Origin of the sequence: Amycolatopsis ultiminotia (assembly GCF_039536925.1) — a bacterium.
Classification (GTDB): Bacteria; Actinomycetota; Actinomycetes; order Mycobacteriales; family Pseudonocardiaceae; genus Amycolatopsis; species Amycolatopsis ultiminotia.
The window spans coordinates 285600-516285 of the sequence record NZ_BAAAZN010000002.1 but is presented as its reverse complement, the minus strand read 5'-3'; the positions used below and the strand labels follow the sequence as shown (position 1 = coordinate 516285).

Below are 230686 nucleotides of genomic sequence, written 5' to 3'. Positions count from 1 at the left end.
GTGCCGATCATCGGCGCGCTGGGCTACCTGGTCACCGCGGCGATCACCGTCAAGTTCCTGTGGGCCAGCTTCAAATGGCGCTACCGGCCGATCATCGGTCTCGGTGTGGCACTGGGTGCGGCGATGATCCTGCAGATCAACCTGCAGCCGTGGTACCTGCTGTGGGCGGTGATCCCGCTGGCCGCCGCGGCGGGCACGTCGCGGTTCCGGGTGGCGGCGACGGTGATCAGCGCCGGCCTGCCGTTCCTGCTGCCGCCGACCGGCGGCACCTTCGACGGCCGCTCCTACATCCTGCCGTGGGCCTACGGCGCGGCGATTCTGGTGACGCTGGGCGGCCTCGCGATCGTGCACCGGCTTTCGCCGCTGTTGCTGTCCAGGACGTCTCCCCCGTCCCCGGCACCGGGAGCGCCCGCCGACGCCGTATCGTGACCGGTTGTGGACAACTCCGCCGTCGAGGTCACCGGTCTGGTGAAAAGCTACGGCTCAACTCCCGCGGTCGACGGGCTCGACCTGCGGATGGAGCGTGGCTGCCTGCTCGCCCTGCTCGGGCCGAACGGGGCGGGCAAGACCACCACCGTGGAGGTCTGCGAGGGATTCCGCAGGCCGGAGGCGGGCACCGTGCGGGTGCTCGGGCTCGATCCGGTCGCCGACCGCGCCCGGCTGCGGCCGCGGGTCGGCATCATGCCCCAGGGCGGCGGTGCGTATCCGGGGGTGCGGGCCGAGGAAATGCTGCGGCTCGTGGCGTCCTGCGCGGCGCGGCCGCACGATCCGGCGTGGCTGCTCGACGTGCTCGGCCTCACGAGCGCGCGGCGGACCCCGTTCAAGCGGCTCTCCGGCGGCCAGCAACAGCGGCTTTCCCTCGCGTGCGCCCTGATCGGGCGCCCGGAGCTGGTGTTCCTCGACGAGCCGACCGCGGGTATGGACCCGCAGGCGCGCCGGCTGGTGTGGGAACTGCTCGCCGCATTGCGCGTGGACGGGGTGAGCGTGCTGCTCACCACGCACCTGATGGAGGAGGCCGAGGCGCTCGCCGACCAGGTGGTGATCGTGGACCACGGCAAGGTCGTGGTCGAGGGCACGCCCAACGCGCTCACCCTCGAGGAGGGGGCCGCCGCGCAGCTGCGCTTCCGCGCCCGGACCCGGCTCGACACCTCGTTGCTCGCCGCGGCGCTGCCGGAGGGCTACCGGGTGAGCGAATCGGCGCCCGGCGCGTATCTCGTGGAGGGCGCGGTGGACCCGCAGGTGGTCTCGGCGGTCACCGCGTGGTGCGCGCAGCAGGGGGTGCTGCCCGAGCAGCTGCAGGTCGGCAGGCGCACGCTGGAAGAGGTTTTCCTGGAACTGACCGGTCGGGAGCTGCGCGCATGACCACCTCGTTCCCTGCGGGCACCTTCACCCCCGCGCCCGGCCGCGGTTCACTGCTGCGGATGCTGCGCACGCACGCACGGGTGGAGGCCGCGCTCACCCTTCGCCACGGTGAGCAGCTGCTGCTCACGCTCATCATCCCGCTCGCGCTGCTGATCGGGTTGAGCCTGCTCGACGTGCTGCCCGCGAGCCAGCTCGGCTCTGCGTCCAAAGTGGACTGGATCACACCGCGGATCCTGGCGCTGGCGGTGCTTTCCTCCGCGTTCACCGGCCAGGCCATCGCACTCGGCTTCGATCGGCGCTACGGCGTGCTGAAGCGGCTGTCGGCCACCGCGCTGCCGCCGTGGCTGCTGGTGGCCGGGCGGGTCGTGGCCGCGCTCGTGGTCGTCGCACTGCAGACGGTGGTGCTCGGCGTGGTGGCGGCCTTCCTCGGCTGGTCGCCGTCGGCCGCGGGACTCGGCGCCGCGATCGTGCTGCTGGTGCTGGGCACGCTGGCCTTCGGCGCGCTCGGCGTCCTACTCGGCGGCGCGCTGCGGGCCGAGGCGGTGCTCGCGCTGGCGAACATCGTGTGGTTCGTGCTGCTGCTGGCAGGCGGGATCCTGCTGGCACCTTCGGCGCTGCCGTCCGCGCTCGGGGTGCTCGTCGGATTGCTGCCCTCCGGTGCGCTCGCCGAGGGCATGCGCGCCGCACTCGTGGACGGTCAGTTCCCGGTCGGGCCGACGCTGGTGCTCGTGGTGTGGGCGGTGCTGGCAGGCGCTCTCGCCACGCGCACCACGAAACTCACCTGAGCTAACCGGTCCGCGGCCGCAGGATCGTGGTCGCGATCTCCAGGAAGTCGAGCCGCCGCCGCTCACGGCGTCTCTTCGGCACCGCCGGGCAGGTAGATCGGATCCGAGCGGGAGTGTGCCCGCGCGACGCTCGGCGGCACCAGTGCGATGCGCCGTCCCGCGGCGACGAGTTCGAATTTCTCGTTCAGCGATGCGGTCCGCCGGGCCCGCGCGTCCGGGATCGGCTCGCCGTCCAGGTCCGCCGGCCGGAGCTTCCTGCGGCGGGCCGGCCGGTGCGCGCCCGGCAGGCGAGCTTGGTCTCCTGTCCGATCGGGCCGGGTCGGCAGCCCGGTGCCGTCGAACGCGCAGCGGCCCGTCCTGTTCCCCGCCACCGCGGTGCAGTAGCGGAGCTTGCGCAGATCCACATCCATCCCTTCCGGGGATCAATCTCCGGCGAACGCAGTCGACTTCCGCAGGGTGCCGCGCCGAGACTCGATGGCCTGATCGTCTTGACCACCGCACCGGGGCATCGGCAGCAGGCTGCCGGGTCGTGCCGCCGGGCCCGCACGCCCCGGGCCTGGACACCGCGTTCTCCGGATTCACCATGGCCGCGGCGAAATCCCTTGCCGCACACGGCGTCGGCGTTCCGGTGCTGGGCCGCGGGACCCCGGTCGCGGACCGGACCGGCTCGGCACCGCGTCGCCGGCCGTGGACGACCTCGTCGCGGGCACCGGCGCGGCCTACCGCGTGGGTCGGTACGTCCTTTATGGACAATCCGCTCGAGGACGTGGGCTCGATCCGCGACGACGGGCTGTTCACCGGCATCGCCACCGCCGGGCACCACTGGCTGCCGTCCGGGACACCGCTGCCCCCGGCGGCGTCGCGGGCGGCCGGTGACGCTGCGGGTGCCGGGGTGACCTGGCTCGCCCGCCCCGGTCCCGCCGGAAAACCGGCTGACCACGCGCGAGTATCGTGACCGCGTGCCCCTTAGCAGTCTGATCGCCCGCCTGCCGTATCCGTCGCCGGTGCTCCAGCGGACCATCGGGATCGCCGCCGTGGTGACGCAGGCCGGGATCGGCGTCACCGGGTCCGTGGTGCGGGTGACCGGGTCCGGACTCGGCTGCCCGACCTGGCCGCAGTGCGTGGCGGGCAGCCTGGTGCCGGTGCAGCACCCCGGTATCGCCGCGATCAACCAGTGGATCGAGTTCTCCAACCGGATGCTCACCGGCGTGGTGATCGTGGTGGCCGCGCTCGCGGTGCTCGCCGCATGGCGGATCCAGCTCGACCACCCGGAGCGCAAGCGGCTGGTGAAACTCGCCTGGATGATGCCCGCCGGCGTGGTGCTGCAGGCGGTACTCGGCGGGATGACCGTGCTCGCGAAGCTCGAATGGTGGACGGTCGCGATCCACTTCCTCGCCTCCACCCCGCTGGTGTGGCTGGCCGTGCTGCTGGTCAAGGCGTTCGGGGAAGGGGACGAGCCTGCCCGCCCGCTGGTGCCGGCACTGGGCAGGCGGACCCTGGTGCTGCTGACCGTGCTGATGTGGGCAGTGCTCATCGCGGGCACCACCGTGACCGGCGCCGGTCCGCACGGCGGTGACCTCGACACGCACCGGCTCGCCGCACCGATCGAGAAGCTCGCCCAGGTACACGGCGGGTTGCTCGTCGGCTATCTCGTGGTACTGGCCGTTTTCGGGCTCACGCTGCTGCGCGGCCGAACGGCGAAGCGCATCTGGCAGCGCTACGCGTGGGTGTGGGCGGTCGCGCTCGCCCAGGGCGTGCTGGGCACCGTGCAGTACGCACTGGGCGTGCCCGAAGCGATGGTCTCGTTCCACGTGCTCGGTTCGGCGCTCGTCATCGTCGCCACCGCCACGCTGTGGACCGGCACCCGCGACCGTGGCCCGGTCCGGTCGCGGACCCCGGCGACACCGCCGGAACGGGAACTCGCCGCGGCGAACTGACCGCCATCCGTCCGTAACTGCCCGTCGGCCCGTCGGACAGTTCGGGCGCCTACGGTGAGCCACGGAACCGGCCGCCCCAGCGCCCCGAGGTGACGCGTCATGACGTCCGCCCCCGCCCCCACCGGCAAACCACTCCTCTCCGGCCGTCGCGGCCCGCTCGAGATGCTCGTGCTCAAGACGTTTCTGCTCGTGCCGTTCGCCGCGCTGGTGCTCGCCGTGCCGCTGCTGTGGGGCTGGGGCATCGGCTGGACGGACGTGGTGCTCACCGCGGTCTTCTACGTCCTGGCCACCCTGGGCGTGACCGTGGGCTACCACCGCTACTTCACGCACGGCGCGTTCAAGACAGGCCGGCCGCTGCGGATCGCGCTCGCCGTGGCGGGCAGCATGGCGGTGCAGGGCTCGGTGATCTTCTGGGTCGCCAGCCACCGCCGCCACCACGCGTTCTCCGACCGCGAGGGCGATCCGCATTCACCGTGGCTGTTCGGCACCTCGCCGTCTGCGCTGCTGCGCGGCTTCTGGCACGCGCACATGGGCTGGATGTTCCGGCGCGAGGTGACCAACGCCGACCGCTTCGCCCCCGATCTCGTCGGTGACCGCGATCTGCGCGTGGTGAACCGGTTCTTCTGGCTGTGGATCACGCTGAGCGTGGGCCTGCCCGCGCTGTTCGGCGGGCTGCTCAGCGGGACCTGGCTCGGTGCCTGCACCGCGTTCTTCTGGGCCGGGCTGGTGCGCATCGCGCTGCTGCACCACGTGACGTGGTCGGTGAACTCGGTGTGTCACCTCGTCGGCGAACGACCGTTCACCAGCCGTGACCGGGCGGCGAACTTCTGGCCGCTGGCACTGCTGTCGCTGGGCGAGTCCTGGCACAACTCGCACCACGCCGACCCGACCTGCGCCCGGCACGGCGTGCTGCGCGGCCAGGTGGACGTGTCGGCGCGGGTGATCTGGCTGTTCGAACGCCTCGGCTGGGCACGCGACGTGCGCTGGCCGCGGCCGGAACGGCTGGCCGCGAAACGGGTCCGCTGAGCCGGCGGATCCGTTTCACGCCAGTTGCTGGCGTACCGCCGAGGCGAACCGGAGCGGGGCGCCGGGGTCCGCCTGGCGGAAGCCCAGCGACGGTTCCGTCAGCTCGAGTTCCAGCACCAGCGGACGCCCGTCGTCGCCACGGACCAGGTCCGCACGGGCGTACAGCAGTTCCGCGCGCAGGATGCCCAGCAGCGTGCAGGCCGCGTCGAGCGCGTCCTCGGCGACCGCACGCACCTGCGGCGCCGGGACCGCCGCGGCCAGGCTTTCCTCCAGATACAGTCCGGCCGTGTCCACTTCGGACCCGAGCTGCACGGACTTGGTGAAGGCGTGCGAATAGACCCCGCCGAAGAACACCAGCGCGATCTCGCCCTGGGTGTCCACACTGGACTGATAGGGCTGCACCAGCGCGGTCAGCCCGTCCTCGTGCAGGGCACGCAGGTGCGCCTCGGCGTCCGGGCCGCCGGCGGCGAACTTTGCCACACCGCGGGATCCGGCGCCGACCGTGGGCTTGACCACGAACGGCCGACCCGGCCACCGCACCTGCTCCCCCGGCTCGACGAGCGTGGACGGCACCGTGGGCACGCCGGAGTCGAGCAGTTCCACGAGGTAGGCCTTGTCGGTGTTCCAGCGCACCACGGTGGCCGGATTGCTCAGCACCGGAACAGTTTCGCACCAGCCGAGGAACTCCTCCCGCCGCGGCGGGTAGTCCCACGCCGCGCGCAGCACCACGAGGTCGGCGGACGCGAAGCCGGCGTCCGGGTCGTCCCAGGCCGCCCAGCGCACGGTGAAGCCGAGGTCGGCGAGCGCGGGCAGCACGGCCGTCTCGTCGCCGTCCCCCTCCGGCATCGCCGAGCAGGCGGCGAAGATCGCGGTCCTGGTCACCGGCCGGCCCGCGGACCGGCCATCTTGCGCCGGTGCGCGGCGCCGATCTTGACCGTCTGCACGGTCTCGCTGTCCCATTCGGCGGCTTCCAGGTCCTCGACCGCCTCGACCAGCGCGGTGCCCGCCTCGGTACCGGCCACCAGCACGTCGCCCAGCGCACCGTCCACGCCGACGAGCACGACCCTGGCACCCGCCCGGCCGATGTTCTCGACCACGGCCCGCGCCGGCTTCCCGTGCCGGGCCACGAAATCCCTGGCGGCAGCCACCTGCCTGGCAGTGGGCGCGATGGGGGCGGTCGGCGTGTTCTCGGTCTCCTCAGCCACGTCGCGAGCTTAACCCGTCACCCCCTGCGCCGCGGGCCGGTCGTGTCCTCGGCCATAGTGGACGGGAAGGGACCGAGACCGAGGAGGAACCATGCCGACGGCTGTGCAGGTGACGAGGACCGGAGGGCCGGAGGTGCTGGAGGTCGCCGAGGTACCGGCGAGTCCGCCCGGAGCCGGAGAGCTGCTGGTCGACGTCGCCGCGGCCGGCGTCAACTACATCGACACCTACCAGCGGCAGGGCATCTACCCGCTGGAGCTGCCGTTCGTGCTGGGCATGGAGGGCGCGGGCACGGTCGCCGAGACCGGTGCGGGTGTCCAGGGCTTCTCCGCCGGCGACCGCGTGGCGTGGCAGGGCGTGCTGGGCGGCTACGCCCGGCGAGCGGTGATTCCCGCGAGCCAGGCGGTGCAGGTGCCCGAGGGCGTGTCCGACGAGGTGGCCGCGGCGACCATGCTGCAGGGCATCACCGCGCACTACCTGGTGCGCTCCACGTACGAGGTGAAGCCGGGCGACGACGTGCTCGTGCACGCTGCCGCCGGCGGAGTCGGGCTGTTGCTCGTCCAGCTGGCGAAGGCACGCGGCGCACGGGTGATCGGCACCGTGTCCACCGACGAAAAAGCTCAGCTGGCCCGCGGCGCCGGTGCCGACCACGTGATCCGTTACGACCGTGAAGACTTCGCCGCGGTCACCCGCGAGCTGACCGGCGGCGAGGGCGTGGCCGTGGTCTACGACGGCGTGGGCAAGGACACCGTGGACGGCAGCCTGGCGAGCCTGCGGATCCGCGGCCTGCTCGCGCTGTTCGGCGCGGCGAGCGGACCGGTCCCGCCGCTGGACCCGCAGCGGCTCAACTCCGGCGGCTCGCTCTACCTGACCCGCCCCACGTCGACGAACTACGTGCGGACCCGCGAGGAGCTGGACTGGCGCGCGGGCGAGCTGTTCACCGCGATCGGGGACGGTTCCCTCGACATCCGCATCGGCGGCCGCTACCCGCTGGCCGAGGCCCGCCAGGCGCACGAGGACCTGCAGGGCCGCCGTACCACCGGCAAACTGCTGCTGATCCCCTGACCGGCACCGGGTGCGCCCCGCGCGGGGCGCACCCGGACCGGATCAGCCCGGTCCGGCAGGCACCGCCACGGCGTCGACCACGAACACCAGCGTCTCGTTCGGTGCGATGCCGTTGCCGCCCTGGCCGTAGCCGAGGTCGGGCGGGATGACGAGCAGCCGGCGGCCACCCTGTTTGATCCCGGTCAGGCCCTGGTCCCAGCCGGGGATCACCTCGCCCGCACCGAGGTGCAGGCCGAACGGCTGCTGGCCGAACGAACTGTCCACCTTCTTCTTGTCCGACCAGGTGACCAGCGTGTAGTTCATGGACACCGTCTGGCCCTGCTTCGCCGCCGCACCGGTACCGGCGGAGAGGTCCTTGGTGACCAGCGCCGTCGGCGGAGTGCAGTCGTCCGGGATGGTGATCTCCGGTGCCTGGCCGAACGATCCGCTGGTGGTGATGTCGTCCGCGGTGCACGCGCGGCTCGGGGCCGCGTCGCTGTCGCCACCGCAGGCGGTCAGCCCGGACACCAGAGCTGCCACACCGGCGGCCACTGCCGCGGTCTTGCCGATCTTCTGCATGCCGGAACTCTAGCCAAGCCCGTGCAGCGCGGGCACCGGTTCCCCGGTGCGGACCACGCCGAGCCGCTTGGTCGCCCGGGTCAGTGCCACGTACAGGTCGTTCAGCCCGCGCTCGGAGCCTGCCACGATCTCGTCCGGCGCCACCAGCAGCACCGCGTCGAACTCCAATCCCTTGGCCCGGTCCACGCTCAGCACGCTCAGCCGTTCGTCCTCGCCGAGCAGCGTCCGCAGGTGCTCGTGACGCGGGCCGGGGACGAGCACCGCGACCGTGCCACCGTCCACAGCGGACAGTTCCGCGCGGACGAGGCCGGGCAGGTCGGCGTCGAGGTCGGTGCTGTGCCTGCCCCACGGCCGCACGCCGGTTTCCCGCACCGACGACGGCACGGTCAGTTCGCGGTCGAGTTCCTCGAGCACCCCCGCGGCCACCGCCATGATCTCGGCAGGCGTGCGGTAGTTCACGGTGAGCTGCTCCAGCCGCCAGCGGTCGGCGACGTAGGGCGCCAGCACCTCCGCCCAGCTGTGCGCTCCCCCGGCGGCGCCGGTCTGCGCGACGTCGCCGACCAGCGTCATCGAACGGTTCGGCGTGCGGCGCATCAGCAGCCGCCAGTCCATCGCGGACAGTTCCTGCGCTTCGTCGACGATCACGTGGCCGAAGGTCCACGTGCGGTCCTGCGCCGCACGCTGCGCCGCAGTGAGTTCACTGCGCGCCTGCTGCCGTTCGGCGAACAGCTCGGCGTCCAGCACGGCGGAGACCTGCAGCGTTTCCTCGTCCTGGATTTCCTCGTCCTGTTCCAGGATGTCCAGCACACCCTCGGCGTAGGCGCGTTCCACGAGCTCGCGCCGTTTGCGGTCGGCCCGTTCCTCGGAATCGTCCACGCCGAGCAGTTCGGCCAGCTCGTCGAGCAGCGGCACGTCGGCGGGGGTCCACTTCGCGTCCCTGCCGCTCGCCAGATGCGCCCGGTCGGTCTCCGGCAGCAGTTTCCCCGCGGCCCGCTCCAGGCAGTCCGGATCGGCGAACAGGTCGTCGAGCAGGCCTTCCGGGGTCAGCTTCGGCCACAGGCCCTCGATCGCGGCGGCCACCGCGGGGCTGGCCGCCAGCTCGGCGCGGATGTCCTGCACGTCCTGTGCATCCAGCAGGTCCTCGCCCAGTTTCCGGGCCGCCTGCCTGGTCAGCGCGTCGAGCACATCGGACACGAACAGCCGGCGCGCGAGGTTGTGCGGGCGGCGCGAGCGCCGGGCCCTGGTGCGTGCCTCGGTGCAGGTCTTGCGGTCCAGCTTGAGGATTTCCCGCTCGTGCTCGATCTCCAGCACCGGTTCGGGCACCCGCTGACGGTCGCGCACCGCGGCGGCGAGCACTTCGGCCAGTACCGCGCGACCCTTCACCTCGGCCGCTTCGGGCGATTCGGTGCCGTCCGCGTCCAGCCCCGGCCACAGCTGCCCGACCGTGGCCAGCAGCACCCCGGTCTCGCCGAGCGAGGGCAGCACCTGCCCGATGTAGCGCAGGAACGTGCTGTTCGGCCCCACCACGAGCACGCCACGCGCGGTCAGCTGCTGGCGGTGGGTGTAGAGCAGGTACGCCGCGCGGTGCAGCGCGACGGCGGTCTTGCCGGTGCCCGGCCCGCCCTGCACCACCATCACCCCGCCCAGCGGGGCGCGGATGATCCGGTCCTGTTCGGCCTGGATGGTGGCGACGATGTCGCTCATCTCGCCGGTGCGGCGGCGCTCCAGCGCGGCCAGCAGCGCCGCCTCCCCGGCCAGCCCGAGGTCCTGGCCCTGGTCGGCGGCGGCGAGATCGAGGATCTCGTCGTCGAAACCGGTGACCCGGCGGCTCAGCGACCGCAGATGCCGCCGCCTGCGCACCCCTTCCGGCGACGCCGCGGTGGCGAGGTAGAACGGCCGGGCCACCGGGGCCCGCCAGTCGACCAGCAGCGGCCGGTAGTCGTCGTCCTCGGCGAAGAGCCCGAGCCTGCCGACGTAGGTGGTCTCCTCGTCGTTGCCGGGCCGGAAGTCCAGCCTGCCGAAGCACAGGCCCTGTTCCACCGACCCGAGCTGGGCGAGCCGGTCGGTGTACATCGTGGTGGCCACGTCGCGTTCGGTACGGGCCTGCGGGGTCCGGCCGTTCTGGCGCAGGGTTTCGTCCAGGCGGCGCTGGGCCGCCAGCCGTTCGGCGTCGAGTTTCGCGTAGAGCGTCGAGACGTACGCCTGTTCACTCGCCAGCTCGGCGGCGTACTCGGGCGGGCTGTCCTCGGGGGCGTGGTCTGTTTCCCGGTCCGGGAACACGGACAAGACACATCCTGCTTTCGCATCGGGGAAGGCGGCGGAGAGCCGAAAGAGACAACGGCCGACCAGCCTACGGCATTCCCGCGCGCCGATCAGCGCCCGAGCCGCGGTTCCCCGGAGCGGAGCAGGATCAGAACGGCAGTCCGAGCACCGGCAGCCCGATCGCCGAGTCGACCGCCAGCGCCACGAACACGATCATCAGGTACGTGTTGGAGCGGTGGAACAACGCCATCGGCTTGGTCTCCTCGCCACGGCGGACCGAGGCCTGCAGCCGGTGCGCGTAGAACAGGAACCAGGCGCCGGCGAGCACCGCGAAGGTGGCGTACAGCCAGCTGGTGACCGGCAGCAGCAGCAGCGTCCAGGCAACCATCACCCACGAATAGATCACGATCTGGCGGGCCACGTGCTGTGCGGTGGCGACCACCGGCAGCATCGGCACGCCGGCGCGCTCGTAGTCGTCGCGGTACTTCATGCCCAGCGCCCAGGTGTGCGGCGGGGTCCAGAAGAAGATCACGCCGAACATCACGAACGCCGGCCACTGCACGGTGCCGGACACCGCGGCCCAGCCGATCACCACCGGCATGCAGCCGGCCGCCCCGCCCCACACCACGTTCTGCGACGTCCGGCGCTTGAGGCCGAGGGTGTAGACGAAGATGTAGAACAGGATCGTCGCGATCGCCAGTATCGCGGCCAGCAGGTTCACCGTGCAGTACAGGACGGCGAACGAGGCGGCACCGAGCACCAGCCCGAAGACCAGCGCACCCCGCCGCGGCACCGAATCCTTCACCAGCGGACGCCGCTTGGTGCGGTTCATGACCTTGTCGATGTCCGCGTCGATCACGCAGTTGAGCGCGTTCGCGCTGCCCGCCGCCATGGTGCCGCCGACCAGTGTGGCCAGTACCAGCCACGGGTCCGGCAGCTCGCGCCCGGCGAGGAACATCGCCGGGATCGTGGTGACGAGCAGGAGTTCGATCACCCGGGGCTTGGCGAGCGCGATGTAGGCGCCGACCACCTGGCGGAAGCTTCGCCGGGTCCCGCGCGGTCGTGCACCGTCCGGGTGTACGGCGCTGGTGTCCTCACTGCGTCCGTGCGCAGCGTTCACCAACGACATTTCACTCCCTGAGTCAGTCCGGGGCCGGGCGGATCGGAAGATCGTGCTGCTGTGGTGAATCTGCCGGACCTGGCCCGCGATCGATGGTAGCCGTGGCGATCCGCCCGCCCGTCCGCGGGGCCGGGACACGCCGCGGCATGTCTGCTCCGTCACGCCTCCGCGGCAGCCACGGTGTCTTCGCGCGCACTCCCGCGCGGGCGCGCGCGATGCCCGGTCCGCTCCGCACCGTCCGGGCTGTCTCTTTCGGACGGCCGGTGACCAGCACCGGAGACGAGCCGAGGATCACCCGGGCGGAACCGCCACGACGGGCCGTCGCGGCGGCTGTGCGGCGCCGCACCCACTAGGCTGCTCCACACGGGCCCGCCGGTCTGCCTGCGCGCCGCTGCCGGCAGGAATATGGTCCCTTCGGGATCGATTGAGATTACTGACAGCGCGCACCGGCAACACCATCAGGGACCCAGCCGCAACCTCACCGACGCAGGAGTTCGAGTTCAGTGTCCGAAACCGCCTCTACCAGCGAGAACAACCCGTTGCTCCGGCGTAACCTGCCGGCCGACTGGACCGACATCGACACCCGCGCCGTGGACACCGTCCGGGTGCTGGCCGCGGACGCCGTGGAACGCTGCGGCAGCGGCCACCCCGGCACCGCGATGAGCCTTGCGCCACTGGCCTACACCCTCTTCCAGCGCACGCTGCGGCACGACCCGGCCGATCCGGAGTGGCCCGCCCGCGACCGGTTCGTGCTGTCCGCGGGGCACTCCAGCCTGACCCTCTACATCCAGCTCTACCTGGCCGGGTTCGGGCTCGAACTGGCCGACCTCGAGCAGCTGCGGCGCTGGGGCTCGAAGACGCCGGGACACCCGGAGTACCAGCACACCAAGGGCGTCGAGACCACCACCGGTCCGCTCGGGCAGGGCCTCGCCAACGGCGTCGGCATGGCGATGGCCGCCCGCCGCGAGCGCGGGCTGCTGGACCCGGACGCCGCGCCCGGCGAGAGCATCTTCGACCACCGCATCTACGTGATCGCCTCGGACGGCGACATCGAGGAGGGCGTGACCTCGGAGGCCTCCTCCATCGCGGGACGCCAGGAACTGGGCAACCTGATCGTCTTCTACGACGACAACAAGATCTCCATCGAGGACGACACGAACATCGCGCTGTCCGAGGACGTCGCGAAGCGCTACGAGGCCTACGGCTGGCACGTGCAGGTCGTCGAGGGCGGCGAGGACGTCGTGGCGATCGAAGAGGCGATCAAGGCGGCGGAGGCGGAGACCGGCCGGCCGTCGTTCATCGTGCTGCGGACGATCATCGGCTACCCGGCGCCGACGAAGATGAACACCGGCAAGGCGCACGGTGCCGCGCTCGGCGCGGACGAGGTCGCCGCGGTGAAGAAGATCCTCGGCTTCGACCCGGAGCAGAGCTTCGCGGTCGAGGACGCGGTCATCGAGCACACCCGCAAGGCGCTCGAGCGCGGCAAGCAGTGGCGTGCCGAATGGCAGGAGCGCTTCGAGGCGTGGGCCGCGGCCAACCCCGAGCGCAAGAAGCTGGCCGACCGGCTGGCCGCCCGTGAGCTGCCCGAAGGCTTCGCGGACAACCTGCCGAAGTGGGAGCCGGACGCCAAGGGCATCGCGACCCGCAAGGCCTCCGGTGAGGTGCTCAGCGCGCTCGCCGAGCCGCTGCCCGAACTGTGGGGCGGTTCCGCGGACCTGGCGGAGAGCAACAACACCACGATGAAGGGCGCCGACTCCTTCGGTCCGGAGAAGGCCGGCACCGACATGTGGCAGACCAACCCGTACGGGCGCACGCTGCACTTCGGCATCCGCGAGCACGCGATGGGCTCGATCCTCAACGGCATCGCACTGCACGGCGGCACCCGCCCGTACGGCGCCACCTTCCTCACCTTCTCCGACTACATGCGCCCGCCGGTCCGGCTGGCCGCGCTGATGCACGCACCGGTCACCTACGTGTGGACGCACGACTCGATCGGGCTCGGCGAGGACGGTCCCACGCACCAGCCGATCGAGCAGCTGGCCGCGCTGCGCGCGATCCCCGGCCTCAACGTGGTCCGCCCGGCGGACGCGAACGAGACCGCCTACGCGTGGAAGGCCGTGCTGGAGGACGTGCACCACCCGTCCGGCTTCGCGCTGACCCGGCAGAACGTGCCGGTGCTGGAGGGCACGAACGCGGAGGGCGTGAAGAAGGGCGGCTACGTGCTGGCCGAGGCGTCCAACGGCGCACCCGAGGTCGTCCTCATCGCGACCGGCTCCGAGGTGCAGCTGGCCGTCGAGGCCCGCGCCACGCTGGAAGCCGAGGGCACCCCGGCCAGCGTCGTCTCGATGCCGTGTGTCGAGTGGTTCGACGCGCAGGAGCAGTCGTACAAGGACGCGGTGCTGCCGCCTTCGGTGAAGGCCCGCGTGTCCGTCGAGGCCGGCATCGCCCTGCCCTGGCACCGGTTCACCGGTGACGCCGGGGTGAACGTTTCGATCGAGCACTACGGTGCGTCGGCCGACGCCGCCACACTGTTCCGTGAGTTCGGCTTCACCGCCGAGGCTGTCGTCGAGGCCGCCCGTCGCTCGATCGCCACCACCAAGAACTGAATCCATCTGAAAGGGATGAAGCAGTCATGAGCACTGATCGGCTCGCGCAACTGTCCGAGGCCGGTGTCTCGATCTGGCTGGACGACCTCTCGCGGGAACGCCTGAACACCGGCAACCTCGCCGCGCTGATCCGCGACAAGCACGTCGTCGGCGTCACCACCAACCCGACCATCTTCGCGAACGCGCTGTCGAAGGGCGAAGCCTACGACGCGCAGGTGAAGGAGCTGGCCGACCGCGGCGCGGACCTGGCCGGCACGGTGCGGGAATTGACCACCACCGACGTGCGCAACGCCGCGGACCTGTTCCGCGACGTGTACAACGCGACCGGCGGCGTGGACGGCCGGGTGTCCATCGAGGTCGACCCGCGGCTGGCCAAGGACACCGCCAAAACCGTGGCCGAGGCGCAGGACCTGTGGAAGACCGTGGACCGGCCGAACGTGCTGATCAAGATCCCGGCCACCGAGGAAGGGCTGCCCGCGATCACCGCGACCCTCGCCGAGGGCATCAGCGTCAACGTCACGCTGATCTTCTCGGTCGAGCGGTACAAGGCGGTCATCGAGGCCTACTTCGCCGGACTGGAGCAGGCGAAGGCGAACGGCCACGACCTCAAGGGCATCCACTCGGTCGCGTCGTTCTTCGTGTCCCGGGTGGACAGTGAAGTCGACAAGCGGCTCAACGCGCTGGGCACCGACGAGGCCAAGGCGCTGCTCGGCGAAGCAGCCACGGCCAACGCGCTGCTCGCGTACGCGGCCTTCGAGGAGCTGTTCGCCACCGACCGCTGGAAGGCCCTCGCCGAGGAAGGCGCGAACGCGCAGCGTCCGCTCTGGGCCTCCACCGGCGTCAAGGATCCGGCGTACTCCGACACCCGCTACGTGGACCAGCTCGTGGTCAAGGACGTGGTGAACACGATGCCGGAGAAGACCCTGGACTCGGTGGCCGACCACGCGGAGATCACCGGCGACACGGTGAGCGGCCGCGGCCGCGAAGCGCAGGAACTGTTCGACAAGCTCAGCGCGGCAGGCGTCGACATCCCGGACGTGTTCCGCACGCTGGAGAACGAAGGCGTGGAGAAGTTCGAGAAGTCCTGGCAGGAGCTGCTCGACACGGTGACCGGCCAGCTGGACAAGGCGAAGGGCTGAACCCGAGACCATGACCACAGGGGAAGAGACCGGCGTCGAGATCGTCGACGCCGAACTGGCAGGCAAGGCCCGTCCGCTGGCCGAACGGCTGGCCGCGGACGGGGCCGCGGCGAAGCTCGCCGCCCAGGACGCCACGTTGTGGGGCCCGGACGCGGAATCCGAGGCTTCGATCCGGCTTTCCTGGACGACGCTGCACAAGTCGTCGCGCCCGCTGATCGGGGAAATCGAGGCACTGCGCACGGAACTGCGCGACGAAGGCGTGGACCGCGTGGTGCTCGCGGGCATGGGTGGTTCCTCGCTCGCGCCGGAGATCATCACCGCGGCCGCCGGGGTGGCGCTGACCGTGCTCGACACGACCGATCCCGGCCAGGTGGCCGACGCGCTCGCCGGCGACCTCGAGCGCACCGTGATCGTGGTGTCGTCGAAGTCCGGCGGCACCGTGGAGACCGACAGCCACCGGCGGATCTTCGCCAAGGCGTTCGCGGATGCGGGCATCGACGCCGCGCGGCGGATCGTGGTCGTGACCGACCCCGGCTCGCCGCTGGCCGAACTGTCCGAAAAGGAGGGTTACCGCAAGACCTTCCTCGCCGACCCGAACGTCGGCGGCCGCTACTCGGCGCTGACCGCGTTCGGCCTGGTGCCGGCCGGGCTGGCAGGCGCGGACATCGCGCGGCTGCTCGACCAGGCCGCCTCGGTGGCCGACGCGCTGTCCGCGGACTCCCCGGACAACCCGGCGGTCACCCTGGCCGCGGCGTGGGCTGCGGCGCACGAGGACGGTGCGGAGAAGGTCGTGCTCGCGGCGACCGGTACCGGGAGCCCCGGCTACCTGCCCGGTTTCCCGGACTGGGCCGAGCAGCTGATCGCGGAATCCACCGGCAAGCTCGGCACCGGCCTGCTGCCGGTCGCCGTGGAAGGCCCGGACGCACCCGGTTTCGCGGACGCCAAGGCCGACGCGACCCCGGTCGCGGTCGGCGCACCGGAGGGGGCCGCGAAGATCGCGGTGACCGGCCCGCTCGGCGCGCAGCTGCTGCTGTGGGAGTTCGCCACCGCGCTGGCCGGCAGGCTGATCGGGATCAACCCGTTCGACCAGCCGGACGTCGAGGCCGCGAAGAAGGCCGCGCGGGCGCTGCTGGACGACCCGGAGAAGCTCAAGGGCGGCGAGACAGCGGCCACTGTGGACGGTTCGGTCGAGGTCTTCGGCAGCGAAGGTGTTGCCACCGAAGGCAAGCTGACCGACGTGCTGCGCGCGTTCTTCGGATCGGTGGCCGAAGGCGGGTACTTCGCGGTGCAGGCCTACCTCGACCGGCTCGACGACGCGTCCACCTCGTTGCTGCGCAGCGAGATCGCGAAGCGGACCGGCGTGCAGACCACGTTCGGCTGGGGCCCGCGGTTCCTGCACTCCACCGGGCAGTATCACAAGGGCGGCCACCAGAACGGCAGCTTCCTCCAGATCACCGGCGCGGTCGCCGAGGACCTGGCGGTGCCGGACCGCCCGTACACCCTTGGCCAGCTGCAGCACGCCCAGGCGCTGGGCGACGGCCAGGTGCTGGCCGGACACGGGCGCCCGGTGCTGCGGCTGCACCTGACCGATCGCGCCGCCGGGCTTGCCGAGCTCGTGCGGGCAGTGCAGGAGGCCGCGCAGTGACCTGGCGCAACCCGCTGCGGGATCCGCGGGACAAGCGGCTGCCGCGCATCGCGGGACCGTCCAGCCTGGTGATCTTCGGGGTCACCGGCGACCTGGCCCGCAAGAAGCTGATGCCCGCCATCTACGACCTGGCCCACCGCGGCCTGCTGCCCGCCGGCTTCTCGCTGATCGGGTTCGCGCGCCGCGACTGGGAGCACCAGGACTTCGGCGAGCTGGTGCACGACTCGGTGAAGGAGCACGCGCGGACGCCGTTCAAGGAGTCGGTCTGGAACCGGCTCGCCGAGGGCATCCGGTTCGTGCAGGGCACCTTCGACGACGACGACGCGTTCGACCGGCTCGCGCAGACCGTGCGCGAGCTCGACGCCGAACGCGGCACCGGTGGCAACACCGCGTTCTACCTGTCGATCCCGCCGGGCGCGTTCCCGGTCGTCACGAAGCAGCTGGCGCGCTCCGGGCTGGCCGAGGCGGACGAGAACACCTGGCGCCGGGTGGTGATCGAGAAGCCGTTCGGCCACGACCTGGCCAGTGCCAAGGAACTCAACGCGATCGTCAACGACGTCTTCCCCGAGGAGTCGGTGTTCCGCATCGACCACTACCTCGGCAAGGAGACCGTGCAGAACATCCTCGCGCTGCGGTTCGCCAACCAGCTGTTCGAACCGCTCTGGAACGCGAACTACATCGACCACGTGCAGATCACCATGGCCGAGGACATCGGCCTCGGCGGCCGTGCCGGGTACTACGACGGGATCGGCGCCGCCCGCGACGTCATCCAGAACCACCTGCTGCAGCTGCTGGCGTTCACCGCGATGGACGAGCCGCTCTCGTTCGAGCCGAAGGCGCTGCGCGCGGAGAAGGCGAAGGTGCTGGCGGCGACCAAACCGATGGGGCCGCTGGAGGAGACCACCGCACGCGGGCAGTACGCGGGCGGCTGGCAGGGCGGCACGAAGGTGCCGGGCCTGTTGCAGGAGGCCGGGTTCGCAAAGGACTCCACCACCGAGACCTACGCCGCGGTGACGCTGGAGGTGCAGAACCGCCGCTGGGCGGGGGTGCCGTTCTACCTGCGCACCGGCAAGCGGATGGGCCGGCGGGTCACCGAGATCGCGGTGGTGTTCAAGCGGGCGCCGCACCTGCCCTTCGATTCCACCTCCACCGAGGAGCTCGGCCAGAACGCACTGGTCATCCGGGTGCAGCCGGACGAGGGCATCACGTTGCGGTTCGGCTCGAAGGTGCCGGGGACCACGATGGAGGTTCGCGACGTCACGATGGACTTCGGCTACGGGCACGCCTTCACCGAGTCCTCCCCGGAGGCCTACGAGCGGCTGATCCTGGACGTGCTGCTGGGCGAGCCGTCGCTGTTCCCGGTCAACGAGGAGGTCGAGATCTCCTGGGAGATCCTCGACCCGGTGCTGGAGCACTGGGCGAAGCTGGGCACCGCGCCGGAGCAGTACCCACCTGGCAGCTGGGGCCCGAAGTCCGCGGACGAGATGCTGGAACGTACCGGCCGGAACTGGAGGCGTCCGTGATCCACCATCGCGAAGCCGAGCACGGCCGCCGACTGGGCGCGGGTACCCCGCAACAACACTGGAGGCGTCCGTGATCATCGACCTGCCGTCGACCACTGCGTCGGCGCTGAACAAGAAGCTGGTGGAGATCCGCGAGCAGGGTGGCCAGGTCGCGCTGGGCCGGGTGCTGACCCTGGTCATCGTCGCGGACGACGACGCCCGGCTCGAGGACGCCATCGAGGCGGCGAACGACGCCAGCCGCGAGCACCCGTCGCGGGTGATCGTGGTGGCCAAGGGCGCGCGCACCGCGGCCCCGCGCATCGACGGCCAGATCCGGGTCGGCGGCGACGCCGGGGCGAGCGAGGTCATCGTGCTGCGGCTCTACGGTCCGCTGGCCGCGCAGGGGCAGAGCGCGGTCGTGCCGCTGCTGCTGCCGGACGCGCCGATCGTGACCTGGTGGCCGGAAGCCGGCCCGAAGGCACCGGCGCAGGATCCGCTCGGCGAGATCGCGCAGCGGCGGATCACCGATTCGGCCGCGGAGAAGAGCCCGATCCGTTCGCTGACCACCCGGGCGAAGTCCTATGTGGAGGGTGACACGGATCTGGCGTGGACCCGGCTCACACACTGGCGGGCACAGCTGGTGTCGGCGCTGGACCTGCCGCCGTACGAGAAGATCACCGGTGCGACGGTGACCGGCGAGGCGGACTCGCCGTCCACCGAACTGCTCGCGGGCTGGCTCGCCGAATACCTCAAGGCGCCGGTGAAGCGGATCAAGAGCTCCAGTGCGCAGGGCATCATCTCGGTGCAGCTCGAGCGACGTTCCGGCGCAGTGGAACTGACCCGGCCGGACGGCCGGGTCGGCACGCTCACCCAGCCGGGCCAGCCCACGCGGCGGATCGCGTTGCAGCGGCGGAGCAATCCGGAGTGCCTGGTGGAGGAACTGCGGCGGCTCGATCCGGACGAGATCTACGAGGCGGCGCTGCACGGCCTGCACAAGATCGCACCCTCGGGTCCGGCCAAGACCACTGCCGCCGCGGCGAAGCCGAAGGCGGGCCGGAGCGGAAAGGCAACCGGAAAGGCGACCGGCAAGACCACGGAAAAGAGCACTTCATGAGCCGGACCGAGGTCGTCGTCTACGAGAACGCGGACCTGCTCGCCGCCGCCGCGGCGGCCCGGCTGGTCACCCGGATCGTGGACGTGCAGGCGGCCCGTGGCTCGGCGTCGGTCGTGCTCACCGGCGGCGGCACCGGGATCGGGGTGCTGCGCGAGCTCCGGGAGTCCCACGCCAGGGACGCGATCGACTGGTCGCGGCTGGACGTCTACTGGGGCGACGAGCGGTTCGTCCCGGCGGATTCCGACGAGCGCAACGAAAAGGGCGCTCGCGAGGCACTGCTGGACCACGTTCCGCTGGCGCCGGAGCGGGTGCACGCGATGGCCCCGTCGGACGGTGAGTTCGGCGACGACGTGGACGCCGCCGCGGCGGCGTACGCGAAGGTGCTGTCCGGCGCGGCCGAAGCCGGAGCGGACGTGCCGGCGTTCGACATCCTGTTGCTGGGCCTCGGCGGGGAAGGGCACACCGCGTCGGTGTTCCCCGATTCCCCCGCCGTGCACGAGACCGGGCGGTCGGTGGTCGCGGTGCGCGAGTGCCCGAAGCCGCCGCCGACACGGGTCTCGCTCACGCTCCCGGCCATCCGCCGGGCACGCGAGGTGTGGCTGATGACGGCCGGCGAGGCCAAGGCCGACGCGGTGGCCCAAGCCCTCGCGGGTGCGCCGGAGACGCAGATCCCGGTGTCCGGTGCCCGTGGCTACCGCCGGACGCTGTGGCTGCTGGACCGTGCCGCGGCAGGCAAACTGACCAAGGTCTACGAACCGCCCACCGGCTGAGCCCCGCCGGACACACCGGAGGCCACCTCGTTCTCCTGCGAGGTGGCCTCCGGTGTGTCCGGGACAGTTTCCGGTCAGCCGACGATGTCCAGGTCGAATTCGGCGTTGGTGCTGTACTCGAAGTCCGCCCACACCGCGCCGGGCAGCGCGTAACGGCGGTGCGACACCACCTTTGGGTCGAATCCCGGCTCGATCTTCGGGTTGTGCCCGATCCCGGCCTTGTCACTGCCCCACGCGTGGATGTTGCCGAGGAACACCGGCGTCGGCGCGAGCCCGTCCGGTCCGAGCCACGGCCGGATGACGATTGCCGCGGTGTCGCTGCCGGACAGCAGGAGCCGCACCGAGGTGATGTCCTTGCTCGGCGGAAGCTTCAGTCGTTCCATCAGTTCAGTCACCTTTCCTGCCGCCGGCGACGCACCGGTGAGGTGCGCGTTCGTGTAGGACTCGTCGAGGTCGATGCCGTTCGCCGTGATTCCCGGTACCTGCCCGGTACTGGAGTACTGGTGCAGGTCGTAGTGCCCGGCCGCGGCGTCCGGACGGGCACCGTAGCGGGCGATCCAGATGACCAGGCCCGGCACCCCCCAGGTGTCCGGCCGCAGTTTCTTCGCCAGCGCGTTGTTCAGGTACACGCCGGGACGGAAGCCCTGCCGCGCGACCTCGTTCAGGAACGCGGTGGCGAAACCGCGCTTCTGGTCGTCCGGGATGTTCGGCTGTGCGGACGAGGCGGGGTTGTCCTCCAGGTCGAGCATCGGCGCACAGCCGGTCGCGCCGAGCCTGCGGACCTCGCCGAGCAGGACGCCTGCCTGCGCCTCGGGAGACGGGCTCGCCTGCACGAAGTGGTACCCACCGACCGGGATGCCCACCGATTTCGCGCCCGCGACCTCGGCGTCGCCGGTACCGCCCTGTGGATTGCCGCCTCCGTCGGACAGCTTGACGTAGACGTAGGTCACGCCATGGTTCTTGACCGCCTGCCAATCGGTGACGTGCTGGAAACTCCGGTAGATGTCGATACCCAGCGCCATACCCGACAGGATGACGGATTTCACTCTTCCCCGCGAACGGTGCGTGAACCGCAAACGGACCAGTGCGCACTCCGCCAAAGAGCGGCTCACCACGATATGGGAACCGCCGTATGGTGAACGTTAGGTGCGATGATCAACACGTAGTGATGTCACCATGGAGGCTCTCACCCCAATGGAGCAAAGGGCGAGATCAACAGACCGAAAGAACCACCGTGGGTGAAACTTACTGTCATCACACGGATCCTCGTTAGCATCCGCACATTTGTTGCCCGCCGCGCGTCCCGATCGGGTGGCCGGCGCCTCTCATGACCAAGTCCACAAGACGAATGGGGTCGCCGAGATGAGCACAGAGGGACTCTCGATTCCAGGCATCTCGATGGGCAGCGCCGAGGCGGGGGCAGGCCGGATCCGGCGGTCCGGCCCGCCAGGGCTGTTCACGGCACTGCGCCGCGGGGTGTTCGCCGCGCTGCGCCGTCCGTTCGCGACGACCGTCTGCGTGGAGGTCGCGGTCGTCGCGCTGGTCGTGCTCGACGTGTGGCTGGTGATCCCGCCGAAGGCGCCGCCCTATTCGATCTACCTGTCCGCCGCCTCCTGCCTCGCGGTGGTGCTGCGGCGGCGGTTCCCGTTCCTGGCCATGCTCGCGGCCGTGCCGGGTTTCCTCGCCGGCTGGGCGCAGCTGGCGTCGATGATCACGCTGGGCATGCTGGCCACCCGGCGGCAGCTGACCTGGCAGACCTGGGTGGGCGCGGCGCTCGTGTTCACCTGCCGGTTCCTGCAGTGGCCGCTGGACGAGTTCGCGCAGCTGAGCTGGCGCGAGCACTTCCTCGACGGGATATACGGCGTGCTGGTGGCCGGCATGCCGATCGCGATCGCCCTGCTGCTCGGGGCCCGCGCGGAGATCGCCGCGAAGCTCCACGAGCTGGCGAAGAGCCGTGACCGGGAGCGCCGGCTGTACGCGGACGCCATCCGTGCCGAGGAACGCGCGCGGCTGGCCCGCGAAATGCACGACGTGGTGTCGCACCAGATCACGCTGATCGCCATGCAGGCAGGCGCACTGCAGGCGCAGGCGAAGGAGGGGCAGGCGCTGGAAACCGCACAGGTGATCCGCCGCTTGTCGACCCGCACGCTGGAGGAGCTGCGCTCACTGGTGAGCGTGCTGCGCTCGGGCGCGGAAGAAGACGGCCCCCGGCCCGGCATCGGCGAACTGGACCACCTGATCCGCACCGCGGACGTCCCGGTGCAGCTGACCGTGGAACAGCTGCCGGACACCCTGCCGAGCCAGGTGTCCGCGGCCGCCTACCGCACCGTGCAGGAGTGCCTGACGAACGTGCACAAGCACGCCCCCGGCGCAACCGCGACCATCCGCATCCAGGCAGGCAGCGGAGCGCTGGACATCGAGGTGGAGAACGAACGCGCCCGCGAAGCAGGCGAAACCCTCCCCTCCGGCGGTCACGGCCTCACCGGCCTCGCCGAACGAGCCCGCCTGCTGGGCGGCAGCTTCGAAACCTCGGACACGAAAGACGGCGGCTTCCGCGTCCGGGCGCACTACCCACTGGACCGCTGACCCCACGGGTCACGGGTCACGGGTCACGGGTCACGGGTCACGGGTCACGGGATCGAGCGTGACCGCATGCCGATCCCGAACCGACCCGGCCGGCACCATCCGGCCGGGCACGACCCGACGCCCAACCGAGCCCAGCCACCCGGCAAAACACGGCCCTCGCCGCGGATCAGCCGGATCCCCGTCCTTCGGCACCGCCGTCCGAGCACAGCCCCCGAAGCACCCCCGCACCACGCAGCCCAGCACGGCACACCGGGCCGAGCGCGGCCACTCGGCCCGCCCCAGCCCTACGACCACCGCCGAGCGAACGCAGCCCCCAAATCCCGGCCCCAGCCACACCTGCGAACCGAACCCGGCACCATCCGACCGACCCGGTTTTCCATGCACTGCAAGGGATTTCGCGGTCTTCAGGTCAGCGGGCAGGACATCCGCGGCAGTTCTCTGCCGGGGATCGAGGCGGACGGTGCGGTGCCGGTCCGGACTGCGCCCATCCGCAGGTAGAACGGCTCCGCGAACGGGTCGGCCTCGAGGATGAGCCGGGTGCAGCCCAGTGCCCTGGCAGTTGTCACCGCGTGCTCCCACAGTGCGCGGCCGACGCCGGTGCCGATGGCGGACGGTTCCACGAACAGGCAGCCCAGTTCGGCCTCGGGCGGCGCACCGTCCAGGGTGTGGAAGCCGAGGAGGCGGTCCCCCTCCTCGGCCACGGTCGTCCGGCGGGCGACGAGCTCTGCCGGGTCCAGCGTCAGCTCTGCCCGGCAGGCCGTCAGAAATGCCTCGTCGTACCCCCAATGGGCCTTCGAGCGCAGCGCCAGTTCGCTCAACGCGGCGGCCTCCGCCGGGCGAGCAGCACGGAACCTCATCTCAGCACCCCCGCAACGCAGCGGAACCACCGTCCCCTGCCGCGAACGGCCGGGGCGGTGGTTCCGGGGAGAACGAAAGTCAGATCAGCTCGCGCCGCTGACGGAGGCGTTCCAGCGCCTCGGCGAGGATGGCTTCCCCGTCCGCGTCACTGCGCCGCTCCTTCACATAAGCCAGGTGCGTCTTGTACGGCTCGGTGCGCGGCGCGGCGGGAGGGCTCTGCTCGTTCTGGCCACCGGGGAGGCCGCAGCGCGGGCAGTCCCATTCCTCGGGCACTTCCGCGTCCATGGCGAACGACGGGCGGGCTTCGTGCCCGTTCGCACACCAGTAGGACACGCGACGCCGTGGCGCCGACTCACCCCGTTCCGATTCGCCCGAAGGACCGGCACCTACGCGGGTGCCGCGAATCGCGTTACCGCCAACCATGAATCCTCACACGTTGGAATCGGCGGCGCGCCCCCCTATAGGCACGCCGATCAGCTGTCCCCTGTGCGGGGGCCCGGTCAGACCTTGAGCAGCAGGCCGAGACCCACGATGCTGATCACCCAGATCGCGACGAGCAGCAGCGTGATCCGGTCGAGGTTCTTCTCGGCCACGCTGGAGCCGGCCAGACTGGACTGCATGCCGCCGCCGAACAGCGACGACAGGCCGCCACCACGGCCGCGGTGCAGCAGCACGGCGACCACCAGCAGCACGCTGGAGACGATCAACAGGATCTGCAGGAACAGCTTCATCTCATCCTCTGTGCTTGTCGGAGAATGCAAGAGTACGGCGCGATCCGTGGTGGATCTTCACCGTACCCCTGGACTCGCCCACTGCTCTAGTGACGGACCGGATACACAGGCTACCCGGTAGTGGCCTCGATCAGGGCAGGGGGCCACCCGCCGCCAGTGCGCAGAGTTTGGTGAACTCATCGCCGTCCAGACTCGCGCCACCGACCAGGGCACCGTCGATGTTCTCGGCCGCGACCAGCTCCCCGACGTTCCCCGATTTCACCGAGCCGCCGTAGAGCACCCGCACCGCGGTGGCGACCTCGTCGCCGTACTTCTCCGTCAGCGTCGCACGCAGCGCCTTGCAGCACTCCTCGGCGTCGGCCGGGGTCGCGACCCGGCCGGTGCCGATCGCCCACACCGGTTCGTACGCGACCACCACCGTTTTCACCTGCTCGGCCTTGAGCCCCTTGAGCCCCTCGATCAGCTGCGCGGTGGTGTGTGCCAGGTGCTCGCCCGCCTCGCGGATCGCGAGCTCCTCGCCCACACACAGGATCGGCGTGACGCCGTGCTTGAGCGCGGCCTTGACCTTCTTGTTGACCAGCTCGTCGGTCTCGCCGTGGATCGCCCGCCGTTCCGAGTGGCCGACGGTCACGAAGCTGCAGCCCAGCTTCGCCAGCATCGGCCCGGACACGTCACCGGTGTAGGCACCCGAGTCGTGCGGCGAGAGGTCCTGCGCGCCGTAGGTCAGCGACAGCTTGTCGCCGTCGATGAGCGTCTGCACGCTGCGGATGTCGGTGAACGGCGGGAGTACCGCCACATCCACCTTCGCGTAGTACTTCTCCGGCAGCGCGAAGGCGATCTTCTGCACGAGCGCGATCGCTTCGAGGTGGTTGAGGTTCATTTTCCAGTTGCCGGCCACCAACGGCTTGCGTGCCACTAGTTCTTCCCCTCCGGTGCGACCCCGCCCAGCGCAACGACGCCGGGCAGTTCCTTGCCCTCCAGGTACTCCAGCGAAGCGCCGCCGCCGGTGGAGATGTGCGAGAAGCCGTCCTCGGGCAGTCCGAGCTGCCGTACCGCAGCCGCCGAATCCCCGCCGCCGACGACGGTGAACGCCTTGCCTGCCACGAGGGCCTCGGCGACCGCGCGAGTGCCGCCGGAGAACGCCTCGAACTCGAACACGCCCATCGGGCCGTTCCAGAAGACCGTGGCCGCGTCGGCCAGCTTGCCCGCGAACAGCTCACGGGTGCGCGGGCCGATGTCCAGACCCTGGCGATCGGCCGGGATCGCGGTGGCGTCCACGACCTCGTGCGGCGCGTCGGCGGCGAACTCGGTGGCCGCCAGCACGTCGACCGGCAGCACCAGTTCGACGCCGCGCTTGTCCGCCTCGGCGAGGAATCCGCGGACCTGGTCGAGCTGGTCTTCCTGCAGCAGCGACTGACCGACCTCGTGGCCCTGTGCCTTGAGGAAGGTGTAGGCCATGCCGCCGCCGACGAGCAGCCGGTCGACCTTCGTCAGCAGGTTCGCGATGACGCCGAGCTTGTCGGACACCTTCGCACCGCCGAGCACGACCGCGTAGGGCCGCCGGACGTCGTCGGTCAGCTTCGCCAGCACGTCCAGCTCGGCCAGCACCAGGCCGCCCGCGTAGGCGGGCAGCACCGACGCGACCTCGTAGACCGAGGCCTGTTTGCGGTGCACCACACCGAAACCGTCGGAGACGAACGCTCCGCCGGGCACCAGCGCGCCCAGCTCGGCGGCCAGTTCGGAGCGGTCCACAGCGTCCTTGCTGGTCTCGCGCGCGTCGAAGCGCACGTTCTCCAGCAGGACGACGCCGCCGTCGGCAAGGCCCGCGGTCAGCGCCTTCGCGGACTCGCCGACCAGGTCACCGGCCAGCGCGACCTCGGCGCCGAGCAGCTCGGAAAGCCGCCCGGCCACCGGCGCGAGCGTGTACTTCGGGTCCGGTTCGCCCTTCGGGCGGCCGAGGTGCGCGGTGACGACGACCTTGGCGCCCGCGTCGGCGAGCTTCCTGATCGTCGGCAGCGCGGCACGGACCCGGCCGTCGTCGGTGATGCGGTCCCCTTCGAGCGGGACGTTCAGGTCGGACCGCACGAGCACGTACCGGCCCTGAACGCCCTCGCCCAGCAGATCGTCGAGGTTCTTGACAGCCATCGGGTTCAGGACAGCTTCGAGCCGACGAGCTTGACCAGGTCGGCGAGGCGGTTGGAGTAGCCCCACTCGTTGTCGTACCAGCCGACCACCTTGACCTGGTTGCCGATGACCTTGGTCAGCGGCGAGTCGTAGATGCACGAGGCCGGGTCGGTGACGATGTCCGAGGACACGATCGGGTCGGTGCTGTAGCGCAGGTAGCCCTTGAGCGGGCCGTCGGCGGCAGCCTGGTAGGCGGCGTTGATCTCGTCCAGGGTGGCGGACTTCTTCAGCGTCACGGTGAGGTCGGTGGCCGAACCGGTCGGCACCGGCACGCGCAGCGCGTACCCGTCCAGTTTGCCCAGCAGCTCCGGCAGCACCAGGCCGATCGCCTTCGCGGCGCCGGTCGAGGCGGGCACCACGTTCAGCGCGGCGGCGCGGGCACGGCGCAGGTCCTTGTGCGGGCCGTCCTGCAGGTTCTGGTCCTGGGTGTAGGCGTGGATCGTGGTCATCAGGCCCTGTTCGATGCCGAAGGCGTCGTTGAGGACCTTGGCCAGCGGGCCGAGGCAGTTGGTCGTGCACGAGGCGTTCGAGATGATGTTCTGCGAGCCGTCGTACTTGTCGTCGTTGACGCCGAGCACCACGGTCAGGTCCTCGCCCTTGGCCGGGGCGGAGATGATGACCTTCTTCGCGCCACCGGCCAGGTGCGCCTTGGCGGCGTCGGCGTTGGTGAAGAAGCCGGTGGACTCGACGACGACGTCCACGCCGAGGTCGCCCCACGGCAGGTTGGCCGGATCGCGCTCGGCGAGGGCCTTGATCGTCTTGCCGTCCACGACGATGCCGTCGTCGCTGACGCTGACCTCACCCGGGAAGCGGCCCAGGATGGAGTCGTACTTCAGCAGGTGCGCCATCGTGTTGACGTCGCCGAGGTCGTTGAACGCGACGACCTCGATGTCCTGGCCGCTCGCCTTCACGGCGCGGAAGAAGTTGCGGCCGATCCGGCCGAAGCCGTTGACACCTACGCGAACGGTCACTGCTGCCACTCCTTTGGGTCTTGATCACTGCGAACTCGAACCGGGGCACCGGCCCGGGAAGCCGCGGGTTTCGGCGCAACCCTAGCGCGCGGGCGCGAGCGCCCCGGACTGCCCCGACGAGACTTCCACCACTGCGCGAAGACGTCAAGAATCGATTAAGAAGCCAGCTCAGCCGGGTAGCGCCGAAATCCGCATCCGGAGCCGGACCACCGCCTTGATCGGTCTTGGTGCGCCGCTTCACGCCCCACCACCGCAACAGCCACCCCGAACAGGACCCGAGACAGCCACCACCCCGACCGGATGCCGGATCCGTAAGCGACCCAACCGGTGCCCACCGGCCCCAGCCGACGACTCGAGTCGGTTGGTGGGGTTGGTCGGTCTAGTGGGGTTGGTGGGGTTTATGTGACTGGTGAGAGCTAATGCGAGCGGCGAGGGTAGCGACGGCGACGGCGACGGCGACGGCGACGGCGACGGCGACGGCGACGGCGACGAGGTCAGTTCAGCATTGCTGCAGTGTCGTGCGCGGTTCGGTCGGGAGAGTGTTGGGAGGTGCCCGGCCAACCCTGACCAGCACGTTCCGGAAGGGCTCGGTTCGGACCGACCCGGTTCGGCCCGCCCGATCCAGCCCACCCGCCGGACGTGCTGACCGGGCCCGACTCCGCGTCGGCCAATCCTGCCCGAACTGCCTTGCCGAGCCCGACCTGCCGCACCCAGCCCGACCTGCCTTGCCGAGCCCGACCTGCCGCACCCAGGCCGACCTGCCGCGCCCGGCCCGGTCTTGCTCCAGTCCGGCCTGGCCGGCCCGATCTGTCCTCGGCCGACCCGACCTCCCCCGACCCGACCTCCCCCCGGCCCGATCTGCGTTGGTCCCGCTCGGCCCGGCCCGGCTGGATCAGGCGACCTGACCCGACTCCGCCCGCCTGATCCAGCCCACCCTGCTCCGCCCGGCTTGGCCTTGTTCCGCTCCGGCCTGGTCCAGCCCGGCCCGGCCTGCCTCGCCCCGCCTGGCTCCGCCCGCTCGGTCGAGCCCGAGCTGCCTCACCCAGCCCGACTTTGCTCAACCCGATCCGACCCGACTCCGCCCGCCCGACCGATCCGGCCCGGCCCGGCCCAGCCTTGCTCCACCCCGACCCGCCTCCGCCCTATCCGGCCGGCCCCGCCCGGACTTGCGTGGCTCCGGCCCGGCTTGGTGCGGCCCGCTCTGCACTCGTCCGACCCGACCCGATGCGCCCAGCCGGCCCGGCCAGCCCGATCCGATCTGCCGTCGCCCGATCCGGCCCGTCGCCCGATCCGGCCGACCAGCCCGATCCGACCGACCGGGCCGGGCCGGTCCGATCCGGTCCGGCCGACCGGCCTGGTCCGGGGCCTGTCCGTCGGAGGCTCCGCTCTGCCGGGAGGAAGCGTCGGGGACGGATTGGTCGGGGCCGGGTTCGGTATCCGGGGTGCGGCGGGGGCTCATCCGGACAGTTCCTGCTCCGCCGGGGTACGGAACTTCGGGGTCACCCGTGCCTCGCCCAGCCAGGTTGACAGGCGGGTGGCTTCGGCGTGGATCTGCGCGGTCTTCTCGGCTCCGACGTCTTCCAGCAGGCGGGTCGCGATTTCCCCGGACGGGCGATGCGTCCAGGCGCCGACCACGCGGCCGTCGCTCCAGATCGTGGGGCCGATGTTGCCGCTGCGGTCGAACAGGGCGGCTCGGTGCGGGCCGAGGTACCAGTCGCGTTCGGACCAGGCCATCGCCGTGGGGTCCAGTGCGGGCAGCAGGGCCACCCACGGGTCCGGTTCGGCGATCGGCGCCAGGTCGTCGGACAGGGCGACGCCGGGTCCGCCGTCCAGTTCGACCTCGGCCGGGGACAGTTGTGCGAGGGCCTGCTTCGTCTGCCGGACCGTCCATCCGGTCCACCACCGCAGGTCCGCCACGGGGGCCGGGCCGAACGCACGCAGCCAGCGGCGGGCCAGCGCGACCCGCGCGGCATCGGGCGACGGTTCGGGCCAGTCCCCCGGCAGCCAGTCGGCCGACGGGGACCAGTGGTACTGGGTGCTCAGCCAGCTGCCCCGCGGACGGCCGCGCACGATCCGGCCGTCGACGGCCAGCTGGAAAAGCACCCGGCTGGTCACATTGCCGATCGACGCGTACGGCTTGCCCTTCGACAGGTGCAGCTGCTGGCGCAACCGCGGTTCGTCGTCCGCCAGCTGTTGCGCGGTGGCAGATCCCCTGGCGCGCAAGGCTTTCTCGACGCTCTCCTCGACGTCGGCGAGCCACCGGCCGGGATCCGCGACGTTCGAAGGATGCCCCTGCGTACCCAGATGCTGTTCGAGCAGGCGCCGCTGCCGGGCCGCGATGTCGGCGGCGCACCCGGCCTGCACGTCCGCAGCGGTGGCCAGCGGAGTGACGAACACCGTGCGCCGCATACCGAGCAGCCGCAGCAACGTGCGCTCCTCGTACAGCGCACGCTCGACACCGGCCACCGACACCGCACGCACACGCGCCCATGCGGACAGGTACACCGACGCCGGATCGGTCGCATGCAGTGCCACGACCCCGTCGGCGGCCGCCTCGACGGTGTCCGCCGGCGCCGCGAGAAAGTGCCGCACACCAAGCCGGGCGCGACGCTGGGCGAGAGAGATCTTCACCCCCTGGTTCCTACCAGCGGGGTCCGACAAGAACCGCTACCGAGCCGGCACGGCCTCCCGCACCGCCGCCTTGACGTGCTCACGGAACCACCGCTGCGCCGGATCCGCCGCGGTACGGGGATGCCAGGCCAGTCCCAGCTCGATCGGCGGCAGCTCGAGCGGGATCGGGAACGTCCGCAGGCCGAGGGAGTCCATCAGCGGTCCGAGCCATCCCGCCACGGCGAGCGTCACCAGCTCGCTGCCCGCCGCCAGCGCCAGCGCGCTCGGATGACCGGGTACCACCACCGGAACCCGGCGGGTCAGGCCGAGCCGGGCGAGCGCGCTGTCGATCGGTCCGTGCCGCTTGCCGCGGCGGGAGACCCCGATGTGCCCGGCCGCGGCGAACCGCTGCGCGTCGATCGGCCCGTCGAACAGCGGGTGCCCGCGCCGGGCGACGCCGACGATCGGGAGGGCGAGCAGCGGCTCGGTGAGCGTCTCGGTGTCGCGGTGCCCGGCGGCGCCCAGTTCGAGGTCGGCCCTGCCGTCGCGCAGTGCCCCGCTTTCCTCGACCGACTCCGGCAGGAAGACCACGTTCACCTGCGGCGCCTCGGCCAGCACCCGGGCGGTGAGCGGTGCGGCCAGGCCGCCGACCACCAGATCGGCGGCCTGCACGGTGAACGTGCGGCGCAGCTCGGCCGGGGCGAATCCCGGACCGGGCCGCAGGATCCGCTCCGCGCGGTGCACCAGTGCGGCGACCTCGTCCTTCGGCTCGAGTGCCCGCGGCGTCAGCACCAACCCCTGCCCCGCCCGCACCAGCAACGGGTCCCCCGCGGCCCGCCGGAGCCGGGCGAGCGTGCGGCTGACCGCCGCGGGCGAGCTGCCCAGCCGTTCGGCCGCGCGCGTGACGCTGCCTTCCTGCAGCAGCACGTCGAGCACCCGCAACAGGTCGAGGTCCATCCGGCACTCCGGTCGCAGAACGGCAAGATTCCGCGCCGATTCTCGCACCGTCACGCCGATCCGTCGGGCCGACAGCCGAAGGGCCGGCGCCGGTCACGAAGCGGGCTGTTCCTCCTCGGCAGGCTCTTCCGTGCCACGGCTGAACATCCGGGTCGCCGAAAGCCGCGCCACGCCGTCCGAATCGCCCAGGTCGTCGAGGGAGGTACGGATGGTCGCGTCGACCGACAGGTACTTGCGGCCCGCACGCAGATCCGCGTCGTTGCGCAGGCGGACGATCAGCGGGAACTCGGCGAGCGCACCAGCGTCGAACAGGCCGGTGGTGTAGATCAGCTGCACGCCCAGTGCCTCCGCGACCGCGCGCTGCAGCTCCAGCAGGTAGCCCGCGGACGCGCGGCCGATCGGGTTGTCCAGGAACAGCACGCCGGAATGCCGGTTGCGGGCCTTGCCGCGGTTGTTCGCCCGCAGCGCGGCGAGCGTGCAGTAGAGAATGATCGCCGCGGTGAGCTGCTGGCCGCCGGAGAACACGTCGCGGATCTCGGACACCCGCTGACGTTCGGTGCGCAGCACGGAGTCCGGCTTGAGCATGTCCACGCGGAATCCCTTGGGCGCGGCCGCTTGCACGCCGCGCAACACCAGCGACAGCCCGTCGCGCTTCACGTCGCGACCGTCGGCGGTCTTGCCCGCGGCCGCTTCGTCGACCACCTCGCCCAGCTTCTCCGCCAGCGCGTGGTCCTCCAGCTCGCCGAACCGGATGCGCAGGAATTCCTGACCGGACCAGTCGCCGAGACCGTCCGGCAGCCGCGACACACGCTGCGCCGAACGCAACGTACGCAGCGCGCCCTCGACCATGCCCTGCAGCCGGGTGATGATCCCGCCGCGGTGCCGGTCGATCTGCGCGAGGTCGTCGGTCAGCGTGCGCAGCCGCGGCCGTAGTGCCTCCGCCCACTCCGCGGCGTGCGCAGGCAGCTGATCCCGTTTCACGGACACAACCTGCTGACGCACCGGCGTGCTCAGCTTCTCGAACCGCTTCTCCGTGGCGTACTGCGCGAGCTGGTCAGCCGCCGCGCGCACCCGCTTGTCGCCGGCGTCAGCCGCCGCCTGTGCTTCGCTGAGCACGGTGTTCAGCCGGGTGTGCTTCGCCCGCGCGGCTTCGATGTCGCCGTCGTAGGCCTCGGCAGGTTCCTCCGGCCGCAGGTGCGCCAGCGACTCGGAGAGCAGCCCGAAGCCGGACGCCGAAGCCTTCGCCGAGTCCAGCGTGGCCTCCGCCGCCGCACGACGCTCCTGCAGCTCTTCCCACTGCCGGGCCGCTGCGGACACTTCCAGCGATGCGGCGTCGATCAGCTCCAAGCCGTGCTCGATGTCGCGCGGCCGCTCCGCGGGGCCGGAAGCGTTGGCCTGCAACGGCAACACGTCCAGTTCGGCGCGCCGCGTGGACACCTGGCCGATCGCTTCGGTGCGTTCGTCCTCCAGCGCGTCGACCACGCGCCTGGCGCGGGCGAGCGCCGCCACACGGGCGGAAGCGTCCGAACCGTCCGGCATCTCCAGCAGCTCCGCCGCACGGTGCCGCACCTGTTCGTCCAGCGCCTCCAGTGCAGACGACGCCGCTGCCTCCGCGGACTCCGCCTGCTCCAGCTCGGCCCGCAGGTCGCTGCCGACCTCCACCTTCGCGTACGCCTCCGACGCGGACGCGAAGGTGCGGCGCAACGCATCCACCGGTTCGGTCGGCGCTTCGGTGTCCTCGGGCAACTCTGCCGCGCCAGGTACTTCCGCCAGCTCCGCGCGAGCGGTGGTGGCGGTGCGACGGTGTCCGTCCGCGGTTCGCTGCTCCTCCCCCGCCTGTTCACGCAGCCGCGCCGCGCGTGCGGCCGCGTCGGAAGCGGTCGTCTCGGCCCGCTCCGCGACTTCGGTGGCCCGCTCGACCTCTTCGGTCCACTCCGTGACCCGCGCGGCCCGGGTGGCCAGCTCGCCGAGCCGGCGCGCCTTCTCCTCGCCCTCCGCGGCCGACGTCCGCAACTCCGGGACCCGCTCCCGCAACGAAGTCACTTTTTCGGTCAACCGTGCGAATTCCGCCTCGGCCTGCGCGAGCGCGGTCTGCGCGGTCTCACGAGCCGCACGGGCGCTCTCGGCCTGTTCGGCCAGCGTCGCGATCGCGCCGGCCGGATAGTCTTCACGCCACGTCGTGAGTTTCCAGGTGAGCGCACCGTCGGCGGACAACGCCGCGGACAGCTGCTCCAGCCGGCGCTGACGTTCGGCGTGCCGCTGCGCCACAGCCTCGCGTTCGGTGTCGGCGGCCTCCTCGTCGTACATCGCCGGATTCGGCGGCACGAGGAACTCGACTCCCGCCGCGGACGGCAGATCCGCGGACTGGAACGCCTCGGTGGTACCGACCGCGATCACCGCGCTGGGCAGCAGCCGCCCTGCCGAAAGCACCTCCCGCGCCCGCGGCACCTGCGAGACGTCGTTCAGCAGTACGCCGGCAACCAGCTGCGGGGTCCGCGCCAGCACCTCGTCGCGTCGCACCGAGTCCAGTTTGGACAGATAACGCCAGCCGGACCACGCGGTGATCCCGGCCTGTTCCAACGCCTCCAGCGCGGCCTGCACGTCCTCCGGCGGCGGCAGCAGCCCGCCCGAACCCAGCGCGGCCAGCGCCCGCTCGTCCGCCGACTCCTCCATCCGCAGCGCCGTCTGTTCCTTCTCCACGGCCGCGCTCGCCGCGCGCAAACGCTGCAGCAGCACCGGAAGATCACTTTCCGGGTGCACCTCGTCGGCGCCGAGCAGCTCCATCAACCGCGGTTCGGCGGCGAGCGCGTCGGTGCGGCGGTGCGCGCGTTCCAGATCCTCGGCCGCACGCGCGAGACGGTCCTGAGTGGACCCGGCGAGCTGATGCGCCTCGTTCACCGACCGTTGCACCGCCTGGACATCCTCGCCGACGCGGTCGAGTTCCTGTTCCCGGCGCACGGATTCGGCTGCAGCGGTCTCCGCCTCGGCACGCGCGGCCCTGGACGCCTCGGCCACGTCCGCGCCTGCGGTCAAGAGTCCACCGCGGACCGCGGTGGAGATCTCCTCGCGCAGTTCGGCGATCCGCGCGGACAATCCCCGCGCCTCTGCCCGACGGCCTGCCGCAAGGTTCGCGGCCTCGTCCCGTTCGGTCTGCGCCTTCTCCGCTTCGGCCCGCAACGCGTCCGCGTGCGCCTCGGCCTTGTCCGCCTGCCGCTGCGCGTCGCGCCCCAAGGCGAACAGTCCGCGCGCGAGCGCCGTTGCCGCGGCATCCCGCGCGGCGAGGGCCGGTTTCGCCTTCTCCTCGCGGTTGCCGACCAGCTCCCGCAGATCTTTCGCCTTACGCGCGGCGTTGAGCCGGTTCAGCACCGTCGCGGTCTCCCGCCACGCCTCGGCCTGCGTCTTCGCCTCGGTCAGCTCGGCGTCCACCCGCTCGCGTTCGGTCTGCGCCTCCTCCAGCCGCAGCACCGCAACCAGCCGGCGCAGCTCGGTGACCCCCGCGGTGAGCCGCCGATGGTCGCCCTCCGCGAGCTTCTCGGCGGTCTTCACCTCCTCGACGTGGTCATCCAGCCCGGACAGCCGGGCGTTCTCCAGTTCGTCCCGCGCATGGATCCGGCCGGCCAGCTCGGCAAGATCCGTGCGGGCGGATTCGGCGATCCGGCGCGACGCGGCCGCCACTCCCTCCTCTTCGGACAGTGGGCCGAGCAGCTCCAGCGCGCCTTCGACGAACTCCTTCTCCGCCATCAGATCGCCGCGCTGGGACAGGTTGTTCGCATAGGTCGACACGACCTCGGCGAGGTCCTTCGGCTCGTCCTCGGACAGCACCGCGCGCAGCAGGAATTCCACGAACGCGTCATCGGTGGAGAACGAGAACGCGTCCGCCGCTTCCCCTTCACCGGCGTTCATCGCACGCTGATAGCGGAACAGCTCGGTGTCCAGCCCGAGCAGGTCGAGCCGCCCGGTCCATTCGTGGTGCCGGCGCGTCCAGAACAGCTCCAGCTCCGGTTCGGCCATCGCCGCGCCCGCGATCCGGTCGTGGAACCCGGACACGGTGAGCAGCCTGCCCTCCTCGGTCAGCGGCAGCGTTTCCAGGCCGAGCTCGGCGGTCGGGCGGAAGCAGTACCAGGAATCGACGAGATTCTCCGCGTCGGCCGAGGTGACGTGCCCGCGCCATTCGGAGACCTTCCCGGTGATCACCCGCCGCCCGGTCTCCACGTGCAGCCACTCCAGCACCACGTGCGCGACGTCCTTGGCGGTGACGAACTTCTCCAGCACCTTGGTGCTCGTGGTGCCCACCACCTGGCGGCGGCCGGGCAGCATCACCGAGAAGATCAGCTTGATCAGCACCGACTTGCCGCCGCCGTTCTCCAGGAACAGCACGCTCGCCGGCGACGGGCGGCGGACCGCCCCGCCGGTGTGCACCCCCGCGGAGAACAGCGCGTCCTGCTGCGGCGTGGTGATCGCCGGGCCGACACCGCTGAAGTCCAGCACCACGTCCTGATAGCGGGCGCCCGCGGGGCCCACCGAATGCAGGCGGACCCGCGAAAGCTCGTACATCTTTTCAGTCCCCCTCTTACTGCAGCGTGTCCGAAGCGGCCGCGCGCAGCGTCCCTCCGGCGCCCGCGACCGCCACGACGTCGAGTGCGAGCAGATCGTCGAACGCGGCGTCCGCGGCCAGCTCGCGCACCTGGACCTGGTACCGCGGCGTGGTGCGGTAAGTGCCGCCCTGTTCGTCGCTCACCGGCACCAGGAATCCCTGTTCGGCAAGGAACCGCAGGGCACGCGCCACCATGCCGCGGGTGGTGTCGGCGGCCATCCGGCCGTCCTTGGTCGCCGCGGCGGCCGGACGGCGGGCGTAGGCACGCCACGCCTGCTCCAGCTCCGGCGCGTCGGCCAGCGGGTCGTTGTTCGCCTCCGCTTCCTGCGCGCGCTCGTCGAGCACCCGCGCGGCTTCCCGCACCATCGCGTCGACCTGTTCCACGCTGACCCGGCCGATGTAGGTGTCGTTGGCCAGGTCGTCCGGACGTGGGTAGCCGAGCGCCGCGGTCGCCAGGTGGATGAGGCCGTGCAGCACCTTCTCGGTCTCACGTCGCTCGCGGATCTTCGCCTGGCGCGCGTAGCTGTCCATCTTGATCTCGAAGACGGACTCGTCGGTGGCCGCCAGCACACAGCCGGCCTGCTGTGTCACTTCGAGCACCATGAGGCCCAGACCGGCGGCAACCGCGTGCGTGAGCGCCTTGAAGGCGTTGTCCTCCACGTAGCGGCGCACAAGCTCGCCGTACACGACATCGCGGGCCGGCAGCTGCTTCGGGCGCATACCGAACGCGACGAGCCGCGCGGCGGCCTCGGCGTCGACGCTCGTGTGCGTAACCGGCATCAGGCGACCTCCTCGGTCTCGTCATCGGCGCGTTCCACTTGGGCGGTGTACAGCAGCAGATCGGCCCCGCCGAAGTCCGGATCGTCCAGCAGCGTGCCGTCGTCGACCGCGAGCAGCACCTGACGTTCCCCCTGCCGGCGGGCCGCACCGACCTCGGGACTGTAGGCGTACAGCGCACGCAACGCGACCAGTGACGGCAACCCGGGTTGCCCGCTCCGCCGCGCGTCCGCCAGCAGGCCGGACAGCCGCCGCGGCACCTCGGGCAGATCCAGCAGCTCGTCGGCCAGCCGCCACACGTCGTCGCCGAAGCGGTCACTGACCTCGGCCGGCACCAGCTCGGGTTCGGGGATCTCGCCGATCAGCTGGTCCCGCTCCGGGGCCGGCCGCAGCAACAGCGAGACCAGCGACGACAGCGAGGGCACCACCGGCGGGGCGATGCCGGCGACGGCGTGGAAGAAGTGCTCCGCGGGCGCGACCGCATCGGCCAGCGCCAGGTCCAGGGTGGGCATCAGCAGCTGCCCGAACAGGTCGAGGGTCGCCCGCTGCGGCGGCCCGGAGAACTGCTGGCGGTCCTGTTCGGCGCGGAACACCGCCCCGGCGTCGGCGAGCCGCGACTGCAGCCGGGTGTGCCTGCGGATGCAGTCGGCGACGATGTCGACCAGCTCGGCCGCACGGCGCTTGTGGTCGGCGTCCTCGGACTCGTCGCGCGCGGTGGTGATGTTCTTCAGGATCGCGTTCTCCGCGCGGAACCGGGATTCGATGTGCCCCAGCGCCGATTCGATCAGCTCGGGCACCTCGTCCTCCCAGTCGACCGCGCGCACGTCACGGCGCGTTGCGTCGAGCTTGGCCCGCAGTGTCTCGCCGTACTGCACGGTGCGGTAGCGCGCCTGCTCGGCGGCGAGCTTCGCGTCGGCGAGCCGGCCGCGGTTGATCAGGTTCTCCAGCTTCACCTCGGCCGCGATCTGCGCCGATTCGACGTCCGTGTCCAGCGCGCCGACGAGGACGTTGATCGCCTCGTCGGTGGCCCGCAGGTACACCTCGCCGTCCGGGGCGGCCAGCTCGACCAGCAGCTTGAAGTCGAACTGACGGCGCTGGTAGCCGCCGGGGCCCAGCGATCCGTAGACCCGCCGGAAGCCGCGGTCGGTGGTGCCGACGTTGATCAGGTTGTCCAGCACCCACTTCGCCACCCGGACGTGCTCGTCGGGCATCCGCGACGGCGCCTGCACCGCGATGAACGGCAGCAGCCGGTCGATCACCTCGTCGTGCCCGGCGCCGGTGTCGAAGTCCATCGCGATGGTGACCTGGTCGATCGTGTGCAGCGCGATCTCGGCCATCTGGTAGATCGTCGCGTCGGCCCAGTCGAGCTTGGCCTTGCGTGCGTCCAGGTCGTGCAGCGGCGCGGTGCAGGCGAGCGCCTTCAGCCGGCGGGTCAGCCCCTCGTCGGCAAGGCCCGCTGCGGTCATCTCGTCGTCTCGCACAGCAGGCCAGGCTAGTCGGCCACGCTGCGCGCACGCGCGGGTGAGCCGCTAAGGTCACCCCATGCGTGAGATGAGCCGCGACGAGTGGCTTGCCTTCGCCAGCGGCGGCACCCGTACCGGGATGCTGGGACTCGTGCGGGCGAACGGCGCACCGATCGTCACCCCGGTGTGGTTCCTGGTGCACGAAGGCACCGACGGCGACGAGCTGATCTTCACCACCGGCACGGAAACCCTCAAGGGCAAGGCCATCCGCCGCGACCCGCGGATCTCCCTCTCCGTCGACGACCAGCGTCCGCCGTATTCGTACGTCCAGTTCACCGCCGAGGCCGCACTGCACCACGACCCGGACGAGATGCTGAAATGGGCCACCCGGCTCGGCGCCCGCTACATGGGCGAGGCGAACGCCGAGGCGTACGGGAAGCGCAACGCGGTCCCGGAGGAATCCCTCGTCCGGGCGAGGATCACCAAGGTCCTCGCGCGGGCGGACATCGCCGGATAGCCGGCCTGTCGCGGGTTCGCCCGCCGTTCGCATCGGGGTTCGCCGGACCCGCATCCCGGCCGCGGTTCCGGAGAGTCACGACTCGCGTGCGCTATTGACACAGTCGTGTTCCAGGGTGTGTGATCTGTTCCGGCAAAAAATAAGAAAGTTTCCTAACTAAGTCCCATTCCCCGGTTTTCCCGGCGGCGGCTCCGAAGTCCGCCACCGGACCGAAAGCCGCGGCAGGGGTGACCGGAGCGGCGCCGGTCACCCCTGCCGCTCCTCGCGGTGCAGCCGTTTCCCGACGGCCAGGCCCCGGCGACGAGTTCACGTCCGCAGTCAGGCCCCGGCGACGAGTTCGTGCCCGCGGTCAAGCTCCGGCAACCAGCTCACGCCCGCAGTCAAGCTCCGGCAACCAGCTCACGCCCGCAGTCAAGCTCCGGCAACCAGCTCACGCCCGCAGTCAAGCTCCGGCAACCAGCTCACGCCCGCAGTCAGACCCCAGCGACGAGTTCACGCCCGCCGTCAAGCTCCGGCAACGAGTTCGTAGCAGTGCAGCCGCGCCTTCGCGTCGTAGACCGGGGTGACGATCATCAGCTCGTCCGCGGCGGTCTCCGCGGCCAGTGTGGACAGTCGGTCGGCGACGTACTCCGGTCCGCCGTGTGCCTGCGCCGCACGGAACTGGGTGATCTGCTCGGCCATCCCCGGAGCGGGCACGTGCGCGGCGGCCTGCTCCGGATCGAGCAGTTCGGTGTCCTGCCCGCCGCTGGTGAGCAGATCCTCCTTGAGCACGTTCGACGGCCCGGCGAGGTAGTGGGCCTCGTCGTCGCTGTCCGCGCAGACCGTCTCCACGGCCAGCAGCACGTACGGCTCCGCGCGCCACTTCGACGGACGGAACCGCTCGCGGTAGCGGGCCAGCGACGCGGCGGTGTTGTCCGGCCGGATGTGGTGCGCGAACGCGATCGGCAGCCCGCGTTCGGCGGCGATCTCGGCGCCGGCCGGGCTGGATGCGAGCAGCCACGGCTGCGGCACCGGCACTTCCCCCGGCAGCACGCGCAGTCCGGTGTCCCGCCCGAGGTAGCGCAGCAGCTCGTCGAGGTCGGCGAGGTAACCGGCCTCGCCGGTCGGTTCCGCGCCGCGGCGCAGCGCGCTGAGCAGTACCGGATCGATCGCACCCGGTCCGCGGCCGATCCCGAGGTCGGCCCGTCCGCCGCTGAGCGCGGACAGCGTGGCGAACTGCTCGGCGAGCACGAACGGTGCATGGTTGGGCGCCAGCACCCCGCCCGAACCGATCCGCACCCGCGAGGTCACCGCGGCCACGTGCGCGGCCAGCACCTGCGGCGACGCACTGGCGATCGCCGGTGACCCGTGATGCTCGGCGAACCAGAGCCGGTGGTAGCCCAGTTCGTCGAGGCGCTGCCCGATGCCGGCCAGCGGTGCCAGTGCCTCGGGTGCCGCGCGCCCTGTCTGCACCAGCGCCAGCTCGAGCGTGGAAAGCGGAAGATCGATCATTGCCCCACCGTAGCGAACCCCCGCCGGGCCGCGACGGCCGTCCACAGTGGATGGACGCCCGGCAGCCCAGGCGGTGCGCTGCTCGACCCCCCGCGGACGGATCGGCGAGCAGCGGCCGGGCCGGCACTGGCGCCCGGAACCGCCACAACGGAACCGAGCCGGGCCGGGCGGCACCGGCTCGTGCTCCGGCGCGAGATCACGCAGAGCCACGCCCGATCACCGGACGTCGTGGCCGTGCCTCACCACAGTGCCGTGCCCTCGCCGTCGAACGAGCCGAGGCCGGGCAGTACGTCGTCCTCGACGACCGCGGCAGTGCCATCGGTCGAGCGGCGGGCCGCCACCAGGTGCACCAAACGGACCGGTGCACCACCGGCCGGTGCCCCGCCTTACCGGCAGGCCCGGCGCATCCGCGGGAGCCCGGGGCGGGCTGGGACGGGCACGGACCGGGTCACACCTCTTCTTCGAGCATCTCCGCCGTCACCGCGGACTCGGTGTCCGGGATGCTCAGGTCCTTCGCGCGTTTGTCCGCCATCGCGAGCAGCCTGCGGATCCGGCCGGCGACCGCGTCCTTGGTCATCTGCGGATCGGACAGCTGGCCCAGTTCCTCCAGCGATGCCTGCCGGTTCGACAGGCGCAGCTTGCCCGCCGCCAGCAGGTGGTCCGGGGCGGTTTCGCCGAGGATGTCCAGCGCCCGCTCGACCCTGGCGGCCGCGGCCACCGCCGCGCGCGCGGAGCGCCGCAGGTTGGCGTCGTCGAAGTTGGCGAGCCGGTTTGCGGTCGCGCGCACCTCGCGGCGCATCCGCCGCTCCTCCCACTGCAGCACGCTCGTGTGTGCGCCGAGCCGGGTCAGCAGCGCGCCGATCGCGTCGCCGTCGCGGACCACGACCCGGTCCGCACCGCGCACCTCGCGCGACTTCGCCTGGATGCCCATCCGCCGCGCCGCGCCGACCAGCGCCAGCGCCGCCTCCGGGCCGGGGCAGGTCACCTCCAGCGACGAGGAACGGCCGGGTTCGGTGAGCGAGCCGTGCGCGAGGAACGCACCACGCCACGCCGCCTCCGCGTCGGCCACTCCGCCGGACACGACCGCGGCAGGCAGCCCGCGCACCGGACGGCCGCGCTGATCGATCAGACCGGTCTGGCGGGCCAGCCCCTCCCCGTCCTTGACCACCCGCACGACGTACCGCGTCCCCTTGCGCAGCCCGCCGCTCGCGGTGATCACGTGCACGTCCGAATGGTGCCCGTACAGCTCGTGGATCTCCTTGCGCAACCGCCGGGCTACCGATCCGGTGTCCAGCTCCGCCTCGACCACCACCCGGCCCGCCACGATGTGCAGGCCGCCCGCGAACCGCAACATCGACGCGACCTCCGCCCGGCGTGGCCCCATCTTCGTGATCTCGAGCCTGCTCAGTTCGTCCTTCACCGCGGCGGTCATCGCCATCTGCTGCCCCTCCTGCCTTCCGCTGCGCACCCGCCCTCAGCCACGGTGCTCCCCGATCGCCTCCCGCACGCACCGGGCAAGCGCACCAGGATCATGCCGTCCCGCCACGACCGGGTCGGCCACCGCCCCCAGGAGCGCGTGCGCACCCAGTCTGCGGGCCGCCCTGCGCAGACTGGCCGGGTCGGGCACCGAATCGCGGTCCGCGATCACCGCGTCGACCCGCAGCGCGGGGGCGTGTTCGAAGAGTACGTCCAGATGCCGCTCCGGCGAGAATCCGGCAGTTTCCCCCGGCTGGGGGATCAGGTTGAGCACCACGACCTTGGCCGCGGTGGTGCGCTCGAGCGCGTCGAGCAGATCCGGCACCAGCAGATGCGGCAGCACGCTGGTGAACCACGAGCCGGGGCCGAGGAACACCACGTCCGCGCCGAGCACCGCGTCGATCGCCTCGGCACAGCCCCGCGGCGGCCGTTCGACGCCACCGGCCGGGTGCAGGCTGATCCGCTGCACCTGGCCCGGTGTGCTCGCCACCGCCACCTGTCCGCGGATGCGCCGGATCGCGTCCGGGTCCTCGCTGTCGAGACCGATCACCTCGGCCTCGATCTCGAGCGGTTCCGGCGACATCGGCAGCACCCGCCCGGAGATGCCCATCAGCCTGCTTGCCTCGTCGAGGGCGGCCACCGGATCGCCGAGCACCTCGAACAACCCGGCGAGCAGCAGATTGCCCACCGCATGCCCGGCGAGCGCACCGTCGCCGCCGAAGCGGTGCTGGAACACCTCCGCCCACAGCTGCCCGCCGTCCTCGGCGGCGAACGCGGCGAACGCCTGCCGCAGGTCACCCGGCGGCAGCAGGCCCAGCTCGCGGCGCAGCCGGCCGGACGAGCCCCCGTCGTCGGCGACCGTGACGACCGCGGTGACCTCGCGGGTCACCCGGCGCAACGCGGTCAGCGTCGCGTGCAGCCCGTGTCCCCCGCCGAGCGCCACCGCGCGCACGTCACTCACGGCCAAGGTCGCGGTGCACCACCTTCACGGCCATTCCGTCCTCGTTGGACAGTCGCTTGGCGAGTTCCTCGGAGAGTGCGACACTGCGGTGCTTGCCGCCGGTGCAGCCGACCGCGAGCGTGAGGTACCGCTTGCCCTCGCGCTTGTAGCCTGCGCCGATCAGCCGCAGCAGCTGGTGGTAGCGGTCGAGGAATTCCTCGGCGCCCTCCTGCGAGAGCACGTAGTTGCGTACCTCGCTGTCGAGGCCGGTGTGCTCGCGCAGCTCCGGGATCCAGAACGGGTTGGGCAGGAACCGCACGTCCATCACGAGGTCCGAGTCCATCGGCAGACCGTACTTGTAGCCGAAGGACAGCACCGTCACCCGGGTCTGGGTGCTCGCCTCGGAACCGAACGCGTCCTCGATCTTCGCCCGCAGGTCGTGCACCGACAGCGCGGACGTGTCGAGCACGAGATCGGCCTCCTCGCGCAACGGGGCGAGCAGCCTGCGCTCGGCGGTGATGCCGTCCGCCAGCCTGCCGTCGCCCTGCATCGGGTGGCCGCGGCGGACCGCCTCGAACCGGCGGACCAGCACCGCGTCGGTGGCCTCCAGGAACAGCACGCGGGGTTTGTAGCCGCGTGCGTCCAGATCCTTGATCACCGAGGCCAGGTCGTCGGTGAAGGCGCGCGAGCGCACGTCCATCACCACGGCCACCTTGGTGATCGCGCCGCGCGCCTGTGCACCCAGTTCGACCATGGTGGCGATCAGCTCCGGCGGCAGGTTGTCCACGACGAACCAGCCGAGGTCCTCCAGGCACTTCGCCGCGGTGGACCGCCCCGCCCCGGACAGGCCGCTGACGACGGCGACCTCCATCCCGGTCCCCCGGTTGCCCTCTTGCGCACTCACGATGCTTCCTTCCCCGATCACGACCCCTGCTCCCCTCCGGCACCGGTCTCCCCGGCCAGCGCCGCCACCACGGCTTCCGCGGTGCGCCTGCCGAACCCCGGCACCGCCTCGATCTCCTCGACCCTGGCCTGTTTGAGCTTCTTCACCGAGCCGAAATGCTTGATCAGCGCGGTGCGCCGAGCCTGCCCCAGTCCGGGCACACTGTCCAATTCGGACGCCTGCAGCCGCTTCGCCCGCTTCTCGCGGTGGTAGCGGATGGCGAACCGGTGCGCCTCGTCGCGCAGCCGCTGCAGCAGGTACAGCGCGTCCGACGTGCGCGGCAGGATCACCGGATCCGGATCGGAGGGCAGCCACACCTCTTCGAGCCGCTTCGCGAGCCCGACCACCGCGATATCGGTGATCCCCAGCTCGGCCAGCACATCCGCAGCCGCGGTGGCCTGCGGGCCCGCGCCGTCGACCACGAGCAGATTGGGCGGATAGGCGAACTTGCGCGGCCGCCCGGTCTCCGGATCGATCCCCGCGCGCACCGGTTCCACGGCCTCGTCACCCGCTGCGGCGACTGCGGCGGATTCGGCGGTTGCAGCAGGTTCGCTGGTTTCAGCCGAGTCGGCGGGTCCGGTGGCTGCGGCCGATCCGGCGGTGACAGCCGAATCACCGGCTGCCGAAGGTGCACCCGTCGCGGCAGGTCCGGCAGCTGCGCCGGTTTCCTTGAGGTAGCGGGAGAAGCGCCGCCGTACGACCTCGGCGATGGAGGCGACGTCGCCCTCGGTGGCGGCCTCCCGCAGCGCGAACTTGCGGTACTCCGATTTGCGCGGCAGGCCGTCCTCGAACACCACGAGCGAAGCCACCACGTCGCTGCCCTGGATGTGGCTGATGTCCACGCATTCGATGCGCAGCGGAGCGCTGTCCAGCGCGAGGTAGTCCTGCAGCTCCTGCAGCGCCGCCGACCGTGCGGTGAGATCGCCCGCACGGCGCAGCTTGTGCTGGGTGAACGCCTCCGCGGCGTTGCGCTGCACGGTCTCGGCCAGCGTCTTCTTGTCCCCGCGCTGGGCCACCCGCAGCCGCACCTTCGAACCGCGCAGGCCGGAGAGCCACTCGGCGAGCGCGTCGGCGTCCGCGGGCAGCTCCGGCACCAGCACCTCGCGCGGCACGACCGGGCCGATGTTCACGTCGTCGCGGCCCGCGCGGTCGGACTCCTCGCCGTAGAACTGCGTGAGGAAATGCTCGACCAGCGCCGCGACGTCCATCTCCTCGGCCTTGTCGATCACCCAGCCGCGCTGTCCGCGGACCCGGCCACCGCGCACGTGGAACACCTGGACCGCGGCCTCGAGATCGTCGTGCGCGAACGCGACCACGTCGGCGTCCGTGCCGTCGCCGAACACCACCGCCTGTTTTTCCATCGCCCGGCGCAGCGCGCCGAGGTCGTCACGCAGCCGCGCGGCGCGTTCGAACTCCAGCTCCTCGGACGCCTGCGCCATCTCACGTTCCAGCCGCTTGATCATCGCGTCCGTGCGACCGGCCAGGAAGTCGCAGAAGTCCTCGACGATGGCGCGGTGCTCGTCCGCGGACACCCGGCCGACGCACGGCGCCGAGCACTTGTCGATGTAGCCGAGCAGACAGGGCCTGCCGATCTGGCCGTGCCTGCGGAACACCCCGGCCGAGCAGGTGCGCGCCGGGAACACCCGCAACAGCAGGTCGAGGGTTTCGCGGATGGCCCACGCGTGCGAGTACGGCCCGAAGTACCGCACGCCCTTCTTGCGCGCACCGCGGTAGACGTGCAGCCGCGGGAACTGTTCGTTGAGGGTCACCGCGAGCACCGGGTAGCTCTTGTCGTCGCGGTAACGGACGTTGAACCGCGGGTCGAACTCCTTGATCCAGTTGTACTCCAGCTGGAGTGCTTCGACCTCGGTGGTGACCACGGTCCACTCGACGCTCGCCGCGGTGGTGACCATCTGGCGGGTGCGCGGGTGCAGGCCGGACAGGTCGGCGAAGTACGAGTTCAGCCTGCTGCGCAGGCTCTTCGCCTTGCCGACGTAGATGACCCGCTTCGCGGCGTCGCGGAACTTGTACACGCCGGGGGCGTCCGGGATGCTCCCGGGCTGGGGTCGGTAGGTGGTCGGGTCAGCCACCTCTCCACCCTATGGTCCGCCCCCGACAGTTTCGCGGCGCCCCTGCGCTGGCCACCCCGGCCGGCTCTGCGACCGGGGCCGCGCCACCGGATGTGGGATGCTCGGCCGCATGCGCGTCGCGACCTGGAACGTGAACTCGATCCTGCCCCGGTTACCGCGGGTGCTGGACTGGCTGGAGCACACCGCGCCGGACGTGCTGTGCCTGCAGGAGCTCAAGAACACCACCGAAGCGTTCCCCGCCGACCAGGTCCGCGCGCTCGGCTACGAGGTCGCCGCCTTCGGGCTCGGCCGGTGGAACGGCGTCGCGATCGTGTCGAAGGCGGGCCTCGAAGACGTGGTGCGCGGACTGCCCGGCGAGCCGCAGTTCGACGGGCAGTCCGAAGCACGCGCGATCGGTGCCACCTGCGGCGGGGTACGGGTGTGGTCGGTGTACGTGCCGAACGGCCGGGAGCCGGAAAACCCGCACTACGCCTACAAAGTCGAATGGCTGGCGGCGCTGCGCGGCCTGGTGGGCGCGGAGCTGCGCGAGCCCCGGCCGTTCGCCGTACTGGGTGATTTCAACGTGGCCCCGACCGACGCGGACGTCTGGGACATCGAAGCCTTCGCCGGTGCCACGCACGTGACCGGTCCGGAACGAGCGGCACTCACGGCACTGCGCGAGGCCGGTCTGTCGGACGTCTTCCCCAGGCCGCTGAAGTACGACCACCCGTTCACCTACTGGGACTACCGTGCCGGGAATTTCCCGAACAACAGGGGAATGCGCATCGACCTGGTGTACGGGAACGCGGCATTCGCCGGGGCGGTGACCGACGCGTACGTCGACCGCGAAGCCCGCAAGGGGAAGGGCCCCTCGGACCACGCACCGATCGTCGTGGACCTGGATCGCTGACGACCCGTCACAGCGGCGCCACGATGTCCTCGGCGAGCGGTGCGACCGCGCCCAGGATCGTGTCCACCATGGGCTGCGGCACCCCTGCCGCCTGCAGTGCCTCGGTCAGGTACTTCGCCACCAGGTCGAAGTGCCGCTGCTCGATACCGCGGCCGCGGTGCACGTCCTTCATGGTCCGCCCGCGGTACTCGTCCGGACCGCCCAGCGCGGCGGCGAAGAACTCCACCTGCATGCCCTTCAACCGCGGCAGATTCGTGCCGCGGAAGAACGGCGCCAGGTCGGGGTCCGCGAGAACCCGCGCGTAGAAATCGTCGACGACGGTGATCAGGGCCTCCTGACCACCGATCTCGTCGTAGCTGGTCGCCATCTCGTCTCCGTCCGATCCGCTGTGGTGGGCGGATCCAGGAAACCGGTGGCGTGTTTCGGCCGGATGAGCACGAGGTCACCGACGGGCAAGCAAGAGCGCACCACGGACCGGTGCGGCTCAGGAACCCGCCGCCGCACGGTGCAGCCGGCGCAGCGCGCGCACTGCGGCCACCGCGCGTTCGCGATCCACCGCCTGCACAGCCATCACCGAGAAGTACTCGTCGTCCGGCAGCTCCAGCCGGGCCCACGACGCGCCGTCCGGGAAACTGATCGACAACACGTCGGCCCAGGCGAAGCGACGGGTCGTGAGCACATTGCGGATCTCGATACCGGTCGCGTCGGCGCGGACCCTGGCCATCGCGAACAGCATCGTGCCCGCGGCCAGCAGCACCCCGATGCCGATCATCGCGACCTGATCCGACGGCTCGAACACCACCCCGGTCCGCGAACTGCGCAGCAGCACCGCCACCACCACGAACACCGCGAGCAACACCACCGCCAGCACGCTGCACATGACCAGCGCCCGACGCGGCCGGATCACGAGGGCGGTCTCCTGCTCGGTCATCACGCTGCTCACGCCGCCTCCGCGGGAAAAAGCACGTCGGCAGTACGGAACGCCGCCTCCGCGGGAAAAAGCACGTCGGCAGTACGGAACGCCGCCTCCGCGGGAAAAAGCACGTCGGCAGTACGGAACGCCGCCTCCACGGGAAAAAGTGCGTCAGCGGGCCTCACACGAATCCCCGTTCGGTCCACGGCTGGCGCAGGCCGCGGAGCACGTGTGCGGTGTCCAGTGCGGCCACGGTCGCCTCGTAACCCTTGTCCTCCACCGAACCTGGCAAGCCGGCGCGGTCCAGCGCCTGCTGCTCGGTGTCGCAGGTCAGCACGCCGTTGCCGACCGGTGTGCTCTCGTCGAGCGCGACCCGGGTGAGGCCCGCGGTGACCGCGTCGCACACGTACTCGAAATGCGGGGTGCCCCCGCGGACCACCACACCCAGCGCGACGACCGCGTCGTGGTTGCGTGCCAGCGCCTGCACCGCCACCGGCAGCTCCACCGCGCCCGCGACGCGGACCACGGTGGGCTCCTCCTCCAGCTCGGCCTCCTTGGCCGCGGCCAGCGCTCGCTCCAGCAGCGCGTCGGTGATCTTCGCGTGCCAGCGCGTGGCCACCACGGCCAGCCGCAGTGCCTTGCAGTCCCGCAGGTCGAGCGCGGTCTCCGGCCGCCCCTCGCCGCTCATCGCGTGCTCTCCTCATCGCCTTCCGGACCGGCCGCGCCGACCTGGTCGTAGTGCTCCAGCTGCGCAAGGTCGTGGCCCATCCGGTCCCGCTTGGTACGCAGGTACCGCAGGTTCTCCGGATTCGGCGAGATCGGCAGCGGCACCCGCCCGGTGACCCGCAGCCCGTACCCCTCGAGGCCGACCCGCTTGGCCGGGTTGTTCGTCAGCAACCGCATCGACCGCACGCCGAGGTCGCACAGGATCTGCGCGCCGGTGCCGTAATCCCGCGCATCGGCGGGCACGCCGAGCGCGAGGTTCGCGTCCACGGTGTCCGCGCCCGCGTCCTGCAGCTGATAGGCCTGCAGCTTGTGCAACAGCCCGATCCCGCGGCCCTCGTGCCCGCGGATGTAGAGCACGACGCCGCGGCCCTCGTCCGCCACCGCCTGCAGCGCCGCGTCCAGCTGCGGGCCGCAGTCGCAGCGCAGCGAGCCGAACACGTCGCCGGTCAGGCATTCCGAATGCACCCGGACCAGGATGTCCTCGCCGTCGCCGACCTCGCCGTACACGAACGCGACGTGTTCGATGCCGTCGAGCAGGCTGTCGTAGCCGACCGCGCGGAAGGTGCCCGCGGCCAGCGGGATCCGGGCGTCGGCGACGCGCTCCACCTGCTTTTCGGTACGCCGCCGGTAGGCGATCAGGTCGGCGATGGTGATCATCCGCAGGTCGTGGTCGGCCGCGAACACCTCGAGCTCGTCGCGGCGGGCCATATCGCCCTCGTCCTTCTGCGACACGATCTCGCACAGCACACCCGCCGGATGCAGGCCGGCCAGCCGGGCGAGATCCACCGAAGCCTCGGTGTGCCCGGGACGGCGCAGCACCCCGCCCTCCTTCGCCCGCAACGGCACCACGTGCCCCGGACGGCGGAAGTCCTTCGCGGTCGCCTCGGGATCGGCCAGCAACCGCGTGGTGTGCGCCCGGTCCGCACCGGAGATCCCGGTCGTGACGCCCTCGGCGGCGTCCACCGTGACGCTGTACGCGGTACCGCGCTGGTCCTGGTTCGTGTGATACATCGGCGGCAGGTCGAGCCGGTCGGCCTCCTCCTCGGTGAGCGCCACGCATACGTAACCCGAGGTGTAGCGCACCATGAACGCCAGCAGCTCCGGCGTCGCCTTCTCCGCGGCGAAGATCAGGTCACCCTCGTTCTCGCGGTCCTCGTCGTCGACCACGACCACCGCGCGCCCGGCCGCGATGTCCGCGATCGCCGCTTCGATCGCGCCCACGTCGAACACCGCGCCTGCCCCGCACGGGCTCCATCCCGCCTTCGGCTCGGCCGCTGCCTTCGTCTCGCTCACGGGTGCTCCTCACCTGCTTCGGGGCCGACGTCACACATTGTGCGCGCTCGCCGCCACGTGTGGGGCAGTGAGCTTCTCCACGTACTTGGCGACCACGTCGACTTCCAGGTTCACCAGATCACCGCCCTCGCGCCTGCCGAGGGTGGTGGCTTCCAGCGTGGTCGGGATCAGCGCGACCGAGAACCGCTCCTCGGAGATGCTCGCCACGGTGAGCGAAACCCCGTCCACGGCGATCGAGCCCTTCTCCACCACGTACCGGGAAAGCGCCGGGGGCAGCGCGAACGTGGTCACGCCCTGCTCGTCACGGGAGACGAACACGCCGGTGCCGTCCACGTGCCCCTGCATGATGTGCCCGCCGAGCCGGCCGCCTGCCGGGGTCGCGCGCTCGAGGTTGACCGGGTCACCGGCGGCCACCTTGGCGAGGCTGGAACGCCGGAGTGTCTCGTTCACCACATCGACGGTGAATGCGTCCCCGGACACGGTGACCACGGTCAGGCACACCCCGCTCACCGCGATCGAGTCACCGTGCGCGGCGTCGGAGGTGACCAGCGGGCCACGCACCGTCAGCCGGGCCGCGTCGGTCCGCTGCTCGACCGCGGTGACCTCGCCGATCTCTTCGACAATTCCCGTGAACACTGCTGCCCTCCTCGCCGGACCACCGCCCTTGGCGGTCCCTCCATCCAACACCCGCGCGGTCCCCGGGGCTTCCCGGGCCGTGCACTCAGCCCGCGCGGTGCCGGGCGGCCTGTGCACGCAGTGCGGCGACGGCCTGCCCCGGGTCGTCCGCGCCGTAGACGGCCGAGCCGGCCACGAAGCAGTCGACCCCGGCTTCGGCGGCCTGCTCGATGGTGTCGGCGTTGATCCCGCCGTCGATCTCGACGACCAGCTTCAGCTGCCCGGTGTCGACGAGCCGGCGCGCGGTGCGGACCTTCTCCAGGACGTCCGCGATGAACGACTGTCCGCCGAAGCCCGGTTCGACCGACATCACCAGCAGCGTGTCGTAGTGCTTGAGCGCGTCGAGCCACGGTTCCAGCGGCGTGCCCGGTTTGATCGAAAGACCCGCCTTCGCCCCTGCCGCGCGCAGGTCCTTGGCCAGTTTGACCGGATCCTTCGCGGCCTCCGCGTGCACGGTCACGTTGTACGCGCCGGCCTCCGCGTACCCGATCGCCCAGCGGTCCGGATCCTCGATCATCAGATGGCAGTCGAGCGGTATGTCGGCGACCTTCAACAGCGACTGCACCACCGGCAGGCCGAGGGTCAGATTGGGCACGAAATGCGCGTCCATCACGTCCACGTGCACCCAGTCCGCGCGGGCCGTACCGGCCTGCGCGACGGCCGCGATCTCCGCACCGAGCCGGGCGAAGTCCGCGGACAGGATGCTGGGTGCGATGAGAGGTTCGGCCACGGTCCGAGTGTAGGAGGATCCGGCTAACCTTCGGGCACCGGCCGGGACGGCGGCGGCAACCGGTCCAGCACCGCCGACCACGAGCGGCGCGGGTCGAGCCGGTGGAGCCGGACGCCGGCTTCGGCGAGCGTGTCCAGGTGCCGCGGCCAGGCCGGATGGTGCGCACGGGTGTCCAGGACCTGGTACGCCACCACGATCGTGATCCCCGGCGTGCCCAGCACGTCGCCGAGCAGCGTCAGCGCCTGGTTGTCGGCGACGCCGAGAGCGAGTTTGGCGACCGAGTTCGCCGAAGCGGGCGCGAAGAGGAACACCCGCGGGTCCGGATGCGGCCGCGGCTGGCCCGGCAGCCGGGAGGCGCTGCGGACCGGCAGGTCCGTGGTCGCGGCGAGGCCGTCGAGCCCGCCGGTGCTCGCCAGCCAGTGCGCGGCGGTGGGCGTGAGGGTGATCGCGAGCCGCCAGCCGAGCGCGGCCGCAGGTGCCGCGAGCTCGGCGGTGAACCGGGTGTCCAGCCCACCGCACGAGCTCGCGACCAGACCGAGATCGGTCACGGCTTGCGCAGCACGGCGCAGAACATCGCGTCCGTGCCGTGCCGGTGCGGCCACAGCTGCACGTACGGCCCTTCGCCGAGCTGCGGCACCTCGGGGAACAACCCGCGCGCGTCCAGCACCTCGGACTTCGTGCGGCGCGCGGTCTCCCCGACCACACCTTCGGTCTCGGCCAGGTGCGGCGAGCACACCACATACGTGACGACGCCGCCCGGCCGCAGCAGGTCCAGCGCGGCGAGGAGCAGTTCGCCCTGCAGCTTCGTCAGGTCCGCAACATCCGAGGGCTTGCGCCGCCACCGTGCTTCGGGGCGGCGCCGCAGCGCGCCGAGACCGCTGCACGGGGCGTCGACGAGGATCCGGTCGTACCCGGGTTCGAGCTCGGACTCGCGGCCGTCGGCGACGTGCACGGTGACCGGAAGACCGATGGTGGCGTTCTCCACCAGCCGGGCCCGGTGCGGCGCCTTCTCCACGGCGTCCACCCGGGCACCGTGGATCTTCGCGAGCGCGCCCAGCAGCGCGGCTTTCCCACCTGGACCGGCACACAGGTCGAGCCAGCGGTGGTCGGAGCCCTCGAGCGGCGCCTCCGAGGCCGCGATCGCGCACAGCTGGCTGCCCTCGTCCTGTACCGCGGCGAGCCGTTCGCGAATCGGCTCGGCGTCCGCCGGATCACCCGCGCCCGCCGGAAGCCGCACGCCGTAGGGCGAGTACGGCGCGACGTCGCCGCCGGTGATCGCGGCGAGTTCGTCGGCGCTGATCTCACCCGGCCGCGCGACGAGGTGCACCTCCGGCCGCTCGTCGTCGGCTTCGAGCGCGGCCTTCAGCTCCGCGCCCTTGTCCCCCAGTGCTTCCGCGAACGAACGCGCCACCCAGCGTGGGTGCGCGGTGCGCAACGCGTAGGCACCGATCGGGTCGGTCGCTTCGTCGGGCACCAGCTCGTCGAGCCACTGCGCCTCTTCCTTCGCCGATACCGCGCGCAGGATCGCGTTCGCGAAACCCGTTGCCCACGAACCGGCTTCGGCCCGCACCAGGTCCACAGTGGACCCGACCGCGGCGTGCTCGGGGATCCGGGTGCGCAACAGCTGGTACACGCCGAGCCGCAGTGCGTCGAGCACCACCGGATCGGTCTTCTCCACCGGACGGTCGGCGCACGCGCCGATCACCGCGTCGAGCAGCCCTTGCGCCCGCGAGGCGCCGTAGGTGAGTTCGGTGGCCAATGCCGCGTCACGGCCGCCGATCCGGCGTTCCCGCAGCAGCTGCGGCAGCACCAGGTTGGCGTATGCGTCCTTCTCCCGCACCGCACGCAGCACGTCGAAGGCGACCTGCCTGGCCGGATCGATCTCCGGCGGGCGGCGCGGTCCCGCCTTGCGCGGGGCCGGACGGCTCCGCTGGGGCCGGTCCGGCCTCCGCTGTCCACGCTCGTTCACCGCAGGCGCTCTCCTTCGTCAATCCGCGTTCCGCGCGCCCAGTCGGTGGCCGCCATCCGTTTCTTTCCCGGTGCCTGTACCTCGCCAAGCCGCACCGGTTTCGTCGCCGTGCCCACGAGCACGCGCTTGCGCTCCACGACCAGCTCGCCGGGCGGCGGACCGGGCTCGTCGAGCACGGTGACCGGGCCGAGCTTGAACCGCTCGCCGCGGAATTCCGCCCACGCGCCGGGATCCGGCGTCACCGAACGGATCAGCCGGTCGATGCCTGCGGCCGGTCCGGCGAAGGACACCCGCGCATCCTCCACGCTCACCTTCGGCGCGTAGCTCACCCCCTCGCCGGGCTGGTCGAGCGCGCGCAGCGTGCCGTCCTCGATACCGTCCACGGTGGACTGCAGCAGGTCCGCGCCGGAACGGGAAAGCCGGTCCAGCAGTGCACCCGCAGTGTCGGCCGGGCCGATCTTCTCGGTGACCACGCCGTACACCGGGCCTGCGTCGAGTTCCTTCACGATGCGGAAGGTGGACGCGCCGGTGATCTCGTCGCCGGCGCGGATCGCCGCCTGCACCGGCGCCGCGCCGCGCCAGGCCGGCAGCAGCGAGAAGTGCAGGTTCACCCAGCCCTGCGCAGGGATGTCGAGGGCGGACTGCGGCAGCAATGCGCCGTAGGCGACGACCGGGCAGACGTCCGGGGCGAGCTCACGCAGCCGGGTGAGGAAGGCCGGGTCCCCGGCCCGCGCCGGGGTCAGCACCTCGATGCCGTGCTCGTCGGCGAGCGTGCCCACCGGGGAGCGCAGCACCTTGCGGCCGCGGCCGGTCTGGGCGTCCGGCCGGGTGACCACGGCGACGACCTCGTGCCGCCCGGACGCGAGCAGCGCACGCAGTGCGGGCACCGCGGGCTCCGGGGTGCCCGCGAAGACGAGGCGCATCACCGCACCTCCGGCGGAAGAAAAGGGAAATCATGCTGGTCGGCCATCAGGACGAGTCTAGAAGACCGGCCCGCACCGGATGCGGCGCACCGGCGCGCCGCGGGGGCGATGGTGCGAGTATCGGGCCATGACCACGCTGAAGACGACCCTGCGCGACGACCTGACCACCGCGATCAAAGGACGTGACCAGCTGCGCTCGGCGACCCTGCGGCTGACGCTGTCCGCGATCGGCTACGAGGAAACGGCAGGCGACACGGCCCGCGAACTGTCCGACGACGAGGTGCGCAAGGTGATCACCCGCGAGGTGAAGAAGCGCCGCGACGCCGCCGATGCGTTCGAGAAAGCAGGCCGCGCCGAGTCCGCGGAGCGCGAACTGGCCGAGGCGGAGGTACTCACGGCGTACCTGCCGGCCCAGCTCTCGGACGACGAACTGCGCACGCTGGTGACCGAAGCACTGACGGAAACCGGAGCATCCGGAATGGCCGCGATGGGCACGGCGATGAAGGCGGTGCAACCGAAGGTCGCCGGGCGCGCAGAAGGCGGCCGGGTGGCAGCCGAAGTGAAGCGGCAGCTGGCAGGCAGCTGACCGCGCCTCCCGCCCCGGGGCGCCGACGGCCGCCCCGACTCCCGCGGCGGAACCGCACGCCTCATCCGGGCCGGCCACAGGCACCAACCCGGGAAGCCGACCCGGCACCCACCGCGGGCATCAACTCCGCACGCCTGACCCAGGCCCACCCACCGGCACCAACCCCCACCACAGGCACCGGCCCGCCGGGAATCCGGGCCCGGCCAGACGGCAGAGCGCGACGCCCGGGGCACCGGGTCCCGGCCGTCGCCGGGATCGGGTGCCGGGGTCAGCGGGTCAATTCTCTCCCGGCCACGTCCACGGCAGGACCACCTGCGCGGCGCCCTGGCCTCGTCGTACCGGTTCCGCGGCGGCCAGCCAGCGGCCGTCGCGCAGCCGTTCCACGCCGGTCGACGCGCCGATCTCCGCCGGCGACGACGAGTAGGACTGGCCGCGGGCCTGCAGGTCGGCGGCCGCCGGCTGGTCGAGGAAGGCCTGTTCCACATCGGAGGTCGCCGCGTTGCGCTGGGACACCCGAGGTGCCGCGATCGCGTCCTCCAGCGACAGGCCGCGGTCGATCCGGCCGAGCAGCACCTGCAGCACCGTGGTGATGATCGTTGCGCCGCCGGGCGAACCCTCGGCGAAGAACGGTTTCCCGTCCCGGAGCACGATCGTCGGGGCCATCGACGACCGCGGGCGCTTGCCGGGGCCGGGCAGGTTCGGGTCCGGTACGCCGGGCGTCACCGGAGTGAAGGAGAAGTCCGTCAGCTCGTTGTTGAGCAGGAAACCGCGTCCCGGCACGACCATGCCGCTGCCGCCCTCCTGCTCGATGGTCAGCGTGTAGGCCACGACGTTGCCCCACTTGTCCGCCGCCGTCAGGTGCGTGGTGTGCTGCCCCTCGTACGGGGTCGGCGCGCCGACCGTGCCCGCCGCGCACGGCTGCGGATGCCGTGGGTCGGCGGGAGCGACCGGGCTCGCCGCCGCGTGGTCCTTCGAGATCAGGCACGCGCGGCTGTCCGCGAACTTCCGGCTCAGCAGCTCCTTCGCCGGCACGTCGACCGTCGCCGGGTCGCCGATCCAGCGGTTGCGGTCGGCGAAGGCGTACCGCGACGCCTCCAGGAAGTACTGCAGGTAGTCCGCCTGGCTCGCATGCGCCAGGTCGTAGTTCTGCAGGATGTTCAACGCCTCGCCGACGGTCAGCCCGCCGGAAGAAGGCGCGGGCATGCCGTAGACGTCCAAGCCGCGGTACTGCGTGTGCGTCGGGTCCCGTTCGATCGCCCGGTACGCCGCGAGGTCGGCGTCGCTGAGCCGGCCGGGCCGCACCTTCAGCGTCGAAGCCGGATCGACCGGCGGTTGCTGTACGGTCTTGGCGATGTCCGCGCCGATGTCGCCCCGGTAGAGCGCGTCGGTGCCCCGCTCGGCCAGCTCCGCGTACGTGCCGGCGAGGTCCGGGTTGCGGAACACCGTGCCGGGTGCCGGGGGTTGTCCGCCGGGCAGGTAGAGCGACCGCGTGGACGGGAAGGCGGCGAACCGTTCCGCGTTCTCCCCGACCTGGTCGTGGAACGTCTGATCGACGACGAAACCTTTGCGCGCCAAGGCCTCCGCCGGTGCGACGGACTGGCCGAGCGAACGGGTGCCCCACTTGCGCAGAGCTTCCTGCCAGGTGGCCGGCGTCCCCGGCACGCCCACGCTCAGGCCGCTGGTCACCGCGTCCGCGAAGGGCAGCGGCTTGCCGTCCTCCACGAACAGGTTCGCGTCGGCTGCCTTCGGTGCGGTCTCCCTCCCGTCGAGGGTGTGCACCTTGCCGGTTTTTGCGTCGTAGTAGACGAAAAACCCGCCTCCGCCGACCCCGGCGGAGAACGGGTCCGTGACGCCGAGCGCGGCCGCGACCGCCACCGCCGCGTCAACCGCGTTGCCGCCCCTGCGCAGCACCTCCGTGCCGATGGCTGTCGCGTCGACGTCGATGCTCGACACCGCACCGAGGTAGCCCTTCGCGACGGGGGACTTGGGAGTCGGCGTGGCGGCGGAGGCGGACGCCGTCCCGGCGACGCCCACCAGCGCGGCCACCGAGAGCACCGCGAGAATTCTTCTTCCGGTCCTGGACATGCGGCGAGTCTGCCCCGGCCGCGGTGCGCCCACAACCGGCGTCCAGACTCACTTGTAGGCCACCGCGACCATGGTGAGCGTCGCCAGTCCGCCCACACCGCACACCGCCACGACGATGGTGACCAGCGCCGCCGCGGAGGCCGCCACCCGCACCGCGAAGCCGGCGAGCCGGTGCAGCGCGCGGACCACCACGATCAGCAGCAGGAGCGCCAGCACCAGGATGCCCGCCGAGGCGTCCGAACTGCTGCCGGCGGCCTGCGCCACGGCGTTCATGATCGGGTCCGCAGTCCGTGGGCCGTCCTGGCCCGCCGAGCGGCCCGCTCGCGGTACTGCTGCTCCTCGGCCCGCTCGCGGCGTTCCTCGGCACCGAGCCGGACGGTCCACCGCCAGCCTGCCCACACCGCGAACCCGGCCCCGGCCAGCACCACCAGGAAGGCCTGTCCGACGAGCCCGTCGAGCGGCGCCAGCCGCAGCAGCACCAGCAGCGCCCACACCTGCGCGAGGGTGAACGGGACGACCAGCGCCGCCGCGTACACCCCCCGCCGCCAGCGAACCGGCTGCGGGACGGGAAGAAACGGTTCCATGACTGCCTCCCTCGGTGGTGTGCTTCCAGAAAACCCCGGCCGTACCGGGAAATCTGTGTCAGCTGACACGTTGGCGATCAGCGGGCGAGCCGCCGCAGTTCCTCGAACCGGTGGATGCGCACCTGCCCTCGTCCGGTGCTGATCACGCCGCGCCTGCGCAGTTCGCGGGTCACCCTTGCCCACGACTCCCGCGAGATCGCCGCGGTCATCGCGAGTTCCGCCTGGGTGCCGGGAACCGTGATGTCGATGTCGGTGCCGTTCCGCACGCCGTGCTGCACGGCGAGCTGCATGAGCTGGGCGGCCACCCGGCGGGTGATCGCCCCGCCGCCGAGGTCGAGCCACTGCCGCCCGACGTCGCGCAACCGGTCGGCGAGCACGAGCAGCAGTGCCCAGGAGATCGCCGGTTCCCGGCGGCACAGCGCGGCGAACCGGGTCGCGGGGAGCACCAGCGCGCCGACGTCGTCGAGTGCTTCGACGGTGGCCGAACGCGGTCCGCCGTCGATCGCGGCGAGTTCGCCGACCACATCGCCCGCGACGCGCACGCCGATCACCACTTCCCGCCCGTCCGGGGTCACGTTGGTGATCCGGACGTGCCCGGTCAGCAAGAGCAGCACAGCGCCGGCACGATCGCCTTCGCGGCACAGCACGTCGCCACGCCGGTAGCTGTGCCGCACGGCCAGCGCGGTCAGCTTGTCGCGATCGCCGGCGCCGAGCGCCGGCCAGAAACCGGACGACAACCCGGTCGTCTCCACGGGGCCCACCTCCTGCGTCGTCGGATCCGGACCCCTCAGGCAGTGAGCCCCGCATCCGGGCGGTCGGGGTCGGCCACCGGAAACGCCTCGGTGGTGCGGATCCAGCCGCGCCTCCGCTGGCCGCCCACCCGGACGTGCAAGACGCGGGTGAACGCGCTGCGGTCGATACCGGCGTAGCCGTGCCGGACCACCGAACGGTGGATCTCGTGCGAGACGACGAGTGCGAGCGGACCGGAGGAGTTCCGCAGCCGTCGCCGGACCTCCGGTGCGTCGAGCAGCCGGCAGGCGATGTCGATGTCCTCGCCGTAGGGGCCGTGCGCGTCGTAGTGCACCTCACCGGCGTGCAGCGCGACGCGCAGCCGGAAGGCCAGCTCGGGCCGCTCGTCGGCGTGCCTGCCGAGCAGCACGGCGAGCGCCGGGACGACGGCCGCGAGCAGCACCGTCTTGGGTGCTTCGTCGACCGGGTGGACGAGGCAGAGCGCTCCGTCGCCGCGATCGACGAAGGCGTCCCGGCTGCCGTCGGTGATGCCTGCGGCGCGGAACGCCTCGTCGAGCAGGTCGAACAGGACCGCGCGCAGTTCGGCGCGGGCCGGGTTGGTGCGCGTGGTCGACCCTTCGATGTCGACCACCACGATCGCTCGGTGCCGTGGCGCCTGCAGTGCTGAAGTGTCCATACCGGCCCCCTTGTTCAGGAAGCTACTGAAATCTAGTAGACTTTCACAATCGGAACTATAAGGGCTATCCACCAGCTGAACAATGGCTTTGACCAGGAGAAGCCTGGATCAGGCAACCCCAGTCCGGCCTCCGACACTCGTCCGCCGGCCTGGTCGGCACTTCCGGGCACCCGGGTGTAGAATCCCCGCCATTCGCCTGTGACTGAACTTTACTGAAGGGTCTGAAAGTCGTGTCGCAGCCACGCCCCGCGCTCGCCGGACGCCTCCGCGACCTGCGCAAGGAGAGCTGGCCGGGCGTGGACATCACCCAGAAACAGCTCGCCACCGCGTTCGGGTTGAGCACCGGCCTGCTCTCGTCGTGGGAGAACACCGCGAACCCGGTGACGCCGCCGCCGTCCCGGCTTGAGGCGTACGCCACATTCTTCGCCACCCGCCGGTCCGTGCAGGGGCGCGAATTCCGGCTGCTGCCCGCGGACCAGCTGACCGACGACGAGCGCGCCCGCAAGGAGAAGCTGCTCGCCGAGCTGACCGAACTGCGCGAGCCCGCCGCGGAGACCGGCTTCGCCCCGCACAGCCTGTGGCGGTTCCCGCCGAACCAGGACGTCGTGATCGTCTGCTCGCGGCTGCCGCCCGAACTGCGCATCCCCTACGCCGACCCGGCCAGCCCCGACTACGTCGACCTCTACACCTACGCCGACCCGGACGCGCTGATCGAGCTGTTCGGCCACATCCGCGCGTGCAACCCGGAGAACACGGTCACGTTCCGGACCACCGAACAGCATTCGCCGCTCACCCCGGACGAGTACACCGCGCACCTCGTGCTGCTCGGCGGGGTCGACTGGAACCCGCAGACCCGGCAGCTGCTCGACCGGGTGGAGGCCCCGGTGCGCCAGGTCGGCCGGGACGACGAGAGCGGACGGCTGGGCGGGTTCGAGGTGACCCGCGGCGACGGGCGGACCGAGCTGTTCTCCGCGCGGATCGACGCGGACGGCAAGCTCGCCGAGGACGTCGCGCACTTCTACCACGGGGTCAACCCGCTCAACCGCAAACGCACTGTCACGGTGTGCAACGGGATGTACGGGCGGGGCACCCTCGGCGCGGTACGCGCGCTCACCGACGCGCGCTTCCGCGACCGCAACCAGGCCTATCTGAACGAGCGGTTCGTGGGTGCGGAGTCTTTCAGCGTCATCAGCCGGGTACCCGTCTTCGACAACCAGGGACTGACCCCGGACTGGACCCTGCCGGGAAACCGGCTGCACGAATGGCCCGAAAGAAGCACTGCATGACCGCGACTGTCGCCGCCCCGGCGCAGCACACGACCCACCAGCGCCTGCTGCACCACGTACGCAGCGAGGACGCGCCGAAGGCGGACCTGGACGCGATCATCGTGCCCCACGGCCGTCCGGCCACCTTTCTCGACCAGGCCGTCGAAGCGGCCCGACAGGTCGACGCCACCCTGCTGCTGCTCTGTAGCAAGGACGCGCGGGCAACGGACGCGGTACTCGCCGCGAAGCAAGCAGGCGTATCGGCCCGCGCGATCGACACCGACGAAGTGGCGCCGCGGGGCGTCGTGCCCCGGTTCGCCACCACCGGGCTGCTGGGCACGAACGGCCTGCTGCGCGCGGCCGATACGAGTTTCAAGCGCAACCTCGGCGTGCTCGTCGCGGTACTGGCAGGCTGGCAGCGCGTGCTGTTCCTCGACGACGACATCGCGCTGCCACATCCGGAGGACCTGCGGGCGGCCGCCGGTCTGCTCGGCGAGCACGCGGCGGTCGGCCTCGGCAACAGCGGGATGCCGGACAACTCCGTGGTGTGCCACGCCTACCGGGACTCCGGCGGCCGGCAGGACACGTTCGTCGGCGGCGGAGCGCTGATGGTCGGCCGGAGCAGCTTCGGCTCGTTCTTCCCGGACATCTACAACGAGGACTGGTTCTTCCTCCTCGGCGAAGACCGGCTGCGCTGCACCGCGGTGACCGGCACGGCGCACCAGTCCCCGTACAACCCCTACGACCCGGCGCGAGCCGCGTCGGAGGAACTGGGCGACACACTGGCCGAGGGCGTCTACGGCCTGCTGGACCACGGCCTCGGCACGGCGGACGCGACGGAGTCCTACTGGGCGGAGTTCCTCGAAAGCCGCCGTGCCTTCATCCGGGTGGCGGTGCGACAGGTGGAGCAGGCGCCACAGCTGGATCGCACCGTGCGCAGCCAGATGATCGAGGCGCTGACCGCGGCGCTGGACCGCAACGTCGAGCTGATCACGCCTGCGCTGTGCGTGAGATACCTTCGTGCCTGGCAGTCCGACCGGCTCACCTGGCAGGACCACCTCCGGACACTCCGTGCCCGGCATCCCGGCGGCGGCGTGGACGGCGCACTGCGGACCCTCCGGATCACCACCGAGCTCGTGCACCGCGCCTGAATCACCGCTGCCGGATCACCGGGGGAAGGCCCTTCACCAGCACGTGGCACCGCTCCGGCTCGGACACCGTGCGGCCGTCGGGCAGGGTCCGTTCGGAGTAGCAGACCACGGTGCCGTGTCCCCAGTCCCGATAGCCGAGCCTGCGGTAGAGCCGCGCGGCGCGGGTGTTGTCGGTGCGGACGGCCAGTGCGCCACGGGCGTGCCCGTGGTCGGCGAGGTGGCGCTCGACCGCACGGACCAGTGCCGCGCCGATGCCGCGGTTGCGCTGGTCCGGCAGGACTTCCAGATGCGTCAGCAGCGGCACCCCCGGCAGGTGGCCCCGGATCGGCGGCTCCTCGGCGTCCTCCAGCCACAGGTACAGCGCCCCGACCGGCGTCCGCCCGCGCCAGGCGGTGAAGAGCACACCGAGCCCCTTCGCCTGCCGGGTGAGCCGGTCCTCGAAGTACCGCTGGTCCCCCAGCGCGGCGCCGAGCGGCACCGCGTCCGTCTGCTCGGCCGGGCGGATCGAAGCCTCGGTCATCAGCGCCGACTCCTGTTCGCAGGACCGGCCACCGGGTTCGTTCACGCAGGGGGCGACGGTCCGGCCCCGATCCTGATCACCGCCCGTTCCCAGAGTATGGGGCGCGGTGTAGCCGGGCAGCCTGCAGAAGAAGCAGTCCGAAGCCGCGAACGGAGCAACCACCCCGCCCGGCCACAACGGCACTGCGGTTCCCCCCGCCACGACGACAGCTGGCCGCCGCCCGACCACTCCGGTACCCACGCCCGCTGCAACAACACTCCGCCGCCGCCCGACCCCGGCGCCGCGCCCTGGCGACGCTCCGGTCCCGCCTGGCGCGGGCGGCACAACGATCCCGGCCCCGGCCGGCTCCGGGCTAGGAGGCGCGATCCGGGCGGGTGCCACGGCCGGCTTCTAGATCAGGTCCAGTGGGTCCAGCTGGATCCGGATCGGCTCGGTGGCCTTGCGGGCGTCGCGGCGGGCGGCGGCCTCGCGGACGGCGGTGGCCAGTGCCCGGCCGTCCGGGCGGGCGACGCGGATCAGTGCGCGTTCGCGGGTGGCGTTGCCCTCGTCGTCCTCTTCGCCCAGCGGGACCGGGCCGAGGATCTCGCCGGTGCCGGGCAGCGCGAGGTCGTCCAGCACGCCCGACACCGCGGACGGGCTGCCTTCCACGCTCGCCATCCGCATCGCGGGCGGGAAGCCCAGTTCACGGCGCTGCTCGAGTTCCTGTCCCGCATGCCACGCCGGGTCCCAGCGCACCAGTGCCTGCACCACCGGCATCCCCGCCTCGGCGCCGACGACGACCCGTCCCGCCGGGGCAGCGCGGACCAGTGCGGCGGCAGCCATCCACCGGCGCAGGGTCTCCTCGGCCGCCCGCAGATCCTGCCTGCCCAGCAACGCCCATCCGTCGAGCAGCAATGCCGCCCCGTACCCGCCCTCGGCGACCGGCTCCGCGCCCGGCGTGCACACCACCAGCGCCGGCCGTCCCGGCACGGTCGCCAGCACCTCGGCCGCGCCGGAGGTCCGCACCGGCACCCCGGGGAACGCGCGGCCCATCTCCTCCGCGGTCCGCTTCGCTCCCACCACGACGGCCCGCAACCGCACCGAACCACACGCCGGGCACCGGAACGCCGTCTCCGGTACCCCGCACCACCGGCACGCGGGCGGCTTCGGCGCACCGTCGGCCGAACCACCCGGCAACGCGAGCGGCCCGGCACACCGACGGCAGTGCGCGGACGTCCGGCACTGCCCGCAGGCCAGCCCCGGGACGTAACCCCGCCGCGGTACCTGCACCAACGCCGGAAGTCCCGCGGCGAAGGCCTGTCTGGCCGCCTCGAAGGCGACCGCGGGCAGCCGCGCGACCCTGGCCGCCTCGTCGCGGGCGACGTCGAAGTCCTCCCCCACCGGCGTGACCCGCGGTGCCGCGGACCGCAGCACGGTCCGGTCGGCCAGCACCGGCTGCGCCCACCCGGACTCCACGAGCAGCTGCGCCTCTGCCGTCCGGGCGAATCCGCCGACCAGCAACGACGACTTCGTGGCGTGCGCACGGTCCATCAGCACGTCGCGCACGTGCGGGTACGGCGCATGCGGGTCGAGGTGCAGATCGTCGCCGTCGTCCCACACCACGAACAGCCCGGGATCGGCGACCGGGGCGAACATCGCCGCGCGCGTGCCGACCACCACCCGCACCGCACCGCGCAGCACCGCGAGCCAGCGACGGTACCGCTCAGCCGGTCCCAGCCCGGCGATCAGCGCCACCACGCCGTGCGCGCCAAGCAGCTCCACGCATGCTTCGTGCACGCGGGTGAGGTCACGGTGGTCCGGCACGACCAGCACCGCGCCCCGGCCCTGCGCCGCGGCGACAGCCGCCGCCTCGGCGAGCCGCCGTGGCCAGTCCTCCCCCGGCAGCGCCTGCCACACGGCGTTCGCCGGGCCGCCCTTCGCGACGGCCTCCAGGAACGCCTCACCACGCTGGTAGCGCGCCCAGGCCGACACATCGGGCGCGGACGGCACCGGCGCGGCTTCGGCAGGCGGTTCGGCCTCGGTCTTCGCGTGCCGCGGCGGCAACGCCAGCCGCAGCACGTCGGACAGCGTGCCGCCGTAGCGGTCCGCCACCGAACGGCACAGCGTGTGCAGTGCGGCAGGCAGCACCGGTTCGCTCGACGTGACCCGCTCCAGGTACGCCAGCTTCCGCTCGTACTCCGTGGTGTCGGTGCGTTCGACGAGGTAGCCGTCCACGAGCTGCCCGGCGAACCGCACCCGCACCCGGCAACCGGGCACCGCCGACTCGTGCAGCTTCTCCGGCACCTGGTAGTCGAACGGACGGTCGAGGTGCGCGAGCGGCAGATCCACGACCACCCGCGCGACCGGCAGCTCCGGCGCAGGCTGCTGCTGCCCCTTGCGTGGTTTGGCCGGTTTCCTCGCCGGGGCGGCCTTCGGCTCCGGGGCGGAGCGCGAAGGCTCCGGCAGGTCCCACAGCGGGGCGGGTTCGGAGCTGCTCACCGGGAGATCTCTACCAGAGACGGACCGGCGCCCCCGCATCGCAGGAGCGCCGGTGCGGGCTCAGGCCCCGGCGAGCGAGCGCAGCGCGTCCGCGCGCGCCGTGCTCTCCCAGGGCAGGTCGAGATCCGGACGGCCGAAGTGGCCGTACGCCGCGGTCGGCGCGTAGATCGGGCGCAGCAGGTCGAGGTCCCGGATGATCGCGGCCGGGCGCAGGTCGAAGACCTCGCTGATGGCCGACTGGATCTTCGTCGGATCCACTGTCTCGGTGCCGAAGGTCTCCACGAACAGGCCCACCGGCGCGGCCTTGCCGATCGCGTACGCCACCTGCACCTCGACCCGGCCCGCCAGGCCGGCCGCGACCACGTTCTTCGCCACCCAGCGCATTGCGTACGCCGCGGACCGGTCCACCTTGGACGGGTCCTTGCCGGAGAACGCGCCGCCGCCGTGGCGGGCCATACCGCCGTAGGTGTCGACGATGATCTTGCGGCCGGTGAGCCCCGCGTCGCCCATCGGGCCGCCGATGACGAACCGTCCGGTGGGGTTCACCAGCAACCGGGTGCTGTCCGTCTCGAGGCCGAGCTCGGCCAGCTCCGGCTCCACCACGTGCTGCCGGACGTCCACGCCGAGCATCTGCTCGAGGTCGATCCCGTCGGCGTGCTGGGTGGACACCACCACGGTGTCCAGCCGCACCGGCTGCTCACCGGCGTACTCGATGGTGACCTGGGTCTTGCCGTCCGGGCGCAGGTAGGGCAGCACCCCGTCGTTGCGGACCGCGGTCAGCCTGCGGGAAAGCCGGTGCGCGAGCGCGATCGGCAGCGGCATCAGCTCCGGGGTGTCCGAACAGGCGTACCCGAACATCAGGCCCTGGTCGCCCGCGCCCTGGCGGTTGATCTCGTCCTCGTCGCTCTCCACCCGCGATTCGTACGCGGTGTCGACGCCCTGTGCGATGTCCGCCGACTGCGAGCCGATCGCGACGTTCACCCCGCAGGAGTTGCCGTCGAAGCCCTTGGCCGACGAGTCGTAGCCGATCCGCAGGATCACCTCACGCACGATGGTGGGGATGTCCGCGTAGGCCTCGGTGGTCACCTCGCCCGCGACGTGCACCTGCCCGGTGGTGATCAGGGTCTCCACGGCGACCCGGCTGCGCGGGTCCTTGGTGAGCAGCCCGTCGAGGATCGAGTCGCTGATCGCGTCACAGATCTTGTCGGGGTGTCCCTCGGTGACCGATTCCGACGTGAACAGCCTTTTGGTGGACGCAGTCACGACCTCGTCACTTCCCTCGGTTGACTCGGTACCGAAGCACTCTTCCGTACCCGCTTGCCAGGCCCACATTACCCAGCCGTACTGGAGCTAAGGTCGACGATCGCGCAAAGCTGTCACGGCGTCCCACAGTGTGGCCGCCAGCCGCGCTTTCGCACCGAGCGGGATGGCCTCTTCGGCGCCGTCCGCGGCGAGCAGCCAGCCGGAATTGTCCTCCGTGCCGAACGCCTTGCCGTCGCCGACCGCGTTGACCACCAGCAGGTCGGCACCCTTGCGGCGCAGCTTCGCACGGGCGTGGTCGAGCACGCTGCCCTGCTCGTCGCCGGTCTCCGCGGCGAACCCCACCACGGTCTGCCCCGGCCTGCGCTCGCGCACCAGCTCGGCCAGGATGTCCGCATTGCGGTCCAGCGTGATGACCGGATCCGGGGAGTCGTCGGACTTCTTGATCTTGTGCTCGGCGCGGTCGGCGGGCCGGAAGTCCGCGACGGCGGCGGCCATCACCACCACGTCGGCGTCCGCGGCCGCGGCCCGCACCGCCTTGCGCATTTCCTCCGCGGTGGACACCCGCTCCAGCACCGCACCCGCGGGCGGCGGCAGTGCGACGGTGTGCCCGGCGACCAGCCGCACCTCCGCGCCGCGCTGGGCGGCGACCCTGGCCAGCGCGAACCCCTGTTTGCCGGACGAGCGGTTGCCGAGATAGCGGACCGGGTCGAGCGGTTCGCGGGTGCCGCCCGCAGACACCACGATCCGCAGTCCTTCGAGATCGCGCGGCAATGCGCGGGGCACCTCGAGCAGCAGCCGGGCGAGATCGACGATCTCGGCCGGATCGGCGAGCCTGCCCTTGCCGGTGTCCACGCCGGTCAGCCTGCCGGAGGCGGGTTCGGCGACGGTCGTCCCGCGTGCACGCAGCAGCGCCACGTTGTCGCGGGTGGCCGGGTGCTCCCACATCTCGGTGTGCATCGCCGGGAAGAAGGCGATCGGGCACCGCGCGGTGAGCAGGGTGTTCGTGAGCAGATCGTCGGCGATCCCGTGCGCGGCCTTGGCCAGCAGGTTCGCGGTCGCCGGGACGACCAGCACGAGATCGGCTTCCTTGCCGACCCGCACGTGCTGGACCTCGGGCACCTCGGTGAAAACCCCGGTGTGCACCGGGTTTCCGGACAGTGCCTCGAAAGTCGCCGCGCCGACGAACTTCAGCGCGGCCTCGGTGGGCACGACACGCACGTCGTGCCCGGTTTCGGTGAGGCCCCGCAGGACCTCGCACGCCTTGTAGGCGGCGATCCCGCCGCCCACGCCCAGGACGACCCTGGGCCCGGCGTCACTCACCCTCGGTGTGCTCGAGCAGCCCGCCGTGGATCTCGCGCAGCGCGATCGACAGCGGCTTCTCCCGGGCGCCGGGCTCGACCAGCGGCCCGACGTACTCCAGCAGGCCCTCGCCGAGCTGCGCGTAGTAGTCGTTGATCTGGCGGGCCCGCTTGGCCGAGTAGATCACCAGCGCGTACTTCGAGGAGACCTTTTCGAGCAGGTCGTCGATCGGCGGGTTGGTGATGCCTTCGAGCTCTTCCAGCGTCGCCTGTTGCACAGCCACTCGCGCTACTCCGTATCGTTCAGGGGTCCGGCGGCGGAGACCTCGCCACCGGACATCAAGTCTAGCAACCGCCGTGCGGCGGTCCCCACGTCGGCGTTCACCAGCCGCACGTCGAACTCGCCCGCGGCGGCCAGCTCGCGCTCCGCCTCGGCCAGCCGGGTGCGCACCGCGGCCTCGTTTTCCGTGCCCCGCCCGGTGAGCCTGCCGACCAGTTCTTCCCAGGACGGCGGCATCAGCATCACCAGCCGCGCCTCCGGCATCGCCGCGCGCACCTGCCGCGCACCCTGCAGCTCGATCTCCAGCACCGCGGGCCTGCCCTCCGCGAGCGCCCGGTCCACCGGCTCCCGCGGGGTGCCGTAGCGGTTGCCCGCGAACTCGGCCCACTCCAGCAGCCGGCCCTCGGCCACCATCCGGTCGAACTCGGCGGCGTCCACGAAGTGGTAGTGGTTCCCGTCGACCTCGCCGGGCCGCGGTGCCCGCGTGGTGACCGAGACGCTGAAGTAGATATCCGGATCGAGCCGACGCAGCTGTCCCACCACACTCGACTTCCCGACGCCGGAGGGCCCCGATACGACGGTGAGCCGGGGGCGGGAGGTCTCCCCCGCCACCGGCTCACCGTCGCGGTCGGTACCCCGGGTCACCGGGATGTCCCGACCGGCGCCGCTCACTCTCCGCTGAACTCGGCCAGCAGCGCCTTGCGCTGCCGGTCGCCGAGCCCGCGGAGCCTGCGGCTGGGCGCGATCTCCAGTCGTTCCATGGTCTGCTGGGCACGGACCTTGCCGACGCCGGGGAGAGCCTCGAGCAGGGCCGACACCTTCATCTTGCCGAGGACTTCGTTCTCCTCGGCCTGCTTCAGCACGTCGACCAGAGTGGTACCGCCCCGCTTCAGCCGCTCCTTCAGCTCAGCACGGATGCGGCGGGCGGCGGCGGCCTTCTCCAGCGCCGCAGCACGCTGTTCCTCTGTCAGCTGGGGAAGTGCCACGTTTTCCTCCGGTAGTTCTCACATCTGGGTGGGTGACGCGACGGTACCCACCCCTGAGCAGGGGCCACAATGCGGGGGTGGCCGCTGTGGCGGGATTCCCCGGCCTGCTATTGGCCGCTTTCGGGCGTTCCGGCCAACCGGAGGGCCACCTGCTCCGCCGCCCGGCGCAACGCGGCCGCGTCCGGACCGTGTCGCAGCAGGTCACGGGACGACGCAGGGAGCAGCCCCGGCAGGTCCGGGCCGAACACCGCGCGCAGGTCGGCCACGGTCGCGCCCTGCGCGCCGAACCCAGGAGCCAGCACCGGCCCGTTGAGCTGCGAAAGGTCCACCTCTCCAGGCGGCACAGTGGCCCCCACGACCACGCCGACATCGCCGTAGGGCTCCGCCCCCGCGTTGTGCTCCGCGGCCGCGTCCACGACGCTCTGGGCCACCGTGCGACCGTCCGCCAGCCGCGCGCTCTGCAGCGTGTGCGCCTCCGGGTTCGAGGTGCGCGCGAGCACGAACAGTCCGTTACCCGCCTCGCGGGCAGTGGTCACGGCGGTGTCGAGAGCACCGAAACCCAAGTACGGCGAAACTGTGACCGCATCGGCGGTGAAAGCTGCCTGTTCGGCCACGTACGCCGCCGTGTACGCCGCCATGGTGGAGCCGATGTCCCCGCGCTTCACGTCGAGCAGTACGAGCGCACCGGCTTCGTGCACGGCGTCGATGACGCGGTTCAGCACCGCCACCCCTGGCGGGCCGAACGCCTCGAAGAACGCCGACTGCGGTTTGACGATCGCGGTGACCGCGCCCAGCGCTTCCGCTGCGCCGAGCGCGAACCGCTCCAGCCCGCTCGCGTCCAGCGGCAGGCCCCACGACTCGATCAGGCCCGGATGCGGGTCGATCCCGGAGCACAGCGGGCCACGGGCGGCGACCGCCGCGGCGAGCCGGGCACCGAATCGTGCACTCACGAGGTCGCCTTCAGCGCCGCCTGGAGATCTTGCAGGCTGCGCACCCCGATGTCCCCACGGATCAGTGCCTCGATGCCGTGCACGGCCGCGGCAGCGCCCTGCACCGTAGTGATGCACGGGATGTCCCGCGATACCGCGGCAGTGCGGATTTCGTAGCCGTCCACACGGGGTCCGCTGTTGCCGTAGGGCGTGTTGATGACCATGTCCACGCCGCCGTCGAGGATCACGTCCACGATGTGCGGCTCGCCGCTGCCCTGGTCCGGCTCGGAGTGCTTGCGCACCACCGAACAGGCAACCCCGTTGCGCCGCAGCACTTCCGCGGTGCCGCTGGTGGCGAGGATCTCGAACCCGAGGTCGGCCAGCCGTTTCACCGGGAACACCAGCGAGCGCTTGTCCCGGTTGGCCACCGAGACGAACGCCCGCCCGGAGGTCGGCAGCGAGCCGTAGGCCGCGCTCTGCGATTTCGCGAACGCCTGCCCGAACGACACGTCCACGCCCATCACCTCGCCGGTGGACTTCATCTCCGGGCCGAGCAGCGAATCGACGCCGTGTCCCTCCGGGGTGCGGAACCGGTGGAACGGCAGCACCGCCTCCTTGACCGCGACCGGCGAATCGGCAGGCATCTGCCCGCCGTCGCCTTCGGCGGGCAGCACGCCGGAGACACGCAGGTCCTTGATCGAGGAGCCGGTCATGATCAACGCCGCGGCCTTCGCCAGCGGTACCGCGGTGGCCTTCGAAACGAACGGCACCGTGCGCGAAGCACGCGGGTTGGCCTCCAGGACGTACAGCACGTCGTCCTTGAGCGCGTATTGCACGTTCAGCAGCCCGCGCACGCCGACACCGCGCGCGATCGCCTCGGTGGAACTGCGCACGGCTTCGACGTCCTGCGCGCCGAGCGTGATCGGCGGCAGTGCGCACGACGAGTCGCCGGAGTGGATGCCCGCTTCTTCGATGTGCTCCATGACGCCGCCGAGGTACAGGTCGTCGCCGTCGAAGAGCGCGTCGACGTCGATCTCGATCGCGTCGTCGAGGAAGCGGTCCACGAGCACCGGGTGTTCCGGCGTGACCTCGGTGGCCCGGCGGATGTAGCCGGCCAGCGATTCCTCGTCGTAGACGATCTCCATCCCGCGTCCGCCGAGCACGTACGACGGCCGCACCAGCACCGGGTAGCCGATCTCGTCGGCGATCCGCTTCGCGCCCTCGAACGACGTCGCGGTGCCGTACTTCGGCGCGGGCAGCCCGGCGTCGCCGAGCACCTCGCCGAACGCACCGCGGTCCTCGGCGAGGTTGATCGCCTCCGGCGGGGTGCCGACCACCGGCACCCCCGCGTCGGCCAGCCGCTGCGCCAGCCCGAGCGGGGTCTGCCCGCCCAGCTGCACGATGACGCCGGCGACGGTGCCCGACTGCTGTTCGGCGTGCACCACCTCCAGCACGTCCTCAAAGGACAGCGGCTCGAAGTACAGCCGGTCCGAGGTGTCGTAGTCGGTGGACACCGTTTCCGGGTTGCAGTTGACCATCACCGCCTCGAATCCGGCCTCCCGCAACGCGATCGCCGCGTGCACGCAGGAGTAGTCGAACTCGATGCCCTGACCGATCCGGTTCGGACCGGAGCCGAGGATGAGCACCTTCGGCTTGTCACCCTGCGCCGCTACCTCCGACGTCGCCGCGGGGTCGGTCTCGTAGGCCGAGTAGTGGTACGGCGTCTTCGCGGCGAACTCCGCCGCGCAGGTGTCCACGGTCTTGAACACCGGCCGCACACCGAGCCGGTGCCGCAGCGCGCGCACCCCGTCCTCGCCTGCCAGCTCCGGGCGCAGCGCGGCGACCTGCCGGTCGGACAACCCGGTGCGCTTGGCGCGGCGCAGCAGGTCCCCGTCGAGCACCGGTGCTTCGCGCACTTCGGCACCGATCTCGCCGATCAGCGCGATCTGGTCGATGAACCACGGGTCGATGCCGGAGGCCTCGTGCACCTGGGCGACGGTGGCACCGAGCCGCAGCGCCCGCTCCACCTCGTACAGCCTGCCCTCGTGCGGCACCCGCAGATCATCCAAAGTGGACTCCAGCGTGGCGCCTTCCGGATCCGGCAGCGTCCAGAACCCGGTGGCCTTGGTCTCGATCGAGCGCATCGCCTTGCCGAGCGCCTCGGGGAAACTGCGGCCGAACGACATCGCCTCGCCGACGCTCTTCATCGTGGTGGTGAGCGTCGGGTCCGCGCCGGGGAACTTCTCGAAGGCGAACCGCGGCACCTTCACCACGACGTAGTCCAAAGTGGGCTCGAACGCGGCCGGGGTCTCGCCGGTGATGTCGTTGCGGATCTCGTCGAGCGCGTAGCCGATGGCGAGCTTCGCGGCGATCTTGGCGATCGGGAAACCGGTCGCCTTCGAGGCCAGTGCACTCGAGCGGGACACCCGCGGGTTCATCTCGATCACGACCATGCGGCCGTCCTCGGGGTTGAACGCGAACTGGATGTTGCAGCCACCGGTGTCCACGCCGACCTCGCGCAGTACCGCGATGCCGACGTCGCGCATCTGCTGGAACTCGCGGTCGGTCAGCGTCATCGTCGGCGCCACGGTGACCGAATCGCCGGTGTGCACGCCCATCGCGTCCACGTTCTCGATCGAGCACACGACCACGACGTTGTCGTGTTTGTCGCGCATCAGCTCGAGCTCGTACTCCTTCCAGCCGAGCACGCTCTCCTCGATCAGCACCTCGGTGACCGGTGATTCGGTGAGCCCGGTGGAGGCCAGCCGCGCGAGGTCCTCGTCGGTGTGCGCCATGCCCGAACCGAGCCCGCCCATGGTGAACGACGGCCGGATGACCACCGGCAGGCCGAGCTCGGCGACGGTGGCGCGGACCTCGTCCATGTCGTGGCAGACGCGGCTGCGCGGCACCTCGGCGCCGATCGAGCGCACGATGTCCTTGAACTTCTGCCGGTCCTCACCGCGCTGGATGGCGTCGATGTCCGCGCCGATCAGCTCCACGCCGTACTTCTCCAGCACCCCGCGCTCGTGCAGGGCCACCGCACAGTTCAGCGCGGTCTGCCCGCCGAGCGTGGCCAGCAGGCAGTCGACCGGCCGCCCGGCATCCTTTTCCGCGGCGATGACCTTCTCCACGAAGTCCGGCGTGACCGGCTCGATGTAGGTGGCGTCGGCGAACTCCGGGTCGGTCATGATGGTGGCCGGGTTGGAGTTCACCAGGCTCACCCGCAGCCCCTCGGCCCGCAGCACCCGGCAGGCCTGCGTCCCCGAGTAGTCGAACTCGGCCGCCTGCCCGATCACGATCGGCCCGGAGCCGATCACCAGCACGTGCTGGATGTCCGTCCTCTTCGGCATCAGGCCTTCTTCTCCTGTGTCTTGCGGGATACCCGCGCCCGGTCGTGCCCCGCAGGCAGGGCTGCGCCAGTGCGGCCCGCGCGGGACTCCATCAACTCAACGAACTCGTCGAACAGCGGGGCGGCGTCGTGCGGTCCGGCCGCCGCTTCGGGGTGGTATTGCACGGAGAACGCCGGCACGTCGAAGGCGCGCACACCCTCCACCGTGTCGTCGTTCGGGCAGTAGTGGCTGATCTGCGCGGCGCCGTAAGGCGAGTCGAACCGTTGTCCCGGCTCGCCTTCGAGTGCGAAGCCGTGGTTCTGCGCGGTGATCGCGACCCGGCCGGTGGCCACGTCGATCACCGGGATGTTGATACCGCGGTGGCCGTACCGCATCTTGTAGGTGCCCAGCCCCAGCGCGCGGCCGAGGATCTGGTTGCCGAAGCAGATGCCGAACAGCGGGATCTGCCGCTCCAGCACGGTTTTCGTGAGCGCGGTGGCGTGCGCGGTGGTGGCCGGGTCGCCGGGGCCGTTGGACAGGAACACCCCGTCCGGCTCCAGCGCCAGCAGGTCCTCGGCGCTCGTGGCGCTCGGCAGCACGTGCACCTCGATGCCGTGCCGGGACATCAGCCGCGGGGTGTTCGCCTTGATGCCGAGGTCGAGCGCGGCCACCCGGAAGCGCCGGGTGCCCGCCGCGGGCACCACGTACGGCTGGTCCGTGGAGACCTCGCCCGCCAGGTCGGCGCCCTTCATCTGCGGGCTCGCCAGTACCTGCTCGACCATCCGCTCGTCGGTGTCCAGCGCGTCGCCGGAGAACACCCCGGCCCGCATCGCACCGCGCTCGCGCAGGTGCCGGGTCAGCGTGCGGGTGTCCACTTCGGAGATCCCGACGACGCCCTGGCGGACCAGCTCGTCGTCGAGCCCGCGCCTGGCCCGCCAGTTCGACGGGGTGCGCGCGGGATCGCGCACCACATAGCCGGAAACCCAGATCCGGGCGGATTCGTCGTCCTCGTCGTTCCAGCCGGTGTTGCCGATCTGCGGTGCGGTCTGCACCACGATCTGCCGGTGGTACGAGGGATCGGTCAGGGTCTCCTGGTAGCCGGTCATCCCGGTGCAGAACACCGCCTCGCCGAGCGTCCGCCCGCGCGCGCCGTAGGCCGCGCCGCGGAACACCCGGCCGTCCTCGAGAACCAGTGCGGCCGAGCTACGGGTGCTCACTGGGCACCTCCCTTGATGTCGTGCACGGAGAGCTCCGTGATCCACTGTGGATAGTCGTCGAGATCGTCGCCGCGGAACCCGGTGTCCAGCTCGACGTCGCCGAGCCGCCAGGTGAGCACGAGCAGCGCGTCGGTGCCCATCACCTTGCCCGCGATCCGCGAATCGCGGCGCGCCCCGGTGACCGTCGCGCGCGGGATCCAGAAGTCCGGGGCACCGCCGCGTTCCACCGCGACGCCGCCGGGATGCAGCCGCCAGACCGCGCCGGTGCGCAGTCCCGCGCCACGGGTGACCACGCGGTCCTGCCAGTTGCCCGCGGTCGTCGTGCTCAGGTAGATCCCGGTGGACTCGAGCAGGACTTCGCCCGGTTCCTCGGGGATCGCCGGGAACGGCGGCACGACCGCGCTCTGCGAACGCGATTTGCGCCGCCAGCCCAGCCACATGCCGCTCAGGCAGAGCAGGAAGAACACCACGATCGCCAGTACGAGCCAGAAGCGCTCCATCAGCGGATCTTCCCTTCCTGCGCGGTGATCCGCCCGCGCAGCACGGTGGCCGTCACCACGCCGGGCAGCCGCATTCCCTCGTACGGGGTGTTGGCCGCGATACTGGCCAGCTCGGCCCCGCGCACGGTCCACTCCGCGTCCGGGTCCACCAGCGCCAGGCTGGCCGGCTCCCCCACCGCGATCGGACGGCCGTGGTCGGGCAGGTTGCCGATCTCGGCAGGCCGTTCGCTCAGCACCCTCGCCACCCCCCGCCAGTCGAGCAGACCGGGCTTCACCATCGTCTCGACGACCACCGACAGCGCGGTCTGCAGGCCGAGCATGCCGGGCCGGGCCGCGCTCCACTCGGTGTCCTTCTCCTGTGGGGCGTGCGGCGCGTGGTCGGTGGCGACGCAGTCGAGCACGCCTTCGGCCAGCGCCGCCCGCAACGTCTCCGCGTCGCCGCCGGTGCGCAGCGGCGGGTTGACCTTGTTGACCGGGTCGTAGGTCTCGAGCAGCTCGTCGGTGAGCAACAGGTGGTGCGGCGTGACTTCGGCGGACACCTTCGTGCCGCGCTCCTTCGCCCAGCGCAGCACGTCGACGGTGCCCGCAGTGGAGACGTGGCAGACGTGCAGCCGCGCGTTCGCGTGCCGCGCCAGCAGGCAGTCGCGTGCGACGATCGATTCCTCCGCCGAGGCAGGCCAGCCCGGGTAACCGAGCCGGGAGGCGCGCTCGCCCTCGTGCGCCTGCGCCCCGACGGTGAGGCGGGGTTCTTCGGCGTGCTGGGCGATCACCGCGTCGAGCGCGGTCGAGTACTCCAGCGCGCGGCGCATCAGCAGCGGGTCGGCCACGCACACGCCGTCGTCGGAGAACATCCGCACGCTTGCCGTGCCCTTGGCCATGGTGCCCAGCTCGGCCAGCTTCTCACCGCCCAGCCCGACGGTGACCGCGCCGACCGGGTGCACGTCGACCAGTCCGACCTCCCGCCCGCGCCGCCACACGTGGTCGGTGACGAGCGCGTTGTCCGCCACCGGATCGGTGTTGGCCATGGCGAACACCGCGGTGTAGCCGCCGAGCGCGGCGGCCGCGGAACCGGAGTCGATCGTCTCGGTGTCCTCGCGGCCCGGTTCGCGCAGATGCGTGTGCAGGTCGACGAACCCGGGCAACAGCACCTGCCCCGCGGCGTCGAGCACCTCGGCGCCCTCGGGCACCGCGACGGTGCCGATCGCGGTGATCACGCCGTTTTCCACGAGTACGTCGACCGGCTCGCCTTCGCCGTACGGGCGGGCGCCCTTGATCACCAGGCTCACGCGGCGGCTCCTTCACTGGCCAAGAGGTGGTACAGGACCGCCATGCGCACGTGGACACCGTTGCGGACCTGTTCGGTGACGGCCGAGGCCGGGGAATCGGCGACCGCGTGCGCGATCTCCATCCCGCGCAGCATCGGCCCGGGGTGCAGCACCACAGCATGGTCCGGCAGCAGCTCCTGCCTGCGCTCGGAAAGGCCGTAGGAGATCGAATACTCCCGCGACGACGGGAAGAACCCCCCGCCGGTCATGCGCTCAGCCTGGACGCGCAGCATCATCACCGCGTCGACCGCGGGCAGTTCGGCGTCGAGGTCGTGCGACACGGTGACCGGCAGCCGGTCCGCGCCGACCGGCAGCAGCGTCGGCGGCGCGACGAGCACGACTTCGGCGCCGAGGGTGCTCAGCAGGTGGATGTTGGACCGCGCGACCCGGCTGTGCAGCACGTCGCCGACGATGGCGATCCGGCGGCCGTTCAGGCTGCCGAGACGTTCCCGCAGGGTGGCGGCGTCCAGCAACGCCTGCGTGGGGTGCTCGTGCGTGCCGTCGCCTGCGTTGACCACCGACGTGCCCGCCTCGGCGAGCCAGCCGGAAAGCCGGTGCGCCGCACCGGAGGCGGGGTGCCGGATGATCACGCAGTCGGCACCCGCGGCGGCAAGGGTGAGCGCGGTGTCCCGCAGCGATTCGCCTTTGTTCACCGAGGAACTGGACGCCGAGACGTTGATCACGTCGGCGCTCATCCACTTCCCGGCGATCTCGAACGACACCCGGGTGCGGGTGGAGTTCTCGTAGAACAGCGTGATCACGGTGCGGCCGCGCAGCGTCGGCAGCTTCTTGACCTCGCGGCCGAGCAGGGTGTGCTTGAGCTCGTCGGCGGTGTCGAGCACCGCGGTGGCGGTCTCGGCGTCCAGCCCGTCCGTGGCGAGCAGGTGCTTCACCGGGTCTCTCCTTCCGGCGCGCGCAGCAGCACCGCGTCCCGCCCGTCCACTTCGGACAGCAGCACGGAAACGCCCTCGGCCCGCGCGGTGGGCACGTTCTTGCCGACGTAGTCGGCACGGATCGGCAGCTCGCGGTGGCCGCGGTCGACCAGCACGGCGAGCTGTACCGCACGCGGACGGCCGTGGTCGCGCAACGCGTCCAGTGCGGCGGCGATGGTGCGGCCGGAGAACAGCACGTCGTCGACGAGGATCACCACCCGGTCGTCGATCCCGTCCGGCGGCAGCTGCGTCTGCTCGAGCGCCCGCGGCGGGCGGCGGCGCAGATCGTCGCGGTAGAGGGTGATGTCGAGGGCACCGCAGGGCGGCTCGGCGCCGGCGAACTCGCCGATCCGGGCGGCGAGGCGGGCGGCCAAGGGGGTGCCCCGGGTGGGAATGCCGAGCAGCACCGGGTGCCGGTCGGGCGGACCGGCCCCGAGGGCGGTCTTCTCGATGACCTGATGGGCCATCCGGGCGATCGTGCGCGCGACATCACCGGCCGAGAGCAGCTCGCGCTGCCCCGCCGGCTCCGCCTCGCCACGGGGACGTGACGACAAAGCCGGACCTCCTTCCCCGCCTCTCCGGACGGGTCCTTAAAGGACGTCGGCCTCCGGCCGGCCGCCGGAAACCGCACCGACAGTAGCAGGAGCCGTCAATCAGCCTTCCGAGTGGTGCGAGCAGGCCCGTCACCTGCGCGGACGGACGTTCTGCTTGACCTGGTGACAACTATGCGTAACCATTACTCTGAGTATTCGACTCGAGGAGTCCCCGGCCCGGTCGTTCCGGCGGGCGTGGGGTGAGGAAACGGAGAACCACCAGATGGGCGATTACGCCAAGGCGCTCGGGGCCAAGCTCCGCGGGATCCGCCAGCAGCAGGGCCTGTCCCTGCACGGGGTCGAGCAGAAGTCCGGCGGCCGCTGGAAGGCCGTCGTCGTGGGCTCGTACGAGCGTGGCGATCGGGCCGTCACCGTCCAGAAGCTGGCCGAACTGGCCGACTTCTACGGCGTCCCGGTGGTCGAACTGCTGCCGGAGGGCCGGGTGCCCTCGGGTGCCGAGCCCGCCACGAAGATCGTGATCAACCTCGAGCGGCTGCAGCAGCTGCCCGCGGAAAAGGTCGGCCCGCTCGCCCGGTACGCGGCGACCATCCAGAGCCAGCGCGGGGACTACAACGGCAAGGTGCTCTCCATCCGCACCGAGGACCTGCGCTCGCTGGCCATCATCTACGACATGACCCCCGGCGAGCTCACCGAACAGCTCATCGACTGGGGCGTGCTCCCGCCGGAAGCCCGGCCGTCCAAAGAAGACTGATCAGCGCCGGACGGACCGCGCCGTGGTGGGCGTCCCCGGAATGGGGAACCGGGAACACCCACCACGCGCCGCCCCGGCCCTGCTCCGGCCGCCCCACCAGCCAACGCACCCGCACGCAGGCCACCCGCGCCGCGCCGCCACCCGGCCACGCCGCCGCTGCTCAGCCGCGCCACCGCCAGGCAGCCACTCCGCTCAACCGCGCCGTCGGCCAGCCAATGCGCCGTCAGACGGTCACGCCGCCGCTGCCCAGCCACGCCGCCACCCGGCCAGACCGCCGCTACTCAGCCGCGCCACCGCCACCAGCCGCTCCGCTCAACCGCGCCGCCGCTGCCGTGCCACGCCATCGCCAGGCAACCACTCCGCCCAGCACCGCCGCCGTCGGCCAGCCAATCCGCCGTCAGACGGCCACGCCGTCCAACCGCGCCGCCGCTGTCCAGTCACGTCGTCGCTGCCGTGCCACGCCGCCGCTGTCCGGTCACGTTGCTGCCCGGCCGCGCGGTTGCCGACCTCGGCAAACGCCTCCACCAGGGCGGCCGTTCATCCGGCTGTCCGACTCGCCGGAGCGGGCCTCTCCCGCCGCCTCGCCGCTGCTCCGCGCGGCCCAGCGGCGGGCCTGGGCAATCCATCCGCCAGGACTGCCACTCGCCTCGGTTGATCGGCGCACTTCGTCTCCGGCAGCTCTGCCTGGCAGTTCCGCCGATACCGGCCGTTCCTGACACATCGCCTCACGTCGACCAAGCACGCTCGCCACATTTGTGCGCGGAACGTGCTGTCGGCCGTCCCGTCTGGCATTTCAGCCACACCTGACTGGCTGCCCAGCAGTTCGGCCACGACGCGCACGTCCAAACAGCACGTGCCGTCCGACGGGCACACTCACCACCACCGGGCGCCCCCGCTGACAATCACCACCGCCGGGACGCCTCACACTCACCACCGGCGGGGCCGCACCTGACACTCCCCCGCTGCCGCCCCGCCCGGCACCTTCGGCACAAGACTCCATCCCAGCGCCATCGCCCGCCGGCCGGGCGAATCGTTCGTCGCAACGGGTCCGTTCTGCCCGAAACCACCAGTCGGCGTGATGTCCGATTTGCGCGGTTCCGGCTCCGCTCGGTGATCAACTTGCCGTCGTGGTCCCGTTCCGGTCAGAGGTGACCGAGGGTGTGGGTTAACTCGATCGGGCGAGCACCGTCGGGGCAGGTCACCCCGCGGTACGCGAACGGCCGCGCCTTCCCGGCAGGGGAAGCGCGGCCGTTGGCAGTGGTATCGCCGACCGGCTACAGCACCGCCCGCAGGCGGTCGGCGATGGTGCCGATCCGGCCCAGTACTCCGTTGACGAAGCGGGGTGAATCGTCGGTGGAGAGTTCCTTCGCCAGGCCCACCGCCTCGTCGATGGCGACCGGGTCCGGCACGTCGGCGCACCAGAGCATCTCGTACACCCCGACCCGCAGCACCGCCAGGTCGACCGGGGGCATGCGCTCCAGCGTCCAGCCCTGCGAGTGCTCCGCGAGCAGCTCGTCGATCCGCTCGCGGCGGGACGTGACGCCCTCCACGACGGTGACCGTGTAGTCCGCCACCGGGTCGACCTCGACCGCACCGACGCGTTCGGACAGCAGGGTCACCGCGTCGACGTCGCGCTGACCGGCCTCGTACAGCATCTCGACGGCACGACGGCGGGCCTGCCGCCGGCTGATCGGGCCGCCGCGGTCCGGATGCGGGGGAAGCTTCCCGTCGGCCATCAGGCGGAGACGCGGCCGAGGTACCGGCCGTCGCGGGTGTCGACCTTGATCTTCTCGCCGGTCGAGAGGAACAGCGGCACCTGGATCTCCGCACCGGTCTCCAGGGTGGCCGGCTTCGTGCCGCCGGTGGAGCGGTCGCCCTGCAGACCCGGGTCGGTGTGCTGGATGATCAGCTCGACCGAGGTCGGCAGCTCGACGTACAGCGGCTCGTTCTCGTGTACCGCCACCTGCGCTTCGCTGTTCTCCAGCAGGTAGGCCGCGTTGTCGCCGACGACCTCGGCGGACACCGAGATCTGGTCGTAGGTGTCGCCGTCCATGAACACGAAGTCCTGACCGTCCTTGTACAGGTAGGTCATGTTCCGGCGGTCCACGGTGGCCGTGTCGACCTTCGTGCCGGCGTTGAAGGTCTTGTCGACGACCTTCCCGGTCAGCACGTGCTTGAGCGTGGTGCGCACGAACGCACCGCCCTTGCCCGGCTTGACGTGCTGGAACGCGGTGACGGTCCACAGCTGGCCGTCCAGGTTGAGGACGAGCCCGTTCTTCAGGTCATTGGTCGTGGCCACGAGCTTTCGGTCTCCTGTGTCGATCTCTTCGTCCGCGGCCCGTCTCAGACGGCCACGAGGTCCTTGGTGCTCAGGGTGAGGAGCTCGGGCCCGGAGTCCCGCACGACGAGCGTGTCCTCGATGCGCACGCCACCGCGCCCCGCGAGGTAGACGCCGGGCTCGACGGTGACCGCCATACCGGCGGTCAGTGTACCGACGCCCGTGGTGGCGAGGCTGGGCGCCTCGTGCACCTCGAGTCCGACGCCGTGTCCGAGGCCGTGTGCGAAGTCGTCCCCGTGGCCGGCGTCGGCGATCACGGACCGGGCTGCGGCGTCCACTTCGGACACCTCCGCACCGGGCCGGACCGCCGCGGAACCGGCCGCCTGCGCCCGGTGCACCAGCGCGTACAGCTCGCGCTGCCAGTCCGCGGGGACGCCGAGCACAAAAGTACGGGTCATGTCCGAGTGGTACCCGTCGACGGTCGCGCCGAAGTCGAACTTCACGAAGTCCCCCGCCCGCAGCTGCGCTCCGGTCGGCTGGTGGTGCGGGATGGCCGAGTTCGACCCGGCCGCCACGATGGTGGCGAACGACGGCTCGCTCGAACCGTGCTCCAGCATCCGGCTGTCCAGGTCGCGGGCGACCTCCAGTTCGGTCCGCCCGGCCCGCACGCCACCGGCGGCGAGCAGATCGGCCAGCGCCCGGTCGGCCGCCGCGCACGCCGCGCGCAGGGCGGCCACCTCCACCTCGTCCTTGACCGCACGCAGCTGTTCGACGAGACCGGGCGTGCGGATCAGCTGCACGTTCTCGAAGCGCACCGTCAGTGTCTCGTACTCCTCGACGCTGACGTGCTGGCTTTCGAACCCGGTACGGCCGTAGCTCGTGCGCTCGCGGGCGGCGCGAGAAGCGAGCGCGCGGGCGCTCGCGCGCTCGAGCACGCGCTCGAGGTCGGGCACTTCGGACTCGGACTGCGTGGTGTAGCGCCCGTCGGTGCAGAACAGCGTCTTCGCGTCGCCTTCGGCGTGCAGCAGCACGGCAGCGTTCGATCCGGTGAACCCGGTGAGGTAGCGGATGTTGAGCAGGTCGGTGACGAGCAGCGCGTCGACCCCGTTCTCGTGGAGCAGGGTACGCAGCGCGCCGCGGCGGTGAGCATGGATTTCCGGCACGCGACCAGCTTAACCAGCGGGTCTGCGCGCACCGGCCGGCGCCGTGGCAGAGGAGGCCACACCGGGTTCACCCGGCGCCGCCTACACTCCGTCCATGCTGGGTGCCTGGTTGACTCGCGGGCTGGTGATGGCCGTCGTACATGCCGTCGCCATGACGCTGCTGGCGAAGTGGTCCGTGTTCCATCCGACCGGCCAGACCGTGCAGACCTCGCTCACGCTGGCGGTGCTGGTCGGCGTCGTGGCGTTGTGGAGCGCGGTCGACGGCTGGCTCGGCAAACCGGACCGCGGACGGGCGTGGTTCATCGCGGCACTCGTCGCGGGCGTGGTTTCGGGCGTGCTGTACGTGATCGGGCGTGCGCTGTTCGTCGACGAGACCGGGACGTCGGAACTCGGCGCGGCACTCACCGGCGGCGCCGCGTTCACCGCACTGCTGGTGCTGGTCCCGGCCGGGCTGGGACTGTTCGTCGGCAGCCGGATCCGGCGGCCGGCGCGGGCGGACGAGGACGACGCCGGTGCGCCGGGCCCGGCGGACGACGAGACCGAGGACGGTTCGGGCACCCGCTCCGGTGAGCTGGAACTGCCGTCTGCCAAGACCGGAACGGACACCGGGCCGGAGGAACCGCGGTCGGCGAAGAAGCGCCCGCGCCGCGGCGCGGAACCGGCGAGCACCGAGACCGGAGCGGAAGAACCGGCGCCCCGGCGGGTCAGCCGCCCAGCGGCAGCCCGCGCGCGGAAGCGTCCCACTGTTGCGGGTCGATCTCCAGCACACCGGAACCGTTGAGCTTGACGATCGAGGTGTCCGGCAGGCCGTAGAGGATCCCGTCGAGCACCATGCCGAAACCGCGGCCGTAGGCGTGCACCACGGTGGCGCCGGAGCGCAGGCGGGTCTTCACCGGCAGCTTCGCGACCTGCGGGAGCTGCCGGTCGACGAGTTCACCGGCGAGCACCGCGGCCACCGACCGCCGGTCGATCCGGATCCGCTCGCCGCGGCGGTAGAGGTCGATCGTGCGGTCCGGCGAGGGCATGGCCACCCCGTCGAACGTCGCGCTGGTCCTGGACGGTGCCGAGCAGCCACCGGCTCCGTGCACGTCGAGGCCGAAGTGCTGCAGTCCGGTCGGCGCACCGGAACCGCCGGTCTGCGTGGCGCGCACGACGTCCAGCGACACCGTGCCGCACGGATCCTGCACCGACGTCGGCGCGTGCCCGTCGGGACGGCGGACCAGGCCGGGCCCTTCCTTCCACGGCCCCGGAATCACCAGCGGCGCGTAGGGCTGCATGGTGAAATCGCGGTTCCAGAAGGTGATCGTGGTGCCTGCGGCGGTTTCGTGCGCGATGGCGAACGCGTCGAGCGCACCGGACCACTCCAGATCGGCGCTGAAGCCGTCCACCACCGAGCGCGTGCGCGGCGCGGCAGTGTTGTCGACCGGAGTGAATCCGTTGTCCCCCAAGGATTCCACCCCGTCGCGGAAGGCGGGGTCGTGCGCCCGGATGACGAACTGGCCGGCACCGTTCCAGCCCGCCGCGCGGCCGGTCGTGTCGGTGAACATCAGGTAGTACCAGCCGTCGAGGAACACCGCGGAGGGCTGCCCCGAGCCGTAGACATTGGCGCGGTGCACGTCGTGCGCCGGGCCGAGGATCGGCCGCCCGCCGTTCGCGCGGGTCCAGTGCACGCCGTCGGTGCTGGTGGCCAGGCCGATCGCGTTGCCGAGCGCATGGTCACCCGCGGCGCCGGTGTAATACATGTAGTACGTGCCGCCGACGCGCAGCACCGAGGGGTCGCAGGTGTGCACGCCGTCGAAGTTCCCCGGCGAACCGGACAGGACCGCGGTCGGGGCGCCACCGCCCGATCCTGCGAACGGCCCGTCGGGCGATCCGGCATCCGCGTAGAGGATGTCGTCGCCGGGGGGCGCCGCGCTGCCGTACTGACTGCACCACCACATCCGGGTCCGGCCGTCCTCGACCATCACCGTGGGCCCGTAGTTGTACACCGCGTCGGCCGCGCCCGCCGCCACCACGTGGCCGCTTTCCCGTGCCGAAGTGGTCGCGAGGGGGACGTTCGCTGCGCGCGGCGGTTCGGACGACGGCGGTGGCGCGCCACCGGAGATGCCGCCGGGGCCGGTGCCTTCCGCCTGCGGTTGCGCGGAGCTCTGGCTGCATCCCGCAACCATCGTCCCGGCGATCAGCAGGGCGGACAGCTGACGCACGGGTCGCCGGCCCCCACGACGAAACAGGTGCACGGCTGCTGAGTGTAGCGAGCCTGCCACCGGACGGGTGACACCAGCCGGGTCATGGGGTGTCGGCGACGAGCTCGACCTCGAAACCGTCGGCGTTCTCCAGGTAGGCCGCGTAATGCGCGGTGCCGCCCGCGTGCGGGAAGCGGTCGGCGAACAGCGGCCGCCAGCCGTGCCCGCCGCCGGCGAGTGCGTCGACCTCGGCGCGGCTGCCGACGTGCAGGGCGAGGTGGTTGAGTCCGGGCCGGGTGCGCTCGTGCCCCGGTGCGGTGCTCGCCGGGGACTGCTCGGCCACCACGTAGGCGCCGCCGAGCCGCCAGCTCACGCCCGCGGACCAGCGCTGGAATTCCCGCCAGCCGAGCCGTCCGAGCAGCCAGCCCCAGCACTGTTCGGCGCGGGCGAGGTCGGGCACCCACAGTTCGACGTGGTGCAGCCGTCCGTGCCGGGCGGGCAACGCGACGAGCACCCGGTGCGGCGCGCCGAAGTGCTGCCTGCTGCCGACGTCGAGGAACCCGGCGCGGTTCGTGACCGCGAGGCTCGCCGCGTTGTCCTCGTGCACGAGCGCGAACACCGCGGGGAGGCCCAGGTAACCGAGGGCGTGGTCGAGCAGCGCCGTGACCGCTTCGGTGGCGAATCCGTGGCCCGCATGCGCGGTTGCCACGGAATAGCCGATTTCGGCGGTCGCACCGGGCAACGCGGACGACGGGCGCAGGCTCGCGAGCCCGATCACCGCGCCGTCGTGCTCGAGCACCCAGTGGCCCTGTCCCGACGGCGAGCGAGCGGCCACCCGCTCGGCCACCAGGCCGCGGGCCCTGGCGGGATCGGAGAAGTCGGTGGCGAAGTACCGGCTCATCCCGGGGTCGGCGAACAGCGCGACCACCGCCTCGCTGTCGGCGGGCACGAGCGGACGCAACCGGAGCCGTCCGGTCGCCAGCTCCGGCGGCGGCGTCACGAGACGTGCGCGGCGATCCAGCGGAGAGCGAGCGCGTACCCGTCCACGCCGAGACCCGCGATGACGCCGGTCGCGAGGTCGGACAGCACGCTGTGGTGCCGGAATTCCTCTCGCTGGTGGACATTGCTGATGTGCAGCTCGATGAACGGCGCGGTGAGCTGCGCCGCGGCGTCGCGCACGGCGATCGAGTAGTGCGTCCACGCGCCCGCGTTCAGCACGACCGGCGCACCGGCGTCGGCAGCCTCGTGCAGCCAGCCGACGAGCTCGCCCTCGTGGTCGGTCTGCCGGACCTCGACCTCGACGCCCAGCTCCGCCCCCGTGCGCACGCACAGCTGCGCGAGGTCGGCGTGGGTAGCCGAGCCGTAGACGCCGGGCTCGCGTTTGCCGAGACGGCCGAGATTGGGACCGTTGAACACGTACGCCTTCACTGCGCCACGCTCCTGTCTTCGCTCGATGCCGGGCGTCCCGATGTCCTCACAGCAGCACGCTCCCGCCGTTCTGGGGTGCCTCGGCCTCGATCGCCGAGTACGCCGCGGCCAGCAGCGCCGGGTCCGGGCCCTCCAGCCGGCTGGGCTTCGCGAGCCCGTCGAGAACGACGAACCGCAACACGCCGGACCTGGTCTTCTTGTCGCCCTTCATCGTCTCCACCAGCTGCGGCAGCGCGCCCGCCTCGTAAGTGGTGGGCAGGCCGAGCAGCTTCAGCACCCGGGCGTGCCGGGCCGCGGTGGCGTCGTCGAGACGGCCGGCGAGCCGGGCCAGTTCGGCCGCGAAGACGAGACCGACGCTGACCGCCGCACCGTGGCGCCAGCGGTAGCGCTCACGGCGTTCGACGGCGTGGCCGAGGGTGTGGCCGTAGTTGAGGATCTCGCGCAGATTGGACTCGCGCAGGTCCGCCGCGACGACGTCGGCCTTCACCTGAATCGAGCGGCGGACCAGCTCGGCCAGCACCTCTCCGCCCGGTTCGACGGCCGCCGCGGGATCGGACTCGATGAGCTCGAGGATCCTCGGGTCGGCGATGAACCCGGTCTTGACGACCTCCGCCATCCCGGCGACGAGTTCGTTGCGCGGCAACGTCTCCAGCGTCGCGAGGTCGACCAGCACGGAGCTGGGCTCGTGGAAAACGCCGACCAGGTTCTTGCCCGCGTCGGTGTTGATCCCGGTCTTCCCGCCGACCGCGGCGTCGACCATGGCCAGCAGCGTGGTCGGCACGTTCACCAGCCGCACGCCACGCATCCAGGTCCCGGCGACGAACCCGGCGAGGTCGGTCACCGCACCGCCGCCCAGTCCGACGACCACCCCCCGCCGGTCGAGCCCGATCCGGCCGAGCACCTCCCAGCAGAAGCTCGCGACGGAGAACGCCTTGCCGTCCTCGGCGTCGGGAATCTCCACCCGGTGCGCATCGAGCCCGGCAGCGGCCAGCTCGTCGCGAACGGCCTCCGCAGTGGCGGTGAGAGTGGGCGGATGGATCAGGGCGACCTTCGAGGCACCGGCGAGCTGCTCGGTGAGCTCCCCGAGCAACCCCCGGCCCACGACGACGTCGTAGGCCCGCGCGGTGGCCACCCGAATCCGGACCGGCTGCGTATCGGGCACGACACTCCTCACTGCTTGACTCACTGGTGCTTGGCTGGCTGGTGCTTGGCTCATTGGTGTTGGTGTTGGTGTTGGTGCTGGTGCTTGGTTGGCTGGTGCTTGGCTCATTGGTGCTGGTGCTTGGCTGGCGGTGGATTCACGACTTCTGGTCCGTTGGTACTGGATTCCCCGGTGCTCGGCTCGCTGCTGCTGAACGCCCGGTTTCGGACTCGCGACTGTGGGCTCGCGGCTCCGGGCTCGCCGGCTGATTCGGGACGGCGGTTGGTTCGGGACGGCGGCTGGTTAGTGACGACGGGTCGGTTCGTGGAGACGGTCGGTCCGTGGCGGCAGTGGTTCGTAGCGGCAGCTGGTTCGTGGCGATGGTCCGTTCGTAGCGGCAGCTCGTTCGTGGCGACGGTTGGTTCGGGACTGTGCTGGTCGGGCGGCGGTCGGATCGTGGCGGCGGTCGGTTGGCAGGTGGACACCAGTCGGTCCGGGGCGGTGGCCGGTTGGTCGAAGTCATCGGCTGATCCGGACCGCCGGCTGGTGGGTTCGGCGACTAGCAGGTTAGTTTGCCGCTCGCCGACTGGTTCGCGGCAGCTGGTCTATTCGTGACCGCTGGTCGACATGTGGACGCTCAGCAGCAGGTGGCAGCTGTTGATTCACGTCCGATCAGTCAGCCTGCGGCTTCTTGTACGCGAAGCGTGCCGCTGGTCGGTTCGCGACTCGCCGGTGGTTCGTGGCTCACTGCCCCGACATCGACCGGACTCGAGGCCCCGAGCCGATCGCGGCGTAACCCACCCGACCGGACCGGCAATCCGGGACTGAATCTCCACGGACATCACCCCTGGCTGCCGCCACCCGGCGGCGGCAGCCACCGGCCTGCCATTGCTTCCCGGCTGCCGCTTCCCGGCCGCCGCGCTTTCCGTGCCGCCACGGTCTCCCGCCCACCGCCGCTTCTCGACCACCAGGGAGCCGATCGCGATCGTCGGACTCGGCTGACGTGCGCTCCGGCCTGCCGTCGCTTCCCCGGCTGCCGTGGCTTCCCGGCTGCCGTCGCTTGCCGGCTGCCGTCGCTTCCCGGCTGCCGTCGCTTCCCGGCTGCCGTGGGCTCCGGCCTGTCGTTGGTGCTGCGCTGGCAGTAGTGCCTGGCCGCCGCAGTTCCTGCTCTGTGGTAGTTCCTGGGCCGCCGCTGTGGCGCGCTGCCGTCGTTTCCGGGCCGTCGCTGGTGCCGGGGTGGCCGGGCACCGGTGCCGGGACGCCGCTTCGGGGTCCGCTTGTGGTGGACTGCCGTTGCCGGTCCGTGGGGTGGTGGACCGGCGTGGCCGGGCCGGGTGCTCGCCGGTGAGTCTGCCGGGCCGTGCTGCTTTCGGTGCGGTCGCGCTCCGGCTCGTCTGTCAGTGCGGTCGAGCTCCGGCTGGTCTGCGGGGTCGGGCTACTTTTCCTGGACCCGGCCGGGGGCGAGTGCGGCGACCGCCGCGGCCACCACCTCCTCCGGTGCCCGGTGGTCGGTTTCGATCTCGACGGTCGCCACCTCCCGGTACATCGGCAGGCGGGCGTCGAGCAGGGCTTTGAACGTGGCCCGCGGGTTCACGCCCGCCAGCAGGGGACGTGCCGCGGAGAGGCCGGTCCGCTGCACGCCGACGGCGAGTCCGACGTTGAGGAAGACCACCGGGTGCTCCGCGAGCCGGGTCCGGGTACCGGGGGCGAGCGGCGCGCCGCCGCCGAGCGAGAGCACGCCTCCGTGCTCGGCGAGGGCGGTGGCCACGGCCTGCTCTTCCAGCGCGCGGAAGGCCGGCTCGCCGTCCTCAGCGAAGATGTCCGCGATGGACCGTCCGGTGCGGGCGACGATGTCGTCGTCGGTGTCGCGGAAGGCCACCCCCAGTGCGGCGGCCAGCATCGGGCCCACCGTGCTCTTGCCGGAGCCCGGCGGCCCGACGACGACCGCGCGCGGGCTCACCAGCGCTCCTCGAGCGCGGTCAGGTACGCCTGCGCGTTGCGCTTGGTCTCGGCCAGCGAGTCGCCGCCGAACTTCTCCAGCGCGGCATCCGCGACCACCAGCGCGACCACGGATTCCAGCACCACGCCCGCCCGCGGCACCGCGCACACGTCGGACCGCTGGTGGATGGCCACCGCGGGCTCGCCGGTCTTGACGTCCACAGTGGACAACGCCTTGGGCACGGTCGAGATCGGTTTCATCGCGATCCGCACCCGCAACGGCTCACCGTTGGTGATGCCGCCTTCGAGCCCGCCCGCGCGGTTCGACCGGCGGGTGACGCCGACCGGCCCGGTGCCGCGATCGATCTCGTCGTGCGCCTGGCTCCCCCACCGCCGGGCGGTGGTGAAGCCGTCGCCGACCTCGACGCCCTTCATCGCCTGCACGCCCATGAGCGCGCCGGCGAGCCGCGCGTCGAGCCGCCGGTCCCAGTGCACGTGCGAGCCGAGACCCGGCGGCAGACCGTAGACGAGCACCTCGATCACACCGCCGACGGTGTCGCCCGCCTTCCGCACCGCGTCGACCTCGGCGACCATCGCCTCGGTGCCCGCTGCCGAGAACGACCGCACCGGGCTCTCGTCGACCGCCTCGAGATCACCCGGCTGCGGCAGCGGGCCCTCGGGCGCATCCGCGCCGCCGATGGCGACGACGTGGCTCAGCACCTCGGCACCCAGCAGCTGCCGGAGGAAGTGCCGCGCGACTGTGCCGAGCGCGGTCCGCGAAGCCGTCTCCCTGGCACTCGCACGTTCCAGCACCGGCCGTGCTTCGTCGAAGCCGTACTTCTGCATGCCGGGCAGGTCCGCGTGGCCCGGACGCGGGCGGGTGAGCGGCTCGTTGCGGGCGAGGCCGGCCAGCTCGGCCTCGTCGACCGGATCGGCCGCCATCACCTGCTCCCACTTGGGCCATTCCGCGTTCTCGATCTGCACCGCGATCGGTCCGCCCTGGGTGCGGCCGTGCCGCACGCCACCGAGGAACTGCACGTGGTCGGTCTCGAAGCCCATACGCGGGCTGCGGCCGAACCCGAGCCGCCGCCGCGCGAGCTGCGCGGTGAGGTCCGAAGTGGTCACCTCCACCCCGGCGGGCATGCCCTCGAGCACGGCGGCGAGAGCGGGTCCGTGTGATTCTCCAGCGGTGATCCAGCGCAACACCGGATAATCCTGTCACGACCCGCCATCGGCCCCGGCAGAGCCCCTGACCTCAGGTGACGCCCGTTCCCACGGCGGGGAACACCGCGCACGCCCAGGTGGCCAGCACCAGCCCCGGCCCGTGCGGCACGACCAGCCGCCCCGGCCCCGCCCGCAGCCACCGCGGTGAGCCTCGGGAAAGCCGAACCGGCCGCGACAGCCGACCCGGAACCGGCGAGCCCCGAGCCAAGCAATCCGGCTGCCGCCCGCCCGAACCCGACGAAGCCAGACGCAGGCGACGTCGATGCGGCCGTCGCCGCCCCGGACAGGCGCGGGACGGGTGGCCTGGGTCCGGCCGATCCGGAGCCGGCGGAATCCGGGGCGGGTCGCCCTCGGACGGCTGCTCCGGAGCCGGCCGAGTCCGAGGCGAGTCGCCCTCCGGCAGCTGGTCCGGCACCGGCAAAGCCGGCGGCGAGCAACTTGCGTCCGGCAACCCCGGACCCGGCCGAGTCCGAGGCAAGTCGCCCTCCGGCAGCTGGTCCGGCGCCGGCAAAGCCGTCAGCGGGTGGGCTGGATCCGGCGCACTCCACCCCGGTGAGGGCGTCTCTGTGGACTTCGGTGGTGGTCCGTGCCGTTGCCGCAGCCATGCGGTTGTCAGGGCGGTCAGGCTGACCATGGCCGCCAGCACTGCGGCGACGAGTGGTGCCGTCCCGCCGAGCGCGCCAAGGACCGCGCCGAGGGCGCCGGACAGTTTCACGTCGCCGGCGCCCAGTCCGCCCGCGGAACGCCGGTGCACGAACAGGTGGGCGCCGCCGAAGAGCAGGCACCCGGCGAGTGCACCGGCGAGCAGGTGGGGCCCACCGCCACCGACGGCGGCAAGGCCCAGTGCCACCGCGACGGCCGGGTAGGCGGGCCACGTCAGCGCGTCCGGCAACCGGCGGTGCCGGAGATCCGCCAGCACGAGAGGTGCCCCGAGTACGGCCACCACCCACGGCACCGGGAGCCACCACACCGGCAACGCACCCTCAGCAGCACGGAATGCCGGCACGGCAGCGGCCACCGCCGCTCCCCCGAGTGCGGGCAACGCCCGGACTGGGGCGCCGGCTCGTTTCACCACCATCAGCAGCACGGGCATCACCGCCCCGGCCGCGATCACTGCCATCAGGACCATGCGGACCAGCGTGTCCGCGGGATCGGGGGCCGCGCAAACACCGAGGGGTGCGACGGTCCCGCTCGCGCGCGACACGCCGGAGGGTTCACCCGACGGGGGCACGATGCGGGGCAGCGCAGTCTCGGGCAGCGCAGCCTCGGGCACCGCAGCCTCGGGCACCGCAGCCTCGGGCACCGCAGCCTCGGGCACCGCAGCCTCGGGCAGCGCAGGTGTGCCGGGACGAGGATCACGGCTGGAGCGGGACCGTCCGCGCCAGCAGGCGCACCTCGATCGACACCGCCCGAACCGGCCAACAGCCGGGCGGTGTTTCGAGCGGGAACATTGAGCGCGCGGTGTCGCTCGGGCCGGGGCCAGCAACCTCGCTCGGGCCGGAGCTCTGGACGAGCGACGTCGCTCAAGCCGGAGTGCTAGACGAGCCGGCCGCTGCCGAGGTCGCGGTGAAGGTCGGGAACGGACCAGGTCGTGACCGCCTGGCCGCAACTGCCCTTTGTGGACGTCCGCCGTCCACAAAGGGCAGCGGGTTCAGTCGTTCCAGGTGAACAGTTCCGCGCCCGCCGTGATCGTGCGGGGGGCGTCCAGTCCGTCGAGGACATCGGCGGAGGCGTCCAGTCCGACCACCGGCACGATCGGCGAGTAGCCCTTCGCCGCGACGGCTTCCGGGTCCCAGCCCACGATCGGCTGGCCCGCCCGCACGGACTCGCCCTTCACCACGTGCAGGGTGAAGCCCTCGCCCTTTTCCTTGACCGTGTCGATGCCCAGGTGCACGAGCACCGCCCGGCCGTCCTCGGTGGCCACGACGTAGGCGTGCGGGTGCAGGGTCACCACCGTGCCGTCGACCGGCGCGACCGCGTCGGACCGGCCGCCGGAGGGCCGCACCGCGACACCCGGTCCGACCATCGCCTCGGCGAACACCGGATCGGGCACCTCGGTGATCGCGACCACCTCGCCCGCAACCGGGCTCAGGATCGGCAAGCTCACAGCAGGTCCTCGATGTCGCTGGCGATGGTGTCCGCCTCCGGGCCGACGATCACCTGCAGCGCGGTGCTGCCCATCTTCACCACGCCCATCGCACCGGCCGCCTTCAGGCCCGCCTCGTCGACCAGGCTCATGTCGTCCACCTCGCAGCGAAGCCGCGTGATGCAGCCTTCGATCTCGGTGAGGTTGTCCACGCCACCGAGCGCCGCGAGAATCTTCTCCGGCCTGTCATCCGCCATCGCGGCCTCCTCGTATCCCGTTGGTTGTCCACTTGGCGCAGGCATGCGTACCACCAGTACTACGCCGTTTCGCGGCGTGTCCGGCGCCGCCGGGCACGAACGGATAACGGTGGTTGACACCTGCTCGCGTGGCGGAGCATCCTGCCCCATCAGATCAATGGTCTAGACCGGAACGTACCAATCTTCCGGCCAGGACGCGAGCACCGGCCCCCGGTGCGCGACGACGAGGAGGGTGACGCCGATGAGCGCGGCCGCGCACGTCCCGCCACCCGGGCCAGCCGAGCGCGTGGTCAACGGGCCGACCCCCAAGCACGCCCAGCTGCGGGAGATCCTGCGCCGTTCGGTGGAGCGGGAGCTGCCACCGGGGTCGCCGATCCCGTCCGAGCGGGAGCTGGCGCAACGCTACGGCGTCTCCCGGCTGACCGTGCGCTCGGCGATCGGGAAGCTGGTCGAGGAAGGGCTGCTGGCCAGGGTCCGCGGCAAGGGCACCTTCACCGCGGCGCGGCGGATGGAGCTGCAGCTGTACCTGATGTCGTTCACCGACGACATGCGCCGCCGCGGGCTGGCCCCGGCCACCGAGGTGATCTCGACCTCGACCGAGGTCCCGCCGGTGACCTCGGCGCACGCACTCGGCCTCGCGCCGGGCGTGCCCGCGCACCGGCTGATCCGGCTGCGCCGCGCGGACGGCGTCCCGCTGGCCGTGGAACGCGGCTGGTACCACGCGGGCCGCACCCCCGGCCTGCTCGAACTCGACCTGACCCGATCGCTCTACGCCCAGCTGGCCGACGGGTTCGACCTCCGGCCGGACCACGCGTACCAGACGGTGTGGGCCGAGTCCGCGGACCGCGAGACGGCGCGCCTGCTCGGCATGCGCACCGGCAGTCCGCTCCTGGTCTTCCGCCGGGTCTCCAGCGCGAACGGGGAGCCGGTCGAGGACATGACGTCCTGGTACCGGGGGGACCACTACCAGGTGACCATGCAGCTGGACCGGAGCATTCCGGGCTCCGGCGAAGAACAACCCCACTATGGAGGTATCCGATGAGCGCCACCACCGCGGCGGGGGCGAAGGGCAAGAAGGGCGGCGGCGGTCTCGCCGGGCTGCAGCGCTTCGGCCGCAGCCTCATGCTGCCGATCGCGACCCTGCCCGCGGCCGGTCTGCTGAACCGGCTCGGCCAGGACGACATCTTCGGCAAGGACGGTCTCGGCTGGGACAAGGTCGCGGCCGTGATCGCCGCGGCCGGCGGTGGCCTGTTCGACTGGCTGCCGCTGCTGTTCGCGATCGGCATCGCGGTCGGCTTCGCGCGCAAGGGCGACGGTTCCACCGCGGTCGCCGCGGCCGTCGGCTGGGTCGTGTTCAACAAGGTGATCCAGGCGATCGCGCCGATCGACAGCCAGCAGGGCTACAAGCCCGCCTGGGAGGGCGCGCCGATCCACTGGCCCTACAGCGTGCTGACCGGGATCGTGTCCGGCATCGTGGCCGCGCTGCTGTGGCAGCGCTACCACCGGATCAAGCTGCCCTCGTGGCTGGCGTTCTTCGGTGGCCGCCGGTTCGTGCCGATCATCACCGCACTGTCGATGATCGTGCTCGGCGTGATCTTCGGCCTCGTCTTCAAGTACGTCGACGACGCCATCAACGCGGCGGGCAAGGCGGTCGTCGGCTCGCCGATCGTCGGTGGCGGCGTCTACGGCCTGCTCAACCGGCTGCTCATCCCGATCGGCCTGCACCAGCTGCTGAACGTGCCGGTGTGGTTCATCTTCAACGGCGGCGACATCCCGAACTTCCTGAACAACCACGTCCAGGGCTCGGGTATCTTCCAGTCCGGCTTCTTCCCGATCTTCATGTTCGCGCTGCCCGCCGCGGCGCTGGCGATCTGGCAGACCGCACGGCCGGGGCAGAAGAAGATCGTGGGCAGCATCATGATCTCCGCGGCGCTGACCTCGTTCATCACCGGCGTCACCGAACCGATCGAGTTCGCGTTCATGTTCGTGGCCTGGCCGCTGTACCTCTTCCACGCGATCATGACCGGCATCTCGCTGGCGGTGGTCAACGCGCTGGGCATCCACCTCGGCTTCTCCTTCTCCGCGGGGGCGATCGACTTCGCGCTGAACTCGTCGCTGGACACCGCGCACAAGGCCTGGCTGCTGATCCCGATCGGGCTGATCATGGCCGTGATCTACTACGTGGTGTTCCGGTTCGTGATCACCAAGTGGAACCTGCGCACGCCGGGCCGCGAGGACGATTCGGTCGAGGCGGACCTCGAGCGCTCGGCCGCGAAGTAACCGAACAAGATCGAGAGAGGACGACCATGCCGGAGAAGCGCGTCACGGTGGCCAGCAAGGTGGGTCTGCACGCCCGGCCGGCCGCCCTCGTGGCCAAGGCGGCCGCGGCACAGCCGGTGGCGGTACAGATCGCCAAGACCGGTGGCGACCCGGTGGCCGCCGGCAGTGTGCTCAACCTGATGACGCTCGCCGCCGGGTACGGCGACGAGGTGGTGATCAGCGCCGAAGGTGACGGCGCCGACGCGGCGGTGGCAGCCGTCGCCGAGCTCGTCGCCACCGACCTCGACGCTCAGTAGATACCGCTCCAGGGGAAGTCGGACGGGGGCCGTTCCGGCACCGGGCAACCGGGCCGGACGGCCCCCGTTCGCGTGCCCGATACGCTGGCGGCATGGAGAGTCTGCGCCTGATCGACGAGTGGCCGGTGGACAACGCGGCGGCCGGGGTGGTCGGCAGCGACGGCGTGGTCCGTGGCCGCCACGGCGACCCCGGCCGGCCGTTCGGGCTGGCCTCGGTCACCAAGCTGCTCACCGCGTACACCGCGCACATCGCGATCGAAGAGGGTGTGCTCGAGCTGGACACCCCGGCCGGGCCGGAGGGCTCGACCGTGCGGCATCTGCTCGCGCACACCTCGGGGCTGGCCTTCGACGCGCACAAGGCGATGGCCACGCCGGGCACCCGGCGGCTGTACTCCAATGCCGGTTTCGAGGAGCTCGCCGACGCGCTCACCGAACACTCGGGCATCGCGTTCGCCGATTACCAGCGCGAAGCACTGCTGGAGCCGCTCGGCATGACGGCGACCGTGCTGGCGGGCTCCCCCGCGGCAGGTGCGACGTCCACAGTGGACGACCTGCTGCGGTTCGCCGCCGAGCTGCAGGCGCCGAAGCTGCTCGCACCGCAGACGCTGAACGCGGCGACCGAAGTGGCCTTCCCCGGCCGCACCGGCGTGCTGCCCGGATTCGGCCACCAGAAGCCGAACGACTGGGGGCTCGGTTTCGAACTGCGCGATCACAAGAGCCCGCACTGGACCGGAGCGAACAGCTCCCCGCGCACGTTCGGCCACTTCGGACAGTCGGGCACGTTCCTGTGGGTCGACCCGGACGCCGGTTTCGCGTGTGTCGCCATGGCGGACCGCTCGTTCGGGCCGTGGGCGGCGGAGGTCTGGCCGCCGTTCACCGATGCAGTGCTGGCCGAACTCGCGGCGTGAAAGCACGTGCCGCGCTGGCGGCTGCCGTACTGCTGTTCGCCACCGCCTGCTCGACCCCGGCCGCAGCCCCGCCACCACCGGCACCGACCCCGGCCGCCGCTACCCCGTCGCCACCGCTGGGCACCGGCGGCGCGGCGGTGCCGCAGCTGCGCTGGACGCCGTGCCACGGTGGATTCCAGTGCGCGAGCGCCCCGGTGCCGCTGAGCTACCGCGAGCCCGGCGGGACGAAGCTCGACCTGTCGGTGATCCGGCTGCCCGCAACGGATCCCGCGCACCGGATCGGATCGCTGATGATCAACTTCGGCGGGCCCGGTGCGGACGGGGTCGGTGAGCTGACCCGGTTCGGCAGCCGGTATCCGGCCGGACTGCGCGCCCGGTTCGACCTGGTGAGCTTCGATCCGCGCGGGATCGGCGGCAGCGCAGCACTGCACTGCCCCGGCGCCGATCAACTGCCACCGCCCGGATCTCCGTTACGGGACAAGGGATTCTGGACGGCAAGCGCGGCAACGGGTACGAGGTGCGCAGCCGGTTCCGGGGCGGAGCCGGCGCACCTGTCCACTGCGAACGTCGCGCGCGACATGGAAATGCTGCGGCAGGCACTCGGTGATCCGCAGCTGAACTTCTACGGTTATTCCTACGGCACCTACCTCGGCGGCACATACGCGAACCTGTTCCCCGGCAAACTGCGCGCGATGACGCTCGACGGCACCCTCGACCTCGTCGCCAACTCCACCGGTCAGCCAGGCAGGCAAGACGCGCCGGTGGACGTACGAGCCGACGTCGCCGGCGCGCAACAGCAGGAGCTGGAAGCGTTCTTCGCCGCGTGCAGCGCCGCGGGACCGAGCAAGTGCGCCTTCGCCGGAGGCGATCTGAAGCAGAAGTTCGCCTCACTGTACGCACGGTTGACCCATGGCCCGGCCGGTGGCGTCACCGTGGCTTCGCTCATGCAGACCATCGACCGCGCGCTGTACCAGTCGTCACGGTGGCCGCGGCTCGCCCGCACCCTCGCCGCCCTCGTCCCCTCGTCCCCGGTCTCTCCGGTGCCGGTGCTCGATCCGTGGGTGCCAACACATTCCGCGGGATTCCTTGCCGTGCAATGCCTCGACAGCGATCTGCCGCAGGATCCGGCGGGGTACTCCCGGCTCGCCACCGCCGAGGAGCAGCGGCAACGGTATTTCGGGCTGGCACCGGTGTTTTCCCTGGCACAGTGCGTGGGCTGGCCCGCCCGCGACGAGGATCGGTACGTCGGGCCGTGGAACCGGCGGCGGCAGCACCCGATCCTGTTACTGGCCAACCGCCACGATCCGGCCACTCCGCTGGCCAACGCGCAGGCCACCTCGGCCGAACTCGGCGACGGCCGCGTCCTCGTGGTCGAAGGCGCCGGGCACACCACACTGGACGTGCCCAGCGCGTGCGCCTCGACCGCGCTGGTGCGGTACTTCGTGGATCTCGTGGCCCCGCCGCCCGGCACCACCTGCGCACCGGACGCGGTGCCGTTTTCCTGAGGCCGGCTCACTCCACCACCCGGATCGGCGAGCCTGCCTGGAACGCCGCGATGTCCTCCACCGCGTCGCGGTAGAAGATCTCGTACGACTCGCGGCTGACGTAGCCGATGTGCGGGGTCAGGATCGCGTTGTCCAAGGTGCGCAGCGGATGGTCGGACGGCAGCGGCTCGGTGTCGTAGACGTCCAGTGCGGCGGCTGCGATCTTCTTTTCCCGCAACGCTTCCACCAGCGCATCCTCGGCCACGATCGGGCCGCGCGAGGTGTTCACCAGCAACGCGGTGGGCTTCATCCCGGCGAGATCGGCGGCGCCGACCAGGCCACGGGTGCGTTCGGAGAGCACGAGGTGAATGGAGAGCACGTCCGCCTCGGCGAAGAGCTCTTCCCGGGACACCAGGGTCGCACCGTGCTCGGCGGCTCGTTCGGCGGTGAGGTGCCGGCTCCACGCGATCGGCTTCATCCCGAAGGCCTGCCCGATCCGTGCCGATTCCGCGCCGAGGCGGCCCAGCCCGAGCAGGCCGAGGGTCTTGCCGCGCACCGTGCTGCCGACGCCGACCTGCCAGCCACCGTCCCGCATCGAGCGGAATTCGGCGGGCAGGCCGCGTGCGGCGGCCAGGATCAGCGCCCAGACGTGCTCCGCGGTCGGCGCGGTGAGGTTGCCGGTGCCGGACACGACCACACCGCCCCGCTTCGCCGCGGCCAGATCGATCGCCGCATTGCGCTGCCCGGTGGTGACCAGCAGCTGCAGGCCGGGCAGCCGGTCGAGCACCGCGGCCGGGAACGGGGTGCGCTCGCGCATCGCGACCACCACGTCGAATCCGGCCAGCCGGGCGACGACCTCGTCCGGACCGCCGAACGCCTCGGTGCACACCTCGATCTCGGCACCGAGCGAATCCCAGTCCGCGTAGCCGAGTGCGACGTGCTGGTAGTCGTCGAGAATCGCGATTTTCATACCGGCCACGGTAACCGGCACCGGTCCCGCAGGCTCACGTCCGCGCGGCGCGGGCCCGGTCGCTGATCCCGTCGATCTCGTCGTTGTTCGCGTAGTTCCGGACGTATTCCCAGACCCGCGCCGCCAGTGCCCGCTTCTCCGCCAGGTACCGCCGGATTCCTCCGGGTGCGGGCACGTAGGCGGGCTCGTCATCCGAATCGGGCACTTCGAGCAGGATGTCGAATATCAGGAAATCGGGAGGGGCAAGACGTTTTCGGTCGCCGCGCGCAGTGCGGCGCGCATCGCGGCGCGGGGTGCGGGGCGGCCGGTGAAGTGCTCGGACTGCCCGAATGCCTGGTGCAGCAACATGTCCAGCCCGGTCGCTACCCGCCCGCCGCGGGCCGCGACGGCCTCGGCCAGTGGCGTCGGCCAGGGGTGGTAGATCACGTCGAGCACGCCCGCGACGGCGGACAGCTCCCGCACGTGCGGCCGGACCGCGTCCGCCGGCACCGTGCTGACCAGCACGGCGCAGCGATCCGCCAGCTTCGCGAAGTCCACTTCGGACCAGGTCAGCACGGCCACATCGAGGCCCGCTCGCTCGGCTGCTTCGAGCGTTTCCCCGGCACGCGCCGGATCGCGCACGATCAAGTGCGCCGACGAGACGCCCAGCCCGGCCAACCCGACCACGGCCGCCGCCGCGGTCCCCCCGGCACCGAGCACCACCGCGTGGTCCCCCGGGGTGGGCGTGTAGCCGCCGGCCACGCGCAGTGCCCCGGTGACGCCTTCGACGTCGGTGCAATCGGCCAGCCAGCCGTCGGCTGTGCGCACCAGCGTGTTCGCCGCGCCGACCGCGCTCGCCCGCTCGGTGACCTCGGTGGCGTGGTCGAGCGCACGGCGTTTGCCCGGCATCGTGACCGAGAGCCCGGCCCATTCCGGGCCGAGGCCGTCGACGAACCCGGGCAGCTCGTCGGCGTCGGCCTCGAACCAGTCGTAGGTCCAGCCGGCCAGGCCGAGCGCGGCGAAGGCGGCACGGTGCAGCACCGGCGACAGCGAGTGCGCCACCGGTTTCCCGAGCACGCCGGCCCGGCGCGGCTGGTCAGTAGACGCCACGGGACTGTGCCAGCGCCTTGTTCTGGTTGTGCTCGTCGTTCGTGGCGGCGAAGCAGGAATGACCGTCCTTCTCGCACTTCACGAAGTAGACCCAGTCACCCTCCGTCGGTTGCACCGCTGCCTTGATGGCGGCGGCGCTGGGCACCGAGATCGGGGTCGGGGGCAGGCCGTAGTTCGCGTACGTGTTGTACGGGCCCGATTTGCTGCGGTCCTCGGGCTTCGTGAGCAGCGTCGGCCGGTCGAGCACGTAGTTGACGGTGGAGTCGAGCTGCAGCTGGATGCGCTGGGACAGCCGGTTGTAGATCACCCGGGAGATCTTGCCGAAGTCCGGCGTGATCGCCTCGCGTTCGACGAGCGAGGCGATGATCAGCGTCTGGTAGGGCGTCATGCCGGGGCCGGTGTTGTCCGGGCCGAGCCCGGCCGCCTGGATCGCCTCGGTGGACTGCTTCACCAGGTTCGTGATCAGCTCGGTCGCGCTCCAGCCGGGTTTGACGTCGTAGACGCCGGGTGCGATCAGGCCTTCCAGGCGTTTGTCCTTGCTGAGCGCCTTGTCCGCGCCGGCGAGCGCCCAGTCGGGCGCGCCGAGCGTCTTCAGGTCGGCATCGGCCACGGTCTTGCGCAGCTCGTCCACCGAGAGGCAGGTGTTCTTGCCGTTCAGCGTGGCGCAGGAGGCCTTCGACATCAGCGTGAACACCCCTGGCGTGACCTTGCCGCCGGGCTGGGTGATGTCGTCGAACTGGGTGTACGGACGGATCTCCAGCCGCCCGACGCGAGCCCCTGGCGAGGTGATCTGCTCGACCGCGTCCGCTCCGGACATATGCTGTTTCAGCAGGTAGTAGCCCTGCTGGATCCGGCTGAGCGCGGTGTTGTCGGCACCGGCCTTGACGAACGCCTTGGAGCTGGCGACCACACCCGCGTCGGTCAGCTTCGCCCCGATCGCCGAGGTCGAATCACCGTCCTCCACCTGCACGAGGGCGTCGCCCTGGCCGGAACCGTCGTAGTCGGCGTACCCGAAGAACTTCTGGTAGCCGTACCAGGCACCGCCGACCGCGACCAGCACGATCACAACGAGCGCGGCGATCCAGCCGAGAGCGCGTTTGCGGCGTTTGCGCGGGCGCGGTTCCTCGGGGGGGTCGTCGTCGTAGTCCCCGTCGTACTCGCCTTCGTAGTCCGCGTCGTACTCGTCGGCGTACTGCTCGTCGTCTGGGTAGCCGTCGTCGAAGAGGTCGTCGAGCTGCTCCCGGGGGTGCTCCCCGGGCAGGCTGGGGATGACCTCGGTGGGCGGTTCCGGCGGTCGCTGCCGCCGGGGTTGCGGCAGGTCGCGGCCGGCCGCGCGGGGATCGCGGGGCATCGAGGCGTCGGCGAACCGCGGGTCGCGGGGCATCGACGTCGCGGCGAACCGGGGATCCGGCGGCATCGACGGATGGCGCCCGGGGTCGGCGAAGCGCGATTCCGGCGGCATCGAACCTTCCGCGAACCGCGGATCCGGGGGCATCGAACCGTCGCGGGCGTCCGGTGGCGGGGCGGCCACGCGGCGACGGGGCGACCGCGGCGCGTTCATCGGGGGTTCGGCGCCGAGCGGGGTGCCGAGGTCCGGAGTGGGTGCCTCGCCCGGTTCCGGACGACGGCGACGACCGGGCGGCAGGTCACGGCGGCCGCCGGCGGGTGGTGGCGGTTCGCCCGGTTCGGGCCGCGGCTGCCCGGCGGCACGACGCCGGCCGGGCGGCGGCTGCCCGACATCGGCCCGACGACGGCCCGACGGGGGCTGGTCAGCACCACGAGAAGCGGATTCCCCGGCACGGCGGCGAGGCGGCAGTGCCTGCTCACCGTCCCCGGCCGGACGGCCCGGCGGCACCGGCTGGTCACCGTCCCCGCGGCCGGGCGGCGGCTGCGCACCCTGATCCGCACGACGACGACCGAGCGGCGGGGGCTGCTCACCCTCACCACGAGAGCGGCCAGGCGGCGGGGGCTGCTCACCCTCACCACGAGAGCGACCAGGCGACGGAGGCTGCTCACCCTCCGCACGAAAGTGACCGGGCGGCGGAGGCTGCTCACCCTCACCACGAGAGCGGACGGCCGGCGGCGGTTCAACGTCGGCGCGGCCGGGCGGCGGCTGCGCACCCTGACCAGCGCGACGGCGGCGGCCGCGGGCCGGGGTGCCGCTGCCGGGGGTGATGCGGCGGGGGCGGGCCCGGCGGGGTTCGCCGGGGTCGTCCGGGCGGGGTGGTTGCTCACCGGCCGGTGGCCGGGGTGCCTGGTCGCGGGGTGCGGGGCGGGGCGGGCGGCCTTCGCCGGGTGGTGGCGGTGCCGGCACCCGGGGTCCGGCCGCCGGTGGGGGCGGACCGTCGGCACGGCGGGCGCGCCGGGGCGGGGTGGCGGGCTCGGCACCCGGTTCGCGCAGCCGGCGACGGCCGCGCGGGGTTTCGGGGCCGCTTGGCTCGGTCATGAGTCGCCTTCCCGGGCGCGGTGTGCGGCGGCGGCGTCGAGCCAGGCCTGCAGGATCTCGACGGCGGCGGCCTGGTCGACCACCGCCCGCTGCTTGCGTCCCTTGACCCCCCGTTGGGACAGCATCCGGGACGCGGTGACCGTGGTCAGCCGTTCGTCCGCCAGCCGCACCGGGATCTCGCCGACCCTGGTGGCCAGTTTGCCCGCGTAGTCGAGCGCGAGGTCGGCGGCGCTGCCCTGCCGGTTCGCCAGCGTCCTCGGCAGTCCGACGATCACCTCGACCACCTCGTGTTCGGCGACGAGTTCGGCAAGCCGGTCCAGATCGCTGTCGTCCTTCGCATCACGGGAGAGGGTAACGAGCGGGCTGGCGAGGATCGGGGAGGGATCGCTCAGCGCGACTCCCACCCGGACCGAACCGACATCGACGGCAAGCCGCCTGCCGCGGCCCGGATCGGACTCTCCCGGCCGATCCGGACCGGTCCGCGGGCTAGCGGGCAACGCCGGCGACCGCCGCACGCAGCGCGGCCGCCGCCTGCTCCGCGCCGGCCGGGTTGGCGCCCCCGCCCTGGGCCATGTCCGGCTTGCCGCCGCCGCGGCCGCCGATCGCCTCGGCGAACGAGGGCACCAGCTTGCCCGCGGCAAGCCCGCGCTCGCGCGCCGCGGCGGTCGTGGCGACCACGAACGCGATCTTCTCCCCGGACGGCGAGAACAGGCCCACCACACCGGGCCGGTCGCCGATCCGGCCGCGGATGTCCGCGGCGAGCGCGCGCAGGCCGTTGCCGTCGACGTCCGGCACGACCTCGGCGACCACCGAGACGCCGCCGGCGTCGACCGCCTTGCCGGCCAGCGCGCCGGCCGAACCGAGCACCTGCCGGGTGCGCAGCTGCTCGATCTCCTTCTCCGCGTTCTTCAGCCGGGTCAGCACGTCCTCGATCCGCGAGGGCAGCTCGTCGGTGGGCACCTTGAAGGTGTTCGCCAGCTGCGAGACGAGCAGCTGCTCCTTGCGCACGTGCTTGAGCGCGTCCGGCCCGACCAGCGCCTCGACACGGTGCACACCGGAGCCGACCGACGCGTCGGACACCAGCTTCACCAGGCCCAGCTGGCCGATCCGCTCGACGTGCGTGCCACCGCACAGCTCACGCGAGTACTCGCCCATGTCGACCACGCGCACGTCGTTGCCGTACTTCTCGCCGAACAGCGCGACCGCGCCCAGTTCGAGGGCCTTGTCCTTGGTCGTGGTGTAGCTGCGCACCTCCACGTCGGTCTGCAGGTAGTCGTTGACCTCCTGCTCGACCTCGGTGAGGATGTCCGCGGACACCGCACCCGGCGTGGTGAAGTCGAACCGCATCCGGCCCGGCGCGTTGAGCGAACCCGCCTGCGCCGCGCGCTTGCCGTAGGCACCGCGCACCGCCGCGTGCACGAGGTGGGTGGCCGAATGCGAGCGCTCGATGGAGAGCCGCCGCTGCGCGTCCACCGATCCGGTCAGCGTGGTGCCGATCCCGACCTCGCCCTGGGTGACCTCGACCCGGTGCACGAACAACCCGGGCACGACCTTCTGCACGTCGAGCACCTTCAGCTCGACGCCGTCGCCGACCAGTACCCCGGTGTCGGCGATCTGGCCACCGCTTTCGGCGTAGAACGGCGTGCGGTCGAGCACCAGCTCCGCCTTGTGCCCCTCGGCGACGCTGCGCACCGGCAGGCCGTCTTCGAGCAGACCGGCGACCTTCGCGTTCGCCTGCAGCTCGGTGTAACCGAGGAAGTCGGTCTCACCGTGCTGTTCGAGCAGCTTCCGGTACTCCGACAGGTCGCCGTGGCCGCTCTTGCGCGACGCCGCGTCCGCCTTGGCGCGCTTGCGCTGCTCCCCCATCAGGGTGCGGAAGCCCTCCTCGTCGACGGACAGGCCCTGTTCGGCCGCCATCTCCAGGGTGAGGTCGATCGGGAAGCCGTAGGTGTCGTGCAGCTGGAACGCTTTGTCGCCGGCCAGCACATCGCCGCCGCCGCGCTTGGTCTCCGCCGCGGCGAGGTCGAAGATGCGCGAACCGCTGGTGAGGGTGGCGAGGAACGCCTCCTCCTCCACGCGCACCACCTCGGAAATCCGGTCGAAGCCGCTGACCAGCTCGGGATAGGTCGGGCCCATCGTGTCGCGCACGACCTTCGCGAACTCCTGCAGCACCGGTTCCTGCACACCGAGCAGCCGGGTGGAGCGCACGATGCGGCGCAGCAGCCGGCGCAGTACGTAGCCGCGGCCGTCGTTGCCGGGGGTGACACCGTCGCCGATCAGCAGCACGCCGGTGCGCGCGTGGTCGGCGATCACCCGGAACCGCACGTCGTCGGCGTGGCCCGCGCCGTACCGGCGGCCGGAGAACTCCTCGGCACGGCCGATCACCGGACGCACCAGGTCGGTCTCGTAGACGTTCTCCACGCCCTGCAGGATCGTCGCGACCCGCTCGACGCCCATGCCGGTGTCGATGTTCTTCCTCGGCAGCTCCCCGACCGGCGGGAAGCCCTGCTTCGGGCTCTGCTCACCGCGGACGTCCTGCATGAAGACGAGGTTCCAGATCTCGATGTAGCGGTCCTCGTCGGCGACCGGTCCGCCCTCGCGGCCGTAGGACGGGCCGCGGTCGTAGTAGATCTCCGAGCACGGGCCGCCGGGACCGGGCACGCCCATGTCCCAGTAGTTGTCCTTGCCGTCGCGGACCTGGATCCGCTCCGAGGGCAGGCCGGTGAGCTTGCGCCACAGCCCGGCCGCCTCGCTGTCGTGCTCGTACACGGTGGCCCAGATACGGTCGGCGGGCAGGCCGAACCCGCCGTCGTCCTGGGACCGGGTGATCAGGTCCCAGGCGTTCTCGATCGCGCCTTCCTTGAAGTAGTCGCCGAAGGAGAAGTTGCCTGCCATCTGGAAGAACGTGTTGTGCCGGGTGGTCTTGCCCACCTCGTCGATGTCCGGCGTGCGCACGCACTTCTGCACCGAGGTCGCGCGCGGGTACGGCGGCGGCACCTCGCCGAGGAAGTACGGCTTGAACTGCACCATGCCGGCGTTGACGAACAGCAGGTTCGGATCGTCGAGGATCAGCGGCGCACTCGGCACCCTGGTGTGTCCGCGGCGCTCGAAATGGCGCAGGAAACGGTCGGTGATCTCGTGTGTGTTCACGGGTCTAGTCCTCAGGCTGGGCCCGGCACCGGATACCGGGGTGCCGGGAAAAGGCGGGAAACGACGACGGCGACGGCGGAGGGCGAGCGCGGGCGGATCAGCCCTCCGCCCGGCGAGCTCGCCGGACGGGGCGCTGGGCGGCGTGCCGGCCCTCGGCCGCGGGCGGCGCGGTGAAGCCGGTGCGTTCCTCGACCATGTCGTGCAGCTCCTGTTCCCGTTCGCTCATCCCGGCGCGCACCTCGGCGCCGAACGAACCGACGGCGCCCGCGAGTTCCCGCACGGCGTCGCCCAGGTTCGATGCTAACCCGGCAGGCGTGGCCTGACGAGCGGCTTCCCCTGCCCTGCGGCTGAGCGCGATCCCGGCGACGATGCCCGCGCCGAGCCAGAAGAGGCGTTTCACTTCTTCCTCCGGCGGGCCGTGCGCTGCGCCTTCTCGTCCTGCTTCTTGCGGCGCGCGCGGATCGCCTTGCTGAGCCCGTAGGACAGTGCGGCGGTCTTCACCAGCGGACCGCCGAGCGTCGCGGTGAACACCGACGAGAGCGCGGAGACGTTGCCGCTCACCGCCTGCGCGTTCGAGGTGATCCCGTCCACGCGCTCCAGCTGGGTGTTCACGTGCGTGATGGTCTCGTTGGCGCCGAGCAGCAGCGGATCGCTGTTCTCGTGTGCCTTGCGGATCGCGATGGTGGCCTCGTCCAGCGTGCGGCCGAGCTTCAGCAGCGGGATCGCGAGCAGCACGACCAGCAGTACGAAAGCACCTGCGGCGATCAGCGCGGCGATCTGCCCTGCCGACACGGGCCCTCCTCGGGTGGTGCGGGGTCTGCGAGTGCCAGAGAGGTTACCGCCTGGCCCGCCGTTCGCCGGGTTCGCCCCGCCGCTGTGGTCACGCACTGCAGCCATCCGGGCGGAAAACCGTTCGCAGCCGCTCCACCGGCGCTGATAAAGACGGGGGATGGAACGCGCGGACGACAGGGGACCGCTGGCGCGGGTGCTCGCCGGGCCGGGCGGCGCGGCGGCCGAGGTGCTCACCGGATTGCCCGGTGCGGACCTCACCACGCTGCAGCTGGAGGTGGCCCGGCGCCGCGCCGCCCGGCTGCGCGGTCCGGACGTGCTGCGCCGGTACCGCGGCGACCGGTTCACCGCGCCCGCGCCACTGCCGTTCGACCTGCTCCGGCGGGTCGAGGACGATGTGCTCGGCGCGGTGCCCGCGGAGTTCGAGCGGGTCCAGCTGGCCCCGCTCACCCCGCTCGGCACGCATTCCGTGGTGGCCGGACTCGCCCAGCACCGCGTGGTCACCACGGCCAGGGGCACCGAGGTGGCCGCCGATCCCACGAACGGGCTGGCGCTGGAGGCCGCGGTCCGCCGCACCGGAGCGGAACCGGTCCGGCTCGCCACCGTGCAACGAGTCGTGCGCGCGCAACTGCCGCCCGGCCCCGGGTTCTTCGCGCACTTCTCGCTGTTCGCCGCGGTCACCGCGGGGCGGGACCGTGGCGGGCTGGCGTTCGAGCGCACCCATCTGCTGGAGCACGCCCGGTTCCTCACCGCCGCGGTCCGGGCCGCCGGGGCGCATACGGCCGGGCTGCTGGTGACCGCGTTGGACCCGAAGTTCGCCGGATTCGCCGACGAACTACGTGCCGAGCTGCCGGAGAACGCGGTGCACGAGCACCCGGACCGCGCCATCGGCCGGGACTACTACGAAGGTCTGTGCTTCACCGTGACCGCCGACTTCGGCGCGGGCCCGGCCGAGGTCGGCGACGGCGGCTTCACCCGGTGGACCGCGCGGCTGCTCGGGAACGCCAAGGAACGGCAGCTGATCTCCGGCGTCGGCGTGGACCGGATCGCCGTGCTGCTCAACGAGGTTCCCTGACGATCGCCTCGTACAGCGCGGCCATGTCGTCCGCGCCGTGGCCCGCCTCGACCGCGGCCCGCAGGTGCGTGAGCGCCGCACCGACCCCCGCAACGTCGGCGGTGTCCCCGGCGGCGTCGACGACCAGGCTCGCGTCCTTCGCCGCCAGTGACGTGGGGAAGCTGGCCGGGTAGTCGCCGGAAAGCATCAGCGGGCCCTTCATCCGGGCGTAGCCGACGTCGAACGCGGTGCCCTCCATGACGTCGAAGAACAGCTGCGGGTCGACGCCGAGTGCCTTGGCCAGCCCGAGGCTTTCGCCGGTGGCGTTCGTGAGTGCGAGGATCCAGGAGTTCATGACGAGTTTGAGCCGGGTCGCGACGCCCGGTTCGGTACCCAGCCACCGGGTACGCGAACCGATCGCGCCGAACACCGGCTCGGCCCGGTCGTGCACGTCGTCCGGCCCGGCCGCCAGCACCTGCAGCTGCGCCTGTTCGGCGGGCACCTTCGTGCCCATCACCGGGCAGTCGACGAACGGCACGCCCGCCTCGTCCGCAGCCTGGGCCAGCTTGCCCACCCATTCGAGGCCGACAGTGCTCGTCTGCAGCCACACCGTGCCCGGCGCGGGCGCGGCGGCGGCGAACACCTCGGCGACCGTGGGACCGTCCGCCAGCATGGTCACCAGCAGATCCGCGCCCTCGACCGCCTCCTGCGGAGAACCGGCGACCACCGCCCCTTCACCGGCCAGCGATTCGGCCTTCGCCGCCGTGCGATTCCAGACCCGCACGTCGAGCCCGGCCCGAACGAGGTTCGCGGCCATCGGATGCCCCATGATCCCGGTACCGAGAAAGGCGAGAGTGCTCATCCCGCCATGATCCCCCTTCAGCGGCTGAGCGCAGGCCAGGCGGAGCTGCGCTCGGCGACGAGGGTGTCGAAATCGGGGAAATCGGTCGTCACCACCGGCTCGGGCGGGCTCGCCGCCGCGGCCGCGGCCGGGTGCCGGACCCGGATCGTCACGTGCTCGGGCCGCAGGCCGCCGTCGTGCCAGTGCCGGGTGTGCGCCGGGATGGTCAGCAGGTCACCGGGCTCGCACAGCACCGCAAGCACCTTCTTGCCGGTGTGCAGGTACCAGACCGCGGAACCGTGCACGAAGAACCGGTCCTCGTCGCCGTTCGAGGTGCGCTCGGCCAGTCCGGGCTCCCCGGAGAGCACCTCCACCGCGTGGTAACCCGCTCCGGTGATGCGGGCGTCGATGCGTTCGCGGTACCGCGCGAGCACCTCGGCCTCCGCCGCACCCGGCTCGAGGTCCGCCGTCGGCCAGCGGGAGAAACCGGCACCGGACCGGCCGAGCTCGGCCACGATCGTCGCGGTGTCCTCGGTCCGCAGCAGCACGTGCCCCGGCTGGTCGTCGGGCCACACCGTCAGCAGCGTCATCGCCACCCCCTCCGTCACAGGGGATCAACCGGCGCCGCGCGCGAGCATTCCCCCTGGAACCGTTATACGGAAGAAAGTGGCGTGCTTCACGGCCGTTCCAGCGCGCGGGAAGCGGTGCTCAGCGCTCTCCCCGGATGGTGCGGCGCAACCGGGGCACCCGCTCGGCCAGCGGACGTTCCCCGCCACGCTGGGTGGGCTGGTAGTAGTCGTGGCCGACCAGCTCGTCCGGCGGGTACTGCTGGGCCAGCACCCCTTCCGGCACGTTGTGCGGATACCGGTAACCCTGCGCGTTGCCGAGCTTCTTCGCACCCGCGTAGTGCCCGTCGCGCAAGTGCGCAGGCACCGTGCCTGCCGAGCCTGCGCGGACGTCGGCCAGCGCCGAGTCGATCGCGGTGACCACCGCGTTGGACTTCGGTGCGGTGGCCAGGTGGATGGTCGCCTGTGCGAGCGCGAGCCTGCCTTCGGGCATGCCGATGAACTGCACCGCGTGCGCCGCGGCGACGGCGGCCTGCAGCGCACTCGGATCGGCCAGCCCGACGTCCTCACTCGCGTGCACCACCAGGCGGCGGGCGAGAAACCGCGGGTCCTCCCCCGCCTCGATCATCCTCGCCAGGTAGTGCAGCGCAGCGTCCACGTCCGAACCGCGGATCGACTTGATGAACGCGCTGATCACGTCGTAGTGCTGGTCGCCGTCGCGGTCGTAGCGCACCGCTGCCTTGTCCACAGTGGACTCGACGATGGCGAGGTCGATGGTCTTGTGCTCGGTGGCCGCGGCCGCGTCGGCCGCGGCCTCCAGCGCGGTGAGCGCCCGCCGGGCGTCGCCGCCTGCCAGCCGCACCAGGTGGGCCCGCGCGTCCTCGGTGAGCGTGAGCTCGCCGGCCAGCCCGCGTTCGTCGGCCAGCGCCCGCTCCAGCAGCGCCGCGATGTCGTCGTCGGTGAGCGAGCGCAGCTGCAGCACCAGCGACCGGGACAGCAGCGGGGAGACCACGGAGAACGACGGGTTCTCGGTGGTCGCGGCCACCAGCAGCACCGTGCGGTCCTCGACCGCGCCGAGCAGCGCGTCCTGCTGGGTCTTGGAGAACCGGTGCACCTCGTCGATGAACAGCACGGTGTTCTCGGTGTTGTAGAGCCGGCGGCGACGGGCCTCCTCGATCACCCCGCGGACCTCCTTGACGCCTGCCGACAGCGCGGACATCGCGACGAACCGGCGTCCGGTGGCGATGGAGACCAGGTTGGCGAGCGTGGTCTTCCCGGTGCCGGGCGGCCCGTAGAGCAGCACGGATGCCGGCGCAGCCCCTTCGACCAGCCGGCGCAGCGGCGCCCCCTCGCGCAGCAGGTGCTGCTGCCCGACCACCTCGTCGAGCGTGCGCGGGCGCATCCGCACCGCGAGCGGGGAGCTCGCCGGATCGGCCTGCGGTTCGGCCGCCCGCCCGGCGCTGCCCGCCGCATCCGCGCCGCCCGCGTCGGCAGGCTCCGGTGCCGGCCCCAGATCCGGGTTCACCGTGAAGAGTTCGTCCTGTGCCACGACCACGACGGTAACCGACCGCTCCGACATTCCCGCTGGCCCGGCCCGCATCACGCGCGTTACCGCGGCGTGACCGAAAAGACGGATCCGGTCACCCGGTCACTCCAGACAAGGCCGAACCAAGCGGAGACGAACCCTTCGAGCCCATCCGGTGAGCCCGATCCTGCCGCCGCACGCGCTGCGGCGGACGACCTGCCGGCGCTGCTCGGCAAGTGTCTCGAGGACGCCGACGACAAGATCTACCGCGCCGAGCCGGCTGAAGCACCGTGCGCCGTCAGCGAACCCGCTTCGCGGGCGGTGCGTGGTCGGGCAGGCTGAGCTGATGGTGTCCACGGTCGCAGTGCTGTCCGACATCCACGGCGTCCTTCCGGCGCTCGACGCGGTCCTGGCCGAACCGGACGTGGCCGCGGCGGACGTCGTGGTGCTGTGTGGTGATCTGGCCGCCGGGCCGCTGCCGCGGCAGACCCTCGACCGGCTCACCGCGCTCGGCGACCGGGCAGTGTGGGTACGCGGCAACGCCGACCGGGAACTGGTCACACTCGCCTCCGGCGGGGACACCGCGATCCCGGACCCGATCGCGCCGTGGGCCGCGCGGCAACTGCGTCCGGACCAGGTGGCGGTCCTCGCCACGCTGCCGCTCTCGGTCACCCTGGATGTGTCCGGGCTGGGCGAGGTGCTGTTCTGTCACGCCACCCCGCGTGACGACGAGGAAGTGGCGCTTGTGGACAGTCCGCCCGCCCGGTGGGCGGAGGTGCTCGCCGGGACCACCGCGGAAACCGTGGTGTGCGGGCACACCCACATGCCGTTCGTCCGGCTCGCCGACCGGCGCCGGATCGTCAACCCGGGCAGCGTCGGAATGCCTTACGGCACAACGGGTGCGCACTGGGCACTGCTCGGACCGGGGGTCCAGCTGCGGCGCACCGCGTTCGACCCGGAACTCGCCTGCCAGTACCTGACGAAGACATCCGGGTATCCGGAAATCGGTGTGTGGGCCGAGGAATTCGTCCGGAATCCGGTCTCCGATCTGGAGGCGTTGCGCGTGTTCAGCCCCCGTGCCCGCGGAACGAACGCCACATGATCACCGCGGCGTAGGGCAGGAACTCCCGGCCACGCCGCCACAACCACGGCACACCCTTCGCCACGAGCCAGCCGACGTGCCCCGCGGTACTCGGCGCCACACCGCCGGAGCAGGTCAGGCTCACCGGCTCCGGCACTGCGAAACCCGCGTCCGCGAGCAGCGCCGTGAACCCCAGTGCCAGCATCCGGTGCCCCAGTTCGGACGGGTGCAACCGGTCCACGCTCCACGCCGGAAGGTCATACGCCCCAGGCAGGGTGTCGAGGTCGAGGCAGGCGATCCGCTCCGCTTCGACCACGCCGTCGATCGCGGCGTTGAGTTCCGCGACGCGTGCGCTCAGCGCCCGCTTCAGTGCCCGCGGCAGGCGGAAAACCTTGCTGTGGTCGTGGAATCGGACCGGGAGCACGATGGTCCCCGCGGCAGTGAGCGCACGGACGATCCCGGTGAGGTCGGCGGCAATCCGGTCCGCGTCGAAGTCCGGCCGCAGTGTGTCGTTCATGCCGACCACGACCAGCGCGACGTCCGGCCGGTGTGCGAGCGCGGCAGGCAGCTGCTCCGTGCGCACGCACTTCATCCGCGCGCCGGTGAACGAGGGGTTCAGATAGCCCTCCTCGCCGACGCCGAGTGCGGCCGCCACGAGCGGGCCGACCCCGCGCCATCCGCCGCGGCGCGGCAGCGGATCGCCGAGGCCGACGGCCGTCGAATCGCCCAGCACCACGAGCCGCGTCGCCCGGCGGAGCTCGGCGGGCAGTGCGGGGGCGGGTCCGGGAGCGGCGGGCTCGGGGACCGGCGGGGAGCCGGAAGCGGGCTGCGCGGCTGGGGTGACTCCGACGCTGATCACGGTCACCCCATGACCATCGGGCACCGAAACTCACCCCTGGTGATGGCGAGGTAACGCGGTATGGACGAGGCCGGGAACTTCCGGTACCCGGACCGTCCGCGCCGTCCCGCGGTGCCCGTTGTGGGAGGAGTGCCCGGTTACCGGAACGCGGGGTAGAACGCGAGGTCCGCGTGCGGGCCCAGCCGGGCGCCGAGTGCGGCGGCCACCCGCGTGGCGTGCTCGGCCACGTCGGTGTGCCGGGCGTAACCGGCGTGCTTGGCCAGTTCCCGCCACCAGGTGACCAGCGCGGCCTCGCGGCTCACCGGCGTGGCGTGCCGGGTCAGATCGAGCCGGGGCAGCATCTCGCGGGTGATCAGCCACACCAGCAGCAGCTCGCTGACGGTCAGCTGTTCGGCCAGCTCGGTGTCGTCGGCGAACGACGGCCACACCGAGACCACCTCGGCCCGCCAGGCGGCGATCATCGCCTCGCTCATCCCGGCGGGCAGCGCGAGTGCGTCCGGGCAGGAGGCGAACGGCAGCCGCAGGCACGCCGCGTCGACCAGTGCGGTGCGCACCCGTCCTCGTTCGAAATCGAGGAATCGCACGCCGGATCCGGTCACCAGGTTGTTGTCCGGGCTCAGCTCCGCCGGGCTGAACGCACGGAACGCCGCCGTTTTCGCCTGCGCGACGGCCGCGGCGAGGCGCTCGTGCACCGCGTCCGGCACGGTCACACCCAGCAGCTCGGCCAGCATCGGCGGCACCTCGGCGGTCCGCGCCGCGAGGTCGGGTTCCTCGATCCGGGCCGGTCCGCCGAGCCGGCGCAGCAACGCGTTGAAGTCGGCTTCGCGGCTGGCTGTGCTCGCGTGCAGCCGCCCGAGCGAACGTGCCCAGGACAGCAGGGCGCGTTCGGCCGCCCGCGAGTCCCGCGTGGTGAGCTTGTCCTGCAGGGTCGGCGCGCGGCCGAGGTCCTCGATCACGAGCACGCGGTCCTTGCCGTCGTGCGCGAGCAGCTCCGGGCACATCCGCTCGTCCGGCGCCAGCGCGGTGAACAGCTGGTAGCTGACCGCTTCCTGGGCGAACGGATCGCCGTGGCCCGGTTCCGGCTGGTCCGGGTAGTGCTTGACCACGAGGGTGCGCGGCAGCGCGAACGACGACGACACCACGCGGGCCCGCACCACCGTCGCGGGACCGCTGCCCACGAGGTGCTCCGGCGACACGAGCGTGATCGCGCTGCCGAAACGGCGTGACAGCACCGCCTCGCCCGCCCCGACCGCCGCGGCGACGGCGAGTTCCCCGGCTCCCGCCCGGACTCCCGCATCCCCGGAGGAGGAGGTCTCGACTGTCATTGGCACCGACCCTACTCGTGACTGTGCAACCATGACCACCAGCTTCTCCGACAGCAGGACGTGAACCGCGCGTTCTTCTTCACCCTCGCGAAAGCGGACGTAACAACGCCGCGGAGCGTTGCTTGCGGCGGCGAAAGATCAGCACAATGGCCGCAGCGAGCACGATCCCGGCCAGGTTCACCAGCAGCTGCAGCAGCGAGAACCCGGCCCGGTCCCAGCGCCCGGCGATCGCCGCGACCACCACGTATCCGGCGGCGGGCACCGTGGTGACCGAGATGAACACCCCGACCAGCGCGGCGGACTTCGCCGAGGTCATCGCGAGCATGCCCGCGGCACCGGCCAGCAGCGCGACCACGAACGACACCGCGCCGACCTGGTAGACGAAGTCGACCTCGTGGTTGTTCACGATCGCCGCCGGGTCGAAGATCCCGGCCGCGCCGCCGAGCAGCACCCCGGCGAAGGTCAGCGCCATCGCCACCGGGAACCCGGCGAGCAGCGCGAACCCGGCCCGGCGAGCCAGATCCCACCGGCGCAGCACGATTCCCACCGCGATCGCGGCAAGCGGGCCGAACTCCGGACCCACCACCATCGCGCCGACGACGGTGACCGGCGAATCGGTCAGCATCCCGGCCGCGGCCAGCAGGCAGGCGATCGCGAGGAACGCCTGAAAGGTGGCGTTCCACCGGGATTCCTCCCCGGTCCGGCCGAGCAGTTCCTGCCACACCACGGCGTCCGCGGCCGCACCCGGCGCCGATTCCTCCGCGGCGTCGGCCGCGTCGGACAGCGCGGTGTCCAGCGCCTCGATGGTGATCCCGCCGGAGTGGTCGAGACCGAGCCCGCACAGCGCGTCGACGATCTCGTCGGCGGCCTCGCGGGCCACGTCGGCCTCGACGAGATCGCCTTCCGGGGCCAGGGCCACCCCGCGGTGCAGGATCAGGTGCGCGATGCCCGGGTGGTGGCGCAGCAGATCCACCGCCTCGGCGGTGCGTTCCGGCGGGCACACCGCCCGCAAGTGCAGCACTACTTCGTCGGTGCCGGCGGCTTCGTGTCGATCCCGGCTTCCTTGCGCTGCTGTGTGGTGATCGGCGCGGGTGCGGCGGTGAGCGGGTCGTAACCGCCGCCGGTCTTCGGGAACGCGATGACCTCACGCAGCGATTCGGCGTGCGCCAGCAGCATCACGATGCGGTCCCAGCCGAATGCGATGCCGCCGTGCGGCGGGGCGCCGAACTGGAAGGCATCGAGCAGGAAGCCGAATTTCTCCTGCGCCTCCTCCTCGCCGAGGCCCATCAGCGCGAAGACCCGCTTCTGCACGTCCTCGCGGTGGATACGGATCGAACCACCGCCGATCTCGTTGCCGTTGCAGACGAGGTCGTAGGCGTAGGCGAGCGCGTTGCCGGGATCCTGCTCGAACTTGTCGATCCACTCCGGGGTGGGCGAGGTGAACGCGTGGTGCACCGCGGTCCACTTGCCGGAGCCGACCGCCACGTCGTCGCCGATCTCCTCGACCGGCGCGAACAGCGGCGCGTCCACGACCCACACGAACGACCAGGCGTTCTCGTCGATCAGGCCGAGCCTGCGGCCGATCTCGTCCCGTGCGGCGCCGAGCAGCGGCTGCGCGCTGCCGGGCTTGCCGGCGGCGAAGAAGATGCAGTCACCGGGCTTCGCGCCGGCGGCCTGTGCCACGTTCTCCCGCTCGGCCTCAGACAGGTTCTTCGCGACCGGGCCGCCGAGCGTGCCGTCCTCGTTGACCAGGATGTAGGCGAGGCCCTTCGCCCCGCGCTGCTTCGCCCACTCCTGCCACGCGTCGAGCTGGCGGCGCGGCTGGTCCGCGCCACCGGCCAGCACGACCGAACCGACGTAGGGCGCCTGGAACACGCGGAACGGGGTGTCGGCGAAGAACTCCGTCATCTCGGTGATCTCGAGGTCGAAGCGCAGGTCCGGTTTGTCCGAGCCGTACTTCGCCATCGACTCGCGGTAGGTGATGCGCGGGATCGGGCGCGGGATCTCGTGCCCGATCAGCTTCCACAGCGCGGACACCACGGCCTCGCCGACCGCGATCACGTCGTCCTGCTCGACGAAACTCATCTCGATGTCGAGCTGGGTGAACTCGGGCTGGCGGTCGGCGCGGAAGTCCTCGTCGCGGTAGCAGCGAGCGATCTGGAAGTAGCGCTCCAGCCCGCCGACCATGAGCAGCTGCTTGAACAGCTGTGGCGACTGCGGCAGCGCGTACCAGGAACCGGGCTTGAGCCGGGCCGGGACCAGGAAGTCGCGCGCGCCCTCCGGGGTGGAACGGGTCAGCGTCGGCGTCTCGACCTCGACGAAGTCCTGCTCGTGCAGCACCGCGCGGGCGGCGCGGCTGACCTCGCTGCGCAGCCGGATCGCTGCGGCCGGCCCGCTGCGGCGCAGGTCCAGGTAGCGGTAGCGAAGCCGGACCTCCTCGCCGACGTCGACCCGGTCGTCGATCGGGAACGGCAGCGGCGCCGCCTCGGACAGCACCTGCAGCTCGGTGGCGAGCACCTCGATGTCGCCGGTGGGGATCTCCGGGTTCGCGTTGCCCGCGGGCCGCTGCGCGACCTCGCCGGTGACCTGCACGCAGAACTCCGACCGCAGCGCGTGCGCCCGCTCGGCCATCGCACCCTCGCGGAACACGACCTGCGAGACGCCACTGGCGTCACGGAGATCGATGAAGATGACCCCGCCGTGATCGCGCCGCCGGGCCACCCAGCCGGTGAGGGTGACGGTCTGACCGGCCTGCCCGGCACGCAAGGTACCGGCTTCATGAGTGCGGAGCACTGCGACTGCTCTCCTTAAGCCCACGGGGTCGCCGACGTTTCGCGCCGACACGTTTTTCGCCGAACACAGAGGCTAACGAACCCCCCACCGAGCACCGCGACCAGGTTTGACTCCTCCCGCCCCTGCCCCCCGCCTGGGCCCGCCCCCAGCGGGACCTCGCAACACCGACCGTGCCCGGCCGAACCGGAGCGGGGCGGTCCGGAGCAGTCCGGAGCTGGCGGGGCGGACTTGGCGGGGCGGACTCGAGTCGGCCGGGGGGTTGGCCCCGGTGGGCAGGGTGGGGTGGAATCGGCCCCCGGTGGGCAGGGCCGACCGGAGTCAGCCGGGAGCCGGCCCGACTGGGCAGGGTCGACTGGGCAGGGTCAGTCCCGGCCCAGCCGGGATGGACGCGGCCCGCTCCACGCGGCCACCCCCGACCGAACTCAGCCGACCGGACGAGGCTGGCTCGTCCCGGCTCAATCGGCCCGGACAGCTCAATCGACCCGACCGGGACGGACGCCGCTCCCACCACGCAGCCACCCCCGACCGAACTGAGCCGGACCGGACGGCGCCCGTCCCGGCTCAATCGGCCCGGTCGACTCGACCAGGCCAGCCTCGTTCCGACCGAGCCCGGCCCGGCTGGACTGGACTGGGTTCGACCCGCCCAGCTCGGCCAAACCGGACCCGACCAAGCACGACGCAGCTCTGGCCGATTGAATTCGGCTCCGCCGGGCTGGCGGAACTCGGCTGGGCTGGGCCCGGTGGGCCGGGTTCGACCCAGCTGGGCTCGGCTGGCCCCAGCACGACGTGGCTCGACCCGACTGAACTCGGCTGGACTGGGCCCGGCGGGCTGGGCTCGATCCAGCTGCGCTGGACTCGGCCCGGCTGGACTCGGCTCGACCCGCCCAGCTCGGCCAAGCCCGACCCGACCAAGCACGACGCAGCTCTGGCCGATTGAACGGGGCTGGGTATGGCACCGGCAGGACTCGGCTGGACCGGGCCCGGCGGGCTCGGCTCGATCCAGCTGGACTCGGCTGGGCTCGGGGCTCGGGGCTCGGGGCTCGGGGCTCGGGGCTCGGGGCTCGGGGCTCGGGGCGCCAGTTCGCCAGAACCGCGGCGTCGCCGCACCGTGACGGTTCGGCACCGCGGCGATTCGGCACCGCGGCGATTCGGCACCCGGCGATTCGGCACTCCGGCAATTCAGCACCGCAGCGATTCGGCACCGCGGCGGTTTGGCACCCCGGCGGTTCAGCACCCCGGCGGTTCTATGCCTCGGCGGTTCGGCGTGTCCGGGCGGCGTCGGTGGTCACAGCAGTCGCAGTTGTTCCGGCTTCTCTGGTTGTGGTGTCGGGGGTTGGTGGTGGCCGGGGTCGGAATCGGGGCCGCTGTCCGTGTCGGAGCCTGGGACGGAACCGGAACCGGGGCCGGACCCGGGGCCGGGGCCGGAGCCGGGGCCGGGATCCAGGCCGTGGCGGCGAAGTAGCGGGCCGGCTCGGCTTGCGAGTCGTTGGCGGTAGCCGGGGTCGACGTAGCTGCCTCGGGAGTACAGCCGGCGGTAGCGGGGGACGAGTGCCGGGTATTTCCGGCCCAGCCAGGAGGCGAACCATTCGCGGGCGCCGGGTCTCAGGTGCAGGGGCAGCACGGTCGCGCTGGTCGCGCCTGCGGCGGCGAGTTCGGCGAACAGCGCGTCGAGTGCGTCGGCCGAATCCGTGAGGTACGGCAGCACCGGGGCGACCATCACCGAACACGGCAACCCGGCCGCGGCGGCCTTGCGCACCAGATCCAGCCGCGCACGGGGGCTGGGCGTGCCCGGCTCCAGCCGGCGTTGCACCTCGCGGTCGAGCAGCGCCAGCGACACCGACAGGCGGACCGGGACGTCCTTGACCGCCGACCCCAGCAGCGGCAGGTCGCGGCTGAGCACCGTGCCCTTGGTGAGGATCGACAACGGGGTCCCGGACTCCGCCAGTGCACGGACGATGCCGGGCATCAGCCGGTAGCGGCCCTCGGCCCGCTGGTACGGGTCGGTATTCGTGCCCATCGCCACCGGCTCGCGGCGCCAGCCGGGGCGCTTCAGCTGGGCGGTGAGCACCTCGGGTGCGTTGACCTTGACCACGACCTGGGTGTCGAAATCCCGTCCGGCGTCGAAGTCGAGGTAGGTGTGCGTGTTGCGGGCGAAGCAGTTGTGCGACACCACCCCGTCGGCCACGAAATCGCCGGTGCCGGTGGTGATGTCGAACAGCGGCAGCTCCAGTCCCAGCGGCTCGACCGCGGCCACCGCCCGCCGCACCGAGCCGATCACGGTGCCCTCCAGCGACCGCTTCCACGCCACCGCCGGATCGGTGAGGTGCAGGAACCGCAGCACCTCGCCGGTACCGCCGGTCAGCCGGGCCTGCCGCCTGCCGGGGTGGCTGCGGTGCCCGACCGTCTCGTAGCCGAAGGAAAACCGGTCCAGCGCGGCGAACAACGTGTCCACCACCTCGGTCTCGTCGTGTGCGAGGGACAGCATCCCGCGCCGGTACCCGCCGGCGAGGTCGAACAGCCCGGCCAGGAACCCGCGTGCCCAATGCGCGTCCGGCTCCCGCGGGATCCGCATGAACCCCACCGACGATCCGAAGTCCGGCAGGTACCCGAGCGCCCGCGCGGCCGCGTCCGGCTCCGCGGCGAACCCGCCGGAGCGCAGCATTCCGCACAGGTACCCGGCACGGTAGCCGAGCGTGTCGTCCGGCGGGCGCGCGAACCGGCCGGGACCGACCAGCTCCACCCCCGGCGAGAGGTGCGGCCGCTGCGCGGTGCCGAACCTGCTGCCGCGGACGTACTTCCAGCCACGTGCGCTGAGGAACCGGTGGTCGGCACCGGCCACGAGCCGGGTTCCGTCTTCCAGCGTGATCCGGTAGGCCTCGCGCACCGTGCTCCACTGCGCGAGCACCTCCGTGGGCACCAGGCGGCGCGCGACGCCGTGGCCACGCGTGCCGAGGATCCGGTCGCCCTCGCGCAGCTCGGCGATCGGCTTCGCCCGCCCGTCGGCCATCAGCACCGGGGTTTCCCCCTCGAGGCAGTACGTGCACGCGTGGGAGCAGCCCCGGTACGGGTTGACCGACCACCGGAACGGCACCATCGACGCGTCCGGCACCCGGTTCAGCACCGACCGGGCCCGCACCTCGTGGAACGTGATCCCGCCGAACTCCGGCGCCCGCACCGTCCGCACGGCCTCGCCGAACCCGGTGAGTCCGGGCAGGACCGGCTCTCCCTCCCCCGCTCGCAGCTGTTCCCATCGCACACATCAAGTCGAACACATGTTCTAATGGGTGTCAAACACACGTTCGAACGACATCAGGCGGGGAACTGCTCCAGCGCACGGATCTTGTTGGTCGCGTCGAGTGCGGCCACCTTGTAGGCCTCGGACAGCGTCGGATAGTTGAAGACGGCGTCGACCAGGTAGTCCACCGTGCCGCCGCAGCCCATCACGGCCTGCCCGATGTGCACGAGGTCGGTGGCGCCGGTGCCGAAGACGTGCACCCCGAGCAGCTTCCGGTCGGTGGTGGACACGAGCAGCTTGAGCATCCCGTAGCTGTCCCCGGTGATCTGCCCGCGCGCCAGCTCGCGGTACCGCGAGATGCCGACCTCGTACGGCACCGACGACGAGGTCAGCTGTGCCTCGGTGGCACCGACGTAGGAGATCTCCGGAATCGTGTAGATCCCGATCGGCTGCAGCGCGCCGAGCCCGTTGGCCGGTTCGCCGAACGCGTGGTAGGCGGCCAGCCTGCCCTGATCCATCGAGGTGGCGGCCAGCGCGGGGAACCCGATCACGTCGCCGACCGCGTAGACGTGCGGCACCTCGGTGCGGTAGTACTCGTCGACCTCGAGCCTGCCGCGCGCATCGGCGGCCAGACCCGCGTTCTCCAGCCCCAGCTCGCCGGTCATGCCCTGGCGACCGGCCGAGTACATCACCGCCTCCGCCGGGATCCGCTTGCCGCTCACCAGGGTGGTCACCGTGGCGTCCGCGGACACCGCCACGTTCGACACCTTTTCCCCGAACCGGAACGTCACGCCCAGGTCGCGCAGCTGGAACTTCAGCGATTCCACGATCTCCGGATCGCAGAAGTCGAGCATCTGCTCGCGCTGCTCCACCACGGTCACCCGCGAACCGAGCGCGGCGAACATCGACGCGTACTCGATGCCGATCACGCCTGCCCCGACCACCACCAGCGACGAAGGGATCTCCTCCAGCCGCAGCACCTCGTCGGAGTCGAGCACCCGCGCGGCGTCGAAGTCGACGTGGCCCGGCCGCGCCGGCCGGGTCCCGGTGGCGATCACGATGTGGTCGCCGGTGACCGTGCGCCGGTCGCCGGGATGGCGACCGTCCACCACCACGGTGTGCGGATCGGCGAACGTTCCGGTGCCCGCGATCAGGTCGACGTGGTTGCGCAGCAGCTGTGCGCGCACCACCTGCACCTCGCGGCCGATGACGTGCTGGGTGCGGGCCATCAGATCGGCGATGGTGATGTCCTGTTTGACCCGGTAACTCGCGCCGTACAGTTCGCGCTGGTTCATCCCGGTCAGGTAGAGCACCGCTTCGCGGAGTGTCTTGGACGGGATCGTGCCGGTGTTGACGCACACCCCGCCCACCATGTCGTGCCGGTCGACGACCGCCACTTTCTTCCCCAGTTTCGCGGCCGCGATGGCAGCCTTCTGCCCGCCGGGACCGGAACCGATGACGATGAGGTCGTACTCGTGTTCACTCACGCGAGTGAGCCTGCGCATTGCGGCGGGCGGGCGCAAGCCCGAATGCCCCTTCAGGCCCGCAGTCCGCCCCTCCGGCGCTGCAGATCGGTGACCGTGCCGAGTCCCGCCTCGATCTCCGCACGCAGGAGTGCGGCCTGCTGGACGGCCACTTCTTCGCCCAGCAGTTCAGCCACGCGGCCCTCCGCCAGCAGTGCGAGTGCTTCCCACGGCGATTCGGCCAGCTGCCCGGCAGATACGCCCGGATCGGGTGGGGTCAGCTCGTCGGCAAGGCCCGCGGCGCCTGCCGCAAGCAACGAGGCCACCACGAGATGCGGCTGCGCGTCGGCGCCCGCGAAGCGGAACTCCAGCCGGGGCGCGGACGACGTGCCGCACAGCCGGATCGCGCACGTCCGGTCGTCCGGCCCCCACCGCAGCTCCCGCGGGGAGAACGGCGCGGTGCGCAGCCGGACGTAGCTGTTCCAGGTCGGCGCCCACACGGCGGTGAGCGCTCGGGCGTCACGGAGCACGCCGGCCAGGAACGCACCGAGCGCGAACGGGAATCCGGCCGGACCGTCCGGAGTGGACAATGACAGGTGGACATGACAGGAGTTGCCCTGCCCGGTCTCCGGCGCGGCCAGGTAGTCCGCGCTCGCCCCGTGCCGCGCGGCGACCCGGCGAGTGAGCAGCTGCAGCAGCAACGCGTCGTCGCAGGCGGCGAGCGCGTCTCGGTGGCGCAGCACCACCTCGTACTGCCCCGGATGGCACTCCGCGCGCGCGGACTCCACGCCGAGTCCGGCCGCCGCCGAGCGCAGGTCCGCCAGCAACGGCGCCAGCTGCTCGGTGCCGCCGACCGCGTAGTCCACACCGTGCGCGGTGAGCGGATTCCCGTCCGCGGCCCGGAAAACGACCTCGTGTTCGATCCCGGCCGAAGGAACCAGGCCGCGCTCCTCCAGCTTCGCCAGCTGCGCCCGCAGCACGGTGCGGGGTGCGAGCCCCGCCGGTTCCCCGGAAGGGAACTCCGCGTCGCCCACCACCGCCCAGGTCCGCTCGGCCAGCGGGAACGCCGTCGCCGCGTCCACCCGCACGCGCAGGTCGCCGAAACCGCCGAGATAACGGTTCAACGGCGCGGTTTCCGGCAGCGGGTCCCGCTCCGGCGTCCAGGCGAAGACGTAGCTGCACACGCCGTAGCCGGTATCCACGACCTCGGCGGCGAACGGCGCCGCCAGTTCCACCGCGGCGAACCGCGCGTGTGGATCGGGCACCAACAGGACCAGCCGCGTGCCGTCCTCGGCTAGCGCGCGGCGAAGCACGTCCGCGGCCGCAGTGCCGGCCTCCGCCCGTACCGCCAGCGACCGCGCGCCCACCGGCCGCTCGAACGGCGTCACCAGGCGCCTTCGGGATCGGGCGCGTGCAGCGGATTCGGCACCCGGCCCCAGCGGACGTCGAACTCGTCGTCCCGTTCCACCTTGTCGAAACCCTGGCCGGCGAAGTGCTCGCGGTTGAGCGTGACGCGCTCGACGTCCGGTGCGAACAGGCGACAGGCGTCGAATCGGGCGGCCACGTCCGGGTTCTCGTCGCGATAGCGGCCGACGACGGTGCGCACCAGTGCCCAGAACTCCCCGCGCGCCAGGCCGAGGTCGTCCAGCAGCAGCTCGGCCCAGAACCGCAGCTGCCCGGAGAAGACCGAGCTGAACAGCGACTGCGCAAGCAGGTGCGCCGGCCAGCGCAGCATGTCCGCGGCGGCCTCCGGCGGGAGATCAGCGTAGGCGGGCAGTTCCTCGTCCATCAGGTCGACGCCCTGTGCGAAGTCCTTGATCGCCACCCGCAGCGGACGGCCCTCGGCGTCGACGACGAGGACGAGGTTCTGGCCGTGCGGGCAGAACCCGACGCCGTAACGCAGCAGCCAGTGCAGCAGCGGCGTGAGCAGCAGGTCGAACAGCTTCGAAAGCCACGCCTCGGCGCCGTCTCCGGAACGCGTGATGAGCCGGGTCAGCACGGATTCTCCGGCCGCGTCGCGGTAGGGCAAGGCAGCGAAGGAAATCGCCTGTTCGCCCTCGGCGAGCCGCGCCGCGAGCGGCTCCCGCCACAGCGCGCCCAGCGTTTCGTGGAAGCGGTAAGGCAGCTCCTCGATCGCGCCGAACAGCGGATGCCGCACCGAAACGCTTGCCACCTCGCCGAGCAGCTCGAACCGGTACCTCCCGGACAGCAGCGGATCGGCGGCGTCGATCCGGCGCAGCCATTCGGTCACCGACGGCCCGGCGAGCGTGGCGGCCGAGTTCAGCCCGCGGTAGACGAGCGTGTTGCGCACCGAAACGGCCGTCTTCACGTCGTGCCGGTCCGGCCGGGAGCGGTTGGCCAGGGTGCGCACCGTCTGGTGTGGCCGGTAGACGTCGTTGCTCTCCCCCAGTTCGGCCATCTGCCCGGTGGCCAGCTCGGCCGCATACAGCGTGCCGATGATCTCGTCGGCCTGCCACGGGTGCACCGGCACCCACACGTAGTCCTCGGCATCGCCGAGAGTGGCGGTGCGGGCATCGAATGCCGCACGGGTCGGCTCGTCCAGTTCCCCGCGCAGCAGCGTTTCCGCGTCGAGCCCGGCGACGCTGCGGAACTGCGCGAGGTCACGGTGCACGGCGTACCAACGCAACCGCACGTCCGCCCCCGCCTCGGGCGCGTAACGGGCACGATCCCTGGCGGAGAACCCCACCCGGCCCTTGTTCAGCACGAGCCTGGGATGTCCGGTGAGGTGCCCGTCGGCAAGGTTGTAGTCCATAGTGCACAGCTGGGCTGCGGTGGGCGCGCGAAGCAGCCTGGTCGCCTCGTTGGTGACCGTGGCGGTCAGCTCGGCGAGCACATCGGCCAGCCGGAGCGCGGTGAGACCCAGCGTCTCCCGCGCGTCGGCCACGAGCGTGCGCGGGTCGTCCGCGGGGGTCTCGGCGCCCTCCTCGATGCGGACTGCGCTGCCGGGCAGCACGGTCCAGGATTCGAACGCGCCGCGGCGCGCCTCGAAGCGGTACGAGACGCCGCCGGGCAGCTCCAGCAGCCACCGGCGGTGGCCGGCACTGGTCGGCTCCGCCGGCTGCGGGACCAGCATCGCCTCGTAGGAGAGCTCGCCGAGCATCTTGTGCGTGACGAGCGAGCCGGCCGCCCGCCAGGCCGCGGTGTCGGTCAACCGGTCGGGCAACCTGTCGGTCAGGGTCACTGGTCCTCCGTCTTGTCCAGGCCGAACGTGGTGAAGGCGGTGCGTTCCGGCAGGTCGTACACCGGTTTTCCGCACACGGAGTTGAGAATCGCCGCGGCTCGCCATGCGCCGAGCCCGAGATCCGGCGCGCCGGGGCCGTGCGTGTGCCGCTCGGCGTTCTGCACGAACAGCGGTCCGCGCACCGGTTCGCGGAGCCGCACCCGGTAGTCGGCATCGATCACCAGCCGGCCGCTCGCGTCCCCGCACACCGCGTCGCCGAGTCCGTTCAGCAGCGGCCCGAGCGGCGTCTCGGCGTACCCGGTGGCGGAGACGACCGCGGACGTCCGGTGCGTGGCAGTGCTGCCCTGCTGGACGTGCCGCAGGCCCAGTTCGATGCCGTCGTCGACGGCGTTCGCGGACACCACCTCGACGCCTGGCGTCAGCACCGCGCCCGGCCAGCGGCCGCCGATACTGCGGCGGTAGAGCTCGTCGTGGATCGCGGCCATGGTCTCGGCGTCGATACCGCGGTAGAGCTGCCATTGCGCGGGCACCAGCTCGTCGCGGACCGAGCCGGGCAGGCCGTGGAAGAACGCCGTGTAGTCCGGGGTGAACTGCTCCAGGCCGAGTTTCGAATACTCCATCGGCGCGAACGCGGGGGTACGGGCGAGCCAGCGCAGACCGTCCACAGTGGAGCGGGCACGCAGCAGGTCGAGGAACACCTCGGCGCCGGACTGCCCGGAGCCGACCACGCTCACCCGCTCCGCGGCCAGCAGTGCGGCCCGGTGGGTCAGGTAGTCGGCGGAGTGCAGCACGCGCACGCCGGGGTCGTCCACCAAGTCCCGCAACGGTTCCGGCACGCTCGGCGAGGTACCCACCCCCAGCACGACCGAACTGGCGAGCACCGGGTCGGTGCCGGTGACGGTGAGCTCGAACGCCTCCGCACCGGGCACCCAGCGCATTCCGGTGACCTCGTGCCCGAACCGGCACGACGGCAGCCGCCCGGCAGCCCAGCGTCCGTAGTCGTCGTACTCGGCGCGGGACAGGTGGAACCGCTCGGCGAAGTAGAACGGCAACAACCGGCCGTGCGCACGCAGGTAGTTCAGGAACGAATGGCGGCTCGTGGGGTCGACCAGTGACACGAGGTCGGCGAGGAACGGCACCTGCAGCGTCGCGCCGTCCACGAGCATCCCCGGATGCCAGCGGAACTCCGGCCGGGCGTCGAACAGCACCACGTCTGCATCGAGTGGTTCGGCCAGCGCGGCCAGTGACAGGTTGAACGGCCCGATCCCCACTCCGGCGAGGTCGAACCGCCTCACGACGCGACCGGGCTTTCCCGTACCACGGCGGTGCGCAGCGCGGCCGCAGCCGTCACCACCGCGTCGAGGATCGGGCGGTAGTCGGCCTCGGTCGCGTGCGGGTGCAGGAGCGTGAGCTTGAGCCACAGCTGCGGACTGCCCTCGGGTCCGGTGGGCAGCACACCGCGGCCGATCACCGCGGTGCCCTCCTCCAGCAGCGTCCGGCGCACCCGCGCGACGAGATCGTCTCCGGCGGAACCGGGCAGCTCGTCCGCGGCCCGCGGCCGGAAGACCACTGTGGACAGTTCCGGCGGACCCCACGAACGCAGCGCCGGATGGTCGGCCACGAGACCGTGCACGCCGGAAGCGGTGGCACAGCAGCGTTCCACGAGCGCCCCGATCCCCTGCACGCCGAGCGCGCGCACGGTGACCGCCATCCGGAACGCATCCGGACGGCGGGACGTGTGCAGCGACCGGCCGAGCAGATCGGGCAGGCCCGCCTCGGTGTCGTCGTCGGCGTTGAGGTATTCGGCACGGACGGTCAGCGCGGCGAGATCGGTGGCCTCGCGAGCCGCGAACAGCCCGGCGGCCACCGGTTGCCAGCCGAACTTGTGCAGGTCGAGTGCGACCGAATCGGCCAGCTCCAGCCCGGCCACGCGGGTGCGCAGGGTGGCGCTGCACAGCGCAAGGCCGCCGTAGGCCGCGTCGACGTGCAGCCGCGCCCCGGTGCGGCGGCAGATCCCGGCGATCTCGGTCAGCGGGTCGATCCGGCCGGTGTTCGTCGTCCCGGCGGTGGCGACGACGACCGCCTGCGCACCGAGCGGCGCCAGCGCTTCGGCCAGTGCGGACGGCACCATCCGGTCGTCGGCGCAGGGCACCACGACCGGCGCGGGCAGGCCGAGCAGCCAGGCTGCGCGGGCAACGCTGTGGTGGGAATTCGCACCGCACACCGGCCGGATCGCGCTGCCCGCGGTTTCCCTGGCGAGCAGCAGGCCCAGCAGGTTCGACTCGGTGCCCCCGGACGTGACGACGGCGTCCGGCCGCACCGCATCGGGATAGCAGAGGCGGGCGATCCCGGTGCTGAACTGCCGCTCCAGCTCGCTCGCGACGGGCGCCTGATCCCACGAATCCATCGACGGGTTGAGCGCGGAAGCCACCACATCCGCCGCGACGGCCACCGCCAGCGGCGGACAGTGCAGATGCGCGGCGCACTTCGGATCGGCCGGATCCGCCGCACCGGAGGCGAGCAGCGTGCCCAGCTCTTCCAGCGCTCGCTCGGCCCCGACCCCGTGCAACGGCAACCCGGCAGCCGACGACAACGCGGCGGGCTGCGGTGCACGGGGAGTCGCCGAAGACCCGGCCTCCGCACCCGGCGTCCCGGAACGCAGAACATCGTGCCCGCCACGCGCTGCCGGCGCGGCACCGGCGTTGCCCGTCGCCGCCAGTGCCGCTGCGACCGCGGCCGGGCCGCCGGCCGGGATCGGGCCGCCTCGTTCGGCCACACCGGCGTCCAGTGCGCGCAGGGCCACCGGGATCAGGTGCGCGAGCCGGTCCGCGCCGCCGGGGCCGCCGGCCAGCCAGGTCGAAGACTCACCCTCCATGGCGCCGCCTTTCTTAGGGTAACCTTCCCTCACGCACCGCAACACTACGGACACCGAACGCCAGCCCGCACGCGGGTGCCGGACCGCACTTCCCAGCATGGTGGGCAGGCACCCGGCCACGCGTCGGCCATTCGGGAGACCCGGCTTCACCCGAACGCCGTCCCCGCACGCGAAAACGGCCGGCGGCCGGGGTGTGCGCAACCCCGGCCACCGGCCGTACCCGGTCGGTCTCAGCGTTTCGGGGCAAGCCCCCGCACCTGCTCGAACACGTCGCCGCCGGTGGGCAGCACCGCGAGCACCGGCGTGTTCAGCCCGTTGTCCACATAGGACTGCACCTGCTCCCGGCAGGACTCCACGCTGCCGTGCACCACCAGCGCGTCCACGACCTCGTCCGGGATCACCTCGTTCGCCTTCTTCCGCTCACCCGCGGCCCACGCCTCGTGCATCGGGCGCAGCTGCTCGCCGCGGCCGAGCCATTCGTGGAACGCCGCGTACACCGGCACGGTCAGGTACGAGGAGATCAGCATCCGGCCCAGCGCCCGCGCGGCGGCGACGTCCTCGGTCGGGCACACGAAGATCCGTGCGGCCAGCTCCACGTCCGGACCCACCACCTCGCGCACCTTCGGCACGTCACCGGCGGCCAGCCAGTTCGTGATCGCGCCGTCGGCCTCCTTCGCGGCCAGCCGCAGCATGCCCGGCCGCAGCGCGGCCAGCATGATCGACGGCGCCGGGTCCGCGGCCCGTTCCAGCCGGAACTTCGACACCGAGAACGTGTCGTAGGACTCGGTCACCTTCTCCCCCGCCAGCGCCGAACGCAGGAACCGCAGCGTGTCCCGCGACCGCTTGAACGGTTCGGCGAACTCCGCGGAGTTCCAGCTCTCCACGATGACCGGCGACGACGTGCCGATACCCAGCACGAACCGGCCCGGCGCGAGTTCCGCCAGGGTCGACGCGCTCATCGCGAGCAGCCCCGGCCCCCGCGTGTAGACCGGCACGATCGCGGTGCCCAGCCGCAGCTGCGGCGCCCACTGCGAGGCCAGCACCAGCGGCGTGAACGCGTCCGTGCCCGCGGTCTCCGCACTCCACACGTCGGTGTAGCCGAGATCGGGCAGCTCCTCCACGAGTGCGCGGTGCTCGGTGAGCGGCACCCCGGTGAGCGGGATGGTCAGACCCCAACGGCTCGTCACTGCTCCTCCTTCCGGCCCGCGGCCAGCTCGCGCAGGATCCAGTCGATCTGCGTGCGCATCAGGTTCTCCGCGACCTCTTCGGCCTGCGGGGTCATGTGGGTGGCGCCGGGGAGCGGCAGGTAAACGTGCGCGCGGCCGGCGGCCAGCAACGCCGAGGACAACCGCAGCGAGTGCGCGGGGAACACGTTGTCGTCGGCGAGCCCGTGCACGATCAGCAGCGCGCGGGAGAGCGAACCGGCGTCGGCGATGAGCGAGTTGTGCTCGTAACTCTCCGGTTCGTCCTGCGGGGTGCCCAGATACCGCTCGGTGTAATGCGTGTCGTACAACGACCAGTCGGTGACCGGAGCGCCCGCGACCGCGGCGTGGAACACGTCCGGCCGCCGGAGCACCGCGAGCGCGGACAGGTACCCGCCGTAGGACCAGCCGCGGATCGCCACCCGCTCCAGGTCCAGCTCGGGGTGCGCCTCCGCGGCCGCGTGCAGGGCGTCGACCTGGTCGGCCAGCGTCACCTCGGCGAGCCTGCCGGCGATTTCCTTCTCCCACGCCGGACCGCGGCCGGGCGACCCGCGGCCGTCTGCGACCAGCACCGCGAAGCCCTGGTCGGCCAGCCACTGCGGGGTGAGGAAAGCGTTGCGGCTCTGCAGGACCCGCTGCGCATGCGGACCGCCGTACGGATCGAGCAGCACCGGCAGTTTTCCTTCGCCGGGCTCGTATCCACGAGGCAGCAGCAGCGCCGCACGCAGACCGCGCTCGCCCAGCGTGAGCCAGGTCAGGTTCGGCACGAGCTCAGGGTCCACAGTGGACGATTCGACGACCCCGTCCGGCACCCCGTCGCGAAGCACACTCACCCGGGGCCCGCTGTACTCGAGGCTCCACGCGGTCAGCACGGTCAGCTCCGCGCTGCCCGCACCGACGTGCACACCGTCGGCAGTGGACAGCCGACGCACGCCCCCGCCCTCGGTCCGGTAGACGTGCACCTGTGTCGGGTCGGTTTCCGAGGCAGTGAACAGGATTTCGCGGCCGACGTGGAGCACCGCGCGCAGCTGCGTGCCCGGCGGAGTGACCGGCTTGCCGTCGACCACGAGCCGGTGGTCGCCGTCCGCCGCACTCTCCACGACGAGTTTGCCGTCGTGGGTCCACGCGGGCACGCCCTGGACGATTTCCACCCACTGCTCGTCGGTCTCGGTGTGCAGTTCGGTCACCGAGCCATCCGCCGGATCCAGCCCCAGCACGGTGAGCCGCTTCTGGTCCCGCGGCTGTACTGCCAGCAGCGGCTGCCCACCGGCCGACCAGTGCACCGTGACCAGGTATTCCCAGCCGCCGCCTGCGACATCGACGCGGCTGCCGTCGAGACCGAGCACGGCGAGCGACACCTGCGCGTTCGGCGATCCCGCCGCCGGGTAGGCCACCACGTTCGCCGGCTGCTGCGGGTTCGCCGGGTCACCGATCGTCCAGCGCGGCACCGGCCCGCGGTCGGAGCGCTCGACGAGCAGGCTGCGTCCGTCCGGCGCCCACCAGTAACCCCGCGTGCGATCCATCTCCTCGGCGGCGATGAACTCCGCCAGGCCCCACGCGATGTCGTCGCCGTCTTCCTCGACCAGCACCCGGTCCTCGCCGGTGGCCAGCTCGATCACGTGCAGCCGACGGTCGTGCACGTACGCGACATGCGTGCCGGACGGGTTCGGCCGCGGGTCCACCACGGAGCCGTCCACGAGCATCCGCGTGGCACCGGTGGCCGGATCGAGCGTGTAGAGCTTGCCCGAGAGCGTGAAAGTGACCACGGTGAACGCGTCGTCCACGTCGAAGGCCACGACGCCGCCGCCGGTTTCCCTGGCCCGCTCCCGGCGCGCGCGCTCCTCCGGCGGCAGGTCCTCGTCACCGGACACCAGCTCGGCCGCGTCGACCAGCTTGGTCTCGCCGCCGCCCGCCAGGTCGAGCGACCACAGGCTGTGCCGCGGATCCGTGCCGGAGGCACTGCGCAGGAACAGCACCCGCGAACCGTCCGGCGCAACCCGGAACTGCTTGGGTGCGCCGAGCGTGAAGCGCTGGGTACGCGCCTGGCGGCGGAGGAAGGGAACGTCGTCGAGATCCGTGGTACCAAGAGCGGAGTCGGTCACGATCGCACTCTTTCAGACGATCAGCCGCTCGCGCCAACGCCCTTCAGCGCGGCAAGCTGTTCGGCCACGTCGTAGGCGGGTTCGGGGAACTGCGGGTCGAGTTCGGCCAAGGTCTCGCTGAGCAGTTCGGCGACCGCCCAGTTGCGGTACCACTTGCGGTCGGCGGGCACCACGTACCACGGTGCGTGCCCGGTCGAAGTCCGGTCCAGCAGGTCGGCGTAGGCCTGCTGATAGGCAGGCCAGTGCCGGCGGGACAGCACGTCGGACGGGTCGAACTTCCACCGCTTCTCCGGCCGTTCGAGCCGGGCGGTCAGCCGTCGCAGCTGCTCCTCCGGAGAGATGTGCAGGAACACCTTCACCAGCGTGGTGCCGGCGTCGGTCAGCTCTTGTTCGAAAGCGTTGATCTCGCGATAGCGACGACGGCGTTCGGCGGCGGTGAGCAGACCGGAGACGCGCGGCACCAGGATGTCCTCGTAGTGCGAGCGGTCGAACACCCCGAGGTGGCCAGGGGTCGGCACGCGACGGCGGATGCGCCACAGGAAATCGTGCCGGCGTTCCGCGGCGGTCGGCTTCTTGAAGCCCGCGTACTGCACACCCATCGGGTTGACCAAGCCGAGCACGTGCCCGACGGTGCCGCCCTTGCCGGAAGTGTCCATGCCCTGCAGCACGAGCAGCACACTGCGTTCCCCGCCACCGGCGCCCTCCGCGTACAGCGCTTCCTGCAACGCGGCGAGCCGTTCCCCGGCCGAGGCGAGCTTCTTCGCGCCCTTGTCCTTCTTTCCCGGACCCACCGGCGAGGAAGCCGGGTCCGGCAGTGCACCACCCGCACGGAGCGCGTCGCGGACCCGATTCCCCTTCTCCTTCTTCGCCATCCGGGGACGATAACCGGCACCGTCCGGATGCGCGGTCCCCCGTTGGCATGATCACGCAGCGAATCGCCGACACCGGACGGTACTGCGCAACGAACGACGGGCGAAAGCAACGTTTCCCGGATGAAGTCCCCGCCTGCGGGATTTAGCCTGAACGCATGACGACGTTCGCCGGTACCGGCCTCCCCGCTTCCACCGACGGCTACCTCTCGCTCGACGAGCAGTGGAGCGCGCACAACTACCACCCGCTGCCGGTCGTCATCGCGCAGGCCGAGGGCGCCTCGGTGACCGACGTCGACGGCAAGTCCTACCTCGACTTCCTGGCCGGCTACTCGGCGCTGAACTTCGGCCACCGCCACCCCGGGCTGATCGCCGCGGCGGTCGAGCAGCTGGGCCGCGTCACCCTCACCTCGCGCGCGTTCCACCACGACCGGTTCGGCCTGTTCTGCCGCGAACTCGCCGAGCTGACCGGCACCGAGATGGTGCTGCCGATGAACTCCGGCGCGGAGGCCGTGGAATCCGCGGTGAAACTGGCCCGCAAATGGGCCTACCAGGTCAAGGGCGTACCGGACGGTGCCGCGGAGATCGTCGTCGCCGGCTCGAACTTCCACGGCCGGACCACCACCATCGTCTCGTTCTCCACCGACGAAACCGCACGGGCCGACTTCGGGCCGTTCACCCCCGGCTTCGTCACGGTCCCCTACGGCGACGCGGAAGCGGTGCGCGCGGCGATCACCCCGCGGACCGCGGCGGTGCTGCTCGAGCCGATCCAGGGCGAGGCGGGAGTGATCGTGCCGCCGGCCGGCTTCTTCGCCGACGTGCGGCGGCTGTGCGACGAACAGGGTGTGCTGCTGGTCGCGGACGAGATCCAGTCCGGGCTCGCGCGCACCGGCACGGTACTGGCGCTGGACCACGAGGAAGTGCGCGCGGACGTCTACACGCTCGGGAAAGCGCTCGGCGGCGGCATCCTGCCGGTGTCCGCGGTGGTCGGCAGCCGCGAGGTGCTGGGGTTGCTGAAGCCGGGTGAGCACGGTTCGACGTTCGGCGGCAACCCGGTGGCCTGTGCGGTGGGCCGTGCTGTGGTCCGGCTGCTGCAGACCGGCGAGTTCCAGCAGCGGTCCGCCGAACTCGGCGGGTACCTGCACGAGCGGCTGCGTGAACTGGTCGGCAACGGGTTGTCCGAGGTCCGCGGCCGCGGCCTGTGGGCCGGGATCGACCTCGCGCCGGGCGGGCGGTCCGGCCGTGCCGCGTCCGAAGCGCTGGCCGGGCTGGGCGTGCTGTGCAAGGAAACCCACGACCGCACGCTGCGCATCGCGCCGCCGCTGGTGATCACCCGGGCCGAGCTGGACCGTGGACTCGACGCGATCACCCAGGTGATCACCGGCTGATCCGGGCGGGTCCCGTAGGCTCTGCGGATGTGACCGCCAGGCGGGCGCTCGCCCTCGTCGCCGCGCTCTGCGCGCTGGCCACGCTCGTACTGGGCCTGGTGGTCGCGAACCGCGCGCCCGGCGCGCTCGACACCCGCGCCACGGACGTCACCGGCAGGTTGAGCCGCCCGCTGCTCGACGTGCTGGTCCTGCCGACCGAGCCGTACTTGCTGATCCCCGCCATCGCACTCGTCGCCGGTGCCTGCCTGTTTCGGCACCGGCGGCGGGACGCACTGCTCGCGGTGGCCGGGCCCGCGCTCGCCGTCGCGCTCAACACCTGGGTGCTGAAGCCGTTGTTCGGCCGGATGAAGGACGCCACGCTCGCGTATCCGAGCGGCCACACGGTCAGCCTGGTCACCGTGCTCGTGGTGCTGGTGTTGCTGGCGAGGCCGAAGCTGGTGACCACGCTCGTCGCGGTGTTCCTGCTGTGCTGCGCGACGATCGGGCTGGTCGGCCTCGGCTACCACTACCTCACCGACGTCGCGGGCGGTGTCTGCTTCGCGACGTTCGTGGTCACCGGGATGCGGGCGGCGCTGACACCGCGTCTCGCGCCAGCGCCGTCAACCGGCTGACCGCACGCAGGTACTTCTTGCGGTAGCCGCCGTTCACCATTTCCTCGCCGAACAGCTCCGGCAGCGGCACCCCGGACGCCACGACCGGGATCGCACGATCGTAGAGCCGGTCGGCGAACGCGACGAGCCGCAACCCCACGGTCTGGTCCGGTGCCGGCGTCACATGTGCGAGGTGCACCCGGCGCACCCCGTCCAGCAGCTTCCCGTACCGCGAGGGGTGCAGCTTCGCCAGATGGTCGGCCAGCGCGCCGAATTCGTCCACAGTGGACCCCTCGTGTGCCGCGGCGGAGGCGGCCAGCTCCTCGTCGCTCGCCGGCGGCGGGGCGTCCGGCAGGCCGCGGTGGCGGTAGTCCGGGCCGTCCACGCGGACCACCGTGAAGCGCCGGGACAACGCCTGGATCTCGCGCAGGAAGTCCTCCGCGGCGAAGCGGCCTTCACCGAGCTTGTCCGGCAGCGTGTTCGACGTCGCCGCCACGTGCACGCCGGCGTCGGTGAGCTCCTGCAGCAGCCTGCTGACCAGGGTGGTGTCGCCCGGATCGTCCAATTCGAACTCGTCGATCGCCAGCAGCCGGTGCCCGGACAGCCGCCGCACGGCCGTGGCGAAGCCGAGCGCACCGACCAGATGGGTCAGCTCCACGAACGTGCCGTACGCCTTGGGCCCGGGTGCTTCGTGCCAGGTGGAGGCGAGCAGGTGGGTCTTGCCGACGCCGAACCCGCCGTCGAGGTAGAGCCCCATCGGACCGGACGGCGCGGCCGAGGCGCCGAACAGTGACCGCAACCGGGATTTCTTCGCGGCCGCACCGCCGATCCGCGCGGCGAACGCGGAACACGCCTCGACCGCGGCGGCCTGGCTGGGCTCGTCCGGATTGGGCAGGTAGGTCGCGAATCGGGCCTCGCCGAACCGCGGCGGCGGGACCAGTGACGCGATCAGCTCGTCGGCCCCGAGCTCGGGAAACCGGTCGGTCAGGGCAGCTGCGGGCATGGTCGCCAAGCCTAGCCGGGCCGATCCCGGCGGCCGTGCCGCGCCCGCGTCGGCATATCCCCCGGTCGGGGCGGAAACGGGGCCGTGCTGGGATGAACGCCGTGCGGAGCGTGTGGCCACCATCACCGGGCGGGAGCGGGGGAAACCCGGCGCTGTCCGATGCGGACCTGGAACGGATCTACGGCTACCCCGCCGGGAGCCCGAAGCCGTTCGTGCAGGTCAACTTCGTCGCGTCGGCGGACGGTTCGGTGGCGGTGGACGAGCTGTCGGCCGGGTTGTCGCATCCGGCGGACCGGCGGGTGTTCCTGCTCGCGCGCGACCTCGCCGACGTGATCCTGGTGGGGGCGGGCACCGCGATCGCGGAGGGCTACCGCGGGGCCCGCACCAATCCGGTGCGGACCGCCCGCCGGGCCCGCCTCGGCCGCTCCCCGGTGCCGCCGATCGCCGTGGTCACCCGCACCGGAGCGCTCGACCCGGCCGCGCCGCTGTTCACCGACACGCGGGTGCCGCCGATCGTGATCACCACCGCCCGCGCGGGCACCGCCGCGCTCACCCGGGCCGGGGCCGAGGTACTCGTCGCCGGCGAAGACGACGTGGACCTCGCGCGGGCGCTCACACTGCTGGCCGAACGAGGCTTGTCCCGCGTCGACTGCGAGGGCGGGCCGGTACTGTTCGGCTCGCTCGCCGCCGCCGGTCTCGTCGACCAGCTGTGCCTCACGGTCGCTCCGATCCTCACCGGGGGTGGCGCGGGCCGGATCGCGGCGGGTCCGCCACTGGTCCCGCCGCAACCGCTGGACCTCGCGTCGATCCTCGTCGAGGACGGGTACACGCTGCTGCGCTACCGACGGGGCGGGGACTGATGACCGCGAAGAGCACACCGGCCGACGCGGACACCGCGCTCGCCGAGGCCGCCGCAGCGGGGCACCACGCCGCGTTCGACACGCTGGTCCGCAGGCACACCCCGATGATGTTCCGGGTCGCGCTGCGGATCACCGGGAGCCCGGCCGAGGCGGAGGACGTCGTGCAGGAGGCCTGGCTGTCGGCATGGCGTTCGCTGCCCGCGTTCCGGCAGGAGTCCAGGGTGTCCACATGGCTCTACCGCGTGGTCACCAACGGCGCGCTCGCCCAGTTGCGCAGGCACCGGCCGACCGTGCCGCTGCACGAGGCGGCCGGCGAGACCGCGGGGACCACGCCGGAGCGGCAGGTGGTGGACGCCGAGCAAGTGGACGCGGTGCTGCGCGCGATCGCCCGGCTGGACGTGTCCCAGCGGGTCCCGCTCGTGCTGCGTGAGCTGGAGGGGCTCAGTTACGAGGAAGTGGCCGAGATACTGGAGGTCGGCGTCCCCGCCTTGCGTTCCCGGCTGCGCCGGGCCAGGGTGGCGCTGCTCGGCCAGGTGAGGGAGCGGCCATGACGGACCCGGAGCACGATCCGCGCTGGGCGGCGGTGCGGGCCGCCGGACGGCGCCGCGTGCCGACCCCGCCAGGGCTCGTGGAGCGCGTGCTGCGATCGCTGGACGGCGAACGGTCGGCCGAACCACTGCAGCTGCCCTCGGACGGCGGCACCCTGTCGGTGTCCGAACCGGCGTTCGTACTGCTGGCCCGCACCGTCGCGGACACCGAAGCGGCGGCCGTGCCGGGACTGCGGGTGTCCGCGGTCGCGCTGGCCGACAGCAGGCTGCAGGTGCTGGCCACGGTCCGCTACGGCGTGGTCGCCGACGAGGCGGCGGACGCGCTGCGGGAGCGGATCACCGCCGAGCTGACCAGGCAGCTGGGCGCGCAGTCGCCGGTGGTCGACGTGCACGTGGTCGACGTGCATCCGGACTGACCCGCACCCGTGACCCGCGAAGTTAGCCCGTTCGGGTGAGTACGCGTGAGCTTTCGCCCGGTTGGGACATCGTAGGAACGGGCACGCCTCCGTCGAGGCGATGCGCTGCCCGGCGAAACTGGAGCGCAGCAACCACACGAGGGAGCGACGATCATGGCGCAACCGACCCCGGACCGGCCCGCGGGCGCCGTCGAGCCGAGCAGGCTCGGCGACGAGGGCGCGCAGGGCCGCACCACGATCTCCTCGGTGGTGGTGCAGAAAGTGGCCGCGATCGCCGCGCGCGAGATCGCCGGCGTGCACGCACTCGGCGGCGGGGTGTCGCGTGCCTTCGGTGCGCTGAAGGAACGGATTCCCGGCTCGGGAACCACGTCCACCACCGGCGTCTCGGTGGAGGTCGGCGAGAAGCAGACCGCGATCGACCTCGACCTCGTGGTCGACTACGGCGCGCGGATCGCGGACGTCGCCCGCGCGGTGCGGCGGAACGTGATCACCGCGGTGGAGGAGATCACCTCGCTCGAGGTGATCGAGGTCAACCTCGCGGTGAACGACGTCCACCTGCCCGACGAGGACGACGAGGAACCCGACTCCTCACGGGTGGAGTGACCCGCGGGCGAGCCGGCCCGGCCAAGAACACACCGGCGCACAGACCGGACCGCACAGACCGGACACGGAAGGACACACGGTGAACGCAACGCAGACCGGGATCATCTCCGGGCTGATTCTCGGGCTCGCCGCCACCCAGGGGTTCATCGCCTTCCTGGTGACCCTCGCGGTCGGCATCATCGGGCTGGTCATCGGCCGGGTGCTCGACGGTGCACTCGACCTCGGCGACATGTTCGGGAAGGGCCGCGACAAGTGAGCCCGGTGGCGCAGGTCGACCTGCCCCGCGACGAGCCGCCCGAACCGGCCGAACGCGGTTCGCTGAGCATCGCGCACGCGGTGGTGCGCAAGGTCGCCCAGCACGCCGCGGACCAGGTGCCCGGCACCGTGCCCAGTGCGCACCGGGTCGCGGGGGTGCACACCGGCACGAGCGGCGCCACGGTGAAAGTGGGCGGCTCGGACAACGACGTGGACCTGGCACTGGAGCTCGCGCTGCGGTATCCGGCGCCGGTGCGGACGGTGACCGGCGAGGTGCGTTCGAAGGTCACCGAGGAGGTCGAGCGGATCACCTCGTACCACGTGCGCTCGCTGGCGGTGACGGTGTCCGCGCTGCTGCCCGACGTGCGGCCGAGGGTGCAGTGATGCGTGTTCTCGTCCGATTGCTGTCCACTGTGCTCGGTCTCGCGGTCGCGGTGGCCGGCGCGCTGCTCGCGCTGGAGGTCGGCTGGCACTGGTGGCAGCCGGCGCGCGGACCGCTGCTGCTGCCGTGGCCGCAGTGGCGAACCGAACTGTCCACACTGGACTGGACGAGCACGCCGGTGCGGATCACCGCGGGCATCGTGGCGCTCGCCGGTCTGGTGCTCGCGCTGCTGGCGTTCGGCGCAGGCGACCGCGCGGTGCGGATGACCGAGCCTGCCGACGAGGTCACCGTGAGCACGTCGCCACGTGCGCTCGCCCGGATGGTCGGGCTCGCGGTGCGTGCGCAGGACAACGTGCGCGGCGCGTCCGTCACGGCCAGCGCCCGCCGCGTGCGGGTGCGCGCGACGAGCCGGTTGGAGGACGAGCAGCAGCTGCGGCCACGGCTGCTGGAAACCGTCGCGGCGGTGCTGGACGACCTGCCGCTCGTGCGCCGGCCGAAGGTGACCGTGGTCGTCGATTCGCCGAAGGACCGCCGATGAGCAGCAGTGCCACCGCCCGCCGTGCACAGGGCCGCTCGTACGGCACCGAGCGGACGCTGACCGTTCTGGTGGGCATCGTGGCCCTGCTGGCCGGCGCCGCCGCGCTGGCGGTCGGCATGGGCTGGCTCGGCCGGTTCCGCGCGCAGCGCGCGGTGCTCGACCCGCTGGCGGTGGACTGGCTGCGTGACCACGCGCTGTACGCCCGGATCGGCGCGATCGTGCTCGGCGTGCTGCTGCTGGCGTTCGGGCTGTGGTGGTTCTTCCGCTCGCTGCGCCCGGAACGCCATCCGGACCTGCGCCTCGACCAGACGCCGGGTGCCGAGCTCACGGTCACCTCGAACGCGCTGTCCGGTGCCGTCCGTACCGACGCGGAGCAGCTCGACGGCGTCAACCGCGCCCGGGTCCGCTCAGTCGGCACAGTCGCCGAGCCTGCCCTGCGCATCACCCTGTGGCTCGGCGAGGGCACCGAGGTCCGACGGGTGTGGCAAGACCTGGAGTCCTCCGTGCTGACCAGGGCCCGCGAAGCGCTCGGGGTCGACACGCTGCCCACCGCCGTGCGCATCGAACTCGACACGGCGGGCTCGGCACGCGTGCGCTGACCGCGGGTTTCGCCCAGAATGCCGGTCATGGCCCTCCCCCTGCCGGCACCGATCAAGCCCATGCTCGCGAAGCCCGCGAAGGCGATTCCCGACTCCGGCGGGCTGCTGTTCGAGCCCAAGTGGGACGGCTTCCGCTGCCTCGTCTTCCGCGACGGCGACGAGCTCACCCTCCAGTCGCGCGCGGAGAAACCGCTCAACCGGTACTTCCCCGAGGTGCTCGCCGAACTGCGGGAAACCCTGCCGGAGCGGATCGTGCTGGACGGGGAACTGGTGGTGGCCCGCGGCGGGAAGCTCGATTTCGACGCGCTGACCGAACGCATCCATCCGGCCGAGAGCAGGGTGCAGCTGCTCGCCGGGAAGACACCCGCGCAGTTCGTCGCCTTCGACCTGCTCGCGCTCGGGGATGAGTCCTTCCTGGACGAACCGACCTCGGCGCGACGCGAGCGGCTCGAGTCGCTGTCCGGGGTGGCACTGACCCCCGCCACGACGGATCCGGCCACCGCGCGGCACTGGTTCGAGCTGTTCGAGGGCGCCGGCCTCGACGGGGTGATCGGCAAACCGCTGGACGAGCCGTACGCACCGGGCAAGCGGGTGCTGTTCAAGTACAAGCACTCCCGCACCGCCGACTGTGTGCTGGCCGGTCTGCGGTGGCATGTGGACTCGGCACCGGGCGAGGCGGTCGGCTCGTTCCTGCTCGGTCTGCACGACGACGAGGGCGTGCTGCACCACGTCGGCGTGGTCGGTTCGTTCCCCGCGCCGCGGCGCCGTGCCCTTGCCACCGAGCTGACCCCGCTGATCACCGACGGCGAGGGCCACCCGTGGCTCGGCGACGCGGTGCGCGAAGGGCAGCGGATCCCGGGAGGGATCACCCGCTGGCGGTCGAAGGAACAGCCGTGGGTTCCGCTGCGCCCGGAACGGGTCGTGGAAGTGTCTTACGAACACACCGAAGGCGGCTACCCGTCGCGGTTCCGGCACACCGCGCAGTTCGCCCGCTGGCGCCCGGACCGCGAACCGTCCTCGTGCGGCTACGCCCAGCTCGACGAGCCCGCCCGCTACGACCTGGCCGCGGTGTTCCGCGGGGAGGTCGTGCGGACCCGGTGAGGTCCGCCGGGCATGCGGCAGGGCGAGCGGCCGGCCTCCCGGTCCGGTACGCCGCCGATCCGGCCGGGGCGGCGAGCAGGGCGGACCCGCTCACCGGCTTCCCACACCCGGCATGCCAAGCTCGTCGGAGAGTTCGCCCCGGAATGACGTGAGGATCTGCCCGTGCGCCGCCGTTTCGCCCGCCGCCTCCCCCCGCGTGTCCGGCTGGTGGCGGCGACGGTGGCGGTCCTCGCGGTGGCCGGGTGCACGACCGGGCCGTCGGTGCGTCCCGCGGTGATCGACAACGACGGGCACCACACCCCGTCCCCGTCGGCGAAAGCGGCACCGGTGCCACTGCCGCCGCTCACCGCACCGCATGCGTCGTCGCTGCGCTGGACGAACTGCGACGACGACACCCGCGAGCGGATCGGCACACCCGGTGTGCCCGCGTCGCTGCAGTTCAGCTGTGCGCGGATGACCGCCCCGCTCGACGCGCCCGAGGACACCCAGAACCTGCTGGCCAGGATCTTCGTGCTGAAGGTGGGCACCGGGCCGATTCCGCTGGCCGTGGTCAACGACGTCGGCGGCGAGCCGGGTTCGGTGCACGCGGCCCGGCTGGCCGCCCAGCTGCCGCCGGAGTTCCTGCAGAAGTTCTCGCTGATCGGCGTCGACCGCCGCGGCACCGGGCTGTCCGGCGGGGTGCAGTGCGTGCCGGAAGAGGTGCGGTCCGCGTTGCTCGGCGCCGATCCGGCCCAAGGCGGGCTCGGCGACGTGCTGGATGCCGCCCGCAGGGCGGGCCAGCAGTGCGCGATCGACCTGGACACCGCGCAGACCGCGCTGGACAGCTGGCGCACCGCGGGCGACCTCGACCAGCTGCGTCAGGCACTCGGCCTCGACCGGCTCAACGCACTCGGCCGCGGTGACGGTTCGAAGGTGCTGTCGGAGTACGCCGTGCGGTTTCCGCGACAGGTCGGGCGGATGATGCTGGACGGGCTTCCGGACCCGGGTGCCGACCGCGCCGCCGTGCTCGACGCCGTCGCCGCCGGCGCGCAGGCCACGTTCGACGCCTTCTCCGCCGACTGCGCCGCCCGCGGCTGCGCGCTGGGCGACGCCAAGGCTGCGCTGAAGGCCGTGACCGATCGGCTGCGCACCACACCGGCCACCACCACGGACGGGGTGAGCGTGGGGCCGGGGATCGCGACCTACGCGGTGTACCAGGCCCTCGCCGACCGTTCCCGCTGGCCGGCGCTGGCGGATGCACTGACCGCGGCCCGCAACGGCGACGTCACGGCGCTGGAGGCGTACACCGACCCGGTGCTGAACGATCTCCGGGACCGTGCGGGCCGTATCGGCGGCACGATCGCGACCCGCTGCAACGACTCGTCCACCCGGCTGCCCGCCGACCAGATCGACCGCGCCGAGGCAGGCATGCGCGCCAAGTACCCGCAGTTCGGCGCGGCCGTCGCACAGGAACTCGCGTGGTGCGGGGCCTGGCCGGTGCGCCGCGAACCGCTGCCTGCCGCGGGCGCGCCCGGCGCCCCGCCGATCCTGGTCGCGGCCACCGCCGCGGACCCGGTGACCCCGGAGGTCGGCACGACCCGCGCCGCCGACCAGATGCCCAGCGCAGTGACGGTGACCTGGCAGGGCGCCGGACACGGCGCACTCGGCGAGTCGACCTGCGTGACCGCCGCCGCACAAGCGTTCCTGATCGACGGCAAGGTCCCGGAGAGCGGCACCCTCTGCCCCGCCTGACCGGCCGGACAGCTACACGGCCACCGGTCCGACCGACCAGCCAACACCACCAGTCCCGGCCGACCGGCCAACACCACCAGTCCCGGCCAACCAGCCAACACCACCGGTCCCGGCCAACCAGCCAACATCACCAGTCCCGACCAACCAGCCAACACCACCAGTCCCGACCAACCAGCCAACACCACCAGCCCCGACCAACCAGGCGAAGCAGTCGCGTCGGCTGGCCGGAGAACGGCCGTCCGGGCGAAGCAGTCGCGCCGACCGGCCGGGCACGGCCGTCCGGGCTCGGTGCGACGTACCCCGGCTCTCGCACGCTCCGCGTACGAGACTCGGCCTGCTCCCGCCTTCCGACCTCTCGACCCGCCGGACGCTCCTCGGCACACCGGCCGTACTCCGCCCTCTTTGGCCCGTACCGGCGAGGCCGCCGAGACCGTTCGCAAGAAGCGCCGAGAAGGACCTCCCCGGGGTCGCCGTGCACGTCGTGCTCCGCGCACCGTCGGCCCGGAACGGTTACTGCCGGTAGCCCTCGACCTCCCCGGACGGGCGGACCTCGGCGCCTTCGGGGTCCTCGTGGAATTCGGTGCGTGCACGGCGCTGCCGGAGCAGGTCCCAGCACTGGTTCAGTTCCTGTTCCAGTCCGGCCAACCGGTCCTTGTCCGCGCCGGACAGGCCCACCCCCACCGCGCGGGCGCGCAGTTCGTGTTCCTCGGCGATCAGGTCGTCGATCCGGCCAAGGACACCGTCGTCGGTCATGGTTCCTCCTCACCTCGGCTGCCGGGGTGGACGCTCCCGGGTGCCGGGGAATTCCCCTCCGGCCCGCTTCGTTGGACACACTATGAGCACAGTGGAGCTGACCGCGGCCAATTTCGACCAGACCGTGACCGACAACGAATTCGTGCTGATCGACTTCTGGGCGAGCTGGTGTGGTCCGTGCCGGCAGTTCGCGCCGGTGTACGAGAAGGCCTCCGAGGAGCACGGGGACATCGTGTTCTCCAAGGTCGACACCGAGGCCGAGCAGCAGCTCGCGGCGGCCTTCGACATCCGTTCGATCCCGACGCTGGCGGTGATCAGGGACAAGACGCTGATCTACTCCCAGCCCGGCGCGCTGCCCGAGGCGGCGTTGCAGGACGTGATCCGGCAGGCCCGCGAGGTGGACATGGACGAGGTCCGCAAGGCCGTCGAGGCCGAGCAGAGCACCCAGGCCACCCAGGACTGAGGCAAGCCAAGACCGGGGAACGGCGAAGGCCCCGGTACCCGTGGGAGGAACGGGTGCCGGGGCCTTCGCCGTCTCGGCGCCCGGTGGTTCAGGACCGGGTGGCTAGCCCGCGCAGGAAGAACGCCAGGTTCGCCGGCCGTTCCGCCAGCCGCCGCATGAAGTAGCCGTACCACTCGTTGCCGCAGGGCACGTACACGCGCATCGTCGCGCCCGCTGCGGCGATCCGCTTCTGCTCCTCGGGCCGGATCCCGTAGAGCATCTGGAACTCGTGGTCGGACGGAGTACGGCCGGCGTCCGCGGCCAGCCGCTGCCCGATCGCGATCATCCGCGGATCGTGCGAAGCCACCATCGGGTAGCCCTGCCCGGCCATCAGCACCCGCAGACAGCGCACATAGGACTTGTCCACTTCGGACTTGTCCTGGAACGCCACGGATTCCGGCTCGGCGTAGGCACCCTTGCACAGCCGCACGCGCGAACCGGGACCGGACAGTTCGCGGCAGTCCTGTTCGGTACGCCGGAGGTAGGCCTGCAGCACCGCACCGACCCACGGGTACTCGCCACGAAGCTTCCGCAGGATGCCGAGCGTGGCGTCCGTGGTGGTGTGGTCCTCCATGTCGAGGGTCACCGTCGCACCGACCGCCTCGGCCGCCGCGCAGATCTTCCGCGCGTTCTCCAGCGCCACGCCTTCACCGTCGTCCGGCAGGAACTGCCCGACCGCCGACAGTTTCACCGACACGTCCGCACCGTCGGCGAGGCCCTGTTCGGCCAACGCGGACAGCAGCTGTTCGTAGGCCTGCACGGTGGCCGCCGCCTGACCGGCGTCGGTGGTGTCCTCACCGAGGTGGTCGATGGTGATCGTCCGGCCGTCGGCGGCCAGTTCCCGCGCGACGCGTACGGCATCCGCGGTGTCGGCACCGGACACGAAGCGGCGTACGACGGCTCGTGTGGCGGGAACTGCTTCGATCAACGCTCTCATCCGCCGCGAACGGGCGACGGCGAGCAGTGGGGCACGCAGCATCGCGGTACTCCTCAGCCCTGGTGCGGGTAGCGCACGGTGGTCGGCGGCACGAACGTCTCCTTGATCGAGCGGGGGCTCGTCCAGCGGAGCAGGTTGAAGATCGAACCGGCCTTGTCGTTGGTGCCCGAAGCGCGGGCACCGCCGAACGGCTGCTGCCCGACGACGGCACCGGTCGGCTTGTCGTTGACGTAGAAGTTGCCCGCGGCGAACCGCAGTGCTTCGGAGGCCTTCGCGACGGCCGTGCGGTCGTTCGCGATCACCGCACCCGTCAGCGCGTACGCCGCCGTCTCGTCGATCACCTTGAGGACGCCATCGAAATCGGCGTCGTCGTACACGTAGACGGACAGGATCGGCCCGAAGTACTCGGTGCTGAAGATCTCGTGCTTCGGGTTGGTCGAAACGAGCACGGTCGGCTGCACGAAATAGCCCACGCTGTCGTCCACCGTGCCGCCAGTCAGGATCTCCACCTCGGCGTCGCGCTTGACCCGCTCGAACAGCGACGCGTGCTTGTCGAACGCGCGCCGGTCGATCACCGCACCGCCGAAGTGGCCGAGGTCGGTCACGTCGCCGTAGCTGATTGCCTCGGTCTCGCTGGCCAGTCCGTCTTTCAGCTGCGCCCAGAGGCTTCGCGGGATGTACGCACGCGAAGCGGCGGAGCACTTCTGGCCCTGGTACTCGAAGGCGCCGCGGACGAGTGCGGTCCGCAGCACGTCGAGGTCGGCCGACGGGTGCGCGAGCACGAAGTCCTTGCCACCGGTCTCCCCGACGATCCGCGGGTAACTGCGGTAGCCGGAGATGTTCGCCCCGACGGTGCTCCACAGGTGCTGGAACGTGGCGGTGGAGCCGGTGAAGTGGATGCCGGCAAGGTCACGGTGCTTGAGCGCGACCTCGGACACCGCCTTGCCGTCTCCGGGAAGGAGGTTGAGCACGCCCGGCGGCATGCCCGCCTCTTCGAGCAGCCGCATGGTCAGGTACGCGGCGAAGCTCTGCGTCGGCGACGGCTTCCACAGCACGGTGTTGCCCATCAGCGCAGGTGCGGTGGGCAGGTTGCCGGCAATGGCGGTGAAGTTGAACGGCGTGACCGCGTAGACGAAACCCTCCAGCGGACGGTGTTCCATCCGGTTCCACACGCCGGGCGAGCTCATCGGCTGCTCGGCCAGGATGCGACGGCCGTAGTCGACGTTGAACCGCCAGAAGTCGGCCAGCTCGCAGGCCGAGTCGATCTCGGCCTGGGTCGCCGTCTTCGACTGGCCGAGCATGGTGGCCGCGTTGATCGTCGAGCGCCACGGACCGGTCAACAGGTCGGCGGCGCGCAGCAGGATGGCGGCACGGTCGTCGTACGAGAGCGCGCGCCACTCCGGGGCGGCCTTCGCCGCCGCAGCGATCGCGTCGGACGCGTCCTGCTGCGAAGCGCTCTGAATGGTGCCGAGGACGTGGCTGTGCTTGTGCGGCTGGACGACGTCGATCTTCTCGCCGCCTCCGGCACGCTGTTCACCACCGACGGTCACCGTCAGGTCAACGGGACCGGACTCGCCCAGTTTCTTCAGCGCGCCCTCCAACTCGGCGCGCTCGGCGCTTCCCGGTGCGTACGTGTACACCGGCTCGTTCTTCGGGGCGGGGGTCTGGGTCACGGCGTCCACGTCGGCTCCCTCGTCTTCGATAACTGCTCCAGTTGTCCGAACGGTAACTCTGCGAGCGTCTTGAGGGTTTGTTCACTTGGCTAGAATCGCTCGTATGATTTTGTCCGATCGGAAAACCTGGTGAGCAGTCCGGAACCGTTCGCCGACACCTCGCTGCGGCACGTTCTGGCCACCCTCGGCGAACCGCTGGTGCGGGTGCTCGTCGCGCCGCGTGGCCTCGGTGTCGCGGTGCACGACGTGGTGATCCTGGACCCCGAGGACCCGCCGGAGACGCACCCGGGCGACCTGGTGCTGGTGATCGGCGCCCGCGGCCGGGCAGCGGCCGCGGCGATCCGGGCGGCCGGACGCGGCGGTGCGGCCGCCGTGGCGGTGAAGGGCGAGGGCGGCATCGACGTGGCCGCCGATGCGGGCGTCGCGCTGCTCACCGTGGGCTCGGAGGCGCGCTGGGAGCAGGTGGAGGCGCTCGCGCGAGGCGTCGTCGACGCGGCGCGCGCGGGCGGCGAGGCGGAGACCGGCGAAGTCCTCGGCGATCTTTTCGCGCTGGCGCAAACGGTCGCCACGCTCACCGGCGGTCTGGTCAGCATCGAGGACACCGGGAGCCGGGTACTCGCCTACTCCCGCGCCGGTGACGAGGTCGACGAGCTGCGCCGGCTGTCCATCCTCGGCCGCGAGGGGCCGGAGCGGTACTTGGCGATGCTCCGCGAGTGGGGCGTCTACCAACGGCTGCGCGCGGGCGAAGGGATCGTGCGCGTGGACGAGCGGCCGGAGCTGGGAATCCGCCGCCGGATCGCAGCCGGCATCCACGCCGGAGCACAGCCGCTCGGCACGATCTGGGTGCAGGAAGGCGCGCAGCCGCTGACCGAGCAGGCGGAGGTCGCGCTGCTCGGCGCCAGCCGCACGTTGGCACCGCAGCTGATCCGCGCCCGCACGTTGCCCGATCCGCAGCTGCGGCTGCGCGAGGACCTGCTGGCCGGCCTCCTCGACGGACGGGTGGACGCGGAATCGGTGGCCGACGACATCGGCGCCGACCCCGGCCGGCCCGCCCAGGTGCTGGCGTTCACGCTCGCGCCGCAGCAGCCGGCCGCGGCGTCCGACCGGCTGCTGCGGCGCGCTGAGCTAGTGCACCTGATCGCGGTGCACACCGCGGCGTATCGACGTAGCGCCTTGGTCAGCGTGCTCAACGGCCGCGTGTACGCGCTGCTGCCTGATCTGCCGGAACACTCGGACGCGCCTGTTCTCGCGCTGGCGAAGGAAATCGTGGCTGCGGCACGTCGCCACCTCGACGTGCCGGTACGCGCCGCACTCGGCGGCGTCGTGCCACGGCTGTCCGACGCAGCGGCTTCGCGAGGCGACGCAGACCGCGTGCTGGTGGCGATGACGCGCGGGCACTGGGACAACGACGTAGCGTCTCTCGCCGACGTACGCGCCGACGTGTTGTTGTCGGAGGTTCTCGCGTATCTCGCGGATCAGCCGCGCATCCGTGACCCGCGGTTGGCCGAACTGCTGGCGCACGACAGCGACCACGGCGGCATCCTGGTGCCCGCGGTGCTCGCCTACCTCGACGCGTTCGGCGACGCCCGCGCAGCCGCCCGCACCCTGAACATCCACCCGAACACAGTGCGGTACCGCGTACGGCGTGCCAGAGAGGTTTCCGGCATCGACCTGCGCGACCCCGCGCAACGGCTGCTCACCGAGCTGCAGCTGCGGCTGTAAAACACCGTGTCCGGTGCGGGCGCACTCGCTAGGGTGCGAGGAGTGAATCTCTTTCCCCGTGCCTGGAACGCCCTGCAGGAAGCTGTGCACGCACTTGACGGCGGGCAGTGGGTCGCCCCTTCCGGCTGTACCGGCTGGCTCGTCCAGGACCTGGTGGTTCACCTGATCATCGACGCGCAGGACGTGCTCATCACGCTCGCCTCCACCACCGATGCGCCGCCGACCCGCACCGCGATCGGCTACTGGGAACCAGCGATGCAAGCGCCGGACGGCACCGACGCGGAGTCGGCGTTCGTCCGGCGGAGCGCGGCCGCCTACGGCACCACGGCCTGGCTCCTCCACCACTTCGACGACCTCACCGTCGCCGCCGGCCGGGCCGCCGCCGCCGCCGATCCCGGCGCCCGCGTGGAAACCCGTGACGAGGTGCTGACCGTCGCCGACTACCTCACCACCTACGTGCTGGAGTCGACGTTGCACCACCTCGACCTGGTGGCCCACCTGTCCGGAGTGGACGGACCACCGGCGGAGACGCTGGCCGCGTCTCGCGCGCAGACGGAAGAAATCGCCGGCTTCGCGCTGTCGTCCTCCTTCGACGACCGCGCTGCGTTGCTCGTGGCCACCGGCAGACGCGCACCGTCCGCGGAGGAAACCGCCGCACTCGGCGAACTCGCCGGGAAGCTGCCGGTAGTGCTCGGGTGATCGTCTGGCTCAACGGCACGTTCGGCGCCGGGAAGACCACCACCGCGCGGGAACTGGCCGGACTGCTCGGCGCCCGCGTCTTCGACCCCGAGTACGTCGGCTACCTGCTGCGGATTCTGTTTCCCGAACCGGTGGCGGACTTCCAGGACATCAGCCTGTGGCGACCGTTGGTCGTGGAAACCGCCGCGAGGATCCACGAGCACACCGGCGGGCCGCTGGTGATCCCGCAAACCCTGCTCGTGGAGTCCTACGCCGAGGAGGTCTTCACCGCCCTGGCCGGACGTGGACTGGTGGTCCGGCATTTCGTCCTGCACGCCGGGCAGGACGAGCTGCGCCGCCGGATCGAAACCGACCCCGCAGAACCGGGCGCGCGGCAATGGCGGCTCGACCACCTCGGCGCTTACGCGGCCGCCCTGCCCTGGCTGCGCACAAGCGGCACGCTGGTGGGCACGGAAGCAAAGCCGCCCGCAGCAGTGGCACGGGAAATCGCCACCGCGGCCGGGCACCCGGGCTGAGCGCGGTGAGTTCGGTGGCTACCGGAAGGGACCGGCAGCCACCGGAAGCCCGGCCAGTTCCGCCAGCGCGGCGAAGGATTCGACGCGTTCGGCCGGATCGTAGGTGCTGGTGCTGATCAGCAGTTCGTCGGCGCCGGTGTCCGCGACGAGTGCGCCAAGGCGGTCGGAAACCTCGGCCGGGGTACCGCCGATCTGTCCGGAAAGGACTTGGTCCAGCCGGGTGCGTTCGCGATCGGTCATCGCCACGGTGAGGATCTCCTCGGCAGGCGACAACGGCGGGAACACGCCGTGACTGCGTGAGTACACAGTGGACCAGGCTTCCGGCACCAGCAGCGTGCGGGCCTGCTCTGCGGTGTCCGCGACGGCGACCGCGGTCGACACGACGACATAGGGATCCGCAGTGCTGGAACGGAACCGGTCGCGGTAACGGGCAATCGCGTCGATCATCGCGCGGTGCCCGCGTGCCGGTGCGATGACCAGCGGCAGGCCCAGTTCCGCGGCGAGGTCCGCGCCCGCACCGGTGGCCAGCAGGAACAACGGCACGGACTGACCTTCGGCCGGGATCGCGTGCACGCCGGGCTGCACCTGGTCCCCGCGGAAGAACGCGCGCAGTTCCCGCACCTGGTCGGCGAACCCGTCGGCTGCGTCCTTGTCCTGCCCGAGCGCGCGGCGCACCCCTTCGATGAAGCCCACCGAACGCCCGAGCCCGAGGTCGATCCGCCCGGGATACAGGGCGTTCAGCACGCCGAACTGCTCCGCAACCACCAGCGGCCGGTGGTTCGGCAGCATCACACCGCCGGTGCCGACCCGGATCCGGGTCGTGGCGGCCGCGACGGCGGCGGCGAGCACCGCGGGCGCGGACCCGGCGACCCCGGGCACGCCGTGGTGCTCGGACACCCAGAACCGGTGGTAGCCGAGCGCTTCGACATCCCGCGCGAACGCCACGGTGTCCCGCACGGCCTGTGCGGCACCCCGCCCGCGCCGTACCGGCGAGCGGTCGAGCACGGAGATCGCAACGTCCACGTCCGGGTCCAACACCCCGGGCCGGGGCGGGATTCCCGGCACGGGTCAGGGGCGCCAGCGTTCGCTGTAGTCCGGATGGTCGGCATAGGGCAGGGCGAGCAGCCGCAGCGTCACGCACCAGTTGGCGCCGGCCTCGTCGGCGGGCACGTGACAGTTCTCGCACCAGTATTCACTGCCGTACAGCGGGAAACCCGGCACCTTCTCGGACACCGTGGTGCGGTGCGCGAGCATGATCCGGCGGATGGCCTCGATCTCGTTGATCATCTGGTTCACCACGTCGAGTTCGACGTCCCCCAGCGCCCGGATCCGCTCTTCCACCGCGACCTTCGCCTCGGCCCGGGTGAGCTGCTCGCCTGCCTGCTGCTTCTGCACCGCCTGCATGATCAGCGCCTGCCGCTGGCCCACTCGCGCGGCGAGGAACGCGATCAGGTCGTCCACCGGGTCTCCCTTCCTGCCGGTCCGCCCACCGGCTCGGAGTAGTCGCACCGCGATCCAGGAACGTTACGCACCGGATCCGGAACAGACCGTGCCCAGGCTCCCGATCGGGTACTGAGCAGGGTAATCCCTGCCGGGGGAAATCCTCACTCCCCGCCGGAAATGATCACTGAACGTGACCACCGGCCGCGATCAGCCGGTCACTCGGAGTCGGCCCGCGTATCGCCGGACCGCGCACCGTCTGCCTGCGCGGAGCCGGACGGCGCCCTGCCGGACCGTGCCTTGCTCGGCTGCACCCGCTTCGGCTCGCCGGGCATTTTGGGGTAGTCCGGCGGGTACGGCAGTTCCGCGCCGCCGAGGTCGCGGTCGTCACGGTCGTACCACTCCAGCAGGGTTTCCAGCCCGAACGCCGTTTCGTCCATCGGCGCGTGCAGGTCGCCGTGCTCGGCCAGGAAACCGGGGACGCTGCGCACGTCGAACTCGTCCGGATCGGCCTCGGCGAGCAGGTCCCAGGTCAGCGGCGTGGACACGGTGGCGCGCGGCGTGCCGCGCACCGACCAGGAGGAGGCGACCGTGCGGTCGCGCGCGGCCTGGTTGTAGTCGAGGAACACCCGGCCGCCGCGTTCCTCCTTCCACCACGAGACGGTCGCCTTGTCCGGGACGCGCCGCTCGACCTCCCGCCCGAGTGCGATCACCGCGTGCCGCACCGCGACGAAGTCCCACTCCGGCCGGATCCGCACCAGCACGTGCACCCCGCGGCCGCCGGAGGTCTTCGGGTACCCGGTGAGCCCGGCGTCCGCAAGCACTTCGCGCACCACCCCGGCCACCTCGACCGCGTCGCCGAACCCGGCCCGCTCCGGCGGATCGACGTCCACCCGCAGTTCGTCGGGATGGTCCACATCGGACCGCCGGACCGGCCACGGGTGGAAGTCGAACGTGCCGAGGTTGGCCGCCCAGGCGAATACCGCGGGCTCGGTCGGGCAGATCTCGTCCGCGGTGCGCCCGGACGGGAAGGTGATGCGCGCCGTCTCCAGCCACTCCGGGGCGCCCTTGGGCACGCGCTTGGCGTAGAACCAGTCACCCGTGACGCCGTCGACGTAACGCTTGAGAGTGGTCGGGCGCTCCCCGATGGCACGCAGCAACGGCCCGGCCACCGCGAGGTAGTACTCCACGACCTGGCGCTTGGTGATGCCCCGGTCCGGGAAGTAGACCTTGTCCGGACTGGACACCCGGACGGTGCGCTCCCCCACCTGGTACTCGACCGGATCACCGTGCTTGGGCATGCGCCAACGGTATCCCGCCATCGCGCCGGAAACCCGGCACGACACCACGGCGATCCCGCAGGCAGGCGCGTCCTGCCGGCGGGACCGGGCGGTCGCTGTCCGGCCCGGGTGCCCTACCGTGGCAGTGTGTCCGGCAGAACCAAGCTCGTCCTCGCGCTCGCTGTGCTTGCCGTGCTCACCGCGGTCGCGGTGTGGGTGCCGATTCCCGGGCCGGCGCAGTGGCGGCAGTGGGCCGCGGCGACCGGGCCTGCGACACCGATCGTGCTGCTGGCCGCGTACGCACTGCTCACCGTCGCGCCGATCCCCCGCACCGTGTTCAACCTCGCCGCCGGACTGCTCGTGGGCAGCGTCGCCGGGGTGGCCATCGCGCTGGTCGCGACCACGATCGCCGCCGGGCTCTCGTTCGGGCTGGCCCGGCTGCTCGGACGCGATCTGGTCACCCGGCACCTGCACCGGGCACCGGTCCGGGTGGTCAACGAGCGGCTCTCCGGCGGGGGCGTGGCGGCCGTCCTGTCGTTGCGGCTGATCCCGGTGGTCCCGTTCGCACCGCTGAGCTACCTGTGCGGCGTTTCCTCGGTACGGCTGCTGCCCTACCTGGCCGGCACGGCGCTCGGCAGCGTCCCCGGCACGATCGCGGTGGTCGTCTTCGCCGACGCGCTGACCGGCGACACGCCGCCCGCGTTGCTGGCCTGTTACGCGGTCTTCGCGGCGGCCGGGGTGGCCGGGCTGCTGCGCGTGCTGCGACGGCGCACCCCGGCTGTGGCGCCGGAAGAGCCCGCGCGGTCGGCGGCACCGGCTGGCTGACGGCGACCGGGTACTTCCGACCGCTACACTCGTTCGGGTGCGCGAGGGGTATCCGCGCTGAACACGACCACGAATCACCGGGATTTCGTCAGGAGCGTCCGCCATCGACACCGGACAGCTGATCGCGGGGCACTATCGCCTCGTCGAGCACATTGGTAGCGGTGCCATGGGCGTGGTGTGGCGCGCGGTCGACGTGCGCCTGGAACGGTCCGTGGCGATCAAGCAGATCCTGCCGCAGCCGGGGGTGTCCGAGGCCGAGCGCGACAACATGCGCCAGCGCGCCATGCGCGAGGCGAAGAACGCCGCCCGCTTCCAGCACCCGAACGCCATCGTGGTGTTCGACATCGCCGAGCACAGCGGCGATCCCTGCCTGGTGATGGAGTTCCTCGACGGGCCGAGCCTGTCCGCGGTGCTGGCCGAACAGGGCACGCTCCCGGTCGGCCAGGTCGCCCGGATCGGCGAGCAGGTGGCCGCGGCGCTCGTCGCCGCGCACCGCGCCGGGATCGTGCACCGGGACGTCAAGCCCGGCAACATCCTGATCGACGAGACCGGCACGGCGAAACTCACCGACTTCGGCATCTCGCGTGCGGCGGGCGACATGACGCTGACCCAGACCGGCCTGATCGGCGGCACTCCGGCCTACCTCGCGCCGGAACTGGCGCGCGGCGCCGATCCGGTGCCCAGTTCCGACGTGTTCGCCCTCGGCGCCACGCTGTACCAGGCGATCGAGGGCCAGACGCCGTACGGCAACACCACCAACCAGCTCGCGCTGCTCTACGCCGCGGCCAACGGGCAGGTCAACCCGCCCAGCCAGGCGGGCCCGGCGACCGCGCTGCTGATGAGCCTGCTGCGCACCGAGGCCACCGACCGTCCGAGCATGGCCGAGGCGCGGGAGCGGCTGGCCGCGCTCGCCTCGGGCGAGTCCGCGGAACCGCCGCTCATCGCGGGCGGACGCGGTGGCGCGAGCACCGACTCGCGCCCGCCGTGGCAGCGGGTGGCGACCGGCCAGGAGGCACCGTCCGCTGCCCCGATCCCGGCCCAGAAGGCCCCGTCGAACCCGCCGCGCACGCCGACCGCGGCGTTCATGCCGATGCGCTCACCGGCCGCGCCGCCGCGTACTCCGCCACACCCGCAGCCCGCGGTTCCGCAGGCCGCACCCGCACCGCAGGCGGCCCCGCGGCCGGCACCCACCGCCGCCGCACCGAACTACTCGGGCGCTGCGGCGAAGACCGGCCACAGACGCAGGTTCGCCCTGTTCGCGGGCGGCGCGGCGGCGATCGTGGCCGTCGCGGTGATCGTGTTCCTGGTGCTGAGCAACACCGGTGGCACGGACGGCGGCACGAACGCGAACCCGCCGGCGGACCAGCCCTCGACCGGGGCACCGCCCTCGTCCGGTCCGCCCAGCAGCACTCCGAGCGCCCCGGCCGGTCCGCTCGGCCAGACGCCGCCGGAGGGCAAGGTCACCGACTACGCCGCGGCAGGCCAGTTGATCACCAACGGCTTCTTCGCCAAACCCGCGGCCAACTGGGCGCACCTCACCCCGTCCGCGCAGGCGGTCTACGGCGACGAGAGCGCGTTCCAGCAGTACTGGGCAACGCACCAGATCGGCGCGTACCAGGACGCCCGCGCCGACAGCGGGGGCGCCAACCCGGACGGTTCGATCACCATGAACCTCACCATCGACGGGACCCGCCGCCCGTATCGCGTGATCATGTCCGGCGGCCAGCTGCTGATCGACAGCGACACCCGGCTGAAGGCCGACTCGGCGACCGGCTGACCCACCCCGGCGCGGCCGTTTTCGCTGACCCGGTTGCGGTTTCCGGCCGCGGCCGGACCCGGCCGGGCGGTGACGTCGGTCCCGGCGGGAGTGTGCTGAGCAGGGTCGATGCCCTACCGTGGAGACATGGTCGAAAGCGCAGCTGTGCCGCCGGGCTGGAACCCGCGCTTCCACGATGACCTGATCGGGCTCGATCCGGCCGACCCGGACGTGCGCGCGTTCGCCGCGCACCTCGACCGGATGGAGCGCACCGGGCCGACGTTCACCGTCGAGGCCTGTCTCGACCAGGTGGCCGACTTCGCCGAATCGAGCACCCGGACCGGCGGGCTGCGGTACTGGGTGTCCGTGCTGTTCGTGGTGCTCATCGTGGCCGGTCTGCTCGTGACCGCATGGGACATCGCGACCCACACGGTCGCCTTCCTGTCGAGGTAACGTGGAAGGCGTGAAAGGTATGAAACCCGTGGTCGGCACCACCCCGCGTGTGGTCAGGTCCGAGCAGGAATGGCGTGCGCAGCTGAACCCGGAGGAGTACGCGGTACTCCGCCAGGCCGGTACCGAGCGGCCCTACACCGGCGAGTACACCGACGAGAAGACGACCGGCGTCTACGAGTGCCGGGCCTGCGGTGCGGAACTGTTCCGCAGTGACACGAAGTTCGAGAGCCACTGCGGCTGGCCGTCGTTCTACGACCCGGCCGATTCGGACGCGGTGCTGCTGCGCGAGGACCGTGCGATGGGCATGCGGCGCATCGAGGTGCTCTGCTCGTCGTGCCACAGCCACCTCGGCCACGTCTTCGAGGGCGAGGGCTACGCCACTCCCACCGACCAGCGCTACTGCATCAATTCGATCTCACTGAAGCTGGTCCCGGAGACCGGCGACTGAGCCGCCGCCGCGGGGCGCGCGGCACGGAGCATCGGAGGGGGAACGATGGTCTGGACGGTTTCCGGTGGGATCGCCGCGGCGATCGGTGCCGTGCCGGCGCTCGCGTTCTGGTACCTGGGCCTGCGCGTCGCACGGCGCGCGGGCCGGGGCGACGACGACGGCGCACCGGCGCGGCTGACGTCAGCTGCCGAGGTCGCGGTGCTGGCGAACGGTCCGGTGCGGGTGGCCGAGTCGGTGGTCGCAGCGCTGCTGGAACGCGAACAGCTGCGCGCCGACTCCGTGGGCAGGCTGTACCGGACGCCGCTCGAACCGGTCGACGACCTCGGCCGCGACGCCGTGGGGCTGGTCGGCGAGCACACCGGCGTGGCCACCGTGCTGAGCGGGCTCATCGGCAGTCCGGCCATGCAGCGGCTGGTCGACGATCTGACCGAACGCGGCCTGCTCGTCGACACGACCGCGGTCCGGCGTGGCTGGGCACTCGTGGCGGTCCGGGAGGGATTGCTCACGGCCGCCGCGATCGCGTGGTTCGCCTTCGGCGGACTGTCCGGGTTCCCGCTGGTGACGGCGTTGCTGGCGGCCGGGTTGGCCGGCCTCGCGCTGTCCCGCCGCAGCAAGGCCGGCCGGGTACAGGCGACCGAAGCCGGCGAGGCCGCGCTGGCCGCGGCACGGCCGGACCAGAGCGTGCTGACCGGGGCGACCGCGAAGGTCACCCTCGGCGGCTTCGCGAACCACCCCGATCGGGACCTGCGGGTCGCACTCTTCCGCGGACTTCCCGCCACGCGGCGAACCGGCACCGCGATGGCCACGGGCGTCAGCGGCGTACTGGGCGGCGTGGCCTACTACTACGGAGCAGGCGGAGGCGGCTGCGGTGCCGGAAACAGCTGCGGCGGAGGCGCCGGCTGCGGTGGTGGCGGCTGCGGTGGCGCGGGCTGTGGCGGGGGTGCAGGCTGCGGCGGCGCCGGCTGCGGCGGGGGAGGTGGCTGCGGTGGCGGCAACAACTGACCGGCAAACACCACTGCCGACACGGAATCCGCACCGCGCCCCCGGGCCGGACGAGGTTTTCCATAGCCAGACACCAGGTTCAGCACGCGCCGGAAAACGCGCGGCAGCATCCGACCGAACGCACCGCACACGAGCCGACACCCGCCGGCATCCAACGAAGCACACCCCACACACGAAGCAACGCCCGCCAGCGGCCCGTCGGTGCACACGCCGCCGGAAGGCAGCCTCCGGCGCCCGGCTGAGTGCGTGCCGTCGCAAGCAGGTTCGGTGCGCGCCGTGGCGGGTCCGCGCGGCGGCGCGGGCCGATGGGGGTGACGGGCGTGGTTGAGCGGCTCGGGGTCGGCATCGGATGGCGGCCCGAGCTGGACCTGTCCATCGCGCGGATGCGCGGGGTGGACTGGGTCGAGGTCGTGGCCGAGAATCTGCACGCCCGGCATCTGCCGGACAGTCTGGTCGCACTGCGCGAACGCGGGATGCCGGTGCTGCCGCACGCCGTTTCGCTTTCGCTCGGCGGGGCGGAACCGCTCGACACCACGCGGGTGGAGCATCTCGCCGAGGTGGCCCGTGCGCTCGACGCCCCGCTCGCCAGTGACCACGTCTGTTTCGTCCGCGCGGGCGGGCTCGATTCCGGGCACCTGATGCCACTGCCGCGCACCCGCGAGGCGCTGGACGTCCTGGTGGCGAACGTGCGCACCGCTCAGTCCATTGTGGACGTACCATTCGCGCTGGAGAACATCGCAGCGGTTCTGCAGTGGCCGGACGACGAGCTCACCGAGGAGCAGTTCCTCACCGAACTCACCGAACGCACCGGCTGCCTGCTGATCGTCGACGTCGCGAACCTGTACGCGAACGCCCGCAACATCGGCACCGACCCGGTCGCGTTCCTCGACGGCATCCCGTGGGAACGGCTGGCCTACGTGCACGTGGCCGGCGGGGTGGAGCGCGACGGCGTCTACCACGACACGCACGCCCATCCGGTCCGCCGCGAGGTCCTCGACCTGCTCGCCGAGCTGCGCCGGCGGACCGATCCGCCGGGTGTGCTCCTCGAACGCGACGACGACTACCCCACCGACAGCGAGCTCACAGCCGAACTGGCCGCGTTGCGCACGGTAGTCAGCGCATGAGCCGCGAGGAACTGGCCGCGCGGCAGGCGAAACTGCTGGAGAACCTGCTCACCGGCGCGGCAGCCCCACCCGGGTTCGATCCGGAACGGCTGCGTGTCGAGGCAGGCGTCCTGCGGGGCAAACGCCGCCGGCTGGTCGCCTACCTGCGCCCGGATCTGCCGCAAGCACTGGGACCACGGTTCCGGTCGCTCTTCGACGCCTACGCAGCCGAGCACCCCAAGACCACCGAGGTGCGCGCGCACGAGTACGCGGCGGGTTTCGCGGCCTGGCTCGTCAGCCGGGGTGAGCTGCCGAAACCCCGGCGGCGCCGGTTCCGGCGCTGACCGGGGACCACACCGCGGGGTCCGAGCCGGGCTGGTGCGTGGCGTGCTCCCACTGCGGTGGGGCGCCGGGCAGTTCACCGGCCATCCGCACCCGGGTCATCCGGCCGAAGTCGCTGTCCACGTCCTCCAGCAGATCCGCGAAGTCCACTTCGGACGGTGTGCCGGGCTTGCGGCCCAGCCGGTCGAGCCAGGCACCGGTACCGGCGAGGGACAGCCGGGCACGCCAGGTGCCGCCTTCGGTCACGGTGCGGTGCAGCGCGGTCATCACCGCGGCCGCGGTGAGCCAGCCGGTCGCGTGGTCGAGGGCTTGCACGGGCAACGGGGCCGGTGCGTCCGCGGCGTTCTCCTCGGCGATGCCGGAGGACATCTGCACCAGGCTGTCGAATCCGCGGCGACGGGCCCACGGGCCGGTCCAGCCGTAGGCGGACAGATCGGCGACCACGAGCCCCGGCCGCAGTTGCGCCAGTTCCTGCGTCCCGAACCCGAGCCGGGCGAGCGCGCCCGGCCGGAACGACTGCACCAGCACGTCCGCACGGGCGATCAGCTTCCTCAGCTTCGCCCGGCCGCCCTCGGTGTCGAGCGCGACGAACGCGGAGCGTTTGCCCTGGCCGGTGTCCATGGTGAGCACCGGGATCCGCGGCAGGTGCGCCGCGCCGACGTGCAGTACGTTCGCCCCGTGCGCGGCGAGCACCCGCCCGGCGACCGGGCCGGCGAGCACGTGCGTCAGCTCCAGCACCCGCACCCCGCCGAGCGGCCGTTCGGAGTCGAACAGGGTGCGCTGCGGCGCGTCCCCGATCCGGTCCAGCGCCACCAGCGGCAGGTCCGCGACGGCCCGGCCCTGCGGATGCGCGAGCCACTCCGCACGTGAACGCATCAGTGCGGCCGCCCCGCCCGCGCTGACCACCGCGGATTCGACCTCGGCCGCGCGTTTCCCGGCGACCGCCTTCGCCACCGCCTCGCGGACGGCCGGCACGCCGAGTGCCCAGCAGACCGCCGCCTCGTGGCGTGGGTAGTTGCAGTGCAGTTTGACCCAGCCGTCGGCCGCACGGAAATCGCCCGCGATCGAGCCCCACGGACTGGGCCCGGGACGGCCGTCGACGCGCAGCAGCCGCTCGCTGCCGAACGCCGCAGCGGCGTGCCGGGCGTCGACCGCGACGGTGCCCGGTTCGATGCCCCGCACCCGCAGCAGCTCGGCGGCGGCGAGCGTGGCCGCGGCGACGCTCGCGGCGGCCGCTGCGGGCACCCGGAACGGACCGGGCAGCACGGACTCGTCGCCGGTCAGGGTGGCTTCGGGCGGTGAGTCGCCGGTGAGCGTCCGCCACACCCCGGCCAGCGCGTCCTGCACGACGGTTACGGCAGAGCCGCGACGAGCTCGGCAGGCGGCACCCGGGTGCCGGTGTAGAACGGAACCTCCACGCGCACGTGCCGCCGCGCCTCGGTGCCGCGCAGGTGCCGCATCAGGTCGACGATCCGGTGCAGTTCGTCGGCCTCGAAGGCGAGGATCCACTCGTAGTCGCCGAGTGCGAACGACGCCACGGTGTTGGCCCGCACGTCCGGGTAGTCGCGCGCTTCCTTGCCGTGGTCGGCCAGCATCTTGCGACGTTCGTCGTCGGGCAGCAGGTACCAGTCGTAGGAGCGGACGAACGGGTAGACGCACACGTACTTGCGCGCTTCTTCGCCGGCCAGGAACGCGGGCACGTGGCTCTTGTTGAACTCCGCGGGCCGGTGCAGCGCGGTCTGGCTCCACACCGGGGTCGCGGCCCGGCCCAGCGGCGTCCGGCGGAATCCGGTGTAGGCGTCCTGGACCTGCTCGATCTCCTCGGCGTGCCACCAGATCATGAAGTCGGCGTCGGCGCGCAGCGCGGACAGGTCGTAGACCCCGCGCACGATCACGCCCTTCGCCTCGAGACCGTCGAGGAATTCCGCGGTCTCGCGGCCGGCGGCTCCGCGGTCTTCGCCGAGCCTGCCCGGTTCGATCCGGAAGACCGACCAGGTGGTGTAGCGGATCGTGTCATTGAGCTCGTTGTAGTTCAGCCGCGCCATGTACCCATCCTGGCACTGTGCGCGCCGGATGTCCCGAGCGCCTCCGTCACACCGTCAGCTGACCGGCGATCCGGCGCGCGGCCGCGTCCGCGGTGGCCACGCACGCGGGCAGGCCGACCCCGTGCAGCGTGGCACCGGCGACGGCCAGTCCCGGTGCGGCGCTCACCGCCTCCTCGATGCGCGCGACACGCTCGAGGTGCCCGGTGCCGTACTGCGGGAGCCCGCCGCCCCACCTGGTGACGAGGGTGTCGACTGGATCCGCGGTCACGCCGGTGAGCCGGGCCAGGTCGTCGCGTACGGCGGCGACTAGTGCCGCGTCGTCCCCGTTCAGCGCACCGGGCTCGCCGAAGCGGCCGACGGAGCCGCGGACCAGCACCGGTTCTTCGGCGCCGTAGTGCGCCCACTTGTTCGCGGAGAAGGTGAACGCCTTCGACGCATAAGGCACACCGTCCGCGTCTCGCTCCCCCGCGCCGATGAGGATGCCCGAAGAGTCCGGCAGTTCAGTGCCGGACGGCAGTGCGAGCGCGACGACTGCCATCGACGCCAGTTCGACCTCGCCGAAGGCGGTGGACGCAGCCGGGACCACGCCGTCGAGCAGCTTTCGCGCGGCAGGCGCGGGAACGGCGAGCACCACGGCGTCGACGTCGACCGGACTGTCCTCCGGCGCGTGCGCGGGCGCCGCGGCGCCGAAGTCGAGCTGCCAGCCGGACGCGGTGCGAGCGAGTGAGCGAACGGTCGCCGAGGTGCGCAACCGGGCGCCGGACAGTGCCAGCAGCCGTTCGACGAGAGCGTCAAGGCCTCCGGCGAGGGTGCCGAACACCGGCGCGGTGCCTGGTGTCTTGGGCAGCAGCGACGCGGCCGCTTCGGTGAGCGAAGCGGCGCCGTCCGCGACCGCGCCGGCCAGACCGGGCATGGTCGCGCGCAGGCCGAGACCGTCGGCGCCGCCTGCGTAGACACCACCCAGCAACGGGTCGACGAGACGGTCCACCAGTTCGTCGCCGAACCGGGTGCGCAACAGCGGACCGAGCGGCAGATCGCCCTCGCCCAGCCGGACCGGGCCCAGCGAACGTTCCTTGTCCACAGTCCGGCGGCCGTCCTCGGACAGCACGCCGGCGACCGCTTCGGCCGACGCGGGCACACCCATCAGGGTGCCCGGCGGCAGGCTCTGCACAGACCCGCCAGCGTGGATCTTGGCTCGCGCCTTCGTGGGGTGCACCAGGCGGTCTTCGAGGCCGAGCTCGGTCACGAGCGCGGTGACCTCGGGGCGGCGCGCGAGGAATGCTTCGGCACCGACGTCGTAGCGGACGCCGCCGACCTCGGCGGTACGCAGCTTGCCGCCCACCGTTGAGGTGCTTTCGAAGACGGTGACCTCGACGTCTTCGCCGAGCAACCGGTGCAACCGGTACGCCGCCGTCAGGCCGGAGATGCCGCCGCCGACGACGGCGACGCGCTTCACAGCGAATGCACCAGTTCGACGACGCGGGTCAGCACATCCGGATCAACGCCGGGCAGTACGCCGTGGCCGAGGTTGAAGACGTGGCTCCTGGCGGCGCGGCCCTCCTCGACGATGCGGCGGACTTCCGCCTCCAGCACCGGCCAGGACGCGTGCAGCAACGCCGGATCGAGATTGCCCTGCACGACCGCGTCGCCGCCGAGCCGCCGCACGGCCTCGTCGAGCGGCACCCGCCAGTCGACGCCCACCACGTCCGCGCCCGCGTCGCGCATCGCGACGAGCAGCTCGCCGGTACCGACACCGAAGTGGAACCGGGGCACGCCGTAGCCGGAGACCTCCTCGAGCACCCGCGCGGAGTGCGGCAGGACGAACTCGCGGTAGTCGCGCTCGGACAGCGCGCCTGCCCAGGAGTCGAACAGCTGGATCGCGTCGACCCCTGCGTCGAGCTGGGCGCGGAGGAAGATCGAGGCGACGTCGGCGAGGCGGGCGGCGAGTTCGTGCCACAGCTGCGGATCCGAGTGCATCAGGGCCTTGGTGTGCTCGTGGTTGCGGCTGGGCCCGCCCTCGATGAGGTAGCTGGCCAGCGTGAACGGCGCACCGGCGAAGCCGATCAACGGGGTTTCGCCGAGCCGCTCCACGAGCAGCCCGACGCCCTCGGCGACCTTCGCGACCTGCTCCGGTTCGAGCACCGGCAGACCACGCACCGCGGCCGCGTCGCGCACCGGCTGCTCCACCACCGGCCCGGTGCCGGGCACGATGTCGATCTCGACGCCGGCCGCCTTGAGCGGGACCACGATGTCGCTGAACAGGATCGCGGCGTCGACCTGGTGCCGCCGAACCGGCTGGAGGGTGATCTCGGCGAGCATCTCCGGGTCGAAGCAGGCCTCGAGCATCGGCACGCCCTCGCGCAGCGCGCGGTACTCCGGCAGCGAACGCCCGGCCTGCCGCATGAACCAGACCGGCACCCGCGCCGGCCGCCGCCCCCGCGCAGCAGCGAGCAACGGCGCCTCGGACAGCGCGCGACGAGCCGGAACGACCGGAGAACCGACGGAGACAGACGAAACCTCAGGCACGAACCCCATGCTCCCACGCCACCGCACGCACCCGAGGCGCGCGGTATCGAGCGGCCGCCGAACGGGCGCGGTGCAGACAGGGAACCGGGTGCACCTCCGCCGGATGTTCGCCCCGAAACCGCACACCCGGCTCGCCGGCCCCACACAGCGCCCCCCCCACAAAGCAGCGCCCCCCACAAAGCAGCGCCCCCCACACAGCAGCGCTACCCGACACGGCAGCACCCGAGCGCCACCCGACACGGCACCACCGCAGGCCCGTCACCAACACGGGCCCGCCGACTCGCCAGCGCCACAAGCCCCCAGCGCTCCAGCACCACACGGCCACCCGACCGCCCACCCGTACCGGCGAATCAGTCACCCGCCGGCTGGTCAGCACCACAGCCCCTCCGAACCACCAGCACGACACTGCCCCACCACCAGCACCATGCGGGCCCCGCATCACACTGCCCGCGTCGTCCGCACGCACCGCCGGCTCGTCCCGGCGCCGCCCACCTCCGAACCTGCCTCCTCCAGTCGTCCGGCAGAGCGCATTCACCGCTTGCCGGACAAGGCGACACGCCGGGAGCGGAGTGTGCCGTTCCGGCCGGTGTGTCCCGGTCGTCGGAGCCGGCACGGCAAGGCGGGGTCGCTCGGCGCGCCTGCGACGGCAACCGGCCGGTGCCGCCCTAAAGTCGGTGCGTGACCGCGATGACGCCAGTGCCCGAGCTGTTCCGCGAAGCCGTCGCGGCGCTGCAGTCCGTCCGGCCTCGTCCGGAGGTCCGGCTGGAGCAGATGCGGGCGCCGCAGCGGCTGGCACCGTGGTCGTACGCGGTGAGCTGCGAGGTCTCCGGCCCCGCCGACGTCATGGCGTCCGGGCGGCTGGTCCTGCTGCACGACCCGGACGGACAGGACGGCTGGGAGGGCGTGTTCCGTCTGGTGATGTACGTCCGGGCGGAGCTCGACCGCGAACTCGCCACCGATCCGTTCCTGCCCACCGTCGGCTGGTCCTGGCTCACCGATGCGCTCGAGGCGTCCGGGGCCACTTGGAAGGCACTCGGTGGCACGGTGACCGAGACCTCTTCGGCGCGGTTCGGCGACATCGCCGGCCCCGCTCGCACCGACGACCTCGAACTGCGTGCGTCCTGGACCCCGCCGGATGCGATGCTGCGCCCGCACGGGAGCGCGTTCTGCCAGGTCATGGCGAGCGTCGTGGGACTGCCCCCGGTCGGCGTGACCTTGTTCGAGCAGCGCCAGAGCTCCTGATTCCCGAAGTTCACCCGGACGGGCAGCCCGTCCGGGGCCGCTGCACGCCCGCAGCCGCGCCCCGACGGCCGCAGCGGCACGCTGCCGGACCGTTCGCGGCACCCGCTTCCGGGCAGATCCGAGAGCCGTTCACGTCCGTCCCGGGTGGACGGACAGCGGCCGGACGGGGCCATCTGCCCATTCGTGAACTACTGCCGATCACAGGCAGTAAACCCCAGGTCACCGCCTCGCGGGCCGTCCCGCGGCAGGCCGCGGCCGGCCGCCGGCTGCGTACCGCCGGCGGCACGGCCCGGCGCGGAACATGAAAAAAGATGATCTCTCCCCGGCCAGGGCCCATTTCCGGGTTCCGGGGTCTAGCCCGTCCGGGCGCACGCAGAAGCACCGGCACCTGCACGGGCCATCTGCACGCCCGTTTCCAAGGCGGCAACAGAAGAGCATCGCGCACGACCGGAGATCCGTAAGCAACCGGCCGTTCATTAGTCCGATCGTGTTACATCAAACGCGCTGGGTGACGAACTGTTTCGGATAGATACCCATTCGATCCCCCCGCAGCGGCGTCCGGGCGGCTACAGTGCCTGGGACGACACCACTTTCGGTCTAAAGCTGGCGCGGCTGAACGGCCGAAGGTCCCGGTGCCGGTCGGGGGGCACGACCGACTCCAGGGAGGTAGTGACGTGGCTACCGTCGGCTTATCTCAGGCCGTCCGATCCACGCCAGCCGGTGCTTTGCCGGCGAGCATGGTTCCGCACCCGCGGGAAGAGCTCTTTTCCGTGTTGGTGGTCGATGACCACCCGCTGTTGAGGGAGGCAATCTCAGCACGACTCGCACAGATGGGTGCGGGCACCGTCCACGAAGCCGCCACGGTGGCCGAGGCGAGGGCGCGAGCACAGGCCACCGGCCCGTGCGATCTCGCGATCCTCGATCTCGGACTGCCGGACGGCAGCGGTATCGAGCTCGTCACCGAGCTGCGCAGCCACGGCTGGCCGCGGGTGGTGGTCCTCGCATCCTCCGACGACCCGTACGCGGTGCGTTCCGCGTTCCAGGCGGGCGCGCAGGCGTACCTGCTCAAATCGGCCTCACCGGTCGTCGTCACCGACGGCGTCCGCAGGGTGCTCGAGGGCGGCGTCTACGCCGACCCGAGCGTGGCTCCGGTCCTCGCGACCGGGACCAGGGTCGCGGGGACCGACAACACCCCCCGCGAGCTGTCCGCCCGTGAGGTCGAGGTACTCCAGCTCGTCGCCGACGGGCAGTCCAACAAGGAGATCGGAGAGGAACTTTCGCTCTCCGCACTCACCGTCAAGTCCCACCTCTCCCGGATCGGGCGCAAGCTCGGCACGGGGGACCGGGCACAGATGGTCGCGCTGGCGATGCGTGCCGGCGTGATCCGCTGACGACGACGGACCACGTCCCTGCGGGGCGGGCGGGCCAGGCGCGGCCCGCCCGTCCCGTAGGGTCGTCACCCATGGGAACTGCACAGGCGGACGGAGCCCGGACCGGCGAGCCGACCACCGAGGCGTCCACACCGCCGGTGCTGCTGCGCGAACCGGCCGAGGGCACCCCGCCGGTGGTGACAGACCCGTCCGCGCTCGCCGAGGCGTGCGCGCGGCTCGCGGCCGGGACCGGTGCCGTCGCGGTGGACACCGAACGTGCGTCCGGCTACCGCTACTGGCCCAGGGCCTATCTCGTCCAGCTGCGCCGGGAAGGCTCCGGCACGGTGCTGGTCGACCCCATCCCGTTCGAAGGCGACCTCGCCCCGTTGCGCGAGGTCCTCAACGACACCGAATGGGTGCTGCACGCCGCGTCCCAGGACCTCCCGTGCCTGGCCGAGCTGGACCTGCACCCGCGTTCGCTGTTCGACACCGAGCTGGCCGGGCGGCTGGCCGGCTACGAACGCGTGGCGCTGGGCACGCTCGTGGAACGGCTACTGGGCTACACGCTGGAAAAGGGACACAGCGCCGCGGACTGGTCGAAGCGGCCGCTGCCGGTCGACTGGCTCAACTACGCGGCCCTCGACGTCGAACTGCTCAACGAACTGCGCGAGAAGCTCGAAGCGGAGCTGGCCGCACAGGGCAAACTGGAGTGGGCACAGCAGGAGTTCGAGGCCGTGCGCACCGCACCGCCGCCCGCCCCGCGCGCCGAACCGTGGCGCCGTACCTCGGGCGTGCACAAGATCCGCAGTCCCCGTGGCCTCGCCGCGGTCCGGGAGCTGTGGCAGGCCCGCGACGAACTCGCCCGCAAACGCGACCGCGCACCGAGCCGGATCCTGCCCGACAGCGCGATCATCAACGCCGTGACGGCCGATCCGAAGACCGCGGAGGAACTGCAGGCCCTGCCGGTGTTCAGCGGACGCGTGCAGCGCAAGTACACCGCGAGCTGGCTGCGGCACCTGCAGGCGGCCAAGGCGCTGCCCGCGAGTGAACTGCCCACCCCCGCCCAGGCCTCCGACGGCCCGCCGCCGGTCAACCGCTGGGCCGACAAGGACCCCGACGCCGCGGCCCGGCTGTCCGCGGCCCGCGCCGCACTCGCCGCGATCGCCGAGGACCGCAAGCTGCCGGTGGAGAACCTGCTGCTGCCCGATCTGGTCCGCCGCACCTGCTGGCGTCCCCCGGCCGACCTCTCCGAGGACGCAGTGGCCGAGGTCCTGCGCGCGGGCAGCGCCCGGCCGTGGCAGATCGAGCTGACCACGGCGGAACTCAGCAAGGCCCTGCACAGCACGGCTTCCTGACCGAAACCTTCCGACGGCCCGATCAGCGCGGGCCCGCGCCCACCCGCGGTCACGCACGCACGTCAACCGGGTCGACGTGCCCCGGACCCGAAGCGTCGCGGCCCCCCGGTTCGCCCGGTCCGAAGATCGCCCGGCCCCGGCGGATCGGGTTCCCCGGGCAGCGCCCGGCCTTCGCCGGTGGTCTGCGCTGCACCTGCCCGCCGGCGTCCGGACAGCCTCGTCGCCGGGCAGTCCGGACGCCACGGGAGTGTGCGCTCCCCCACTCGACCGGGCCACTCCCCTGGTTACCCGTGGGTAACAAGGGCTACGCTGCGGGCAGGATTTCTGTCTACTTCAGGAGCATTCGTGGCCGCACCAGGTACGCCGCCCCTCGCGCCGGACGCGCGGGGAGTGCGCAGGGTCGTGTTCGTCGAAGGGGTGCGCACTCCCTTCGGCAAGGCGGGCGACAAGGGCATCTACGCCGGGACCCGCGCGGACGACCTCGTCGTCAACGCCATCCGCGAGCTGCTGCGGCGGCATCCCGAGCTGCCGCCGGAGCGCGTGGACGAGGTGGCCATCGCCGCCACCACGCAGACCGGCGACCAGGGTCTCACCATCGGCCGCACCGCGGCGCTGCTGTCCGGGCTGCCGAAGTCGGTCCCCGGTTTCGCGCTCGACCGGATGTGCGCGGGCGCGATGACCGCGGTCACCACCACCGCGAGCGGCATCGGCTTCGGCGCCTACGACATCGCCATCGCGGGCGGGGTCGAGCACATGGGGCGGCATCCGATGGGCGAGGGCGTCGACCCGAACCCGCGGATCGTCGCGGACAAGCTGGTCGACCCGTCCGCACTCGTGATGGGCCAGACCGCGGAGAACCTGCACGACCGGTTCCCGGAGATCACCAAACAGCGCACCGACGCCTACGCCGCGCGCAGCCAGGAGCGCTACGCCGAGGCCGTGAAGACCGGCAAGATCGGCCCGGAACTGGTTCCGGTCGCGACCCGCAGCGCCGAGCTCGGCTGGGGCCTGGCCACCGAGGACGAGCCGCCGCGGCCGGGCACCACGGTCGAGCAGCTGGCCGCGCTCAAGACGCCGTTCCGTCCGCACGGCCGGATCACCGCGGGCAACGCGGCCGGTCTCAACGACGGTGCGACCGCGTCGCTGCTTGCCGACGAGGACACCGCACGCGAACTGGGCCTGCCGGTCGCGATGCGGCTGGTCGGCTATTCGTTCGCCGGCGTCGAACCGGAGGTGATGGGCGTCGGTCCGGTGCCTGCCACCGAGAAGCTGTTCAAGCGCACCGGGCTCGGCATCGACGACATCGGCCTGTTCGAGATCAACGAGGCGTTCGCGGTGCAGGTGCTCGCGTTCCTCGACCACTTCGGCGTCTCCGAGGACGATCCGCGGGTGAATCCGTGGGGTGGCGCGATCGCCTGCGGGCACCCGCTGGCCTCGTCCGGCGTGCGGCTGATGACGCAGCTGGCGCGCCAGTTCGCCGAGCGTCCGGACGTGCGCTACGGCCTCACCACGATGTGCATCGGGATCGGTATGGGCGGCTCCGTGCTGTGGGAGAACCCGGCCTACGAGGGGGCGAAGGCATGACGTTCACCGCAGAACAGGCGAAGGCGGCCTTCCCGGACGAGGTGGTCACCAGGGCGCTCACCCGGCTGGTGACCGTGCCCGGCCTGGACCAGCAGGTCGCACTGGTCACTTTGGACAATGGCCACGACCACACCCGGCCGAACACCTTCGGCCCGCAGGGATTGGTGTCGCTGAACGCCGCGCTGGACGAGGCGTTCGCCGCCGAACCGGCCGCGATCGCGGTCACCGGCAAGCCGTTCATCTTCGCCGTCGGCGCGGATCTGTCCGGGGTCGAGGCGGTCGCGGATCCGAAGCTGGCCCGGGAGATCGCGCAGACCGGACACGACGTGTTCCGCAGGCTGACCGAATCGAAGATCCCGACGTTCGGCTTCGTCAACGGCGCGGTGATGGGCGGCGGCCTCGAGCTGGCGCTGTCGTGCCACTACCGCACGCTGTCGGAGAACACCGCGGCAATCGCGTTCCCCGAGGTGTTCCTCGGCCTGTTCCCGGGCTGGGGCGGTACGCAGCTGCTGCCGAACCTGATCGGACCGGACGCCGCGGTCACCGTGATCATCGAGAATGCGTTGGCGCAGAACAAGATGCTCAACGTGAAGAAGGCGGCCGAGCTCGGCATCGTGGACGAGGTGTTCGGCTCCGCGGACTACCTGGAGCAGTCGCTGTTGTGGCTGGCGAAGGTGGTCAACGGCGAGCTCACCCCGGCGCGGCGCGAGATCGACCGGGGCGCGGAGTGGGACGCCGCGATCGCGCGGGCGAAGTCCATCGTGGACGGTCGCACGCACGGTGCGTCGCCTGGTGCCGGCAAGGCCGTCGAGTTGCTGGAGCTGGCCCGGGAGAACGATCTCGACCGCGGTTATGCGGCGGAGACCGACGGTCTCGCCGAACTGCTCATGTCCGATACCCTCCGTGCCGGGCTGTACTCGTTCAACCTGGTCAACAAGCGCGCGAAGCGGCCGGCCGGGGCACCGGACAAGTCGTTGGCGCGCAAGGTGAACAAGGTCGGCATCGTGGGCGCGGGCCTGATGGCGAGCCAGCTCGCGCTGCTGTTCGTGCGCCGTCTCAAGGTGCCGGTGGTGCTCACCGACGTCGACCAGGGGCGGATCGACAAGGGCGTCGGCTACGTGCACGACGAGATCGACAAGCTGCTGGCGAAGAAGCGTCTGTCCCAGGACGGCGCGAACCGGCTCAAGGCGCTCGTGAGCGGCTCGCTGGACAAGGCCGCGTTCGCCGACGCGGACTTCGTGATCGAGGCGGTGTTCGAAGAGCTCGGCGTGAAGCAGCAGGTGTTCGCCGAGCTGGAGCAGCACGTGTCCGCGGAGGCGATCCTGGCGACGAACACGTCGTCGCTGTCGATCACCGCGATGGCGGAGCAGCTGCAGCATCCGGAGCGCGTGGTCGGCTTCCACTTCTTCAACCCGGTCGCGGTACTGCCGCTGCTGGAGATCGTGCGTGGTGAGCAGACCGACGACGCCGCGCTCGCCACGGCGTTCGCGGTGGGCAAGCAGCTGAAGAAGTCGAGCGTGCTGGTGAAGGACGCCACCGCGTTCGTGGTCAACCGGCTGCTGCTGCGCTTCCTCGGCGAGGTGCTGGTGGCGGTGGACGAGGGCACGCCGTTCGAGGTGGCCGACTCCGCACTGGAGCCGCTGGGCCTGCCGATGTCGCCGCTGAACCTGATGCAGCTCGTCGGACCGGCGATCGCGCTGCACGTGGGCGAGACGCTGCACGGTTCGTTCCCGGACCGGTTCACCGTCAGCGAGAACCTGGCACGGTTCGTACAGGCGGGCAAGAAGGGCGTCTGGACCTGGGACGCGCAGGGCACCCCGTCGGTGGACCCCGAGGTCGAGCAGCTGTGGACGCGCGGGGACAAGCCGTCCACCGCCGAGCAGGTCCGCGACCGCGCACTCGACGCGATCGCGCAGGAGATCCGGATCATGCTCGACGAGGGCGTGGTCGCCGAGGCACAGGACATCGACCTGTGCCTGATCCTGGGTGCGGGCTGGCCGTTCTGGCTCGGCGGCATCACGCCGTACCTCGACCGTTCCGGCGTCTCGGAGCGGGTGAACGGCAAGCCGTTCCTCGCGCCGGGCGTCGCCTCGGTCCCCACGGCCTGATCTGCCGGGGCGGTCTCCTCCTCGTGGGGAGGCCGCCCTGCGGCAGTACTTCCCGGCTCAGAACTCGCCGGCGCGCGGGCAGACCGGACCCGGTTCGCCCGGCCGGACCTGCTGCCGGAACGCGGTGCCGTCGAGGACCTGCACGTCCGCTTCCGGATGACGCTTGCGCAGGTCCGCGGCGTAGCCCTGCAGATCGGTGTGCGGCATCGGGATCACGGTGACCGAGCCGGGGATGTCCTCGGGCCGGACCTGCGCCATCAGTTCGGGGTCGTCCTGGTACAGCTCCCGGAACCGGGCGTAGGACTCGGCTTTGGTCTGGACGAACACCCGGCGGGCCTGCGGATCCCCGGCCAGTGCCTGCGCGGTGCGGCGCATCGTCTCGTCGTCGTCGAGGAACAGCTGGACCGCGGCACACGGCCGGTGCTGCGCCAGCGGGACCGGGGTGCGGTCCACCGGCAGCTCGGCGGGACCGATCGCGTTCGCCACCAGGAAGGCCGCGCCGGCCCCCGCGCCGAGGGCGAGCACCAGCACCGGGGCGAGCCACCGCCAGAGTCGTGCACCCATGTGCCGATACTGGCACAGCGCGGCGGAAAGTCAGAGCCCGTGCACGATCAGCAGCCGCGCCAGACCGGCGAAGTCCTCAGGATTGCGAGTCAGCAGGGGCAACCGGTGCACCGCCGCGGTCGCCGCGATCCGGAGATCCGCGGGTCGCGCCCACAACGCCGCACAAACGTGCTACACCGACGCCGGCAGTCGGACGGTGACCGCCAGTCCGCCGCCCACCACGGGTTCCGCGGTGACTGTACCGCCGTGTGCCTGTACCGCGGCGCGCACGATGGACAGGCCGAGCCCGGCGCCGGAGCGGGCGGTGCGGGCGATCCCGGCACGGCGGAACGGCTCGAACAGCTCCGGGACGGCCGTCGGATCGAGCAGGCCGCCCGAGGAGCGCACGCGCAGGGTGCTCCAGTGCGCGCCGGATTCCGTGGCGACCTCGATCCATCCGCCGTCGACGTTGTGCCGTACCGCGTTTTCCACCAGGTTGCCGGCAATCCGTTCCAGCAGCGCCGGATCGCCGATCGTGGTCGCGCCGGGGGTGGTGAACGCGGTGCGCAGGCCGCGCTGCTCCGCTTCCCCGCGCACCGCGGCCCAGGCGCGTTCCACGACCGTCGCGAGGTCCACCGGTTCCCGCACCACCAGGCCCGCCCCGTCGGTACGGGCGAGCAGCAGCAGGGAGTTCACCAGCTGGCCCGCCCGTTCCGTGGCGTCCCGCACGACGCCTGCCATCCGGCGGAATTCGGCCTCGTTCGCTTGTTCGTCGGACAGCGTCACGTCCAGTTCGGTCCGGATGACCGACAGCGGGGTGCGCAGCTCGTGACTCGCGTTGGCCACGAAGTGCCGCTGCGCGTCGAAAGCGGCCTGGAGCCGGTCGAGCATGTCGTCGAAGGTGCCGGCCAGTTCGGCCAGCTCGTCGCGTGAGTGGACCTCGCCGATGCGCTCCCCCAGCGATTCCACCGACAGCCTGCGCGCCGTGCCGGTGATCTCGCGCAGCGGCAGCAGCACGCGCGAGGTGAACGTCCAGGCCAGGATCGCCGCCGCGGCCACCACGAAGCAGAACGCCAGCGAACCGAACAGCAGCACCCGGTTCACCGCGTGCTCACGCAGGTGCTGGGCGAGCGTGGACGAGTCCACGTCGACGCCGTCGACCCGTACCAGGGTGCCCGGCGGCATGTGCGGCACCGCGTCCACCGCGTCGCCGACCAGGGTCCACGCCAGCCACAGCAGCAGCAGTCCCGCCGCGGCGACCAGCACCGTGGCGAGCACGGTGACGCGGACCCGCAGGCTGCTGGAGCCGGGCAGGTTCACTCGGCGGCGTCCACCGGCACCCGGTAGCCGGAGCCGACCACGGTTTCGATGATGCCGGGCTCGCCGAGCTTCTTGCGCAGGGTCATCACGGTCACCCGCACGGTCGTGGTGAACGGGTCGGCGTTCTCGTCCCAGACCCGTTCCAGCAGTTCCTCGCTGCTGACCACGGACCCGGCGGCGGACAGCAGCACCTCGAGCACGCCGAACTCCTTGCGGGTCAGCTCGATCGGCCCGCTCGCGCGGCGCACGACGCGCTTGGCCGGGTCCAGCTCCACGTCGCCGGCGGTGAGCAGCGGCGGCGCGGCCGGGGTGGCACGGCGGCCGAGCGCACGCACCCTGGCGACCAGTTCCGGGAAGGCGAACGGCTTGGCGAGGTAGTCGTCCGCACCGAGGGACAGCCCGTCGACCCGGTCGGACACCGAACTGCTCGCGGTCAGCATGAGCACCCGGGTGAGCTCGCCGGAGGTGACGATCTCGCGGCACAGGTCGTCGCCGGACATCCCGGGCAGATCGCGGTCGAGCAGGATCACGTCATAGCGGGTGACCGACGATTTCTCGTGCCCGTCGTCCCCGGTGAGCGCGACGTCCACCGCCATCCCCTCGCGGCGCAGCCCGCGGGCGATCGCGTCGGCCAATGGCTCTTCGTCTTCGACTACCAGAACTCGCACCAGACCACAATCCCACAGTTTCCTGAGAGCGCCTGAGAGACCTGAATGGACACTCGGGCTCACGCCCAGCGCAGCGCGAACCACAGCCGCATCCGCGTCTCCGGATCGGCGAGGTCCATCCCCAGTGCCCGTTCTGCCTGCCCGATCCGGTGCCGCACGCTGTTGCGGTGCACCCCGAGCTCGGCCGCGGTGCGATCCCAGCCGCCGTGCTGCGCGAGCCAGGTCCGCAGGGTGGTCACCAGTTCGCGGCCGGGTGCCCGGTCGAGTTCCCGCAGCGGCGCCAGCAGCCGAGCTGCGTACGCACTGCCCGCGGCGGGCGGTACCAGCTCGTCGAAGCCGGACGCCTCGGGCTCGGCGACCACTGCCCGGTCGAGTGCGCGGGCGCGGGCCAGCAGGAGTTCGATCGCGGGTACCGAAGTTGGCAGCTCGCCGGCCGCCGCGGGCGGACCGGCCACCGCCAGCCAGCCGTGCTCACGCAAGCCGTCGAGCCCGGCCGGTTCGGCGCCCGCGACGGCGAGGAAGCGGGGCCCCGGCAGCACCTGCACGAGCGGGGTGTCGAGCCGGGCCCGCAGCCAGTCGGGTCGCCGCGCGAGGGCTTCGGGACCTTTCCGGTGCGCCACCCCGGCCACGATCCGCGCCCGATCCGCACCCAGCACCTCGCTCAGCGCAGCCCCGGCGGGACCGCCGAGCAGCAACGCGGTGGCCGCCGCGCCGAGTTCGGCGGTGTCCGAGCCGGCGCGTCCGACGAGACCGAGCAGGGCCGCGCCGACGGACAGGATCGAACGGTCGCCGCGGTCGAACCGGCCGGGCCTGCCGAGCACCAGCAGGTGGGCAGCGGTCGCCTGCGGGTACACCGGCTGGGCCACCACCTGCGTGCCGTCCGGCAGTTCGGTCGTCGCGACCCGGATCCCGCTGCCGGACCGCAGGGTCGTGAGCAGTTCCCGGACCTGCGGTGGCCACGGGTGCGGCGCATGGTGCGCCGCCACGAGCACGTCCTCTGGGCCGACCATCGCGACCCAGCCGTGCAGCCGTCCGGCGAGTGCGGTGACCAGTTCGCCGAGCCCGCCGGACGCCGCGCGGGTCAGTGCCTCGCGCGCCTCGGAGAGCCGTCGCTGCTCGTGCTGCCCGGCTTCGGCGAGTGCCACTGCGACCGCACGGTTGATCGCCAGGAACGGCGTGGCCGGCGGGACCACCAGCAGCGGCAGCCCGTGGCGTGCGCAAGCGCTGCGCAGCGGCCGTGGCAGCGTTTCCGAAACCGTCGGAGTGAGCCCGAAGCCGAGCGCGGTCACCCCGGCATCCCGCAGCCGCCGGACGTAACGGCCCGCGTCGGCAGGCAGGTTGACACCGGCGGTGAGCAGCAGTTCGGAGCCGAGCAAGTAGGGCGCCGGGTCGGCCAGCTCGCTCACGTGCGCCCACCGGACCGGCCGGTCCAGCGCGTCCGGAGCCACGGTCTCCGGCACCACCTCGAGTGCCAGGTCCGGATTGCCGGCGACGGCCCGTAACGGCACTGTCACCTCGGCGGGCAGTGGATCCGGATGATGGGTCATTTTATCCATGGTAGCCGCGCCGTCGGGACGGATCGTCCCATCCCGCAGCCGGACCGGACGGACCTACGGTGTCCCGCAGAACCCGGCACCCGAGGAGGACCCGTGGGCGGCGACTACGCGGTGATCGCGCTGTACATCGCAGGCATGCTCGGCGTCGGCTGGATCGGCCTCCGGCTGGCGAAGACCAAGTCCGACTATCTGGTGGCCGGGCGGCGGCTCGGCTGGTTTCTCTACTCCGGCACGATGTCCGCGGTCGTGCTCGGCGGCGCGTCCACCGTCGGCGGGGTCAAACTCGGCTACACCTACGGCGTTTCCGGGGCCTGGCTGGTGATCACCATCGGCGTCGGGATATTGGTGCTGCACGCGGTGTTCGCGCGACGGCTGGTGAAACTGCGCGTGTACACCGTCGGCGAGATGCTCGACCTGCGCTACGGCGGGCGCGCGAGCGCAGTGTCCGGTGTGGTGATGTGGGGCTACACGCTGATGCTCACGGTCACCTCGACGCTCGCGTTCGCCTCGATCTTCAAGGTGCTGTTCGCGATTCCGAGCTGGGCCGGCATCGCCATCGGCGGGTCGATCGTGGTGCTGTACTCGGTGCTCGGCGGGATGTGGTCGATCACGCTCACCGACATCGCCCAGTTCGTGATCAAGACCGTCGGCATCCTGTTCGTGCTGCTGCCGATCGCGCTGGTCTCCGCGGGCGGTTTCGGTGGCATGGCGGAAAAACTCGACGCCTCGTACTTCGAGTTCAGCTCGATCGGCGGCGAGACCATCCTGACCTACTTCCTCATCTACACCTTCGGCCTGCTGATCGGACAGGACATCTGGCAACGCGTGTTCACCGCGCGCACGCCACGGATCGCCACCGGCGGCGGGATCATCTCCGGCGTCTACTGCCTCGTCTACGGCGTCGCGGGCGCATTGATCGGGACCGCGGCGAAGGTGCTCTACCCGGACCTGGGCAGCGCGCAGGACGCGTTCGCCACCATCGCCGAGCGGCTGCTGCCCACCGGCGTGCGCGGACTGGTGCTGGCCGCTGCGTTGTCCGCCCTCATGTCGACCTCCAGCGGTGCGCTGATCGCGTGCGCCACCACGACCACTTCGGACCTGCTGCGCAAGGTCGGCCTCAAAGGCGGGGAAGTGCTGCGCAACCGCGTGACCACGCTCGTGCTCGGCGTGGTGGCGATCGGCATCGCGATGATGGTGGACGACGTCGTCAACGCACTCACCATCGCCTACGACATCCTCGTCGGCGGACTGCTCGTGACGATCGTCGGCGCATTGCTCTGGAAGCGCGGGACGCGTCAAGGCGCGTACGCGTCGATGGTGGCGGGCACTGCGTCCGTGATCGCCTTCATGATCATCGACGGTGTCGCTGCCAACAGCCCGATCTATTGGGGCCTCGGCGCGAGCCTGATCGTGTACGTCGCCGTGAGTCTCGCGACGCCGCGTACGCCGGAGAGCATCCTCACGGTGTGGACCCAGCGCCTGCACGGTTCCGCCGAAATACCCGAAGTGATCCCAACGAGACAGGAGTTGCCCAGGTGACTGATCTGCCCCCGGTCGGCCCGCTCGACTCGTCGCGCGTGCCACGGTTCGCCGGCTTCGCGACGTTCGCCCGGCTGCCGCGCATCGACGAGGTGCCGCGTGCCGACGTCGCCGTGGTGGGCGTGCCGTTCGACTCCGGGGTGTCCTACCGCCCCGGCGCGCGGTTCGGGCCTGCCGCGGTGCGCGAAGCCAGCCGGCTGCTGCGGCCCTACCACCCGGGCCTGGACGTGTCACCGTTCGCCGAGCAGCAGGTGGTGGACGCCGGGGACATCGCGATCAACCCGTTCAACATCGGTGAAGCGATCGAAAAGCTGCAGCAGGAAGCCGAAACGCTCACCGCGGACAGGACCCGGCTGGTCACTGTGGGCGGCGACCACACCATCGCGCTGCCACTGCTGCGTGCCGCGGCGAAGAAGCACGGGCCGGTAGCGCTGTTGCACTTCGACGCGCACCTCGACACCTGGGACACCTACTTCGGCGAGCCCTACACGCACGGCACGCCATTCCGCCGGGCGTCCGAGGAAGGCATCCTCGACACGAGCGCACTGTCCCACGTCGGCACCCGCGGTCCGCTGTACGGCAAACGTGATCTGGAGGAGGACCGTCGGCTCGGCTTCGGCATCGTCACCTCCGGCGACGTGCTACGCCGCGGCATCGACGAGACGGTGGACGCGCTACGCCAGCGCATCGGCGACCGTCCGCTGTACGTATCGGTGGACATCGACGTGCTCGATCCGGCACACGCGCCCGGCACCGGCACCCCCGAGGCCGGCGGGATGACCAGCCGCGAACTGCTGGAGATCCTTCGCGGGCTACGCGAGCTGAACCTCGTCGGCGCGGACGTGGTCGAACTGGCCCCCGCCTACGACCACGCCGAGATCACCGCGATCGCCGCTTCGCACGTCGCTTACGACCTGGTGAGCCTGCTGACGCTGGGAAAGCCGGAATGACCCGCATCGGTGGCGACGTCGTCGTCGAGACGCTGCGCGCGCTCGGCGCCGACACCGTGTTCGGACTGCCGGGGCAGCACGCACTCGGTCTGTTCGAAGCACTTCGCCGGACGGACAGCCTGCGGCTGGTCACCTCCCGGGTGGAGAACAACCTCGCCTTCGCCGCCGACGGGCACGCCCGTGCCCGGCTGACCGCGGATCCGCACGGCCCGGTCCCGGTCACGCCGATGGTCGTGTCCACTGGTCCCGGCGCGCTGCTCACCCTGGCCTCGCTGCAGGAGTCACGCGCGGCTTCGGTACCGGTGCTCGGCATCTCCAGCCAGGTCCCGGTCGCCGGGCTCGGCGGCGGACGGCACGGCTACCTGCACGAACTTCCCGACCAGCAGGCGAGCTTCCGCGACCTGGTCAAGTCGACGCACGTGGTCCGTTCGGTGAGTCAGCTCCCGACTGCACTGCGCGAGGCGTGGACCACCGCGGCGACTGCGCCGTACGGTCCGGTGTGGGTGGAGATCCCGCAGGACGTGCTGCTCGCCGAGACGACCCTGCCGGCGCTGCACTCGGTCACCGCCGCTCCCCCGCCGCTCGAACCAGTGCCGGAACTGCTGAGCGAAGCGGCGAAGTTATTGTCCGGGGCGAAAAACCCGGTGTTCCTCGCCGGCGGTGGTGCACTGCGGTCCGGTGCGCACGAGGAGCTGCGTGAACTCGCCGAAGCACTGCGGGCGCCGGTGGTGTCGACCTTCGGCGGCAAGGGCGTATTCGGCTGGGACCACCCGCTGTCCGCGCAGTCGTGGATGGAGGACTGGCACACCACGGAATTCCTCGCCGACGCCGACGTGCTGCTGGTACTCGGCTCCGGGCTCGGCGAGCTGTCCAGCAACTACCGCGAGTTCGCCCCGCGCGGACGGCTCGTGCAGATCGAAGCCGATCTCGGGAAACTGGAGTCGAACTACCCGGCGCTCGCACTGCACGCGGACGTCCGGGCGACCCTGCGTGCCCTGCTGGCCCGGGTACCCGCCCGGCCCGCGGACGGCCGGGCCGAGGCCGCGGTGCAGGATCTGCTCGCCCGCGTCGAGTCCAGATTGGACAGTCAGCCGCTCGCCGCGGAACGGAAGCTGATCGAGGACGTCCAAGCCGCACTCCCGGCGGGCACGCAGACCTTCTGGGACATGACGATCGCCGCCTACTGGGCGTGGTCGACGTGGAACCCCGAGCACGCGCCGATGCACACCGCACAGGGCGCGGGCGGGCTCGGCTACGGTCTGCCCGGCGCGCTCGGCGCGGCTGCCGCGGGCGTGCCCGCGCTGGCCGTCTCCGGCGACGGCGGCGCGATGTACGGGCTGGCCGAGCTGGCCACCGCCGTGCAGCACGGCCTGGACGTCACGTGGCTGCTGGTCGACGACGGCGGCTACGGCATCCTCCGCGAATACCTCAACGACACGTTCGGGCAGACCACCGCGACCGAACTGGCCCGGCCGGACTTCGTCGCGCTCGCCGAGTCCTTCGGGGTACCCGCCCGGCGTTCGTCACTCGACACCGTGCGGGCCGACCTGGCCGAGGCAGTACGCACCTCCGGGCCTTCCGTCGTCGTGCTGCCCGCGGTGCTGGAGATGTTCGCCCCGACCCATTTGGAGCACCCGTGATCCGCAACTTCGTCGACGGTGCCACGGCCGACGCGCCCGGCACCCTCGAACTCACCGATCCGGCGAACGGCACGGTATTCGGCCACAGCGTCCTCTCCGGACGGTCTGAAGTAGACACCGCGATGACGGCCGCGGCGCGGGCGTTTCGGACCTGGCGGCGCAGCACTCCGGCACAGCGGCAGGAAGCCCTGCTGAAGCTGGCCGACGCAGTGCGCGCCCGTGCGGCGGAGTTCGCCGACGCCGAAGTACGCGAAACCGGCAAGGTCCGCGCTGTCGTGCTGGAAGAAGAGATTCCGGAGTGCGTGAGCGCGCTGCGGTTCTTCGCCGGTGCCGCCCGCAGACTGGAAGGCACGGGCGCGGCCGAGTACCTGCCCGGCCACACCTCGGTGGTCCGACGCGAGCCGGTCGGGGTGTGTGCGCAGATCGCGCCGTGGAACTACCCGTTGATGATGGCGACGTGGAAGATCGGCCCGGCGCTCGCCGCAGGCAACACGGTGGTGCTGAAGCCCGCCGAAACCACGCCGTCCACCGCAGTCCTGCTCGCGCAGGCCGCCGCGGAATTCCTGCCGCCGGGCGTGTTCAACGTGCTGTGCGGCGACCGGGAAACCGGGCGCGCGCTCGTCGGGCATCCGCGTACCGATCTGGTGTCCATCACCGGGTCCACCCGCGCCGGGATCGACGTGGCCACCGTGGCCGCGGCCGATCTGAAGCGCACTCACCTGGAACTCGGCGGCAACGCTCCGCTGCTCGTCTTCCCGGAGACCGACCTCGCCGACACTGCCGCGCGGATCGTCGACGCCGCGTTCTACAACGCCGGCCAGGACTGCACAGCAGGCAGCCGGGTACTGGTGCACGAGAGCGTGCACGACGAATTCCTCGCCGAACTCACGAAGACCGCCGCTGCCCGGCGGCCGGGCGTGGACTACGGCCCGCTCAACAGCCGGGCTCAGCTGGACCGCGTGCTCGGCCTGCTGGAGCGGCTGCCCGCGCACGCGAGGGTGGAGACCGGTGGCACCGCACCCGGGCCGGGATTCCAGCTCGCGCCGACCGTGGTTTCCGGACTGCGCCAAGACGACGAGCTGGTGCAGGAAGAGATCTTCGCGCCGGTGATCACCGTGCAGCCGTTCGCGGACGAGGCGGAAGCGCTGGAACTGGCCAACGGCGTGCCCTACGGTCTGGCCTCTTCGGTCTGGACCACGGACGTCGCGCGGGTGGCGAGGGTTTCGCGCGACCTCGACTTCGGCTGCGTGTGGGTCAACACGCACGGCCCGCTCACCGCGGAGATGCCGCACGGCGGGTTCGGCCATTCCGGGCACGGCAAGGACCTCTCCGCGTACTCCTTCGCCGAGTACACCCGCGTCAAACACGTGATGACCCGCTTCGAATGAGGTGCTGATGCGCGAGAAGATCACCGAGGTCGAACAGCACGGCATCGCGCCGATCCCGCCTGCCGAGCAGACCTCCCGGCCGCGGGACCTGTTCCGGCTCGCCTTCGGCGGGGCCAACACGTTCGCCACGATCATCCTGGGCACTCTGCCGATCGCGTACGGCCTCGGGTTCTTCTCCGCACTCGCGGCCACTGCCGTGGGTGTGGTGCTGGGCGGGCTCGTGCTCTCCCCGATGGCGCTGTTCGGCCCGGTGACGCGTACGAACAACGCGGTGTCGTCCGGCGCGCACTTCGGGGTGGTCGGCCGCTGCGTGGGCTCGTTCCTCTCGCTGCTCACCGCGATCACCTTCTTCGCGATCTCGGTGTGGGTCAGCGGCGACGCTGTCGCCGGTGCGGCGCAACGGATCTTCGGCTTCGACGGCGGCCAGGTGCTGCGCGCGGTCGCGTACGGCCTGATCGCCGTCGCCACGCTCGTCGTGTGCATCTACGGCTACCGGTTCATGTTGCTGGTCAACCGCGTCGCCGTGGTACTCGGCACGGCGATCATGCTGCTCGGCATCCTCGCGTACGGAGGTTCGTTCGACCCCACGTACTCGGGCTCCGGGGCGTACGCGCTGGGCACGTTCTGGCCGACGTGGATCCTCGCCGTGCTCACCGCGATGGCGAACCCGATCTCGTTCGGCGCCTTCCTCGGTGATTGGTCGCGCTACATCCCGAACCGGTACCGGCGCCGGTCGCTGCTGGCCGCGCCGTTCCTCGCGCAACTGGCCACGCTGCTGCCGTTCGGCTTCGGCATCGCGACCGCGACGCTGGTCGCCGACCCGGCCGAGTACGTCGCGGGCCTCACCGCCGTTTCGCCGCTGTGGTACGCGATTCCGCTCATCGTGGTCGCACTGGTCGGCGGGCTGTCCACCGGCACCACCGCGCTCTACGGCACCGGACTGGACTTCAGCTCGATCTTCCCGCGGCTCTCGCGAGTACGCGCAACCCTGCTGATCGGGACGCTGAGCGTGCTGTTCATCTTCTTCGGCACCTTCGTGCTCGACATCGTCTCCAGCATCAACGCCTTCGCCACGCTGATCGTGCTGTGCACCTCACCGTGGATGGTGATCATGATGATCGGTTACCTGCAGCGGCGCGGCTACTACGATCCGGCCGATCTGCAGGTGTTCAACGAAGGCCGCACCGGTGGCCGCTACTGGTTCCACCACGGCGTGAACTGGCGGGCGATGGCTGCCTGGCTCCCGGCCACCGTGCTGGGACTGCTGTGCGCGAACACGCCGATGATCACCGGCCCGCTGCACGCCGTCGCGGGCGGGGTGGACCTCAGCCTGGTGGTGACCCTCTGCACGGCCGCCGTGGCGTATCCCCTGCTGGTCAAGCTGTTCCCGGAACCACGCGCAGTATTCGGCCCGGACGGCGCATCCGGCTCGCCGGACCCCGCCGGAACACCACAGCCCGCCGCGGTCGACGAGAGCTGACGATGATTCCGTTGGCGGCGAAGCAGGCCTGGGCGCGTTGCCGGCGTGCGGCCGCGGTCTCCTGACGTTCGCGGGGCAGGATTTCCGCGGCAGGCGAGCCGGGAGCGGTCGTCCGCGGCCATTGCGCAGGTAGGCCGTAGCCGGTCGGTGCGCGATTGTGACGGCGTTCAGTGGTGGTGCGCCGGGATGGGCGCGATCCGTCATCCGCCGTCAGGGATGTTGCGCGGCTTCGTGATGTCCACGTGCACCAGGCGAGCGAGGCTAGCCGGCTCCGGAGCCGGGCTCGTCGCAGGTGGCGAGGACCTCCAGCAGCTTGCGCAGGGTTTCCCGCTGCTCGGGTTCGAGCGGGGCGAGCAAGGTGGCTTCCACGCACTTCAGGCGCTGCCGCTTCGCGCACAGGGCGGTGACACCCTGCTCGGTCAGCTCGACCCGGCGGACGCGCCGATCGGCGGGGTCGGGCCTGCGCTCGACCAGCCCGGCGGACTCCAGATCGTCGAGCAGGTAGGTCATCACCGTGCGGTCGAGGCCGAGGTACTGGGCCAGCGCGAGCTGGCTGCTCGGCCCGCCCTGCTGCGCGCCCATCAGCACCTGGTAGCCGCGCGGGCCCCCGGGCAGGTCGGCGAGCAGCTCGTCGGTGAGGTGCCGGTAGCGGCGCACCGTCGCGAACAGCGCCCAGCCGATGTCCGTCGCGACGTGTTCGGGCGTGGTCACCACCCCATCCTAACCGGATGCCGGACGTTCTGTTGACAAGATCGTCTGTCCGACAGATTATCTATCCAGACACGACATCCGTCCGGGAAGGCATCATGAGCACCCTGTACCGCATCGACAGCAGCGTCCAAGGCGACAAATCCGTGACCCGAGAGATCACCGACGAGCTCGAACGGGCCTGGTCCGCCGCACTCCCCGAGGGCGTGGTCGCCCGGCGCGACCTGCTGTCCACGCCGCTTTCACCGGCCGTGTGGACGCACGCCCTCGCCGCACGCGGCACCGAGGAACCCACCCAGGAGCAGCAGTCCGCGGCCGGCCTCGCCGCCGAGCTGGCGAGCGAAGTGCTCGCCGCCGACGCGCTCGTCATCGGCGCCCCGCTCTACAACTGGGGCACGTCCGCACACCTCAAGTGCTGGATCGACCTGCTGTGGACCGACCCGCGCTTCGCGCCGCGGACCTACCCGCTGGCAGGCAAGCCGATCGCGCTCGTCGCCGCCCGTGGTGGCGGGGCTTCGGCCGGCGCACCGCAGGAGGGCTGGGACCACTCGGTGCCGTACCTGCTCCGGACCTTCGGCACCGACGTGTTCGGCGGCGACGTCACGCTGATCGAGACCGAGCTGACGCTGGCCGACCTCAGCCCGGCGATGGCCCACCTGCGCGAACAGGCCACCGACCTGCGCGCGCGAAGCCACGAACTGGCCAGGGAAACCGGCGAGGCACTGGCGAAACTCGCGGCCTGACCGCCGGTCTCCCCTGCCCCGGCCGACACTTCCGGTCCGGGCTCCCGGTCGCCGGGTCCGTTCCGGATCCATTCCAGATCCCCCGGGTCAGGTCCCCGGGTCAGGCGCGGGGCTTCTCGCCGGTCGCGGCCGATACGTCGGTGCCCAGCCGTCCGGATGCCCATTCGGTGATCCGCCGTGCCACGTCCTGTGCGGTCAGGCCCACCCGGTCCAGCACCTCGTCCCGTGAGCCGTGTTCGTGGAATGCCTGCGGCACAGCCAGATCACGCAACGGCACGTCGCATTCGGCGTCCCGCAGCACCGCGGCCAGTGCGGAGCCGAAACCGCCGTGGCGGCCGCTGTCCTCCACGGTGACCACGAGCTTGTGCTGTTCGGCCAGCGCGACTAGTTCCGCGGGCACCGGCACCACCCAGCGCGGATCGGCGACCGTGACGCCGATGCCCTGGTCGGCGAGCCGGTCCGCGGCCGCCAGCGCGAGTTTCGCGAACGCTCCCACCGCGACCAGCAGCACGTCCGGCGAGGTCTTCGGGCGGCGCAGCACGTCGACCGTGCCGAGGCGCTCGACGGCCGGGACGTCCGGGCCGACACTGCCCTTCGAGAACCGCAGCGCCGTCGGGCCGTCCTGGACCGCGACCGCCTCGCGCAGTTCCTCGCGCAGCGTGCCGGGGTCGCGCGGGGCGGCCACCCGGATGCCGGGCACCATGCCCAGCAGCGACAGGTCCCACATGCCGTGGTGGCTCGGGCCGTCCGGACCGGTGATGCCCGCCCGGTCCAGCACCATCGTGACCGGCTGGCGGTGCAGTGCCACGTCCATCAGCAGCTGGTCGAACGCGCGGTTGAGGAACGTCGAGTACACCGCGACCACCGGGTGGTAGCCGCCCATCGCCAGGCCGGCCGCGGAGGTCACCGCGTGCTGTTCGGCGATGCCGACGTCGAACCAGCGGCGGGGGAACCGCTCGGCGAACTTCTCCAGCCCGGTGGAACGCAGCATCGCCGCGGTGATCGCGACGACGTCTTCCCGCTCCTCGCCGATCTTCGCCAGCTCGTCGCCGAACACCCCGGTCCAGCTCGGGCCCTTCACCGGCGGCAGCCCGGTCTCCGGGTCGATCGGGTCGGTCTGGTGCATCTGGTCGGCCTGGTGGTTCACCGCGGGCGCGTACCCGTGGCCCTTCTCCGTGACCACGTGCACGATCACCGCGCCGCCGAACGCCCGTGCGCTCTGCAACGCCTTGTCCAGCGCCACGAGATCGTGCCCGTCGACCGGGCCGAGGTACTTCAGGCCGAGGTCGGAGAACATCACCTGCGGGCTCAGCGCGTCCTTGATGCCGGCTTTCGCGGCATGCAGCGCGGCGTAGAGCTGCTTGCCGACCACGGGCGTGCTGCGCAGGATCTCGCGCCCGCCGTCGAGCAGCCGCTCGTAGCCGGGCTGCAGCCGCAGCGACGCCAGATGGTCGGCCATGCCGCCCGCGGTCGGCGAGTACGACCGGCCGTTGTCGTTCACCACGATCACCACCGGACGGTCCTTGTGCGCGGCGATGTTGTTCAGCGCCTCCCAGCACATCCCGCCGGTCAGCGCACCGTCGCCGACCACCGCCACCGCATGCCGCCGTGGCCCGCCGGAGAGCTCGAAGGCCTTCGCCAGTCCGTCTACATAGGACAGTGCGGTGGAGGCGTGGCTGTTTTCCACCAGATCGTGCTCGCTCTCGCCGCGGCACGGATACCCGGCCGGCCCGCCCTGCTGGCGCAGCCTGCCGAAGCCGTCGTGGCGGCCGGTGACGATCTTGTGCACGTAGGACTGGTGCCCGACGTCCCACACGATCGCGTCGCGCGGCGAGTCGAACGCCCGGTGCAGCGCCAGCGTCAGCTCCACGACCCCCAGGTTCGGCCCGAGGTGCCCGCCGGAGCGGCGCACCTTGTCGACGAGGAAGTCCCTGATCTCGGCCGCCAGCTCGCCGAGGTCCTCGACGCTCATGCTCTTCAGGTCCGCCGGTCCGTGCACCGAGTCCAGCATCGTCACAGCTCCACCTCGCCCGTTCCCGCTGTCAGTTTCCGCCGGTTCGGGCCAGTCTACGGACGGGCGCCAGTGCGGCCCCCGCGCCCGCGGCGCGCGTCACAGCACCGACCGGAACGCAACTGCCCGACCGGGGGTGGCCGTGCGCCCGGCCGGTCAAGTCGCGGTCACCCCTCGTGGCCGCGATAATCCGCACCGGACCACCGAGCACGAGAGGATCCCATGGCGGAGTTGTACATCGGCGGCGAATGGGTGGATGCGCGCGCAGGCGGGCGGCGCGAGATCCGCTGTCCGGCCGACGGCACCCTGGTCGCGGAGGTCGCCGAGGCGACCGGTGAGGACACGGTGGCTGCGATCGCCGCCGCCCGCCGCGCGTTCGACACCGGCCCGTGGCCGGGTACCCCGGCGGCCGAACGGGGTGATCTGCTGCTGCGCGCGGCCGACCTGCTCGACCGCGACGCCGAGGCGTTCGCTCGCGCCGAATCGCTGGACACCGGCAAACGGCTGGTGGAAAGCCGCTACGACATGGCCGACATCGCCGCCTGCCTGCGTTACTTCGGCAAGCTCGCGGGCAACGACGCGGGCCGCGTGGTGGACACCGGCAGCGCGGACTCGTTCAGCCGGATCGTGCACGAGCCGGTGGGCGTGTGCGGGCTGATCACGCCGTGGAACTACCCGCTGCTGCAGACGGTCTGGAAGATCGCGCCGGCACTGGCCGCGGGCAACACCTTCGTGCTCAAGCCGAGCGAGCTGACCCCGCACACCTCGATCCTGTTCCTGAAGCTGCTCACCGAGGCCGGCCTGCCCGGCGGCGTCGGCAACCTGGTGCTCGGCGCCGGACCGGAGGCCGGTGCCCCGCTTTCCGGGCATCCGGACGTGGACCTGGTGTCGTTCACCGGCGGGCTCGCCACCGGCAGGGTGATCGCCGCGAACGCCGCCGCGACGGTGAAGCGGGTCGCGCTGGAGCTGGGTGGCAAGAACCCCAACGTGGTGTTCGCCGACGCGGATTTCGAAACCGCGCTCGACTACGCGCTCACCGCCGTGTTCCTGCATTCCGGCCAGGTCTGCTCGGCCGGTACGCGGCTGATCGTGCAACGCGAGTGGCACGACGAGTTCGTGGCCGAGCTGGTGCGCCGCGCGGAGCGGATCCGCCTCGGCGGGCCGTTCGACGAGAACGCCGAAACCGGCCCGCTGATCTCCGCCGCGCACCGCGAGAAGGTGGAACGCTACGTGGCCACCGCCGTGGAAGAAGGCGCCGTCCTCCGGACCGGCGGCAAGCGCCCGGCGGACCCCGCGCTGCAGAACGGCTTCTACTACCTGCCCACGATCCTGGACGAGGTGCGCCAAGGCAGCAACGCCGTGGTCGAGGAGTCCTTCGGGCCGGTGCTCACCGTGGAGACCTTCACCGACGAGGACGACGCGGTCCGCATCGCCAACGACACCCACTACGGCCTTGCCGGCGGGGTGTTCACCTCCGACGCCGCCCGCGCCCAGCGCGTGGCGAACCGGCTGCGGCACGGCACGGTGTGGATCAACGACTTCCACCCGTACCTGCCGCAGGCCGAATGGGGCGGCTACAAGCAGTCCGGCTTCGGCCGCGAACTCGGGCCCACCGGACTGGCCGAGTACACCGAGATCAAGCACATCCACCAGAACCTGCGCCCCGGTCCCCAGCGCTGGTTCGCCGGCTGAACCCCACCCCACCGGAAGGATCCGCGCCGTTGAGCGACACCAGCGATCACGAGCTGAGTGAATTCGGCTACACCAACCAACTGAAGAGAACGCTGGGCAGTTTCCACACCTTCGCCGCCGGGATCAGCTACATCTCGGTGCTGACCGGGGTGTTCCAGCTGTCCTACCTCGGTCTGTCCGAAGGCGGGCCCGCCTACTGGTGGTCCTGGCCCGCGGTCTTCGGCGGCCAGCTCATGGTGGCGCTGTGCTTCGCCGAACTGGCCGCGCAGTACCCGGTCGCCGGTTCGGTCTACAACTGGGCGAAGAAGCTCAGCAATCCCCATCTGGCCTGGCTGGCGGGCTGGATGATGCTGCTCGCCTCGATCGTGTCGATCGCCGCGACCGCACTGGCGTATCAGCGCACGCTGCCGCAGATCTCGTCGTTCTTCCAGTTCATCGGGGACGGCACCGGCACCAGCGACGCGGCCAACGGCGTACTGCTGGCCAGCGTGCTGATCGTGTTCACCACGCTGGTCAACGCCTTCGGGGTGAAGCTGATGGCCCGGATCAACAGCGCGGGCGTGTTCATCGAGCTGCTGTTCGCGGTGCTGCTGGTGGTGTTCCTCGCCTTCCACTTCGTGCGCGGGCCGGGCGTGGTGACCGAGACCAACGGCACCGGGGCCGGGCATTCCGGCGGCTACCTCGGCGCGTTCCTCATCGCGGGCATCGCCTCCTCGTACGTGATGTACGGCTTCGACACCGCGGCGTCGCTCGGCGAGGAATCGGTGAACCCGCACCGCAACGCGCCGAAGGCGATCCTGCGTGCGCTCGTCGCGTCGTTCGTGCTCGGCGGGCTGATCATCCTGTTCGCGCTGATGGCGGTCGGCGACATCCACGCGTCCGAACTGGGCACGGTCGGCCTGCAGTTCGTGCTCACCGACGCGCTCGGCCCGGCGATCGGGCGGATGTTCCTGTTCGTGGTGTTCATCGCGATCACCGTGTGCGTGCTGGCCGTGCACACCGCGGCGATCCGGATCGCGTTCGCGATGGCGCGGGACAACGCGCTGCCCGGCGGCTCGAAGCTGGCGCGGGTGAACAAGACGACCGGCACCCCGGTGCTGCCCGCCGTGGTGATCGGCGTGATCGCGATCGCGCTGCTGCTGCTCAACATCAACTCCACGCAGATCTTCTCCGCGGTGACCAGCCTGGCGATCATCCTGATCTACCTGTCCTACCTGCTGGTGACCGTGCCGATGCTGGTGCGCAGGCTGCGCGGTGGCTGGCCGCGCCGGGACGGGACCGCCGGACGGTTCTCGCTCGGCCGCTGGGGCCTTCCGGTGAACGTGCTGGCGGTGCTGTGGGGCGCCGCGATGACGATCAACCTGGCGTGGCCGCGCAACGAGATCTACAACGCGGACCCGCCGTACCACTGGTACCTGCGGTGGATTTCGGTGCTGTTCGTCGGCGTCTTCGCGGCCGGCGGCTTTGCCTACTACTGGTTCGTGCAACGGCACAAGATCGGGGTGCTGGCCGACCATGCCGCACCCGTGTCCGATGAGGAGGTTTCCCGGTGAGCGAGTTCGACTACGTGGTGGTCGGCGGGGGCACCGCGGGTTCGGTGGTGGCAGCCCGGCTGTCGGAGGACCCGGCCGTGACGGTGTGCCTGCTGGAGGCGGGACCGTCGGACGCGGACCAGCCCGAGGTGCTGGCCCTGACCCGGTGGATGGAGCTGCTCGAGTCCGGGTTCGACTGGGACTACCTGGTGGAACCGCAGGAGTCGGGCAACTCCTACCTGCGCCACGCGCGGGCGAAGGTGCTCGGCGGGTGTTCCTCGCACAACTCGTGCATCGCGTTCTGGGCACCGGCCGAGGACCTCGACGACTGGGCCGCGATGGGCCTGCCCGGCTGGTCCGCGGCGGACGTCTTCCCGCTGTACCGGCGGCTCGAGACGAACGACGGGCCCGGTGCGCACCACGGCCGCTCCGGTCCGGTGACCATCCGGTCCGTGCCGCCGCACGACCCCACCGGGGTCGCCCTGCTCTCCGCGTGCGAACAGGCCGGGATCCCGACCACCGAGTTCAACTCCGGCGCCACGGTGACCCACGGCGCGAACTGGTTCCAGATCAACGCCCGCGAGGACGGCACCCGGTCCTCGGCCTCGGTGTCCTACCTGCACCCGATCGAAGGCACCCGGCCGAACCTGGAGATCCGCACCGGCGCCCGTGCCAAGCGGCTGCTGTTCGACGGCCGCCGCTGCACCGGCGTGGAGGTGCTGGCCCCGGACCTGATCCACCGCGAGCGGATCACCGCGCGCCGCGAGGTCGTGCTCAGTTCCGGCGCGATCGACACCCCGAAGCTGCTGATGCTGTCCGGGATCGGCCCGGCCGGGCATCTGCGCGAGGTCGGCGTGGACGTGCTGGTGGACTCCCCCGGCGTCGGCGCGAACCTGGAGGACCATCCGGAGGGCCTGGTGATGTGGGACGCCCTGCAGCCGATGGTCACCGAATCCACCCAGTGGTGGGAAATCGGCATCTTCACCACCACCGAGGACGGCCTCGACCGGCCGGACCTGATGTTCCACTACGGCTCGGTGCCGTTCGACCTGAACACCGTGCGATACGGCTACCCGACCACGGACAACGGCTTCTGCCTGACCCCGAACGTCACGCGCAGCCGGTCTCGGGGCACGGTCCGGCTGCGCACCCGCGACTTCCGCGACAAGCCACGGGTGGACCCGAGGTACTTCACCGACGAGCACGACCTGCGCGTGATGACCCACGGGGTCAAGCTGGCCCGCACGATCGCCGAACAACCCGCACTGGACGAGTGGGCAGGCGTGGAGCTGGCACCGGGCCGTGACTGCCGCACCGACGACGAGATCGCGGACTACATCCGCAAGACGCACAACACCGTCTACCACCCGGCGTGCACCGCCCGGATGGGCGCGGACGGCGATCCGGACGCGGTCCTCGACGCCCGGTTGCGGGTCCGCGGGGTCGACGGCCTGCGGGTCGCCGACGCCTCGGTGATGCCGTTCCTGGTCACGGTGAACCCGTGCATCACCACCATGGCGATCGGCGAGAAGTGCGCGGATCTGCTGAAGGAAGACCGCGGCTGATCTTCCCGCCCCGCTGCCCCGGTGCCGGTTCGAGCGGCGCCGGGGCAGCGGTGGCCGATTCACGGCACCGGCCGGGGCTCCGGGATCGGCCCGCCGGCGCAGCTGCCGGTTGCCGGTTCCCCGGTCTCGAAGAACCGGACCACCTTGCTCGCGCACGGAAGCGTGGACAGCGAGCCGTGCACGTCGTCCTGCACGGTCAGCAATGCACCGCCGATGCGCTGCTGCATCTCCTGCGCTGCCCCGTACGGGGTCACCGCTTCGTACTGGTGCCCGATGAGCTGCAGCCGGCTGCGGCCGGGCCGGTAGTCGACGTTCTTCCCGGCGTAGGGCCAGTCCACGCAGCTGCCCGCGTAGGTCGGTTCGTCCAATGTGGACAGCGGGTACCGTGCCTGCAGCGCGCTGAAATCGCGCCACATCTGCGCCAGATCACGGGTACCGGTGGCGTCGGCACAGTTGACCGCGTGCTGGACGAACCGGTTTATCCCGTACGGGCGCGGTTCGTCCCAGCCGAAGCCGGCCGCGGCGGAACTCGCGCCGTGCGGGTCCGGCGGCGGATTCTTGCCCTCCCGCACTGCCGCGAGCGCCGAAGCGGCGTAACCCCAGTCCGGTGAGAGGCTGCCGATCTGGTTCACCGTCCAGGCCCCGTTCAGCTCGTACTTCCGTCCGTCCTGGTCGACCTGACGCGGATGGGCCTCGAGTTCGTCGCGCAGCGCGACCACAGTGGACACCACCTGATCCGCGGTGCTGCCGAGGTGCAGCACCGCGTCGCGGTCGGCCAGCCAGCCTGCGAACCGGTGCAGGTTCGCGTCGCGCGCCTTCGTCTCCGCCGCCTCGAACCGGTCGAGGTCAAGGGCAGGGGGCAGCACCGAGTCGATCGCCATCCGGCCCACGTGCTCGTCGAACAGGCTGCGGTAGGCGGCACCCAGCGCGGTGCCCCAGGAGATGCCGAAGTAGTCGATCTGCTGCTCGCCGAGCGCCTGCCGGATCCGGTCGACGTCCCGCGCGATGGTGACCGCGCCGAGGCTGCCTGCGAGGTCCGGGGCCTTCGCCGCACAGCCAGCGTACTTGTCCGCCCGCCACCGGATCCGGGCGAGCGCCTTGTCCTTTTCGGACTCTCCGGGCTGCGGCTCCGGACCGCCGCCGAGTGCCTGGCAGTCGACCTGCGCGCTGTACCCGGTGCCGCGCGGGTCGAAGCCGATCAAGTCGTAGTACTTGCCCAGTTCACCGAGCCTGCTGGTGCGGATCTGCTCGGGCGTCGCGATCCCGGTGCCGCCGGGACCGCCCGGGTTGAGCACCAGTACCCCGCGCCGGTGCGCCGGGTCGGCCGCCGGGATCCGGTCCACCGCGATCTCCATCGCCGGCCCGTCCGGCCGGGCGTAGTCGACCGGCACCCGCACCGTCGTGCACTCCGCGGCGGTACCGGCGGACTTCGGCCACGACGGCGCCAGCTTCGTGCACGGCGTCCAGGTCTGCGGCGGAGCCGCCGCCTCGGACGGCGCGGCGAGCCCGAGGGCGGCCACCGCCGTGCCCACCACCGCCACCACTTTGCGCAGGGACATTCCACACTCCTCGATGAACCCGATGAAGCCCGACGAGCCCCGGTGCCTGCCGATCGGCAACGGGAAACAGCTTGCGTGCCAACGGGTCCCGGGAACACCCGGGCAGCCGGTCCGGCCCGCACTGCTCATCCGGTCAGTCGAGCGGGCACCGCCCCGGGTTCTCCTCCGAAGGATTTGTGAGCACAGTCACATCCAGCCCGGGTCAGCCACAGGCCCACTCCACCCGGCCCGCACGGAGCGAGCCGCGCTCGTGGAGCGAGCCGCGCTCGTGGGGAGCTGCGGTCATGGGGGCTGCGCCGTCGGGGCCATGCCCGTGGGGGGCGCCGTGCCTGCCGGAGGCGCTGTGCCTGCCGGAGGCGCCATGCCCGTAGGAGGCACCATGCCTGCGGGAGGCGCTGTGCCCGTGGGAGGCGCTGTGCCCACGGCAACGCAGACCGCGCACCGGCGCGTTCGGCACGCCCGTGCCGACCGCACGACGTTGCCAGGAAGGCAATCCTTACCTAATATTCGCGCATGTCCCCATCGTGGAGATCCACCAGGGCCGGGTCCGGCGCCGCCGCTTCGTTCCGGCGGTACCCCGAGGGCGGTCCGGCCGCGAAGAGGATCACCGCGAGCGGGGCCGGTCTCGGCCGCCGTGATTTCCTGCGCGCCGCGACCGCGGTGTCGGCGACGGCCGCACTCGCCGCCTGCGGCAGCCACACGCAGGACTCCGCCGCTGCGGCCGGTCCCGGATTCCCCGTCGACGTACGTGGCGAGCAGGGCACCGCCACCGTTTCCCGGCGTCCGGAACGGCTCGTCTCGGTGGGCCAGTACCGCGACACCGACGCTGCCGCAGCGCTCGGGGTGGTCCCGCTGCTCACCCCGGATCTCGGCAAGTTCCTGCCGGGCGGGCTTTCCCCGTGGCTGCGGGCCCGCGCCGGGAACCACCTGCCCGAGCTGTACGCCGACGCCGAGCTGCCCTTCGAGCGCATCGCGGCGGCCCGTCCCGACCTGATCCTCGGCACCGACCGCCCGAGCCTGGCCCGCGACTACCGCACGCTGAGCGCGATCGCGCCCACGATCTCGCCGGCGGCCGGGTACAACAAGGACACCTGGCAGGTCACCACCCGCCGGATCGGCGCCGCACTCGGCCGCACCGCCGAAGCCGAACGGCTCGTCACCGACGTGCAGAACCGGATCACCGCGGCGAAGAAGGCCAACCCCGGTTTCGCCGGCCGCACGTTCACCATCGGCCCGGTGGTCGCGGACGGCACGGTCACCACGATCAGCAGTGCGCAGGACGCGTCGGCGCTCTTCCTGGCACAGCTGGGGCTCGTACTGTCGCCGAAGGTGACGTCGTTGCCGCAGACCTCGATCCCCGGCCGCTCGCAGATCAGCCCGGAACAGCTGGACCTGCTCGACGCCGACGTGCTCGTGCTGACCTACGCCACGCCGGGAAGCCGCACCCGGCTGGAGGCCGAACCGCTGTTCCAGCGGATCCCGGCCGTCCGGCGCGGGGCGTACGTGCCGCTCGACATGCCGACCGCGATCGCGCTGGCCTTCCCGACCGCGTTGAGCGTGCCCTACGGGCTGCAGGAGTGCGTGCCGAAGATCGCCGCCGCGCTCGCCCGCTGACCCGCTACTGCAGCAACGCCACGCACTCCACGTGGTGGGTCATCGGGAACGCATCGAAGGCCCGCAGATCGGTGAGGGAATAGCCGTGCCCGGCGAAGTACGACAGGTCCCGCGCCAATGCGGCCGGATCGCAGGCCACGTAGACGATCCGGTCCGGCTCACCCTCCGCGATCGCGTCGACCACCGCCCGGCCCGCACCCTTGCGCGGCGGGTCGAGCACGACCACGTCCACCGGCTTCGGCGCCTCCGTGAGCAGGTGCTCCACCCGCCCGCCACGCAGGCGCACCTGCGGCAGATCGGCGAGGTTCCGTTGCCCGTCGGCCACCGCTCGCCTGCCGGACTCGACCGCGAACACCTGCCCGCCGGGACCGACCTGATCGGCGAGCACCGACGCGAACAGCCCGACCCCGGCGTAGAGGTCCCAGGCGATCCCGTCCCGCGGCGCGTCGGCCCATTCGGCGGTCAGCTGCGCGAGCGTGTCCGCGGCGAGCGGATGCACCTGCCAGAAGCCGTGCGCGTCCAGCCGCCATTCGCGGTCCGCCGCATGCTGCACGGCGAGCCCGCCGGAGAGCTGGCGGCCCTTGGTGCGCCCGTGCACCGTGCTGAGCTCCCGCAGGTGGACGTGGCCGTCGCCGTCGCTGGTCGCTTCCAGTTCGGTGCCGGGCCGCCAGCGCTTGCCCAGCGCGGTGTCCAGTGCACCCGGCACCGCGATCGGGCAGTCGTCGATCGGCACCACGCGATGGCTGTGGTGCGCGCGCAGCCCGGCCCGGCCGTCGCGGCCGGCGATCAGCCGTACCCGGCTGCGCCAGCCCAGCGGACCGCCCTCGAGCGGTTCCACCACCACCTCGCGGGAGATCCCGGCGAGGCGCTCGAGCTGTTCGGCCACCACCGCCGCCTTCAGCTCGCGCTGGTACCCGGGTTCGGCGTGCTGCCAGTCGCAGCCCCCGCAGCCGCCCGGCGCGGCCAGCGGGCACGGCGGGGTGACCCGGTGCCCGGAAGCGGTGAGCACCTCGACCGCGTCGGCCCGGCAGAACCCGCCGCCGTTGTCCTCGGTCACCTGCGCCCGCACGCGTTCGCCGGGCAGCCCGTGCCGGACGAACACCACCCGTCCGTCCATTCTGGACACACAGTGCCCGCCGTGCGCCACCGGGCCGATCTCGAGCTCCAGTGTGCGGCCCAGCCAGTTTTCGGTCATTCAGCGGATTCCTTGGTGGATTCGGTGGGTTTCGGGCCTTCGGCGGAGCGGCGGGGGCCGGTGAGCCCGAACCCGCGCCGCACGTCACCGGCCGCGGGACGGGAACGAGCCCGCCGCGCGCGGGCGAGCGCCTTCTGCGACGACTCCAGCTGCCAGGGCACGCTGGTCACCATCACCCCCGGCTGGAACAGCAGCCTTCCCTTGAGCCGCAACGCACTCTGGTTGTGCAGCACCTGTTCCCACCAGTGCCCGACCACGTACTCCGGGATGAACACGGTGACCACGTTGCGTGGATTGTCGCCGCGCACCCGCTTCACGTAGTCCAGCACCGGTTTCGTGATTTCCCGGTAGGGCGATTCGACGACCTTGAGCGGCACCTTGAACTTGTGTGCTTCCCATTCCTGGGTGAGCCTGCGGGTCTCCGCATCGTCCACGTTGACCGTGACCGCCTCGAGCACGTCCGGACGCATCGCCTTGGCGTAGGCCAGCGCGCGCAGCGTCGGACGGTGCAGTTTGGACACCAGCACGATCGCGTGGTTGCGCGAGGGCAGCACGGTCGGCGCTTCGCCGAGTTCCTTCAGCTCCTCGGCCACCCGGTCGTAGTGCTTGCGGATCGCGGTCATCAGCGCGAAGATCGCCACCATCGCGGCGATCGCGATCCACGCACCGAGCAGGAACTTGGTGATCAGCACGATCACCAGCACGGTGCCGGTCAGCGTGAGGCCGATCGTGTTCACCGTCTGCGAGCGCCGCATCCGCCGCCGCGCACCCGGATCGGTTTCCCTGGCCAGCAACCGGTGCCAGTGCAGGACCATGCCCGTCTGGCTCACCGTGAACGACACGAACACGCCCACGATGTAGAGCTGGATCAGCCGGGTGACCTCCGCGTCGAACGCGATGATCAGCACCAGCGCGAAAACCGCCAGGAACAGGATGCCGTTGGAGAAGGCCAGCCGGTCGCCGCGGGTGTGCAGCTGCCGCGGCAGATACCGGTCCTGGGCGAGGATCGAGCCGAGCACCGGGAACCCGTTGAACGCCGTGTTGGCCGCCAGCAGCAGGATGACGCCGGTGACGAAGGAGATGTAGTAGAAGCCCGGCGGGAAGCCGGCGAACACCGCGTGCGCGATCTGCGCCACGATGGTCTTCTGCTGGTATCCCGGCGGCGCGCCCTGCAGCTGCTCGGCCGGCCGGTCCGCGAAGTTCACCTTGGTGATCACCGCGAGCGTGATGATGCCGACGAGCATGACCACCGCGAGCACGCCCATCGCCAGCAGCGTGCTGGCCGCGTTCTTCGATTTCGGCTTGCGGAACGCGGGCACGCCGTTGCTGATCGCCTCGACCCCGGTCAGCGCCGCCGCGCCGGAGGAGAACGAACGCAGGATCAGGAAGACGAACGCGAATCCGGTCCAGCTGCCCTCCGAGTGCAGCTGGAAACCCGCGCTCTCCGCGCGGATCTCGGTGCCGGTCGCGGCCTCGATCAGTCCCCACCCCACCATGACCAGGATGCCGAGGATGAACCCGTAGGTGGGGATGGCGAACGCTTTGCCCGATTCGCGAACACCGCGCAGGTTCAGTGCGCTCAGCACCGCGACGATCACCACCGCGGTGAGCACCTTGTGCTCGGCCACCCACGGGATGGCCGAGCCGATGTTGGCCACCCCGGACGACGTGGACACCGCGACGGTCATCACGTAGTCGACCAGCAGTGCACTGGCCACGGTCAGGCCGAATTTGCTGCCGAGGTTGGTGCCCGCGACCTCGTAGTCGCCGCCACCGCTGGGATAGGCGTGCACGTTCTGCCGGTAGGACGCGACGACGACCAGCATGACCACCGCGACCGCAACGCCGATCCACGGCGCGAACGCGTACGCGGAGAGACCGGCGACGCTCAGCGTCAGGAAGATCTCCTCCGGTGCGTAGGCCACGCTGGACAACGCGTCGGAGGCGAAGATCGGCAGCGCGATGCGCTTGGGCAGCAACGTCTGGGCGAGCCGGTCGCTGCGGAACGGACGCCCGAGGACCAGCCGCTTCAGCACGGTCGGGAACTTCGACACCTGCACGAATCTACAGCGGAGCACGGCTCCGTCGCCGGGGGTGGTGGAGGGGAGGACGGTGCGGCCGAACCGGTGGTGGCAAGGTAGGTTCGGCGCTGGTGTCCGAGGGTACTCCCGGACGGGTCATCCCTACCCCCGCTAGGAGGCTGAGCGTGCACGTGGTGATCATGGGGTGCGGCCGGGTCGGCGCATCCCTTGCCGCGGCGCTGGAGCGGCTCGGCCACGAGGTGGCCGTCATCGACAAGAACCAGCAGGCGTTCCGCAGGCTGGGCAGTGACTTCCACGGCCAGCAGGTCGTCGGGGCCGGCTTCGACCGCCGGGTGCTCGTGGAGGCGGGCATCGAACGGGCCGGCGCCTTCGCCGCGGTGTCCAGCGGCGACAACTCGAACATCATCTCCGCACGGGTCGCGCGCGAGAACTTCGGCATCGAGCACGTGGTGGCGCGGATCTACGACCACAAGCGGGCCGCGGTGTACGAGCGGCTCGGCATCCCCACCGTGGCGACCGTGCCGTGGACCACCGACCGGTTCCTGCGCACCCTGTTGCCGGACGGGGTGGCGTCGGCGTGGCGGGACCCGTCCGGCAACGTCGCACTGCTGCAGCTGCCGCTGCACGAGGGCTGGGTCGGGCGCAGCGTGCAGGAGCTGCAGGAGGCCACCCACGCCAGGGTCGCGTTCATCATGCGCTTCGGCACCGGGGTGCTGCCGGAGGCCAAGAGCGTGGTGCAGGCCGACGACGTGGTCTGGGTGGCGGCGCGTTCGGGCACCGTCGGCGATGTGACGAGCGTGGCCGCTCGTGCCCCGGAGGAGGAGAACTGATGCGGGTCGCGATCGCGGGCGCGGGCGCCGTCGGGCAGTCCATCGCCACCGAGCTCATCGACGGGCGGCACCAGGTGATGCTGATCGAGCGCGACGCCGACCAGTTCGAGCCGGAGGCCGTCCCGCAGGCGGACTGGGTGCTCGGCGACGCGTGCGAGGTGTCGATCCTCGAAGAGGCCGGCATCGAACGGTGCGACGTGGTGATCGCGGCCACCGGCGACGACAAGGCCAACCTGGTGGTGTCCCTGCTGGCGAAAACGGAGTTCGCGGTACGCCGGGTGGTCGCGCGGGTGAACAACCCCGCCAACGAATGGCTGTTCACCGATGCCTGGGGCGTGGACGTGGCCGTGTCCACCCCGCGGATGCTCGCCGCGATGGTCGAGGAGGCGGTGAGCGTGGGCGATCTGGTGCGGCTGATGACGTTCCGGCAGAGCCAGGCGAACCTCGTCGAGATCACCCTGCCGGACGAGACCCCGCTGGCGGGCAGGCCGGTGAGCGAGCTGTCGCTGCCCCGCGACGCCGCGCTGGTGACCATCCTGCGTGGTGACCGGGTGATCGTGCCGCAGCCGGAGGACCCGCTGGAGGCAGGCGACGAACTGCTCTTCGTGGCGACCTCGGACGTGGAACCGGAGATCCGCTCCGCACTGGGCTACTGAGGACATCCCGCCCGCCGGAATCGGCCTCCGGCGGGCAGTTCCGGGAACGTCGGCACTCAGGCCTCGGTGGTCGGTGCCTTGGCGTACTTCTGCCGCAGCCGTTCCTCGGCCTCGGCGTCGGTCTCCGGCGCCGGTTCCGCCTCCGCGTGCGCCTTGAGCCGCTTGTCCGAGCGGCGGACCGCCCAGACGACCACGAGCAGGCCCAGCGCGTACAGCGGGTAGCCCATGGCGATCTTGGCGAAGGCGAGCCAGCCGGTGTAATCGCTGTCGTAGAGCCAGCGCTGCACCACGAACCGGGCCGCGAAGACCAGCGCCAGCGCCAGCGTGGCGATGTCGTAGCCGTGGCGCGACGGCTTGTCCTTGTGCCAGGCGGCACCGGTGCCGTTGAGCGCGTTCCACACCACCCCGGCCAGCGGCCAGCGCACCACCACCGACAGCACGAACACACCGCAGTAGACGAGGCTGGCCCAGATGCCGAAGAGGAAGAAACCCTTCGCCGATCCGGTGCGGAACGCGATGAAGGCCGCGATCGCCACCCCGAAGAAGCCGGAGATGGCCGGTTGCAAGGGCTCCTTGCGCACGATCCGGAGCACGGTGATCGCCACCGCGCTGCCGATCGAGCCCCAGATCGCCGCGGTCAGCCCGAAGAACGAGTTCAGCAGCACGAACACGATCACCGGCAGCGCGGAGTAGAACAGGCCGGACAGCCCGCCCATCTGTTCCAGCAGCGTCGGCTGCCGCTCCGGCTCGTCCCCGTGGCCGGGCACGTCCTGGTCGTCGCGGTGGGCGGGTTCAGTCACGAGTGTCGATCACCCTACCGGGCTCTGGAGTTCGTAGTACGGGTTGTAGAGCACCTTCTGCCCATTCCGTTCGGCCATCCGGCCGCGGACCTTGACGGTGCGCCCGGGCTCGATGCCGGGGATCCGGCGCCTGCCCAGCCAGATTAGCGTCACGCCCTGGGTGCCGTCGAACAGCTCGGCCTGAAGGGTGGCCGCACTCTCGGTCGGGCACAGTTCCACGCTGCGCAGTCTGCCGAGCACCGTCACCTCTTCGCCGGACCGGCAGTCACAGGCCCGCTGCGCCCCTTCCGCCCCCGACCGTTCGGACATCTCGTCGGCGTCGAGCTCATCGACGTCGCTGGTCAGCTTGCGAACCAACCGGCTGAAGTAGCCGCCGTCCTTGGCGGGCATGGTGTGCTCCTGTGCTCCGGGGCCTGGTACTTCGTGCGGCCCGTGCGTCTCCAGCGTAGCTGCGGTCCCAGCCAGGGAAACGGGTTTGCGGCAAGATCGCAACGTGACGTCCGCAATCCCCGCCCCGGCCGCCGTGCTGCTGCCCGGTACCGGATCCGACGAGGTGTTCGTCCGGTCCGTGTTCGCGGGCCCGCTGGGCGCGCTCGGGGTGCCGCTGCACACCCCGGCACCGGTACCCGGTGCCGGACTCGCCGAGGGCTTCCTCGACGAGCTGGACCGGCTCGCCCGCCGGCACGGCACGCTGCTGGCCGGCGGGATCTCGTTCGGTGCGCACCTGGCCGCGGAGTGGGCGGCGGCGAATCCCGGCCGTTGCGCGGGCCTGCTGGCCGCTCTCCCGGCCTGGCACGGCGAACCGGGCCAGGCCCCCGCTGCGCAGTCCGCGACGCTCACCGCGGATCTGGTGGCCGCGCACGGCGTCTCCGCCGCGCTGGCACAGGCCGAAGCAGGCAGCCCGCCGTGGCTCGCCGCGGAACTGCGGCGTGCCTGGCCGCGGCACGGATCCGGGCTGGCGGCCGGGCTCCGCGTCGCAGCGAACCGGCCGGCGCCTGCCCTCGAAGCGTTGCGGGGCCTTGACGTGCCTGCCGGGATCGGCGCGTGCACCGACGATCCGATCCACCCGGCGGCCGTGGCCCGCGCGTGGGCGCAAGCCCTGCCCCGCGCGCACTGCGCGGAGACCACCCTGGCGGCACTCGGCGCGGATCCGGAATCCCTCGGCCGCGCCACGGTGCTCGCCTTCCTGCGCGCACGGGCCGGCCGGCCGCGGTGAACCCGGCGGTCAGCCCTGCTGCTCGGCGATGTGCTGGGCGACCGCCTCCGGCAGCGTGATCGGCAGCGGGGTGCGCACCGGCATCGGCGAGTTCCCTCGGTCCACCACGGTGCGGCGCACGATCGCCCGCAGCACCTCCGGGGCCTGCGCGGCCTCCGACTGCGGTCCGGCGATCACGCCACGCAGCATCCAGCGCGGACCGTCGACGCCGACGAACCGCAGCGCCACGTCCCCGACGATGGCCGACAGCTCCATGCCCCACTCACCGCGGCCCACGTTGACCTTCGCACCGTCCGCACGCAGCTGGTCGGCCAGCTCCGTGCTCACTTCGCGCCACAGCCCGCCGGAACGCGGCGCGGCGTACCCGCTCACGGTGACCTGCCCCTGTTCGGTGACGATGTGCACCGCGCGCACGCCGCCCTCGTCCGGGTCCATCTCGACCTGCACCTGCGAACCGTCCGGCACCGGCACCTTCACCGAACCGAGGTCGATCCGCGGGATGCCGTCGTCCTCCGCCTCGGCGGCGTCGAACGGCCCGTCCGAGGTCTCCGACAGCTGGTCCTCGGGTTCGATCCCGTCGCCTGCGTCGTCGACCTCGCCGGCGACGGCGCCGTCCGGTTCGGTCTCCTGGTCCCCGCCCTTGCCGCCGGACCCGCGCCTGCGTCCGAAAATCCCCACTAGCTCTCCGTTCCTTCCCCGGTGTCCCCGCTGGTGCCGGGCGTCTGCCGGACCAGTGTGGCGTGTCCGCCGGTCGAGCCGTAGCCGCCCGCGCCGCGTTCGGTCGCACCGAGTTCGGCGACCTCGACGAACTCCGCCTGCTCCACCCGCTGCACCACCAGCTGCGCGATCCGGTCGCCGCGGGAGAGCACCAGCTTCTCCCGCGGATCGTGGTTGATCAGGCACACCCGGATCTCGCCGCGGTAGCCCGAATCGATCGTGCCGGGCGTGTTCACCACCGACAATCCGGCCCGCGCGGCGAGCCCGGAGCGGGGGTGCACGAACCCGGCGTACCCGGGCGGCAGCGCGATCGCGACCCCGGTGCCGACGACCCCGCGTTCGCCGGGCCCGAGCACGATATCCGAGGTGGTGACGAGGTCGGCCCCGGCGTCACCCGGCCGCGCGTAGCCGGGCGGCGGGACATCCGGGTCGAGCCGTTGGAGGAGTACCTGAACGCTGGACACGGGCGGCGAGACTACCCTGGTCGCGTGGCTGACCGCGTGAACACCGCCGTGCCCGGCACCGTCCGGCACTCCGAACGGCTGTACGTGCCGTGGTGGGGATGGCTCCTGCCGATGCTCGGGGCGATCCTGCTCGGTATCGAGATCCACTTGGGCTACCCGGCGGTGCCGGTGTGGATCCCGCTTCCGGTGGCGGTGGTGGTGATGGCAGCGCTGCTGCTGTCGCTCGGCCGTTCCCGGGTCCGCGTGACCGGTGGCACCGAGCCGGAACTGTGGGCGGGCGAGGCGCACCTGCCGCTGCGCTTCGCAGGCGAGATCGAGATACTGACCGGCGACGACAAGCGCCGGGCCCTCGGCCGCGACGGCGACCCGGCCGCGTTCGTGCTGCACCGCGGCTGGGTGGGCCCGGCCGTGCGGATCCGCCTGACCGATCCGGCCGACCCCACGCCGTACTGGCTCTTCAGCACCCGCAAACCACACCGGGTGGCGGAGCTGCTGCGCGAGAACGCCTGACCGAGCCCGTCCCGCTCGGCGAGGTCCTTCCGGCCCCGGACCCCGCTGCCGAAACAGGCGATCGGCGCCTGCGGAGCAGCCCGCCGCCGGAACGGCCTGCCCGGCACCGGACGGCAGCCGATACCGGAGGAGCTGCCTGGCAGCCGTTCGGCATTCCACCGCCGGAGCTGTCCGGGCCTGATTTCCTGTCCGCGGAGCGTGCGGCGGCCCGCCAGCAGACCGCCGTCGGCCATCGGCCGGGCGCGGTACCGCGAAGTGGCGTGCGGTGCGCCGGGCACCATCGCGTTCACCAGGCACCAACACGTTCGCTGGGCGCCCGCTTCGTTCGCCAGGCACCGCCGCGGTCGCCGAGCACCACCGCGGTCACCGGGTATGACCACGTTCACCAGGCACCGGCATGTTCGCCGGGCACCAGTGCGTTCACCGGGCACCAGTGCGTTCTCCGGCCAGCCTGCTGTGCCGGTGAGCCCCGTACCGCGGCCACCGGCCGTACCCCGCTGACGGCCTCGCCCCGGCCACCGGGTCTGTGCATGCGGAAGGGGGCCGGCCCTGGTGGGCCGGCCCCCTTTACCCAGCTTGTGCGGCGTGCCTCCCGGCTGCCGCGACTGTGGTTCCCCTGATCCCCGTTCCCCGGCTCGCGGCCGTGGAGTCCCTCGAGATGCCCCGCGCGGGGGCGGTCAGGCGCAGTCGCGGCAGATCAGCCGGCCGCCGGAGTCCTCGGCGAGCCTGCTGCGATGGTGCACCAGGAAGCACACCGAACAGGTGAACTCGTCGGCCTGCTTCGGCACGACCTTCACCGTCATGTCCTCGCCCGAGAGCCCGGAGAGGTCCGCGCCGGGGAGTTCGAAGTTCTCCGCGGTCGCGTCCTCGTCGACGTCGACGACGCCGGACTGGTTCTCGTTGCGCCGGGCCTTCAGTTCCTCCAACGAGTCTTCGGCCAGCTCGTCGGCTTCGCTGCGGCGCGGAGCGTCGTAGTCGGTAGCCATGGTGTCCCTCACCCCTGCGAAATCAGCTTGTCGTCCTACCCGGTCCCGGGCGGGGCCCGGATCCGGTCGTGCCGCTGGTCAACGTTCCAGCGCCCCTGTTTGTGCCCGGTACGCGCAGTGACCGAGGTCTCAGCGGTCAGGCCCGCTTCCTGCGGCCGGAGCCCGGGAAGGGTAGCTCACCGTCCGGCGCGCTCCGCACCGAGTCGGGCAATGCCCGCCACACGTCACCCGGCAGGGGGAATGCGCAGGTGAGACGGCTATCCTCCGTTCGGGTTGCCCCGGCGCCGGGCCGGTGACCCGGCGGCCGTGTCTGCTTGCTCCCCCGGAGTCCCGCGTGGTGCGATCGGCCCGTGTCCCGGCCGGGCCGGCGCGGACGCGGGGCTGCCGTGCGGGCCGGATCGCCCCGCACCATCGGGCGACAGGTGTAACGCCTAGGCTCACCGCCTACGACGGTGTCGGTGAGTACACCGTCGGCTACAGCGGGGCCGCGGGACCTCCGCGTTGGGGAAGGGACGGGGCAGTGGCGTCGGGGAACGGCTCGGGCAACCGTAGTGCGCGGCCCTATCGCAAGCACCGGCCGCTGCCCGCGCTCATCGTCATCGGGGTGTTCGCGCTCGGTGCGGTGTTCGTGTGGGTGAACGCGGTGGTCGGCCGCGGCGACGTCGACGAAGCAGTGCAGTGCAGCCCGGCCCCCGCAGCGCCGGCAGGCACCAGCTACACGCAGGTCCCGCACAACGGACTGGACGACCGCTCCCCCATGCCGCCGGACAAGGTCGCGCTGAAGGTGCTCAACGCCAGCAGCACCCGTGGTCAGGGCGGCATCGCCAGCACAGCGCTGCGGGAACTCGGCTTCACCGGCACCGCCGAGCCGGGCAACGACCCCGCCTACCCGAAGGGCGACGCCCGCTGCCGCGGCCAGATCCGCTACGGCGAGAACGGCGCGGCCGCCGCCCGCACGGTGAGCCTGGTCGTGCCGTGCGTGGAACTGGTCCGGGACAACCGCAAGGACGCCAGCGTCGACCTCGTGACCGGCACGCTGTTCACCGACATCCAGCCGCGCGCCGAGGCACTCACCGTGCTCAAACAGCTCACCGACTGGTCACACGCCCACCAGAACGGCGGCGGAAGCGAACAATCCGCGGACGCGAGCGCCCCGGCCATCGACGAAACCCTGCTGGCCGCCGCCCGCGACGTCACCTGCTGACCCGCACCCGGGCTTCCGGCCACACCACAGGGCCTCGCTCCCGGCCGCGCGCCCCACCTGTCCCCCGCCCCCGACAGCGTCACCTGCGCCCCGCCCCGGCAGCACCGCGACCTGCACACCGCGTCGGCCGCCAACCCCTGGACGGCGTCTGCCGACCGTCGGCCGCCGGTCCTTGGCCGCCTTCTGCAACCTCGTCCGCTGACCACCTCTCGGAACCCGGCGGCTCTCCGACCGCCAACCCCGTGCGGCGCGCACGCAGCTACCGGCGACCAGTCACTGCCGCGCCGACGCCTCCTGAGCGGCCCCCAGACCCACCCCCGGATCCGACACCGCCCCTGCGGCGGCCCCGGAGCGGCGCACGCCCGGGTGGCTCAGACCTCGGCCGCGCCTGCGGCTGCCAGCCGTTCGCGCAGTTCCGCTGCGATCGGTGGTGCCGAGGCGAACGTCGCGTCCTCGCCGAGGTCCGGGGCCGAGCCGGGCAGCAGCACCCGCGCGCCTGCTTCCTCGGCCACCAGTGCGCCCGCAGCCCAGTCCCAGCGGTTGAGACCGTGTTCGAAGTACGCGTCGAGCCGGCCCGCGCCCACCGCGCACAGGTCCAGCGACGCCGCGCCGAGCCGGCGGATGTCCCTGACCTCACCGAGCAGGCCGGCCACCAGCCTGCCCTGGCGAAGCCGGCGCTCGCGCAGGTAGGCGAATCCGGTGCCGACGAGCGCGAGGTCCAGCCGCGCCGGTTCGGACACCGACAGGCGCCTGCCGTCGAGCCAGGCGCCCTCGCCGCGGGCCGCGGTCCAGCGGCGGCCGCTGACCGGTTCGATCACCGCACCGGCCACCGACACGCCGTCCACCTGCGCAGCGAGCGACACCGCGAAGCCGGGCAGGCCGTAGAGGAAGTTCACCGTGCCGTCGATCGGATCGACCACCCAGGTGACCCCGCCCTCCGCCGCCTCGCCGCCGGCCTCCTCGCCGAGCACCGGTTCGCCGGGGCGCAGCTGCGCCAGCCGCTGCCGCACCAGCTCCTCGGACTCCCGGTCGGCCGCGGTGACCACATCGGTGTCCGCGGACTTCGTGTCCACCCGCAGGTCCCCGCCGTCGCGCAGCGCGCCCCATGCGGCACGGACCGATTCCGCGGCGTCGGCCGCGACCTGCTCGGCGACCGTCTTCAGCACCAACTCTTCAGCTCCCACGTCCGCCACCTCACCACATCCGGTTAAAGTCTCCGCAGCAGACGTCTGAATCGTGCGAGAAGGGACCACGTCAGTGACGGCGACCCGAGGTTTCGGAATCGATATCGGCGGCAGCGGGATCAAGGGCGCACTGGTCGATTTGGAACAGGGGCAGCTGATCGGCGACCGGCACCGGATCGACACGCCGCAGCCGTCCACGCCCGACGCGGTGGCGGACGTCGTCGCCGAGATCGTCCGTACCGCGGGCTGGGACGGACCGGTCGGCGTGACGCTGCCCTCGGTGGTGAAGAAGGGCGTCGCGCACACCGCGGCCAACATCGACCACAAGTGGATCGGCACGGACGCGGACTCGCTCTTCGCACAACGGCTCGGCGTCGACGTCGACAACGTCGCAATGCTGAACGACGCGGACGCCGCGGGCATGGCCGAGATCCGCTTCGGTGATGCGGACGCGCGCACCGGCGTGACCGCGCTGCTCACCTTCGGCACCGGTATCGGCAGCGCCGTGTTCCACGACGGCAAGCTCGTGCCGAACACCGAGCTCGGTCACCTCGAGGTCGACGGGCACGACGCGGAGAAGCGCGCCGCCGCGTCGGTGAAGGACAACGAGGGCCTGTCCTACCCGCAGTGGGCGAAGCGGGTGCACCGGTACCTGTCGGTACTGGAGAACCTGATCTGGCCGGATCTGTTCATCGTCGGCGGCGGGGTCAGCAAGAAGGCCGAGAAGTGGGTTCCGCTGCTCGACATCCGCACCCCGGTGGTGGTCGCGTCGTTGCAGAACAACGCGGGCATCGTCGGCGCCGCGGCAGCCGCCGCGGAGGGCATCGAGCACTGACCCCGACGGCGGCCGGACGGCCCGGATCGGCCCCGATCGGCAGGCCGGAGGGTGATCGCTTCGCGACGCACCGGGCCGACGTCGTTACAATGGAACACGGCGCAGGGCTGCGGGAGGGAAAACCGCAGGCCGAGGCGTGTTCCCCGAATGTGAGGCAGCTGAGGTGGCGACATCTCGGTTCGTCATGATCGACCGCTGCGAAAGGGCGTAAGTGGCAGCCGCAAGAACCGCAACCCGAAGCGGGACGAAGACACCGACCGCAGCCGGCGAGCCGGCCGACGAGGCAGCCACCGGCGAGGCGAAAGCCGAGCCGAGCACGACCGCCACCAAGTCGGCAGGCGCGAAGAAGACCGCGGCGAAGAAGGCACCGGCCAAGAAGGCCGCCACCAAGGCGAAGGGTGACGACGCCGATCCGGACGGCCCTGCCGAGCTGGACGAGTCCGAACTCGAGAGCCCGGACCTGTCCGACCTCGAGGAGGTCGAGGTCGACGTGGTCGACGAGACGGTCAACGACGAGGCCGCCGACGACGACTCGGACGACGAGGAGGAGGACAGCGGCACGCCCGCGGCCCGCCGCCGCGGCACCAGCACCTCCGACAAGGGCAAGTCCTCGGACAATCCGGACTTCGTCTGGGACGAGGAGGAGTCCGAGGCGCTGCGCCAGGCCCGCAAGGACGCCGAGCTCACCGCGTCGGCCGACTCGGTGCGCGCCTACCTCAAGCAGATCGGCAAGGTCGCGCTGCTCAACGCCGAGGAGGAGGTGGAGCTCGCCAAGCGGATCGAGGCCGGGCTCTACGCCGCCGAGCGCGTGCGGGGCGCCGAGGAGGAGGGCGAGAAGCTCGTCACCCAGATGCGCCGCGATCTCAAGTGGATCGTGCGCGACGGCGAGCGGGCGAAGAACCACCTGCTCGAGGCGAACCTCCGGCTCGTGGTCTCCCTGGCCAAGCGCTACACCGGCCGCGGTATGGCGTTCCTGGACCTGATCCAGGAGGGCAACCTCGGCCTGATCCGCGCGGTGGAGAAGTTCGACTACACCAAGGGCTACAAGTTCTCCACGTACGCCACCTGGTGGATCCGCCAGGCGATCACCCGCGCGATGGCCGACCAGGCCCGCACCATCCGCATCCCGGTGCACATGGTGGAGGTCATCAACAAGCTCGGCCGTATACAGCGCGAACTCCTGCAGGACCTCGGCCGCGAGCCGACGCCCGAGGAGCTCGCCAAGGAGATGGACATCTCGCCGGAGAAGGTCCTGGAGATCCAGCAGTACGCGCGTGAGCCGATCTCGCTGGACCAGACCATCGGCGACGAGGGCGATTCGCAGCTCGGTGACTTCATCGAGGACTCCGAGGCGGTCGTGGCGGTGGACGCGGTGTCGTTCACGCTGCTGCAGGACCAGCTCCAGTCGGTGCTGCAGACGCTGTCCGAGCGCGAGGCGGGCGTGGTCCGGCTGCGCTTCGGCCTCACCGACGGCCAGCCCCGCACCCTCGACGAGATCGGCCAGGTCTACGGCGTCACGCGGGAGCGGATCCGGCAGATCGAGTCGAAGACGATGTCGAAGCTGCGGCACCCGTCGCGGTCCCAGGTGCTGCGCGACTACCTGGACTGAACCACCCGCACGGAAACGCCGAAACCCCGCCTGCCGCATTCGCGGCGGCGGGGTTTTCCGTTTCCGGGACCGAATGCGGCCATTGTGGACGATCCCGATCCGGACCGCCGCTTGCATTCGCCGGTGCGGACAATGGCAGTGGGAGACCGGGCAATTCCGTGACACCACTGCACCCGGCGTCACCCCGGACCGGCCGTTCGCGCCGTTCCGGCGCTGCCCCCCGGAACACCCGGAACAGTTCCGGAACCCTGATCGCGGGTACGCAGGTGGATACCCACCGCGACGCCGGGGACGGCACAACACCCGAAAGTCGGTGATTGGCGACCCCACCGCGGAAATCGTGACTGTTTGGTTGCCTGAAAGCGGAGATCGCACCGGCGTCGGGCATTATGCTGCGCCGACAACGAGCGTCGGCATTCGGAAGGCAGCACCGGATAGTGTTTTCCACGAAAACTCAATCGCGCCCGAGCCCGGCGGGCCCGGCGGGGCGGAGCGGATCCTCCGGCCCCGGTGAATCGAGGAAACCATGATCGGCTTCCTCATCCGCCGCTTGGTGAACTACATCGCGCTGTGTCTCGTCGCGACCTTCGCGGCGTTTTCCCTCGCGTCACTGGCCTTCAGCCCGCTGGACGCGCTCAAGCTGCGCAATCCGCCCGCGCCGCAGGCGACGATCGACGCCAAGTCCGCCGAGCTGTACCTGAACCAGCCGATCCCGCAGCGGTTCTTCACCTGGCTCGGCGGGGTGCTGCAGGGCAACTTCGGCCGCACGATCGCCGACCAGCCGATCACCGACGAACTGTTCCGCCGGGCCGGGGTGAGCCTGCGGCTGTTCCTGCTCGGCATCACGATCGGCATCATCATCGGCGTACTGGTCGGGGTGCTGAGCGCGATCCGGCAGTACAAGATCAGCGATTACGTGGCCACCACGTTCTCCTTCGTGGTGCTGTCCACGCCGGTGTTCGTGATCGCGACCATCCTCAAGGCCGGCGCCCAGTCGGTGAACGACAACCTGCTCGGCGGGTACCAGTTCTTCATCGTGCAGGGCGAATCCGGCACCGTCGACGGCGGATTCGGCGACGTGCTGCTGGATCGCCTGCAGCACATCATCGTGCCCACCCTGGCAATCGTGCTGACCCAGGTCGCCTACTACAGTCGTTACCAGCGCTCCGCGATGCTCGACGTGCTCGGTTCGGACTTCCTGCGCACCGCGCAGGCCAAGGGCCTCACCCGGCGGCGCGCGCTGTTCAAGCACGGCCTGCGCACCGCGCTGATCCCGATGGCCACGCTGTTCGCCTTCGGCTTCGGCCTGCTCATCACCGGCGGCATCTTCACCGAGAAGATCTTCGGCTGGTACGGCATGGGCGACTGGCTGGTGACCGGAATCCAGAAGCAGGACACCAACATCGTGGCCACCGTGACCCTGTTCATCGCGGTCTGCGTCCTGCTGGCCGGCTGGCTCGCGGACGTGCTCTACGCCGTGCTCGACCCGAGGGTGAGGATCTGATGGCCACTCCCCTGAACGAGGCCGATCTGGCCGATTCGGCCGTCACCGCCGCCGATGCGCGCAGCGAGAAGAGCGACAAGTCCTCCGGCCGCGGCAAGCTCGTCGCACGGCGGTTCTTCCGCAACCGGCTCGCGGTCGCCGGGCTCATCGTGATCGTGCTGTTCTACCTGCTGGCGTTCACCTACAGCTGGTACTCGCCGTGGGCCTACGACGAACTGGACCCGGCCGCCACGCTCATGCCGCCGGACGGCACGCACTGGTTCGGCACCAACCAGATCGGCGGCGACATGTTCGCCCAGGCCATGCGCGGGCTGCAGAAGTCGCTCACCATCGGCCTGCTGGCCGCGCTGTTCTCCACCGGGGTGGCCTCGATCGTCGGTGCCGCGGCCGGGTACCTCGGCGGCTGGACCGACCGGATCTCGATGTGGATCGTGGACCTGCTGCTGATCCTGCCGCCGTTCCTGATCATCTCGATCCTCTCGCCCGCTTTCCGCGGCAAGACCTGGCTGATCCTGGTGGGCCTGATCGCGCTGTTCCAGTGGATGATCACCGCCCGCATCGTGCGCGGGATGACGCTGACCCTGCGCGAGCGCGAGTTCGTGAAGGCCGCGCGGTTCATGGGCCAGCCGGCCTGGCGGATCATCGCCAAGCACATCGTGCCGAACATGGCCTCCCTCCTGATCATCGACGCGACGATCAACGTCGGGGTCGCGATCATCACGGAGACCTCGTTGTCCTTCTTCGGTTTCGGCGTGCAGGCGCCGGACGTGTCGCTGGGCACGCTGATCTCCGCCGGATCGGACGCGGTCCGCACGTTCCCCTGGCTGTTCTACATCCCGGCCGGATTCCTCGTGGTCACCGTGCTCGCGGTGAACTTCGCCGGGGACGGCCTCCGCGACGCGCTCGACCCGTCCTCCAGCCGCTCGCGGCGCAAGGAACGCAAGCGGATCAAGGAAAACGCCGGAAAAACGAAATCGCCCGCACCGGAAACCGTGGGAGCGCAAGCATGAGCGCCGCACCCGAGTTGAGCGCGGAGACCGGGAAACCCACCGGTACCGTCCTGGAAGTCTCGGACCTCGATGTGTCCTTCCCGTCGGAGTCCGGCCGGGTGCACGCCGTGCGCGGGTTGAGTTACCAGGTCGCGGCGGGTGAGGTGCTCGGCATCGTCGGCGAGTCCGGATCCGGCAAGTCGGTGTCCTCGCTCGCGGTGATGGGCCTGCTGCCGCCGCAGGCCCGGGTGTCCGGCTCGATCCGGTTCCAGGGCAGCGAGCTGATCGGCAAGTCGGACACCGACCTGTCGAAGATCCGCGGCAAGAAGATCTCCATGGTCTTCCAGGACCCGCTGTCCGCGCTCACCCCGGTGTACACCGTCGGCGCGCAGATCGCCGAGGCACTGCGGGTGCACGCCAAGGGCTCGATGAGCAAGCAGGAGGCGAACAAGCGCGCCGTCGAGCTGCTCGATCTGGTCGGCATCCCGAACGCGGCGCAACGCGCCAAGGCGTTCCCGCACGAGTTCTCCGGCGGGATGCGCCAGCGCGCGGTGATCGCCATCGCGATCGCCAACGATCCGGACCTGATCATCGCCGACGAGCCGACCACCGCGTTGGACGTCACGGTACAGGCGCAGGTGCTGGAGGTGCTCAAGACCGCGCAGGAGGTCACCGGCGCGGGCATCGTGATCATCACGCACGACCTCGGCGTGGTGGCCGGGTTCGCCGACCGGCTGATGGTGATGTACGCCGGGCGTGCGGTGGAGCAGGGCCCGGTGGAGACGATCTACGCGCAGCCGCGGATGCCCTACACGCTGGGTCTGCTGGGTTCGATCCCGCGGGTGGACGCGCAGGAGAAGCAGCCGCTGGTGCCGATCGAGGGCCAGCCGCCGTCGCTGGTGGACCTGCCGCCCGGCTGCCCGTTCTCGCCACGCTGCCCGCTGGCGATCGACGCCTGCCGCGAGGCCGAGCCGGAACTGCTCACCATCGCGCCGGGGAACCCGCACGCACCGGTCGACACCACACACCGCGCGGCCTGCATCCGTACCGAGGAGCTGGCCCGGCCGGACGCCGGCGCGGCCGAGGTGTACGGCGCCGAGGTGATCGAGGAGGCGCCGGTCGCGTCCGTGCCGCGGGCCGAGCGCACCACCGTGCTCGACGTGCGGGAACTGGAGAAGCACTACTCGGTCACCAAGGGCGCGGTGCTCAAGCGCAAGGTCGGCGACGTGCGCGCGGTCGACGGGATCAGCTTCGACATCGTCGAGGGCGAAACACTGGGCCTGGTCGGCGAATCCGGCTGCGGCAAGTCGACAACACTGATGGAGATCCTCGAGCTGGCCGCGCCGTCCGCCGGTTCGGTGGCAGTACTCGGCAAGAACGTCGCGAAGCTGGGCGGCAAGGATCGCAAGGCGATCCGGCGGGATCTGCAGGTGGTGTTCCAGGATCCGATGGCCGCACTGGACCCGCGGCTGCCGATCGGCGACGTGATCGCCGAACCGATGGTCGTGCACGGGTACGGCAAGGCGCACATCGAGCAGCGGGTGCCGGAGCTGCTCGGGCTGGTCGGGCTGCGGGCCGAGCACGCCGAGCGGTACCCGGCGGAGTTCTCCGGCGGGCAGCGCCAGCGCGTCGGCATCGCCCGTGCGCTCGCGCTGGAGCCGAAACTGATCGTGCTGGACGAGCCGGTGTCCGCACTCGACGTGTCGATCCAGGCGGGCGTGATCAACCTGCTGGACGAGCTGAAGGCCAAGCTCGGCCTGTCGTATCTGTTCGTCGCGCACGACCTGTCCGTGGTGCGGCACATCGCCGACCGGGTGGCGGTGATGTACCTGGGCAAGATCGTCGAGATCGGTGACGTGCGCACGGTGTTCGAGATCCCGCAGCACCCCTACACCCAGGCGCTGCTGTCCGCGATCCCGATCCCGGACCCGGCGCGCGAACGCGAGCGCGGCCGGATCATCCTGACCGGCGATCTGCCGAGCCCGGCGAACCCGCCGTCCGGCTGCCGGTTCCGCACCCGGTGTTTCGTGTTCGCCCAGTTGTCCGAAAAGGACAAGCAGAAGTGCATCGACGTCGAGCCACCGCGCGAATCCCGCGCCGAGGACCACGACGTCGCCTGCCACTACGCCAAGACCCGCGAAGTCGTGTAGCCACACATCCGTTGGCACACCAGGGAAGAAAGGTACACACCATGCGACGGAGAATGGCCGCACTCGTGGCTCCCGTTGCCGCACTGGGGCTCGTGCTCACCGCCTGCGGCGGCGGCAACAGCGGCGGCAACGGACTGCAGGACGCCGGGACACAGGGCGTCAAGACCGCCGACATCAACGAGCAGCCGCTGGACAAGCTGAAGGACGGCGGCGACTTCAAGTGGCCGGTCGACCAGTTGCCGGACAACTGGAACTACAACCAGGTGGACGGCACGCTCCTCGACGGTGCCAACATAATCGGCGCCGTGATCCCGTACGTGTTCTCCCAGAACTCGGACGCGACGGTCTCGCTGAACAAGAACTACGTCACCTCCGCCGAGCTGGTCAGCTCGGATCCGCAGGTGGTCGAGTACAAGATCAACCCGAAGGCGAAGTGGGGCAACGGCCGCCAGTTCTCGTGGGAGGACTTCTCCGCGCAGGCGACCGCCCTCAGCGGCAAGAACACCGCCTACCAGGTGTCGGGCACTACGGGCTACGAGGACATCTCGAAGGTCGAGAAGGGCACCGACGACCAGGACGTGAAGGTAACCTTCGGCAAGAAGTTCGCCGAGTGGAAGTCGCTCTTCTCACCGCTTTACCCGAAGGAACTCAACTCCGACCCGGAGGCCTTCAACAAGGGCTGGGCGCAGAAGCCGGCGTTCACGGCGGGACCGTTCAAGATCAAGTCCGTCGACCAGACCGGCAAGACCGTGATCCTCGAGCGCGACCCGGCGTGGTGGGGTGACAAGCCGAAGCTGGACACGATCACCTACAAGGTCGTCGAGCGCTCCGCGCTGCCGGACGCGTTCGCCAACGGCCAGATCGACTTCTACAACCTGAACAACGACATCAACCTGTTCAAGCGAGCGCAGTCGGACGCCAACACGGTCGTGCGGCAGTCCAGCTACCCGGACTACACGCACGTGACGTTCAACGGTGCCTCGTCGTCGATCCTCGCCGACAAGGACCTGCGGCTGGCGATCATGAAGGGCATCGACACGGTCACCATCTCCAAGTCGATCCTCGGCCAGATGCAGAAGGACACCGCACCGCTGGGCAATCACCTGTACCTCAAGGGCGCCAAGACCTACGAGGATCACTCCGGCCCGTACAAGTTCGACGCGAACGCGGCCAAAGCGCAGCTGGACAAGCTGGGCTGGAAGCAGTCCGGCGACTTCCGCGCCAAGGACGGCAAGCAGCTGAAGGTCCGCCTGGTGATCCCGTCGGAAACCCCGATCAGCCAGCAGACCAGCCAGATCATGCAGTCGCAGCTCAAGGCGATCGGCGTGAACCTGGACGTCCAGTCGGTGCCGACCAGCGAGTTCTTCAAGAACTTCGTGAACGTGGGCAACTTCGACCTGACGCTGTTCCGCTGGATCTCCACCGCCTTCCCGATCGGCGGCAGCAAGGGCGTCTACTACTACGACCCGAACAACATCAACCAGAACTACGGCCACGTCGGCGACGACAAGGTGAACCAGCTGCTCGACACCGCGTCGCAGGAGCTGGACGACACCAAGCGCGCCGCGGACATCAACGCCGCGGACAAGGAGGTCTGGGCGCTGGGCCACCAGCTCCCGATCTTCCAGTCGCCGGGTGGCTTCGCCGTGCGCAAGACGGTGGGCAACTTCGGTTCGCCGGGGTACGCCAACACGCCGTACGACTACGTCAAGATGGGCTTCCTGAAGTAGCCGCTCCCCGAGCGGAACGAGAGCGGCGCGGGCCCGGCCCGCGCCGCTCTTTCCTTTGTAGACACCTAAGGTGGTCTCCCGTGCGGAGTTTCCTGCGGCTGCGGCCGGTGCGCCACATCCTCGTCACGAGCGGGGTGGTGCTGTTCGCCTGCGCCGTGGTGTTCCTGCTGCAGCTGTTCGAGTTCAGCCATGCACGGGCCACCCTCGACGGGCTCAGCACGCAGACGACGGCCACCGTGACCGGTTCCGGCGACGGGTCGGCCACCGTGCGGTTCGCGGTGCCGGGCCGTCCGGAGGCAGGCGCCATCGTGCAGCTGGACAGCACTCCCCCGGCGAACGGCAGCCGGGTACCGGTGCGCTACGACCCGGCGAATCCGGCGCGGGCGGCGATCCCCGGCGCCGTCCCGCTGGTCAGTGCGGACCGCGCCTCGACGTACGCGACGGTCACCGTGGTCGCCGCGCTGGCGGTGCTGGCCGTGGACGGGTTCCTGCTCCTGACGCGGTTCGTCCGGCCCGCTCGTGCCCGGGTGCGGCCCGCGGTGCCGGTACGCCGGGTGAAACTGCAGCGCGGTTTGCTCACCCGGTCCTGGCTGGAGACCGAAAGTGCCTCGCCACGGTGGATTCCGGTGTACTTCTCGCCGCGCCTGATCGGCCTGCCCACGCCGGCCGAGGTCGAGGTGCTCGGCGACCTGCGCCAGGACCGGCACGTCGCGGTCCGGGTGGACGGCGAGGTGCTCTACCCCGCCGGTGCGGTGCGTTCGGCGGAGCCACGCGGCCGCCGGCTCGACAACCCGGCCGAGCCGGACGAGGAACGCAGCGAAGCCGCGGCGCGGCCGGTTCCGCTGCGCCGCCAGTTCCGTGCGGATCTGCCGGTGCTGGCCGTGGCCCCGGTCGTCGGGGTGTTCTGGGCGTTCGTCGACGGCAGCGGGTTCGGCGGCTGGCTCGCGGTCACCGTGCTGCTGGCCATGTTCGGCTTCTGGTGGGCCGCGCTACGCGGCTCCGACCCGTCCTGAGCCCAGTTCCGCCAGCACCTCGGCGAGCTCCGCGTACGAATCGGCCAGCCGGCCTTCCTTCCCGAGCCGATAACGTTCCAGCCGGACGGCCGCGATGTGCCGCGCCCGGTAGTACAGCGCACGTCGCCGTGCCTCGGGCGATTCGCCCAGCCGTCCGTAGCTTTCCCAGAACGCCTCGCGTGCGGTGCCCGGTTTCGCGGACGCCATGAAGATCGGCCAGTCCGCCGCCGGATCGCCCCACCAGCTGCGGTCGTGGTCGAACACGCCGGTGATCTCCAGGTCCGGGGAGACCATCACGTTCACGTGCCACAGATCGCCGTGCAGCAAGCGGGGTTCGGTGATCTCGTCGAGCAGCGCGGCGTCGCGTGCGGCGTGGGTGCCGACCGCACGCACGTCCGCCGCGTCGAGCCCGAGGTCGTCGAGATCGGCGGCGCTGTCCGCGAAGTACCGGACCAGCGTTTCGCTCCACGTGGCGAAGTGCGGGCCCGACACCATCCCGAAACCCGGTCCGGGCACGCCGTGCACCGCGCGGGTGATCTCGCCGAGGCGACGGAAGTAGGGACCGTGCCCGGCGGGTTCGACGCTCGGCAGCACCTCGGGTGCGGGCCGTCCGTCGAGCACGGCCTGCAGCACGTAGTCCCGGCCGATCGTCCGGTGGGTGAAGTCGGCGGCGAGCGTGCGCGGCAGCAGTGGCGCGATCGGCGCGAAGTACGGCGTGGCGAGGTATTCGTTGCGCATGAACTGCGGTTCGATCCGGGTCTGCCGCGCCGGTTCCGGGGCCACCCGCAGGATCACCGGACCGTCGGCCAATTCGACGCGGTAGGTCGTGTTGTAGCCGCCCAGCCCCAGTTCGGTCGCCGCGAGCACGCGGATGCCCGCGCCGAGCGAACGACGGCACAGCAATTCGACGAGCGGCGCGGTGAGCGGCTGCTGGAACGCGCCGGCGGGCCGGTCCTGCGGGTGGAAGTCCACCGGGACATCGTGCCACGGCGTCAGGAAAGCACGAGGCCACGACGTGACAGTGACTCCTCGACGCGCAGCCGTTCCAGATCGCGGTCGACGCCTTCGGGCAGCTCGGCGAGCCGGTGCGCCACCCCCACCTCGCGGCAGGCGGTGACCAGCAGGGCGTCGTAGGCCCGGCGGGTGCCGATCCGCCGCGCGGCGGGCGTACCGGGCGGGTAGTTCGCCAGCACCCGGCGGACCCGGCGCAGATCGGCGGCGACGCGCTCCACCGGCGGTCCGGCCGGAACCGGCCGCGGCCGGCGGCGACACAGCGCCGGGATCCGCAGAGCAGCCCAGAACAACGCCGAGGGGGCAAGACTGACCACGGCGAACAGGACGAGCGACCCGGCCACGCTGCCGGTAGCGACGGCCACGCACCCAGGATAAGCCTCAGGACCGCGCCGTCCAGATGCCGCAGCAGGTGCAACTGCACGGAACCAGTCGCCCCCGGCAAGCCGGTTGACCAGCCCGCCGGCACCGCGGGCCACCAGCAGGAGCCCGAGCAGCACACCCCTCGGCGACCGAGAACGCGAGGTGCCCGGCTGCCCCGGCGCGGGCCTGTCGAACGCGGAAATCGGCGCCCGCCTGCACATCGGCGTGGCCGCGGTGCAGATGCCCGGGTCCAGGGTGCCGGGCTGACCGCCGATGTTCAGCCGTCCGGCCGATCTGCGCGGAGCGCGCTGAGCTTCTAACGTTCCCCCATGGGTGTGCGCAGAACGTTGGACGTGGACGAGGTCCTGAAGCGACAGGACTCCGGCGAGCTGAAGCGGCGGCTCAGGGGACGGGATCTGGTCGGCTTCGGGGTCGGCATCATCATCGGCACCGGCATCTTCACCCTCGCCGGGGTCGAGGCCAAGGACCATGCCGGGCCCGCGGTCACGCTGTCGTTCGTGATCGGCGCGGTGGTCGCCGGGCTCGCCGCACTGTGTTACGCGGAGCTGGCCTCCAGCGTGCCGACCGCGGGCAGTGCCTACACCTACGCGTTCGCCACGCTCGGTGAGGTGTTCGCCTGGATCATCGGGTGGGACCTGCTGCTGGAGTTCGCGCTCGGTGCCGCAGTGGTGTCCCGCGGCTGGTCCGGGTACCTGGCCAACCTGCTCGGCCTGTCCCCCGACTGGTTCGGCGAGGACGCCAAGGTCAACGTGGGCGCGGTGCTCATCATCGCGGTGCTCACCGTGGTCGCGGTGCTGGGCATCAAGTACTCGTCCTGGCTGACCAACCTGCTGGTGATCGTGAAGGTCTCGGTGTGCGTGCTGATCATCGTGGTGGGCGTGTTCTTCATCAAGGGCGCCAACCTCACCCCGTTCGTGCCGCCGGCCCAGCCGCCGTCGGGTGGCTCCGCGGTGCTGGAGCAGCCGGTGGTGCAGGCCGCGCTGGGCATGCAGCAGTCGGTGTACGGCATTGCCGGCATCGTGGCCGCGGCGGCCGTGGTGTTCTTCTCCTACACCGGGTTCGAAGCGCTCGCCAACCTCGGTGAGGAAACCGTCAACCCGCGCAAGGACCTGCGCGTGGGCATCCTCGGCGCGCTCGCCCTGTGCGCGGTGCTCTACGTCGCCGTCTCGATCGTGCTCACCGGCATGGTCCCCTACACCGACATCGACGCCGGCGCCCCGCTCGCGGCCGCGTTCGACAGCGTCGGCCAGCACTGGGTCGGCGCGCTGATCTCGCTCGGCGCGGTGACCGGGCTGACCTCGGTGATGATGGTGGAACTGGTGACCATCGGCCGGATCGGCTTCGCAATGGGCCGCGACGGCCTGCTGCCGAAGGCAATCGGCACCGCGCACCCGCGCTGGGGCACCCCGCACCGGATGACCATCGGCGGCGCGGTGCTGATCGCCGCGCTCGCCGCCTTCGTGCCGATCGACGCACTGTCCGACATGGTCAGCATCGGCGCACTGTCGGCGATGATCATCGTCGCGGTGGCGGTGCCGGTGCTGCGCAAGCGGCGGCCGGACCTCAAGCGCCCGTTCACCGTCCCGTTCTCCCCGGTGGTGCCGATCATCGCCGCAGTGGCGTGCTTCTACCTGATGCTCAACCTCGACGTGCTCACCTGGATCCGGTTCGCCGCCTGGCTCGTGGTCGGCCTGCTCATCTACTACTTCTACGGGCGCAAGCACTCCCGGCTCGCCGGCCGCGAAAAGGACTAGCGGCGCCTCTTATCGTGGGCACATGTACAACCCGGTGCCCGCGCAGGTGGACCTGCCCGGCCTCGATCACGAGGTGCTCGAATTCTGGCGGGCGAACGACGTGTTCGCCCGCAGCCTGGCGCAGACCGAGGGCGGGCCCGGCTGGATTTTCTACGAGGGCCCGCCCACCGCCAACGGCATGCCGGGCACGCACCACATCGAAAGCCGGGTGTTCAAGGACGTCTTCCCGCGGCACCGGACGATGAAGGGCTACCACGTGGCCCGCAAGGCCGGCTGGGACTGCCACGGCCTGCCGGTGGAACTGGCCGTGGAGAAGGAACTCGGGCTCACCGGGAAACCGGACATCGAGAAGTACGGCATCGCCGAGTTCACCGCCCGCTGCCGCGAATCGGTCACCCGGCACACCGACGCGTTCGCCGAGCTGACCGAGCGGATGGGCTACTGGGTCGACCTGAGCGCCGCCTACCGGACCATGGACCCGGAGTACATCGAGTCCGTGTGGTGGTCGCTCAAGCGGATCTTCGACCACGGCCTGCTGGTCGAGGACTTCCGCGTCGCGCCGTGGTGCCCGCGGGACCAGACCGCGCTTTCCGACCACGAACTGGCCCAGGGCTACGAGACCGAGGTGGACCCGTCGGTCTTCGTCCGGTTCCCGCTGACCTCGGGACCGCTGGCCGGCGCGGCCGCGCTGCTGGTCTGGACGACCACGCCGTGGACGCTGGTGTCGAACACCGCGGTGGCCGCGCATCCCGACGTCGGCTACGCGGTGGCCACCGACGGCGAGGAACGCCTGGTGGTCGCGGACGAGCTCGTCGAGCAGGCACTGGGCGAAGGCTGGACGCGCACCGGGGAGTCGTTCACCGGCCGGGAGCTGGAGCGCTGGACCTACCGCCGTCCGTTCGACCTGGTCGAGGTGCCGGACGCGCACTTCGTCCTGCTCGCCGACTACGTCACCACGCAGAGCGGCACCGGTCTCGTGCACCAGTCCCCCGCCTTCGGTGCGGACGACCTCGCCAGCTGCCGTGCCTACGGCCTGCCGATGGTCAACCCGGTCCGGCCGGACGGCACGTTCGAACCCGAGGTGCCACTCGTCGGCGGGATGTTCTTCAAGACGGCCGACGCCACGCTCGTCGCCGACCTGCGCGAGCGCGGCCTGCTGCTGCGGGAGCAGCCGTACGAACACAGCTACCCGCACTGCTGGCGTTGCCACACCGCGCTGATCTACTACGCACAGCCGTCCTGGTACGTGCGCACCACCGCGGTACGGGAGGCCATGCTGCGGGAGAACGAGCGCACCACCTGGCATCCGGAGACGATCAAGCACGGCCGGTACGGCGACTGGCTGGCCAACAACGTCGACTGGGCGCTGTCGCGGTCGCGGTACTGGGGCACGCCGCTGCCGATCTGGCGGTGCCCGGACGAGCACCTCACCTGCGTCGGCTCGCTCGCCGAGCTCGGTGCGCTGGCCGGCCGCGACGTATCCGATGTGGACCCGCACCGCCCGTACCTCGACGAGATCACTTTTGCCTGCCACTGCGGGAAAACCGCCCGGCGCGTACCGGAGGTGATCGACGCCTGGTACGACTCGGGCTCGATGCCGTTCGCGCAGTTCGGGTATCCGCACCGGAACCGGGAGCTGTTCGAGAGCAGTTATCCCGCGCAGTTCATCTGCGAGGCGATCGACCAGACGCGGGGCTGGTTCTACACCCTGATGTCGGTGGGCACGCTGGTCTTCAACCGCTGTGCGTACGAGGACGTCGTCTGCCTCGGGCACATCGTGGCCGAGGACGGCCGGAAGATGTCCAAGCACCTCGGCAACGTCCTGGAGCCGCTGCCGCTGCTGGAGCGGCACGGCGCGGACGCCGTGCGGTGGTTCATGGCCGCGGTCGGCTCACCGTGGGCGAACCGGCGGGTCGGGGACACCACCCTGCAGGAAGCCGTCCGCAAGACGCTGCTGACCTACTGGAACACCGTCGCGTTCCAGGCGCTCTACGGCCGCACGGCAGGCTGGGTACCCTCGGCCGCGGACCCGGCGCCGGCGCAGCGGCCGGTGCTGGACCGCTGGCTGCTCTCGGAACTGCACGACCTCGTGCGCCGCACGGACGCCGCGATGGAGGCGTTCGACCTGCAGGAGGCGGGCCGGCTGCTCGCCGGCTTCGTCGACGAGCTGTCCAACTGGTACGTACGCCGCAGCCGCCGCCGCTTCTGGCGGGGCGACCCGGCCGCGCTGGCCACCCTGCACGAGGCAGTGCGGACGGTGACCCTGCTGCTGGCGCCGATCACGCCGTTCGTCACCGAGCGGGTGTGGCAGGACCTCGTGCTGCCCGCCGAGCCGGACGCCCCGCTTTCGGTGCACCTCGCGGCGTATCCGGTCGCCGACGAGACCCTCGTCGATCCGGTGCTGCGGGAGCGGATGGACCTGGTCCGCAGGCTGGTCGAGCTGGGCCGCACCGCGCGGGCCGAATCGGGGGTGAAGATCCGGCAGCCGCTGTCCCGCGCGCTCGCGTCCGGACCGGGCTTCGCCGGTCTCGACCCGGAGCTGCTGGCGGAAATCGCCGCCGAACTGAACGTCGGGGCCGTGCTGGGCCTCGCCGCGGCCGGCGGCCCGCTCGTGGACACCACGGCGAAGGCCAATTTCCGCCCGCTCGGCAAGCGGTTCGGCAAGGGCGTCCAGGAGGTCGCCAAGGCGATCGCCGCGGCCGACGCGGCGGCACTGCAGCGGGATCTCGCTGCCGGCACGGCAACCGTGCAGGTCAACGGCGAACCCGTTGCGCTGTCGCCGGAGGAGGTGATCGTGACCGAAACCCCGCGCGAGGGCTGGGCAGCGGTCTCCGAAGCCGGTGCGACGCTCGCACTGGACCTGGCCCTGACTCCGCAGCTGCGCCGTGCCGGCCTGGCCCGCGACGCGATCCGGCTCATCCAGGACGCGCGCAAATCGAGTGGCCTGGACGTCTCCGACCGGATCGAACTGCGTTACCGCACCACGTCGGACGAGACCGCGGAAGCCTTGGCCGAGCACCGCGCACTGGTCGCGGACGAGGTGCTGGCCACGGTCTTCGAGCCCGGTGCGCCGGAGTGGGCGGGCAAGCCGTTCACCGAACCGGGACTCGGCCTCACCTTCTGGCTGCGCCGCAGCTGATCACCGGCCAGATGCCGCACGCGCCAAGGACGACGCGTGGTCGGCATCGGCCACCAGCAGTACCGTGCCGAGCGCCGCGGTGACCCACTCGAGCGGCTGCTCGTGCACGCCGTCCACGCCGAGTTCCCGGTAAGTGTCCATAACGGACAGCAGCGTGCCTTCCGCACCGATCCGCGCCCCGGCCACCAAGAGGTGGTGCGGTGCGGGCGGCCGCCACCGGTTCGTCCACAGTGGAGGGATGCCGGTGTCGAGGTAGTCCGTCAGCGCCCGTTCCGGGGTGTCCGGCGCACCCAGCTCCGCCGGATCGACCCTGGCGAGCACGGCCACCCGCGGCAGGTCCCACAGTTCGAGCAGGAGGTCGAAAACCGTTTCGGTGCGCCATGGACCGGTCACCGGGACCACCGCGAGCCGGTGGTCCGACAACGTCTCGATGGCGCCCGCGATCCCGGCCGCGGAGGTACCCGCCCGTGCCGCGTCCCGTGGAACGGGAAGCCGGAAATCCGTGCGGGCGGCGGCACCCGGTGGCAGCGGCGCGGAACCCCGGACCGTGCCCGCGGCCACCGCGACCTCGTCCTGATCGGACACCGCGATACCCGCCGCGCGCAGGATCGCCAATGCGCTGAACGCCGCGGCGAGACCGTCCTTTTGCGGCAGTTCCGCACGCGCCTCGGCGACCAGCCGCGCACCGCCGGGAAGCCAGTGCACGCCCGACAGCCCGGTCTCGTCCAGATCGGAAGACATCACCACGCACACTTCCACACGGTTGTTTCAGTACCGCCACCGGTGTGCCGCGACGATTTCCTCCGGAGTCCGCTCGGCCGCCCAGGCCGCGTCCGACGCCCGGACCGCGCGGAAGGCACCCAGCAGTTCGGTGCCGAGCACCTCGGAAATCCGCGGACAGGCCAGCAATGCCGCGTCCTGCCCGGCGGGATCCGACGGCAACGGCCGTACCCCGTGGGTCTCCCGTTCGCGTTCGCTCCAGCCGCCCGGATCCTGCGCGATCGGCTCCGGCGGAACCACGCCTTCCTCGATACCTGCCATCCCGGCGGCGAGGACCACCGCGAGTGCGAGGTACGGATTGGCCGACGCGTCGGAGGTTTTCAGCTCGACGTTCGCATGGCCCTCGCCGAGCATCGCCGACCCCGGCACGTACCGCAGCGGCGCCTCGCGGTTCTCCACTCCCCAGAATCCGTACGCCCCGGCGAAAAATCCCGGCCGCAGCCGCAGTGTGGAGGGCACGCTGGGAGCAGTGATCGCGGTCAGTGCGGGCAGGTCGCGCAGCAGCCCGCCGACGTAACCCGCACCGTCCCCGGCCGGAAGGCCGGTGCCGGCAAGCAGGTTGCGGCCCTTGCGGCGCACGGAGGTGTGCAGGTGCCAGCCGTTGCCTGCGGTGGCGAGATCGGGCACCGGCGCGAAGCTCACCCGCAGCCCGTGCGCGTGCGCGGCGGCGTGGATGGTCTGGCGGGCGAGCAGCTGGTCGTCGGCCGCGGACAGCGGATCCGTTGCAGCCAGCGACACTTCGAGCTGGGCAGCGCCGTATTCCGCGTGCAGCTGCCCGATCCCCAGGCCGTTTCCGGCGAAGTCGTGCAGCAGCGCGGCCACGAACCCGTCGAGCCCGACCAGCGCATGCGGGCTGTAGGCCGGACCGGGATGGCCGGGCAGCTCGGCACTGCCTGCCGGGGTGACGGTGAACTCCAGTTCGTAGCCCGCCCGGAACTCGAGGCCACGCCGAGCCGCCTCGGCCACCTGCCGTTCCAGCACCGAACGCTGGCAGTACGGCCAGGGCGCCCCGTCCGCGGCGACCTGCCGGACCGGCGCGAAGGCGAGCGCGGGCTGCCCGGACAGCCGGCGCAGCCGTTCCACCACCGGCACGAGCCGCAGGTCGCCCGAGGGCGTCGCGAGGCCGGGATGGCCGTAGGTGATCACGTCGTGGCTGTCGAACACGGCGAACAGCGTGGTGGCGCCGACCCCGCGGACCGCGGCGTCGGCCAGCCCGCCGACCGGCACGATCCGCGAACGCGGGATGCCGTTGTTGTCCGCCCAGGCGAGGTGCACCCCGCCGACTCCCGCCGCAGCCAGGTCCTTCGCCGCCGCCGACGCCGCCTTGGTCATGGCCAACCTCCTCGGGCTCCCGGCCAGTATCCCGTTCCCGCCCTCGTTCAGCCGGGTGGTTCGGCCGCTGCACCGTCCCGGCTGCGCAGCGCGATCCCGGCCACCACGGCGAGCGTGCCGAGCGCCTCGGGCAGGCTGGGCACCTGGGCCAGCACGACGAACCCCAGCACGCCCGCGGTGACCGGCAGCAACGCCAGCAGCACCGCGAACCCGGCCCGGCCGAGCCGGCGCAACACGATCTGGTCGAGCACGTAGGGCACCACGGTGGACAGCACGCCCACCCCGATGCCGAGAACCAGCAGACGTGGCGAAGACCACACCTCGGCGGTGCCGAGCGCGAGCGGCGCGAGCACCACCGTCGCCACCGCGAAGCCGACCGCCAGCGCATCGATGCCGTCCCCGTCGAGCGCGACCCGCTTGCCGAGCACGATGTACCCGGCCCAGGCGGCCGCGGCGACCAGCGCGAACGCGACGCCGAGCGCGCTGCCGGACAGCCGCACGTCGGCGATCGCAGCCACCCCGGCCACCACCAGCACGAGCGCGCCGACGTCCCGCCGGCTGCGCGATCCGGCCGCCGCGACGACCACCGGGCCGACGAACTCCAGTGCCACCGTGGTGCCCAGCGGAAGCCGCGCGATCGCCTCGTAGAACGCCACGTTCATGCCCGCCGTGACCACGCCGAAGGTGCCTGCGAGCAGCAGCCGGCGACCCCGCCACGCGGCCATCGGCGGCCGTCGCCACACCAGCAGCAGCACCGCGGCGCCGAGGCAGCGCAACCAGGCCACCCCGGCCGGTGTGGCGTGCCCGAAAAGCCCGACCGCGATGGCCGCACCGGCATACATGGAAATTCCGCTGAGAACGAACAAGACCGGTGCCGGAATCGCGCGCAAGCGCTTTCCATAGCCTGCATAACCCACCCCCGAATGGTGCCTGACCACGGAAAACCCGCACCGGCGGGTATCCGGGAAGTGCGCAAGTCGCACCGCACTACGGCAACCGGGGTAATTCGGCGTGACGCAGCTCCCACCGGCGCGGGAACACTTGCGGGCTGCGAAACGTCTGCAAGAGTGGAAGCACGAACACCGCGGAGCCGGAAGCGATCCCCGCCGAAGGCATCAGGACCGAAGTGGGCGTAGCTGGATCGAGGTACCGGGAAACCGGTACCGGGACGGAGGGAGACCCCCATGACATCACCGACGCTCACCCGCCCCGAATTGACCGCCGTCGACCGTTGTGACCGGTGCGGAGCAGCAGCTCAGGTACGCGCCGTCCTCAGCTCCGGAGGCGAGCTGCTCTTCTGCGGTCACCACGCCCGCGAGTACGAGGCGAAGCTCAAGGAGCTCGCCGCGGAGATCCAGAAGTAGCAAGCCTCGAGAACTTTCGTCCCGGAGGCGGCAGGTGCCCGATGCACCTGCCGCCTCCGGCCGTTCCGGACCAGATACGGAACTCCCGGTGAGCCCGACAGGTCACCACGCACAACACCGGTCAGGGGCGGGAAAAGCCAGGTGGGCAACGGCATTGCGCCGAGCACGCACACTGTCGGCCGCGTTCGCCGCACACGCTGCTGAACACGCAGGTTTGCCGCTACCCGCCGCCACTACCGGCGCCACGGCCGTTACCGCCATGGCCTCGACCAGCCACCCAGGCTCCAGCCACCCAGGCTGTCGCCGTCGCCGGTCTACGCGCGCCGCAGACCGCGCACGACGGTCGAGCACCCCCGCCGCTGACCGCAACACCGCCGACCACTGTTGGTCCCGACCAGCTGAAACACCGGTCCACCACCGTCGGCTCCCAAATGCTGGAACACCACCGCCGAACCCGCCGGTCCCGACGCACCGGCACCGTCATCACGACCGCCGTCGGCGAGGACTGAACCCGGCAACCGAAGCGCCGCCCGCCGCTGCCGGCTTCCAGATCGTGAAACACCACTACGCCACCCGGGTACTCCCATAATGTGAGACGTTTGCGCAACCGTGGCGGTCCCAGTGGGTGAAACCCAGCAGACATGGCGGCAGCCCCCATCGCCCGGCGGAAACGCGGGACTGGCCCGGCCAGGCCAGCCCCTTCGCGGCGGCCCGTGGTGGTCCCAGCCCCTCCGCGGCAGCCCCGTGGTAGTCCCAGCCCCCCGGCGGAGCCCACCCGTCCGCGGCAACCCGACCGAACCCCACCCGATCCGGGGCAACCCCGGTGAAGTCCCGTGGTTCCCCGGAATCAGACCGTGTCCAGCACCGTTTCGAAGGCCACTTCCGCTGCGCCCAGCAGTTTCACGTCCGCGCCCAGTGCGGAGCTCACGATGCGGATCCCGCCGACTGCGCGGCTCACCAGGCTTCGGCGGCGGACCTCCGCGCCGACCGCGCGGATCACCGGATCCGGCAGCACTGTCAGCAGATCGCCGAGTACCACCAGTTGCGGGCCGAGCAGGTTCACCACGTTCACCAGGCCCAGCGCGAGCCACTCGGTGAACTCCGACAGCCGGGCCAGCGCCGCCTCCGGGTCACGGGCCAGTTCTCGCAGCTCCACCAGGATCGCGCCGCGCGGGGTTTCCTCCGGCAGGCCCAGTGCGCGGCACAGCGCCGCCTCGCCGATCTCGGTCTCCCAGCAGCCGCTGCTGCCGCAGTAGCAGGGCCGTCCGCCGGGGCGGATCGCCATGTGGCCGATCTCCCCGACGTAGCCCGCTCCCCCGCGCAGCGACGAACCCTGCGCGATCACCCCGCCGCCAACGCCGACGTCGGCCGAGACGTACACCGCGTCGGACGAACCGCGGGCCGCGCCGCGCAGGTGCTCGGCGACCGCGCCCAGTTCGGCGTCGTTGCCGACCAGGATGGGGATCCGCAGCACGCTGGTCAGGCGCTCGCCGAGTGCGACGTCGGTCCAGCGCAGGTTGGGCGCCTCGTGCACGTACCCGTCCGCCCGCCGCACGACGCCGGGTACCGAGATGCCTGCGGCCACCGGGTCCGCCCCGAGGTCGCCGGCGAGCACCCTGGTCGACTCGATCACGTGCGTGATCACCTCGTCGGCGGTGCGCGTGGGGCCGCGCAGGTTCCAGCTGTCGCGGGCCAGGATCTGCCCGCCGAGCCCGACCAGCGCGATCGCCACGTGCTCGACCTGCAGGTCGACCGCGAGCACGACCGCGGCGTGCGGCTGCGGCAGGACCAGGAGCGAGGGGCGGCCTGCCCCTCGTCCCGGTCTCGGCACCCGCTCCTCGACGACGCCTGCCTCGGCGAGGCCGTCGACGAGGGTCTTGATCGTGCTCCGGTTCAGCCCCAGCTCGGTGGCCAGCGCCGCCCGGGTGCTCGGCCCGCCGACGTGCAGCAGCCGCAGCAGGGTTGTGCGGTTGTGCCGGCGCACCTCGTCCGGGCGGGCAACGGGCGAGCTGCTCACCAGATCATCGTCCCATCGGCCCTCAGCGCGCCGATGCCTCGGCTCGTCTCCTGGACAACGCGTCGACCGTGGCCGCCAGCATCAGCACCAGGCCGGTCACGATGTTCACCACCGCCGCCGACTGCTGCAGCAGCCCGAGGCCGTTGTTCACGATCGCCAGCACGGCACCACCGATCACCGCGTCGATGATCCGTCCCTTGCCACCGAAGAGCGACGTACCGCCGATGACCGCCGCGCCCACCGCGAACAGCAGTGTGTTGAGGCCACCGGACTGCGGGTTCACCGCGCCGATCTTCGACGAGTACACGATCGCGCCGATCGCGGCCAGCGACGAGCTGATCACGAACACGCTGGTCCGCAGCTTCGGCACGTTGATCCCGGCGCGCCGGGCGGCCTCCTTGTTGCCACCGACCGCGTACAGGTGCCTGCCGTAGCGGGTCCGGTTGAGCACGTAGGTGCCCGCGAACAGCAGCACCAGCACGATCGGCACCACGTACGGCACGCCCTCGATGCTCACCAGGTCGTTGGACGAGCGGTTGACCGTGAGCAGGTAGGTCGCCAGCGCGGACAGCACCGCGACCAAGCCGACCTTGAACAGCACGATCGGCGTCGGCTGCACCACCAGGCCCCGCTTGCGCCGCGAGAAGTGCTGTCCGAGGGCCACCAGTGCGTACCCGCCGGCCGCCACGATGAACAGGATCCAGCTGCCGACCACCGAGAGGTTTCCGTTGGCCACCGCGTTGAGCGTGTCGCTGGTGCTGATCGGCAGCGTGCCGCCCTCACCGATGAACTGCAGGAGCACGCCCTGCCACACGATGAACAGCGCCAGCGTCACGACGAACGACGGCATCCCGATCTTCGACACCAGGAACCCGGTGATGCAGCCGATCGCGGTACCGGTGCAGACCGCGATCGCGATCTCCACCCACGCGTTCACCGGAGCGCCGACGAGGATGATCACGATGCCGGCGAGCGCGATCACCGCACCTGCCCAGATCCGCTGCAGCAGCGCCAGCGCGACCGCGATGACGAGCACCACGATGAAGGTGACGAACACCCCGGTGCCCATCGAACCCAGCAGGTTGCCGCCCCGTACGTAGTGCAGGGCCATCAGCCCGGCGCACACGCCGGAGGCGGTACCGGCGGACAGATCGATCTCGCCGAGCAGCAGCACGAACACGATGCCCATCGCGATGATGGTCTGGCCCGCGCCCTGTTCGAGCAGGTTCGCGATATTGCGCAGGGTGAAGAATTCTCCGGAGAGCGCGCTGAACAGGATCGCCAGCACGATCACGCCCAGTACGGCGGGGATGGAGCCGAGCTGGCCGTCCTTCATCCGCGCGAAGTAGTCCTTGATCGCTTCGCCGGTGGACATCGACGTGGTGTCGATGCCGAAGTCGGAGATCGCGCCGCTCGGCGCCTCCTGGTCCGCGGGCTTCGCGGGGGTCTCAGTCATGACGGGTTCTTCCTCGCTGCTCACAGCGCAACGGCTTCGGGGCGGGCCAGGCCGAGCTCGCCCGACCGGCCCGCGGTGATGAGTTCGACGACCTGGCTGTGCGTCACGTCCTTGGTCATGACCTCCGCCACGAGCCTGCCCAGGTAGAGCACGTCGACGCGGTCGGCCACCTCGAACACGTCGGCCATGTTGTGGCTGATCAGCACCACACCGAGGCCCTGTTCGGCGAGCCTGCGGACGAGGTCGAGCACCTGCCGGGTCTGCGCGACGCCGAGCGCCGCGGTCGGCTCGTCGAGGATGACGACCTTGCTGTTCCACAGCACCGATTTCGCGATCGCGACGGTCTGGCGCTGCCCGCCCGAGAGTGCGGAAACCGGCATCCGCACGGACTTCACCGTGCGGACCGACAGCGAGGCCAGCGTTTCGCGCGCGGCCTTCTCCATGCTGGCCTCGTCGAGCAGCCAGCCGCTGCCCCGCTCGCGGCCGAGGAACATGTTCTGCACGATGTCGAGGTTGTCGGCCAGCGCGAGGTCCTGGTACACGACCTCGATGCCGAGCTCGGCGGCGTCCTTCGGCCCGTGGATGTGCGCTTCCTTGCCGTCGAAGCGCACCGCGCCGGTGTCGTACGGGTGGATGCCCGCGACGCATTTGACCAGGGTGGACTTGCCTGCCCCGTTGTCACCGACGAGCGCGGTCACTTCGCCCGCCCGCACGGCGAAGTCCACGTCGTGCAGGACGTGGACCGGGCCGAAGCTCTTGTTCAGGCCTTTGATGTCGAGAATGGGGTCACTCATGGCTTCGCTTGTCTCTCGCGTGGGGACCGGACCGGGACGCGTGGTCGGGGCACGCGTCCCGGCCCGGTGCTCTGGGGTGCTACCGCGGCAGGCTCAGGAGATGCCGTGCTCGGAGCACTTGGCGGCGAGGTCGCCGACGCAGATCTCCGAGGCCTTCACGTAGCCCTGCTGGACGACGTTCTTGATCTCGTTGGCGGTGATCAGCTGCGGGGCCAGCAGCACCGACTTCAGGTCGCGGTTGTTCTTCGGGTCGTGCAGCTTGCCGGTCGCGATCGCGTCCGCGGCCGCGCTGTCGCCCTTGGCCAGCGCCGCGGCCAGCTTCGCGGTGTTGTCGGCTTCCTGCTTGATCGGCTTGAAGATGGTCAGCGCCTGGTCGCCGCGCAGGATGGCCTGCAGGCCGGCCGCGGTGGAGTCCTGGCCGGTGACCGGGACCTTGCCGTTGAGGCCGTTCTTCTTCAGCACGGTGATGACCGCGCCGGCCAGCTCGTCGTTCGCCGCCACGACACCGTCGACCTTGCCGTTGGCACGGCTGAAGATCTGTTCGAAGGTGGTACCGCCGACCTGCGGGTCCCAGTCGTTGATCGCCTGCTTCTGGACCAGGTGCGCCTGGCCGGAGGCGTACAGCGGCTTGAGGATCTTGTCGTGGCCGTCGGCGAACAGGGTCGCGTTGTTGTCCGTCGGTGCGCCCTCGATCTGCACGATGTTCGCGCCCTGCTTGCCCTTCAGCGCGTCGACCAGGCCCTGCGCCTGGATCTCGCCGACCTTCTCGTTGTCGAAGGAGACGTAGTAGTCGGCCGAACCGCCCAGGCTCGGGCGGTCGTAGTCGATGACCGGGATGCCCGCGGTCTTCGCCTTGGCCTCGATCGAAGCGCCGACCGCCGGATCGGACGGTGCAATGATCAGGACCTTGACACCCTGGCTGATGAAGCCGTCGGCGAGGGTGGAGAACTTCTGGTTGTCGCCCTGGGCGTTCTGGATGTCCGAGGAGAAACCCTGTGCCTGCAGGGCGGCCTGCAGCATCGGCTTGTCGAACGCTTCCCAGCGGGCCGAGGTGGCGGTCTCCGGCAGGATCACGCCGACCTTGCCGTTGGCCCCGCCACCGGCGGGGGCGGCCGCGGAGGAGGAGGAGCTGTCGTCCCCCGAGCCCCCGGAGTTCGAGCTGTTGGCACCGCATGCGGTGAGCGCCAGGCCGGCACTCATCGTGGCGGCGAGGAGGGTAAGGGTTCTGCGCATCCTCGTTCCTTCCGGAGTCAAGCTCGCGGGCGGTGATTCCGGGGAGGCCGGCGCACCGTCGCGCATATGTTGTGGCCGACAACATATGTCTCCGGACGGCCGCGCGGAAGATGGCTGGATCGATGGATCGACACCTTATGGACACGGTTCGGCAACAAGGGCCGGAAACGGCGCTTACGCTGACAGAGTGATCCCTGCCACGTACTGAGAGTTACCGAAATCCCGACCATCGGTCCCGCGCATACCTCCGGCCCGGACCCGGGCGGCACACCGCGTGATCGCGGGTGCGCCCGGCCGGGCCGGGAGACCGACGTCCGGGCGGAATCCCGGTACGTCGGGTGGATCACCAGGAACGCAGCGTGACGATCCGCTCTTCGAGCTGTTCCACCGTCGCCATCGCAGTGGGCGGGCCGCCGCACACCCTGCGTAGCTCGTTGTGGATTGCACCGTGTGGCTTCTTCGTGCGGTGGTGGTACATGCCGACGAGGGCGTTCAGCTCCTTGCGCAGCGTCCCCAGCCGTTCGCTCACCGACTGCGGCCGGGCCGCGGGGGCGGGTTCGCCGTCCTTGTCCGGCCGGCGCCGCTTGTCGTCCGCGAGCTGTTCCTCCTGCCGCTTGCGCAGCAGCGCGCGGACCTGGTCCGGCTCCAGCAGCCCCGGCAGGCCGAGGTACTCCTGCTCCTCCTCGGAGCCGGAGAACACCGCGGTGCCGAACGAATTGCCGTCGTAGATCACCTGGTCCAGTTCGGCGGAGGCGCCGAGCGAGGTGAACGCCTTCTCCTCCTCGCCGGGTTCGTCCTCGGTGCGGTTGGCCTGGGCGAGCAGCTCGTCGTCCCAGCCTTCCTTCTCCCGGTGCGGTTTGCCGAGCACGTGGTCGCGCTGCGCTTCCAGCTCGCTGGCCAGCTCCAGCAGCACCGGCACGCTCGGCAGGAACACACTCGCCGTCTCGCCCTTGCGCCGCGCCCGCACGTAGCGGCCGATGGCCTGTGCGAAGAACAGCGGGGTGGACGCACTGGTCGCGTACACCCCGACCGCGAGCCGCGGTACGTCGACGCCCTCGGACACCATCCGCACCGCGACGATCCAGCGTTCGGTGGTCTCGGCGAACTCCTTGATCCGGCCGGAGGCCTTCGGATCGTCGGACAGCACGAGCGTGGGCATTTCACCGGAGATGCGCTGCAGGATCTTCGCGTACGCGCGGGCGGATTCCTGGTCGGTCGCGATGACCAGGCCACCGGCGTCCGGTACGCGCTGGCGGACCTGCGTGAGCCGGGTGTCGGCCGCGTTGAGCACCGCCGGGACCCACTCGCCCGCCGGATCGAGCGCGGTGCGCCAGGCGCGGGCGTTCTGCTCGGCGGTGAGCGGTTCGCCCAGCCGCGCGGTGAACTCCTCCCCCGCGCTGGTGCGCCAGGACGCCTCACCGGAGTAGGCGAGGAACACCACCGGCCGGACCACACCGTCGGCGAGCGCGTCGGCGTACCCGTAGGAGTGGTCGGCCTTGCTGCGCTGGAACCCGCCTGCATCCGGTTCGTAGGTGATGAACGGGATCGCCGAATCGTCGCTGCGGAACGGGGTGCCGGTGAGGCCGAGCCTGCGCACCGCGGGCGTGAACGCCTCGCGCGTCGCGTCACCCCACGACTTCGCGTCGCCCGCGTGGTGGATCTCGTCGAGGATCACCAGTGTCTTGCGGTTTTCCGTGCGCACCCGGTGCAGCGTGGGGTGCGCGGCCACCTGCGCGTAGGTCACCGCGACGCCGCGGTAGTCGCGGGAGGTGACCCCGGTGGTGTTGCGGAAGTTCGAGTCGATCGGGATGCCGGCCGCGGCGGCCGCGGACGCCCACTGGTGCTTGAGGTGCTCGGTCGGGGTGACGATGGTGACCGCCTCGACCGTGCGGTCGGAAAGCAGCTCGGCGGCGATCCGGAGCCCGAACACGGTCTTGCCCGCGCCGGGCGTGGCGACCGCGAGGAAGTCCTTCGGCCTCGTGGTCAGGTATTTCGTGAGCGCCCGGCGCTGCCAGGCACGCAGCGGCCGCGCGGTGGCGTCCTGCCCGGCGGGCGGTGCCCCGAGAACCCCCTGGGTCGTCTCGGACAACCTCGGCTCACCCCCTCCTTCGACCGCCGGCGGCGGCCGTGACGTGCGAAAACCCCCACGGTGGCACCGGCTTCGGCGCCGGCTGCCGCGATGAGGGCACGCCGCTCAGCCTACCTTCCGGCCCGCCGCCCGCCCGGCACCGGCACGGCCGGTGTCGCCCGACACGCGGACGCGACGCCGGGGCGACGAGCCAAAAACCCGGGCATGGACCATGCTGGGACCCACCATGCGTGAGGTGAGACGGGACGCCGGGACGGCAGCCTCGGACGAGGCGACGGGCACCGCGGCGGACGAGATGCCGCGGGACGGCGCCCTGCCCGGGAATTCCGCGCCCCACGGAACCCAGCCGGACCACGACGGGCCGGGCAGCGCCGCGGCGAGCGACGCCGTGCCTGCAACGCCTCCGCCCGCCGAACCGCCGGTGCACTCCCGGCCCGCCGAAGCAGCCGCGCAGCCCGCCGAGCCGGAGAAGACCGCACGCAAGGGGCCGTGGCGGCTCCTCACCCGCACCCTCGCGAAGGCGTGGGACGGCAACATCTTCTCCGAGGCGGCGGAGGCCGCGTTCTGGCAGACGCTGTCGCTGCCGCCGCTGCTGCTCGGGTTGCTCGGCAGTCTCGGGTTCATCGGCGAGTGGTTCGGCCAGGGCGTGGTGGCCGCCGTGCACGACCGGATCATCACGTTCTGCCGCACCATCTTCAGCCAGAACGCGGTCGCCGAGATCATCGAGCCGACGGTGAACAGCATCCTCACCGTCGGCAAGGGCGAGATCGTCTCGATCGGCTTCGTCATCTCGCTGTGGGCTGGCTCGTCGGCGATGTCGTCGTTCGTCGACGCGATCACCGTCGCGCACGACCAGTACGGCGTGCGCAACGAGGTGTGGCAGCGGATCTTCGCGCTGCTGCTGTACCTGTGCGGGCTGGTCGTCCTGGTGATCGGGCTGCCGCTGCTGGCGATCGGCCCGGACCTGCTGCCGGAGTTCTTCCCGGACGACTGGCGGCCGACGGTGTCGTCCTGGGTGGGCACGCTCTACTACCCGGTGCTCGGCGTGATGATCGTGCTGGCGCTGACCACGCTGTACAAGCTGGCGCTGCCGCGCAGGCTGCCCTGGCATCGCGGACTGCCCGGCGCGGTGCTGGCCATGGTGGTGTTCCTGGTGTCCAGTATCGGGTTGCGCATCTACCTCAACTGGATCACCAAGACCGGCTACACCTACGGCGCGCTGGCCGCCCCGATCGCGTTCCTGCTGCTGATGTTCTTCATCGGCCTCGCCGTGGTCGGCGGCGCCTACTTCAACAGCGCGATCCAGGAGCTGTGGCCCGCCCGCCCGACGCGCAGGCAGCGCCGCCGCTGGCGCCGGCTGGAGATGGAACGCGCGAACGAACGGATCCGCACCGAGGAGGGCCGCCGGCTCTGGGACCGCACCACGATCCCGTTGCGGCGGCCCAAACGCACGGACGCCGGAAGCCGGGAAGGACCCGACCGGCGCGACGGGTGAGCTGCACAGGTCGCACCGGTCGCAGCTGTCGCACCGGTCGCAGCTGTCACTGCTGGAAGCGCCAGGTCTTGCTGTCGATCGCCACGCAGGCACCCGGCGAGACGACCACGACCCGCAGGGTGCCGTCCCGCTCGTCGAAGTCGATGCCCTCGGTCTCGAAGTCCCCGTCGCACCCGCTTTCCAGCGGCAGCTGGCCGAGCGAGGTCACATGCCCGGACACGTCGGAGTCGGACAGCCCGCCGTCGAGATCGACCTGCAGCAGGGGTTTGGTGGTGCCGAAGAGGCTGCCGTCCGGATCGTCGGACGAGCACAGCAACCGCGAATCGGACACGAAGTCGCAGCCCTGGACGTCGCGCACCTGGTGATCGAGCTTGATGGAGGAGGCATACGGCAGGTTCTCCGCCGGATCGGTGGCCGCGACGCCGGGCATCGGGTAGACGATCAGCCGGTCCATCGTGCCGAACTCGCCGGACACCAGCCACCGGGCGTCCGGCGACACCGCGGCGAAGGAATTGTTGTTGGCCTCCCACGATTCCAGCGCGTGCTGGTAGTCGGCGGTGGTGCCGTCGGGGGCTTCGACGCGGAAGAGTTTCCCGCCGCGGTCGTCGCGCTGGTAAGGCTCGACGTACCAGCCCTTCGCGGAACCGGGGTCGCCGATGTGCGTCCAGCCCTGCGTGGCGAGCCCGGCGTCGACGGTGCCGACCCCGGTGTAGCGGATGTCGGTACCCGAGGAACGCTCGACGGTGGCCAGCCCCTGACTCTCGTCAAGCGGCCGAGCCCGATCCGACCCGACGGTGTTCCACCCGGTAACGGCCTCAGCCACCCCAGGCACCACGCCGGCGACCACCACAGCGATCGACAGGACAACCCCGGTCTTGCGCATACAGCACTCCTGCAGGAACAACGGACTCGGACGCGCAGCAGATCTACCAGCCCGCCACCCCCGACAGGGCCACCGGAGTGAAGGTTCTTCGCGTTTGTCCGCACAGGAGTGCCCGCCCACCCGCACACGAACGGCGACCACTCGCGCGAACGGCCGCC

Annotated in this window: 206 protein-coding genes and 2 pseudogenes (1 of these 208 running past the window's edge); 82 read left to right on the top strand and 126 right to left on the bottom strand. The window is 71.5% G+C overall.

The genetic code is table 11. The features are described from left to right. The 3 genes in view from mptB to ABD793_RS07275 are tightly spaced (at most 6 nt apart) and all read left to right on the top strand, a layout consistent with a single transcriptional unit that may run on beyond the window. On the top strand, window positions 1-429 hold the 3' end of the coding sequence (mptB, locus tag ABD793_RS07285; RefSeq protein WP_425548659.1) for a polyprenol phosphomannose-dependent alpha 1,6 mannosyltransferase MptB. The gene continues 1248 nt to the left of window position 1, outside the view; the window shows 429 of its 1677 coding nt (coding positions 1249-1677); its start codon lies off the left edge, out of view; its stop codon occupies window positions 427-429. Between the two features lie 6 nt (window positions 430-435). After that, window positions 436-1362 (top strand): ABC transporter ATP-binding protein, encoded by a 927-nt coding sequence (locus ABD793_RS07280; RefSeq protein WP_344856652.1) that lies wholly within the window; start codon window positions 436-438, stop codon window positions 1360-1362. Next, the gene (locus ABD793_RS07275) at window positions 1359-2147 is read left to right on the top strand and encodes an ABC transporter permease (RefSeq protein ID WP_344856649.1); all 789 of its coding nucleotides are present in this window, start codon (window positions 1359-1361) and stop codon (window positions 2145-2147) included. The genes ABD793_RS07280 and ABD793_RS07275 overlap by 4 nt, the downstream gene beginning before the upstream one ends. A gap of 62 nt (window positions 2148-2209) precedes the next feature. On the opposite strand, the gene ABD793_RS07270 is transcribed toward ABD793_RS07275, so the two are convergent. Beyond that, window positions 2210-2551: a type 2 periplasmic-binding domain-containing protein gene (locus tag ABD793_RS07270; protein WP_344856647.1), complete on the bottom strand. Its 342-nt coding sequence runs from the start codon at window positions 2549-2551 to the stop codon at window positions 2210-2212. Between the two features lie 125 nt (window positions 2552-2676). Between ABD793_RS07270 and ABD793_RS07265 the strand changes: the two genes are divergently transcribed. From ABD793_RS07265 to ABD793_RS07255, 3 genes are all read left to right on the top strand, one after another. Then, the gene (locus ABD793_RS07265; protein ID WP_344856644.1) at window positions 2677-3102 is read left to right on the top strand and encodes a hypothetical protein; all 426 of its coding nucleotides are present in this window, start codon (window positions 2677-2679) and stop codon (window positions 3100-3102) included. A gap of 4 nt (window positions 3103-3106) precedes the next feature. Beyond that, window positions 3107-4084 carry a COX15/CtaA family protein gene (locus tag ABD793_RS07260; protein WP_344856642.1) on the top strand — a complete coding sequence of 326 codons (978 nt, stop codon included), beginning with the start codon at window positions 3107-3109 and terminating at the stop codon, window positions 4082-4084. Between the two features lie 99 nt (window positions 4085-4183). Beyond that, window positions 4184-5110: an acyl-CoA desaturase gene (locus tag ABD793_RS07255; protein WP_344856639.1), complete on the top strand. Its 927-nt coding sequence runs from the start codon at window positions 4184-4186 to the stop codon at window positions 5108-5110. A 15-nt stretch (window positions 5111-5125) separates the two neighbouring features. On the opposite strand, the gene ABD793_RS07250 is transcribed toward ABD793_RS07255, so the two are convergent. Together ABD793_RS07250 and ABD793_RS07245 are read right to left on the bottom strand one after the other, a co-directional pair. Next, window positions 5126-5992 carry an ATP-grasp domain-containing protein gene (locus ABD793_RS07250; protein ID WP_344856637.1) on the bottom strand — a complete coding sequence of 289 codons (867 nt, stop codon included), beginning with the start codon at window positions 5990-5992 and terminating at the stop codon, window positions 5126-5128. Beyond that, complete coding sequence (locus ABD793_RS07245) at window positions 5989-6315, bottom strand: hypothetical protein (protein ID WP_344856635.1); 327 nt, start codon at window positions 6313-6315, stop codon at window positions 5989-5991. The genes ABD793_RS07250 and ABD793_RS07245 overlap by 4 nt, the downstream gene beginning before the upstream one ends. Window positions 6316-6406: 91 nt before the next feature. Between ABD793_RS07245 and ABD793_RS07240 the strand changes: the two genes are divergently transcribed. After that, window positions 6407-7378 carry a quinone oxidoreductase family protein gene (locus ABD793_RS07240; RefSeq protein ID WP_344856633.1) on the top strand — a complete coding sequence of 324 codons (972 nt, stop codon included), beginning with the start codon at window positions 6407-6409 and terminating at the stop codon, window positions 7376-7378. 42 nt (window positions 7379-7420) lie between these two features. Here ABD793_RS07240 and ABD793_RS07235 read toward each other — a convergent pair whose 3' ends face one another. The 3 genes from ABD793_RS07235 to ABD793_RS07225 form a co-directional block, all read right to left on the bottom strand. Further along, window positions 7421-7936 (bottom strand): FKBP-type peptidyl-prolyl cis-trans isomerase, encoded by a 516-nt coding sequence (locus ABD793_RS07235; RefSeq protein WP_344856631.1) that lies wholly within the window; start codon window positions 7934-7936, stop codon window positions 7421-7423. 9 nt (window positions 7937-7945) lie between these two features. Beyond that, a complete protein-coding gene (locus tag ABD793_RS07230) occupies window positions 7946-10216 on the bottom strand; it encodes a HelD family protein (RefSeq protein ID WP_425548666.1) in 2271 nt (756 codons plus the stop codon). 130 nt (window positions 10217-10346) lie between these two features. Further along, the gene (locus tag ABD793_RS07225; RefSeq protein ID WP_344856629.1) at window positions 10347-11327 is read right to left on the bottom strand and encodes a heme o synthase; all 981 of its coding nucleotides are present in this window, start codon (window positions 11325-11327) and stop codon (window positions 10347-10349) included. 494 nt (window positions 11328-11821) lie between these two features. Between ABD793_RS07225 and tkt the strand changes: the two genes are divergently transcribed. From tkt to pgl, 6 genes are all read left to right on the top strand, one after another. Next, on the top strand, window positions 11822-13924 hold the full coding sequence (gene tkt, locus ABD793_RS07220; RefSeq protein ID WP_344856626.1) for a transketolase: 2103 nt from the start codon (window positions 11822-11824) through the stop codon (window positions 13922-13924). A 26-nt stretch (window positions 13925-13950) separates the two neighbouring features. Next, a complete protein-coding gene (gene tal / locus ABD793_RS07215) occupies window positions 13951-15063 on the top strand; it encodes a transaldolase (RefSeq protein WP_344856624.1) in 1113 nt (370 codons plus the stop codon). Between the two features lie 10 nt (window positions 15064-15073). Next, window positions 15074-16708 (top strand): glucose-6-phosphate isomerase, encoded by a 1635-nt coding sequence (locus ABD793_RS07210; protein WP_344856622.1) that lies wholly within the window; start codon window positions 15074-15076, stop codon window positions 16706-16708. After that, window positions 16705-18231 (top strand): glucose-6-phosphate dehydrogenase, encoded by a 1527-nt coding sequence (gene zwf, locus ABD793_RS07205; RefSeq protein ID WP_344856620.1) that lies wholly within the window; start codon window positions 16705-16707, stop codon window positions 18229-18231. Before ABD793_RS07210 ends, zwf begins: the two co-directional genes overlap by 4 nt. 70 nt (window positions 18232-18301) lie before the next feature. Continuing rightward, window positions 18302-19324 (top strand): glucose-6-phosphate dehydrogenase assembly protein OpcA, encoded by a 1023-nt coding sequence (gene opcA, locus ABD793_RS07200; protein WP_344856618.1) that lies wholly within the window; start codon window positions 18302-18304, stop codon window positions 19322-19324. Then, window positions 19321-20094 carry a 6-phosphogluconolactonase gene (gene pgl, locus ABD793_RS07195; protein ID WP_344856614.1) on the top strand — a complete coding sequence of 258 codons (774 nt, stop codon included), beginning with the start codon at window positions 19321-19323 and terminating at the stop codon, window positions 20092-20094. The genes opcA and pgl overlap by 4 nt, the downstream gene beginning before the upstream one ends. Before the next feature lie 74 nt (window positions 20095-20168). Here the strand turns inward: pgl and ABD793_RS07190 are convergent, their stop codons facing one another. Then, the gene (locus tag ABD793_RS07190) at window positions 20169-21116 is read right to left on the bottom strand and encodes a glycoside hydrolase family 25 protein (RefSeq protein ID WP_344856611.1); all 948 of its coding nucleotides are present in this window, start codon (window positions 21114-21116) and stop codon (window positions 20169-20171) included. Between the two features lie 340 nt (window positions 21117-21456). Between ABD793_RS07190 and ABD793_RS07185 the strand changes: the two genes are divergently transcribed. Further along, window positions 21457-22680, top strand: coding sequence for a sensor histidine kinase (locus ABD793_RS07185; RefSeq protein ID WP_344856609.1), 1224 nt, complete (start codon window positions 21457-21459; stop codon window positions 22678-22680). A gap of 404 nt (window positions 22681-23084) precedes the next feature. Here the strand turns inward: ABD793_RS07185 and ABD793_RS07180 are convergent, their stop codons facing one another. The 11 genes from ABD793_RS07180 to ABD793_RS07130 form a co-directional block, all read right to left on the bottom strand. Further along, on the bottom strand, window positions 23085-23537 hold the full coding sequence (locus tag ABD793_RS07180) for a GNAT family N-acetyltransferase (protein WP_344856607.1): 453 nt from the start codon (window positions 23535-23537) through the stop codon (window positions 23085-23087). Between the two features lie 79 nt (window positions 23538-23616). Beyond that, window positions 23617-23961, bottom strand: coding sequence for an RNA polymerase-binding protein RbpA (locus tag ABD793_RS07175; protein ID WP_116206838.1), 345 nt, complete (start codon window positions 23959-23961; stop codon window positions 23617-23619). Between the two features lie 77 nt (window positions 23962-24038). Next, window positions 24039-24269 carry a preprotein translocase subunit SecG gene (gene secG, locus ABD793_RS07170; protein WP_344856604.1) on the bottom strand — a complete coding sequence of 77 codons (231 nt, stop codon included), beginning with the start codon at window positions 24267-24269 and terminating at the stop codon, window positions 24039-24041. A 130-nt stretch (window positions 24270-24399) separates the two neighbouring features. After that, entirely contained in the window at window positions 24400-25185 is a 786-nt protein-coding gene (gene tpiA, locus ABD793_RS07165; protein ID WP_344856603.1) for a triose-phosphate isomerase, read from the bottom strand. Further along, window positions 25185-26414 (bottom strand): phosphoglycerate kinase, encoded by a 1230-nt coding sequence (locus ABD793_RS07160; RefSeq protein ID WP_344856602.1) that lies wholly within the window; start codon window positions 26412-26414, stop codon window positions 25185-25187. The genes tpiA and ABD793_RS07160 overlap by 1 nt, the downstream gene beginning before the upstream one ends. Before the next feature lie 5 nt (window positions 26415-26419). Further along, window positions 26420-27424 (bottom strand): type I glyceraldehyde-3-phosphate dehydrogenase, encoded by a 1005-nt coding sequence (gene gap, locus ABD793_RS07155; protein ID WP_344856601.1) that lies wholly within the window; start codon window positions 27422-27424, stop codon window positions 26420-26422. A 1455-nt stretch (window positions 27425-28879) separates the two neighbouring features. Next, entirely contained in the window at window positions 28880-30055 is a 1176-nt protein-coding gene (locus ABD793_RS07150; RefSeq protein ID WP_344856599.1) for a winged helix DNA-binding domain-containing protein, read from the bottom strand. A gap of 36 nt (window positions 30056-30091) precedes the next feature. Beyond that, window positions 30092-30991, bottom strand: a complete 900-nt coding sequence (locus ABD793_RS07145) for a LysR family transcriptional regulator (protein WP_344856596.1) — start codon at window positions 30989-30991, stop codon at window positions 30092-30094. A gap of 93 nt (window positions 30992-31084) precedes the next feature. Next, window positions 31085-35545: a coiled-coil domain-containing protein gene (locus ABD793_RS07140; RefSeq protein WP_344856594.1), complete on the bottom strand. Its 4461-nt coding sequence runs from the start codon at window positions 35543-35545 to the stop codon at window positions 31085-31087. Window positions 35546-35561: 16 nt separating this feature from the next. After that, window positions 35562-36365, bottom strand: a complete 804-nt coding sequence (locus ABD793_RS07135) for a hypothetical protein (protein WP_344856592.1) — start codon at window positions 36363-36365, stop codon at window positions 35562-35564. Further along, the gene (locus tag ABD793_RS07130) at window positions 36365-37828 is read right to left on the bottom strand and encodes a hypothetical protein (RefSeq protein WP_344856911.1); all 1464 of its coding nucleotides are present in this window, start codon (window positions 37826-37828) and stop codon (window positions 36365-36367) included. Before ABD793_RS07130 ends, ABD793_RS07135 begins: the two co-directional genes overlap by 1 nt. Window positions 37829-37904: 76 nt before the next feature. On the opposite strand from ABD793_RS07130, the gene ABD793_RS07125 reads away from it, so the two are divergent. Beyond that, window positions 37905-38342: a PPOX class F420-dependent oxidoreductase gene (locus ABD793_RS07125; RefSeq protein WP_344856591.1), complete on the top strand. Its 438-nt coding sequence runs from the start codon at window positions 37905-37907 to the stop codon at window positions 38340-38342. A gap of 504 nt (window positions 38343-38846) precedes the next feature. On the opposite strand, the gene ABD793_RS07120 is transcribed toward ABD793_RS07125, so the two are convergent. The 5 genes from ABD793_RS07120 to uvrC form a co-directional block, all read right to left on the bottom strand. Beyond that, entirely contained in the window at window positions 38847-39833 is a 987-nt protein-coding gene (locus tag ABD793_RS07120; protein WP_344856589.1) for an LLM class flavin-dependent oxidoreductase, read from the bottom strand. Window positions 39834-40281: 448 nt separating this feature from the next. Continuing rightward, window positions 40282-41271 (bottom strand): DNA-binding protein WhiA, encoded by a 990-nt coding sequence (gene whiA, locus ABD793_RS07115; protein ID WP_344856587.1) that lies wholly within the window; start codon window positions 41269-41271, stop codon window positions 40282-40284. 36 nt (window positions 41272-41307) lie between these two features. Next, the gene (locus ABD793_RS07110) at window positions 41308-42261 is read right to left on the bottom strand and encodes a gluconeogenesis factor YvcK family protein (protein WP_344856908.1); all 954 of its coding nucleotides are present in this window, start codon (window positions 42259-42261) and stop codon (window positions 41308-41310) included. Window position 42262: 1 nt separating this feature from the next. Further along, on the bottom strand, window positions 42263-43120 hold the full coding sequence (gene rapZ / locus ABD793_RS07105; RefSeq protein WP_344856905.1) for an RNase adapter RapZ: 858 nt from the start codon (window positions 43118-43120) through the stop codon (window positions 42263-42265). Between the two features lie 50 nt (window positions 43121-43170). Further along, window positions 43171-45282, bottom strand: a complete 2112-nt coding sequence (gene uvrC / locus ABD793_RS07100) for an excinuclease ABC subunit UvrC (RefSeq protein ID WP_344856584.1) — start codon at window positions 45280-45282, stop codon at window positions 43171-43173. 109 nt (window positions 45283-45391) lie between these two features. On the opposite strand from uvrC, the gene ABD793_RS07095 reads away from it, so the two are divergent. Further along, entirely contained in the window at window positions 45392-46171 is a 780-nt protein-coding gene (locus tag ABD793_RS07095; protein ID WP_344856582.1) for an exodeoxyribonuclease III, read from the top strand. Window positions 46172-46178: 7 nt separating this feature from the next. Here the strand turns inward: ABD793_RS07095 and ABD793_RS07090 are convergent, their stop codons facing one another. The 10 genes from ABD793_RS07090 to fmt all read right to left on the bottom strand — a co-directional run bounded on the left by ABD793_RS07090 (window position 46179) and on the right by fmt (window position 53400). After that, complete coding sequence (locus ABD793_RS07090) at window positions 46179-46538, bottom strand: group I truncated hemoglobin (RefSeq protein ID WP_344856580.1); 360 nt, start codon at window positions 46536-46538, stop codon at window positions 46179-46181. Window positions 46539-46655: 117 nt separating this feature from the next. Further along, window positions 46656-47102, bottom strand: a complete 447-nt coding sequence (locus ABD793_RS07085; RefSeq protein WP_344856901.1) for a PH domain-containing protein — start codon at window positions 47100-47102, stop codon at window positions 46656-46658. Window positions 47103-47110: 8 nt separating this feature from the next. After that, window positions 47111-47242 (bottom strand): hypothetical protein, encoded by a 132-nt coding sequence (locus tag ABD793_RS07080; protein WP_344856578.1) that lies wholly within the window; start codon window positions 47240-47242, stop codon window positions 47111-47113. Window positions 47243-47265: 23 nt separating this feature from the next. After that, window positions 47266-47772: a 6,7-dimethyl-8-ribityllumazine synthase gene (ribH, locus tag ABD793_RS07075; RefSeq protein ID WP_344856576.1), complete on the bottom strand. Its 507-nt coding sequence runs from the start codon at window positions 47770-47772 to the stop codon at window positions 47266-47268. Beyond that, complete coding sequence (locus ABD793_RS07070; RefSeq protein WP_344856574.1) at window positions 47769-49103, bottom strand: bifunctional 3,4-dihydroxy-2-butanone-4-phosphate synthase/GTP cyclohydrolase II; 1335 nt, start codon at window positions 49101-49103, stop codon at window positions 47769-47771. The genes ribH and ABD793_RS07070 overlap by 4 nt, the downstream gene beginning before the upstream one ends. Window positions 49104-49133: 30 nt before the next feature. After that, window positions 49134-49739, bottom strand: a complete 606-nt coding sequence (locus tag ABD793_RS07065; RefSeq protein ID WP_344856572.1) for a riboflavin synthase — start codon at window positions 49737-49739, stop codon at window positions 49134-49136. Between the two features lie 85 nt (window positions 49740-49824). Further along, window positions 49825-50508, bottom strand: a complete 684-nt coding sequence (rpe, locus tag ABD793_RS07060) for a ribulose-phosphate 3-epimerase (protein ID WP_344856570.1) — start codon at window positions 50506-50508, stop codon at window positions 49825-49827. A 23-nt stretch (window positions 50509-50531) separates the two neighbouring features. Further along, window positions 50532-51056 (bottom strand): flavoprotein, encoded by a 525-nt coding sequence (locus ABD793_RS07055; RefSeq protein WP_344856568.1) that lies wholly within the window; start codon window positions 51054-51056, stop codon window positions 50532-50534. Continuing rightward, window positions 51053-52477 (bottom strand): RsmB/NOP family class I SAM-dependent RNA methyltransferase, encoded by a 1425-nt coding sequence (locus tag ABD793_RS07050; RefSeq protein ID WP_344856565.1) that lies wholly within the window; start codon window positions 52475-52477, stop codon window positions 51053-51055. Before ABD793_RS07050 ends, ABD793_RS07055 begins: the two co-directional genes overlap by 4 nt. After that, window positions 52474-53400: a methionyl-tRNA formyltransferase gene (gene fmt, locus ABD793_RS07045; RefSeq protein ID WP_344856562.1), complete on the bottom strand. Its 927-nt coding sequence runs from the start codon at window positions 53398-53400 to the stop codon at window positions 52474-52476. Before fmt ends, ABD793_RS07050 begins: the two co-directional genes overlap by 4 nt. 127 nt (window positions 53401-53527) lie before the next feature. Here fmt and ABD793_RS07040 point away from each other — a divergent pair, with 127 nt between their 5' ends. After that, entirely contained in the window at window positions 53528-53986 is a 459-nt protein-coding gene (locus tag ABD793_RS07040; protein WP_344856559.1) for a GatB/YqeY domain-containing protein, read from the top strand. Window positions 53987-54262: 276 nt separating this feature from the next. On the opposite strand, the gene ggt is transcribed toward ABD793_RS07040, so the two are convergent. From ggt to ABD793_RS07015, 5 genes are all read right to left on the bottom strand, one after another. Then, window positions 54263-56071 (bottom strand): gamma-glutamyltransferase, encoded by a 1809-nt coding sequence (ggt, locus tag ABD793_RS07035; protein WP_344856555.1) that lies wholly within the window; start codon window positions 56069-56071, stop codon window positions 54263-54265. A gap of 48 nt (window positions 56072-56119) precedes the next feature. Beyond that, window positions 56120-56344, bottom strand: coding sequence for a hypothetical protein (locus tag ABD793_RS07030; RefSeq protein WP_344856552.1), 225 nt, complete (start codon window positions 56342-56344; stop codon window positions 56120-56122). Further along, window positions 56341-56655 carry a hypothetical protein gene (locus ABD793_RS07025; RefSeq protein WP_344856549.1) on the bottom strand — a complete coding sequence of 105 codons (315 nt, stop codon included), beginning with the start codon at window positions 56653-56655 and terminating at the stop codon, window positions 56341-56343. The genes ABD793_RS07030 and ABD793_RS07025 overlap by 4 nt, the downstream gene beginning before the upstream one ends. Window positions 56656-56732: 77 nt before the next feature. After that, window positions 56733-57407 (bottom strand): Crp/Fnr family transcriptional regulator, encoded by a 675-nt coding sequence (locus ABD793_RS07020; protein WP_344856545.1) that lies wholly within the window; start codon window positions 57405-57407, stop codon window positions 56733-56735. A 35-nt stretch (window positions 57408-57442) separates the two neighbouring features. Next, complete coding sequence (locus tag ABD793_RS07015) at window positions 57443-58081, bottom strand: nucleotidyl cyclase domain-containing protein (RefSeq protein ID WP_344856543.1); 639 nt, start codon at window positions 58079-58081, stop codon at window positions 57443-57445. Between the two features lie 230 nt (window positions 58082-58311). Here ABD793_RS07015 and ABD793_RS07010 point away from each other — a divergent pair, with 230 nt between their 5' ends. After that, window positions 58312-59367, top strand: a complete 1056-nt coding sequence (locus tag ABD793_RS07010; RefSeq protein ID WP_344856541.1) for a helix-turn-helix domain-containing protein — start codon at window positions 58312-58314, stop codon at window positions 59365-59367. Continuing rightward, a complete protein-coding gene (locus tag ABD793_RS07005; protein ID WP_344856539.1) occupies window positions 59364-60497 on the top strand; it encodes a hypothetical protein in 1134 nt (377 codons plus the stop codon). Before ABD793_RS07010 ends, ABD793_RS07005 begins: the two co-directional genes overlap by 4 nt. A gap of 1 nt (window position 60498) precedes the next feature. Here the strand turns inward: ABD793_RS07005 and ABD793_RS07000 are convergent, their stop codons facing one another. The 14 genes and pseudogenes from ABD793_RS07000 to pyrR form a co-directional block, all read right to left on the bottom strand. After that, window positions 60499-61017, bottom strand: coding sequence for a GNAT family N-acetyltransferase (locus ABD793_RS07000; RefSeq protein WP_344856537.1), 519 nt, complete (start codon window positions 61015-61017; stop codon window positions 60499-60501). A gap of 390 nt (window positions 61018-61407) precedes the next feature. Beyond that, on the bottom strand, window positions 61408-63495 hold the full coding sequence (locus ABD793_RS06995) for a primosomal protein N' (protein WP_344856535.1): 2088 nt from the start codon (window positions 63493-63495) through the stop codon (window positions 61408-61410). 60 nt (window positions 63496-63555) lie between these two features. Continuing rightward, complete coding sequence (metK, locus tag ABD793_RS06990; RefSeq protein WP_344856533.1) at window positions 63556-64758, bottom strand: methionine adenosyltransferase; 1203 nt, start codon at window positions 64756-64758, stop codon at window positions 63556-63558. A gap of 87 nt (window positions 64759-64845) precedes the next feature. Further along, a complete protein-coding gene (gene coaBC, locus ABD793_RS06985) occupies window positions 64846-66078 on the bottom strand; it encodes a bifunctional phosphopantothenoylcysteine decarboxylase/phosphopantothenate--cysteine ligase CoaBC (RefSeq protein ID WP_344856531.1) in 1233 nt (410 codons plus the stop codon). Further along, window positions 66071-66340 carry a DNA-directed RNA polymerase subunit omega gene (rpoZ, locus tag ABD793_RS06980; RefSeq protein ID WP_344856529.1) on the bottom strand — a complete coding sequence of 90 codons (270 nt, stop codon included), beginning with the start codon at window positions 66338-66340 and terminating at the stop codon, window positions 66071-66073. Before rpoZ ends, coaBC begins: the two co-directional genes overlap by 8 nt. Before the next feature lie 5 nt (window positions 66341-66345). Beyond that, window positions 66346-67008, bottom strand: a complete 663-nt coding sequence (gene gmk, locus ABD793_RS06975) for a guanylate kinase (protein WP_344856527.1) — start codon at window positions 67006-67008, stop codon at window positions 66346-66348. After that, window positions 67005-67322, bottom strand: coding sequence for an integration host factor, actinobacterial type (gene mihF, locus ABD793_RS06970; protein WP_003096398.1), 318 nt, complete (start codon window positions 67320-67322; stop codon window positions 67005-67007). Before mihF ends, gmk begins: the two co-directional genes overlap by 4 nt. Before the next feature lie 107 nt (window positions 67323-67429). Continuing rightward, window positions 67430-68272: an orotidine-5'-phosphate decarboxylase gene (gene pyrF / locus ABD793_RS06965; protein ID WP_344856524.1), complete on the bottom strand. Its 843-nt coding sequence runs from the start codon at window positions 68270-68272 to the stop codon at window positions 67430-67432. Next, on the bottom strand, window positions 68269-71601 hold the full coding sequence (gene carB, locus ABD793_RS06960) for a carbamoyl-phosphate synthase large subunit (RefSeq protein ID WP_344856522.1): 3333 nt from the start codon (window positions 71599-71601) through the stop codon (window positions 68269-68271). The genes pyrF and carB overlap by 4 nt, the downstream gene beginning before the upstream one ends. A gap of 77 nt (window positions 71602-71678) precedes the next feature. Further along, window positions 71679-72797: pseudogene (gene carA, locus ABD793_RS06955) on the bottom strand (glutamine-hydrolyzing carbamoyl-phosphate synthase small subunit); the annotation flags it as partial. Continuing rightward, window positions 72794-73297, bottom strand: a complete 504-nt coding sequence (locus ABD793_RS06950; protein ID WP_344856520.1) for a PH-like domain-containing protein — start codon at window positions 73295-73297, stop codon at window positions 72794-72796. The gene ABD793_RS06950 and the pseudogene carA, both read right to left, overlap by 4 nt. Further along, a complete protein-coding gene (locus tag ABD793_RS06945; protein ID WP_344856518.1) occupies window positions 73297-74583 on the bottom strand; it encodes a dihydroorotase in 1287 nt (428 codons plus the stop codon). The genes ABD793_RS06950 and ABD793_RS06945 overlap by 1 nt, the downstream gene beginning before the upstream one ends. Next, window positions 74580-75515 (bottom strand): aspartate carbamoyltransferase catalytic subunit, encoded by a 936-nt coding sequence (locus ABD793_RS06940; protein ID WP_344856517.1) that lies wholly within the window; start codon window positions 75513-75515, stop codon window positions 74580-74582. Before ABD793_RS06940 ends, ABD793_RS06945 begins: the two co-directional genes overlap by 4 nt. Beyond that, on the bottom strand, window positions 75512-76108 hold the full coding sequence (gene pyrR / locus ABD793_RS06935; RefSeq protein WP_344856516.1) for a bifunctional pyr operon transcriptional regulator/uracil phosphoribosyltransferase PyrR: 597 nt from the start codon (window positions 76106-76108) through the stop codon (window positions 75512-75514). The genes ABD793_RS06940 and pyrR overlap by 4 nt, the downstream gene beginning before the upstream one ends. A gap of 262 nt (window positions 76109-76370) precedes the next feature. On the opposite strand from pyrR, the gene bldD reads away from it, so the two are divergent. Continuing rightward, window positions 76371-76859, top strand: coding sequence for a transcriptional regulator BldD (bldD, locus tag ABD793_RS06930; protein ID WP_003096372.1), 489 nt, complete (start codon window positions 76371-76373; stop codon window positions 76857-76859). A 1274-nt stretch (window positions 76860-78133) separates the two neighbouring features. Here the strand turns inward: bldD and nusB are convergent. Genes nusB through ABD793_RS06915 form a run of 3 tightly spaced genes read right to left on the bottom strand, consistent with a single transcriptional unit; the run spans window position 78134 to window position 80300 of the window. Beyond that, the gene (gene nusB, locus ABD793_RS06925) at window positions 78134-78595 is read right to left on the bottom strand and encodes a transcription antitermination factor NusB (RefSeq protein ID WP_344856515.1); all 462 of its coding nucleotides are present in this window, start codon (window positions 78593-78595) and stop codon (window positions 78134-78136) included. Continuing rightward, window positions 78595-79158: an elongation factor P gene (efp, locus tag ABD793_RS06920; RefSeq protein ID WP_344856514.1), complete on the bottom strand. Its 564-nt coding sequence runs from the start codon at window positions 79156-79158 to the stop codon at window positions 78595-78597. The genes nusB and efp overlap by 1 nt, the downstream gene beginning before the upstream one ends. A gap of 44 nt (window positions 79159-79202) precedes the next feature. After that, window positions 79203-80300 (bottom strand): M24 family metallopeptidase, encoded by a 1098-nt coding sequence (locus ABD793_RS06915; protein WP_344856513.1) that lies wholly within the window; start codon window positions 80298-80300, stop codon window positions 79203-79205. 94 nt (window positions 80301-80394) lie between these two features. On the opposite strand from ABD793_RS06915, the gene ABD793_RS42635 reads away from it, so the two are divergent. Beyond that, window positions 80395-81081 carry a B-4DMT family transporter gene (locus tag ABD793_RS42635; protein ID WP_425548658.1) on the top strand — a complete coding sequence of 229 codons (687 nt, stop codon included), beginning with the start codon at window positions 80395-80397 and terminating at the stop codon, window positions 81079-81081. On the opposite strand, the gene ABD793_RS06905 is transcribed toward ABD793_RS42635, so the two are convergent. The 10 genes and pseudogenes from ABD793_RS06905 to ABD793_RS06865 all read right to left on the bottom strand — a co-directional run bounded on the left by ABD793_RS06905 (window position 81005) and on the right by ABD793_RS06865 (window position 90557). Continuing rightward, on the bottom strand, window positions 81005-82495 hold the full coding sequence (locus ABD793_RS06905) for a glycoside hydrolase family protein (RefSeq protein ID WP_344856898.1): 1491 nt from the start codon (window positions 82493-82495) through the stop codon (window positions 81005-81007). The genes ABD793_RS42635 and ABD793_RS06905 overlap by 77 nt on opposite strands. Before the next feature lie 91 nt (window positions 82496-82586). Next, window positions 82587-83483: a GNAT family N-acetyltransferase gene (locus tag ABD793_RS06900; protein WP_344856512.1), complete on the bottom strand. Its 897-nt coding sequence runs from the start codon at window positions 83481-83483 to the stop codon at window positions 82587-82589. After that, window positions 83480-83911, bottom strand: coding sequence for a type II 3-dehydroquinate dehydratase (gene aroQ, locus ABD793_RS06895; protein WP_344856511.1), 432 nt, complete (start codon window positions 83909-83911; stop codon window positions 83480-83482). The genes ABD793_RS06900 and aroQ overlap by 4 nt, the downstream gene beginning before the upstream one ends. Window positions 83912-83957: 46 nt before the next feature. Continuing rightward, a complete protein-coding gene (aroB, locus tag ABD793_RS06890) occupies window positions 83958-85073 on the bottom strand; it encodes a 3-dehydroquinate synthase (RefSeq protein WP_344856510.1) in 1116 nt (371 codons plus the stop codon). A gap of 1414 nt (window positions 85074-86487) precedes the next feature. Further along, window positions 86488-87012 carry a shikimate kinase gene (locus ABD793_RS06885; protein WP_344856509.1) on the bottom strand — a complete coding sequence of 175 codons (525 nt, stop codon included), beginning with the start codon at window positions 87010-87012 and terminating at the stop codon, window positions 86488-86490. After that, complete coding sequence (gene aroC, locus ABD793_RS06880) at window positions 87009-88196, bottom strand: chorismate synthase (protein ID WP_344856508.1); 1188 nt, start codon at window positions 88194-88196, stop codon at window positions 87009-87011. Before aroC ends, ABD793_RS06885 begins: the two co-directional genes overlap by 4 nt. Window positions 88197-88245: 49 nt before the next feature. After that, the gene (locus ABD793_RS06875) at window positions 88246-89292 is read right to left on the bottom strand and encodes a prepilin peptidase (RefSeq protein WP_425548665.1); all 1047 of its coding nucleotides are present in this window, start codon (window positions 89290-89292) and stop codon (window positions 88246-88248) included. A 136-nt stretch (window positions 89293-89428) separates the two neighbouring features. Continuing rightward, window positions 89429-89509: pseudogene (locus ABD793_RS42630) on the bottom strand (hypothetical protein); the annotation flags it as partial. Window positions 89510-89865: 356 nt separating this feature from the next. Next, window positions 89866-90321, bottom strand: coding sequence for a PTS sugar transporter subunit IIA (locus ABD793_RS06870; RefSeq protein WP_344856505.1), 456 nt, complete (start codon window positions 90319-90321; stop codon window positions 89866-89868). Further along, the gene (locus ABD793_RS06865) at window positions 90318-90557 is read right to left on the bottom strand and encodes a PTS sugar transporter subunit IIB (RefSeq protein WP_344856503.1); all 240 of its coding nucleotides are present in this window, start codon (window positions 90555-90557) and stop codon (window positions 90318-90320) included. The genes ABD793_RS06870 and ABD793_RS06865 overlap by 4 nt, the downstream gene beginning before the upstream one ends. Window positions 90558-90798: 241 nt before the next feature. Here ABD793_RS06865 and ABD793_RS06860 point away from each other — a divergent pair, with 241 nt between their 5' ends. From ABD793_RS06860 to ABD793_RS06840, 5 genes are all read left to right on the top strand, one after another. Further along, window positions 90799-91599 carry a GntR family transcriptional regulator gene (locus ABD793_RS06860; RefSeq protein ID WP_344856501.1) on the top strand — a complete coding sequence of 267 codons (801 nt, stop codon included), beginning with the start codon at window positions 90799-90801 and terminating at the stop codon, window positions 91597-91599. After that, complete coding sequence (locus tag ABD793_RS06855) at window positions 91596-92837, top strand: PTS transporter subunit EIIC (RefSeq protein WP_344856499.1); 1242 nt, start codon at window positions 91596-91598, stop codon at window positions 92835-92837. The genes ABD793_RS06860 and ABD793_RS06855 overlap by 4 nt, the downstream gene beginning before the upstream one ends. Before the next feature lie 26 nt (window positions 92838-92863). Further along, on the top strand, window positions 92864-93133 hold the full coding sequence (locus ABD793_RS06850) for an HPr family phosphocarrier protein (protein WP_344856497.1): 270 nt from the start codon (window positions 92864-92866) through the stop codon (window positions 93131-93133). A 92-nt stretch (window positions 93134-93225) separates the two neighbouring features. After that, window positions 93226-94041, top strand: coding sequence for a serine hydrolase domain-containing protein (locus ABD793_RS06845; RefSeq protein WP_344856495.1), 816 nt, complete (start codon window positions 93226-93228; stop codon window positions 94039-94041). Continuing rightward, entirely contained in the window at window positions 94038-95546 is a 1509-nt protein-coding gene (locus ABD793_RS06840) for an alpha/beta hydrolase (protein WP_344856493.1), read from the top strand. Before ABD793_RS06845 ends, ABD793_RS06840 begins: the two co-directional genes overlap by 4 nt. Window positions 95547-95553: 7 nt before the next feature. Here ABD793_RS06840 and ABD793_RS06835 read toward each other — a convergent pair whose 3' ends face one another. From ABD793_RS06835 to ABD793_RS06800, 8 genes are all read right to left on the bottom strand, one after another. Then, a complete protein-coding gene (locus ABD793_RS06835; protein ID WP_344856490.1) occupies window positions 95554-96495 on the bottom strand; it encodes a D-2-hydroxyacid dehydrogenase family protein in 942 nt (313 codons plus the stop codon). A gap of 34 nt (window positions 96496-96529) precedes the next feature. Beyond that, window positions 96530-96700 carry a hypothetical protein gene (locus tag ABD793_RS06830; protein ID WP_344856489.1) on the bottom strand — a complete coding sequence of 57 codons (171 nt, stop codon included), beginning with the start codon at window positions 96698-96700 and terminating at the stop codon, window positions 96530-96532. Between the two features lie 20 nt (window positions 96701-96720). Continuing rightward, window positions 96721-97584 (bottom strand): shikimate dehydrogenase, encoded by an 864-nt coding sequence (locus tag ABD793_RS06825; protein ID WP_344856487.1) that lies wholly within the window; start codon window positions 97582-97584, stop codon window positions 96721-96723. Further along, window positions 97571-99145, bottom strand: coding sequence for an endolytic transglycosylase MltG (gene mltG / locus ABD793_RS06820; RefSeq protein ID WP_344856485.1), 1575 nt, complete (start codon window positions 99143-99145; stop codon window positions 97571-97573). The genes ABD793_RS06825 and mltG overlap by 14 nt, the downstream gene beginning before the upstream one ends. Before the next feature lie 881 nt (window positions 99146-100026). Next, entirely contained in the window at window positions 100027-100527 is a 501-nt protein-coding gene (ruvX, locus tag ABD793_RS06815) for a Holliday junction resolvase RuvX (protein WP_344856483.1), read from the bottom strand. Next, entirely contained in the window at window positions 100517-103180 is a 2664-nt protein-coding gene (alaS, locus tag ABD793_RS06810) for an alanine--tRNA ligase (protein ID WP_344856481.1), read from the bottom strand. Before alaS ends, ruvX begins: the two co-directional genes overlap by 11 nt. A gap of 97 nt (window positions 103181-103277) precedes the next feature. After that, entirely contained in the window at window positions 103278-103580 is a 303-nt protein-coding gene (locus ABD793_RS06805; protein ID WP_344856479.1) for a hypothetical protein, read from the bottom strand. Continuing rightward, entirely contained in the window at window positions 103577-103972 is a 396-nt protein-coding gene (locus ABD793_RS06800) for a DUF948 domain-containing protein (RefSeq protein ID WP_344856477.1), read from the bottom strand. Before ABD793_RS06800 ends, ABD793_RS06805 begins: the two co-directional genes overlap by 4 nt. A gap of 157 nt (window positions 103973-104129) precedes the next feature. Between ABD793_RS06800 and ABD793_RS06795 the strand changes: the two genes are divergently transcribed. Continuing rightward, window positions 104130-105044 carry a hypothetical protein gene (locus ABD793_RS06795; protein WP_344856475.1) on the top strand — a complete coding sequence of 305 codons (915 nt, stop codon included), beginning with the start codon at window positions 104130-104132 and terminating at the stop codon, window positions 105042-105044. Here the strand turns inward: ABD793_RS06795 and ABD793_RS06790 are convergent. The 3 genes from ABD793_RS06790 to ABD793_RS06780 all read right to left on the bottom strand — a co-directional run bounded on the left by ABD793_RS06790 (window position 105028) and on the right by ABD793_RS06780 (window position 107979). Then, window positions 105028-105885 (bottom strand): NAD(P)-dependent oxidoreductase, encoded by an 858-nt coding sequence (locus ABD793_RS06790; protein WP_344856474.1) that lies wholly within the window; start codon window positions 105883-105885, stop codon window positions 105028-105030. The genes ABD793_RS06795 and ABD793_RS06790 overlap by 17 nt on opposite strands. Window positions 105886-105902: 17 nt before the next feature. Next, window positions 105903-106454, bottom strand: coding sequence for a cupin (locus ABD793_RS06785; RefSeq protein ID WP_344856472.1), 552 nt, complete (start codon window positions 106452-106454; stop codon window positions 105903-105905). A 118-nt stretch (window positions 106455-106572) separates the two neighbouring features. Beyond that, window positions 106573-107979, bottom strand: a complete 1407-nt coding sequence (locus ABD793_RS06780; protein ID WP_344856470.1) for a replication-associated recombination protein A — start codon at window positions 107977-107979, stop codon at window positions 106573-106575. Window positions 107980-108301: 322 nt separating this feature from the next. Here ABD793_RS06780 and ABD793_RS06775 point away from each other — a divergent pair, with 322 nt between their 5' ends. Then, window positions 108302-109057, top strand: a complete 756-nt coding sequence (locus tag ABD793_RS06775; RefSeq protein ID WP_344856468.1) for a metallophosphoesterase family protein — start codon at window positions 108302-108304, stop codon at window positions 109055-109057. Here the strand turns inward: ABD793_RS06775 and ABD793_RS06770 are convergent. From ABD793_RS06770 to ABD793_RS06710, 13 genes are all read right to left on the bottom strand, one after another. After that, a complete protein-coding gene (locus ABD793_RS06770; protein ID WP_425548657.1) occupies window positions 109023-109901 on the bottom strand; it encodes an SGNH/GDSL hydrolase family protein in 879 nt (292 codons plus the stop codon). The genes ABD793_RS06775 and ABD793_RS06770 overlap by 35 nt on opposite strands. A gap of 131 nt (window positions 109902-110032) precedes the next feature. Continuing rightward, complete coding sequence (locus ABD793_RS06765; protein ID WP_344856466.1) at window positions 110033-111220, bottom strand: phosphotransferase; 1188 nt, start codon at window positions 111218-111220, stop codon at window positions 110033-110035. A gap of 79 nt (window positions 111221-111299) precedes the next feature. Next, window positions 111300-112241, bottom strand: a complete 942-nt coding sequence (locus tag ABD793_RS06760) for a DUF389 domain-containing protein (RefSeq protein WP_344856464.1) — start codon at window positions 112239-112241, stop codon at window positions 111300-111302. Beyond that, window positions 112241-114013 carry an aspartate--tRNA ligase gene (gene aspS, locus ABD793_RS06755; protein WP_344856462.1) on the bottom strand — a complete coding sequence of 591 codons (1773 nt, stop codon included), beginning with the start codon at window positions 114011-114013 and terminating at the stop codon, window positions 112241-112243. The genes ABD793_RS06760 and aspS overlap by 1 nt, the downstream gene beginning before the upstream one ends. A gap of 1285 nt (window positions 114014-115298) precedes the next feature. Beyond that, window positions 115299-117269: an intein-containing Rv2578c family radical SAM protein gene (locus tag ABD793_RS06750; RefSeq protein ID WP_344856460.1), complete on the bottom strand. Its 1971-nt coding sequence runs from the start codon at window positions 117267-117269 to the stop codon at window positions 115299-115301. Window positions 117270-117322: 53 nt separating this feature from the next. Next, complete coding sequence (gene sthA, locus ABD793_RS06745) at window positions 117323-118753, bottom strand: Si-specific NAD(P)(+) transhydrogenase (protein WP_344856891.1); 1431 nt, start codon at window positions 118751-118753, stop codon at window positions 117323-117325. 32 nt (window positions 118754-118785) lie between these two features. After that, the gene (locus tag ABD793_RS06740; RefSeq protein WP_344856458.1) at window positions 118786-120099 is read right to left on the bottom strand and encodes a type I glutamate--ammonia ligase; all 1314 of its coding nucleotides are present in this window, start codon (window positions 120097-120099) and stop codon (window positions 118786-118788) included. After that, the gene (locus ABD793_RS06735) at window positions 120096-121832 is read right to left on the bottom strand and encodes an IucA/IucC family protein (protein WP_344856887.1); all 1737 of its coding nucleotides are present in this window, start codon (window positions 121830-121832) and stop codon (window positions 120096-120098) included. Before ABD793_RS06735 ends, ABD793_RS06740 begins: the two co-directional genes overlap by 4 nt. Window positions 121833-121909: 77 nt before the next feature. After that, window positions 121910-123208, bottom strand: coding sequence for a lysine N(6)-hydroxylase/L-ornithine N(5)-oxygenase family protein (locus tag ABD793_RS06730; RefSeq protein WP_344856456.1), 1299 nt, complete (start codon window positions 123206-123208; stop codon window positions 121910-121912). After that, entirely contained in the window at window positions 123205-124788 is a 1584-nt protein-coding gene (locus ABD793_RS06725) for a pyridoxal phosphate-dependent decarboxylase family protein (RefSeq protein WP_344856454.1), read from the bottom strand. The genes ABD793_RS06730 and ABD793_RS06725 overlap by 4 nt, the downstream gene beginning before the upstream one ends. A gap of 230 nt (window positions 124789-125018) precedes the next feature. Next, entirely contained in the window at window positions 125019-125975 is a 957-nt protein-coding gene (locus tag ABD793_RS06720) for an LLM class F420-dependent oxidoreductase (RefSeq protein ID WP_344856452.1), read from the bottom strand. Continuing rightward, window positions 125972-128092: a S9 family peptidase gene (locus ABD793_RS06715; RefSeq protein WP_344856450.1), complete on the bottom strand. Its 2121-nt coding sequence runs from the start codon at window positions 128090-128092 to the stop codon at window positions 125972-125974. The genes ABD793_RS06720 and ABD793_RS06715 overlap by 4 nt, the downstream gene beginning before the upstream one ends. A gap of 20 nt (window positions 128093-128112) precedes the next feature. After that, on the bottom strand, window positions 128113-128964 hold the full coding sequence (locus ABD793_RS06710; RefSeq protein ID WP_344856448.1) for a PPK2 family polyphosphate kinase: 852 nt from the start codon (window positions 128962-128964) through the stop codon (window positions 128113-128115). A gap of 155 nt (window positions 128965-129119) precedes the next feature. Between ABD793_RS06710 and rocD the strand changes: the two genes are divergently transcribed. Together rocD and ABD793_RS06700 are read left to right on the top strand one after the other, a co-directional pair. Further along, window positions 129120-130349 (top strand): ornithine--oxo-acid transaminase, encoded by a 1230-nt coding sequence (gene rocD / locus ABD793_RS06705; RefSeq protein ID WP_344856446.1) that lies wholly within the window; start codon window positions 129120-129122, stop codon window positions 130347-130349. Between the two features lie 29 nt (window positions 130350-130378). Then, a complete protein-coding gene (locus ABD793_RS06700; protein WP_344856444.1) occupies window positions 130379-130960 on the top strand; it encodes a phosphatase PAP2 family protein in 582 nt (193 codons plus the stop codon). On the opposite strand, the gene zapE is transcribed toward ABD793_RS06700, so the two are convergent. Further along, window positions 130902-131942: a cell division protein ZapE gene (gene zapE, locus ABD793_RS06695; protein WP_344856442.1), complete on the bottom strand. Its 1041-nt coding sequence runs from the start codon at window positions 131940-131942 to the stop codon at window positions 130902-130904. The genes ABD793_RS06700 and zapE overlap by 59 nt on opposite strands. Window positions 131943-132034: 92 nt before the next feature. Here zapE and ABD793_RS06690 point away from each other — a divergent pair, with 92 nt between their 5' ends. The 10 genes from ABD793_RS06690 to ABD793_RS06645 all read left to right on the top strand — a co-directional run bounded on the left by ABD793_RS06690 (window position 132035) and on the right by ABD793_RS06645 (window position 138975). After that, complete coding sequence (locus tag ABD793_RS06690) at window positions 132035-132802, top strand: pyrimidine reductase family protein (protein WP_344856440.1); 768 nt, start codon at window positions 132035-132037, stop codon at window positions 132800-132802. Beyond that, window positions 132802-133353 (top strand): RNA polymerase sigma factor, encoded by a 552-nt coding sequence (locus ABD793_RS06685; protein WP_344856438.1) that lies wholly within the window; start codon window positions 132802-132804, stop codon window positions 133351-133353. Before ABD793_RS06690 ends, ABD793_RS06685 begins: the two co-directional genes overlap by 1 nt. Continuing rightward, window positions 133350-133766 carry a hypothetical protein gene (locus tag ABD793_RS06680; RefSeq protein ID WP_344856436.1) on the top strand — a complete coding sequence of 139 codons (417 nt, stop codon included), beginning with the start codon at window positions 133350-133352 and terminating at the stop codon, window positions 133764-133766. The genes ABD793_RS06685 and ABD793_RS06680 overlap by 4 nt, the downstream gene beginning before the upstream one ends. 153 nt (window positions 133767-133919) lie before the next feature. Next, complete coding sequence (locus ABD793_RS06675) at window positions 133920-134369, top strand: Asp23/Gls24 family envelope stress response protein (RefSeq protein ID WP_344856434.1); 450 nt, start codon at window positions 133920-133922, stop codon at window positions 134367-134369. A 79-nt stretch (window positions 134370-134448) separates the two neighbouring features. Beyond that, entirely contained in the window at window positions 134449-134625 is a 177-nt protein-coding gene (locus tag ABD793_RS06670; protein WP_344856432.1) for a hypothetical protein, read from the top strand. A 5-nt stretch (window positions 134626-134630) separates the two neighbouring features. Further along, window positions 134631-135008: an Asp23/Gls24 family envelope stress response protein gene (locus ABD793_RS06665; protein ID WP_344856430.1), complete on the top strand. Its 378-nt coding sequence runs from the start codon at window positions 134631-134633 to the stop codon at window positions 135006-135008. Continuing rightward, on the top strand, window positions 135008-135544 hold the full coding sequence (locus ABD793_RS06660; protein WP_344856428.1) for a DUF6286 domain-containing protein: 537 nt from the start codon (window positions 135008-135010) through the stop codon (window positions 135542-135544). The genes ABD793_RS06665 and ABD793_RS06660 overlap by 1 nt, the downstream gene beginning before the upstream one ends. Further along, the gene (amaP, locus tag ABD793_RS06655) at window positions 135541-136143 is read left to right on the top strand and encodes an alkaline shock response membrane anchor protein AmaP (protein ID WP_344856426.1); all 603 of its coding nucleotides are present in this window, start codon (window positions 135541-135543) and stop codon (window positions 136141-136143) included. Before ABD793_RS06660 ends, amaP begins: the two co-directional genes overlap by 4 nt. Before the next feature lie 27 nt (window positions 136144-136170). Next, on the top strand, window positions 136171-137244 hold the full coding sequence (locus tag ABD793_RS06650; protein ID WP_344856424.1) for an ATP-dependent DNA ligase: 1074 nt from the start codon (window positions 136171-136173) through the stop codon (window positions 137242-137244). A gap of 162 nt (window positions 137245-137406) precedes the next feature. Continuing rightward, a complete protein-coding gene (locus ABD793_RS06645) occupies window positions 137407-138975 on the top strand; it encodes an alpha/beta hydrolase (protein ID WP_344856420.1) in 1569 nt (522 codons plus the stop codon). A gap of 510 nt (window positions 138976-139485) precedes the next feature. Here ABD793_RS06645 and ABD793_RS06640 read toward each other — a convergent pair. Beyond that, window positions 139486-139728, bottom strand: a complete 243-nt coding sequence (locus ABD793_RS06640; protein ID WP_344856418.1) for a DUF2630 family protein — start codon at window positions 139726-139728, stop codon at window positions 139486-139488. 82 nt (window positions 139729-139810) lie between these two features. Between ABD793_RS06640 and trxA the strand changes: the two genes are divergently transcribed. Continuing rightward, window positions 139811-140191 (top strand): thioredoxin, encoded by a 381-nt coding sequence (gene trxA, locus ABD793_RS06635; RefSeq protein WP_344856416.1) that lies wholly within the window; start codon window positions 139811-139813, stop codon window positions 140189-140191. Window positions 140192-140279: 88 nt separating this feature from the next. On the opposite strand, the gene ABD793_RS06630 is transcribed toward trxA, so the two are convergent. Both ABD793_RS06630 and pruA read right to left on the bottom strand, forming a co-directional pair. Then, the gene (locus ABD793_RS06630; RefSeq protein ID WP_344856414.1) at window positions 140280-141209 is read right to left on the bottom strand and encodes a proline dehydrogenase family protein; all 930 of its coding nucleotides are present in this window, start codon (window positions 141207-141209) and stop codon (window positions 140280-140282) included. Between the two features lie 11 nt (window positions 141210-141220). Then, a complete protein-coding gene (gene pruA / locus ABD793_RS06625; RefSeq protein WP_344856412.1) occupies window positions 141221-142849 on the bottom strand; it encodes an L-glutamate gamma-semialdehyde dehydrogenase in 1629 nt (542 codons plus the stop codon). Between the two features lie 120 nt (window positions 142850-142969). Between pruA and ABD793_RS06620 the strand changes: the two genes are divergently transcribed. The 3 genes from ABD793_RS06620 to ABD793_RS06610 are packed head-to-tail and all read left to right on the top strand — an operon-like array spanning window position 142970 to window position 145776. Then, window positions 142970-144562, top strand: coding sequence for a PucR family transcriptional regulator (locus ABD793_RS06620; RefSeq protein WP_344856410.1), 1593 nt, complete (start codon window positions 142970-142972; stop codon window positions 144560-144562). A gap of 42 nt (window positions 144563-144604) precedes the next feature. Next, window positions 144605-145261 carry a maleylpyruvate isomerase N-terminal domain-containing protein gene (locus ABD793_RS06615; protein ID WP_344856408.1) on the top strand — a complete coding sequence of 219 codons (657 nt, stop codon included), beginning with the start codon at window positions 144605-144607 and terminating at the stop codon, window positions 145259-145261. Continuing rightward, window positions 145258-145776 (top strand): P-loop nucleotide/nucleoside kinase family protein, encoded by a 519-nt coding sequence (locus ABD793_RS06610; RefSeq protein ID WP_344856406.1) that lies wholly within the window; start codon window positions 145258-145260, stop codon window positions 145774-145776. Before ABD793_RS06615 ends, ABD793_RS06610 begins: the two co-directional genes overlap by 4 nt. Before the next feature lie 18 nt (window positions 145777-145794). On the opposite strand, the gene ABD793_RS06605 is transcribed toward ABD793_RS06610, so the two are convergent. From ABD793_RS06605 to ABD793_RS06595, 3 genes are all read right to left on the bottom strand, one after another. Further along, on the bottom strand, window positions 145795-146799 hold the full coding sequence (locus tag ABD793_RS06605) for an MsnO8 family LLM class oxidoreductase (protein ID WP_344856404.1): 1005 nt from the start codon (window positions 146797-146799) through the stop codon (window positions 145795-145797). Between the two features lie 45 nt (window positions 146800-146844). After that, window positions 146845-147237: a DUF6221 family protein gene (locus ABD793_RS06600; RefSeq protein WP_344856402.1), complete on the bottom strand. Its 393-nt coding sequence runs from the start codon at window positions 147235-147237 to the stop codon at window positions 146845-146847. A 197-nt stretch (window positions 147238-147434) separates the two neighbouring features. Further along, a complete protein-coding gene (locus ABD793_RS06595) occupies window positions 147435-148517 on the bottom strand; it encodes a DNA polymerase domain-containing protein (RefSeq protein ID WP_344856400.1) in 1083 nt (360 codons plus the stop codon). Between the two features lie 126 nt (window positions 148518-148643). Between ABD793_RS06595 and ABD793_RS06590 the strand changes: the two genes are divergently transcribed. The 7 genes from ABD793_RS06590 to ABD793_RS06560 all read left to right on the top strand — a co-directional run bounded on the left by ABD793_RS06590 (window position 148644) and on the right by ABD793_RS06560 (window position 154427). Beyond that, a complete protein-coding gene (locus ABD793_RS06590) occupies window positions 148644-149321 on the top strand; it encodes a TVP38/TMEM64 family protein (protein WP_344856398.1) in 678 nt (225 codons plus the stop codon). A gap of 118 nt (window positions 149322-149439) precedes the next feature. Beyond that, on the top strand, window positions 149440-151098 hold the full coding sequence (locus ABD793_RS06585; protein ID WP_344856884.1) for a serine/threonine-protein kinase: 1659 nt from the start codon (window positions 149440-149442) through the stop codon (window positions 151096-151098). Between the two features lie 126 nt (window positions 151099-151224). After that, complete coding sequence (locus ABD793_RS06580; RefSeq protein ID WP_344856396.1) at window positions 151225-151530, top strand: hypothetical protein; 306 nt, start codon at window positions 151225-151227, stop codon at window positions 151528-151530. 19 nt (window positions 151531-151549) lie between these two features. After that, on the top strand, window positions 151550-151978 hold the full coding sequence (msrB, locus tag ABD793_RS06575; protein WP_344856880.1) for a peptide-methionine (R)-S-oxide reductase MsrB: 429 nt from the start codon (window positions 151550-151552) through the stop codon (window positions 151976-151978). Between the two features lie 45 nt (window positions 151979-152023). Then, window positions 152024-152980, top strand: coding sequence for a TIGR04222 domain-containing membrane protein (locus tag ABD793_RS06570; protein WP_344856394.1), 957 nt, complete (start codon window positions 152024-152026; stop codon window positions 152978-152980). A gap of 305 nt (window positions 152981-153285) precedes the next feature. After that, window positions 153286-154104, top strand: coding sequence for an MbnB/TglH/ChrH family RiPP precursor modification enzyme (locus tag ABD793_RS06565; protein ID WP_425548656.1), 819 nt, complete (start codon window positions 153286-153288; stop codon window positions 154102-154104). Further along, window positions 154101-154427: an SCO6045 C-terminal-like domain-containing protein gene (locus ABD793_RS06560; RefSeq protein ID WP_344856390.1), complete on the top strand. Its 327-nt coding sequence runs from the start codon at window positions 154101-154103 to the stop codon at window positions 154425-154427. The genes ABD793_RS06565 and ABD793_RS06560 overlap by 4 nt, the downstream gene beginning before the upstream one ends. Here the strand turns inward: ABD793_RS06560 and ABD793_RS06555 are convergent. The 4 genes from ABD793_RS06555 to hemE are packed head-to-tail and all read right to left on the bottom strand — an operon-like array spanning window position 154378 to window position 159005. Next, window positions 154378-155772: a CoA transferase gene (locus ABD793_RS06555; protein ID WP_344856388.1), complete on the bottom strand. Its 1395-nt coding sequence runs from the start codon at window positions 155770-155772 to the stop codon at window positions 154378-154380. The two genes, ABD793_RS06560 and ABD793_RS06555, sit on opposite strands and share 50 nt — an antisense overlap. A gap of 5 nt (window positions 155773-155777) precedes the next feature. Continuing rightward, window positions 155778-156470: a hydrogen peroxide-dependent heme synthase gene (gene hemQ, locus ABD793_RS06550; protein WP_344856387.1), complete on the bottom strand. Its 693-nt coding sequence runs from the start codon at window positions 156468-156470 to the stop codon at window positions 155778-155780. A gap of 46 nt (window positions 156471-156516) precedes the next feature. Further along, window positions 156517-157926 carry a protoporphyrinogen oxidase gene (hemG, locus tag ABD793_RS06545; protein WP_344856385.1) on the bottom strand — a complete coding sequence of 470 codons (1410 nt, stop codon included), beginning with the start codon at window positions 157924-157926 and terminating at the stop codon, window positions 156517-156519. Continuing rightward, the gene (gene hemE, locus ABD793_RS06540; protein WP_344856383.1) at window positions 157923-159005 is read right to left on the bottom strand and encodes a uroporphyrinogen decarboxylase; all 1083 of its coding nucleotides are present in this window, start codon (window positions 159003-159005) and stop codon (window positions 157923-157925) included. The genes hemG and hemE overlap by 4 nt, the downstream gene beginning before the upstream one ends. A 669-nt stretch (window positions 159006-159674) precedes the next feature. Between hemE and ABD793_RS06535 the strand changes: the two genes are divergently transcribed. From ABD793_RS06535 to ABD793_RS06515, 5 genes are all read left to right on the top strand, one after another. After that, window positions 159675-160238: a DUF3000 domain-containing protein gene (locus ABD793_RS06535; protein WP_344856381.1), complete on the top strand. Its 564-nt coding sequence runs from the start codon at window positions 159675-159677 to the stop codon at window positions 160236-160238. Between the two features lie 674 nt (window positions 160239-160912). Next, entirely contained in the window at window positions 160913-161629 is a 717-nt protein-coding gene (locus tag ABD793_RS06530) for a response regulator transcription factor (protein WP_098509311.1), read from the top strand. Between the two features lie 71 nt (window positions 161630-161700). After that, entirely contained in the window at window positions 161701-162963 is a 1263-nt protein-coding gene (locus ABD793_RS06525) for an HRDC domain-containing protein (protein ID WP_344856378.1), read from the top strand. A gap of 390 nt (window positions 162964-163353) precedes the next feature. Beyond that, the gene (locus ABD793_RS06520; protein ID WP_344856876.1) at window positions 163354-164547 is read left to right on the top strand and encodes a thiolase family protein; all 1194 of its coding nucleotides are present in this window, start codon (window positions 163354-163356) and stop codon (window positions 164545-164547) included. Beyond that, on the top strand, window positions 164544-166655 hold the full coding sequence (locus ABD793_RS06515) for a 3-hydroxyacyl-CoA dehydrogenase NAD-binding domain-containing protein (RefSeq protein ID WP_344856376.1): 2112 nt from the start codon (window positions 164544-164546) through the stop codon (window positions 166653-166655). The genes ABD793_RS06520 and ABD793_RS06515 overlap by 4 nt, the downstream gene beginning before the upstream one ends. Window positions 166656-166712: 57 nt before the next feature. On the opposite strand, the gene ABD793_RS06510 is transcribed toward ABD793_RS06515, so the two are convergent. From ABD793_RS06510 to ABD793_RS06495, 4 genes are all read right to left on the bottom strand, one after another. Beyond that, window positions 166713-167219, bottom strand: coding sequence for a permease-like cell division protein FtsX (locus tag ABD793_RS06510; RefSeq protein WP_344856374.1), 507 nt, complete (start codon window positions 167217-167219; stop codon window positions 166713-166715). A 171-nt stretch (window positions 167220-167390) separates the two neighbouring features. Beyond that, window positions 167391-168518: a sensor histidine kinase gene (locus ABD793_RS06505; RefSeq protein WP_344856372.1), complete on the bottom strand. Its 1128-nt coding sequence runs from the start codon at window positions 168516-168518 to the stop codon at window positions 167391-167393. Next, window positions 168515-169186, bottom strand: a complete 672-nt coding sequence (locus ABD793_RS06500) for a response regulator transcription factor (protein WP_344856370.1) — start codon at window positions 169184-169186, stop codon at window positions 168515-168517. The genes ABD793_RS06505 and ABD793_RS06500 overlap by 4 nt, the downstream gene beginning before the upstream one ends. 59 nt (window positions 169187-169245) lie before the next feature. Next, window positions 169246-170733, bottom strand: a complete 1488-nt coding sequence (locus tag ABD793_RS06495; protein WP_344856368.1) for a PucR family transcriptional regulator — start codon at window positions 170731-170733, stop codon at window positions 169246-169248. Between the two features lie 102 nt (window positions 170734-170835). Here ABD793_RS06495 and ABD793_RS06490 point away from each other — a divergent pair, with 102 nt between their 5' ends. Genes ABD793_RS06490 through ABD793_RS06470 form a run of 5 tightly spaced genes read left to right on the top strand, consistent with a single transcriptional unit; the run spans window position 170836 to window position 177739 of the window. Next, a complete protein-coding gene (locus tag ABD793_RS06490; protein WP_344856366.1) occupies window positions 170836-172281 on the top strand; it encodes a sodium:solute symporter family protein in 1446 nt (481 codons plus the stop codon). A gap of 5 nt (window positions 172282-172286) precedes the next feature. Next, entirely contained in the window at window positions 172287-173231 is a 945-nt protein-coding gene (speB, locus tag ABD793_RS06485) for an agmatinase (protein WP_344856874.1), read from the top strand. Further along, window positions 173228-174871 carry a thiamine pyrophosphate-binding protein gene (locus tag ABD793_RS06480; RefSeq protein WP_344856365.1) on the top strand — a complete coding sequence of 548 codons (1644 nt, stop codon included), beginning with the start codon at window positions 173228-173230 and terminating at the stop codon, window positions 174869-174871. Before speB ends, ABD793_RS06480 begins: the two co-directional genes overlap by 4 nt. Beyond that, window positions 174868-176259 carry an aldehyde dehydrogenase family protein gene (locus ABD793_RS06475; protein ID WP_344856363.1) on the top strand — a complete coding sequence of 464 codons (1392 nt, stop codon included), beginning with the start codon at window positions 174868-174870 and terminating at the stop codon, window positions 176257-176259. Before ABD793_RS06480 ends, ABD793_RS06475 begins: the two co-directional genes overlap by 4 nt. 7 nt (window positions 176260-176266) lie before the next feature. Next, a complete protein-coding gene (locus ABD793_RS06470; protein ID WP_344856361.1) occupies window positions 176267-177739 on the top strand; it encodes a purine-cytosine permease family protein in 1473 nt (490 codons plus the stop codon). A gap of 261 nt (window positions 177740-178000) precedes the next feature. Here the strand turns inward: ABD793_RS06470 and ABD793_RS06465 are convergent, their stop codons facing one another. After that, window positions 178001-178450 carry a MarR family winged helix-turn-helix transcriptional regulator gene (locus ABD793_RS06465; RefSeq protein WP_344856359.1) on the bottom strand — a complete coding sequence of 150 codons (450 nt, stop codon included), beginning with the start codon at window positions 178448-178450 and terminating at the stop codon, window positions 178001-178003. 95 nt (window positions 178451-178545) lie between these two features. On the opposite strand from ABD793_RS06465, the gene ABD793_RS06460 reads away from it, so the two are divergent. Beyond that, on the top strand, window positions 178546-179190 hold the full coding sequence (locus tag ABD793_RS06460; RefSeq protein ID WP_344856358.1) for an FMN-dependent NADH-azoreductase: 645 nt from the start codon (window positions 178546-178548) through the stop codon (window positions 179188-179190). 100 nt (window positions 179191-179290) lie between these two features. Here the strand turns inward: ABD793_RS06460 and dxs are convergent, their stop codons facing one another. Then, a complete protein-coding gene (gene dxs / locus ABD793_RS06455; protein ID WP_344856356.1) occupies window positions 179291-181207 on the bottom strand; it encodes a 1-deoxy-D-xylulose-5-phosphate synthase in 1917 nt (638 codons plus the stop codon). A gap of 216 nt (window positions 181208-181423) precedes the next feature. On the opposite strand from dxs, the gene ABD793_RS06450 reads away from it, so the two are divergent. The 3 genes from ABD793_RS06450 to ABD793_RS06440 are packed head-to-tail and all read left to right on the top strand — an operon-like array spanning window position 181424 to window position 185990. After that, complete coding sequence (locus ABD793_RS06450) at window positions 181424-182893, top strand: aldehyde dehydrogenase family protein (RefSeq protein WP_344856354.1); 1470 nt, start codon at window positions 181424-181426, stop codon at window positions 182891-182893. A 29-nt stretch (window positions 182894-182922) separates the two neighbouring features. After that, window positions 182923-184446, top strand: coding sequence for an APC family permease (locus ABD793_RS06445; RefSeq protein WP_344856352.1), 1524 nt, complete (start codon window positions 182923-182925; stop codon window positions 184444-184446). After that, the gene (locus tag ABD793_RS06440) at window positions 184443-185990 is read left to right on the top strand and encodes a GMC family oxidoreductase (protein ID WP_344856350.1); all 1548 of its coding nucleotides are present in this window, start codon (window positions 184443-184445) and stop codon (window positions 185988-185990) included. Before ABD793_RS06445 ends, ABD793_RS06440 begins: the two co-directional genes overlap by 4 nt. A gap of 59 nt (window positions 185991-186049) precedes the next feature. Here ABD793_RS06440 and ABD793_RS06435 read toward each other — a convergent pair whose 3' ends face one another. Next, the gene (locus ABD793_RS06435; protein WP_344856348.1) at window positions 186050-187549 is read right to left on the bottom strand and encodes an alpha/beta fold hydrolase; all 1500 of its coding nucleotides are present in this window, start codon (window positions 187547-187549) and stop codon (window positions 186050-186052) included. A 513-nt stretch (window positions 187550-188062) separates the two neighbouring features. Here ABD793_RS06435 and ABD793_RS06430 point away from each other — a divergent pair. Further along, window positions 188063-189163 carry an ABC transporter substrate-binding protein gene (locus ABD793_RS06430; protein WP_344856346.1) on the top strand — a complete coding sequence of 367 codons (1101 nt, stop codon included), beginning with the start codon at window positions 188063-188065 and terminating at the stop codon, window positions 189161-189163. Window positions 189164-189167: 4 nt separating this feature from the next. On the opposite strand, the gene ABD793_RS06425 is transcribed toward ABD793_RS06430, so the two are convergent. Beyond that, entirely contained in the window at window positions 189168-190358 is a 1191-nt protein-coding gene (locus tag ABD793_RS06425; protein ID WP_344856344.1) for a class I SAM-dependent RNA methyltransferase, read from the bottom strand. Then, a complete protein-coding gene (locus ABD793_RS06420) occupies window positions 190355-192412 on the bottom strand; it encodes an APC family permease (protein ID WP_344856342.1) in 2058 nt (685 codons plus the stop codon). Before ABD793_RS06420 ends, ABD793_RS06425 begins: the two co-directional genes overlap by 4 nt. Before the next feature lie 152 nt (window positions 192413-192564). On the opposite strand from ABD793_RS06420, the gene ABD793_RS06415 reads away from it, so the two are divergent. Together ABD793_RS06415 and ABD793_RS06410 are read left to right on the top strand one after the other, a co-directional pair. Then, on the top strand, window positions 192565-193230 hold the full coding sequence (locus tag ABD793_RS06415) for a potassium channel family protein (protein ID WP_344856340.1): 666 nt from the start codon (window positions 192565-192567) through the stop codon (window positions 193228-193230). Beyond that, on the top strand, window positions 193230-193886 hold the full coding sequence (locus ABD793_RS06410; protein WP_344856339.1) for a potassium channel family protein: 657 nt from the start codon (window positions 193230-193232) through the stop codon (window positions 193884-193886). The genes ABD793_RS06415 and ABD793_RS06410 overlap by 1 nt, the downstream gene beginning before the upstream one ends. A gap of 56 nt (window positions 193887-193942) precedes the next feature. Here ABD793_RS06410 and ABD793_RS06405 read toward each other — a convergent pair whose 3' ends face one another. Both ABD793_RS06405 and ABD793_RS06400 read right to left on the bottom strand, forming a co-directional pair. After that, on the bottom strand, window positions 193943-194602 hold the full coding sequence (locus ABD793_RS06405) for a DUF3159 domain-containing protein (protein ID WP_344856871.1): 660 nt from the start codon (window positions 194600-194602) through the stop codon (window positions 193943-193945). A 93-nt stretch (window positions 194603-194695) separates the two neighbouring features. Beyond that, window positions 194696-195076 carry an OB-fold nucleic acid binding domain-containing protein gene (locus tag ABD793_RS06400; RefSeq protein ID WP_344856337.1) on the bottom strand — a complete coding sequence of 127 codons (381 nt, stop codon included), beginning with the start codon at window positions 195074-195076 and terminating at the stop codon, window positions 194696-194698. Between the two features lie 103 nt (window positions 195077-195179). Between ABD793_RS06400 and ABD793_RS06395 the strand changes: the two genes are divergently transcribed. After that, the gene (locus tag ABD793_RS06395) at window positions 195180-195902 is read left to right on the top strand and encodes an alpha/beta hydrolase (RefSeq protein WP_344856334.1); all 723 of its coding nucleotides are present in this window, start codon (window positions 195180-195182) and stop codon (window positions 195900-195902) included. Window positions 195903-195911: 9 nt separating this feature from the next. On the opposite strand, the gene ABD793_RS06390 is transcribed toward ABD793_RS06395, so the two are convergent. Together ABD793_RS06390 and dut are read right to left on the bottom strand one after the other, a co-directional pair. Beyond that, complete coding sequence (locus tag ABD793_RS06390) at window positions 195912-196580, bottom strand: DUF3710 domain-containing protein (RefSeq protein WP_344856332.1); 669 nt, start codon at window positions 196578-196580, stop codon at window positions 195912-195914. Continuing rightward, window positions 196580-197083: a dUTP diphosphatase gene (gene dut, locus ABD793_RS06385; RefSeq protein ID WP_344856330.1), complete on the bottom strand. Its 504-nt coding sequence runs from the start codon at window positions 197081-197083 to the stop codon at window positions 196580-196582. Before dut ends, ABD793_RS06390 begins: the two co-directional genes overlap by 1 nt. A gap of 24 nt (window positions 197084-197107) precedes the next feature. Between dut and ABD793_RS06380 the strand changes: the two genes are divergently transcribed. Beyond that, window positions 197108-197593 carry a DUF3093 domain-containing protein gene (locus ABD793_RS06380; RefSeq protein WP_344856328.1) on the top strand — a complete coding sequence of 162 codons (486 nt, stop codon included), beginning with the start codon at window positions 197108-197110 and terminating at the stop codon, window positions 197591-197593. 677 nt (window positions 197594-198270) lie between these two features. On the opposite strand, the gene ABD793_RS06375 is transcribed toward ABD793_RS06380, so the two are convergent. After that, complete coding sequence (locus tag ABD793_RS06375) at window positions 198271-198579, bottom strand: DUF4193 domain-containing protein (RefSeq protein ID WP_257922628.1); 309 nt, start codon at window positions 198577-198579, stop codon at window positions 198271-198273. A gap of 520 nt (window positions 198580-199099) precedes the next feature. On the opposite strand from ABD793_RS06375, the gene cei reads away from it, so the two are divergent. Next, window positions 199100-199783: an envelope integrity protein Cei gene (gene cei, locus ABD793_RS06370; RefSeq protein WP_344856325.1), complete on the top strand. Its 684-nt coding sequence runs from the start codon at window positions 199100-199102 to the stop codon at window positions 199781-199783. A 371-nt stretch (window positions 199784-200154) separates the two neighbouring features. Here the strand turns inward: cei and ABD793_RS06365 are convergent, their stop codons facing one another. Next, window positions 200155-200976 (bottom strand): inositol monophosphatase family protein, encoded by an 822-nt coding sequence (locus ABD793_RS06365; protein WP_344856324.1) that lies wholly within the window; start codon window positions 200974-200976, stop codon window positions 200155-200157. A 64-nt stretch (window positions 200977-201040) separates the two neighbouring features. On the opposite strand from ABD793_RS06365, the gene ppgK reads away from it, so the two are divergent. The 7 genes from ppgK (at window position 201041) to ABD793_RS06330 (ending at window position 210797) form a co-directional block, all read left to right on the top strand. Then, window positions 201041-201802, top strand: coding sequence for a polyphosphate--glucose phosphotransferase (gene ppgK / locus ABD793_RS06360; RefSeq protein ID WP_344856323.1), 762 nt, complete (start codon window positions 201041-201043; stop codon window positions 201800-201802). A 211-nt stretch (window positions 201803-202013) separates the two neighbouring features. Then, the gene (locus tag ABD793_RS06355; protein WP_344856321.1) at window positions 202014-203411 is read left to right on the top strand and encodes an RNA polymerase sigma factor; all 1398 of its coding nucleotides are present in this window, start codon (window positions 202014-202016) and stop codon (window positions 203409-203411) included. Window positions 203412-203937: 526 nt separating this feature from the next. After that, on the top strand, window positions 203938-204915 hold the full coding sequence (locus tag ABD793_RS06350; RefSeq protein ID WP_344856318.1) for an ABC transporter permease: 978 nt from the start codon (window positions 203938-203940) through the stop codon (window positions 204913-204915). Beyond that, window positions 204915-205925, top strand: a complete 1011-nt coding sequence (locus ABD793_RS06345) for an ABC transporter permease (RefSeq protein ID WP_344856317.1) — start codon at window positions 204915-204917, stop codon at window positions 205923-205925. The genes ABD793_RS06350 and ABD793_RS06345 overlap by 1 nt, the downstream gene beginning before the upstream one ends. Beyond that, window positions 205922-208054 (top strand): ABC transporter ATP-binding protein, encoded by a 2133-nt coding sequence (locus tag ABD793_RS06340; RefSeq protein ID WP_344856315.1) that lies wholly within the window; start codon window positions 205922-205924, stop codon window positions 208052-208054. Before ABD793_RS06345 ends, ABD793_RS06340 begins: the two co-directional genes overlap by 4 nt. Window positions 208055-208095: 41 nt before the next feature. Continuing rightward, entirely contained in the window at window positions 208096-209784 is a 1689-nt protein-coding gene (locus tag ABD793_RS06335) for an ABC transporter family substrate-binding protein (protein WP_344856312.1), read from the top strand. Window positions 209785-209864: 80 nt separating this feature from the next. Beyond that, on the top strand, window positions 209865-210797 hold the full coding sequence (locus ABD793_RS06330; protein WP_344856309.1) for a DUF3592 domain-containing protein: 933 nt from the start codon (window positions 209865-209867) through the stop codon (window positions 210795-210797). On the opposite strand, the gene ABD793_RS06325 is transcribed toward ABD793_RS06330, so the two are convergent. Both ABD793_RS06325 and ABD793_RS06320 read right to left on the bottom strand, forming a co-directional pair. Continuing rightward, window positions 210774-211769, bottom strand: a complete 996-nt coding sequence (locus ABD793_RS06325; protein WP_344856307.1) for a phosphotransferase family protein — start codon at window positions 211767-211769, stop codon at window positions 210774-210776. The genes ABD793_RS06330 and ABD793_RS06325 overlap by 24 nt on opposite strands. A 20-nt stretch (window positions 211770-211789) precedes the next feature. Next, on the bottom strand, window positions 211790-212173 hold the full coding sequence (locus tag ABD793_RS06320; RefSeq protein ID WP_344856305.1) for a hypothetical protein: 384 nt from the start codon (window positions 212171-212173) through the stop codon (window positions 211790-211792). 327 nt (window positions 212174-212500) lie between these two features. Between ABD793_RS06320 and ABD793_RS06310 the strand changes: the two genes are divergently transcribed. Then, window positions 212501-213946, top strand: coding sequence for an APC family permease (locus ABD793_RS06310; RefSeq protein ID WP_344856303.1), 1446 nt, complete (start codon window positions 212501-212503; stop codon window positions 213944-213946). A gap of 22 nt (window positions 213947-213968) precedes the next feature. After that, window positions 213969-217085, top strand: a complete 3117-nt coding sequence (gene ileS / locus ABD793_RS06305; RefSeq protein ID WP_344856301.1) for an isoleucine--tRNA ligase — start codon at window positions 213969-213971, stop codon at window positions 217083-217085. Here ileS and ABD793_RS06300 read toward each other — a convergent pair whose 3' ends face one another. Genes ABD793_RS06300 through ABD793_RS06290 form a run of 3 tightly spaced genes read right to left on the bottom strand, consistent with a single transcriptional unit; the run spans window position 217086 to window position 220039 of the window. Continuing rightward, window positions 217086-217826, bottom strand: coding sequence for a DUF6885 family protein (locus ABD793_RS06300; RefSeq protein ID WP_344856299.1), 741 nt, complete (start codon window positions 217824-217826; stop codon window positions 217086-217088). Window positions 217827-217853: 27 nt separating this feature from the next. Beyond that, window positions 217854-219197, bottom strand: a complete 1344-nt coding sequence (locus ABD793_RS06295) for a type I glutamate--ammonia ligase (protein ID WP_344856297.1) — start codon at window positions 219195-219197, stop codon at window positions 217854-217856. A 47-nt stretch (window positions 219198-219244) separates the two neighbouring features. Continuing rightward, window positions 219245-220039, bottom strand: a complete 795-nt coding sequence (locus ABD793_RS06290; protein ID WP_344856296.1) for an EamA family transporter — start codon at window positions 220037-220039, stop codon at window positions 219245-219247. Window positions 220040-220381: 342 nt separating this feature from the next. On the opposite strand from ABD793_RS06290, the gene ABD793_RS06285 reads away from it, so the two are divergent. Continuing rightward, window positions 220382-220561, top strand: a complete 180-nt coding sequence (locus tag ABD793_RS06285) for a DUF7455 domain-containing protein (RefSeq protein ID WP_344856295.1) — start codon at window positions 220382-220384, stop codon at window positions 220559-220561. A gap of 847 nt (window positions 220562-221408) precedes the next feature. Here the strand turns inward: ABD793_RS06285 and ABD793_RS06280 are convergent. The 5 genes from ABD793_RS06280 to ABD793_RS06260 all read right to left on the bottom strand — a co-directional run bounded on the left by ABD793_RS06280 (window position 221409) and on the right by ABD793_RS06260 (window position 228150). Beyond that, a complete protein-coding gene (locus tag ABD793_RS06280) occupies window positions 221409-222578 on the bottom strand; it encodes an ROK family protein (RefSeq protein ID WP_344856293.1) in 1170 nt (389 codons plus the stop codon). 22 nt (window positions 222579-222600) lie between these two features. Next, complete coding sequence (locus ABD793_RS06275) at window positions 222601-224034, bottom strand: sugar ABC transporter permease (RefSeq protein ID WP_344856292.1); 1434 nt, start codon at window positions 224032-224034, stop codon at window positions 222601-222603. A 20-nt stretch (window positions 224035-224054) separates the two neighbouring features. After that, window positions 224055-224828, bottom strand: coding sequence for an ATP-binding cassette domain-containing protein (locus ABD793_RS06270; RefSeq protein WP_344856290.1), 774 nt, complete (start codon window positions 224826-224828; stop codon window positions 224055-224057). Between the two features lie 93 nt (window positions 224829-224921). Further along, window positions 224922-226061 carry a sugar ABC transporter substrate-binding protein gene (locus tag ABD793_RS06265; protein WP_344856288.1) on the bottom strand — a complete coding sequence of 380 codons (1140 nt, stop codon included), beginning with the start codon at window positions 226059-226061 and terminating at the stop codon, window positions 224922-224924. 343 nt (window positions 226062-226404) lie between these two features. Beyond that, window positions 226405-228150 (bottom strand): DEAD/DEAH box helicase, encoded by a 1746-nt coding sequence (locus ABD793_RS06260; RefSeq protein ID WP_344856286.1) that lies wholly within the window; start codon window positions 228148-228150, stop codon window positions 226405-226407. A 235-nt stretch (window positions 228151-228385) separates the two neighbouring features. Between ABD793_RS06260 and ABD793_RS06255 the strand changes: the two genes are divergently transcribed. Next, window positions 228386-229645: a YihY/virulence factor BrkB family protein gene (locus ABD793_RS06255; protein ID WP_344856284.1), complete on the top strand. Its 1260-nt coding sequence runs from the start codon at window positions 228386-228388 to the stop codon at window positions 229643-229645. Window positions 229646-229691: 46 nt separating this feature from the next. Here the strand turns inward: ABD793_RS06255 and ABD793_RS06250 are convergent, their stop codons facing one another. Then, window positions 229692-230528, bottom strand: coding sequence for a hypothetical protein (locus tag ABD793_RS06250; RefSeq protein WP_344856282.1), 837 nt, complete (start codon window positions 230526-230528; stop codon window positions 229692-229694). Window positions 230529-230686: the final 158 nt, after the last annotated feature.

What these genes read in the sequence shown, in the direction of transcription:
- ABD793_RS07275 (WP_344856649.1), top strand. Translation starts at nt 1,359, where the DNA reads ATGACCACCTCGTTCCCTGCGGGCACCTTCACCCCCGCGCCCGGCCGC.
- ABD793_RS07255 (WP_344856639.1), top strand. Translation starts at nt 4,184, where the DNA reads ATGACGTCCGCCCCCGCCCCCACCGGCAAACCACTCCTCTCCGGCCGT.
- ABD793_RS07240 (WP_344856633.1), top strand. Translation starts at nt 6,407, where the DNA reads ATGCCGACGGCTGTGCAGGTGACGAGGACCGGAGGGCCGGAGGTGCTG.
- ABD793_RS07235 (WP_344856631.1), bottom strand. Translation starts at nt 7,936, where the DNA reads ATGCAGAAGATCGGCAAGACCGCGGCAGTGGCCGCCGGTGTGGCAGCT.
- ABD793_RS07225 (WP_344856629.1), bottom strand. Translation starts at nt 11,327, where the DNA reads ATGTCGTTGGTGAACGCTGCGCACGGACGCAGTGAGGACACCAGCGCC.
- tal (WP_344856624.1), top strand. Translation starts at nt 13,951, where the DNA reads ATGAGCACTGATCGGCTCGCGCAACTGTCCGAGGCCGGTGTCTCGATC.
- ABD793_RS07210 (WP_344856622.1), top strand. Translation starts at nt 15,074, where the DNA reads ATGACCACAGGGGAAGAGACCGGCGTCGAGATCGTCGACGCCGAACTG.
- pgl (WP_344856614.1), top strand. Translation starts at nt 19,321, where the DNA reads ATGAGCCGGACCGAGGTCGTCGTCTACGAGAACGCGGACCTGCTCGCC.
- ABD793_RS07190 (WP_344856611.1), bottom strand. Translation starts at nt 21,116, where the DNA reads ATGGCGCTGGGTATCGACATCTACCGGAGTTTCCAGCACGTCACCGAT.
- ABD793_RS07185 (WP_344856609.1), top strand. Translation starts at nt 21,457, where the DNA reads ATGAGCACAGAGGGACTCTCGATTCCAGGCATCTCGATGGGCAGCGCC.
- ABD793_RS07180 (WP_344856607.1), bottom strand. Translation starts at nt 23,537, where the DNA reads ATGAGGTTCCGTGCTGCTCGCCCGGCGGAGGCCGCCGCGTTGAGCGAA.
- ABD793_RS07175 (WP_116206838.1), bottom strand. Translation starts at nt 23,961, where the DNA reads ATGGTTGGCGGTAACGCGATTCGCGGCACCCGCGTAGGTGCCGGTCCT.
- secG (WP_344856604.1), bottom strand. Translation starts at nt 24,269, where the DNA reads ATGAAGCTGTTCCTGCAGATCCTGTTGATCGTCTCCAGCGTGCTGCTG.
- ABD793_RS07160 (WP_344856602.1), bottom strand. Translation starts at nt 26,414, where the DNA reads ATGGCTGTCAAGAACCTCGACGATCTGCTGGGCGAGGGCGTTCAGGGC.
- ABD793_RS07145 (WP_344856596.1), bottom strand. Translation starts at nt 30,991, where the DNA reads ATGGACCTCGACCTGTTGCGGGTGCTCGACGTGCTGCTGCAGGAAGGC.
- ABD793_RS07140 (WP_344856594.1), bottom strand. Translation starts at nt 35,545, where the DNA reads ATGTACGAGCTTTCGCGGGTCCGCCTGCATTCGGTGGGCCCCGCGGGC.
- ABD793_RS07135 (WP_344856592.1), bottom strand. Translation starts at nt 36,365, where the DNA reads ATGCCGGTTACGCACACGAGCGTCGACGCCGAGGCCGCCGCGCGGCTC.
- ABD793_RS07130 (WP_344856911.1), bottom strand. Translation starts at nt 37,828, where the DNA reads ATGACCGCAGCGGGCCTTGCCGACGAGGGGCTGACCCGCCGGCTGAAG.
- ABD793_RS07125 (WP_344856591.1), top strand. Translation starts at nt 37,905, where the DNA reads ATGCGTGAGATGAGCCGCGACGAGTGGCTTGCCTTCGCCAGCGGCGGC.
- ABD793_RS07120 (WP_344856589.1), bottom strand. Translation starts at nt 39,833, where the DNA reads ATGATCGATCTTCCGCTTTCCACGCTCGAGCTGGCGCTGGTGCAGACA.
- whiA (WP_344856587.1), bottom strand. Translation starts at nt 41,271, where the DNA reads ATGGCGATGACCGCCGCGGTGAAGGACGAACTGAGCAGGCTCGAGATC.
- rapZ (WP_344856905.1), bottom strand. Translation starts at nt 43,120, where the DNA reads ATGGAGGTCGCCGTCGTCAGCGGCCTGTCCGGGGCGGGGCGGTCCACC.
- ABD793_RS07095 (WP_344856582.1), top strand. Translation starts at nt 45,392, where the DNA reads ATGCGCGTCGCGACCTGGAACGTGAACTCGATCCTGCCCCGGTTACCG.
- ABD793_RS07090 (WP_344856580.1), bottom strand. Translation starts at nt 46,538, where the DNA reads ATGGCGACCAGCTACGACGAGATCGGTGGTCAGGAGGCCCTGATCACC.
- ABD793_RS07085 (WP_344856901.1), bottom strand. Translation starts at nt 47,102, where the DNA reads ATGACCGAGCAGGAGACCGCCCTCGTGATCCGGCCGCGTCGGGCGCTG.
- ribH (WP_344856576.1), bottom strand. Translation starts at nt 47,772, where the DNA reads ATGAGCGGCGAGGGGCGGCCGGAGACCGCGCTCGACCTGCGGGACTGC.
- fmt (WP_344856562.1), bottom strand. Translation starts at nt 53,400, where the DNA reads ATGCGCCTCGTCTTCGCGGGCACCCCGGAGCCCGCGGTGCCCGCACTG.
- ABD793_RS07040 (WP_344856559.1), top strand. Translation starts at nt 53,528, where the DNA reads ATGACCACGCTGAAGACGACCCTGCGCGACGACCTGACCACCGCGATC.
- ggt (WP_344856555.1), bottom strand. Translation starts at nt 56,071, where the DNA reads ATGTCCAGGACCGGAAGAAGAATTCTCGCGGTGCTCTCGGTGGCCGCG.
- ABD793_RS07030 (WP_344856552.1), bottom strand. Translation starts at nt 56,344, where the DNA reads ATGAACGCCGTGGCGCAGGCCGCCGGCAGCAGTTCGGACGCCTCGGCG.
- ABD793_RS07025 (WP_344856549.1), bottom strand. Translation starts at nt 56,655, where the DNA reads ATGGAACCGTTTCTTCCCGTCCCGCAGCCGGTTCGCTGGCGGCGGGGG.
- ABD793_RS07015 (WP_344856543.1), bottom strand. Translation starts at nt 58,081, where the DNA reads ATGGACACTTCAGCACTGCAGGCGCCACGGCACCGAGCGATCGTGGTG.
- ABD793_RS07005 (WP_344856539.1), top strand. Translation starts at nt 59,364, where the DNA reads ATGACCGCGACTGTCGCCGCCCCGGCGCAGCACACGACCCACCAGCGC.
- ABD793_RS07000 (WP_344856537.1), bottom strand. Translation starts at nt 61,017, where the DNA reads ATGACCGAGGCTTCGATCCGCCCGGCCGAGCAGACGGACGCGGTGCCG.
- carB (WP_344856522.1), bottom strand. Translation starts at nt 71,601, where the DNA reads ATGCCGAAGAGGACGGACATCCAGCACGTGCTGGTGATCGGCTCCGGG.
- ABD793_RS06950 (WP_344856520.1), bottom strand. Translation starts at nt 73,297, where the DNA reads ATGGAGCGCTTCTGGCTCGTACTGGCGATCGTGGTGTTCTTCCTGCTC.
- bldD (WP_003096372.1), top strand. Translation starts at nt 76,371, where the DNA reads ATGGGCGATTACGCCAAGGCGCTCGGGGCCAAGCTCCGCGGGATCCGC.
- nusB (WP_344856515.1), bottom strand. Translation starts at nt 78,595, where the DNA reads ATGGCCGACGGGAAGCTTCCCCCGCATCCGGACCGCGGCGGCCCGATC.
- ABD793_RS42635 (WP_425548658.1), top strand. Translation starts at nt 80,395, where the DNA reads ATGCTGGGTGCCTGGTTGACTCGCGGGCTGGTGATGGCCGTCGTACAT.
- ABD793_RS06875 (WP_425548665.1), bottom strand. Translation starts at nt 89,292, where the DNA reads ATGGTGGTGAAACGAGCCGGCGCCCCAGTCCGGGCGTTGCCCGCACTC.
- ABD793_RS06865 (WP_344856503.1), bottom strand. Translation starts at nt 90,557, where the DNA reads ATGGCGGATGACAGGCCGGAGAAGATTCTCGCGGCGCTCGGTGGCGTG.
- ABD793_RS06860 (WP_344856501.1), top strand. Translation starts at nt 90,799, where the DNA reads ATGAGCGCGGCCGCGCACGTCCCGCCACCCGGGCCAGCCGAGCGCGTG.
- ABD793_RS06855 (WP_344856499.1), top strand. Translation starts at nt 91,596, where the DNA reads ATGAGCGCCACCACCGCGGCGGGGGCGAAGGGCAAGAAGGGCGGCGGC.
- ABD793_RS06850 (WP_344856497.1), top strand. Translation starts at nt 92,864, where the DNA reads ATGCCGGAGAAGCGCGTCACGGTGGCCAGCAAGGTGGGTCTGCACGCC.
- ABD793_RS06845 (WP_344856495.1), top strand. Translation starts at nt 93,226, where the DNA reads ATGGAGAGTCTGCGCCTGATCGACGAGTGGCCGGTGGACAACGCGGCG.
- ABD793_RS06835 (WP_344856490.1), bottom strand. Translation starts at nt 96,495, where the DNA reads ATGAAAATCGCGATTCTCGACGACTACCAGCACGTCGCACTCGGCTAC.
- mltG (WP_344856485.1), bottom strand. Translation starts at nt 99,145, where the DNA reads ATGAACGCGCCGCGGTCGCCCCGTCGCCGCGTGGCCGCCCCGCCACCG.
- ABD793_RS06795 (WP_344856475.1), top strand. Translation starts at nt 104,130, where the DNA reads ATGGAACGCGCGGACGACAGGGGACCGCTGGCGCGGGTGCTCGCCGGG.
- ABD793_RS06790 (WP_344856474.1), bottom strand. Translation starts at nt 105,885, where the DNA reads ATGAGCACTCTCGCCTTTCTCGGTACCGGGATCATGGGGCATCCGATG.
- ABD793_RS06785 (WP_344856472.1), bottom strand. Translation starts at nt 106,454, where the DNA reads ATGACGCTGCTGACGGTGTGGCCCGACGACCAGCCGGGGCACGTGCTG.
- ABD793_RS06775 (WP_344856468.1), top strand. Translation starts at nt 108,302, where the DNA reads ATGGTGTCCACGGTCGCAGTGCTGTCCGACATCCACGGCGTCCTTCCG.
- ABD793_RS06765 (WP_344856466.1), bottom strand. Translation starts at nt 111,220, where the DNA reads ATGACAGTCGAGACCTCCTCCTCCGGGGATGCGGGAGTCCGGGCGGGA.
- sthA (WP_344856891.1), bottom strand. Translation starts at nt 118,753, where the DNA reads ATGCGCAGGCTCACTCGCGTGAGTGAACACGAGTACGACCTCATCGTC.
- ABD793_RS06735 (WP_344856887.1), bottom strand. Translation starts at nt 121,832, where the DNA reads ATGCTCGGCGAGCTCTCCTACGAGGCGATGCTGGTCCCGCAGCCGGCG.
- ABD793_RS06725 (WP_344856454.1), bottom strand. Translation starts at nt 124,788, where the DNA reads ATGGAGGGTGAGTCTTCGACCTGGCTGGCCGGCGGCCCCGGCGGCGCG.
- ABD793_RS06710 (WP_344856448.1), bottom strand. Translation starts at nt 128,964, where the DNA reads ATGGCGAAGAAGGAGAAGGGGAATCGGGTCCGCGACGCGCTCCGTGCG.
- rocD (WP_344856446.1), top strand. Translation starts at nt 129,120, where the DNA reads ATGACGACGTTCGCCGGTACCGGCCTCCCCGCTTCCACCGACGGCTAC.
- zapE (WP_344856442.1), bottom strand. Translation starts at nt 131,942, where the DNA reads ATGCCCGCAGCTGCCCTGACCGACCGGTTTCCCGAGCTCGGGGCCGAC.
- ABD793_RS06690 (WP_344856440.1), top strand. Translation starts at nt 132,035, where the DNA reads ATGAACGCCGTGCGGAGCGTGTGGCCACCATCACCGGGCGGGAGCGGG.
- ABD793_RS06685 (WP_344856438.1), top strand. Translation starts at nt 132,802, where the DNA reads ATGACCGCGAAGAGCACACCGGCCGACGCGGACACCGCGCTCGCCGAG.
- ABD793_RS06680 (WP_344856436.1), top strand. Translation starts at nt 133,350, where the DNA reads ATGACGGACCCGGAGCACGATCCGCGCTGGGCGGCGGTGCGGGCCGCC.
- ABD793_RS06675 (WP_344856434.1), top strand. Translation starts at nt 133,920, where the DNA reads ATGGCGCAACCGACCCCGGACCGGCCCGCGGGCGCCGTCGAGCCGAGC.
- ABD793_RS06660 (WP_344856428.1), top strand. Translation starts at nt 135,008, where the DNA reads ATGCGTGTTCTCGTCCGATTGCTGTCCACTGTGCTCGGTCTCGCGGTC.
- amaP (WP_344856426.1), top strand. Translation starts at nt 135,541, where the DNA reads ATGAGCAGCAGTGCCACCGCCCGCCGTGCACAGGGCCGCTCGTACGGC.
- ABD793_RS06650 (WP_344856424.1), top strand. Translation starts at nt 136,171, where the DNA reads ATGGCCCTCCCCCTGCCGGCACCGATCAAGCCCATGCTCGCGAAGCCC.
- ABD793_RS06640 (WP_344856418.1), bottom strand. Translation starts at nt 139,728, where the DNA reads ATGACCGACGACGGTGTCCTTGGCCGGATCGACGACCTGATCGCCGAG.
- trxA (WP_344856416.1), top strand. Translation starts at nt 139,811, where the DNA reads ATGAGCACAGTGGAGCTGACCGCGGCCAATTTCGACCAGACCGTGACC.
- ABD793_RS06630 (WP_344856414.1), bottom strand. Translation starts at nt 141,209, where the DNA reads ATGCTGCGTGCCCCACTGCTCGCCGTCGCCCGTTCGCGGCGGATGAGA.
- ABD793_RS06595 (WP_344856400.1), bottom strand. Translation starts at nt 148,517, where the DNA reads ATGCCCAAGCACGGTGATCCGGTCGAGTACCAGGTGGGGGAGCGCACC.
- ABD793_RS06580 (WP_344856396.1), top strand. Translation starts at nt 151,225, where the DNA reads ATGGTCGAAAGCGCAGCTGTGCCGCCGGGCTGGAACCCGCGCTTCCAC.
- msrB (WP_344856880.1), top strand. Translation starts at nt 151,550, where the DNA reads ATGAAACCCGTGGTCGGCACCACCCCGCGTGTGGTCAGGTCCGAGCAG.
- ABD793_RS06570 (WP_344856394.1), top strand. Translation starts at nt 152,024, where the DNA reads ATGGTCTGGACGGTTTCCGGTGGGATCGCCGCGGCGATCGGTGCCGTG.
- ABD793_RS06565 (WP_425548656.1), top strand. Translation starts at nt 153,286, where the DNA reads ATGGGGGTGACGGGCGTGGTTGAGCGGCTCGGGGTCGGCATCGGATGG.
- ABD793_RS06560 (WP_344856390.1), top strand. Translation starts at nt 154,101, where the DNA reads ATGAGCCGCGAGGAACTGGCCGCGCGGCAGGCGAAACTGCTGGAGAAC.
- hemQ (WP_344856387.1), bottom strand. Translation starts at nt 156,470, where the DNA reads ATGGCGCGGCTGAACTACAACGAGCTCAATGACACGATCCGCTACACC.
- hemE (WP_344856383.1), bottom strand. Translation starts at nt 159,005, where the DNA reads ATGGGGTTCGTGCCTGAGGTTTCGTCTGTCTCCGTCGGTTCTCCGGTC.
- ABD793_RS06525 (WP_344856378.1), top strand. Translation starts at nt 161,701, where the DNA reads ATGGGAACTGCACAGGCGGACGGAGCCCGGACCGGCGAGCCGACCACC.
- ABD793_RS06515 (WP_344856376.1), top strand. Translation starts at nt 164,544, where the DNA reads ATGACGTTCACCGCAGAACAGGCGAAGGCGGCCTTCCCGGACGAGGTG.
- ABD793_RS06510 (WP_344856374.1), bottom strand. Translation starts at nt 167,219, where the DNA reads ATGGGTGCACGACTCTGGCGGTGGCTCGCCCCGGTGCTGGTGCTCGCC.
- ABD793_RS06495 (WP_344856368.1), bottom strand. Translation starts at nt 170,733, where the DNA reads ATGACCCATCATCCGGATCCACTGCCCGCCGAGGTGACAGTGCCGTTA.
- ABD793_RS06480 (WP_344856365.1), top strand. Translation starts at nt 173,228, where the DNA reads ATGACCCGCATCGGTGGCGACGTCGTCGTCGAGACGCTGCGCGCGCTC.
- ABD793_RS06470 (WP_344856361.1), top strand. Translation starts at nt 176,267, where the DNA reads ATGCGCGAGAAGATCACCGAGGTCGAACAGCACGGCATCGCGCCGATC.
- ABD793_RS06460 (WP_344856358.1), top strand. Translation starts at nt 178,546, where the DNA reads ATGAGCACCCTGTACCGCATCGACAGCAGCGTCCAAGGCGACAAATCC.
- ABD793_RS06450 (WP_344856354.1), top strand. Translation starts at nt 181,424, where the DNA reads ATGGCGGAGTTGTACATCGGCGGCGAATGGGTGGATGCGCGCGCAGGC.
- ABD793_RS06435 (WP_344856348.1), bottom strand. Translation starts at nt 187,549, where the DNA reads ATGTCCCTGCGCAAAGTGGTGGCGGTGGTGGGCACGGCGGTGGCCGCC.
- ABD793_RS06430 (WP_344856346.1), top strand. Translation starts at nt 188,063, where the DNA reads ATGTCCCCATCGTGGAGATCCACCAGGGCCGGGTCCGGCGCCGCCGCT.
- ABD793_RS06425 (WP_344856344.1), bottom strand. Translation starts at nt 190,358, where the DNA reads ATGACCGAAAACTGGCTGGGCCGCACACTGGAGCTCGAGATCGGCCCG.
- ABD793_RS06410 (WP_344856339.1), top strand. Translation starts at nt 193,230, where the DNA reads ATGCGGGTCGCGATCGCGGGCGCGGGCGCCGTCGGGCAGTCCATCGCC.
- ABD793_RS06405 (WP_344856871.1), bottom strand. Translation starts at nt 194,602, where the DNA reads ATGGGCGGGCTGTCCGGCCTGTTCTACTCCGCGCTGCCGGTGATCGTG.
- ABD793_RS06400 (WP_344856337.1), bottom strand. Translation starts at nt 195,076, where the DNA reads ATGCCCGCCAAGGACGGCGGCTACTTCAGCCGGTTGGTTCGCAAGCTG.
- ABD793_RS06375 (WP_257922628.1), bottom strand. Translation starts at nt 198,579, where the DNA reads ATGGCTACCGACTACGACGCTCCGCGCCGCAGCGAAGCCGACGAGCTG.
- ABD793_RS06350 (WP_344856318.1), top strand. Translation starts at nt 203,938, where the DNA reads ATGATCGGCTTCCTCATCCGCCGCTTGGTGAACTACATCGCGCTGTGT.
- ABD793_RS06345 (WP_344856317.1), top strand. Translation starts at nt 204,915, where the DNA reads ATGGCCACTCCCCTGAACGAGGCCGATCTGGCCGATTCGGCCGTCACC.
- ABD793_RS06340 (WP_344856315.1), top strand. Translation starts at nt 205,922, where the DNA reads ATGAGCGCCGCACCCGAGTTGAGCGCGGAGACCGGGAAACCCACCGGT.
- ABD793_RS06335 (WP_344856312.1), top strand. Translation starts at nt 208,096, where the DNA reads ATGCGACGGAGAATGGCCGCACTCGTGGCTCCCGTTGCCGCACTGGGG.
- ABD793_RS06310 (WP_344856303.1), top strand. Translation starts at nt 212,501, where the DNA reads ATGGGTGTGCGCAGAACGTTGGACGTGGACGAGGTCCTGAAGCGACAG.
- ileS (WP_344856301.1), top strand. Translation starts at nt 213,969, where the DNA reads ATGTACAACCCGGTGCCCGCGCAGGTGGACCTGCCCGGCCTCGATCAC.
- ABD793_RS06300 (WP_344856299.1), bottom strand. Translation starts at nt 217,826, where the DNA reads ATGTCTTCCGATCTGGACGAGACCGGGCTGTCGGGCGTGCACTGGCTT.
- ABD793_RS06295 (WP_344856297.1), bottom strand. Translation starts at nt 219,197, where the DNA reads ATGACCAAGGCGGCGTCGGCGGCGGCGAAGGACCTGGCTGCGGCGGGA.
- ABD793_RS06290 (WP_344856296.1), bottom strand. Translation starts at nt 220,039, where the DNA reads ATGTATGCCGGTGCGGCCATCGCGGTCGGGCTTTTCGGGCACGCCACA.
- ABD793_RS06285 (WP_344856295.1), top strand. Translation starts at nt 220,382, where the DNA reads ATGACATCACCGACGCTCACCCGCCCCGAATTGACCGCCGTCGACCGT.
- ABD793_RS06275 (WP_344856292.1), bottom strand. Translation starts at nt 224,034, where the DNA reads ATGACTGAGACCCCCGCGAAGCCCGCGGACCAGGAGGCGCCGAGCGGC.
- ABD793_RS06270 (WP_344856290.1), bottom strand. Translation starts at nt 224,828, where the DNA reads ATGAGTGACCCCATTCTCGACATCAAAGGCCTGAACAAGAGCTTCGGC.
- ABD793_RS06265 (WP_344856288.1), bottom strand. Translation starts at nt 226,061, where the DNA reads ATGCGCAGAACCCTTACCCTCCTCGCCGCCACGATGAGTGCCGGCCTG.
- ABD793_RS06250 (WP_344856282.1), bottom strand. Translation starts at nt 230,528, where the DNA reads ATGCGCAAGACCGGGGTTGTCCTGTCGATCGCTGTGGTGGTCGCCGGC.